The 225,417-nt window shown below is 74.0% G+C and carries 208 protein-coding genes and 1 pseudogene (2 of these 209 running past the window's edge); 110 read left to right on the top strand and 99 right to left on the bottom strand.

Annotated features, from left to right (window positions below; all coding sequences use genetic code 11):
• The 4 genes from COO58_RS15720 to COO58_RS15705 all read right to left on the bottom strand — a co-directional run.
• Positions 1-1,249 carry the 5' portion of a CDP-glycerol glycerophosphotransferase family protein gene (locus COO58_RS15720; RefSeq protein WP_098745498.1) on the bottom strand. The gene continues 428 nt to the left of window position 1, outside the view, so only the first 1,249 of its 1,677 coding nucleotides appear in the window; it begins with the start codon at positions 1,247-1,249; the stop codon falls past the left edge of the window.
• A gap of 19 nt (positions 1,250-1,268) precedes the next feature.
• Positions 1,269-2,771 (bottom strand): bifunctional cytidylyltransferase/SDR family oxidoreductase, encoded by a 1,503-nt coding sequence (locus COO58_RS15715; RefSeq protein WP_098745496.1) that lies wholly within the window; start codon positions 2,769-2,771, stop codon positions 1,269-1,271.
• Positions 2,772-2,876: 105 nt separating this feature from the next.
• The gene (locus tag COO58_RS15710) at positions 2,877-3,677 is read right to left on the bottom strand and encodes an ABC transporter ATP-binding protein (RefSeq protein ID WP_098745495.1); all 801 of its coding nucleotides are present in this window, start codon (positions 3,675-3,677) and stop codon (positions 2,877-2,879) included.
• Entirely contained in the window at positions 3,670-4,572 is a 903-nt protein-coding gene (locus COO58_RS15705) for an ABC transporter permease (protein ID WP_091578599.1), read from the bottom strand. Before COO58_RS15705 ends, COO58_RS15710 begins: the two co-directional genes overlap by 8 nt.
• 155 nt (positions 4,573-4,727) lie before the next feature.
• Between COO58_RS15705 and COO58_RS15700 the strand changes: the two genes are divergently transcribed.
• The 5 genes from COO58_RS15700 (at position 4,728) to COO58_RS15680 (ending at position 10,973) form a co-directional block, all read left to right on the top strand.
• Positions 4,728-5,360: a TetR/AcrR family transcriptional regulator gene (locus COO58_RS15700; RefSeq protein ID WP_091578596.1), complete on the top strand. Its 633-nt coding sequence runs from the start codon at positions 4,728-4,730 to the stop codon at positions 5,358-5,360.
• A gap of 151 nt (positions 5,361-5,511) precedes the next feature.
• A complete protein-coding gene (locus tag COO58_RS15695; RefSeq protein ID WP_091578593.1) occupies positions 5,512-6,618 on the top strand; it encodes a DegT/DnrJ/EryC1/StrS aminotransferase family protein in 1,107 nt (368 codons plus the stop codon).
• Entirely contained in the window at positions 6,615-7,640 is a 1,026-nt protein-coding gene (locus COO58_RS15690; RefSeq protein WP_091578590.1) for a Gfo/Idh/MocA family protein, read from the top strand. Before COO58_RS15695 ends, COO58_RS15690 begins: the two co-directional genes overlap by 4 nt.
• Positions 7,637-9,316 (top strand): glycosyltransferase, encoded by a 1,680-nt coding sequence (locus COO58_RS15685; RefSeq protein ID WP_091578587.1) that lies wholly within the window; start codon positions 7,637-7,639, stop codon positions 9,314-9,316. The genes COO58_RS15690 and COO58_RS15685 overlap by 4 nt, the downstream gene beginning before the upstream one ends.
• Before the next feature lie 34 nt (positions 9,317-9,350).
• On the top strand, positions 9,351-10,973 hold the full coding sequence (locus COO58_RS15680; protein WP_091578585.1) for a glycosyltransferase family 4 protein: 1,623 nt from the start codon (positions 9,351-9,353) through the stop codon (positions 10,971-10,973).
• A gap of 70 nt (positions 10,974-11,043) precedes the next feature.
• Here COO58_RS15680 and COO58_RS15675 read toward each other — a convergent pair whose 3' ends face one another.
• Complete coding sequence (locus tag COO58_RS15675; protein ID WP_245666763.1) at positions 11,044-13,194, bottom strand: glycosyltransferase family 1 protein; 2,151 nt, start codon at positions 13,192-13,194, stop codon at positions 11,044-11,046.
• A complete protein-coding gene (locus COO58_RS15670) occupies positions 13,191-14,558 on the bottom strand; it encodes a glycosyltransferase (protein WP_255292637.1) in 1,368 nt (455 codons plus the stop codon). The genes COO58_RS15675 and COO58_RS15670 overlap by 4 nt, the downstream gene beginning before the upstream one ends.
• A gap of 299 nt (positions 14,559-14,857) precedes the next feature.
• On the opposite strand from COO58_RS15670, the gene COO58_RS15665 reads away from it, so the two are divergent.
• Together COO58_RS15665 and COO58_RS30815 are read left to right on the top strand one after the other, a co-directional pair.
• Positions 14,858-16,420 carry a hypothetical protein gene (locus COO58_RS15665; RefSeq protein WP_255292636.1) on the top strand — a complete coding sequence of 521 codons (1,563 nt, stop codon included), beginning with the start codon at positions 14,858-14,860 and terminating at the stop codon, positions 16,418-16,420.
• A 5-nt stretch (positions 16,421-16,425) separates the two neighbouring features.
• Positions 16,426-16,779, top strand: coding sequence for a hypothetical protein (locus tag COO58_RS30815; RefSeq protein ID WP_255292635.1), 354 nt, complete (start codon positions 16,426-16,428; stop codon positions 16,777-16,779).
• Positions 16,780-16,783: 4 nt separating this feature from the next.
• Here the strand turns inward: COO58_RS30815 and COO58_RS15660 are convergent, their stop codons facing one another.
• A complete protein-coding gene (locus COO58_RS15660; RefSeq protein WP_091578578.1) occupies positions 16,784-17,974 on the bottom strand; it encodes a glycosyltransferase family 39 protein in 1,191 nt (396 codons plus the stop codon).
• Between the two features lie 228 nt (positions 17,975-18,202).
• Between COO58_RS15660 and COO58_RS15655 the strand changes: the two genes are divergently transcribed.
• The 4 genes from COO58_RS15655 to COO58_RS15640 all read left to right on the top strand — a co-directional run bounded on the left by COO58_RS15655 (position 18,203) and on the right by COO58_RS15640 (position 24,612).
• Complete coding sequence (locus COO58_RS15655) at positions 18,203-19,807, top strand: glycosyltransferase family 4 protein (RefSeq protein ID WP_369700182.1); 1,605 nt, start codon at positions 18,203-18,205, stop codon at positions 19,805-19,807.
• The gene (locus COO58_RS15650; protein ID WP_091578573.1) at positions 19,804-21,372 is read left to right on the top strand and encodes a glycosyltransferase; all 1,569 of its coding nucleotides are present in this window, start codon (positions 19,804-19,806) and stop codon (positions 21,370-21,372) included. Before COO58_RS15655 ends, COO58_RS15650 begins: the two co-directional genes overlap by 4 nt.
• Positions 21,373-21,375: 3 nt before the next feature.
• The gene (locus tag COO58_RS15645) at positions 21,376-22,659 is read left to right on the top strand and encodes a nucleotide sugar dehydrogenase (protein WP_091578570.1); all 1,284 of its coding nucleotides are present in this window, start codon (positions 21,376-21,378) and stop codon (positions 22,657-22,659) included.
• A gap of 204 nt (positions 22,660-22,863) precedes the next feature.
• Positions 22,864-24,612, top strand: coding sequence for a CDP-glycerol glycerophosphotransferase family protein (locus COO58_RS15640; protein WP_098746381.1), 1,749 nt, complete (start codon positions 22,864-22,866; stop codon positions 24,610-24,612).
• 56 nt (positions 24,613-24,668) lie between these two features.
• On the opposite strand, the gene COO58_RS15635 is transcribed toward COO58_RS15640, so the two are convergent.
• Together COO58_RS15635 and COO58_RS15630 are read right to left on the bottom strand one after the other, a co-directional pair.
• Complete coding sequence (locus tag COO58_RS15635; RefSeq protein WP_098745492.1) at positions 24,669-25,211, bottom strand: acyltransferase; 543 nt, start codon at positions 25,209-25,211, stop codon at positions 24,669-24,671.
• Between the two features lie 68 nt (positions 25,212-25,279).
• On the bottom strand, positions 25,280-25,618 hold the full coding sequence (locus tag COO58_RS15630; RefSeq protein ID WP_098745490.1) for a DUF952 domain-containing protein: 339 nt from the start codon (positions 25,616-25,618) through the stop codon (positions 25,280-25,282).
• Between the two features lie 85 nt (positions 25,619-25,703).
• Between COO58_RS15630 and COO58_RS15625 the strand changes: the two genes are divergently transcribed.
• Positions 25,704-26,360: a response regulator transcription factor gene (locus COO58_RS15625; RefSeq protein WP_091578563.1), complete on the top strand. Its 657-nt coding sequence runs from the start codon at positions 25,704-25,706 to the stop codon at positions 26,358-26,360.
• 10 nt (positions 26,361-26,370) lie between these two features.
• Positions 26,371-27,804, top strand: coding sequence for an ATP-binding protein (locus COO58_RS15620; protein WP_098745489.1), 1,434 nt, complete (start codon positions 26,371-26,373; stop codon positions 27,802-27,804).
• A 6-nt stretch (positions 27,805-27,810) separates the two neighbouring features.
• On the opposite strand, the gene COO58_RS15615 is transcribed toward COO58_RS15620, so the two are convergent.
• The 4 genes from COO58_RS15615 to COO58_RS15600 all read right to left on the bottom strand — a co-directional run bounded on the left by COO58_RS15615 (position 27,811) and on the right by COO58_RS15600 (position 31,985).
• Positions 27,811-28,764 (bottom strand): TAXI family TRAP transporter solute-binding subunit, encoded by a 954-nt coding sequence (locus COO58_RS15615; RefSeq protein ID WP_098745487.1) that lies wholly within the window; start codon positions 28,762-28,764, stop codon positions 27,811-27,813.
• Between the two features lie 60 nt (positions 28,765-28,824).
• Positions 28,825-29,478: a hypothetical protein gene (locus tag COO58_RS15610; protein WP_098746379.1), complete on the bottom strand. Its 654-nt coding sequence runs from the start codon at positions 29,476-29,478 to the stop codon at positions 28,825-28,827.
• A 109-nt stretch (positions 29,479-29,587) separates the two neighbouring features.
• Positions 29,588-30,391 (bottom strand): peroxide stress protein YaaA, encoded by an 804-nt coding sequence (yaaA, locus tag COO58_RS15605; RefSeq protein WP_098745486.1) that lies wholly within the window; start codon positions 30,389-30,391, stop codon positions 29,588-29,590.
• 16 nt (positions 30,392-30,407) lie between these two features.
• Positions 30,408-31,985: a hypothetical protein gene (locus COO58_RS15600; RefSeq protein ID WP_176558882.1), complete on the bottom strand. Its 1,578-nt coding sequence runs from the start codon at positions 31,983-31,985 to the stop codon at positions 30,408-30,410.
• Positions 31,986-32,103: 118 nt separating this feature from the next.
• Between COO58_RS15600 and COO58_RS15595 the strand changes: the two genes are divergently transcribed.
• Positions 32,104-33,144 carry an App1 family protein gene (locus COO58_RS15595; protein ID WP_255292634.1) on the top strand — a complete coding sequence of 347 codons (1,041 nt, stop codon included), beginning with the start codon at positions 32,104-32,106 and terminating at the stop codon, positions 33,142-33,144.
• 499 nt (positions 33,145-33,643) lie between these two features.
• On the opposite strand, the gene COO58_RS30225 is transcribed toward COO58_RS15595, so the two are convergent.
• The 5 genes from COO58_RS30225 to glgA form a co-directional block, all read right to left on the bottom strand.
• Complete coding sequence (locus COO58_RS30225) at positions 33,644-35,263, bottom strand: hypothetical protein (protein WP_176558821.1); 1,620 nt, start codon at positions 35,261-35,263, stop codon at positions 33,644-33,646.
• 232 nt (positions 35,264-35,495) lie between these two features.
• Complete coding sequence (glgB, locus tag COO58_RS15585) at positions 35,496-37,598, bottom strand: 1,4-alpha-glucan branching protein GlgB (RefSeq protein WP_098745481.1); 2,103 nt, start codon at positions 37,596-37,598, stop codon at positions 35,496-35,498.
• Positions 37,586-39,682 carry an alpha-1,4-glucan--maltose-1-phosphate maltosyltransferase gene (locus tag COO58_RS15580; protein WP_098745479.1) on the bottom strand — a complete coding sequence of 699 codons (2,097 nt, stop codon included), beginning with the start codon at positions 39,680-39,682 and terminating at the stop codon, positions 37,586-37,588. The genes glgB and COO58_RS15580 overlap by 13 nt, the downstream gene beginning before the upstream one ends.
• A 104-nt stretch (positions 39,683-39,786) precedes the next feature.
• On the bottom strand, positions 39,787-40,554 hold the full coding sequence (locus COO58_RS15575; RefSeq protein ID WP_091578541.1) for a class I SAM-dependent methyltransferase: 768 nt from the start codon (positions 40,552-40,554) through the stop codon (positions 39,787-39,789).
• Between the two features lie 114 nt (positions 40,555-40,668).
• Positions 40,669-41,862 carry a glycogen synthase gene (gene glgA, locus COO58_RS15570; protein ID WP_098745478.1) on the bottom strand — a complete coding sequence of 398 codons (1,194 nt, stop codon included), beginning with the start codon at positions 41,860-41,862 and terminating at the stop codon, positions 40,669-40,671.
• 94 nt (positions 41,863-41,956) lie between these two features.
• Between glgA and glgC the strand changes: the two genes are divergently transcribed.
• Entirely contained in the window at positions 41,957-43,189 is a 1,233-nt protein-coding gene (glgC, locus tag COO58_RS15565) for a glucose-1-phosphate adenylyltransferase (RefSeq protein WP_091578535.1), read from the top strand.
• A gap of 33 nt (positions 43,190-43,222) precedes the next feature.
• A complete protein-coding gene (gene pgm / locus COO58_RS15560) occupies positions 43,223-44,863 on the top strand; it encodes a phosphoglucomutase (alpha-D-glucose-1,6-bisphosphate-dependent) (RefSeq protein ID WP_098745476.1) in 1,641 nt (546 codons plus the stop codon).
• Between the two features lie 4 nt (positions 44,864-44,867).
• Here pgm and COO58_RS15555 read toward each other — a convergent pair whose 3' ends face one another.
• Positions 44,868-45,797, bottom strand: coding sequence for an NAD(+)/NADH kinase (locus tag COO58_RS15555; RefSeq protein WP_091578530.1), 930 nt, complete (start codon positions 45,795-45,797; stop codon positions 44,868-44,870).
• Between the two features lie 149 nt (positions 45,798-45,946).
• Here COO58_RS15555 and COO58_RS15550 point away from each other — a divergent pair, with 149 nt between their 5' ends.
• The 4 genes from COO58_RS15550 to COO58_RS15535 all read left to right on the top strand — a co-directional run bounded on the left by COO58_RS15550 (position 45,947) and on the right by COO58_RS15535 (position 50,960).
• The gene (locus COO58_RS15550) at positions 45,947-46,675 is read left to right on the top strand and encodes a sugar phosphate nucleotidyltransferase (protein WP_091578527.1); all 729 of its coding nucleotides are present in this window, start codon (positions 45,947-45,949) and stop codon (positions 46,673-46,675) included.
• A 226-nt stretch (positions 46,676-46,901) separates the two neighbouring features.
• A complete protein-coding gene (locus COO58_RS15545) occupies positions 46,902-48,158 on the top strand; it encodes an O-antigen ligase (protein ID WP_141561899.1) in 1,257 nt (418 codons plus the stop codon).
• Entirely contained in the window at positions 48,155-49,480 is a 1,326-nt protein-coding gene (locus COO58_RS15540) for a lipopolysaccharide biosynthesis protein (protein WP_176558820.1), read from the top strand. The genes COO58_RS15545 and COO58_RS15540 overlap by 4 nt, the downstream gene beginning before the upstream one ends.
• Positions 49,481-49,601: 121 nt before the next feature.
• Entirely contained in the window at positions 49,602-50,960 is a 1,359-nt protein-coding gene (locus COO58_RS15535; RefSeq protein WP_091578518.1) for a glycosyltransferase, read from the top strand.
• Between the two features lie 179 nt (positions 50,961-51,139).
• Here the strand turns inward: COO58_RS15535 and COO58_RS15530 are convergent, their stop codons facing one another.
• A complete protein-coding gene (locus COO58_RS15530) occupies positions 51,140-51,844 on the bottom strand; it encodes a sugar transferase (RefSeq protein WP_091578515.1) in 705 nt (234 codons plus the stop codon).
• A 5-nt stretch (positions 51,845-51,849) separates the two neighbouring features.
• Positions 51,850-53,151, bottom strand: a complete 1,302-nt coding sequence (locus COO58_RS15525; protein ID WP_255292633.1) for a glycosyltransferase — start codon at positions 53,149-53,151, stop codon at positions 51,850-51,852.
• A gap of 321 nt (positions 53,152-53,472) precedes the next feature.
• On the opposite strand from COO58_RS15525, the gene COO58_RS15520 reads away from it, so the two are divergent.
• Genes COO58_RS15520 through COO58_RS15510 form a run of 3 tightly spaced genes read left to right on the top strand, consistent with a single transcriptional unit; the run spans position 53,473 to position 56,722 of the window.
• Positions 53,473-54,384, top strand: coding sequence for an NAD(P)-dependent oxidoreductase (locus COO58_RS15520; RefSeq protein WP_098745473.1), 912 nt, complete (start codon positions 53,473-53,475; stop codon positions 54,382-54,384).
• Positions 54,385-54,386: 2 nt separating this feature from the next.
• Complete coding sequence (locus COO58_RS15515; RefSeq protein WP_255292632.1) at positions 54,387-55,715, top strand: nucleotide sugar dehydrogenase; 1,329 nt, start codon at positions 54,387-54,389, stop codon at positions 55,713-55,715.
• On the top strand, positions 55,715-56,722 hold the full coding sequence (locus COO58_RS15510) for an NAD(P)-dependent oxidoreductase (protein ID WP_091578507.1): 1,008 nt from the start codon (positions 55,715-55,717) through the stop codon (positions 56,720-56,722). Before COO58_RS15515 ends, COO58_RS15510 begins: the two co-directional genes overlap by 1 nt.
• 102 nt (positions 56,723-56,824) lie before the next feature.
• Here the strand turns inward: COO58_RS15510 and COO58_RS15505 are convergent, their stop codons facing one another.
• From COO58_RS15505 to COO58_RS15490, 5 genes are read right to left on the bottom strand one after another with little or no spacing between them, the layout of a single operon-like run.
• Entirely contained in the window at positions 56,825-58,027 is a 1,203-nt protein-coding gene (locus COO58_RS15505; RefSeq protein ID WP_098745471.1) for a glycosyltransferase family 4 protein, read from the bottom strand.
• On the bottom strand, positions 58,024-58,653 hold the full coding sequence (locus COO58_RS15500; RefSeq protein ID WP_176558818.1) for a GNAT family N-acetyltransferase: 630 nt from the start codon (positions 58,651-58,653) through the stop codon (positions 58,024-58,026). The genes COO58_RS15505 and COO58_RS15500 overlap by 4 nt, the downstream gene beginning before the upstream one ends.
• Positions 58,654-58,657: 4 nt before the next feature.
• The gene (locus tag COO58_RS30220) at positions 58,658-59,803 is read right to left on the bottom strand and encodes a hypothetical protein (RefSeq protein WP_176558817.1); all 1,146 of its coding nucleotides are present in this window, start codon (positions 59,801-59,803) and stop codon (positions 58,658-58,660) included.
• Position 59,804: 1 nt separating this feature from the next.
• Positions 59,805-60,863: a GNAT family N-acetyltransferase gene (locus tag COO58_RS15495; protein WP_091578499.1), complete on the bottom strand. Its 1,059-nt coding sequence runs from the start codon at positions 60,861-60,863 to the stop codon at positions 59,805-59,807.
• Positions 60,860-61,990, bottom strand: coding sequence for an aminotransferase class I/II-fold pyridoxal phosphate-dependent enzyme (locus tag COO58_RS15490; protein ID WP_091578496.1), 1,131 nt, complete (start codon positions 61,988-61,990; stop codon positions 60,860-60,862). The genes COO58_RS15495 and COO58_RS15490 overlap by 4 nt, the downstream gene beginning before the upstream one ends.
• A gap of 217 nt (positions 61,991-62,207) precedes the next feature.
• On the opposite strand from COO58_RS15490, the gene COO58_RS15485 reads away from it, so the two are divergent.
• Entirely contained in the window at positions 62,208-63,218 is a 1,011-nt protein-coding gene (locus COO58_RS15485; RefSeq protein ID WP_091578494.1) for a DUF389 domain-containing protein, read from the top strand.
• On the opposite strand, the gene COO58_RS15480 is transcribed toward COO58_RS15485, so the two are convergent.
• The gene (locus COO58_RS15480; protein ID WP_091578491.1) at positions 63,181-63,615 is read right to left on the bottom strand and encodes a hypothetical protein; all 435 of its coding nucleotides are present in this window, start codon (positions 63,613-63,615) and stop codon (positions 63,181-63,183) included. The genes COO58_RS15485 and COO58_RS15480 overlap by 38 nt on opposite strands.
• Before the next feature lie 351 nt (positions 63,616-63,966).
• Positions 63,967-66,519: a Tex family protein gene (locus COO58_RS15475; protein ID WP_098745469.1), complete on the bottom strand. Its 2,553-nt coding sequence runs from the start codon at positions 66,517-66,519 to the stop codon at positions 63,967-63,969.
• A gap of 101 nt (positions 66,520-66,620) precedes the next feature.
• Between COO58_RS15475 and COO58_RS15470 the strand changes: the two genes are divergently transcribed.
• The gene (locus COO58_RS15470) at positions 66,621-68,132 is read left to right on the top strand and encodes a deoxyguanosinetriphosphate triphosphohydrolase family protein (protein ID WP_098746375.1); all 1,512 of its coding nucleotides are present in this window, start codon (positions 66,621-66,623) and stop codon (positions 68,130-68,132) included.
• A 4-nt stretch (positions 68,133-68,136) separates the two neighbouring features.
• On the opposite strand, the gene COO58_RS15465 is transcribed toward COO58_RS15470, so the two are convergent.
• The 6 genes from COO58_RS15465 to COO58_RS15440 all read right to left on the bottom strand — a co-directional run bounded on the left by COO58_RS15465 (position 68,137) and on the right by COO58_RS15440 (position 75,245).
• A complete protein-coding gene (locus COO58_RS15465; protein ID WP_091578486.1) occupies positions 68,137-69,282 on the bottom strand; it encodes an MBL fold metallo-hydrolase in 1,146 nt (381 codons plus the stop codon).
• Positions 69,283-69,362: 80 nt separating this feature from the next.
• Positions 69,363-70,310, bottom strand: coding sequence for an SDR family oxidoreductase (locus tag COO58_RS15460; protein ID WP_098745467.1), 948 nt, complete (start codon positions 70,308-70,310; stop codon positions 69,363-69,365).
• A complete protein-coding gene (locus COO58_RS15455) occupies positions 70,307-71,491 on the bottom strand; it encodes a zinc-dependent alcohol dehydrogenase (RefSeq protein ID WP_098745466.1) in 1,185 nt (394 codons plus the stop codon). Before COO58_RS15455 ends, COO58_RS15460 begins: the two co-directional genes overlap by 4 nt.
• A 328-nt stretch (positions 71,492-71,819) precedes the next feature.
• Positions 71,820-72,581 (bottom strand): succinate dehydrogenase/fumarate reductase iron-sulfur subunit, encoded by a 762-nt coding sequence (locus tag COO58_RS15450; protein WP_091578479.1) that lies wholly within the window; start codon positions 72,579-72,581, stop codon positions 71,820-71,822.
• Complete coding sequence (locus tag COO58_RS15445; protein ID WP_091578476.1) at positions 72,578-74,512, bottom strand: fumarate reductase/succinate dehydrogenase flavoprotein subunit; 1,935 nt, start codon at positions 74,510-74,512, stop codon at positions 72,578-72,580. The genes COO58_RS15450 and COO58_RS15445 overlap by 4 nt, the downstream gene beginning before the upstream one ends.
• Position 74,513: 1 nt before the next feature.
• Entirely contained in the window at positions 74,514-75,245 is a 732-nt protein-coding gene (locus tag COO58_RS15440) for a succinate dehydrogenase cytochrome b subunit (RefSeq protein WP_098745464.1), read from the bottom strand.
• 35 nt (positions 75,246-75,280) lie between these two features.
• On the opposite strand from COO58_RS15440, the gene COO58_RS15435 reads away from it, so the two are divergent.
• On the top strand, positions 75,281-76,213 hold the full coding sequence (locus COO58_RS15435; protein WP_091578472.1) for a LysR family transcriptional regulator: 933 nt from the start codon (positions 75,281-75,283) through the stop codon (positions 76,211-76,213).
• Here the strand turns inward: COO58_RS15435 and COO58_RS15430 are convergent.
• Complete coding sequence (locus COO58_RS15430; protein ID WP_098745463.1) at positions 76,210-76,788, bottom strand: TetR/AcrR family transcriptional regulator; 579 nt, start codon at positions 76,786-76,788, stop codon at positions 76,210-76,212. The two genes, COO58_RS15435 and COO58_RS15430, sit on opposite strands and share 4 nt — an antisense overlap.
• A 67-nt stretch (positions 76,789-76,855) precedes the next feature.
• Between COO58_RS15430 and COO58_RS15425 the strand changes: the two genes are divergently transcribed.
• Positions 76,856-77,347: an FBP domain-containing protein gene (locus tag COO58_RS15425; protein ID WP_098745461.1), complete on the top strand. Its 492-nt coding sequence runs from the start codon at positions 76,856-76,858 to the stop codon at positions 77,345-77,347.
• A gap of 149 nt (positions 77,348-77,496) precedes the next feature.
• Here the strand turns inward: COO58_RS15425 and hrpA are convergent, their stop codons facing one another.
• Positions 77,497-81,492: an ATP-dependent RNA helicase HrpA gene (gene hrpA, locus COO58_RS15420; RefSeq protein WP_098745460.1), complete on the bottom strand. Its 3,996-nt coding sequence runs from the start codon at positions 81,490-81,492 to the stop codon at positions 77,497-77,499.
• Positions 81,493-81,619: 127 nt separating this feature from the next.
• Here hrpA and COO58_RS15415 point away from each other — a divergent pair, with 127 nt between their 5' ends.
• Positions 81,620-82,096 (top strand): cytidine deaminase, encoded by a 477-nt coding sequence (locus COO58_RS15415; protein WP_091578461.1) that lies wholly within the window; start codon positions 81,620-81,622, stop codon positions 82,094-82,096.
• A 4-nt stretch (positions 82,097-82,100) separates the two neighbouring features.
• On the opposite strand, the gene COO58_RS15410 is transcribed toward COO58_RS15415, so the two are convergent.
• Positions 82,101-82,460, bottom strand: coding sequence for a YciI family protein (locus COO58_RS15410; RefSeq protein WP_098745458.1), 360 nt, complete (start codon positions 82,458-82,460; stop codon positions 82,101-82,103).
• 4 nt (positions 82,461-82,464) lie between these two features.
• On the bottom strand, positions 82,465-83,397 hold the full coding sequence (locus COO58_RS15405; protein WP_098745457.1) for a MerR family transcriptional regulator: 933 nt from the start codon (positions 83,395-83,397) through the stop codon (positions 82,465-82,467).
• Positions 83,398-83,518: 121 nt separating this feature from the next.
• Here COO58_RS15405 and COO58_RS15400 point away from each other — a divergent pair, with 121 nt between their 5' ends.
• The 4 genes from COO58_RS15400 (at position 83,519) to COO58_RS15385 (ending at position 87,529) form a co-directional block, all read left to right on the top strand.
• Positions 83,519-84,565 (top strand): iron ABC transporter permease, encoded by a 1,047-nt coding sequence (locus tag COO58_RS15400; protein WP_098745455.1) that lies wholly within the window; start codon positions 83,519-83,521, stop codon positions 84,563-84,565.
• A gap of 86 nt (positions 84,566-84,651) precedes the next feature.
• Positions 84,652-85,707 (top strand): iron chelate uptake ABC transporter family permease subunit, encoded by a 1,056-nt coding sequence (locus COO58_RS15395; RefSeq protein ID WP_255292630.1) that lies wholly within the window; start codon positions 84,652-84,654, stop codon positions 85,705-85,707.
• Positions 85,704-86,546 (top strand): ABC transporter ATP-binding protein, encoded by an 843-nt coding sequence (locus tag COO58_RS15390; RefSeq protein WP_098745454.1) that lies wholly within the window; start codon positions 85,704-85,706, stop codon positions 86,544-86,546. Before COO58_RS15395 ends, COO58_RS15390 begins: the two co-directional genes overlap by 4 nt.
• A gap of 38 nt (positions 86,547-86,584) precedes the next feature.
• Positions 86,585-87,529, top strand: coding sequence for an ABC transporter substrate-binding protein (locus tag COO58_RS15385; RefSeq protein WP_098745452.1), 945 nt, complete (start codon positions 86,585-86,587; stop codon positions 87,527-87,529).
• A gap of 70 nt (positions 87,530-87,599) precedes the next feature.
• Here the strand turns inward: COO58_RS15385 and COO58_RS15380 are convergent, their stop codons facing one another.
• The 4 genes from COO58_RS15380 to trmB form a co-directional block, all read right to left on the bottom strand.
• On the bottom strand, positions 87,600-88,886 hold the full coding sequence (locus COO58_RS15380; RefSeq protein WP_098745451.1) for an Nramp family divalent metal transporter: 1,287 nt from the start codon (positions 88,884-88,886) through the stop codon (positions 87,600-87,602).
• A 105-nt stretch (positions 88,887-88,991) separates the two neighbouring features.
• Positions 88,992-89,639 carry a hypothetical protein gene (locus COO58_RS15375; protein ID WP_098746372.1) on the bottom strand — a complete coding sequence of 216 codons (648 nt, stop codon included), beginning with the start codon at positions 89,637-89,639 and terminating at the stop codon, positions 88,992-88,994.
• Between the two features lie 119 nt (positions 89,640-89,758).
• Positions 89,759-92,263, bottom strand: coding sequence for an RNA helicase (locus tag COO58_RS15370; protein WP_098745449.1), 2,505 nt, complete (start codon positions 92,261-92,263; stop codon positions 89,759-89,761).
• Positions 92,264-92,310: 47 nt separating this feature from the next.
• Positions 92,311-92,997 (bottom strand): tRNA (guanosine(46)-N7)-methyltransferase TrmB, encoded by a 687-nt coding sequence (gene trmB / locus COO58_RS15365; protein WP_098745448.1) that lies wholly within the window; start codon positions 92,995-92,997, stop codon positions 92,311-92,313.
• A 90-nt stretch (positions 92,998-93,087) separates the two neighbouring features.
• Between trmB and COO58_RS15360 the strand changes: the two genes are divergently transcribed.
• The gene (locus COO58_RS15360; RefSeq protein ID WP_098745446.1) at positions 93,088-93,672 is read left to right on the top strand and encodes a hypothetical protein; all 585 of its coding nucleotides are present in this window, start codon (positions 93,088-93,090) and stop codon (positions 93,670-93,672) included.
• A 467-nt stretch (positions 93,673-94,139) separates the two neighbouring features.
• A pseudogene (locus COO58_RS30810) lies at positions 94,140-94,769 on the top strand (class F sortase); the annotation flags it as partial.
• 228 nt (positions 94,770-94,997) lie between these two features.
• Here the strand turns inward: COO58_RS30810 and COO58_RS15350 are convergent.
• Genes COO58_RS15350 through COO58_RS15340 form a run of 3 tightly spaced genes read right to left on the bottom strand, consistent with a single transcriptional unit; the run spans position 94,998 to position 97,102 of the window.
• Positions 94,998-95,318 carry an antibiotic biosynthesis monooxygenase gene (locus COO58_RS15350; protein WP_091578435.1) on the bottom strand — a complete coding sequence of 107 codons (321 nt, stop codon included), beginning with the start codon at positions 95,316-95,318 and terminating at the stop codon, positions 94,998-95,000.
• A 28-nt stretch (positions 95,319-95,346) separates the two neighbouring features.
• Complete coding sequence (locus COO58_RS15345; RefSeq protein ID WP_091578432.1) at positions 95,347-96,144, bottom strand: exodeoxyribonuclease III; 798 nt, start codon at positions 96,142-96,144, stop codon at positions 95,347-95,349.
• A gap of 37 nt (positions 96,145-96,181) precedes the next feature.
• A complete protein-coding gene (locus COO58_RS15340; RefSeq protein WP_098745443.1) occupies positions 96,182-97,102 on the bottom strand; it encodes a proteasome assembly chaperone family protein in 921 nt (306 codons plus the stop codon).
• 392 nt (positions 97,103-97,494) lie between these two features.
• On the opposite strand from COO58_RS15340, the gene COO58_RS15335 reads away from it, so the two are divergent.
• The 3 genes from COO58_RS15335 to COO58_RS15330 all read left to right on the top strand — a co-directional run bounded on the left by COO58_RS15335 (position 97,495) and on the right by COO58_RS15330 (position 99,372).
• A complete protein-coding gene (locus COO58_RS15335; protein ID WP_091578426.1) occupies positions 97,495-98,358 on the top strand; it encodes a peptidase M23 in 864 nt (287 codons plus the stop codon).
• A gap of 92 nt (positions 98,359-98,450) precedes the next feature.
• Positions 98,451-98,600, top strand: coding sequence for a hypothetical protein (locus tag COO58_RS30215; RefSeq protein WP_176558816.1), 150 nt, complete (start codon positions 98,451-98,453; stop codon positions 98,598-98,600).
• Between the two features lie 37 nt (positions 98,601-98,637).
• Positions 98,638-99,372: an EcsC family protein gene (locus COO58_RS15330; RefSeq protein WP_091578423.1), complete on the top strand. Its 735-nt coding sequence runs from the start codon at positions 98,638-98,640 to the stop codon at positions 99,370-99,372.
• 28 nt (positions 99,373-99,400) lie between these two features.
• Here the strand turns inward: COO58_RS15330 and COO58_RS15325 are convergent, their stop codons facing one another.
• Positions 99,401-100,243 (bottom strand): GDSL-type esterase/lipase family protein, encoded by an 843-nt coding sequence (locus COO58_RS15325; RefSeq protein ID WP_091578420.1) that lies wholly within the window; start codon positions 100,241-100,243, stop codon positions 99,401-99,403.
• 134 nt (positions 100,244-100,377) lie between these two features.
• Positions 100,378-100,977: an antibiotic biosynthesis monooxygenase gene (locus tag COO58_RS15320; RefSeq protein ID WP_091578417.1), complete on the bottom strand. Its 600-nt coding sequence runs from the start codon at positions 100,975-100,977 to the stop codon at positions 100,378-100,380.
• Between the two features lie 173 nt (positions 100,978-101,150).
• Between COO58_RS15320 and COO58_RS15315 the strand changes: the two genes are divergently transcribed.
• From COO58_RS15315 to COO58_RS15295, 5 genes are read left to right on the top strand one after another with little or no spacing between them, the layout of a single operon-like run.
• Entirely contained in the window at positions 101,151-101,414 is a 264-nt protein-coding gene (locus COO58_RS15315; protein ID WP_091578415.1) for a DUF6343 family protein, read from the top strand.
• 12 nt (positions 101,415-101,426) lie between these two features.
• A complete protein-coding gene (locus tag COO58_RS15310) occupies positions 101,427-102,839 on the top strand; it encodes an NADP-dependent succinic semialdehyde dehydrogenase (RefSeq protein WP_098745442.1) in 1,413 nt (470 codons plus the stop codon).
• Between the two features lie 41 nt (positions 102,840-102,880).
• Positions 102,881-103,846: a TIGR03885 family FMN-dependent LLM class oxidoreductase gene (locus tag COO58_RS15305; protein WP_098745440.1), complete on the top strand. Its 966-nt coding sequence runs from the start codon at positions 102,881-102,883 to the stop codon at positions 103,844-103,846.
• Positions 103,847-103,883: 37 nt separating this feature from the next.
• Positions 103,884-105,464: a Na+/H+ antiporter gene (locus tag COO58_RS15300; RefSeq protein WP_091578408.1), complete on the top strand. Its 1,581-nt coding sequence runs from the start codon at positions 103,884-103,886 to the stop codon at positions 105,462-105,464.
• Positions 105,461-105,718, top strand: a complete 258-nt coding sequence (locus COO58_RS15295) for a UBP-type zinc finger domain-containing protein (RefSeq protein WP_098745439.1) — start codon at positions 105,461-105,463, stop codon at positions 105,716-105,718. Before COO58_RS15300 ends, COO58_RS15295 begins: the two co-directional genes overlap by 4 nt.
• Position 105,719: 1 nt before the next feature.
• On the opposite strand, the gene COO58_RS15290 is transcribed toward COO58_RS15295, so the two are convergent.
• Positions 105,720-106,253, bottom strand: a complete 534-nt coding sequence (locus COO58_RS15290) for an N-acetyltransferase (protein ID WP_091578403.1) — start codon at positions 106,251-106,253, stop codon at positions 105,720-105,722.
• 12 nt (positions 106,254-106,265) lie between these two features.
• Complete coding sequence (locus tag COO58_RS15285; protein ID WP_098745437.1) at positions 106,266-107,528, bottom strand: MFS transporter; 1,263 nt, start codon at positions 107,526-107,528, stop codon at positions 106,266-106,268.
• 611 nt (positions 107,529-108,139) lie between these two features.
• On the opposite strand from COO58_RS15285, the gene COO58_RS15280 reads away from it, so the two are divergent.
• The 3 genes from COO58_RS15280 (at position 108,140) to COO58_RS15270 (ending at position 109,624) form a co-directional block, all read left to right on the top strand.
• Positions 108,140-108,652 (top strand): GNAT family N-acetyltransferase, encoded by a 513-nt coding sequence (locus COO58_RS15280; RefSeq protein ID WP_098745436.1) that lies wholly within the window; start codon positions 108,140-108,142, stop codon positions 108,650-108,652.
• Between the two features lie 165 nt (positions 108,653-108,817).
• Positions 108,818-109,057, top strand: coding sequence for a hypothetical protein (locus tag COO58_RS15275; RefSeq protein WP_098745434.1), 240 nt, complete (start codon positions 108,818-108,820; stop codon positions 109,055-109,057).
• A gap of 39 nt (positions 109,058-109,096) precedes the next feature.
• Positions 109,097-109,624, top strand: a complete 528-nt coding sequence (locus tag COO58_RS15270; protein ID WP_098745433.1) for a DinB family protein — start codon at positions 109,097-109,099, stop codon at positions 109,622-109,624.
• Between the two features lie 13 nt (positions 109,625-109,637).
• On the opposite strand, the gene COO58_RS15265 is transcribed toward COO58_RS15270, so the two are convergent.
• The gene (locus COO58_RS15265) at positions 109,638-109,958 is read right to left on the bottom strand and encodes a multidrug efflux SMR transporter (protein ID WP_091578394.1); all 321 of its coding nucleotides are present in this window, start codon (positions 109,956-109,958) and stop codon (positions 109,638-109,640) included.
• 76 nt (positions 109,959-110,034) lie between these two features.
• The gene (locus tag COO58_RS15260; RefSeq protein WP_098745431.1) at positions 110,035-112,641 is read right to left on the bottom strand and encodes a glycoside hydrolase family 9 protein; all 2,607 of its coding nucleotides are present in this window, start codon (positions 112,639-112,641) and stop codon (positions 110,035-110,037) included.
• Positions 112,642-112,857: 216 nt separating this feature from the next.
• On the opposite strand from COO58_RS15260, the gene COO58_RS15255 reads away from it, so the two are divergent.
• On the top strand, positions 112,858-113,583 hold the full coding sequence (locus tag COO58_RS15255; protein WP_091578389.1) for a PP2C family serine/threonine-protein phosphatase: 726 nt from the start codon (positions 112,858-112,860) through the stop codon (positions 113,581-113,583).
• Positions 113,584-113,589: 6 nt separating this feature from the next.
• On the opposite strand, the gene hrpB is transcribed toward COO58_RS15255, so the two are convergent.
• Positions 113,590-116,097 carry an ATP-dependent helicase HrpB gene (gene hrpB, locus COO58_RS15250; protein ID WP_098745429.1) on the bottom strand — a complete coding sequence of 836 codons (2,508 nt, stop codon included), beginning with the start codon at positions 116,095-116,097 and terminating at the stop codon, positions 113,590-113,592.
• Between the two features lie 591 nt (positions 116,098-116,688).
• On the bottom strand, positions 116,689-117,513 hold the full coding sequence (locus COO58_RS15245; RefSeq protein WP_091578384.1) for a SigB/SigF/SigG family RNA polymerase sigma factor: 825 nt from the start codon (positions 117,511-117,513) through the stop codon (positions 116,689-116,691).
• Positions 117,514-117,834: 321 nt separating this feature from the next.
• On the opposite strand from COO58_RS15245, the gene COO58_RS15240 reads away from it, so the two are divergent.
• The gene (locus COO58_RS15240) at positions 117,835-118,569 is read left to right on the top strand and encodes a hypothetical protein (RefSeq protein ID WP_091578382.1); all 735 of its coding nucleotides are present in this window, start codon (positions 117,835-117,837) and stop codon (positions 118,567-118,569) included.
• Here the strand turns inward: COO58_RS15240 and COO58_RS15235 are convergent.
• Positions 118,518-120,107, bottom strand: coding sequence for a phospholipase D-like domain-containing protein (locus COO58_RS15235; RefSeq protein WP_091578379.1), 1,590 nt, complete (start codon positions 120,105-120,107; stop codon positions 118,518-118,520). The genes COO58_RS15240 and COO58_RS15235 overlap by 52 nt on opposite strands.
• A 143-nt stretch (positions 120,108-120,250) precedes the next feature.
• Between COO58_RS15235 and COO58_RS30805 the strand changes: the two genes are divergently transcribed.
• Complete coding sequence (locus COO58_RS30805; protein ID WP_255292629.1) at positions 120,251-120,379, top strand: hypothetical protein; 129 nt, start codon at positions 120,251-120,253, stop codon at positions 120,377-120,379.
• A 44-nt stretch (positions 120,380-120,423) separates the two neighbouring features.
• On the opposite strand, the gene COO58_RS15230 is transcribed toward COO58_RS30805, so the two are convergent.
• Both COO58_RS15230 and COO58_RS15225 read right to left on the bottom strand, forming a co-directional pair.
• Positions 120,424-121,410 (bottom strand): pirin family protein, encoded by a 987-nt coding sequence (locus tag COO58_RS15230; protein WP_091578377.1) that lies wholly within the window; start codon positions 121,408-121,410, stop codon positions 120,424-120,426.
• Between the two features lie 10 nt (positions 121,411-121,420).
• The gene (locus tag COO58_RS15225) at positions 121,421-121,903 is read right to left on the bottom strand and encodes a MarR family winged helix-turn-helix transcriptional regulator (RefSeq protein WP_091578374.1); all 483 of its coding nucleotides are present in this window, start codon (positions 121,901-121,903) and stop codon (positions 121,421-121,423) included.
• Between the two features lie 124 nt (positions 121,904-122,027).
• Between COO58_RS15225 and COO58_RS15220 the strand changes: the two genes are divergently transcribed.
• Complete coding sequence (locus COO58_RS15220; RefSeq protein ID WP_098745428.1) at positions 122,028-122,615, top strand: DUF1684 domain-containing protein; 588 nt, start codon at positions 122,028-122,030, stop codon at positions 122,613-122,615.
• A 49-nt stretch (positions 122,616-122,664) separates the two neighbouring features.
• Here COO58_RS15220 and COO58_RS15215 read toward each other — a convergent pair whose 3' ends face one another.
• A complete protein-coding gene (locus COO58_RS15215; protein WP_091578369.1) occupies positions 122,665-123,252 on the bottom strand; it encodes a general stress protein in 588 nt (195 codons plus the stop codon).
• A gap of 111 nt (positions 123,253-123,363) precedes the next feature.
• Here COO58_RS15215 and COO58_RS15210 point away from each other — a divergent pair, with 111 nt between their 5' ends.
• The gene (locus tag COO58_RS15210) at positions 123,364-125,199 is read left to right on the top strand and encodes a glycoside hydrolase family 15 protein (protein WP_091578367.1); all 1,836 of its coding nucleotides are present in this window, start codon (positions 123,364-123,366) and stop codon (positions 125,197-125,199) included.
• Positions 125,196-125,975, top strand: a complete 780-nt coding sequence (locus COO58_RS15205; RefSeq protein WP_091578364.1) for a glucose 1-dehydrogenase — start codon at positions 125,196-125,198, stop codon at positions 125,973-125,975. The genes COO58_RS15210 and COO58_RS15205 overlap by 4 nt, the downstream gene beginning before the upstream one ends.
• Here COO58_RS15205 and COO58_RS15200 read toward each other — a convergent pair.
• Positions 125,932-126,762, bottom strand: coding sequence for a helix-turn-helix transcriptional regulator (locus COO58_RS15200; protein WP_091578361.1), 831 nt, complete (start codon positions 126,760-126,762; stop codon positions 125,932-125,934). The two genes, COO58_RS15205 and COO58_RS15200, sit on opposite strands and share 44 nt — an antisense overlap.
• A gap of 103 nt (positions 126,763-126,865) precedes the next feature.
• On the opposite strand from COO58_RS15200, the gene COO58_RS15195 reads away from it, so the two are divergent.
• On the top strand, positions 126,866-127,366 hold the full coding sequence (locus COO58_RS15195; RefSeq protein WP_098745426.1) for a metallophosphoesterase: 501 nt from the start codon (positions 126,866-126,868) through the stop codon (positions 127,364-127,366).
• A gap of 2 nt (positions 127,367-127,368) precedes the next feature.
• Here the strand turns inward: COO58_RS15195 and COO58_RS15190 are convergent, their stop codons facing one another.
• Positions 127,369-127,575 carry a DUF3072 domain-containing protein gene (locus tag COO58_RS15190; RefSeq protein ID WP_091583772.1) on the bottom strand — a complete coding sequence of 69 codons (207 nt, stop codon included), beginning with the start codon at positions 127,573-127,575 and terminating at the stop codon, positions 127,369-127,371.
• An 80-nt stretch (positions 127,576-127,655) separates the two neighbouring features.
• On the opposite strand from COO58_RS15190, the gene COO58_RS15185 reads away from it, so the two are divergent.
• Positions 127,656-128,621: an NAD(P)/FAD-dependent oxidoreductase gene (locus COO58_RS15185; protein ID WP_176558815.1), complete on the top strand. Its 966-nt coding sequence runs from the start codon at positions 127,656-127,658 to the stop codon at positions 128,619-128,621.
• A 10-nt stretch (positions 128,622-128,631) separates the two neighbouring features.
• Here the strand turns inward: COO58_RS15185 and COO58_RS15180 are convergent, their stop codons facing one another.
• From COO58_RS15180 to COO58_RS15170, 3 genes are all read right to left on the bottom strand, one after another.
• Positions 128,632-129,927 (bottom strand): sodium:proton antiporter, encoded by a 1,296-nt coding sequence (locus COO58_RS15180; protein WP_091578353.1) that lies wholly within the window; start codon positions 129,925-129,927, stop codon positions 128,632-128,634.
• 100 nt (positions 129,928-130,027) lie between these two features.
• The gene (locus tag COO58_RS15175; protein WP_091578350.1) at positions 130,028-130,705 is read right to left on the bottom strand and encodes an HAD family hydrolase; all 678 of its coding nucleotides are present in this window, start codon (positions 130,703-130,705) and stop codon (positions 130,028-130,030) included.
• 10 nt (positions 130,706-130,715) lie between these two features.
• The gene (locus tag COO58_RS15170; protein ID WP_098745424.1) at positions 130,716-132,872 is read right to left on the bottom strand and encodes a SpoIIE family protein phosphatase; all 2,157 of its coding nucleotides are present in this window, start codon (positions 132,870-132,872) and stop codon (positions 130,716-130,718) included.
• Between the two features lie 200 nt (positions 132,873-133,072).
• Here COO58_RS15170 and COO58_RS15165 point away from each other — a divergent pair, with 200 nt between their 5' ends.
• A complete protein-coding gene (locus COO58_RS15165; RefSeq protein WP_091578344.1) occupies positions 133,073-133,930 on the top strand; it encodes a hypothetical protein in 858 nt (285 codons plus the stop codon).
• 57 nt (positions 133,931-133,987) lie between these two features.
• Here COO58_RS15165 and COO58_RS15160 read toward each other — a convergent pair whose 3' ends face one another.
• Positions 133,988-134,350, bottom strand: a complete 363-nt coding sequence (locus tag COO58_RS15160) for a DUF6401 family natural product biosynthesis protein (RefSeq protein WP_091578342.1) — start codon at positions 134,348-134,350, stop codon at positions 133,988-133,990.
• Positions 134,351-134,511: 161 nt separating this feature from the next.
• Between COO58_RS15160 and COO58_RS15155 the strand changes: the two genes are divergently transcribed.
• The gene (locus COO58_RS15155) at positions 134,512-134,952 is read left to right on the top strand and encodes a hypothetical protein (RefSeq protein WP_098745423.1); all 441 of its coding nucleotides are present in this window, start codon (positions 134,512-134,514) and stop codon (positions 134,950-134,952) included.
• 7 nt (positions 134,953-134,959) lie between these two features.
• Here COO58_RS15155 and COO58_RS15150 read toward each other — a convergent pair whose 3' ends face one another.
• The 5 genes from COO58_RS15150 to COO58_RS15130 form a co-directional block, all read right to left on the bottom strand.
• Positions 134,960-135,172 carry a hypothetical protein gene (locus COO58_RS15150; RefSeq protein WP_091578338.1) on the bottom strand — a complete coding sequence of 71 codons (213 nt, stop codon included), beginning with the start codon at positions 135,170-135,172 and terminating at the stop codon, positions 134,960-134,962.
• Between the two features lie 160 nt (positions 135,173-135,332).
• Positions 135,333-135,596, bottom strand: a complete 264-nt coding sequence (locus tag COO58_RS15145; RefSeq protein WP_091578336.1) for a hypothetical protein — start codon at positions 135,594-135,596, stop codon at positions 135,333-135,335.
• Between the two features lie 109 nt (positions 135,597-135,705).
• Positions 135,706-136,167, bottom strand: a complete 462-nt coding sequence (locus COO58_RS15140) for an SRPBCC family protein (protein WP_091578334.1) — start codon at positions 136,165-136,167, stop codon at positions 135,706-135,708.
• 55 nt (positions 136,168-136,222) lie between these two features.
• Entirely contained in the window at positions 136,223-136,639 is a 417-nt protein-coding gene (locus COO58_RS15135) for a DUF2795 domain-containing protein (protein ID WP_098745421.1), read from the bottom strand.
• 86 nt (positions 136,640-136,725) lie between these two features.
• The gene (locus COO58_RS15130) at positions 136,726-137,700 is read right to left on the bottom strand and encodes a YihY/virulence factor BrkB family protein (RefSeq protein ID WP_091583769.1); all 975 of its coding nucleotides are present in this window, start codon (positions 137,698-137,700) and stop codon (positions 136,726-136,728) included.
• A 143-nt stretch (positions 137,701-137,843) separates the two neighbouring features.
• On the opposite strand from COO58_RS15130, the gene COO58_RS15125 reads away from it, so the two are divergent.
• Positions 137,844-138,248: a ChaB family protein gene (locus COO58_RS15125; protein ID WP_091583766.1), complete on the top strand. Its 405-nt coding sequence runs from the start codon at positions 137,844-137,846 to the stop codon at positions 138,246-138,248.
• 60 nt (positions 138,249-138,308) lie between these two features.
• Here COO58_RS15125 and COO58_RS15120 read toward each other — a convergent pair whose 3' ends face one another.
• Positions 138,309-139,742, bottom strand: coding sequence for an aldehyde dehydrogenase (locus COO58_RS15120; RefSeq protein ID WP_098745420.1), 1,434 nt, complete (start codon positions 139,740-139,742; stop codon positions 138,309-138,311).
• Positions 139,743-139,814: 72 nt separating this feature from the next.
• Between COO58_RS15120 and COO58_RS15115 the strand changes: the two genes are divergently transcribed.
• Positions 139,815-141,407: an NAD(P)/FAD-dependent oxidoreductase gene (locus tag COO58_RS15115; RefSeq protein ID WP_098745418.1), complete on the top strand. Its 1,593-nt coding sequence runs from the start codon at positions 139,815-139,817 to the stop codon at positions 141,405-141,407.
• A 96-nt stretch (positions 141,408-141,503) separates the two neighbouring features.
• On the opposite strand, the gene COO58_RS15110 is transcribed toward COO58_RS15115, so the two are convergent.
• Both COO58_RS15110 and COO58_RS15105 read right to left on the bottom strand, forming a co-directional pair.
• Complete coding sequence (locus tag COO58_RS15110; protein ID WP_098745416.1) at positions 141,504-142,271, bottom strand: polyprenol monophosphomannose synthase; 768 nt, start codon at positions 142,269-142,271, stop codon at positions 141,504-141,506.
• A gap of 90 nt (positions 142,272-142,361) precedes the next feature.
• On the bottom strand, positions 142,362-142,808 hold the full coding sequence (locus COO58_RS15105; RefSeq protein WP_091578319.1) for an SRPBCC family protein: 447 nt from the start codon (positions 142,806-142,808) through the stop codon (positions 142,362-142,364).
• A 180-nt stretch (positions 142,809-142,988) separates the two neighbouring features.
• On the opposite strand from COO58_RS15105, the gene COO58_RS15100 reads away from it, so the two are divergent.
• Genes COO58_RS15100 through COO58_RS15065 form a run of 8 tightly spaced genes read left to right on the top strand, consistent with a single transcriptional unit; the run spans position 142,989 to position 151,697 of the window.
• Positions 142,989-144,665 carry an HAD-IIIA family hydrolase gene (locus COO58_RS15100; protein ID WP_098745415.1) on the top strand — a complete coding sequence of 559 codons (1,677 nt, stop codon included), beginning with the start codon at positions 142,989-142,991 and terminating at the stop codon, positions 144,663-144,665.
• Entirely contained in the window at positions 144,662-145,636 is a 975-nt protein-coding gene (locus COO58_RS15095) for a glycosyltransferase (protein WP_098745413.1), read from the top strand. Before COO58_RS15100 ends, COO58_RS15095 begins: the two co-directional genes overlap by 4 nt.
• Complete coding sequence (locus COO58_RS15090; protein WP_098745412.1) at positions 145,621-146,838, top strand: glycosyltransferase; 1,218 nt, start codon at positions 145,621-145,623, stop codon at positions 146,836-146,838. The genes COO58_RS15095 and COO58_RS15090 overlap by 16 nt, the downstream gene beginning before the upstream one ends.
• Complete coding sequence (locus COO58_RS15085) at positions 146,838-147,512, top strand: SIS domain-containing protein (protein ID WP_098745410.1); 675 nt, start codon at positions 146,838-146,840, stop codon at positions 147,510-147,512. Before COO58_RS15090 ends, COO58_RS15085 begins: the two co-directional genes overlap by 1 nt.
• 26 nt (positions 147,513-147,538) lie before the next feature.
• Positions 147,539-149,020, top strand: a complete 1,482-nt coding sequence (locus tag COO58_RS15080) for a PfkB family carbohydrate kinase (RefSeq protein ID WP_369700205.1) — start codon at positions 147,539-147,541, stop codon at positions 149,018-149,020.
• Positions 149,021-149,066: 46 nt separating this feature from the next.
• On the top strand, positions 149,067-149,768 hold the full coding sequence (locus tag COO58_RS15075) for an SDR family oxidoreductase (protein WP_091578304.1): 702 nt from the start codon (positions 149,067-149,069) through the stop codon (positions 149,766-149,768).
• A complete protein-coding gene (locus COO58_RS15070; RefSeq protein WP_098745407.1) occupies positions 149,765-150,724 on the top strand; it encodes a glycosyltransferase family 9 protein in 960 nt (319 codons plus the stop codon). The genes COO58_RS15075 and COO58_RS15070 overlap by 4 nt, the downstream gene beginning before the upstream one ends.
• Positions 150,708-151,697 carry a DNA topoisomerase IB gene (locus COO58_RS15065; protein ID WP_091578298.1) on the top strand — a complete coding sequence of 330 codons (990 nt, stop codon included), beginning with the start codon at positions 150,708-150,710 and terminating at the stop codon, positions 151,695-151,697. Before COO58_RS15070 ends, COO58_RS15065 begins: the two co-directional genes overlap by 17 nt.
• 114 nt (positions 151,698-151,811) lie before the next feature.
• Here the strand turns inward: COO58_RS15065 and COO58_RS15060 are convergent, their stop codons facing one another.
• The 5 genes from COO58_RS15060 to COO58_RS30210 all read right to left on the bottom strand — a co-directional run bounded on the left by COO58_RS15060 (position 151,812) and on the right by COO58_RS30210 (position 156,362).
• On the bottom strand, positions 151,812-152,837 hold the full coding sequence (locus COO58_RS15060; protein WP_255292627.1) for a helix-turn-helix domain-containing protein: 1,026 nt from the start codon (positions 152,835-152,837) through the stop codon (positions 151,812-151,814).
• A 101-nt stretch (positions 152,838-152,938) separates the two neighbouring features.
• The gene (locus tag COO58_RS15055) at positions 152,939-153,442 is read right to left on the bottom strand and encodes a hypothetical protein (protein ID WP_091578293.1); all 504 of its coding nucleotides are present in this window, start codon (positions 153,440-153,442) and stop codon (positions 152,939-152,941) included.
• A 61-nt stretch (positions 153,443-153,503) separates the two neighbouring features.
• The gene (locus COO58_RS15050) at positions 153,504-155,135 is read right to left on the bottom strand and encodes an ATP-dependent DNA helicase RecQ (RefSeq protein WP_091578290.1); all 1,632 of its coding nucleotides are present in this window, start codon (positions 155,133-155,135) and stop codon (positions 153,504-153,506) included.
• Positions 155,136-155,184: 49 nt separating this feature from the next.
• On the bottom strand, positions 155,185-156,135 hold the full coding sequence (locus COO58_RS15045) for a TIGR03557 family F420-dependent LLM class oxidoreductase (protein ID WP_098745406.1): 951 nt from the start codon (positions 156,133-156,135) through the stop codon (positions 155,185-155,187).
• 68 nt (positions 156,136-156,203) lie between these two features.
• Positions 156,204-156,362, bottom strand: coding sequence for a hypothetical protein (locus COO58_RS30210; protein ID WP_176558707.1), 159 nt, complete (start codon positions 156,360-156,362; stop codon positions 156,204-156,206).
• Positions 156,363-156,465: 103 nt separating this feature from the next.
• Here COO58_RS30210 and COO58_RS15040 point away from each other — a divergent pair, with 103 nt between their 5' ends.
• Positions 156,466-157,965, top strand: coding sequence for a glycoside hydrolase family 3 protein (locus COO58_RS15040; RefSeq protein ID WP_098745404.1), 1,500 nt, complete (start codon positions 156,466-156,468; stop codon positions 157,963-157,965).
• A 46-nt stretch (positions 157,966-158,011) separates the two neighbouring features.
• On the opposite strand, the gene COO58_RS15035 is transcribed toward COO58_RS15040, so the two are convergent.
• Together COO58_RS15035 and COO58_RS15030 are read right to left on the bottom strand one after the other, a co-directional pair.
• Positions 158,012-158,299 (bottom strand): GNAT family N-acetyltransferase, encoded by a 288-nt coding sequence (locus tag COO58_RS15035; RefSeq protein WP_091578283.1) that lies wholly within the window; start codon positions 158,297-158,299, stop codon positions 158,012-158,014.
• Positions 158,296-159,522: a cysteine desulfurase-like protein gene (locus tag COO58_RS15030; protein WP_098745403.1), complete on the bottom strand. Its 1,227-nt coding sequence runs from the start codon at positions 159,520-159,522 to the stop codon at positions 158,296-158,298. Before COO58_RS15030 ends, COO58_RS15035 begins: the two co-directional genes overlap by 4 nt.
• Positions 159,523-159,581: 59 nt before the next feature.
• On the opposite strand from COO58_RS15030, the gene COO58_RS15025 reads away from it, so the two are divergent.
• The 7 genes from COO58_RS15025 (at position 159,582) to COO58_RS14995 (ending at position 163,924) form a co-directional block, all read left to right on the top strand.
• Positions 159,582-159,947: a hypothetical protein gene (locus COO58_RS15025; protein WP_091578278.1), complete on the top strand. Its 366-nt coding sequence runs from the start codon at positions 159,582-159,584 to the stop codon at positions 159,945-159,947.
• Positions 159,948-160,013: 66 nt separating this feature from the next.
• A complete protein-coding gene (locus COO58_RS15020; RefSeq protein ID WP_098745401.1) occupies positions 160,014-160,835 on the top strand; it encodes a DUF1206 domain-containing protein in 822 nt (273 codons plus the stop codon).
• A 76-nt stretch (positions 160,836-160,911) separates the two neighbouring features.
• Complete coding sequence (locus tag COO58_RS15015; RefSeq protein ID WP_091578273.1) at positions 160,912-162,108, top strand: mechanosensitive ion channel family protein; 1,197 nt, start codon at positions 160,912-160,914, stop codon at positions 162,106-162,108.
• 283 nt (positions 162,109-162,391) lie between these two features.
• Positions 162,392-162,826 carry a phage holin family protein gene (locus COO58_RS15010; RefSeq protein WP_043325014.1) on the top strand — a complete coding sequence of 145 codons (435 nt, stop codon included), beginning with the start codon at positions 162,392-162,394 and terminating at the stop codon, positions 162,824-162,826.
• The gene (locus COO58_RS15005) at positions 162,823-163,164 is read left to right on the top strand and encodes a DUF3618 domain-containing protein (protein ID WP_091578270.1); all 342 of its coding nucleotides are present in this window, start codon (positions 162,823-162,825) and stop codon (positions 163,162-163,164) included. The genes COO58_RS15010 and COO58_RS15005 overlap by 4 nt, the downstream gene beginning before the upstream one ends.
• A complete protein-coding gene (locus COO58_RS15000; protein ID WP_091578268.1) occupies positions 163,161-163,433 on the top strand; it encodes a DUF4235 domain-containing protein in 273 nt (90 codons plus the stop codon). Before COO58_RS15005 ends, COO58_RS15000 begins: the two co-directional genes overlap by 4 nt.
• 287 nt (positions 163,434-163,720) lie before the next feature.
• Positions 163,721-163,924 carry a cold-shock protein gene (locus tag COO58_RS14995; RefSeq protein WP_007075740.1) on the top strand — a complete coding sequence of 68 codons (204 nt, stop codon included), beginning with the start codon at positions 163,721-163,723 and terminating at the stop codon, positions 163,922-163,924.
• Positions 163,925-164,012: 88 nt separating this feature from the next.
• Here the strand turns inward: COO58_RS14995 and COO58_RS14990 are convergent, their stop codons facing one another.
• Both COO58_RS14990 and COO58_RS14985 read right to left on the bottom strand, forming a co-directional pair.
• Positions 164,013-164,204, bottom strand: a complete 192-nt coding sequence (locus COO58_RS14990; protein ID WP_098745400.1) for a hypothetical protein — start codon at positions 164,202-164,204, stop codon at positions 164,013-164,015.
• An 88-nt stretch (positions 164,205-164,292) separates the two neighbouring features.
• Positions 164,293-165,276: an aldo/keto reductase gene (locus COO58_RS14985; protein WP_091578262.1), complete on the bottom strand. Its 984-nt coding sequence runs from the start codon at positions 165,274-165,276 to the stop codon at positions 164,293-164,295.
• Positions 165,277-165,361: 85 nt separating this feature from the next.
• Between COO58_RS14985 and COO58_RS14980 the strand changes: the two genes are divergently transcribed.
• Together COO58_RS14980 and COO58_RS14975 are read left to right on the top strand one after the other, a co-directional pair.
• Complete coding sequence (locus COO58_RS14980; protein ID WP_091578259.1) at positions 165,362-166,153, top strand: trans-aconitate 2-methyltransferase; 792 nt, start codon at positions 165,362-165,364, stop codon at positions 166,151-166,153.
• Positions 166,150-167,175, top strand: a complete 1,026-nt coding sequence (locus tag COO58_RS14975) for an adenosine deaminase (protein ID WP_098745398.1) — start codon at positions 166,150-166,152, stop codon at positions 167,173-167,175. The genes COO58_RS14980 and COO58_RS14975 overlap by 4 nt, the downstream gene beginning before the upstream one ends.
• On the opposite strand, the gene COO58_RS14970 is transcribed toward COO58_RS14975, so the two are convergent.
• From COO58_RS14970 to COO58_RS14960, 3 genes are all read right to left on the bottom strand, one after another.
• Complete coding sequence (locus tag COO58_RS14970; protein WP_141561898.1) at positions 167,132-167,461, bottom strand: hypothetical protein; 330 nt, start codon at positions 167,459-167,461, stop codon at positions 167,132-167,134. The two genes, COO58_RS14975 and COO58_RS14970, sit on opposite strands and share 44 nt — an antisense overlap.
• Positions 167,462-167,690: 229 nt before the next feature.
• Positions 167,691-169,079: a HAMP domain-containing sensor histidine kinase gene (locus COO58_RS14965; RefSeq protein ID WP_176558814.1), complete on the bottom strand. Its 1,389-nt coding sequence runs from the start codon at positions 169,077-169,079 to the stop codon at positions 167,691-167,693.
• Positions 169,080-169,108: 29 nt separating this feature from the next.
• Positions 169,109-169,798 carry a response regulator transcription factor gene (locus COO58_RS14960; protein ID WP_018784999.1) on the bottom strand — a complete coding sequence of 230 codons (690 nt, stop codon included), beginning with the start codon at positions 169,796-169,798 and terminating at the stop codon, positions 169,109-169,111.
• 73 nt (positions 169,799-169,871) lie between these two features.
• Here COO58_RS14960 and COO58_RS14955 point away from each other — a divergent pair, with 73 nt between their 5' ends.
• Positions 169,872-170,801 carry an ADP-ribosylglycohydrolase family protein gene (locus tag COO58_RS14955; protein WP_098745395.1) on the top strand — a complete coding sequence of 310 codons (930 nt, stop codon included), beginning with the start codon at positions 169,872-169,874 and terminating at the stop codon, positions 170,799-170,801.
• Positions 170,802-170,938: 137 nt separating this feature from the next.
• On the opposite strand, the gene COO58_RS14950 is transcribed toward COO58_RS14955, so the two are convergent.
• Positions 170,939-171,841, bottom strand: coding sequence for a DUF1775 domain-containing protein (locus tag COO58_RS14950; protein WP_098745394.1), 903 nt, complete (start codon positions 171,839-171,841; stop codon positions 170,939-170,941).
• 199 nt (positions 171,842-172,040) lie between these two features.
• Between COO58_RS14950 and thrS the strand changes: the two genes are divergently transcribed.
• From thrS to COO58_RS14930, 4 genes are all read left to right on the top strand, one after another.
• Complete coding sequence (gene thrS, locus COO58_RS14945) at positions 172,041-174,074, top strand: threonine--tRNA ligase (protein ID WP_091578245.1); 2,034 nt, start codon at positions 172,041-172,043, stop codon at positions 174,072-174,074.
• A gap of 10 nt (positions 174,075-174,084) precedes the next feature.
• A complete protein-coding gene (locus COO58_RS14940; RefSeq protein ID WP_091578242.1) occupies positions 174,085-174,642 on the top strand; it encodes an HIT domain-containing protein in 558 nt (185 codons plus the stop codon).
• 32 nt (positions 174,643-174,674) lie between these two features.
• The gene (locus COO58_RS14935) at positions 174,675-175,310 is read left to right on the top strand and encodes a hypothetical protein (RefSeq protein WP_098746370.1); all 636 of its coding nucleotides are present in this window, start codon (positions 174,675-174,677) and stop codon (positions 175,308-175,310) included.
• Between the two features lie 480 nt (positions 175,311-175,790).
• On the top strand, positions 175,791-176,849 hold the full coding sequence (locus COO58_RS14930) for an aldo/keto reductase (protein WP_098745393.1): 1,059 nt from the start codon (positions 175,791-175,793) through the stop codon (positions 176,847-176,849).
• Positions 176,850-177,423: 574 nt separating this feature from the next.
• On the opposite strand, the gene COO58_RS14925 is transcribed toward COO58_RS14930, so the two are convergent.
• The gene (locus COO58_RS14925) at positions 177,424-179,580 is read right to left on the bottom strand and encodes an elongation factor G-like protein EF-G2 (protein ID WP_098745391.1); all 2,157 of its coding nucleotides are present in this window, start codon (positions 179,578-179,580) and stop codon (positions 177,424-177,426) included.
• Between the two features lie 251 nt (positions 179,581-179,831).
• Between COO58_RS14925 and pgsA the strand changes: the two genes are divergently transcribed.
• From pgsA to COO58_RS14890, 7 genes are all read left to right on the top strand, one after another.
• Entirely contained in the window at positions 179,832-180,452 is a 621-nt protein-coding gene (gene pgsA, locus COO58_RS14920) for a phosphatidylinositol phosphate synthase (protein WP_091578233.1), read from the top strand.
• Positions 180,449-181,381, top strand: coding sequence for a phosphatidylinositol mannoside acyltransferase (locus COO58_RS14915; protein ID WP_091578230.1), 933 nt, complete (start codon positions 180,449-180,451; stop codon positions 181,379-181,381). The genes pgsA and COO58_RS14915 overlap by 4 nt, the downstream gene beginning before the upstream one ends.
• A gap of 11 nt (positions 181,382-181,392) precedes the next feature.
• On the top strand, positions 181,393-182,553 hold the full coding sequence (locus COO58_RS14910) for a glycosyltransferase family 4 protein (RefSeq protein WP_091578227.1): 1,161 nt from the start codon (positions 181,393-181,395) through the stop codon (positions 182,551-182,553).
• Positions 182,554-182,635: 82 nt separating this feature from the next.
• Positions 182,636-183,139: a hypothetical protein gene (locus COO58_RS14905; RefSeq protein WP_091578224.1), complete on the top strand. Its 504-nt coding sequence runs from the start codon at positions 182,636-182,638 to the stop codon at positions 183,137-183,139.
• Between the two features lie 130 nt (positions 183,140-183,269).
• Positions 183,270-184,181, top strand: a complete 912-nt coding sequence (gene pdxS, locus COO58_RS14900) for a pyridoxal 5'-phosphate synthase lyase subunit PdxS (protein ID WP_091578220.1) — start codon at positions 183,270-183,272, stop codon at positions 184,179-184,181.
• A 73-nt stretch (positions 184,182-184,254) separates the two neighbouring features.
• Positions 184,255-184,860: a pyridoxal 5'-phosphate synthase glutaminase subunit PdxT gene (pdxT, locus tag COO58_RS14895; protein ID WP_091578217.1), complete on the top strand. Its 606-nt coding sequence runs from the start codon at positions 184,255-184,257 to the stop codon at positions 184,858-184,860.
• A 146-nt stretch (positions 184,861-185,006) separates the two neighbouring features.
• Positions 185,007-185,756: a YebC/PmpR family DNA-binding transcriptional regulator gene (locus tag COO58_RS14890; protein WP_098745390.1), complete on the top strand. Its 750-nt coding sequence runs from the start codon at positions 185,007-185,009 to the stop codon at positions 185,754-185,756.
• 91 nt (positions 185,757-185,847) lie between these two features.
• On the opposite strand, the gene COO58_RS14885 is transcribed toward COO58_RS14890, so the two are convergent.
• The 5 genes from COO58_RS14885 to COO58_RS14865 form a co-directional block, all read right to left on the bottom strand.
• Entirely contained in the window at positions 185,848-186,246 is a 399-nt protein-coding gene (locus tag COO58_RS14885; protein WP_098745388.1) for a hypothetical protein, read from the bottom strand.
• A gap of 78 nt (positions 186,247-186,324) precedes the next feature.
• Positions 186,325-187,386: an ABC transporter permease gene (locus tag COO58_RS14880; protein WP_091578210.1), complete on the bottom strand. Its 1,062-nt coding sequence runs from the start codon at positions 187,384-187,386 to the stop codon at positions 186,325-186,327.
• Positions 187,383-188,276: an ABC transporter ATP-binding protein gene (locus COO58_RS14875; protein ID WP_091578207.1), complete on the bottom strand. Its 894-nt coding sequence runs from the start codon at positions 188,274-188,276 to the stop codon at positions 187,383-187,385. Before COO58_RS14875 ends, COO58_RS14880 begins: the two co-directional genes overlap by 4 nt.
• 81 nt (positions 188,277-188,357) lie before the next feature.
• On the bottom strand, positions 188,358-189,050 hold the full coding sequence (locus COO58_RS14870; RefSeq protein WP_091578205.1) for a response regulator transcription factor: 693 nt from the start codon (positions 189,048-189,050) through the stop codon (positions 188,358-188,360).
• Positions 189,047-190,330: a sensor histidine kinase gene (locus COO58_RS14865; protein WP_098745387.1), complete on the bottom strand. Its 1,284-nt coding sequence runs from the start codon at positions 190,328-190,330 to the stop codon at positions 189,047-189,049. Before COO58_RS14865 ends, COO58_RS14870 begins: the two co-directional genes overlap by 4 nt.
• A 124-nt stretch (positions 190,331-190,454) precedes the next feature.
• Here COO58_RS14865 and COO58_RS14860 point away from each other — a divergent pair, with 124 nt between their 5' ends.
• Entirely contained in the window at positions 190,455-191,015 is a 561-nt protein-coding gene (locus tag COO58_RS14860; RefSeq protein ID WP_091578199.1) for a GNAT family N-acetyltransferase, read from the top strand.
• Between the two features lie 61 nt (positions 191,016-191,076).
• Here the strand turns inward: COO58_RS14860 and COO58_RS14855 are convergent, their stop codons facing one another.
• Complete coding sequence (locus COO58_RS14855; protein ID WP_098745385.1) at positions 191,077-192,021, bottom strand: permease prefix domain 1-containing protein; 945 nt, start codon at positions 192,019-192,021, stop codon at positions 191,077-191,079.
• Entirely contained in the window at positions 192,018-192,359 is a 342-nt protein-coding gene (locus COO58_RS14850) for a PadR family transcriptional regulator (protein ID WP_091578193.1), read from the bottom strand. Before COO58_RS14850 ends, COO58_RS14855 begins: the two co-directional genes overlap by 4 nt.
• Before the next feature lie 185 nt (positions 192,360-192,544).
• Here COO58_RS14850 and dnaE point away from each other — a divergent pair, with 185 nt between their 5' ends.
• Positions 192,545-196,078, top strand: a complete 3,534-nt coding sequence (gene dnaE / locus COO58_RS14845; RefSeq protein WP_098745384.1) for a DNA polymerase III subunit alpha — start codon at positions 192,545-192,547, stop codon at positions 196,076-196,078.
• A 12-nt stretch (positions 196,079-196,090) separates the two neighbouring features.
• Here the strand turns inward: dnaE and COO58_RS14840 are convergent, their stop codons facing one another.
• Together COO58_RS14840 and COO58_RS14835 are read right to left on the bottom strand one after the other, a co-directional pair.
• Positions 196,091-196,771 (bottom strand): response regulator, encoded by a 681-nt coding sequence (locus tag COO58_RS14840; RefSeq protein WP_091578188.1) that lies wholly within the window; start codon positions 196,769-196,771, stop codon positions 196,091-196,093.
• Positions 196,768-198,357: a sensor histidine kinase gene (locus COO58_RS14835; protein WP_098745382.1), complete on the bottom strand. Its 1,590-nt coding sequence runs from the start codon at positions 198,355-198,357 to the stop codon at positions 196,768-196,770. The genes COO58_RS14840 and COO58_RS14835 overlap by 4 nt, the downstream gene beginning before the upstream one ends.
• A gap of 108 nt (positions 198,358-198,465) precedes the next feature.
• Between COO58_RS14835 and COO58_RS14830 the strand changes: the two genes are divergently transcribed.
• Together COO58_RS14830 and COO58_RS14815 are read left to right on the top strand one after the other, a co-directional pair.
• Positions 198,466-199,854 carry a cation:dicarboxylate symporter family transporter gene (locus COO58_RS14830; RefSeq protein ID WP_091578183.1) on the top strand — a complete coding sequence of 463 codons (1,389 nt, stop codon included), beginning with the start codon at positions 198,466-198,468 and terminating at the stop codon, positions 199,852-199,854.
• Positions 199,855-200,845: 991 nt separating this feature from the next.
• Positions 200,846-201,883: an aminotransferase class V-fold PLP-dependent enzyme gene (locus COO58_RS14815; RefSeq protein WP_098745379.1), complete on the top strand. Its 1,038-nt coding sequence runs from the start codon at positions 200,846-200,848 to the stop codon at positions 201,881-201,883.
• Positions 201,884-201,887: 4 nt separating this feature from the next.
• Here COO58_RS14815 and COO58_RS14810 read toward each other — a convergent pair whose 3' ends face one another.
• The gene (locus COO58_RS14810; RefSeq protein WP_091578178.1) at positions 201,888-203,060 is read right to left on the bottom strand and encodes an acyl-CoA dehydrogenase family protein; all 1,173 of its coding nucleotides are present in this window, start codon (positions 203,058-203,060) and stop codon (positions 201,888-201,890) included.
• 157 nt (positions 203,061-203,217) lie between these two features.
• Here COO58_RS14810 and COO58_RS14805 point away from each other — a divergent pair, with 157 nt between their 5' ends.
• The 9 genes from COO58_RS14805 to COO58_RS14765 all read left to right on the top strand — a co-directional run bounded on the left by COO58_RS14805 (position 203,218) and on the right by COO58_RS14765 (position 212,797).
• Entirely contained in the window at positions 203,218-204,639 is a 1,422-nt protein-coding gene (locus tag COO58_RS14805; RefSeq protein ID WP_141561897.1) for an LRV domain-containing protein, read from the top strand.
• A gap of 1 nt (position 204,640) precedes the next feature.
• Complete coding sequence (locus tag COO58_RS14800; RefSeq protein WP_091578173.1) at positions 204,641-205,294, top strand: TetR/AcrR family transcriptional regulator C-terminal domain-containing protein; 654 nt, start codon at positions 204,641-204,643, stop codon at positions 205,292-205,294.
• 44 nt (positions 205,295-205,338) lie between these two features.
• Complete coding sequence (locus COO58_RS14795) at positions 205,339-206,781, top strand: aldehyde dehydrogenase family protein (protein WP_098745376.1); 1,443 nt, start codon at positions 205,339-205,341, stop codon at positions 206,779-206,781.
• The gene (locus COO58_RS14790) at positions 206,778-207,854 is read left to right on the top strand and encodes a zinc-binding dehydrogenase (protein WP_176558813.1); all 1,077 of its coding nucleotides are present in this window, start codon (positions 206,778-206,780) and stop codon (positions 207,852-207,854) included. Before COO58_RS14795 ends, COO58_RS14790 begins: the two co-directional genes overlap by 4 nt.
• Positions 207,855-208,134: 280 nt before the next feature.
• Positions 208,135-208,896 carry an ABC transporter ATP-binding protein gene (locus COO58_RS14785; RefSeq protein WP_091583751.1) on the top strand — a complete coding sequence of 254 codons (762 nt, stop codon included), beginning with the start codon at positions 208,135-208,137 and terminating at the stop codon, positions 208,894-208,896.
• Positions 208,883-209,575, top strand: coding sequence for an ABC transporter ATP-binding protein (locus COO58_RS14780; protein ID WP_091578169.1), 693 nt, complete (start codon positions 208,883-208,885; stop codon positions 209,573-209,575). Before COO58_RS14785 ends, COO58_RS14780 begins: the two co-directional genes overlap by 14 nt.
• Before the next feature lie 42 nt (positions 209,576-209,617).
• Positions 209,618-210,874 (top strand): ABC transporter substrate-binding protein, encoded by a 1,257-nt coding sequence (locus COO58_RS14775; RefSeq protein WP_091578167.1) that lies wholly within the window; start codon positions 209,618-209,620, stop codon positions 210,872-210,874.
• Between the two features lie 10 nt (positions 210,875-210,884).
• Positions 210,885-211,766, top strand: a complete 882-nt coding sequence (locus COO58_RS14770; protein WP_091578165.1) for a branched-chain amino acid ABC transporter permease — start codon at positions 210,885-210,887, stop codon at positions 211,764-211,766.
• A complete protein-coding gene (locus COO58_RS14765) occupies positions 211,763-212,797 on the top strand; it encodes a branched-chain amino acid ABC transporter permease (RefSeq protein WP_098745374.1) in 1,035 nt (344 codons plus the stop codon). Before COO58_RS14770 ends, COO58_RS14765 begins: the two co-directional genes overlap by 4 nt.
• 73 nt (positions 212,798-212,870) lie before the next feature.
• Here COO58_RS14765 and COO58_RS14760 read toward each other — a convergent pair whose 3' ends face one another.
• Positions 212,871-213,683, bottom strand: coding sequence for a MerR family transcriptional regulator (locus COO58_RS14760; protein WP_091578162.1), 813 nt, complete (start codon positions 213,681-213,683; stop codon positions 212,871-212,873).
• A 78-nt stretch (positions 213,684-213,761) separates the two neighbouring features.
• Between COO58_RS14760 and COO58_RS14755 the strand changes: the two genes are divergently transcribed.
• The 3 genes from COO58_RS14755 to COO58_RS14745 all read left to right on the top strand — a co-directional run bounded on the left by COO58_RS14755 (position 213,762) and on the right by COO58_RS14745 (position 215,814).
• On the top strand, positions 213,762-214,130 hold the full coding sequence (locus COO58_RS14755; RefSeq protein WP_098745373.1) for a nuclear transport factor 2 family protein: 369 nt from the start codon (positions 213,762-213,764) through the stop codon (positions 214,128-214,130).
• Positions 214,127-214,987, top strand: coding sequence for an SDR family NAD(P)-dependent oxidoreductase (locus COO58_RS14750; RefSeq protein WP_091578157.1), 861 nt, complete (start codon positions 214,127-214,129; stop codon positions 214,985-214,987). Before COO58_RS14755 ends, COO58_RS14750 begins: the two co-directional genes overlap by 4 nt.
• A gap of 185 nt (positions 214,988-215,172) precedes the next feature.
• Positions 215,173-215,814, top strand: a complete 642-nt coding sequence (locus tag COO58_RS14745; protein WP_255292626.1) for a transcriptional regulator — start codon at positions 215,173-215,175, stop codon at positions 215,812-215,814.
• A gap of 48 nt (positions 215,815-215,862) precedes the next feature.
• On the opposite strand, the gene COO58_RS14740 is transcribed toward COO58_RS14745, so the two are convergent.
• Positions 215,863-216,420 carry a TetR/AcrR family transcriptional regulator gene (locus tag COO58_RS14740; RefSeq protein ID WP_098745371.1) on the bottom strand — a complete coding sequence of 186 codons (558 nt, stop codon included), beginning with the start codon at positions 216,418-216,420 and terminating at the stop codon, positions 215,863-215,865.
• A 55-nt stretch (positions 216,421-216,475) separates the two neighbouring features.
• On the opposite strand from COO58_RS14740, the gene COO58_RS14735 reads away from it, so the two are divergent.
• The 3 genes from COO58_RS14735 (at position 216,476) to COO58_RS14725 (ending at position 219,848) form a co-directional block, all read left to right on the top strand.
• A complete protein-coding gene (locus COO58_RS14735; protein ID WP_091578152.1) occupies positions 216,476-217,537 on the top strand; it encodes an FAD-dependent monooxygenase in 1,062 nt (353 codons plus the stop codon).
• Positions 217,538-217,662: 125 nt separating this feature from the next.
• On the top strand, positions 217,663-219,228 hold the full coding sequence (locus tag COO58_RS14730; RefSeq protein ID WP_091578150.1) for an MFS transporter: 1,566 nt from the start codon (positions 217,663-217,665) through the stop codon (positions 219,226-219,228).
• A gap of 11 nt (positions 219,229-219,239) precedes the next feature.
• Positions 219,240-219,848 carry a TetR/AcrR family transcriptional regulator gene (locus COO58_RS14725; RefSeq protein WP_091578147.1) on the top strand — a complete coding sequence of 203 codons (609 nt, stop codon included), beginning with the start codon at positions 219,240-219,242 and terminating at the stop codon, positions 219,846-219,848.
• Between the two features lie 10 nt (positions 219,849-219,858).
• On the opposite strand, the gene COO58_RS14720 is transcribed toward COO58_RS14725, so the two are convergent.
• Positions 219,859-221,778 carry a helix-turn-helix domain-containing protein gene (locus COO58_RS14720; protein ID WP_098745370.1) on the bottom strand — a complete coding sequence of 640 codons (1,920 nt, stop codon included), beginning with the start codon at positions 221,776-221,778 and terminating at the stop codon, positions 219,859-219,861.
• Positions 221,779-221,792: 14 nt separating this feature from the next.
• The gene (locus COO58_RS14715; protein WP_091578142.1) at positions 221,793-222,575 is read right to left on the bottom strand and encodes a 3-hydroxybutyrate dehydrogenase; all 783 of its coding nucleotides are present in this window, start codon (positions 222,573-222,575) and stop codon (positions 221,793-221,795) included.
• Between the two features lie 183 nt (positions 222,576-222,758).
• On the opposite strand from COO58_RS14715, the gene ruvC reads away from it, so the two are divergent.
• From ruvC to yajC, 4 genes are all read left to right on the top strand, one after another.
• Complete coding sequence (gene ruvC / locus COO58_RS14710; RefSeq protein WP_091578139.1) at positions 222,759-223,286, top strand: crossover junction endodeoxyribonuclease RuvC; 528 nt, start codon at positions 222,759-222,761, stop codon at positions 223,284-223,286.
• Entirely contained in the window at positions 223,283-223,885 is a 603-nt protein-coding gene (ruvA, locus tag COO58_RS14705) for a Holliday junction branch migration protein RuvA (RefSeq protein ID WP_091578136.1), read from the top strand. Before ruvC ends, ruvA begins: the two co-directional genes overlap by 4 nt.
• A 13-nt stretch (positions 223,886-223,898) precedes the next feature.
• Positions 223,899-224,963: a Holliday junction branch migration DNA helicase RuvB gene (ruvB, locus tag COO58_RS14700; RefSeq protein WP_091578134.1), complete on the top strand. Its 1,065-nt coding sequence runs from the start codon at positions 223,899-223,901 to the stop codon at positions 224,961-224,963.
• 138 nt (positions 224,964-225,101) lie between these two features.
• A protein-coding gene (yajC, locus tag COO58_RS14695) for a preprotein translocase subunit YajC (RefSeq protein ID WP_091578132.1) crosses the window boundary here: on the top strand, positions 225,102-225,417 show its 5' portion. Its footprint extends 29 nt past the window's final position; only the first 316 of its 345 coding nucleotides appear in the window; the start codon lies at positions 225,102-225,104; the stop codon falls past the right edge of the window.

The following is a 225,417-nucleotide window of genomic DNA, read 5'->3' as shown; positions in this document are numbered from 1 at the left end:
GCAGTTCGGTGAGCCGGGCGAGCTGCCGCGCCGAGGCGGGGTTCTTGTCGGTGTACGGGTGGGCGCGCAGGATCACCGTCGCCCCCCGGTCGAGCAGCCGGCGGATCAGCGTCTCGGCCACCGGCAGTGAGCAGTAGTTCGCGTCGGCGTGGTGTCCGGTCCAGGTGGGGGTGTAGAGGACGGTCGGGTGCGCCGAGGCGAGGACCGGCTCCCGGCGTACCTCGATGGCCTCGACCTGCGGGCGGCCGACCACGACGAACTTGTCGGCGGGGATGTCCACCCCGGCCCGGGCGTACCGGTCGATCGCCGCCTGCCCGGCCACGAAGATCTTGTCGAAGATCGCCGACACCGGGTTGGCGCTGGGTGCCTTGTCGCTGTCGCCGTGGTGCAGCTGCACATGGGTGAGCTGGTTGAACCGGATCACGTGGGCGTTCTTCGCGCCGTGGTTGACGTAGAACGCCACCCGCAGGCTGGGCACCAGCGCCTCGTCCAGCGCCTTCAGCGTGGGGCAGAGGACCACCGGGGCGCGGGTCGCGGCGGCCACCGTGGGCAGGAGCTCCGGTTCGCGCAGCACCACCAGGAACGGGCGGCCGATCCGTTGCAGGTACGGCAGCCACATGGTGACCTGGTACTCCGAGCCGGGCGGCGCGGAGAAGTGCAGCACGAACTCGGGTTGGTGGCGGCGCAACGCCCGGCCGACCGGCCCACCGCCGGCAGGCGGGCGGAACCGGCGCCGGGCGAGGTCCAACGCGACCGCTCCGCAGCCGGCGCCGACCAGCAGCGCGGCGGCCAACGCCGTCCAGGCCGGCATCGTCAGGGCGGCGGCGAGCGCCACCACGGCGAGCAGCACCAGCAGCGCGTCGCCGAGCCGGGCGGCGACCACTGGCGTCCAGGTGCGGACCGGGAGGTTCGCCGCCCGGATCTCCAGCGCGCCGGCCTGGCGCAGCGGTCCGACCAGCAGCACCAGGCCGAGCAGCACCAGCGCGGCGGCGGCCAGCGCGGGGTCGAAGCCGTCGTCGAGACGCCGGGCGTAGCCGACCAGGATGCCGGCGGCGACGAGCACCGTCTCGGCGAGGCCGTCGGCGGACGGCCGGACCCGGCGCTCCCAGGCGGTGGCGGCGAGTGCCGCGCCGGCCAGGGCCAGACCCCAGCCGGTGGCGCCGGTGAGCGCCACGACGAGGAAGGCCAGCACCGCCAGCCCGGTGGTCAGCACCCGGGCGAGCAGCTTGCGAACCAGGTCACCACGCATCTGGCACGTCCTGTCGAGTTCAGGCGTCGGCGGACAGTTCGGACCGGTGCGGGCCCGGCTGGGCCGGTACGGCGGCGGCCACCTGCTCGCCGGGGGCCCGGCGCACGTCGACCACCTGGCCGGTCAGCTCGGAGATCAGCACGTCCAGGGAGGCCTGGGCGACCGCCTCGGAGGAGAGCAGCGTGTGCTCCGGCTCCTCGCCGAACGCCCGGGTCCGCATCGGGGTGGCGGTGCGCTCCGGGTTGACGCAGTTGACCCGTACGCCGAACTCCGCCCACTCGTCGGCGAGCGCCTGGGTCAGGTTGACCAGCGCGGCCTTGGTGGCCGAGTAGAGCGCGTAGCGCGCCCGGCCCCGGGTGTAGGAGCTGGACGTGTAGAGCAGCAGCTGGCCCTTGGTCTGCTGGAGGTAGGGCAGCGACTGGCGGGCGATGGTGACCGGACCGACGAAGTTGACGTGCAGGAGTCGGTCCATCGTCTCGTCGTCCATCTCGGCGAGCGCGCCCTTCTCCAGGATGCCGGCGGTGACCACCACGTAGTCGATCCGGCCGGTCGCCTCGAACGCGGTCTTCAGCGCGGCGGCCACGTCCTCGGCGCGCTCGACGTGGGTGCCGGTGGTGGAGCGGCTGAACGGGAACACCTGGGCGCCGTAGCGGCGGGCCAGCTCGGCCAGGTCGTGGCCGATGCCGTAGCTGCCGCCGAAGACCACGATGGTCCGGCCGGTCAGCTCCTCGGCGTAGCCGCCGTGGGTCAGCCGGGGGGCCTGGGCGGCGGCGAGCTGGAAGAGCTTGTCGGCCAGGTGCACGTCGACCGGGTGGGTGACCTTGATGTTCTCGTCCGAGCCGTCGATCACCTTGATCGGCGTGCCCGGCAGGTAGCGCAGCACCACGCCGCAGTCGTCGGTGGCGGCGAAGTCGGGGTCGCCCTCGGCGCGGTGGTACGCCTCCCGGATGGTGCCGGAGCGGAACGCCTGCGGGGTCTGGCCGCGGCGCAGGCGGGAGCGGACCGGGATGTCGGTGATGCAGTCGTCCGCGTCGACCTGGATGATCGTGTCGGCGGAGGGGATCGCCACGTCGACCGCGGCGTAGGACCAGAGCGCGTTCACGCACTCTCGCACGATGCGGGCGCTCACCAGCGGGCGGACCGCGTCGTGGAAGAGGATGTTGACGTCGCCCTCGCCGACCGCGTCGAGCGCGATCCGGGTGGTGTCGTTGCGGGTCTCGCCGCCCTCGATCACCTTGGTGACCTTGCGGAAGCCGGCGTCGGCCACGATCCGCTCCGCGTCGCCCACGTGGCCGGTGGCCATCAGCACGATGATCTCGTCGATCTCCGGCGCGGCCTCGAAGACGGCGAGGGTGTGCTCGATGATCGGCTTACCGGCGATCTTCAGCAGCTGCTTGGGGATGCCCAGGCCGAGGCGGGTCCCGGTGCCCCCGGCGAGGATCACGGCCACCGTACGCGTGGGGCGCCAGGGTGCCGGGTTCGCCGGCGCGGCGTCCGGTGCGGTGGTGTGGTCCTGCGTCATTGCCGTACCTCACTCTGGGTGAAAAGCGGATGGATCCGAAAACCTTAACGCGTACGGCGGAGCGCACCGCTCGGGCGGGAACCCGGGGCGGTGCGCTCCGTCCGGCTACTTCTGGTTCTCGTACGCGTCGCAGACCTCCTTGGTGGGGCCGTCCATCTTGAGGACGCCGCTCTCCAGCCAGATGGTCCGCTCGCAGGTGTCCCGGATCGAGCCGATGGAGTGGCTGACCAGGAAGACCGTGCCGGCGCTGTCGCGCAGCTCGCGGACCCGCTGCTCGCTGCGGGCGCGGAACTTGCGGTCGCCGGTGGCCAGGGCCTCGTCGATGAGCAGCACGTCGTGCTTCTTCGCCGAGGAGATGGCGAAGCGCAGCCGGGCGCCCATGCCGGAGGAGTAGGTGCGCATCGGCAGCGAGGCGAAGTCGCCGCGCTCGTTGATCCCGGAGAACTCGATGATCTCCGGGGCGATCCGCTTGACCTCCTCCGGCTGCATGCCCATGGCCAGGCAGCCGAGCACCACGTTGCGCTCACCGGACAGGTCGTTGAGCAGCGCGGCGTTCACGCCGAGCAGGGACGGCTGGCCCTGGGTGTAGACCGCGCCGCGGGCCGGCGGGAGCAGGCCGGCGATGGCCCGCAGCAGGGTCGACTTGCCGGAGCCGTTGCTGCCGATCAGGCCGATCGCCTCACCCTCGTACGCGGTGAAGCTCACCCCCTTGACGGCATGCACCTCGCGGATGTTCGGCGCCTTGCTGCGGGAGACGATCCGCTTGAGCGCGGAGACCGGGGTGGTGCCGCCGGTCGCGCCCTTGTGGATCCGGTAGATCACGTGCACGTCGTCCACCACCACGGTGGGGACGCGGCCCGAGTCGGTCACGGTGCCGGCGTTCACCGGCAGGGTCTGCTCAGCCACGGCCGTACTCCTTCTCTCCGCGCCAGAAGTAGACGAACCCGCCGACGCCCATCACGACCGCCCAGAACAGACCGAGCGCCCAGAGCTTCAGGGGGCTGCTCACCAGGTTGGCCTGGTGCGAGTCGAGCAGCGCGTAGCGGGCCAGTTCGATGAAGACCAGCGGCGGGTTCCACTCCAGGATGTTGGCCGCCCACGGCGGCAGGTGCTCGCGGATGAGCGCCACCGGGTAGAGCACGCCGGAGGCGTACAGCCAGGTCCGCATCACGAACGGCATGATCTGCTTCAGGTCGGTGACCTTCGAGCCGAGGCGGGCCATGACCATGCTCAGCCCGACGTTGAAGATCGTCTGGAGCAGCAGCATCAGGGGGAGCAGCAGCCAGCGGAAGGTGATCGGCTCGCCGGTGATCAGCACGATGGCGGCCAGCACGACCATCGACATGAGCAGCTGCTGGAGCTGCACCAGCGTCACCGTGATCGGCAGCGCGGCCCGCGGGAACTGCAGCGCTCGGATCAGGCCCAGGTTGCCGGTGATCGCGCTGACGCCGTTCGTCGCCGCGGTCTGGGTGAAGATGAAGATGAACACACCGGTGCACAGGTACGCGATGAAGTTCGGCACGTTCTTGTGCTGGGCCAGGATCAGGCCGAAGATCAGGAAGTAGACCGCCGCGTTGGTCAGCGGCGTCAGCACCTGCCAGAGCTGACCGAGCTGGGTGTTGCTCAGCGAGGAGGCGACCTTCGCCCGCGAGTACGCGGTCATGAAGTGCCGGTACGCCCACAACCGTCGGGCGTACTCGCCCAGGGCTGGTCGTTCCCCGGCCACCCGCAGCCCGTACCGCCCGGCCAGTTCGGCCCGGGTCAGTCCGGATTCGGGGTCGGCCACCGCGGTGTTGGCCATGATCAGGCGCTCCGATCTTTCGTGCGTGATGGGGAGCAGTGCGGTGAAGACATCCAGCGTGGCCGGGCGGGGAGGAGCCGCCTCGCTGCTGCATGGAAGGTAGTCCACCGAACGTCGGGACGCAACCGTACCGTCGTTGCGCTACATTGTCCCACGTGACGACCGAGAAGAGGCGTGCCCCGGCCGGCGCGGCGGTGCTGCGTGGGGAGATCACCAGTGCCATCCGCGCCGCCGTGATGCAGGAGTTGGCCGAGGTCGGCTACGGCCGCCTCTCCATCGAGGCGGTGGCCCGGCGGGCGGGGGTGAGCAAGACCGCCATCTACCGTCGCTGGCGTTCCAAGCTCGACCTGGTGCTGGACATGGTCTCGGCGGTGGCGGGCCGGAACATCCCGCTGCTGGACACCGGCAGCCTCCTCGGTGACCTGGAGATCCTGCTGCACGTGATGGCGCGTGCGTTGCGTCACCGACTGGCCGCGCAGATCATCCCGGACCTGCTGGCCGAGGCGGCCCGCAACCCGCAGATCGCCGAGAAGTTGCAGGCCGCGCTGGACGACTACCAGCAGGCCGTGGGCCGGATCCTGATCGGTCGGGCGGTGGAGCGCGGCGAGCTCTCCCCGGACACCGACCGGCGGGTCGCGGTCGACCTGATCGTCGGGCCGGTCTACTGGCGGATGGCGATCTCCCGGGCCCCGCTGGAGCCCACGGAGGTGCCGCGCATGGCCGCCGCGATCGTCGCCGCGCTCCGGGTAGCATGCGTGGGGCCTGTCCGCGACGGGGTGGAAGTGTGACCCCGGCGCCCGCCGACGGGAGCGCCCGTCGATCATGAACAGCGCACGACATCCGGCCGGACAATGGCCGCGATCAACCGGTTTTCATCCCAAACCGCTACCATCCCCCAACGTCCCCCACATGAGTCACGCGTCGACAGGAGGAAGCCCCATGGTCGGGCCGCATCCAGAGTTCATTCCCCCAGCACGACCGATCATCGGCGAGGCCGAGATCGAGGCGGCTGTCCGGGTGCTGCGGAGCGGCCGGGTCGTCCAGGGCCCGGAGGTCGCGGCGTTCGAGGAGGAGTTCGGTGACCTGGTCGCCGGCCGGCACTGCGTCGCCGTCAACTCCGGCACCTCGGCCCTGCAGCTGACCCTGATGGCGCTCGGCTTCGGCCCGGGCGACGAGGTCATCGTGCCCTCGTTCTCCTTCGCCGCCAGCGGCAACGCGGTCCGGCTGGTCGGCGCCGAGCCGGTCTTCGTCGACATCGAGCCGGGCAGCTTCTGCGTCGACCCGGAGGCGGTCGCCGCGGCGATCACCCCGAAGACCGTCGCGATCATGCCGGTGCACCTCTACGGGCACCCCGCCGCGATGGACCGGATCATGGCGATCGCGCAGCAGCACGGCCTGGCCGTCGTCGAGGACGCCGCCCAGGCGCACGGCGCCGAGCTGAACGGCACCCCGGTCGGCGCCTTCGGCACCGCCGGCTGCTTCAGCTTCTACCCGACCAAGAACATGCACTCCCTCGAGGGCGGCATGATCACCACCGCCGACGCGGATCTCGCCCGCACCCTGCGGCTGCTGCGCAACCAGGGCATGGAGCAGCGGTACGCCAACGAGATCGTCGGCGCCAACATGCGGATGACCGACGTGGCCGCCGCCATCGGCCGGGTGCAGCTCGGCCAGCTCGACGGGTGGACCGAGCAGCGTCGCGCCAACGCCAAGTTCCTCGACTCCGCCATCACCGGCATGGTCACCCCGCCGGTCGCCGACGGCGCGAAGCACGTCTACCACCAGTACACGGTGCGGGTGCGGGGCGACCGGGACGCCGCCCAGGCCCGCCTCACCGAGCTGGGCATCGGCAACGCGGTCTACTACCCGACCCCGATCCACCGGCTCAAGCCGTACCTCGTCGACGGCAAGCCGGGCGCGTGGGACCTGCCGGAGACCGAGCGGGCCGCCGCCGAGGTGGTCTCGCTGCCGGTGCACCCGTCGCTGACCCAGGCCGAGCTGGAGCGGATCGCCGAGGGCGCGAACCTGGCCGGAGGTGCCCGATGAGTGGGCGCAAGCTGCGGGCCGGGCTGATCGGCCTCGGCGCCATGGGCCGCAACCACGCCCGGGTGCTGTCCAACCTCGACGGTGTCGAGCTGGTCGGCGTGGTCGACCCGGCCGGCGACGTGACCGGCACGCTGCGCGCGCCGGTCGTGCCCGAGCTGAGCGACCTGCTGGCGCTGGGCGTCGACTACGCGGTGGTCGCCTGCCCGACCGCGCTGCACGAGTCGATCGGCCTGGAACTGGCCGCCAACGGCGTCTGCGCGCTGATCGAGAAGCCCCTTGCCCAGTCGGTCGAGGCGGCCACGAAGCTGGTCGACGCGTTCGAGACCGCCGGCCTGGTCGCCGGCGTCGGTCACATCGAGCGCTACAACCCGGCGCTGCAGAGCCTGCGGACCCGGCTGGAGGCCGGCGAACTGGGCGAGGTCTTCCAGGTGGTCACCCGCCGCCAGGGCCCGTTCCCGCACCGCATCGCCGACGTCGGCGTGGTGATGGACCTGGCCACCCACGACATCGACCTGACCGCCTGGGTGACCGGCCGGGAATACACCTCGGTCTCCGCCCGCACCGTCTCGCGCAGCGGCCGGCTGCACGAGGACATGGTCGCCGTGGTCGGCCAGCTCTCCGACGGCACGATGGTGAACCACCTGGTCAACTGGCTGAGCCCGCTCAAGGAGCGGTCCACCGTGGTCACCGGCGACAAGGGCTGCTTCATCGCCGACACGCTCACCGCGGACCTCACCTTCTACGCCAACGCCGCCATCGACACCGAGTGGGAGGCGCTGCGCGCGTTCCGCGGCGTGGCCGAGGGCGACATGGTCCGCTACGCCATCCCGAAGCGCGAGCCGCTGCTGGTCGAGCACGAGCGCTTCCGGGACGCGGTGGAGGGCAAGCAGAGCGACATCGTCACCCTGCGACAGGGCCTGCGTACCGTGCAGGTCGCGGCGGCGCTGCTCGAGTCGGCCTCCGACGGCAAGGTCGTGTCCGTCGCGACCAGCGGCAGCGACGCGGAGCCGGCACTGCGATGAGCCCCGCGCCGGTGCGGCGGACGGTCTCGGCGGTGCGGCGGCGGATTCCCCGGCGGTGGCGCATCGCGCTCCGCCGGGCCGCCGCCGGCGCCCGGCCCTTCCAGACCCCTTCGGTACGTGAGCTGTGCGAGCTCCCCGCCGGCACACCCCTGCTGGTGCACGCCGGCGGGGTAACCGGCGACCGGGCGTTGGCCGGCGTGGTCCGCGCCCTGGCCCGGCTGCCCGAGTTCCACCTCGCGCTGGTCCGCGACGAGGCGGAGCGGGCGGCCACCCAGGACCTGATCCGCGGGGCCGGCAAGGCCCGGCGGCGGATCCACGAGGTACCGCGCCCGCGTACGGTGACCGCGGCGTTCCTCGCCTCGGCCGACGTGGGCGTGTTCGGGTTCGAGCCGGACGCCGGTCTCGCGCTGCTCGACACCTACCTCGCCGCCGGGCTGCGGGTCGTCGCGGCGGACAGCCGGGTGGTCCGCGAACACCTCGCTCCGCACCGGGCCGGTGACTTCTTCGCGCCCGGCTCGCTGCCCTCCTTCACCAGGGCGGTGGAGCGGGCCCGGCAGCGCGGCGACGAGCCGCCCACGCCGGAGGATCCCCCGGTCGCGCCGATCGAGGCCGGCACCCCGGGCCCCTGGCGGGCGCTCGGCGCCGGACCGGTCCGGTTGGGGCTGGGCACCGCGAACTACGCCGGGCAGCTCTCCGCCCTGGCGGTGGCCCTCACCGCCGCCCGCGCCGACGTCGGCGTCGAGCTGGTGATGGCCAAGCCGCCGGCCACCTACCGCTACCCGGCCGACCGCTACCTGAACTACCCCGGCGAGCACCGGCTCGACGTGCAGGTGGAGCAGGCCCGCCGGGTGCTCGGCTGGTACACGCACCTGATCGTGGACGCGTTCCGCCCGGTGCTCGGCCGGGGCAACGGCGACGACATCTCCGCCGACCTGCCCGCGCTGCGCCGGGCCCGGATCAAGGTCGCGCTGCTGGCGCACGGCAGCGAGATCCGCCACCCGGGCGCGCACCTGGAGCGGCACGCCGAGTCGGCGTTCCGGGACGCGGACGAGGACCTGCGCGAGCGGCTCACCACGGTGGCCGAACGGAACCGGCGCACCGCCGAGGAGAGCGGCCTGCCCTTCTTCGTGACCACCCCCGACCTGCTGGACGACGTGCCGTTCGCCACCTGGGCGCCGCTGATCGTCGACGTGGACGACTGGGCCTGCGACCGCCCGGTGCTGGAGCGCGCCCGGCCGGTGGTGCTGCACGCGCCGTCGAAGCGGTGGACCAAGGGCACCGACCGGCTCCTGCCGCGCTTGCAGGAGCTGGACGAGCGACGGATCATCGAACTGCGCCTGGTGGAGGGTCTGCCGCACCACGAGATGCGCCGCCTGGTGCAGGACTGCGACATCGTGGTCGACCAGCTGGTGATGGGCAGTTACGGCACGTTCTCCTGCGAGGGGATGGCAGCCGGCAAGGTCGTGGTGGCGTACGTCAGCGAGGGCCCGCACCGGGCGGCCGGCGTCGAGCCGCCGATCGCCAACGCCACGCCCAGCACCCTGGTGAAGACGATCGAGTCGCTGCTCGACGACAGAACCGCCGCCGTCGCCCTCGCCGCGGAGGGCGCGCGGTACGTCCGTGACCACCACGACGGGCGACGGACCGCCGAGGCCTTCGACGCCTTCCTCCGCTGACCCGCACCACCCCGCCGACGAGGAGAAGCACCCCATGCAAGCTGGCTCGAAGAGCGATGCCCGACCGACCCGGGGACGGGTGGTGATGCTGGTCGACAACGGGGTCCACGGCGACTCCCGGGTGCAGAAGGCCGCGCGTTCGGCGGCGGACGCCGGCTGGGACGTCGTCCTTCTCGGCATCCGCAACGCCCGCTCCGAGACGGACAACTGGCGGATCGGCGGCGCCGAGGTGCGACTGCTGCGCGTGCCCAAGCCGCTGCACCGGCTGCCCCGGGACTACCGTCGATCCCTGCGCCGGCCGCTGGCGTACGCGTCGACCACCGAGGCCGCCTACCGGGTCCAGGAGATCAAGGCCTGGCAGGCCGACCTCTACGAGCGCCGGGTCCGCGCCCGGGCCCTCGGCGGCGGGCTGCCCACCGCCGTGGGACAGGTGGCCCAGCTGCCGTCCCGGGCCACCGCTACGGCGCTGGCCCGGTGGGTCCGGTTCCGCAGTGGGGAGACCCGACGCCTGCGCAGGTCCCAGGCCGACCCGGAGGCGCTGTTCACCCGGCTGCCCGTCCGCATCTGGCAGGGCCTGCTGGGCAACCGCTCCTGGCGTCGGCTCGACCCCGGCCTGTGGGACTTCGAGCTGGCCTTCCGGAGCGCGCTCGACGAGCTGAAGCCGGACATCATCCACGCCAACGACTTCCGGATGCTCGGCATCGGCGCCCGGGCGGCGCTGCGGGCGCGGGCCGCCGGCCGGAACACCAAGCTGGTCTGGGACGCCCACGAGTTCGTCGGTGGCATCACCGGCCGGGCCGACAACCCGCGCTGGCTGCCGGCCCAGATCGCCTACACGGCCGAGTACGCGGCCTACCCGGACGCGGTGGTGACGGTCTCCGACACCCTCGCCGACCTGCTCCAGGAGACCCACGCCCTGCCCGAGCGGCCAGCCGTGGTGCTCAACGCGCCGATGGCCCCGCCGGCCGAGGCCGACGGCGACGTGCCCGACCTGCGCGCGCTGTGCGGTGTGGACGCCGCGACGCCGCTGCTCGTCTACTCGGGCGCGGTGAATCCGAGCCGGGGCTGCCAGATCATGGTGGAGGCGCTGCCGGAACTGCCCGGCGTGCACGTCGCGTTCGTGACGATGAACCCGAACGGCGACAACCAGTTCTCCGAGGCGTTGCGGGAGCGGGCCGTCGAGCTGGGTGTCGCGGACCGGGTGCACCTGCTGCCGTACGTCATGCACTGGCAGGTGGTGCCGTTCCTGTCCGGCGCGGACGCCGGGGTCATCCCGATCCACCACAAGCCCAACCACGAGCTGGCGCTGATCACGAAGTTCCTGGAATATTCGCACGCCCGCCTGCCCATCGTGGTCAGCGACGTGAAGACCATGGCGCAGACGGCGCGGGCCACCGGTCAGGGTGAGGTGTTCACCGCGGAGGACCTGGCCGACTACGCCCGGGCCGTGCGGGCCGTGCTCGGCGACCCGGAGCGCTACCGGGCCGCCTACGACAAGCCCGGTCTGCTGGAGGCCTGGACGTGGGAGGCTCAGGCCCGGATCCTCGACGAGGTGTACCGCTCGCTGCTGGGCACGGCCACCGCCGGCGGGGCCCGTCCTCCGTCGGCTCGCCGCGCCGAGGACGACGACCGGGCGTTCGCGGGCACCTCGGGCTGACCCGCGGACAGACGACTCGGCCGGCTCCCCCGAGGGGGAGCCGGCCGAATCGTTTCCGTCGGTGCGCCGGTCAGTCGGTGGTGGCCGGCGGCTCCAGCAGCAGCCGGTCGAAGTCCTTCTGCGTGACCGACCAGTCCCAGGTGCTCAGCACGTGCGCCGACGCCGCCGCGCCCGCCTCGCGCCAGACGTCCTCCGACGCGGTGAGGGCCAGGATCCGCTCGGCGGCCTCCTCCGGCGTGCCGACCACCCAGTCGCTGGGGAAGAGGCTCCGGGCGCTGTGCGGCCGGCCGGCGAAGAACGGCCAGTCGCGCACCACCGGCACGGCGCCACTGGCCGCGCCCTCGACGAGCGCGCAGTGGAAGCTCTCCCGCAGCGAGGTGCTGAGGATGACCCCGACGTCGGTGAGCGCGCCGGGGACGTCGTCGGTGCGGCCGGCCCGCACCACGGCGCCGGCGGACTCCAGCTCGGCCAGTTCGGCGTCGAGTTCCCGGACGTACGCCTTGATCGCCGGGCTGAGCTCCGGGTTGAGCGGGTCGCCGATCAGCTTGAGGCGGTATCGGTCGTCCCGCCGGCGCAGCTCCCGCAGCACGGCCAGGGCCCAGCGGGGGTCCTTGGCCAGCGAGCTCAGACCGACCAGCCCGAGGGTGAACCGGCTGTCGGCGTCGACCTTCGGCGCCACGTACCGGTGCAGCTCCATCGCGTTGCTGATCATGTGCGTGCGCGGCCCCTGCGGGGCGCGCAGCCGGGGCACCGCGGCCAGCGCCAGGTCGCGGAGATGCTCGGAGACGAAGACCACGTCGTCCACCCGGGACCAGTCGGTCAGGTGCGGCCACCAGCTGAACGCCTCGAAGCTGTGCAGGCGGACGATCACCCGGGTGGTGCCCGGGTCGATCATCGTCAGCATCGCGGCCCCCAGGTTGCACCAGTCCACGAAGACGGTGTCCGCCCACTCGAGGTGGGGCCCCCACGCCTCCTGGACCTCCCCGGCCCGCTTGGACGTGCCGGCGAGCATGTGCAGCGCCACGTTCGTGCGGCCGTTGCTGAGCACCGGGAGGATCGACTCCTCCATCAGGTTGAGCCGGCGGACCTCCACCCCGGGCATCGCCTCGTAGCGTTCGAGGATCGGGCCGAGGAAGTTGTCGTTCAGCCCGGTGAAGAAGAGCATCCGGTGCGGCCGGCCGGCCGGCGGGAACGCCGCCGGGCTCTGCCGGCCGCGCGGCGTCGCCATCGCCTGGCCGGCCTCGCTGGTGTGCAGCGGCGCGAGGAACTTCTCCGGATCCTCGGCCAGCGGCGAGGTGGTGCCGTCGAACTGCACGATCCGGTGGAACATCAGGTTGAACGCGCGCAGCACGTGGGGCGCGGCCTTGCCCGGGTTCCGGCGCTTGAGGAAGCCGTCGGCGAGCTTGAGCTGGCCCCGCACCACGGTCATCAGGTGCTCGGGAACCCTGCCCTGGCTCAGCTCCGCGTCGACGATCGGGCCGAGGAGCTGCCCCCGGGTCGTCGGGCTCTTCAGGCGACCCTGGGCCGCCAGTGCCAGCCGCTTCGCGCTGGCGCCGTGCCCGGACTTGAGCATGGTGCCCGTGACCCGCCGGGCGATCGTGCCCCGGTGCCGTTCCGGCAGGCCGGGCGCCGTGACGGCGCCCTGCCAGAACCAGCGCACCGGCCCGAGCTTCATGGCCCGCTTCCCGGTGCTGATCTCGAACACCCGCTTCGCCAGGTCGGCGGTCTGGCTGCGGGTGGCGCTGGCCAGCACGGCCGGGTTCGGGCCGACGGTGGTGAGCCGGGGACGCCGGTAGCGGGCCGGGTCGGCCGACCGCTTCTCCACCGCCCGCAGCGCCGGGGCGATGCCGTAGACGGCGTCGGCCCGCCGGTGTCGCTGGGCGAGCTGCCAGACGGTGTGCAGGGCCTGCGCGTCCAGGGCGACCAGGACGTCCGCCCGCTTGGCGTGCCGGCGGACCCACGGGTCGCGCTGTGCCCGCAGCCAGGGGCGGCGGGCCGGGCTCGCCCGCTTGACCATCCGGCCGAACTTGGGGCCCAGCTCGGCGGAGGTGGGCAGCAGGTGCACCTCGGCCAGCTCGGTCGCCGCCGGGATCTTCTCCACCGGGTCGAAGGTCGTGGCCACCCGGACGGTGACGCCCCGGGCGCGGAACTGCTCGAGCGCGTCGGTCAGGACCGCCACCCGTCCGGGGACGGCGCCCATAACCATCAGGACCTCGATCATGACCTACCTTCTCGGGCCAGGACGCGTGCGCCGGCGGGGGAGGGCTGCGGGGGGACCGGTCCGCCGGCGCCCAGCACCAGGTCGGTGACCTCCCGGACGGCGGGGATGAGCTGCTCCTCGCGGGCGTACTGCCGCGCCTCGGCGCGCGCCTGCTCCCGCTCCGTCGCGTCGGCGGTGCGGGCCATCGCGGCGGCCCGCCGGAACGCGCTCGCCAGCTCGGCCGGGTCCAGCCCGACCGCGCCGGTCCAGAGCGGGTACGTGGACAGCACGGTGGAGGCGTCGTGGTCGGCCTCGTGGGCGGAGACCACCGGCAGGCCGGTAGCCATGTACTCGTAGACCTTCCCGGAGGTCATGTAGCGGCCGCCGGTCACCATCAGCACCACCGCGTCCCAGCGGGAGTAGAGGTCGACCACCTCGGCCTTGGGCACCGAGCCGCCGACCAGCACGCCGTCGACGGCGGCGGCCCGGAGCAGCTCGGCGTGCGCGTTGTCGCCGCGCGCCCACGCGGCGCCGATGTGGCCCCGCACCTCGAAGCGGGCGTCGGCCAGCGCCGGGTCCTCCGCGCGTGCCGTCCGCCAGCCCTGCAGCACGGCGTCCAGCAGCGGCACGGGCAGGTTCAGCGCGCCGAGGTAGCCGAAGGTCAGCGGCCGGTCCGGCGGGGCGGGGCGCACCTGGGTCGGGATGCTGGCCGCGTCGTAGCCGTTGCGCACGATCCGCATCTTGTGCGCCAGCTCGGGGTAGCGCTCCCGGTACCAGCGGGAGATCGGCTCGTTCACGTTCCAGATGGCCACGGCGTCGGTGAGCAGCTTGATCTCCCACTGCCCGGAGACCGACTCCCGGGGGAACGCCTCACCGTTGTTGATCACGTCGACGGACCAGCCGTCGCGGAAGTCCACCACGTAGGGCACCCGGTGGGTCTCCCAGAGCTTCCAGGTCGCGGCCAGGTTGACGTACGGGGCGCAGGTGGTCACCAGCAGGTCGACGTGCCGCTCCCGGTGGATCTGGAGCAGCGCCTTCTCCAGCGCGGGACGCCAACCGCCGAAGACCGGCTCGGGGAAGACCTTGAGGTTCTGCTTGCGCAGGTCGGCCAGGTAGTCCTTGTGAGCCAGGGCACGCTGCTCGGTGAACGAGCGGATGTCGGTCTCCAGGTCGTCCCGGAACAGCGGCAGCTTGACCACCCGGACGTGGGGGTCGACCCCCTCGGAGAGCGTGTGGTCGAGGCCGTACTCGCGCTCCCAGGCCTCGTCCGCGATGGTGACCGCGGTCACGTCCCAGCCCGCGGCGGCGAACTGGTTCGCCGTCTCGCGCATGCGGTAGGCGCAGCTCTTGGCCGCCGGCGGGAAGCCGATCGCGAGGTAGACCATGTGCGGTCGGGACCCGGCCCGTCGGGGCCGGGGGAGCTTCAACGAGCCCCAGAGAGATCGCCCGTTGTTCATCGATTCCGATCCTGGGAAGGTGGGGAGAGCGGAACGGCCCTCGGACAGCGTGCGGACCCTACAATAACGTCGCCGCGCGCCTCGGACGTGCCGCCGCCCGGCGGGCCCGGGCCTCACCGTGCCCCGGGTCACGGTGTCCCAGCTCACGGCCGCTCGGCGCGACACCCGGTGATCCCCGCTCGACCGGTCCTCCTCCGCGGGCCACGGCTTTCGTAGACTCCTACGCCATGACCGCGCCCGCGCCCGACACCCGCGACCGTGAGCCCGTTCCCGCCGGGGACGCCGAGGCGACCGACGGCACCACGCCCGACCCCTCGGCCGCCGCCCCGGCGCGCGGGACGGCACCGGAGGATCCGGCCGGCCGGCCGGCGACCGGGGAGGTGGCGGAGCCGGGCCCGGAGCCGGCCGTCGAGGGCGGTCGCGCCCGCCGGTGGCGCAGTGCCGACGCGCTGGTCGCGCTGATCTACCTGGCGGGCGCGTTCTGGGTCACCGCCCGGGGCTGGCGGGACTTCGACGGGCGACTGCTCGGCAGCCGCCCCAACGACCAGGGCTTCAACGAGTGGATGCTGGCGTACGCGGCGCACGCGGTCACCCACCTGGAGAACCCGTTCTTCACCACGTTGCAGAACGCCCCGGCCGGGGTGAACCTGATGACCAACGTCGGGATGCAGCTTCCCGGCCTGGTGCTCACCCCGGTCACCCTGCTCTTCGGCGCGTCCTTCTCCTACCTGCTGTTCATCACGCTGAACCTGGTCGGCACCGGCTACGCCTGGTACCACGTGCTCTCCCGGCACGTGGTCGACTCCCGGGCGGCGGCCTTCGTCGGCGGCCTGTTCTGCGCCTTCGCTCCCGCGCTGATCTCGCACAGCAACGGCCACCCGCACATCACCGCGCAGTGGCTGGTGCCGTTCATCGTGTGGCGGGTGGTCGCGCTGTCCCGGGGCGGGCGCGTGGTGCGCGACGGCCTGGTGCTGGGCGCTCTGGTGGTGGCCCAGTTCTTCGTCAGCCTGGAGATCCTCTTCCTGACGGCGCTCGGCTGCCTGATGCTCGCCCTGGCCTATCTCGTCTTCCGGCCCCGCGACGCGGTGCGCCGGCTGCGGCCCCTGCTGTCCGGCCTGGCGATCACCGCCGTACTCGTGTCGGCCGCGGCGGCGTACCCGCTCTGGATGCAGTTCGCCGGGCCGCAGCACCGGGTCGGTCATCCGGGCACCCCGGACATCTACGCCCTCAAGCTCGGCTCGTTCGTCGAGTTCGCCACCAAGTCGGTCGCCGGCGGCCCGACCAGCGCGGTCGGATGGGCGCCGAACACCACCGAACAGGCCAGCTTCTACGGCTGGTCCCTGGTGGTGCTCGCGGCCGGAGCGCTCTGGTGGCTGCGCCGGGAGACCACGGTCCGGGTGCTCGGGGCGGTCGGCCTGGTGTCGGCGCTGTTCTCCATCGGCACCACCTGGACCGTCGGGACCCGTCGCACCGACATCCCGGCGCCGTTCGCGTTGGTGCAGAGCCTGCCGGTGTTCGACTCCGTGGTGGTGTCCCGGTTCGCGCTGATCACCACCGTGGCGCTCGGTGTGCTGCTCGCCGTCGCCGGTGACCGGCTCGCCGCCCGCCGGACGGAACCCGCCGGCCGGCTGGCCGCCCGCCTCGGGGCCGTCGCGGTGGCCGCCGCGCTGCTGCCGATCCTGCCGATGCCGCTGGACGCGAAGGGCCGCACCCCGGTGCCGGACTTCGTCACCGCGGGAGCCTGGCGGGACCACGTGGCCCCGGCCGCACGCTGGTGCCGGTGCCGGTGAACGGCATGACGTCGCTGTACTGGAGTTCCGCCGCGGTGGCCGGCTTCGCCGTCCCCGAGGGCTACTTCCTCGCGCCGGTCTCCGCCACCGACAACACCGGCCGCTGGGGCGTCGACCCGCAGCCCACGGCGAAGCTGCTCACCGCCGTCTCGCTCGGGGAGCGGGACACCACCGTCGGCGAGGCGGACGTCGACCAGGCGCGGGCCGACGTGCGCCACTGGAAGGCCGACGCGGTGGTGCTGCCCGACCGTGGCGCCCGCCGCCACGACGACCTGAAGACCGTGCTGGACGCGCTGTACGGCCCGGGGGAGCGGGTCGAGGACGTCTGGGTGTGGGACGTCCGGCCGTTCACCCGCTGACCGGTTACGGCGACTTCGTCCAGATCAGCAGCAGGTAGCCGCCGAAGTAGGCGGAGAAGGCGACCAGGGTCACCAGCACCGTGACGGCCCGGGCCCATCCGGCCCGGGCCAGGCCCACGGCGGCGGGCAGCAGCAGCGGGAACGCCGGGAGCAGGAACCGTGCCTTGGAGTGGTAGTAGCCGGCGGCGCCGAGCGTGGTGACCAGAAGCAGGCCGCTGTAGAGCAACAGTTGCCACGGCTGCCGGTCGATCACGCTCAACACGAAGAACATGATCGACAGCAGCGCCACGACGGTGACCACCAACAGCGGCAACGCCGCCACCTGGACCAGGACCTGCTTCCCCCGGTCGACCGTGTAGACCCCGAAGTCGAAGGTGGTGCCCCAGCCCGCGGACTGGATGTGGAACCAGCCGTCCAGCCGCCCGGTCCGGTTGCCCACCCAGGCCAGGTAGCCCAGCCAACCGGCCGGGGCGAGCAGCAGCGCCGCCCACGGCCGCCAACCGTCCCGCCGCCGGACGACTGCCAGCAGCGCGGCCAGCCCCACCACCGGGATCAGGGACGAGGCGGTGGGCCGGGTCAGCCCGGCGAACAGGCACACCACCCCCGCGGTGACCCAGTGCCGGCGCAGCAGCGCGTACAGCGTCCAGGCGGCCAGGGCGGTGAACAGGCTCTCGCTGTAGCCCATCGACTCCACCACGGCGTGCGGCACCACGGCCCACAGCGCGGCGAGCAGGACGCCGGTGCGCCGGTCGTGCAGGTGCCGGCCGATCGCGAACAGGCCCCAGGCGGCGGCCAGCGCGGCCAGCCACGCCACGACCAGGGCCGACTCGCGCGGGCTGAACGGGGAGAGCCGCTCCACGGCCGCGGTCAGGCCCGGGTAGAGCGGGAAGAACGCCATGTTGCTCTGCGTCTTCTCGTACCCGTCGTAGCCGTGCTGGACGATGCCGAGATACCAGTTGCCGTCGGCCCGGGTGAGCCGCTCGGCCGGCGACACGTCCAGGCTGCGCGCCCACAGGTAGACGACGAGCACGCCGACCAGCCGGATCGCCGCGAACACCGCGAGCGCGGGCGCCGCGTCCCGGGCGGCGTCGCGCAGCCGCCGGGCGAGGCCGGGCCGGGCGGGGTCGGCGGTGGCCGGTCCGGTCGGCGGAGCTGGCGCGGGCCGGCTGGGTTCCTCGGTGGTCACCACGTCCATTGTGCGGTCCCGTTCACGCTGAGCTGCGGTTGTCCGGGGCCCGCGTGGCGCGGCCGGCGACCCGGCGAACGACCCGCAGCGGGCGCCGGTCGTTGAACAGGATGGAGGGTAGCAAGCGTCACAGCAGGTCGTGGGGCACCGGCGGCGGCGGGCGTTCCGGCCCGATCCGCTGTCGTAGACTCGCTCGGGTCCGCGGGCGCGGTGCTGGCGACGACGAAACGGGCAGGAATGGGATCTGACGGCACGACCGCAGCGGCGGCCACCCGGGGACGGGTCGTCATGCTGGTGGACAACGGGGTCATCGGTGACTCCCGGGTGCAGAAGGCGGCGCGCTCCGCCGCCGCGGCCGGCTGGGACGTCGTGCTGCTCGGCCGCGCGCCGGTCGGCCAGCCGCAGAGCTGGCGGCTCGGCGACGCCGAGGTGCGCCTGATCCCCATGCCCGAGCCGTTGGCCCGCCGCCGGCACGAGTTCCGCCGGGCCTGGCTGCGCCACCCGCTGGCCTATCCGCCCAGCGGCGTCGCGGCGCACCGTACCCAGGCGGTCAAGGCCTGGCGGGCGGACCTGGCGGTACGCCGGGCGGCGCTGACCACCGCGGCCCGGGGCGCCGGCGGCGGCCGGCCGGGCGGGCTGCCCTGGGTCGCGCTGCGGGCCGAGGAGAAGCTGTCCGGCCTGACCCGCAAGTGGGTCGGCTTCCGCAACCGCGAGCTGACCCGCGCCCGCAAGGGCCGCAAGCTGGACGGCCCCTGGGACCGGGCGTACACGCTGTTCTGGCAGCGGCTGCGCGGCGACGGCGCGTGGCGCCGGCTGGAGCCGGGCCTGTGGGACTACGAGCTGGCCTACGGTCCGGTCGTCGACGAGCTGGCGCCGGACCTGATCCACGCCAACGACTTCCGGATGCTCGGCGTCGGCGCCCGGGCGAAGATCCGGGCCGCCGCCGCGGGCCGGCGGATCGCGCTGGTGTGGGACGCCCACGAGTACCTGCCCGGCGTGCAGCCGTGGCGCGACAATGCCCGCTGGCTGCCCGGCAACGTGGCGCACGAACGGGAGTACGTGCCGTACGCGGACGCCACCACCACCGTCTCCGGCGGCCTGGCCGACCTGCTGCGCGACGAGCACGGCCTGACCGAGCGCCCGGCGGTCGTGCTCAACGCCCCCGCGGTCGACGAGCTGCCGACCGACCCGGAGGAGCCGGTGCCGGACATCCGGGCCCGGTGCGGTCTCGGACCGGACACGCCGCTGCTGGTCTACAGCGGGGTGGCCGCCGCCAAGCGCGGTCTCGGGGTGCTGGTCGAGGCGCTGCCCCGGCTGCCCGACGCGCACGTCGCCCTGGTGGTCAACAAGCCCGCCTCGGCGTACGTCCGCGGCCTGGTCACCCGCGCCGACGAGCTGGGCGTGGCGGACCGGCTGCACGTGCTGCCGTACGTGCCGCACCACCAGGTGGTCCGGTTCCTCGGCGGAGCGCAGGTCGGGGTCATCCCGATCCAGCACTGGCCGAACCACGAGATCGCGCTGATCACCAAGTTCTTCGAGTATTCACACGCCCGCCTGCCGCTGGTCGTCTCCGACGTGCGCACGATGGCCGAGACTGTCCGGGAGACCGGCCAGGGTGAGGTGTTCCGCGCCGAGGACGTGGCCGACTTCGTCCGGGCGGTGACCGCGGTGCTCGCCGATCCGGCGCGCTACCGTGCCGCGTACGACCGGCCCGGTCTGCTGGCCGGCTGGACCTGGGAGGCGCAGGCGCGCGTGCTCGACGACGTCTACTCCCGGCTGCTGCCCGACGCCCCGGCCCGCCCGACGGCGCCGGCGCCGACCCCGGTGGAGGTGGGCGCGTGAGCACGCCGGACGTGACCGTGGTGGTGGCGGTCTACAACACCATGCCCTACCTCACCACCTGCCTGGACTCGCTGCTCGCGCAGACCATCGGCCGGGACCGGCTCGAGGTGGTGGCCGTCGACGACGGCTCCACCGACGGCAGCGGCGCCGAGCTGGACCGCTACGCCGCGCGGCACCCGGAGACGGTCCGGGTGCTCCACCAGGCCAACTCCGGCGGCCCGGCGGCGCCGAGCAACCTGGCCCTCGACCACGCCCGCGGCCGTTACGTCTTCTTCATCGGCTCCGACGACCACCTCGGCCCGGAGGCCCTGGAACGTCTGGTCACCGCCGCCGACCGGTGGAACTCCGACGTGGTGCTCGGCCGGATGGTCGGCACCAACAAGCGCTACGTGCACCAGGCCGTCTACGCCAGCACCCAGGAGCGGCTCGACCTGTTCGACAGCGCCCTGCCGTGGTCGCTGTCGAACACCAAGCTGTTCCGCCGGGACCTGATCGAGCGCCACGGCCTGCGCTACCGCACCGACATGCCGATGGGCAGCGACCAGCCGTTCACGCTGGAGGCCTGCTTCCGGGCGACGAAGGTCTCGGTCCTGGCCGACTACGAGTTCTACTACGCGGTCAAGCGGGACAACGCCCAGAACATCACCTACGCCAGCCGGTTCGAGGAGCGGCTGCGCTGCGCCGAGGAGCTGGTCGGCTTCGTGGCCGGGCTGATCGAGCCCGGCCCACGCCGGGACGCGGTGCTGGTGCGCCACTTCACCTGGGAGGTGGCGAAGCTGCTCCGCACGGAGTTCCTCGCCCTCGCCCCGGACGTGCAGCAGCACGTCCACGACCGCGTCCGCAAGCTGACCGAGGCGTACCTGACCGAGGGCGTGCTCGCCCGGATGGCGTCCGAGGAGCGGCTGCGGCTGGCCGTGGCGCGCGACGGCGACCTGGCGGCGCTGCGCGAGCTGATCGAGCAGCAGGCGGACCGGACCATGCCCGAGGTCACCGTCGTCGACGACCGCTGGTACGCCCACCACGTCGGGTTCCGCGACCCCGCGTTCGGCTACCCCGACGAGTGGTACGACGTCACCGACCGGGCCGCCACCCTGCTGGCCAAGCTGACCGCGACCGGGCTGGCCTGGGGTCGGGACGCCGCCGGCGCCCGGGCGCTGGTGGTCACCGCCCGCAGCCGCTGGGCCGAGCTGGCCGAGCTGAGCGCCGAGGCGCTGCGGGTCAGCGTGGGCGATCTGACGGGTGTGACGTCGGCGACGCCGGACGCTCCCGGTACCGTCGTACGGACGGACTTCGCGGTGGACCGGCTGCTGGCGGTCGTCGCGGCGAACGGGGAACGGCGGACCGTGCGCGCCGAGGTGTCGACCCTGGGTGGGGCCGGCTCGGCGCCACTGCGCACCGACCGCCCGGTCGCCGCGCCCCGACGGCTGGCCCGGCGCGGCGTCCGGCTGCACCTCGTCACGCCCACCACGAACCACAAGGGCCAGGTGATCGTCGCGATCACGCCGGTGACACCCGGTCGGTTCCTTGCCCGCCTGCGCCGAATCTGGCCCTCTGGAGGAAAGTAGTTCATGAACATCTGCGTCGTCGCGCTCGGAAAGATCGGCCTGCCGCTCGCCGTGCAGTTCGCCTCGAAGGGGCACCGGGTGATCGGTGCCGACGTCTCCGAGCGGGTCGTCCAGCTGGTCAACGACGGTGCCGTGCCCTTCCCGGGCGAGGCCGACCTGGACGTCAAGCTGAAGGAGGCGGTGGCCGCCGGGCTGCTGTCGGCCACCACCGACACCGCCGCCGCGGTCGCCGAGTCGGAGGCGGTCGTGGTGGTCGTGCCGCTGTTCGTGGACGCCGAGGGCGTGCCGGACTTCGGCTGGATGGACGACGCCACCCGGGCCATCGCCCGTGGCCTGAAGCCGGGCACGCTGGTCAGCTACGAGACCACCCTGCCGGTCGGCACCACCCGCAGCCGGTGGGCGCCGATGCTCTCCGAGGGCTCCGGCCTCACCGCGGGCACCGACTTCCACCTGGTGTTCAGCCCGGAGCGGGTGCTCACCGGCCGGGTCTTCGCCGACCTGCGCCGCTACCCGAAGCTGGTCGGCGGCATCGACGAGGCGTCCGCCGCGCACGGCGTGCGGTTCTACGAGGCGGTGCTCGACTTCGACGAGCGCGCCGACCTGGACCGGCCCAACGGGGTGTGGGACCTGGGCTCGGCCGAGGCGTCCGAGCTGGCCAAGCTCGCCGAGACGACCTACCGGGACGTGAACATCGGCCTGGCGAACCAGTTCGCCCGCTTCGCCGACACGGTCGGCGTGGACGTCACCAAGGTCATCGAGGCCTGCAACACCCAGCCGTACAGCCACATCCACTCGCCGGGCATCGCGGTCGGTGGGCACTGCATCCCGATCTACCCGCGGATGTACCTGTGGAACGACCCGGCCGCCACCGTGGTCCGCTCGGCGCGCGAGGCCAACGCCGCCATGCCGGACTACGCGGTGGACCTGCTCGCCGCCGCGTACGGCGACCTGACCGGGGTGGGCGTGCTGGTGCTCGGCGCCGCCTACCGGGGTGGCGTCAAGGAGACCGCGTTCTCCGGCGTCTTCCCGACCGTGGAGGCGCTGCGCCGGCGGGGTGCGACCCCCTACGTCTCCGACCCGATGTACACCAACGAGGAACTGGCCGCGCACGGCCTGCCCGGCTACGACGGCGAGCCGGTCGGCGCCGCGGTGATCCAGGCCGACCACGCCGAGTACCGCAGCCTCGCCCCGGCCGACCTGCCGGGCGTGACGGTGCTGGTCGACGGCCGCCGGGTCACCGACCCGGCGCGCTGGACCGGCGTCCGCCGGGTGGTCATCGGCGGCTGATCCCGTCCGCGCAGCGGGCCCCGGCCGGTGACCGGCCGGGGCCCGCTGCGTGTCGTGGCCCGGCGCGCACCGATGGTGAAAGCCGTCGTCCGTCGTTCACCTGCCGGACACCCCGGCAATACTTGTGTCACTTGGCCCGTTTAGGGTCGCAGCCGTCCGGTATCGGGCCCCTTCGACACCGGCGGGCAGACAGGGAGCGTGTCGTTGTTCAGCAGAGTACGCAGCCAGCAGGGTCTCGCCGCGGTCGGCGCGACGCTTCTCGGCTACGCGGTCATGATCCTCTCCGGGGTCCTCGGCCTGGTGGTCCCGTACGCGGTGGCCGCCGTGGTCGCCCTGGCCGGTGAGGCGGCCCTGGCCACCCGGTACGCCGGGACCGCCGAGCTGCTCGACAAGGCCGGCCTCGGCGAGGTCTTCCGCCGCCTGGTCCGGGACCTGTCGGTGGTCCTGCTGGTGGTCGCCGCGGTCCGTCCCGGGGTGGCCGGCGACGTCGCGGTGCTGCTGCTGCCGGCCGCGCTCTGGACCGTGGCGGTGGCCACGTCGGCGGTGACCAAGGTGATCGACGGGCGGGTCGACCCGCCGGCCTACACCCGCAACATCGACCTCGGCGCGCTGCGCCGGGTGCCGGTGCCGCCGGCCTGGGCGCGCTGGCTGGCCGGGCTGCGGCTGCCGCTGCTCAACGTGCTGCTGGTGCCGGCCGCCGTGGTGGCCGCCGCCGTCGACCGGGTCGCCCCGGTCGTGGTCACCGCCACCGTCACGCTGCTCGCCGGCCTGGTCACTGCCGCGGTGCTGGCGCTGACCGCGCTGCGCGGCCGGGGCCGGGCCCCGGGGGTGCTGCCCGCCGTGCACGACTGGCTGGCCCGGGAGCGGCCCGAGGTGGCCCTCTACTTCGCCGGCCCGGCCAAGGACGTCTACCAGGCCAACATGTGGCTCGCGCCGGTGGAGGCGACCGGACGGCGGGCGGTGGTGCTGCTGCGGGCCGCGGACGCGTTCGGCGAGCTGGCCGACACCCGGCTGCCGGTGATCTGCGTGCCGGCCGGCGTCGACTTCATGAACCTCGACCTCGGCTCGCTGCGGGTCGCCCTCTACGCGGCCAACGTCGGGGCCAACATCCACCTGCTGCGCGAGCCGGGCGTGAAGCACGTCTTCGTCGGGCACGGCGACAGCGACAAGCAGGCCAGCGTCAACCCGTACAGCAAGGTGTACGACGAGGTGTGGGTGGCCGGTCCGGCCGGCCGGGAACGGTACGCCCGGGCCGCGGTGGGCGTGCTGGACCGCGACATCGTGGAGGTCGGCCGTCCGCAGCTGGCCGGCGTGCACACCTTCGGCTCCGGCGCCGCCGACCATCTCTTCACCGTGCTCTACGCCCCCACCTGGGAGGGCTGGCTGGACGACGACCCCTACCACACCTCGCTGGTGCTGATGGGGGAGCGGATCGTGTCCGGGCTGCTGGCCGCCGGGAACCTGCGGGTGGTCTACAAGCCGCACCCGCTCACCGGCACCCGCTCGGCGAAGGCGCGGGCGGTCCACGAGCGGATCGTCGCCCGGATCCGGGCCGCCGGCGGTCAGACCGACCCCACCTCGCTCGACGGGACCGCGCACCTGGTGGTCACCGGTCGCACGCCGGCGCTGTTCGACTGCTTCAACGCCACCGACCTGCTGGTCAGCGACGTGTCGAGTGTGGTCTCGGACTTCGTGCAGAGTGAGCGGCCGTACGTGGTGGCCAACCCGGCCGGCCTGCCGGAGGACGAGTTCCGCCGGCAGTTCCCCACCGCCCGGGCGGCGTACCTGCTCTCGGCGGACTGCGGCGAGCTGCCGAAGATCCTCACCGTGACCCGGACCGGGGACGACCCGATGGCCGAGGCGCGGCGGGAGCTGAAGGAGTATCTGCTCGGCCCGGCCGGGTCCAACCCGATGGACCGGTTCCGGGACGAGATCGGCCGGCTCTGCGGCTGACCGACGCGCCGACGCGCGGGGGCGACGACCGATCGGCCGTCGCCCCCGCTGCGCGTTCAGCCCTGGTGCGGCGGGTTGTCGACGTCGCGGGAGACGACCTCGCCCTTCTCGTCGACCCAGCCCTTCGGCCGGGCCGGGTTGCCCGCCACCAGCTGGTACGGCTTGACGTCCTTGGTCACCACCGAGCCGGCCGCGATCATCGCGTACTCACCGACCTCGATACCGCAGACCAGCGTCGCGTTGGCGCCGATCGAGGCGCCCCGGCGGACCAGCGTCGGCGTGATCGTCCAGTCCGGATTCTGGGCGCGCGGCCGGAAGTCGTTGGTGAACACCGCGCACGGGCCGACGAAGACCTCGTCCTCGATGGTCACGCCCTGGTAGACCGAGACGTTGTTCTGGATCTTCACAAGGTCGCCGACGGTGACGCCCGCGTCGACGTAGACGTTGCGGCCGATCACGCAGCCGGCGCCGACCTGGGCGCTCGACCGGATGTGCGCCAGGTGCCAGACCTTGGTGCCGTCACCGACCCGGGCGCCGTCCTCCACGTCGGCCGTCGGGTGGACGAAGACGGAGGCGGACCGGTCGTTGCTGTCAGTCATCTCAACTCGCATCGTGGCAGGGCGCTGCGTCGCGCCGTCGGGCGGGTTCGACGCAGCATAACGAGCCCCTAGCCGAGCAGTTCGGCCACCACGTCGGCGGCCGGCCGGTCCGCCGGCAGCGGGTGCGCCGCGACCACCGCGTCCACCGGCAGCGCCGCGTACAGGTGCGGGAACGCCGCGCCGCCGCGCGACACCTCCCACCGCAGCCCTTCGCCGAGCCGGCTCTCGTCCACCGCGAGCAGGGTCAGGCCGGTCACCCCGGCGAAGTGCCGGCGCGCGGTCTCCACCACCTGGTCGGCCGCAGACAGGTGGAGGTAGCCGTCCTGCCGGTCCAGCGCGGTGCCGGTGAACCGCCCGGCCGCCCGCGCCTGCCGCCACTCGTCGTCGGAGAGAATCTTGTAGATCACGACCGCAGCCTAGAGCGGCCTCGCGCCCCGGCGGCGCGTCTGCCACCATTTCGCGGGACGACGCGTCGAACGAGAGGGGGCCAGGGTGCGAATCCTCCTGGTCGAGGACGACCGTCGGGTCGCCGCGGCCCTGTCGTCCGCGCTGACCCGGCGCGGCTACCAGGTGGAACACGCCGCCACCGTCGCCGCCGCGCTCTCCGCCGCCCCCTGCGACCTGGTCCTGCTCGACCTCACGCTGCCCGACGGCGACGGCACCGACCTGTGCCGGGAGCTGCGCCGGCGCAGCAGCCAGCTCGGCATCATCGCGGTCACCGCCCGGGGCGAGGAACGCGACCGGGTGCTCGGCCTGCGGCTGGGCGCCGACGACTACGTGGTCAAGCCGTTCTCGATGGTGGAGTTGCAGGCCCGGATCGAGGCGGTGCTGCGCCGGGCCGCGCACACCGTCCCGGAGCGTAACCTGATCGAGGCGGGCGAGGTCCGCATCGACGTGGGCGGCCGGACGGTCACCGTGTCCGGCCGGGCGGTGGCGTTGACCCGCAAGGAGTTCGACATCCTGCTCTCCCTGGCCCGGCAGCCCGGGGTGGCCGTGCCACGCGACCGCATCCTGCTCGACGTCTGGGGCACCACCTGGGCCGACCGGCACACCGTCGAGGTGCACGTCGGGTCGCTGCGCGGCAAGCTCGGCGACCCGACCCTGGTGGAGACCGTGCGCGGGGTCGGCTACCGGCTCCGCGGCGCGTGAGGAGGCCCCGGTGCGCCGCCGGCTGGTGATCAGCTACCTGCTGCTGATGGTGCTGGTGCTGTTCGCGCTGGAGACCCCGCTGGCGGTCACCCTGGCCTCCCGGGAGACCGACCGGGTACGCGCCGACCGGCTCGCCGACGCCACCCGCTTCGCGTCGCTGGCCGGTCCGGCGCTGCGCGGCGGCGGGCCCGGCCCGCTCGGTGGGGAGCTGGCCGCCTACGACGACCTCTACGGCATCGGCGCGGCGGTGGTGGACCGCGACCGGCGTACCGTCGCCGCCTCGCCCCGGTGGGAGCTGGGTGCGGGCACCGGCCCGGCGCTCGACACGGCCCTGTCCGGGCAGCAGTTCAGCGGCCCGGAGTCGGTCTGGCCCTGGGTGGACGGCCCGCTGGTGACGGCGGTCCCGATCAACGACGGCGGCGAGGTGCTCGGCGCCGTGGTCACCACCACCCCGGCGGACCCGGTGCGCCACACCGTCACCGCGTGGTGGCTGCTGCTCGCCGGCATCGGCCTGCTCGCGGTGCTGGCCTGCGTCTCCACCGCGTTCGGGCTGGCCGGATGGGTGCTGCGCCCGGTCACCGAGCTGGACTCGGTGACCCACGAGATCGCCGAGGGCCGCCGCGCCGCCCGGGTCCGGCCCCGGCTCGGCCCGCCGGAGCTGCGCCGGCTGGCGGCCAGCTTCAACCACATGGCCGACGCGGTCTCCGACGTGATGGACCGCCAGCGGGCCTTCGTCGCGCACGCCAGCCACCAGCTGCGCAACCCGCTGACCGCGTTGCGGCTGCGGGTGGAGGAGCTGGGACCCAGCCTCACCGACCCGGACGGCCGGGCCGAGCACCAACTGGCGCTGGAGGAGACCGACCGGCTGGCCACCGTCCTCGACGCGCTGCTCACCCTGGCCCGGGCCGAACGGGAGGAGAACCAGCGGGTCACCGTGGACGCCTCGGCGGCGGCCGCGTCCCGGGTCGCGGCCTGGCTGCCACTGGCTCGACACCGGTCGGTCACCCTCCGCCTCGACCCGGGCGAGGCGCCGGCGTACGCCCGGACCGTGCCGACCGCGATCGACCAGGCACTCGACGCCCTGATCGACAACGCGGTCAAGTTCAGCGGCGCCGGGGGAGAGGTGACGGTGACCGTCCGACCGGCCGACGGCGGGACGGCGCTGACCGTGCGCGACACCGGTCCGGGCATGACGGCCAGCCAGCTGGACCAGGCCACGGAGCGGTTCTGGCGGGCGCCGGACGCGCAGAACGTGGACGGCGCCGGGCTCGGGCTGACCATCGCCGCGGTGCTCGTCGACGCGTCCGACGGCCGGCTCACCATGCGCCAGGGCGAGCCCCGCGGGCTGGTCGCCGAGCTGTGGTTCCCGGCGCCGCCCGACGACCCGGGCGGCGCGGTCGAACCGCCCGCCCCGCGGCGCGCCGAGGAACCGGTCGGCACCTGAGCCCGGTCAGGGCTTGGCCGCGCGGTACCACTGCGCCGCGCCCGGGTGCAGCGGCAACGGCGTGGTGACGATCGCCGACCGGGGGCTCATCCGCCCGGCGGCCGGGTGCGCGGCGGCCAGCTCCTCCCGCCGCTCCATCAGCAGCCGGGTCACCTCACGCACCAGCGTGGTGGGCAGCTCGGCGCTGACGATCAGGTAGTTCGGGTTCGCCACCGTGCTGACCGGATCCGCCTGGTAGACCGAGCGGGGGATGTCCCGGGTCACGTAGACCTCCCCGTACGCGCGCCGCAGCGGCTCGGTCCAGTCGCCCAGGTCGACCATCCGCAGGGAGGTCTGTCGGGCCAGCTCCGCGACGCCGCGCACGGGCAGGCCGCCGGAGAAGAAGAAGGCGTCGATCCGGCCCTCGCGCAGGGCGGTCACCGAGTCGTCCAGCCCCAGGTGCTCCTGCCGGACCCGGTCGCCGTCGAGCTGCGCCACGTCCAGCAGCCGGGTGGCGGTCACCTCGGTGCCCGAGCCGTCGGCGCCCACCGACACCCGCCGGCCGCGCAGGTCGGCGAGCGTGCGCACCGGACCACCGGCGGTGGTCACCAGGTGCAGGAGGTCGTCGTAGACCCGCGCCACGGCGAGCACGCGGGGGTGCTCCGGCTCGCGGGGCGGCAGCACGTCGGCCTGGGTGAAGCCCAGCTCCGCCTCGCCGGAGCCGACCAGCCGGACGTTCTGCGCGGAGGCCGCGGTGACCACGACGTCCGCCCGCACCCCGGGCAGCTCCCGGTTGAGCAGGGCGGCCAGCGACTGGCCGAACGCGTGGTAGACCGCGGTCGGGCTGCCGGTGGCGATCCGGATCCGCACCGGCTCGGTGGGCTCGTCGCGGCAGCCGGCGACAGCGGTGACGAGCAGCAGCAACAGGGCCAGCGGGGCCGCGGTCCGGCGCCGGCCGCGCACAGACCAGTGTCGGCTCACGGGCTGCACTCTGCGCCGTGCACCCGCCGCCGCGCAAGCCCGCCCGCGCGGGCGCTGTCCTCAGCCCAGTTCGGCGCTCTCGGTGATCCGGGCCCGGTGCTCGCCGTTGGGCACGCTCACCAGGAAGCACCCCGAGCCGGGCCGCAGCGCCGCCGGCACCTCCAGCAGGGCCGCGCCGCGCACCAGCACCGCCGCCAGGTCGCGGTCGGCCAGCCGGATGCCGAGGCAGTGCCGGCGTACGTGCCGGCCGCCGGCGAGCAGCGCCGCCCGCCACGCCGCCGCCGCCAGGCGCGGACGCCAGATCCGGCGTGCCGTCGAGGCGCCGGGGGCCGGCCCGCCGAGCAGCTCGCGTCGGCCCTGCCGCCAGCCGGCCGCCAGCACGGCCGCGTACGCCGGCCGGTGCTCGACGGGCACCGACAGCCGGTGCAGCTCGAACCGCCGGCGCAGGCCGCCCGTGGTCAGCTCGTGCTCCACCGGCACGTCGAGGCGGCCCAGCAGCTGCCGCATCCGCTGCGCCGCGTCCTCCCGGTTGAACTCCGCGACCCCGCCCCGGTAGGGGTCGACGTCGAACCGGCGGACGTCCGCGGCCGGGGGTGGCGTGCACCGCACCATGCAGGCGACCTCGAACGCGTCGGCCAGGGTCAGCCAGTCCAGCGGTGGTGGCGGCGACGACGGGCGGGGCCGGTCGAGCAGCGTGGTGGGCTCGGAGAGCATCGGCACAGCTCCTTGGTCGGCGTCGGGGCCCCTCTACCGTGGCCTGCCCCGCCGGGTCGGGGAACCGCTGCGCCCGAGCCTTGAGCAAAATTTGCGCGAACGCCGGCCCTCAGAGATCGGCGACGACGAGGTCGAGCTGCCGGGGCCGGCCGGCGGCCCGGGGACCCTCCTCGACCGTGTACTTCAGCTCGCGCAGCGCGCCCACCAGCGCGTCGGCGGTACGCGGGCGGGTGCCGGCGAGGAGCAGGTCCCGGACCAGCCGGCCCTTGGTCGCCTTGTTGAAGTGGCTCACCACCGAGCGCGTCGGCGTCCCGTCCACCACCCGCTCGTGCAGCACCCGCACCGTCACCGTGCGCTCGGCGAGCGGCCCGCGCGGGGTCCAGGTGGCCGCGTACGCGCCGGAGCGCAGGTCGAGCACCGGACCGGTGCCCGCGGCCGCCGTCATGACCGGCCCCATCGCGGACCGCCAGTACGCCGACAGCGCCCCGACGCCCGGCAGGCGCGCCCCGATCGGGCACCGGTACGGCGGGATCCGGTCGGCGAGGCGGACCGCGCCCCACAGGCCGGAGCTGATCAGCACCGACCGGCGGGCGGCCCGCTCCGCCGCCGGGGGCAGCGTGGCCAGGTCGAGCGCCTCGTAGAGCACCCCGGTGTACAGCCGGGCGGCCGGCGCGGTGGCCGCCACCCGCAGCCGGGCGTTGCGCCGCAGCTCGCCACGTTGGCCCTCACTCAGGCCCAGCGCGTCCCGGGCCGCCGCCTCGTCCGGACCGCCGCAGAGGTCGACCAGCGCGGTCAGCACCGCCTCCCGGGCCGGGTTCAGCTCCGGCAGGGACAGCCGCGACAGGTCCAGCCGCCGGCCGGTGCCGGCCTCGGCCTTGCCCTCGGACGGGGGGAGCAGGATGAGCACCGGCACAGCGTACGGGCCGGGCTCAGCGCCACGGTCGCACGGCGCGGTCCGGGTGGTAGACGCGACTGTCGCCGACCTCGGCCACCAGCGCCGCGTCGGCCCGGTCGCCGAGCAGCCGCCGCAGCCCGCGTTCCGCCGACGAGCCGACCGCCACCACGTACCCGGGCCGGTCCGCCCGCCCCACCCGCTGCCAGTACGCCGGGTAGCGGTTCTGCCCCGGCGTCAGGTTGCCGTCCAGCACCCCGCACGCCACCGCCTCGCCGGTGTTGAAGATCAGCCGGTTGCAGGTCCAGTAGTCGCCGTACACCTCGTGCAGGCCGGACCGCAGCACCGTGTCGGCCAGCCGGCGGGCGGACATCTCCTCGGCCCGTACCCCGGGGGCGTGGGCCAGGAACGCCACCGTGCCGGCGACCGCGGCGGCGGTCAGCCCGGCCAGCACCGCGGCGGCCGTGACGCCGCCCAGCCGGGCCACCCGGCCGGCGGTGGCGCGCAGCGCGTGCGCGGCGGCCAGCCAGAGCGGCCAGACCACGGCCGGCAACGAGATCTGCAGCACCGACAGGTAGCGGGCGTTGCCCAGCGGGTCGGTCGCGGCGAGCGGGCTGCGCACGTACGCCAGCAGGGTCAACGCCGCGCCGACGACCAGCGCGAGGACCGCCGCGGCCCGGACCCGCGCGGCGTGGTCTCGGGCCCGGCGGTACGCGACCAGCCCGAGCGCGGCGGCGGCCACCAGCAGCACCGGGTAGAGCACGCCGAACCACTGCGCCCAGCGCGCGCAGCCGTCCATCGGGCACAACCCGGAGGCCAGCGGCACCCCCTCCAGCAGCCCGCCGCGCACCCGCTCGACGATCGTCGGCGCCACGCCCTCCTTCGTGCTGACCTCCCGCAGCACCGACAGCGAGTCCTGCCCCGGCGGCGCCACGACGTTGTCCTTGATCACCGGCGCGATGCCGACCAGGAAACCCGCCACCAGCAGCACGCCCGGCCAGCCGACCAGCTCGCGGGGGACCGCCAGCACCAGCACCACGGCCGCCACCAGCAGGTAGGGCGCGATCAGCCAGTCCGACCAGAGCGCCAGCCCGACCAGCAGCCCGAACGCGCCGGTGGCCAGCCAGCGGTGCCGGATCCGGTCCTCGCCGAGCGCGACCGCGATCAGCAGCAACGCCAGCACCGCGGGCTTGACCTCGGGCCGGCCGCCGACCACGGTGAGCTGGTCGCGGACCACCCGTTCCGACCCGAGCGCCAGCAGGCCCACCACGACCACGGCCAGCCAGGGGGAGAAGAGGTGGCGGGTCAGCCGGTACGCCAGCCACAGGAAGATCGCGTAGAGCGCCAGCAGCGGCAGCCGCAGCAGCGGCCAACTCGGTCCGGCCCAGCCCACCAGCGGCGCGGCCAGATACGACTCCAGCACGCCCATGTAGCGCTGCCCGTAGAGGAAGACCGGCCGTTCGTGGCCGCCGGCGATGTGCAGGGCGGCCAGGCCGAACGTGGCCTCGTCGCTGTTCGAGGCGGGCACCGTGAGCACCGTCAGCACCAGCCGGTAGCCGACCCCGACCGCGCCGAGCAGCAGCGCCACCAGCGCCGGCGCGTCCGGCCGGCCCATCGCGTCCCGCTTCACCTGCGACACGACGCAGTCTGGCACGCTGCCGGCCGGCGCCCGGGGCGGATCGGCGTAGATCACTCGCGTGGCCGGCCCCCGTCGGTTGTGGCAGTGTTGCTACGTGCCACCCACACCACCGGACCAGCTGGCCGTGCCGCAACTGCACCGCGCCGCCCGCATCGAGGACGCCCTGCACGGGCTCGTGGAACGCCGGCTGAAGCGCACCGGGTGGCAGCCCAACATCATCGCGTACGCGGGCTACGGCGCCCCCGGCTGGGCGCGGGTGCTCTGCCGCGTGCTGCTCGGCCGCCCGGACACCCGCCGGCGGGGCCGGCTGGACAAGGTGCGGGGCTGGCGCAGCTTCGCCACCCTGCCGGCCAAGCACGCCCGGGTGACCATCGAGGTCAACGGCGTACGCCACGAGGTGACCGCCGACCGCAGCGGCTTCGTCGACACCGTCGTCGAGGGCGACTTCACCCCCGGCTGGGGCTGCGTACGCCTCAGCGTCGCCGACGCCGAGCCGGTGGAGGCGCTGGTACGCATCCTCGACCCGAACGTCCGGTTCGGCATCCTCTCCGACATCGACGACACGGTCATGGTGACTGCGCTGCCCCGACCGCTGCTCGCCGCGTGGAACACGTTCGTCCTCGACGAGCACGCCCGCACCGCGGTCCCCGGCATGGCGGTGCTCTACGAGCGCCTGGCCACCGCCCACCCCGGCGCGCCGGTCTTCTACCTCTCCACCGGCGCCTGGAACGTCGCGCCGACGCTGACCCGGTTCCTCTCCCGCCACCTCTACCCGGCCGGCCCGCTGCTGCTCACCGACTGGGGGCCGACGGCCGACCGCTGGTTCCGCAGCGGGCGGGAGCACAAGCGGGCCACGCTGGCCCGGCTGGCCCGCGAGTTCCCCGAGGTGCGCTGGCTGCTCATCGGCGACGACGGCCAGCACGACCCGGAGATCTACCGGGAGTTCGCCGCCGCCCACCCGGACAACGTGGCCGGCGTGGCGATCCGGCGGCTGTCGCCGACCCAGTCGGTGCTGGCCGGCAGCCTGCCCGCGCCCGCGGGTCGCTCCTCGTCCGGCCCGGTGGGCCAGAAGTGGCTGAGCGCCCCCGACGGCGCCGGCCTGTGGAAACTCCTCCGCGAAGCCGACCTGGTCTGATCCGCCCCTTCCCTTGGCTGGTCGGCGGTGGCCGGACGGTCCGGGGCGGGGGTGGGGGTCGTCGGTGTTCCTCGGCGGGGTCCGGGACCCGCGGTGGTCCTCCACGGGCTCGGGGTCCGCGGTGGCCCGCAGTGGTCCTCGGTGGTCCGCGGTGGTTCGCGGTGGTCCGCGGTGGTCCGCGTTGGTCCGCAGTGGTCCGCGTTGGTCCGCAGTGGTCCGCGTTGGTCCGCGGTGGCTCTCGCTGGGACGGGTGAGGCTCGCCGCGGTGGTGAGGCCCGGACCGCGCTCTCCGCGAGCCGGCCACTGCTCGTCCGACCCCACTGCACCCACCTATCGAGACCACCAATCCAAAATCTGAGAAGCCCCGAGATCTTGGTACGAAATGGCCCCCAGAGGGACCATTTCGTACCAAGATCGCAACCTCCGCCGCGTCGATCATGAGGTTGACGGCCTTGTGGATCTTCTAGAGTGCCGCCAACCTCATGATCGACGTCAGGGGTCAGCGGGTCGGCGGGGCGGATGCGGGGGTGACGGCGTCCGATCCGGGGTCGCCGGGGGCACAGCCGGGCACGCGTGGGTCGGCCACCTGATACACCTGGCCAGCCTGTCCCTGACCTGCCTGTCCTTGTTTCTGGCCTGCCTGGTCCTGGCCGCCCTCGTCCTGGCCGCCCTCGTCCTGGCCGCCCTGGTCCTGGCCGCCCTGGTCCTGGCCGCCCTGGTCCTGGCCGCCCTGGTCTTGGCCGCCCTGGTCCGCCGGGCTCTTGTCCGCCTGGCTCTGCTCGGCGCTCTGGTCCTGGCCCGGGGCGAGGCCGGCATCGGCGCCCGGCTGCCCGCCCGCCGCGTTTCCGTCCTGGTCTCCGGCTGCGCCTGCCGCGTCGCCCGGGTTCTGGTCCGCGCCCTGGTTCGGGTCTGCGCCCTGGTTCGGGCCCGCGCCCTGATCGCGGGCGGCCTGGCGGGCAGCGCGGATCTGCTGGATCAGAGCCCGTAGCTGCTGGATCCGCGCCCGGATCTGCTGGATCCGCTGCGCCACCCGGTCCCCGGCGTCGCCCGCCTGCTCACCGGCCGCGCCCTGCTGTCCGCCGTCACCGGCCGCGCCGGCCTGCTCACCCGCGCCGGCCTGCTCACCCGCGCCAGCCTGCTCACCCGCGCCAGCCTGCTCACCCCCGGCGCCCTGATCGCTCGTGCCGGCTTGGTCGTTCGTGCCGGCTTGGTCGTTCGTGCCGGCTTGGTCGTTCGTGCCGGCTTGGTCGTTCGCGCCGGTCTGGTCGTTCGCGCCGGTCTGGTCGTTTGCGCCGGTCTGGTCGTTCGCGCCGGTCTGGGGGTCGTCCTGGGCCGCGCCGCCCTGTTGCGCGCCGTCCTGGGCCGCGCCGCCCTGTTGACCGTCCTGTCCGGCGGCCTGCTGCTTCTGCTGGCGGGCGGCCCGGGCGGCCTGCACGATCCCGGCGATCTGGCCGATGAGGCCCCCGACGGCGTTGATGATGCCGGCGGCCCGTCCCGCACCACCCACCGCGCCAGCACCCGGGCCGGCCGCACCGGCACCGGCCGCACCGCCTCCGGTTGCGCCGGCGCCACCACCAGCGTCGGGACCGGCGGCGCCGGCGCCGGCCTGCGCCTGCTGGGCGCCCCGCGCGATGCCCCGGATGCCGCCGAAGATGCCACCGAGCCGCTGGACCCGGGCCTGGGTCAGCTGCGGGTCGACCAGCTGCCCGGAGCGTTCGCCGCGCATCTGCTCGGTGACCGCCCAGGCCCGGTCGAGTTCGACCGCCATGGCCTGCTCCCAGGGCACGCCCGGGCAGGTGGCGCCGGCCACCTCGATCGTGCCGGCGCAGCCGGCCGCGGCACGCCGTTGCCGGATCAGGTCGACCACCGCCAGCCGGTTGGCGATCCGGTCGGCCGAGTTGGCGTCCGGGTCGCGGCGCTGGTCGGCGATGAAGGTGAGGTTGTTGCGCAGCGCGCCGTCCAGGCCGGCGCAGCTCTCGGCCGCCTGGCCGGTGCCGGTGGCGACCGCGAACGCCGCCCCCGCCGTCAGCGCCAACGCCACCCCGCCGGCGATCTTCCGGTTGCGGGACGGGCCCGCCGTCGCCCTGCGCCGCCTGGTTGTGCCCCTGCTCCACGCCATCGAAGCTCCTCCGCCTCGTCGTCACGGGTGTCCGGCATCCGTACGGGGATACGGGGAGCCGGCCGGTGCCGGTTCAGGCGGGCGGATGGGGGAGCGTCCGATCTCGACCCGGAGTGATGCTGCGGCGCGGATTACGTCACTCATCGTGATGGACATCGACGAGGGATCACCTGGATCGGATATGACACTGAGTCATAATTATGACCCAGCGTCATATCGCGAAAAACGGGAGTCAGTCCCGGCGGAGCCAGAGCACGCCCAGCGGCGGCACCCGCAGCGCCGCCGACGCCGGCATCCCGTGCCACGGCACGTTCTCCGCGTGCACCGCGCCCAGGTTGCCCACCCCGGACCCGCCGTAGTGGTGCGCGTCGGTGTTGAGCGCCTCGGTCCACGTCCCACCGGCGGGCAGGCCGATCCGGTAGTCGTCCAGCGGCAGGGCGGAGAAGTTGGCCACGCAGACCAGGGTCTGGCCGTCCGGGGCGATCCGGATGAACGAGACCGCGTTGTTGGCCACGTCGTCGCCGGCGATCCAGCGGAAGCCGGCCGGGTCGGTGTCCTGCGCCCACAGCGCCGGCGTGGCCCGGTAGGCGCGGTTCAGGTCCGCGACCAGGCGCTGCACCCCGGCGCGTGCCGGGTCGTGCAGCAGGTACCAGTCGAGGCCGCGCTCCTCGCTCCACTCGCGGTCGTCGGCGAGTTCGCAGCCCATGAAGAGCAACTGCTTGCCGGGGTGCGCCCACATGTACGCCAGCAGCGCCCGCACGTTCGCCAGCCGCTGCCAGGTGTCGCCGGGCATCTTGCCGGTCAGCGACCCCTTGCCGTGCACCACCTCGTCGTGGCTGATCGGCAGCACGTAGTTCTCGCTCCAGGCGTAGGCGAGGGAGAACGTGAGCTGGTGGTGGTGGTGCTGCCGGTAGATCGGGTCCTTCGAGGTGTAGAGCAGGGTGTCGTGCATCCAGCCCATGTTCCACTTGAACCCGAACCCGAGCCCGCCGTCGGAGGTCGGCCTGGTGACGCCCGGCCACGCGGTGGACTCCTCGGCGATCATGAGCACGCCCGGGTGGTGCCGGTAGACCGTGGCGTTGACCTCCTGGAGGAACGCGATGGCCTCCAGGTTCTCCCGGCCCCCGTGCACGTTCGGGGCCCACTGCCCCTCCTCGCGGGAATAGTCGAGGTAGAGCATCGAGGCGACCGCGTCGACCCGGAGCCCGTCGACGTGGAACTCGTCGAGCCAGTAGAGCGCGTTGGCGACCAGGAAGTTGCGGACCTCGTTCCGACCGAAGTCGAAGACGTACGTACCCCAGTCGGGGTGTTCGCCGCGGCGCGGGTCGGGGTGCTCGTAGAGCGGGGTGCCGTCGAAGCGGGCCAGGGCCCACTCGTCCTTGGGGAAGTGCGCCGGCACCCAGTCGAGGATCACGCCGATGCCGGCGGCGTGCAGCCGGTCGACCAGGTGGCGGAAGTCGTCCGGGTCGCCGAACCGGGCGGTGGGCGCGTAGTAGCCGGTGACCTGGTAGCCCCACGAGCCGCCGAACGGGTGTTCCATCACCGGCAGGAACTCCACGTGGGTGAAGCCCGTCTCGAGCACGTACGCGGTGAGCTGCTCGGCCAGCTCCCGGTAGCTCAGGCCGGGGCGCCAGGAGCCCAGGTGCACCTCGTACACGCTCATCGGCTCCTGGTGCGGCTGCCGCCTCGCCCGCCGCTCCAGCCAGTCGGCGTCGTTCCACTCGTACCGTGACTCGTGGACCACCGACGCGGTGGCCGGCGGCACCTCGGTGCGGGCGGCCATCGGGTCGGCCTTGTCCCGCCACCGGCCGTCGGCGCCGAGCACGCGGTACTTGTACCGGCTGCCGGCCGGCATGCCGGGCACGAAGATCTCCCACACGCCGCTGGAGCCGAGCGAGCGCATCGGCCAGCCGTCGTCCGCGCCCCAGCCGGTGACGTCGCCGACGAGCCGCACGCCGCGGGCGTTGGGCGCCCAGACGGTGAACGCCACGCCCTCGTCGAAGACCCGGGCGCCGAGCGCCGCCCAGAGTCGCTCGTGCCGTCCCTCGCCGATCAGGTGCAGGTCCAGCTCGCCGAGCGTGGGCGGATACCGGTACGGGTCGTCGTGCGTGGTGCCGTCCACCTCGACCCGGTAGTCGAGCACCTCGCCGGGGAGCACCGCCTCGAAGACGCCGACGTGGTGCACCCGCTTCGTCGGGTGCCGCTCGCCGTCGACGAGCACCGTCACCTCGCCCGCGCCCCGGCGCAGCGTCCGGATCGTGGTGTTCCCGTCGGCCGGGTGCGCGCCGAGCACGGCGTGCGGGTCGTGTACCTCGCCGGCGATCAGCTGGTCCATCGTGCGTCGTCCTTGTCGGCGGGTGCGGTCGGGGCGGTGCCGCCGGAGAGGTCGGCGGGTACGTCTTCGACGGTCAGGTCCGGCGCGGCCGGGTGCTCCGGCTCGGCGGCGGCCGGTGGCGCCGGGCGGCGCACGGTGAGCACGTGCGCCGGTTGCAGGTACGGGTCGAGGCGCACCGCGTTGCGCTGCCCCCAGTCGTACCCGGCGCCGGTCAGCTCGTCGTGCACGGTGAACCGCTCGTGCCAGTCGAAGCCGAGCGCCGGCATGTCGAGCGTGGTGTTGCCCCACTGCACGGTGCGGGAGTCGAACGAGCAGACCACGATCACCGTGTTGCCGCTCTCCGGGTCGTGCTTGGACCAGCAGAGCAGCGCCGGGTTGTCGATGTCGTGGAAGCGCAGGTTGCGCAGCTGGTGCAGGGCCGGGTTGTCCCGGCGGACCCGGTTCAGCGTGCTGATGAACGGCGCCAGTGACCGCCCCTGCGCCAGCGCGCCGTCCCAGTCCCGGGGCCGCAGCTCGTACTTCTCGTTGTCCAGGTACTCCTCGGCGCCGGGGCGGGCGACGTGCTCGAACAGCTCGAAGCCGGCGTACATGCCCCAGGAGGGGGAGAGCAGTGCCGCCAGCACCGCCCGGATCTTGAACATCGGCGGCCCGCCGTGCTGCAACGACGAGTGCAGGATGTCCGGCGTGTTGGGCCAGAAGTTCGGGCGCATCCAGTCGGCGGAGGCGACCAGCTCCTCGCAGTACTCCCGCATCTCGGCCGCCGTCGTGCGCCAGGTGAAGTAGGTGTACGACTGGGTGAAGCCGATCTTGCCGAGCCCGTGCATGATCGCGGGCCGGGTGAACGCCTCGGCGAGGAAGAGCACGTCCGGGTCCACGCTCTTGACCTCGGCGATGAGCCAGTGCCAGAAGTCGAACGGCTTGGTGTGCGGGTTGTCGACCCGGAAGATCTTCACGCCCTCGCCGACCCAGTGCAGCACCACCCGCAGCACCTCGGCCCGGATGCCCTCGGGGTCGTTGTCGAAGTTCAGCGGATAGATGTCCTGGTATTTCTTCGGCGGGTTCTCCGCGTAGGCGATGCTGCCGTCGGCCCGGGTGGTGAACCACTCCGGGTGTTCGGTGACCCACGGGTGGTCCGGCGCGCACTGCAACGCCAGGTCCATCGCCACCTCCAGGCCCTGCTCGGCGGCGGCCGCGACGAAGTCGCGGAAGTCCTCCGGCGTACCCAGGTCGGGGTGGATGGCGTCGTGGCCGCCCTCGGCCGCGCCGATCGCCCACGGCGAGCCGACGTCGTCCGGCCCGGCGGTGAGCGCGTTGTTGCGGCCCTTGCGGTTGACCCGGCCGATCGGGTGGATCGGCGGCAGGTAGAGCACGTCGAAGCCCATCGCCGCGACGCCGGGCAGGCGGTCGACGGCGGTGGCGAACGTGCCGGAGCGGGCGGGCGCGTCGGCGGTGGCCGGGATCGCGCCCTCGGAGCGGGGGAAGAACTCGTACCAGGCGGAGAAGAGCGCCCGGGGCCGGTCCACCCACAGGGTCCGCTCGTCGCCGGCGGTGACCAGCTCGCGGACCGGGTGCTCCCAGAGCAGGTCGGCCAGGTCGAGCGCCGGGCTCACCCGCCGCGGCAGCTCCAGGCCGTCGTCACCCAGCGTCGTCACGGCTTCGCGTACGCGGTCCCGGTCGGCCTTCGGCACCAGGGCGAGCGCGGCGGTCAGCACCCGGACGCCCTCGGCCAGGTCGTTGGCCAGCTCGGCCGCGCCCTGGCCGGCGGCGAGCTTCTTGGTGACCGCGTTTTGCCAGGTCAGGTAGGGATCCTGGAACGCCTCCACGGTGAACCGCCACTCGCCGACCGCGTCCGGCCGGATGGTGGCGTGCCACCGGTCCTGGCCCGGCTCGCCGGGCCGCATCCGGGTGAACGGGCGGGCGTCGCCGTCCGGGCCGCGCCAGACCACGTTGCAGCCCAGCGCGTCGTGGCCCTCGCGGTAGGCCCGGGCCGACACCGGCACCAGCTCACCGACCACCGCCTTGGCCGGGTAGCGACCGCAGGAGACGACGGGGGAGACGTCTTCGATCGGGAACCGTCCAGTCACCCGCTCAACCTACTGCGCGAGATCCTCTCGCGCTCGGCTGCGCCCTGGATGCACCCCTTCCGCCGCCCTGTGCGTGGTGCTCGGCGGGTGCGACGGCACGGGTGTCAAACGGGCGCCGACCCACCCGTGGCGTTGCACCCGAGCGGCTGGTCCACACGGTGCGCGACGAACACGAACTCCCGGCCGGGGCGGTCGGGCGCCTCCCGCACGTCTGTCACCCGGTAGCCGGTCGAGGTCAGGCTCGCCTCGACCTCGTCGCGGTCGCGGAACCGCAGCGTGGAGTCCGACGTGAGGGTCACGCCGTCGGTCAGGAACCGGTACGTGTACCGGAAGGACACCAGCGGCAGGTCGACCACGGTGACCTCGAGGCGCTGTTCCACCGGCCCGACGCCCGGCACGTCCCGGGTGACGGGCGCGGTGTCCGCCCACTCCTCCCAGGCGCGGCGCCCCGGGCGGCGGGTCTCGAACACGAGGTGACCGCCGGGGCGCAGCGCGGCGTGCACGCCCCGCAGGGTCCGCTCCCAGTCGTCGTCGGTGCGGAAGACCTGCGCCACGTTCCCGGTCATCGTGGCCAGGTCGGCGCGCAGCGGCGGCAGCGTGGTGGCGTCGCCGCGGATCCAGCGGACCCGGTCCGCGCCGTCCTTCGCCCGCGCGACGTCCAGCGACGCCTCGGCCGGGTCGACGCCCACGACGGTACGGCCGTGCCGGGCGAGCAGGAGGGCCAGGTTCCCGGTGCCGCACCCGAGGTCGAGCACCACGCGGGCGTCCAGCTCGTCGGCGATGGCGAGGTACGCGTCCAGGTCGTCCCGGTCGCCGTCGAACGCGTCGTAGACCGGCGCGAGTCGAGGATGGGTGAAGATCGCATCCGACATCCCGGCGACTGTATCCGCCGCCGGCCGCGACCGGGCGACGTCCGCGGCGTGCCGCTGGCGGGCTGTTAAGAAGGGGCCCTTCCTCTACCGGAGGCGTTAAGAAGGGGCCCTTCCTTACGCCCCCACCGAGCGGTACACCTCGAGCGTCTGCCGGGCGACCGCGTCCCAGGAGAAGTGCTCGACCGCCCGCCGCCGCCCCGCCGCGCCGAACGCGGCGATCCGGTCCGGGTCGGCCAGCAGCTCGTTCATCCGCGCCGCCAGGTCGGCCACGAAGCGCTCCGGGTCCAGCGGGGTGCCCGAGCCGTCGCCGGCCTGCTCGATCGGCACCAGCAGCCCGGTCTCGCCGTCCGCGACCACCTCGGGGATGCCGCCGGTGGCGGTGGCCACCACGGCCGTCTCGCAGGCCATCGCCTCCAGGTTGACGATGCCCATCGGCTCGTAGACGGACGGGCAGACGAAGATCGTGGCGTGCGTGAGCACCTGGATCACCTCGTGCTTGGGCAGCATGGCCGCCACCCAGACCACCCCCGAGCGCGTCGCCCGCAGCTCGGCGGCCAGCTCCTCCACCTCGGCGCCGATCTCCGGCGTGTCCGGCGCGCCGGCCAGCAGCACCAGCTGCGTGTCGGCGGGCAGCTCCCGGGCCGCCCGCAGCAGGTACGGCAGGCCCTTCTGCCGGGTGATCCGCCCGACGTAGACCACGCTGGGCCTCCCCGGGTCGATGCCGAGCCGGTCGAGCACGTCCGTGCCGTGGTCCGGGGCGTACTGCGCGGTGTCGATGCCGTTGTAGACCACCCGCACCCGGTCCGGGTTCACCGCCGGGTACGCGGTGAGCACGTCCCGCCGCATCCCCGCGCTCACCGCGACGATCGCGTCGGCGGCCTCGAACGCGGTCCGCTCGCACCAGGAGGAGAGCGCGTACCCGCCGCCGAGCTGCTCGGCCTTCCACGGGCGCAGCGGCTCCAGGCTGTGCGCGGTCACCACGTGCGGCACCCCGTGCAGCAGCTTGGCGGTGTGCCCGGCGAGGTTGGCGTACCAGGTGTGGCTGTGCACCACGTCGGTGCCGACGGCCCCGGCGGCCATCTCCAGGTCGACACCCATGACGCGCAGCGCCGCGTTCGCACCGGCCAGCGCGGCCGGCTCGGCGTACGCGGTGACGCCCGCCTCGTCCCGCGGCGCGCCGAAGCAGTGCACCCGCACGTCGGCGAGTCGGCGCAGCTCACGGGCCAGGTATTCCACGTGCACCCCGGCCCCGCCGTACACCTCCGGCGGGTATTCACGGGTGAGCAGGTCGACGCGCATCGGTGCCATGCCCGCACCCTAGTGCAGAGCGCCGGATCGCACCCGGTGCGCAAGTGTGGGCGTCCGAGTGGTGAAGTCGCGGCGGGGTGGATAGCGTCTGACCATGGCTGCCAAGGTGCTCGCGATCGTCCTGGCCGGCGGGGAGGGCAAGCGCCTGATGCCCCTGACCACCGACCGGGCGAAGCCGGCCGTCCCCTTCGGCGGGATGTACCGCATGGTCGACTTCGTCCTCTCCAACCTGGCGAACGCCGGCTTTCTCAAGATCGTCGTGCTGACCCAGTACAAGTCCCACTCGCTGGACCGTCACATCACCAAGACCTGGCGGATGTCGACGCTGCTCGGCAACTACGTCACCCCGGTGCCCGCCCAGCAGCGGCGCGGCCCGTGGTGGTTCGCCGGCTCGGCCGACGCCATCTACCAGAGTTTCAACCTGATCAACGACGAGCAGCCCGACCACGTGATCGTCTTCGGCGCCGACCACATCTACCGGATGGACCCCCGGCAGATGGTGGAGGACCACATCGCCTCCGGCGCCGGGGTGACAGTGGCCGGCATCCGCCAGCCGCTGTCGATGGCCGACCAGTTCGGCGTGATCGAGGTCGGCGAGGACGGCCGGCGGATCCGGGCGTTCCGCGAGAAGCCCACCGACGCGGTCGGGCTGCCCGACGCGCCGGACCAGATCTACGCCTCGATGGGCAACTACGTCTTCTCCACCCGGGCGCTCTGCGAGGCGGTCGAGCGCGACGCGGAGGACAAGACCAGCAAGCACGACATGGGCGGCAGCATCATCCCGATGCTGGTCGAGCGGGGCGAGGCCAACGTCTACGACTTCAAGGACAACGAGGTGCCGGGCAGCACCGACCGGGACCGCGGCTACTGGCGCGACGTCGGGACGCTCGACTCGTTCTACGACGCCCACATGGACCTGATCAACGTGCACCCGGTGTTCAACCTCTACAACTTCGACTGGCCGATCTACACCGAGCAGCCGCCGTACCCGCCGGCCAAGTTCGTGCACGCCTGGGGCGAGCGGGTCGGCCGGGCGGTCAGCTCGATGGTCTCGCCCGGCTCGGTGATCTCCGGCTCGCTGGTGGAGAACTCGATCGTGTCGCCGAAGGTGAAGGTCCACTCGTGGGCGCACGTGGACGGCGCCGTCCTGATGGAGGGTGTCGAGATCGGCCGGCACGCGGTCGTCCGCCGCGCGATCCTGGACAAGAACGTCTACGTTCCGGAAGGCGCCGAGATCGGCGTCGACCTGGAGAAGGACCGCCAGCGCTACACCGTGTCCGACAACGGCATCGTCGTCATCGGCAAGGGTCAGCGCGTCGAGCCCTGACCCGTCCCACCGGTCCCCGAGGAGGATCCCGTCGTGCCCCACCCCCGTGCCGGTAAGCCCGCCGAGCCCGCCGACCTGGTCGACGTGCCCCGGCTGGTCACCGCCTACTACGCCGAGCACCCCGACCCGAGCGACCCGGCGCAGCAGGTCTCCTTCGGCACGTCCGGGCACCGCGGGTCCAGCCTGCGCAACGCGTTCAACTCCGACCACATCCTCGCCGTGACCCAGGCGCTCTGCGACTACCGGCGGGAGCAGGGCCTCGACGGCCCGCTGTTCCTCGCCCGCGACACCCACGCGCTCTCCGCGCCCGCCGAGGCCGACGCGCTGGAGGTCCTCGCCGCCAACGAGGTCACCGTGCTGCGCGACAGCCGGGACGGCTACACGCCCACCCCGGCCCTGTCGCACGCCATCCTCACCCACAACCGGGGCCGCACCTCGGCCCTCGCCGACGGCATCGTCATCACCCCGTCGCACAACCCGCCGTCCGACGGCGGCTTCAAGTACAACCCCACCAACGGCGGCCCCGCCGACACCGACGTCACGAAGTGGATCCAGGACCGCGCGAACGCCATCCTCGCCGCCGGGCTCAAGGAGGTGAAGCGCATCCCGTACGCGCGGGCCCGCGCCGCCGACACCACCGGGGAGTACGACTTCCTCGCCCGCTACGTCGACGACCTGCCCGCCGCGCTGGACATCGACGCGATCCGGGACGCGGGGGTGCGCATCGGCGCCGACCCGATGGGCGGGGCGAGCGTCGCGTACTGGGGGGAGATCGCCGAGCGGCACCGCCTCGACCTCACCGTGATCAACCCGACCGTGGACCCCACCTGGCGGTTCATGACGCTGGACGGCGACGGCAAGATCCGGATGGACTGCTCGTCGCCGAACGCGATGGCCTCGCTGATCGCCGCCCGCGACCGGTTCGCGGTCTCCACCGGCAACGACGCCGACGCCGACCGGCACGGCATCGTCACCCCGGACGGCGGGCTGATGAACCCCAACCACTACCTGGCGGTGGCGATCGGCCACCTGTTCCGTACCCGGGATCAGTGGGGCCCGGCCGCGGCGGTGGGCAAGACGCTCGTCTCCTCCTCGATGATCGACCGGGTCGCGGCCGACCTGGGCCGGCCGCTGCTGGAGGTGCCGGTCGGCTTCAAGTGGTTCGTGCCCGGGCTGCTCGACGGCGCGGTCGGCTTCGGCGGCGAGGAGAGCGCCGGCGCGTCCTTCCTGCGCCGCGACGGCAGCACCTGGACCACCGACAAGGACGGCATCCTGCTCTGCCTGCTCGCCGCCGAGATCATCGCCACCACCGGGCGGACCCCGAGCGAGCACTGGGCCGACCTGGCCGACCGCTTCGGCGCCCCCGCGTACGCCCGGATCGACGCCCCGGCGGGCCGCGAGGAGAAGGCCGTCCTGGCCAAGCTCTCGCCGGAGCAGGTCACCGCCACCGAGCTGGCCGGCGAGCCGATCACCGCCGTCCTCACCACCGCGCCCGGCAACGGCGCCGCGATCGGTGGGCTGAAGGTGACCACCGAGTCGGGCTGGTTCGCCGCCCGGCCGTCGGGCACCGAGGACGTCTACAAGATCTACGCCGAGTCGTTCCAGGGCCCGGAGCACCTGGCCCGGATCCAGGAGGAGGCCAAGTCGCTGGTCGACGGCGTGCTCGGCGGCTGAGACGTCACCGGGGCGGGGGCAGCTCCCGGCGGTTGAGCTGCTCCCGCAACCCGTCCGGCAGCAGCTCGCGGAGCTGGTCGGGCAGCAGCGGCAGGTCCAGCAGGCTCAGCTTGAGCTGGTTACGCTCCTGATAGCGGCGCGGATCGAGGCGGACCACCCGACCGGCGTCCGGGACGTACCGGACGTGCACCGAACCCTCGGTCGCCGCCTCGCGGATCAGCAACCCGTCCATCTCCACCGCCACCGGCGCCGAGTCCGGCCGCAGCTCCAGGTGCACGCTCTCGTGCGGCGACAGCAGCACCGAGCGGGAGATCCCGGCCATCGGGGCCGACGGCGTCACCACCAGCGCCTCCGTCGCCGGCGAGATCAACGGCCCGCCGGCGGCGTAGCTGTACGCGGTCGAGCCGGTCGGCGTGCTCACCACCAGCGCGTCGCACCGGTAGTAGCCGTACCGCTGGCCGTCCACCGCCAGGGTGGCCGTGACGAAACCGGCGCCGGGCTGGCGGACCAGCGCGATGTCGTTGAACGCCACCACGTCGTCGCCGCACACGTCGCAGGCCAGGCAGGCGTGCGACTCGATGGTGAAGTCGCGCGCGACCAGGCGTTCCAGCGCCCGGGGCAGGTCCGGCGGCTCCACCTCGACCAGGAACCCCACCCGTCCCAGGTGCACCCCGAGCACCGGCTTCGGGTCGCGGACGGCCATCCGCAGCGCGCCCAGCATGGTGCCGTCGCCACCGATGCTGATCAGCGCGTCGCAGTGGTCGGCCAGGTCGCAGGCGGGCACCGCCTCCACCGAGGTCGGCACGCGGTGCCGGTCCTCGCAGCGGACGGCCAGGGTCTTGCCGTGCTGCGCCGCCCAGCGCGCGATCGTCCCCACCACCTCGGAGACGTCGCGGGTGGGGTGCAGCACCAGCCCGAACACATAGCCCGCCACCGGTACAGCTCACCACAGCGGCGCGTGGACCGTCGGGCTTACCGGACGGCACGACGCCGGGAAACGCCCCCCGAACAGGTGTTTTCCGTACCCAACCGTGGGCCAGGCTCGTTGGACGCGAGGTGGAGCGGGGGACGAGTGGAGAGTCGATGCATGTTGTGATCATGGCGGGCGGTGCGGGGGTTCGACTGCGTCCCTACACCTCCACGCTGCCGAAGCCACTCGTGCCGATCGGGGAGAGCTACGCGATCCTCGAGATCGTGCTGCGTCAGCTCGCCGACCGCGGCTTCAGCCACGTGACGCTGGCGATCAACCACCTCGGCGCGCTGATCCGGGCGTTCGTCGGCGACGGCTCCCGGTTCGGGCTGAACGTCGACTACGTCGAGGAGGACAAGCCGCTGTCGACCATCGGTCCGCTCTTCGGGATCCGGCACCGCCTGCCCGAGCACTTCCTGGTGATGAACGGCGACGTGCTCACCGATCTCGACTACGCCGACCTGCTGGCCACGCACGCCCGGTCGGGCGCGCCGCTGACGGTCGCCACCTACCGGCGCACCGTCAAGATCGACTTCGGGGTGCTGGAGCTGGCCGGCGACAAGATCACGTCGTTCGCCGAGAAGCCGGTCCTGCACTACCGGGTGAGCATGGGTGTCTACGGGCTCTCCCGGAGCACCATCGCCCACTACCCGGTCGGGCAGCCGTTCGGGTTCGACCAACTGGTGCTCGACCTGCTGGGCCGGGGGGAGCCGCCCGCCGGCTACGAGTTCGACGGCTACTGGCTCGACATCGGCCGCCCCGAGGACTACGACGAGGCCAACCGGTGCTTCGCCGACGTCCGGGACATGCTGCTGCCCGCCGGCGCGCCGACGCGGGCATGACCGGAGCACAGGCGCCCGACCGCCGTTACCGGCCGGTGACGGGATCCCCGCACCCGGGCGGTGCGGCCGCGCCGGCCACGACGAGGCGGCAGCCGGCGGGCTCGGTCCCCGGTCGGACAACCGGCGTTGCCCGGAAGGAACGCGCGAGATGGTGATGATCGGCAGCCGTGTCCCGACGGCCGTGGGCGGGCCGGGCGGGCAGGAGCGGCCACGGCCGCGAGCCACCGTGGCCTCGGTCGTGGTGCGGGCCGTCGTCGTGGTGGCGCTTCTCAACTTCGACCTGTTTCCGCGGCTGGTCGGCCGCGGGCTCCTGATCACCGCGGTGGTCCTGGCGGTTCCGTTGCTCCTGCACGAGGTGCTCAGCCGGCCGTCCCGGGCGAGGGTGGTGCTGTTCTGGGTGTTGGCGACCTTCGGGATCCTGGCCCTGCCGCCGATCCTCGAGCCGCCTCAGACGGAGTACGGCCAGCAGAAGTTCGTCCTCCTGGTGACCCTGACGCTGTTCGCCGCGCTGGCGGTCGCGGTGCTGCGGGGGCGACGGGACGTCGACGCCTTCGCCGCGGTCTTCGTGGTGTCGGGTCTGGTGCTCGCGGTCGCCGCCCTGGTCGGTGATCCGGAGAACGGCCGGGCGACCGGGTTCGGTGCCAATCCGATCTGGGTCGCGCGGGCGATCGGTGGCGCCATCGTGGCGCTCACCTGGCTGTACCTGCAGAAACGTCTGTCCGTGTGGTGGGCCGCGGGCGCGGGGACGCTGCTCCTTCTCGGCCTGTTCGCGACCGGCTCCCGAGGGCCGCTGCTCGCGGCGGTGGTGGCCCTCTTCGTCCTCGTGCTCGCCGGGCTCCGGCTGAAGATCCGACGGACCCGACGCGAATGGGTCGGCCTGGCGCTGATGGGTGCTCTGGTGTTGACCGTGATCGCCCTGCCGTCGTTGCTGCCCCCGAGGGTGTACGCCTTCGTGGTCGACCCGAGCGAGGAGTTGCACGGCAGTGCGCGTGCCGCGATGCGCGACGTGACCCTACCGATGATCGCCGAGCACCCCGGCGGCGTCGGTTTCGGCAACTGGAGCTACTACGCCGACATGCCGGTGCACAACTACCCGCACAATCTGTGGCTCGAGCTACCGGCGGAGTCGGGTTGGTGGGTGGCCGGCGCCTTCGCCCTGGCCGTCGTGGTGGTGGCCGTCGGCCTCTGGCGGTCGAGCCGGCGGGACGCCGCGGCCGGGTTCGCCCTCGCCCTGGTGACGTTCTACGCGGTCGCGGTCTCGACGTCCGGCGACGTCAACGGCGACCGTCCCCTGTTCGCCGCGCTGGCCCTCGGAGTGCTCGTCCTGGCCGGAGCGACCCGGACGACCCCGTCCCGACGCGCCGGCGAGCAACCGGCCCGGCACTCGGCCACCGGTCGTGCCGACGCCTCGCGATTCCTCGTACCGACCTCGAGGGAGGCCGGGGCGCGTCCGCGGACCGGACCGTCGAAGGCCGCCGGGTGAGGTGGCGGACCTCCGCACGGCCGACGCTGTCGGCGGGCCGGCGCGGGGTCATCAGCGTCGCCGCCGGATCCGCGGGCGGGCAACTTCTCGCCCTGGCGGCTGCGCCGCTGCTGGCCCGGCTCTATCGCCCGGCTGACTTCGGCCACCTCACCGTCGTCACCGCGTTGGCGGTCACCGTCGGCACGGTGGCGGCGCTCCGGTTCGAGATGGCGATCCCGTTGGCCGAGCGGGATGGCGTCGCCCGCGCGCTGGTGACTCTCGGGCTCGTCGCGGTGTGCGCGACCGGGGGCCTGGGAGCGGTCCTGGTGCTGCTGGCGGGCGACGAGGTGGCCCGGTGGTTCGACCAGCCGGAGCTGGCGCCCTGGCTGTGGGTGGTCCCGCCCTCCGCCGCGGCGATGGGTGTGGTCCTCGTGCTCAACCAACTCGCCGTCCGGCATCGTCGGTACGGGGCGATCGGACGGCGCAACCTGTTCCAGTCAGCCGGGGTCGTGGTCACGCAGATCGTGGCCGGAGTGGCGGGTCTGCGTACCGGCGGACTGACACTCGGCTTCGGGTTCGGTCAGGTGGTGGCCGCCGTCGTCCTCCTCCGGGACGCCGGTCGGCGTGGCGCGGCGGCACCGGCGGACCACAGGCCGCGGCTGTTGGCGGTGGCCCGCCGGTATCGACGGTTTCCGCTTCTCATGGCTCCGTCCGGTCTGCTCAACATCCTCGGTACCCAGCTGCCCGTCCTGCTCATCGCGTTCTGGTACGGGAGCACCGTCGCCGGTTGGTTGGGGCTGACCCAGCGTGTGATCGCGATGCCCGCCGCCCTGGTGGCCTCTGCCGTCGCCCAGGTCTATCTGGCGGAGATCGCCCGGACCGCCCGCGAGGCACCCGCCGGGAGCCGGAGGGTCTTCGTGAGCGCGAGCCGGAAGCTGGCGCTGATCGCTGCCGTCAGCGCGCTCGCCGTCGTGGTCGGCGCGCCGATGGCGTTCTCCCTGATATTCGGGCCGCAGTGGCACAGCAGCGGCAGCTTCGCCCAGGCCATGGCCGTCTTCATGGCCGCTCAGTTCATCGCGTCCCCGCTCTCGCAGACGTTGGTCGTGTTCGAGCGTCAGGGGCTGCAACTCGCCTGGGACGTCGGTCGTCTGGTCGCGGTCGCGGGAACGGTTTCGTTGGTGGCGCTGCTCGGCGGCTCTCCGCTGACCGCGATCTGGGCGTTCGGCGTCGCCGGCGCCCTGGCGTACGGCGTCGGCTGGCTGATGTCGCTCCGGGTCGTGACGGTGGCCAGTCGGGCCGGGCGTGAGTCGCGTTCCGCGCCCCAGCTCGTGTCACAGAGTTGAGGTGTCTCGGCGCGGCAGCTTGACCTTCTTGCCATGTCTTCACCTGAGAAGGCTCGTTGATCCTTTGCACGACCAGAAAGGAGTGTGCCGAGATGCGGTGCTCTCACCATGACTTGTCGGAGTGCGGATCGTGACCGATACACACGCGGATTCCGGAACGACGCGGCGCCTGCTGATCGTGTCCTATCACTTTCCACCCGCGGAGACGGTCGGTGCCCGAAGGCCCGCGGCCCTGGCCGCCTTCGCTCACCAGCACGGTTGGGACGTGCGGGTGTTGACCGCCATCGGCGCGGACCAGGGTGGCGAACGGACCCCACTGCCCGAGGCGCAGGTGATCCGCGCTCTGCCCGCACCCCGGATTCCCCGACCCACCTCGACGGCGGCCGCACCGCCGGACGGCGGTTCCGCCGGACGCACGCCGCCACTGCGCCGGCTCCGGGCCGGAGTGAACCGCGCGCTCGTGCGGGCCGGTCTGGAGGTCCTCGTCCCCGACGCGCAGGTCAACTGGATCCGTCCGGCCGTGCGCGCGTTCCGTCAGGCCGCGGACGGGTGGCGGCCCGACGTCGTGCTGGTGTCGGGGCCGCCGTTCTCCGGCTTCCTGGTCGCGGCGTCGATCGCCCGGCGGTTGCGCGTGCCCTGGGTCGCCGACTACCGGGACCTCTGGTCCGTCGGGAACGAGTACTGGGTGCGGTCGGCGCCGCGCCGGGCGGTCGACGAGCGCCTGGAGCGACGCGTCCTGCGGTCGGTGACGACCTGCGTGACCGTGTCGGAGCCGCTGGCGGAGACGGTCCGGCGGACGTTCGGCGTGGACACCCGCGTGGTGATGAACGGCATCGACCGCAGGCCCGTGCCGGCGGAGTCCGCCCACGCCGGGGCGCTCGGTGACAGTCGGGGGCGCGCCACGTTGACGCTGGCGCACACCGGATACGTCTACCCGGGACGCCGTGACCCCGGTCCGCTGCTCGACGCGATCGCCCTGCTCGGGCCGGATGCCGCCCGGGTGCACGTGGTCTTCGCCGGGGTGGATCACGGGATCGTCCGCGCCGCCGTCGAGCGCGCCGGGGTGGCCGACTCGGTCACCCTCCTCGGGCAGGTCTCGCAGGAGAAGTCCTGGCGCGTCCAGGCGGACGCCGACGCGCTCGTCCTGCTCATGTGGAACGACCCCCGCGACGCCGGCACCGTCACCGGCAAGATCTTCGACTACCTCCAGGCCCGGCGTCCCATCCTGCTGCTCGGGTACGAGGGCGGGGTGGCGGCGAAGCTGCTGCGCGACCGTGGCGCCGGGGTCGTGCACAACGAACCGGCCATGATCGCGGCCCAGCTGCGGGAGTGGCTCGACGTCAAGGAGCGGACAGGCCGGTTGCCGGTCGTGCCGGCCACCGCGACCGACGGCCTGTTCCGCGAGGACCAGCTCGGCCCCTACCTGCAGATCCTCCGGGAGGCCGCGGACGGGAAGGCCCGCCGCCGGCAGCCCGTCTGATCCGCTGCGCGTCCCGACGGACGTCACGCTGGCCGCCGGCGACGCGGTCGACCTGGCCACGGCGGCCTCGGCGCGAACGCTCCCCGCACCGCCACGGTGCGGGGAGCGTTTCTTTTCGTCTTCCGGCGTCGTCGCGTCCGGGCGACCGTGGGCGGCGCGTTCGGGTCGCGCCCGGACGGTCAGCTCCGCGGGGCGCTCGGCAGGTTGTGTGCCGCCGGACCGACGGACCGGCCGGCGACCGCGAGCCAGGCCCGCCGTTCCGCGTCCAGGTCGACCGTCCGGGCCCGCGCGGTGGCCGAGGCGCCGGTGCCGACGAGCACCGCCCGGGCGGTGCGCAGGAGGATCCGCAGGTCCAGCCCGAGTGACCGCTCCCGGACGTAGCGGACGTCCAGCTCGAGCCGCTCATCCCAGGTCAGGCCGTTGCGCCCGCTGATCTGCACCAGACCGGTGAGGCCCGGACGGACCAGGAACCGCTGCCGTTCGCGCTCGGTGTACCAGGGGTCGTACTGGCGCACCAGGGGACGGGGGCCGACCAGGCTCAGGTCGCCGCGCAGCACGTTCCACAGCTGCGGCAGCTCGTCGATGCTGAGCCGTCGCAACAGCCGGCCCGTCGGTGGGCAGCGGACCGCGTCGGGCAGCAGCTCGCCGTCCGCGTCCCGGTCGTCGGTCATCGTGCGCAGCTTGTAGATCCGGAACGGTCGCCCGTGCCGCCCGGTGCGTTCCTGCACGAACAGGACCGGTGCGCCGATCCGGAGCAGCACCGCCAGCATGGCGGCCGCCAGGAGCGGCGCGGTCAGGACGAGCGCCAGGACGGCGACGGTCAGGTCGACGGCGCGCTTGGCCGCCTCGTCGCCGCGCGGACCGAGCAGGCGGGTGCGGCCCATGGCGCTCATCGTGTGACCCCCGTGCGGATGGGCTCGCCGACCCGACCGCGTCGGGCGGCGGCGGCTCGCTCCAGGATGGAGACCACCTCACGGGCGGCCGGACGATGATCGAAGTGCCGGACGGCGAGTTCCCGGGCCCGGATGCCGCGGGACGCCAGCGTGCCGGCGCGGAACTCCGCGTACGCGGCGCTCAGGGCGGCGGCCAGCGCGGACGGGTCGTCGCGTGGCACCACCCAGCCCGAGTCTGCGGTCACCGTCTCCGGCAGTCCGCCCGCGTCGCTGACCACGCTCGGCACCGCCATCGCGCTCGCCTCCACCGAGGCGCCGTGTCCCTCCGACAGGGACGGACTGACGCTGAGGTCGGCCGCCTGGTAGTGCAGGCGGACGTCGTCGACGGAGTCGAACCAGGTGACGGTGGGGTCGTCGGCGACGCCGTACCGGTCGATCAGGTCTCGGCGCAGGCGCTGCGCCTCGTCGCCGAGGCCGCCCCCGACGAGCATGAGGTGGGCCTGGGGCGCGGCGGTCCGGAAGCGGCGCCAGGCCTCCAGCAGGACGTCGTGTCCCTTGATCGGTCGGCCGCGCGCCACCAGTCGCTTCGCCGGATAGACGTAGGCGACCATGAGGACGAGCAGCACGTCCTCGGCGACGCCGAGGTCGGCCCGCGCCTTGGCGCGCTGCTCACGCCGCGCCCGCTCGACCGCCCGGGCGTTCACCACCGGTTCGTGGTCCTCGCCGGGCACCGGGCTGAGGCGGGAGGTGTCGATGCCGCAGGTGACCACGGGGCGGCGGGGGGTCGGTACGCCGAGGGCCGCGTAGCACCGCGAGGTGTAGGCGGTGCCGCAGACGATGACGTCGTCCAGCCGCCAGAGCCGGCGCTCGACCCGGCGGATCAGCGGGGACTCCAGGAACAGCGGGCCGACCACGGTGTGCACCCGGGTCAGCGGCAGGCCCAGGCTGGCGAGTCGACCCGCCAGGGTGGCCGCGTACAGGTGGTAGTTGAGGACGTCCGGTCGCAGCCGACGGAGCAGTCGGCGCAGCTGCCACAGGCCGCGCAGGGTGGTGAGGTCGGGGCGGAACCGGAACGAGAACGGTGAGTCGACGGTCCGGATGCCGTGCTCGGCGAGGCGCCGGGTGAGCTTGCCGTCGCCGGGCGGGAGCACGACCACGACCTCGTGACCCCGCTCCGCCATGGCGCGGGCCGGCTGGACGATCCAGATCCCGCCCTCGTTCGTTTTGACCAGTATGACGATCCGCAGGGCAGGCGCGTCCTGCCTCGGGGAGGGCGGGTCGGCGTCAGGTCTGCTCACGTCACGGGCCTCCAGCCAGTCGATAAAACGGCCGATAACCGTTGTATCAGCATGTGTGGCGGCTATTTGGGATTTCCGGACTTTAATGGCCGGTCGACCCACGGGGGAGGAGACCGGACGGGCGTGACCGGGGAGGCGCGCGGCTATTTCGGCGAAAAACGCGCAACCGGACCATCTCGGCGGCGTTGACCTGGCGTACCGACTGTCGTCCGGCCACTCGACCGGACCGCTGTGAGCCGACCCGAGGGAGGCGCCCGTGGGCGAGTCGAACCGCGCCCCGATACTCCGCACGCCGTTGCCCCGCACGCCGCGGGTGCCGGCATGAGTACGGTCCTGCTGTTCGGAGCCAACGGATTCCTGGGTCGACACGTGCGGGCCGCGCTGGCGCCGCACGCGTCCCTCGTCTGTCCGGGCCGCGCCGACTGCGATCTGCTGACCACCGGAGTCGCGCCGCTCACCGACCTGGTCCGGGACGTGCGCCCGACCGTGGTGGTCAACTGCACCGGTCGTCTCGACGGCAGCGCGGAGCAGCTGCTCCAGGCGCACGCCCTGGTCACGGCCCGGCTCGTCGACGCGGTGGCCCACGCCGCCCCCGGCGCCCGGCTGGTGCGACTCGGCTCCGCCGGCGAGTACGGGCAGGTGCCGGTCGGCCGGTCGGTGTCCGAGTCCGACCCGGCCCGACCGCTCGGCGCGTACGGGCTCAGTCACCTCACCGCCACCCGGCTCATGGAGCTGGCGACCGACCGGCTCGATGCCGTGGTGCTGCGGGTGTTCAACCCGGTCGGCCCCGGCCTGCCGGCCACGGGTGTGCTCGGACGGGTGGCGCGGCTGCTCGCGGACGCGATGCGGTCCGGAGCCCACCGGATCGAGGTGGGCCCGCTCGACGCGTACCGGGACTTCGTGGACGTGCGGGACGTCGCTCTCGCGGTCCGGGCCGCCGTGCTCGCCCCGACGCTGCCCCGGGTCGTCTACAACATCGGCAGCGGCGTCGCCGTGCCGGTCCGGGAGGTGGTGCACGCCCTCGCCGCCGAGGCGGGCTTCGCCGGCCCGGTGTCGGAGACGTCACCTGCTCCCGGCGCCGAGCGTTCGGCGGGCGTGCCCTGGATCCGGGCCGACGTCACCGCGGCCCGGCAGGACCTGGGCTGGTCGCCGATGCTCGACCTCGCTGAGACCGTCCGTGCCGTCTGGACCGAGGCGTCGGACGACCTTTCTCTCACCTCCTCGAAGGGATGATCGTGTACCGCAGAATCGGAATCGTCGGGCTTGGCTACGTCGGTGTGACGCTCGCCGCCGCGTTGGCGGACAAGGGTTACCGGGTGCACGGGGTGGACGCCCAGCCCCGGGTCCGGCAGGCGTTGCGCGCGGGGCGTCCGCATCTGTACGAGCCCGGCGTGGAGGAGGTGTTCGCCCGGCACGTGGGGCGGACCCTGCTGGTGGACGAGCACCTCCCGGCCGAGGTGGACGCCGTCGTGCTCTGTGTCTCCACCCCGGTCGACGAGGACACCCACGAGCCCCGGTTGGAGAACCTGGCCGAGGCGGCGGCGTACGTCGCACGGACCTGCCGGCCCGGCACCCTGGTCGTGGTGCGGAGCACCGTGCCGGTGGGCACCACCAGGCGGGTCGTGCTGCCCGTGCTGACCGAGGCGTGGGGTGCCGACGTCCGGCTGGTCATGGCGCCGGAGCGGACCATCCAGGGTCAGGCGTTGCGGGAACTGGTCGAGCTGCCGCAGGTGGTCGGTGGGCTGGACGACGCCAGCGTCGAGGCGGGACAGGCGTTCCTCGGCGGGCTCGTCCGCCAGCTCGTGCCGGTGTCCAGCCTCGAGGCGGCGGAGCTGGTGAAGCTCGCCAACAACTGCCACACGGATCTGATCTACTCGTTCGGCAACGAACTGGCGCTGATCGCCGGACGACACGGCCTCGATCCGCTGGAGGTGATCGCCGCCGCCAACGCCGACTACCCCCGACCCGACCTGGCCCGGCCGGGTTACGTCGGCGGCGGATGCCTGTCCAAGGACCCGTACCTGATGATCGCGAGCGCGCAGGCGGAGCCGCCGTTCCTGGTCGGCCCCGCGCGCCGGCTCAACGAGCACCTGCCGGCGCACGTCGCCGGCGAGGTCGTCGAGCTGGTCCGGCAGGCCCACGGCTCCACCCGGGACGTCAAGCTCGCCGTGCTGGGCTGGGCCTACAAGGGCTGGCCGCCCACCGACGACATGCGAGGCGCCCCGGTCGTCGCGATGCTCGGGACCTTCCGAGCGGCCGGAATGACCGTCCTCGGCCACGATCCGATGGTGGCGGCCGAGGTGATCCGCGATCTGGGCGCCGAGCCGATCAGCCTGGACAAGGCGTTCGCGGACTCGGACGCGGTGCTGGTCCTGACCGACCACCCGGACTACCGGGCCCTTCCGGTGGGGTCACTGCTCGCCGGCACGCCGGTGCGGCTGGTCTTCGACTCGTGGCGGATCCTCGACGAGGCGGCCGTCCGGACGGCCGGCGTCCGCTACGCCGGGATCGGCTACCGGGCGCCCGACTCGCCCGCCCGGCTGGAGCGGGAGGTGTCCGCCTGATGCGCGCACTGATTCTGGGCGGCGCCGGCTTCATCGGTCTGCACCTGGCGGAACGCCTGGTCGAGGACGGCCACCGCGTGGTCCTGGTCGACGACTTCTCCCGGGGCCGCGCCGACGAGCGGCTGTCCGCACTCGGCCGGAACCCGTCGGTCGAGGTCCGCTCGGCGGATCTGACCACCGAGTCGGCCTGGAAGACGCTGCCCCGGGACGTGGACCAGGTCTACCTGCTCGCCGCGGTGGTCGGGGTCCGCAACGTCGAGGCCGATCCCACCCGGGTGCTCCGGGTCAACACCCTGACCGCGCTTCACCTGGTCGACTGGGTGCGCCCCGGACACCAGATCTTCTTCAGTTCCACCAGCGAGGTGTACGCGGGCGGGGTGGACGCCGGCGTGGTCCCGGTTCCCACCGCCGAGGACGTGCCCCTGATGATCGCCGACGTGAAGTCGCCCCGATTGGCCTACGCGGTCAGCAAGCTCACCGGTGAGGCGTTGGTGCTGCACGGCGCCCGCGCCCGGGGCGCGACCGCCGTGGTCGGTCGGTTCCACAACGTGTACGGGCCGCGGATGGGAAGCGACCACGTCATCCCCGAGATGGCCCTGCGCGCGCTCTCCGGCGAGGACCCCTTCCGGGTCTGGGGCGCCGACCAGTACCGCGCGTTCTGCCACGTGGACGACGCCGTCGAGGCGGTCGTCCGACTGATGGCGACCCCGGCGGCCGACGGCGAGATCGTGCATCTCGGCAACGACCGGGAGGAGACCAACATCGCCGACCTGGCCCGGCTCGTCCTCTCCATGGCCGACAGCACGGCGTCGATCCAGGTGCTGCCCGCGCCCGCGCGTTCCGTGCACCGGCGTCGGCCCGACCTCGGCAAACTGCGTCGACTGACCGGCTACGAACCCGCGGTGCCGCTCGTCGAGGGCGTCCGGCGGACCTTCGAGTGGTACCGGGACCAGCCGGCCACGACCGGCGCCGGCTCACCCCGCGCGGCCGCTCCGGCGAGCCGCTGACCGGCGACGCCCGGTTCAGGCGACGACGCCAGAACGGATGGTCCCCGTCGGTCCCTCGGGACCGACGGGGACCATCCGTCTGCGCGGCCCCCTGCCGCCGGCTCAGCGACGGTCGCCCAGCAGCGACCGCGGGCGCGTCCAGTCGGCGACCGACCGGTAGAACTCGGTCCGTCGGGCACCGAGGCGGTCCGCGCTGAACTCCCGCGCGCGGGTCAGGTTCCGACGGGAGTGCTCGGCCAGCCGATCCGGATCGGTCACCGTACGGCCGATCAGGGCGGCCAGGCCCGCCGCGTCCCCCGGCTGGAACATGGCGTCCGGGGCGAGAAGCTCGGGAATGCCGCCCGCGGTGGAGCCGATCGCCGGCAGGGCCCGGGCCATCGCTTCGATCAACGCCCGCGGGAGCCCTTCCGTACGCGAGGGCATGACGAACAGATCCGCCGAGTCCAGCTGATCACGCAGGGCGTCCACCCCGGGCAGCCACCCGACGAACCGGACCCGGTCGGCCAGACCCGACCGCGCCGCGAGGTCCTCCAGCGCCGGACGGCTCCGGCCGACACCGACGTGCACCAGGTGAACCGGCGGTACGGTGGCGTCCAACCGCGCGATCGCCTCGATCAGGGTGTCGATGCCCTTGTAGAGCTGCTCCAACGAGCCCACCGACACCAGGGTCGGCCGCTGCGGGGCCGGCCCGGCCACCCGCGGGGAGGCGACGTAGGCGTCGTCCGGCAGGTCGACCGAGGAGATCCCCATCGCCGGCACGTCCGGCCGCGCGGGATAGCGGGCCTGGAGCGTACGGGTGGTCTCGTAGCTGACCGCGACCGCGCTGCGACACTGTCGGCGCATGGCGCCGGTGCACCAGCGGCGCAGCACGGGGCGCAGCGGATGGTCGACGACGCCGGGAGCGAACACGTCGTACGGGTCGCCGATCACCTCGAGGGCGTAGGGCCGGCCCCGCCGGTCCAGCCAGTTGCTGAGCATGGTGGCCATCGGCGACGGCACCCGGAGGATCACCGCGTCGGCGCCGTCGGTGGCGCCGATCACCGCCCGGCGGATGCCGGGCAGGTTGCGGACGTAGCCGGCCGGCCCGACGTAGTGCGGCAGGGCCCAGACGTGGACACCCGGGCCGTCGACCCGGTTGGCGCCGGCCGGGGCTTCGGGCACGTCGAGGACGCGGGCGACGACCCGCACCTTGTCGAACGCGGCGAGGTACCGCGTCCAGATCGCGTGGTCGGGGCCGATCTCGATCCACACCCGACCGTCCGGGGTGCGGAGGAACCGCGACTCCGCGGTGACCGTGACCCTCATCGGGTCATCTCCGCCAGCTGCCGAACCACTCCGGCGCCGGCGTCGGCCGGCCGGTGGGGCGCGCCGCAGACCCGCTCGACGTACTCGGCGGAGTCGGGCAGCTCGTCGAACTCCGACCGCAGGATCGCCACCCGGAGCAGGTCGCGCCATTCGCCACGGCGGAACACGGCCTGCCGCTCCCGGCCCTCGATGCGCCAGCCGCACCGGCGGACGTACGCGCCGAGGCTGGCCGCGTTGAAGTCCAGGATGGTGCTGTGCAGGCGTCGCAGGCCCACCTCGTAGAAGCTCCACGCCATCATCAACATGATCGAGTCGGTGCCCGCGCCCTTCGGGGCGCGTCCCGGCATCAGCTTGACGGCGCTGAGCGCCGAGCGGTTGTGCCAGTCGATCTCCCACAGGCCGGTCATCCCGATCGGCTCGTCGGTCGCCGCGTCGGTGACGGTGAGCCGACGGTTCCGCCCGTCGCGGTGGGTCTGGGCGAGCCACTCGCGTTGGGCGTCCGCCGCCACCGGCCAGTCCCAGCCGACGACGTGGGTGCGTACCGGGCCGGCATTGGTGAGGTCGGCCAGGAACTCGAGGTCGGCGGCGGCCATCGGCCTCAGCGCCACCAGTCGGCCAGTCAGCATTCCATCACCTCTCGCGAATCTGTCGGATCGGGCGTCGGTCCTGCTGTCCGCGGCCGCCCGGGATGTCACCGGCGTCGGCACGTCTCGGCCCCGTCGCCGGGGCCAGGACGTCGCGGATCCGGGCGGCGACCCGGAGCATGTCCTCCGCGCCCCAGCGGTGGTCGGTGTGCAGGTGCACCATGCGGCGGGAGTAGTCCAGGTGCCGCCTCGGCGCGTCCGGCGGCTGTGGCCACAGGACAGCCGGATAGACGCGGCGGGTGACCAGGGCCGCCCGCAGCGCGTCACGTCGCTCGGCGGAGTCGCACTCCACGACGACGCCGAACGGGTGGACATGTGCTCGCAACCCGACGACGTCGGCCAGCGCGTCACCGAGAACCACGGCGTTGGCCATCCGTTGCCGGCGCCACCGGTCCACCGGCATGGCCGGCAACACCTCGCGGGTGTAGTCGCTGGGCCCGCTGATCGCGGTCGACCCGTACGCCGCCTCGCCGGCGGCGAAGGCGGACAGGAAGGCGCTCTTCTCGACCGGGGCCCCGGACAGGTACGCCGCCTTCAGGCACATGGCGGCCAGGACCTGCCCGGCCGCCGCCCGGTGCCGGAGCGAGGGCGCGGGCTGCGCGGGCAGGCGGTGACCCGCCGGCGACCACAGCGCGCCCCCGTCGGGCAGGGGCAGGGTCTTGCGCAGGGCGGCCAGCACGTAGTCGGCGGCGGCCGAGGGCAGCCAGGGCGCGAACGGGTCGTGGGTGCTGTCGACGACCAGCGCGGCGCCCCGGGTGGCCGGCGCCGCCGGGGGATCACCGAAGTACGACACCGCGACGACCACCTCGGTCGGACCAGGGCGGGCGGGCTCCACGTGCCCTCGCGGACCGGCGTCGTACCGTCGCACCGGGAGCACGGTCGCGGCGGCGTCCGCCACCGGCGGGCAGTAGTAGGCGGGCAGGTGCACCGCGGTCCAGCCCAGATCCGTCCGCCCCATGCGCAGGAGGGCCAGCAGCGCCTGCCGGCCGGTGCCGTACAGCCGGAGCGGGCTCGGCAGCCGCGTCGTGCCGGGGCCGGACGCCGGCATGAGGGGGAACGACGACCCGACCTCCCACCGGTCGTCGGCGGCGATCCGTGGCCGTGCCGTCAGCCGTTGGTCGCTGCGGGGCACCTCAGGCCCCGCCGAACCGGTAGGCCGGGAAGTAGCCGCTCTGCCGCAGGTGCGCCGCCGGCAGGCCGACCCGGGCGGCGCGCTCCTCGGTGAGCCGCTCGTACCGCTCGGGATCGAGGACCACCGCGCCGGTCCAGAACGGTGTGCGCAGCCCACCGAACGCGCGCTTGAAGCGGAAGAGGTTGTCGTCCGCCTGCAACCCGCCCCCGAGGTGGACGACGTCCGCCCCGGTCTCCGCCGCCCACTCCAGGATCGTCCACACGAGCATGTTGTTGGCGCCCTCGCGAGCGGCCTCCGGTCGTGACCCGGCAAGGTGGTAGTGCACCCGGCCGCCGTGCCGCAGCACCAGGGCGGCCGCGACCACGGCGGAACTGCCGTCGCGCACCTCCGCAAGCGACAGTGACGGACCGAGCCCGGTCAGCAGGCGCTGGTAGTAGACCTCCGGGAAAAAGTAGCCGGCCGTGCTGCCGACGCGGGTCATGGTGGACTCGTACAGCCGGCGGAAGGGGGACCCGGCATCCACGTCCTCGGCTCCCGCCGGTCGCACGGTGCCGTGCATGCCGCCGCGCCGCGCCTTGCGGATCGCGGTTCGGGATCGACCCTCCATGCCGTCCCAGATGTCCGCCGACGCCGTCCGCACCGGCACGGTGACGGTGTCCGCGCGCCTGGTCAGGGACATCCCGTCCAGGTCGCGAACCGCGTCGACCGATGCCGGGTCGAGCGGCGAGAACCGGAGGAAGAGACTGACCACGCCCTCCGCGCGCCACCGGTCGCCCAGCGCCGACCAGAACGCGACCAGTTCGCTCGCGGGACACTCCGGGGCGACGTGGATGCCGCAGTAACCGTAGGGACTCACGGCGTCGGCCGCGTCGTCGGCCACCGGCCGGAGCAGGTACGGCAGCAGCACCAGGTCGTCGTCGTGGTGGGCCAGGCGCCACGAACCCGAGCCGTCGGCGGCTACCGCCTCGCCGTAGCCGCTGGTGAAGTACACGTCGGGGCGGCGGGCGTCGGTGGCCGGGTCGATCGGGCCGGCGTCGGTGACGTCGACGGTGACGGTCATCTGTTCTCCAGGAATCGGACGACGGCCCCCTCGACGCGGTCCACCTCGGCGTCGGTGAGAGCCGAACCGCTCGGCAGGTTGAGCCCGTGGGCGAAGAGGTGCTGGGCGGCTCCGGTGACGAACCGGGTGGCCCGGGCGAAGACCGGTTGCAGGTGCATCGGCTTCCAGACCGGACGGGTCTCGATGTCGACGGACGCGAGCCGGCGACTCAGGTCGGTGGCGGACCACCCGGCCCGCTCCGGATCCACCACCACCGTGGTCAGCCAGCAGTTCGAACCGGTGTCGGCCTCGTTGAGCAGCCGTACGCCGGGGACCGGCGCGAAGAGCTTGGCGTACCGCTCGCGCAGGCGACGGCGACGAGCGATCATGGCGTCGAGCCGACTCAGCTGGGCCCGCCCGAGCGCGGCGAGCAGGTTGCTGAGTCGGTAGTTGTAACCGATCTCGACGTGTTCGTAGTGCGGGACCGGCTCGCGCGCCTGAGTCGCCAGATGACGGCACCGGCCGATCAGACCGACGTCGTCGGAGACGATCATGCCGCCGCCGGAGGTGGTCATGATCTTGTTGCCGTTGAAGGAGAACGCGGCGACCCGGCCGAACGAACCGGCGGGCCGCTCGTGGTGGGTCGCGCCCAACGCCTCGGCGGCGTCCTCGACGACCGGCACGCCGGCGGCGGCGCACGCCGGCAGCAGGGCGGTGTAGTCGACGCAGCCTCCGAACAGGTCCACCGCCATGACGGCGCCGACCCGGCGGCCCTGCGCGCCCAACCGGTCGAGGGTGTCGAGGAGCAGCGGGACGTCGAGGTTCCCGGTCTCCGGGTCGCAGTCGACGAAGACGGGCTCGGCGCCGGTGTAGACGACCGCGTTGGCGGATGCGGCGAAGGTCAGGGTGGGAACGACGACCACCTGTCCCGGGCCGACGCCCAGCGCGAGCAGCGCCAGATGCAGGGCGGCCGTGCCGCTGCTCACCCCGACCGCCGCGGCCACACCGGCCCGCGCCGCGACCTCGCGCTCGAAGGCGTCCAGGTCCGGCCCGACCGGTGCCACCCAGCCGGAACGCAGCGCGTCGAGCAGGTAGGACTCCTCCAGCGTGCCGACGTCCGGGGAGGACAGGAAGATGCGGCCGGCCATGCGGCTCCAATCACACGCCTGCGGTGGACTCTAGCGTTTTACCAGAGATAGGCCGTTAGAGGCGCTTATGTCGGTATTTAGAGTTGCCGGTGTCATCGTCCTCAACGCACCGTTCCCCCTGCGGACACGCTCGCTCCGTGACGGCGGTCGGGAGCGACGACCCCCGGAGTAGAGTGCGTCGGCCACGTCCGAACGTCCCCGAGCCCAGGAGCCCCGATTGCTGCACCTCCGAGTGATCGCTCCCAGCGACCGGTCGTCGGCCGTCGTCGAACTGCTGGCGGCTGACCCAGGAGTGACCCACCTCGTGGTGCTCCCCGGGGCGGCACGCCAGCCGGCCGGCGACTACGTCACCTGTGACGTCGTCCGGGAAAGCGCGGACAACGTGCTGCGCGAGCTCCAGGACCTCGGCGTCGAGACGCACGGGGCGATCGCCGCCGACGACGTGGAGCTGACGCTCTCGGAGGCGGCCGACCGGGCCGCCGAGGAGGCGCCCGGGCACGGCGAGGACGCGGTGGTCTGGGACGAGATCGCCGCGAAGACCGGAGAGCAGACCGTGCTCACCGGCACGTTCCTCGCCCTGATCGTGGTCGCGACCATGATCGCCGGCATCGGTGTGTTGCTCGACCAGCCCATCCTGATCGTCGGCGCGATGGTGGTCGGCCCCGAGTTCGGGCCGCTCGCCGCGCTCTGCGTGGCGCTGCTGCGGCGTCAGCCGCCGGTCATCGGTCGGTCGGTGCAGGCCCTGACGGTCGGCTTCCTCACCGCCATGGTCGCCACCGTGCTCAGCACCTGGGCGCTCACCGCGGCCGGCCTGGTCAGCCGGGAGATGCTGCTGGACGAGCGGCCGCTGACCGACTTCATCTGGCGCCCGGACGCGCTCTCCTGGGTGGTCGGGCTGCTCGCCGGCGTCGCCGGCATGCTCTCGCTGACCTCGAAGAAGTCCGGTTCGCTGGTCGGCGTGCTGATCTCGGTGACCACCGTTCCGGCAGCCGCCAACGTGGCCGTCGCGACCGCGTACGGGGTGTGGCCCGAGGCGGCCGGCTCCGCCCTGCAACTGGTGATCAACCTGGCCGCCATCGTGCTGGCCGGCCTGCTCACCCTGGTCGTCCAGCTCTGCTGGTGGCGGCACGTCGCGCGGCGGGCCGCGCACGCGGTGCCGCGGCAGCGGGCCGACGGTGGCCCGTCCCCGGTCAGCGCCGGTCGTCGCCCGCCTCGAGACGCCGGCTGAGCAGCGTCGCCAGCGGTACCGACTCGCCGTCCCGGCCACCCCGACCGACGACCAGGGGCGGTGCGCTGGGCTGGGGCGCGGCGCCGAGCAGCCGGGACCGCAGGCTCGGCGGCACCGTCAGCAGATAGAACCGCCCCTCGGTGTCCACCGCCCGGCTGCCCGCCCGATCCACGTACCACCCGGTGAGCCGGGTGCGGTAACGACCGCGCCCGTCGTGGCCGGTCGCCGTCAACCGGTCGGTGGGCAACCCGCGCCGCAGTGCCTCGGCGGCGAACCGGGCCACCAGCTCCGCGGCCTCTGCCTGCTCCACCTCGCGTTCCCGGGCGGCCGCCTCCGCGTGCGCCCGCACCGCGTGACGTTGCCGCTCCCGCCACCGCACGTCGTCGTCCCCGCTCACACCGGCGAGGGTACGCCGACATCCGCGCCACCCAGACCCGCCCGGCCCGGCCCCACGCCCTGGTCCCACGCCGGACCTGCGCCCGGTCCCGCGCCGGACCTGGTCCCGCGCCAGACCCGGTCCCGCGCCAGACCCGGTCCCGCGCCAGACCCGGTCCCGCGCCAGACCCGGTCCCGCGCCAGACCCGGTCCCGCGCCAGACCCGGTCCCGCGCACCGGCGCGGGAGCGGGCATCCGTGTACCGCATTCGCGCCGCACCGGTTCGCCATCGACGGGCCGGCCGGCAGCTCCCCTCCGGCGACGCTGTCGGGCTGAGGCGTTCGTGATATCAGCTCGACAGGCCGCGACGAGGTCAGGCCAGGCCGGCCCGGCGCAGCGCCTCCGCCATGGCGTCGTTGACCGGTGCGGGCGCCCCGCCGCCGCGCCCCTGCCGCTGCTGCGGACCACCGCGCGAGCCGCCCCGGTCGCCACGCTGACCGCCACCCTGGCCGCCGCCACCCTGACTGCCGCCGCGCGGGCCGCCGCCACCCTGGCCGCCGCCGCTCTGACCGCCGCCGCTCTGACCGCCGCCGCTCTGACCGCCGCCGCGCGGGCCGCCGCTGCGCGGACCGCCGCCCTGGCCGCCCCGGCTCTGGCCGCCGCCGCGCGGACCGCCGCCCTGGCCGCCGCGCTCCCGCCGGCCGTCGCCGCCCGCGGGGCGCCCGCCCCCGGCCGGCGCCTCGTCCTCCAGCCGCAGCGTCAGCGAGATCCGCTTGCGCGGCACGTCCACGTCGAGCACCCGGACCTTGACCACGTCACCGGACTTCACCACGTCGCGCGGGTCCTTCACGAACGTGTGCGACATGGCCGAGACGTGCACCAGGCCGTCCTGGTGCACGCCGACGTCGACGAACGCGCCGAACGCGGCCACGTTCGTCACCACGCCCTCCAGCACCATGCCCGGGGTCAGGTCGCCGATCTTCTCGACGCCCTCGACGAACGTGGCCGTGCGGAACTCCGGGCGCGGGTCGCGGCCGGGCTTCTCCAGCTCGGCCAGGATGTCGGTGACGGTGGGCAGACCGAACGTGTCGTCGACGAAGTCGGTCGCCCGCAGGCCGCGCAGGATGGCCGACTTCCCGATCAGCGCGCGCACATCCTGCCCGGTGGAGGCGAGGATCCGGCGGACCACCGGGTACGCCTCCGGGTGCACGCTGGACGAGTCGAGCGGGTCGTCCCCGCCGGGGATGCGCAGGAAGCCGGCGCACTGCTCGAACGCCTTCGGCCCGAGCCGGGCCACCTTCTTCAGCTCGGCCCGGGTGCGGAACGGCCCGTTGGCGTCGCGGTGCAACACGATGTTCTCGGCAAGGCCGGCGCCGATGCCGGAGACCCGGGTGAGCAGCGGCGCGGAGGCGGTGTTGACGTCCACGCCGACCGCGTTGACGCAGTCCTCCACCACCGCGTCGAGGGAGCGGGACAGCTTCACCTCGGACAGGTCGTGCTGGTACTGCCCGACCCCGATCGAGCGCGGGTCGATCTTCACCAGCTCGGCGAGCGGGTCCTGGAGGCGGCGGGCGATGGAGACCGCCCCGCGCAGCGACACGTCGAGACCGGGCAGCTCCTGCGAGGCGTACGCGGAGGCCGAGTAGACCGACGCGCCGGCCTCCGAGACCACCACCTTGGTCAGCTTCAGCTCGGGGTGCTGCTTGATCAGGTCACCGGCCAGCTTGTCGGTCTCCCGGCTGGCCGTGCCGTTGCCGATCGCCACCAGCTCGACCCCGTGCGCGGCGGCCAGTGTGGCGAGCGTGTGCAGGGAGGCGTCCCACTGCCGGCGCGGCTCGTGCGGGTAGATCGTGTCGGTGGCGACCACCTTGCCGGTGGCGTCGACCACGGCCACCTTCACGCCGGTGCGCAGGCCCGGATCGAGGCCCATGGTGGGGCGGGCGCCGGCGGGCGCGGCCAGCAGCAGGTCGCGCAGATTGGTGGCGAAGACGCGGACCGCCTCCTCCTCGGCCGCCTGCCACAGCCGCATCCGCAGGTCCGCGCCGAGGTGGATGAGGATCCGGGTACGCCAGGCCCACCGCACCGTGTCGGCCAGCCACCGGTCGGCGGGCCGCCCCTGGTCGCTGACGCCGAACCGGCCGGCGACGGCGGCCTCGTAGCGGCTGGGCCCGGTGGCCGCGTCGGCGTCGCCCTCGGCCTCGGCCTCCGGATCCATGGTCAGCTCCAGCACGCCCTCCTTCTCGCCCCGGAGCATGGCGAGGATCCGGTGCGAGGGCAGCTTCGGGTACGGCTCGGCGAAGTCGAAGTAGTCGGCGAACTTCGCGCCGGCCGTCTCCTGGCCCTCGCGTACCCGGGAGACCAGCCGGCCCCGCGACCACATCTGCTCGCGCAGCGTGCCGATCAGGTCGGCGTCCTCGGCGAAGCGCTCGATCAGGATGGCCCGCGCCCCGTCCAGCGCGGCAGCGGCGTCCGCGACGCCCTTGTCCGGGTCGGCGAACCCGGCGGCGACCGTCCTCGGGTCCTGCGTCGGGTCGGCGAGGAGCGTGTCCGCGAGCGGCTCCAGCCCGGCCTCGCGGGCGATCTGCGCCCGGGTCCGCCGCTTCGGCTTGTAGGGCAGGTAGATGTCCTCCAGGCGGGACTTCGAGTCGGCGGCGAGGATCTGCGCCTCCAGCGCCTCGTCGAGCTTGCCCTGGCTCCGGATCGACTCCAGCACGGCGGCGCGCCGCTCGTCCAGCTCGCGCAGGTAGCGCAGCCGCTCCTCCAGCGTGCGCAGCTGCGCGTCGTCGAGCAGGCCGGTGGCCTCCTTGCGGTAGCGGGCGATGAACGGCACGGTGGCGCCGCCGTCGAGCAGCTCGACGGCCGCCCGCACCTGACGTTCGGCGACGCCGAGTTCCTCGGCGATCCGCTGGTGCACAGACTGGGTCACGATTGTCATCCGCCTTCTCGGGTGGGTTCCGCCCTGCATTGTGCCGTTCGCCTCCGACCGGCTGTGCCCGGCCCGCCGCGAGCTGCGCTAGCGTGGCGATCATGGAGGTACCTGCGGATCCGCGGGCCCGGCGGCTCTTCGGGGGCAGCGCCCGGGCGCTCGGCGACCTGGCCGCCGGCCCGTTCCGGGCCGACCGGGACCGGATCGTCGGCTCGCCGTTCTTCGCCCGGCTCAACGGCGTCACCCAGGTGATCAGCCCGGGCGGATCCGGGCTGCTGGTGCACAACCGGCTCACCCACAGCCTCAAGGTGGCGCAGGTGGCCCGGGCGATCGCCGAACGGCTGACCGCCGACCCGGCCCACCGGGACCTGCTGGAGAAGCTCGGCGGCTGCGACCCGGACGTGGTGGAGGCCGCCGCGCTCGCCCACGACCTCGGGCACCCGCCGTTCGGGCACCTGGGGGAGCGGGTCCTGGACCGGCTGGCCCGGCAGCGGCTCGGGCTCGCCGACGGCTTCGAGGGCAACGCCCAGTCGTACCGGATCGTCACCAGCACCGAGATCCGCGGCGCGGCGACCACCGGGCTCGACCTGACCGCCGCCGTCCGCGCGGCGATGCTGAAGTACCCGTGGACCCGGCTGGACCACCCCGACCCGCATCCGCGGCACCTCGACCCGGCGCCCCGGGGCGCGGCGGCGCCGCCGGACGACCCGGAGAGCGGGTCGGTCAAGTTCGGGGCGTACCGCACCGAGCTGGACGACCTGCGGCAGGCCCGGGAGCCGTTCGCCGGACGCATCCCGGACTGGCAGCAGACCCCGGAGGCGTCCGTCATGGACACCGCCGACGACATCGCGTACGCCATCCACGACGTGGAGGACTTCTATCGCGTGGGGGTGCTCCAGCAGGGGGCGGTGGCCGCCGAGCTGATGGCCTGGCAGCGCGAGTACGGGCACCTGCGTTCGATCACCGCCTCGGCGCTGGAGGCCGCCGGCCGGCGACCGGGGGCGGCGATCGAACGACTGCGCCGCCAACTGCACCGCAAGGACGCCTGGATCGCCGACGACGACGCGTTCGCCGCCGCGGTCGAGCACGTCCGGGAGGAACTGGTGGAAGGGCTGCTGGCGCTGCCCTTCGACGGCTCGATCGAGGCGGAGCAGTACGTCGCGCGGTTCTCCGCCCGCTGGTCGACCCGCTTCGTGGAGGCGATCACGGTGACCCCCGAGCCGGACGTGCGCTCCGGCTACGTCCAGCTCGACCGGGCGCAGTGGCACGAGGTGCAGGTGCTCAAGTTCGTGCACCACCGGTTCGTGCTGGCCCGCCCCGACCTGGCCCTGCACCAGCGCGGCCAGGCACGGCTGCTGGGCACGCTGGTGGAGGCGCTCTGGGAGTGGCTGCTGGACCCGGAGGAGGAGTCCCGGTTGCCCCGCCGCCTGCACGACCTCGTCGAACTGGCCGAAGCGGAGCTGCACCCGCGTACCCCGGACCGGATCGGCCGGGCCCGGGGGCGGGCGATCGTCGACTTCGTCGCGCAGCTCACCGACGGTCAGGCGGTGGCGATGCTGGATGCGCTCTCCGGCCGCTCCGGCGCCCTGTGGACCGACGCGTTCGTGCTCTGACGCGTCAGGCGATCGCCTGCCACCAGCCGTCCACCGTCGGCGGCTCGTCGACCATTACCCGCTCGCCCGGGCGCGGCACGGCCAGCCGGACGTCCCGGGCCTTCGCCTCGGCCCACAGTCGGTCCACCGGCTCGGACCAGTCGTGCAGGGCCAGGTTGAAGGTGCCCCAGTGCACCGGAACCAGCAGTTCGCCGCGGACGTCGAGGTGGGCGGCGACGGCCTCCTCGGGGAACATGTGGATGTTCGGCCAGGCCCGGTCGTACGCCCCGATCTGCATGAGCGTGAGGTCGAACGGGCCGTGCTCGGCGCCGATCGCGGCGTAGCCGTCGAAGTAGCCGGAGTCACCGGTGTAGAAGACCTTCCGGTGCGCGCCGGCCACCACCCAGGAACTCCAGAGCGTGCCGTCGCGGCGCAGCCCGCGCCCGGAGAAGTGCTGGGCGGCGGTGGCGGTGACGGTGAGCCCGCCGACCCGGTGGCTCTCCGACCAGTCCAGCTCGACGATGCGCTCCTCCGGAACGCCCCACCGGTCCAGGTGGGCGCCGACGCCGAGCGGCACCAGGAAGGGCGCGGACTGGTGGGCGAGCAGCCCGCGCACGGTGTCCATGTCGAGGTGGTCGTAGTGGTCGTGCGAGATCAGCACGGCGTCCAGCGGGGGCAGTTCGTCCAGCCGGACCGGCGGCTCGTGGATGCGCCGCGGGCCGACCAGCGCCGACGGCGAGCACCTGTCGCTCCAGACCGGGTCGAGCAGCACCCGGTGCCCCTCGATCTCCACCAGCGTCGACGCGTGCCCGTACCAGATCGCGTTCAGCTCGCGGGCCGGGTCACCCGGCGCCGGATCGGCCGGGCGCAGCAGCGGCACGGCGCTGTCGGGCCGCCGCTTCTGCTTGCCGAAGATCAGCTCCCGGACCAGGTTGCGGCCCGGGTCGGCGACCATGGTGGCGCTGGTGCCGGCCGGGTTGTGGAACGTGCCGTCGCGGAACCGCGGCGACCGGGCCGCCCGCTCCGCCCGCGCGCCGCTGAGCCGGCCACCGAGCTGGGCCGGGATGTCCCGCGCCGCCCAGGCCAGGCCGGCGACGGCCGCCAGCCCGGCGATCCGCCAGGCCCGCCCGCCGCTCGCCCGCTCCGGTGCCCGCTCCGCTGGTGTGCGCATGGTCGTCCCCTCCGCCGTGTCCCGCAGTACACGGTATCCACCCCCGCGCCGGTCCGTGCGGACGACCGACCCGCCGCGGCTCAGCGCAGCCGCCGACGGACGGCCGAGCCGACAGCGGCGGTGGCGTCGCCGACGGACCGCACCACCCGCGACACGTCGGGCAGCCAGCCGCCCCGGACCGCCTCACCGGCCGGGTTCGGTGCGAACACCACCCCGTCCGTCGGCGGCACCGGGCGTCCGGTGAGCCCGCCGATCCGCATCAGCGGCCCGACCAGCACGTCGTAGACGGCCGGCAGCGCGGTGAAGCCGAACCGCATGACCAGGTTGACCCGGCCCACCGAGATCTCCCGGCGGGGCTTGTCGGCGCAGTGCGCGATGGCCCGGGCCACCCGCTCCGGGGTGGTGATCGGCAGCGGGGGCCGGCCGATCCGGCCGAGGTAGTTCGCCGCCTGCTGGTAGACGGGCGTGTCGACGCTGCCCGGCGTGACCAGGCAGACGTGCACCCCGTCCAGGTCCCGCGACTCCTGCTGCAACGCCCGGGCCAGGCCGTGCAGCCCCCACTTGCTGGTCACGTACCCGCTCATGTAGGGCGCCGTGATGTGTCCCAGCACCGATCCGGTGAGGATCAGCGTGCCGCCCCCGGTCGCCCGGAAGTGCCGCAACGCCACCCGGGCGACCCCGGCGGCGGCCAGCAGGTCGGTCCGGACCACCTGGTCGAAGACCTCCGCCGGGATCTCCTCGAAGCGCCCGTACGCCATCACGGCCGCGGTGTGCACCCAGACGTCGATCCGGCCGAACTCGGCGATCGCGGTGGCGGCAAGGGTGTCGAGCGCGTCCGGGGCGGTCACGTCGGTCGGCACGATCCGGACGTCCGCGGCGCCCGCGTCGGCGCACTCCCGGCGTACCTGTTCCAGGGTTTCGGGGGAGCGGGCCGCGAGGACCAGACGGTCCCCGCGGCCCGCGAGCTCCCGGGCCGCCGCCCGGCCGATCCCGCTGGTCGCGCCGGTGACGACCACGGTACGGGTCACGGTGCGAGCACGACCTTGACGCAGCCGTCCTCCTTCTTCTGGAACATCTCGTACGCCTGCGGCGCCTGGGCCAGCGGCAGCCGGTGGGTCCGCAGGTCCTCGACGCCCAGCGGGTCGTCGTCGCCCTCCAGCAGCGGGATGATCTCGTCGACCCAGCGCCGCACGTGGCACTGCCCCATGCGCAGCTGGATTCCCCGGTCGAACATCTCCATCAGCGGCATCGGGTCCTGCTCGCCGCCGTACACCCCGGAGATCGAGACGGTGCCGCCGCGCCGGACCGCCTTGAGCGCGGCGTGCAGCACCACGAGCCGGTCCACGCCGGCCTTGTCGGTCATGGCCTGGGCCAGCTTGTCCGGCAGCAGCCCGGCGGCGGTCTGGGCGACCTTGCCCAGCGGCGCGCCGTGCGCCTCCATCCCGACCGCGTCGATCACCGCGTCCGGACCGCGCCCGTCGACCAGGTCGATGAGCGCGCCGGGCACGTCGTCGAGCTGGCTGACGTCGAGCACCTCGATGCCGTGGCGGCGGGCCATCTCCAGCCGCTCCGGCACCAGGTCCAGGCCGATCACCCGGCCGGCGCCGAGGTGGCGGCCGATCCGGGCGCTGAACTGCCCGACCGGGCCGAGACCGAACACGGCCAGGGTGCCGCCGGGCGGGGTGTCCGCGTACTTCACCGCCTGCCAGGCGGTGGGCAGGATGTCGGACAGGTAGAGCCACCGCTCGTCGGCCCCGGTGTCCGGGATCTTGATCGGGCCGAACTGGGCCTGCGGCACGCGCAGGTACTCGGCCTGGCCGCCCGGGACCGAGCCGTAGAGCGACGTGTAGCCGAACAGCGAGGCGCCCTTGCCCTGGCTGGTCACCTGGGTGGTCTCGCACTGCGCGTAGAGCTGCCGCTCGCACATCCAGCACGAGCCGCAGGAGATGTTGAACGGGACGACCACCCGGTCGCCCTTCTTGAGCCGGGTCACGCCCGGGCCGACCTCCTCGACGATGCCCATCGGCTCGTGCCCGAGCACGTCGCCGGGCTTCAGGTACGGCCCGAGCACCTCGTACAGGTGCAGGTCGGAGCCGCAGATGGCGGTCGAGGTGATCCGGACGATCGCGTCGGTCGGCTCCTCGATCCGGGGATCCGGAACGTCCTCCACGCGAACGTCCCGCTTGCCGTGCCAGGTGAGTGCCTTCATGCCTGAATGTCCCCTCTCGGTGCCGTCCATGGGACTGCTACCCGAGAGGAGCGACTTGAACCGGCGCCGTCGGGAGGGGTCGGGTGTGGCGTGCCACGCGGGCGCCGGGGGTGTGGGTCGCGCTGCCTTTCGAGCTGATATCAGAAACGACTCACCGCCGGTGCGCCGACCGACTGGCGCGTCGGGCTCGCCGGGCAGACCTGTCGGTGGGCGATATCAGAAACCACTCAGCTCGAAAGGCAGTCGAAGGGGGACCGCGGGGGACCCGGGTAAACGCCGACCGCCGCGCCCCTCGGTGCGGAGCGCGGCGGTCGGGTGGAACGTCGGGTCAGGAGCCGGGGGTGCCGGCGCGCTTGGTGGTCGCCTTGAGGAAGTCCCGGTTGAGCCGGCCGATGGTGTTCAGCGGGATGCCCTTCGGGCAGGCCGCGGCGCACTCGCCGATGTTGGTGCAGCCGCCGAAACCGGCCTCGTCGTGCGCGTCCACCATGCCGATCACCCGGGTGTAGCGCTCGGGCTGGCCCTGCGGCAGCAGCGAGAGCTGGGTGATCTTGGCGGCGGTGAAGAGCATGCCGGAGCCGTTCGGGCAGGCCGCCACGCAGGCGCCGCAGCCGATGCAGGCGGCCGACTCGAAGGCGGCGTCCGCGTTGGCCTTGGCCACCGGGGTGGAGTGCGCCTCCGGGGCGCTACCGGTCGGCGCGGTCACGTAGCCGCCGGCAGCGATGATCTTGTCGAAGGCGTTGCGGTTCACCACCAGGTCCTTGACGACCGGGAAGGCCCGGGCCCGCCAGGGCTCGATGTCGATCGTGTCGCCGTCGGAGAACTGCCGCATGTGCAGCTGGCAGGCGGTGGTGCCGCGCTGCGGGCCGTGCGCCTCACCGTTGATCATGAGGCTGCACGCGCCGCAGATGCCCTCGCGGCAGTCGTGGTCGAACGCGACCGGCTCCTCGCCGTCGAGGATCAACCGCTCGTTGAGCACGTCGAGCATCTCCAGGAAGGACATGTCGGGGGACACGTCCTGCACCGGGTAGCTCACCATCCGACCCTTGTCCTCGGGGCCCGTCTGGCGCCAGATGCGCAGGGTCAGGTTCACTTGTAGCTCCGCTGCGTGGGGTGGACGTATTCGAAGGTCAGGTCTTCCTTGTGCAGCACGGGCTCACCGGTGCCGGTGTACTCCCAGGCCGCCACGTAGGCGAAGCGGTCGTCGTCGCGCTGCGCCTCGCCGTCCGGGGTCTGGTACTCGGCCCGGAAGTGGCCGCCGCACGACTCCTCGCGGTGCAGCGCGTCGATGCACATGAGCTCGGCCAGCTCGAAGAAGTCGGCCACCCGGCCGGCCTTCTCCAGCGACTGGTTGAGCCCCTCGCCGTCGCCCGGCACGCGTACCCGCTGCCAGAACTGTTCGCGCAGCGCGCGGATCTCGTCGATCGCCTTGCGCAGCCCGGCCTCGGAGCGCTCCATGCCGCAGTGCTCCCACATGATCTGGCCCAGCTCCCGGTGGAACGAGTCCACCGTGCGGTCGCCGTTGACCGCGAGCAGCCGGCTCAGCCGCTCCTCGACCTCGGTGCGCGCCGCGACCGCCTCGGGGTGGCTGGCGTCGATCTTCTCGACCGGGTTCGCGGCCAGGTAGTTGGCCAGCGTGTTCGGCAGCACGAAGTAGCCGTCGGCCAGGCCCTGCATCAGCGCCGAGGCGCCGAGCCGATTCGCGCCGTGGTCGGAGAAGTTGGCCTCGCCGATCACGAACAGGCCCGGGATGCTCGACTGGAGGTCGTAGTCGACCCAGAGGCCGCCCATCGTGTAGTGCACGGCGGGGTAGATCCGCATCGGCACCTGGTACGGGTCCTCGCCGGTGATCCGCTCGTACATCTCGAACAGGTTGCCGTACTTGGCCTCGATGGCCTTGCGGCCGAGCCGATCGATGGCGTCGGCGAAGTCCAGGTAGACGCCGAGCCCGGTCGGGCCGACGCCGCGTCCCTCGTCGCAGACGTTCTTCGCGGCGCGGGAGGCGATGTCGCGGGGGACCAGGTTGCCGAAGGAGGGGTAGATCCGCTCCAGGTAGTAGTCCCGCTCGTCCTCCGGGATGTCCCGCGGGCTGCGGTCGTCGCCCTTGGCCTTGGGCACCCACACCCGGCCGTCGTTGCGCAGCGACTCGCTCATCAGGGTCAGCTTCGACTGGTGGTCGCCGGAGACCGGGATGCAGGTCGGGTGGATCTGGGTGTAGCAGGGGTTGGCGAAGTACGCGCCCTTGCGGTGCGCCCGCCAGGAGGCGGTGACGTTGCAGCCCTTGGCGTTGGTGGAGAGGTAGAAGACGTTGCCGTAACCGCCGGAGGCGAGCACGACCGCGTCCGCCATCTCGGTGCTGATCTCGCCGGTGACCAGGTCGCGGACCACGATGCCGCGGGCCCGGCCCTCGACGATGACCAGCTCGAGCATCTCGTGGCGGGAGTTCATCTCCACGTTGCCCAGGCCGATCTGCCGCTCCAGCGCCTGGTACGCGCCGAGCAGCAGCTGCTGGCCCGTCTGGCCCCGGGCGTAGAAGGTGCGCTGCACCTGCGCGCCGCCGAACGAGCGGGTGTCGAGCAGGCCGCCGTACTCGCGGGCGAACGGGACGCCCTGGGCGACGCACTGGTCGATGATGTTGACCGAGACCTCGGCCAGCCGGTGCACGTTCGACTCGCGGGAGCGGAAGTCGCCGCCCTTGACCGTGTCGTAGAAGAGCCGGTGCACCGAGTCGCCGTCGTTGCGGTAGTTCTTGGCGGCGTTGATGCCGCCCTGAGCGGCGATCGAGTGGGCCCGGCGCGGGCTGTCCTGGTAGCAGTAGGACCTGACGTGGTAACCCTGCTCGGCCAGGGTCGCCGCGGCGGAGCCGCCGGCCAGGCCGGTGCCGACCACGATCACGGTCAGCTTCCGGCGGTTGGCCGGGTTGACCAGCTTCATCTCGAACCGGTGGCGATCCCACCGGGTCTCGATCGGGCCGTCCGGGGCGCGGGTGTCGGCGATCGGGTCGCCCTCGGTGTACAGATCCATGTCAGTCCACCAATCCGGTGAGTACGGCGAACGGGACCACCAGGTAGCCGGCGCAGAGCAGCACCGCGAAGACGAGCGCGGCGGCGCGGGCCCGGCGCTCGCCCCTCGGCGTCTGCTGGCCGAGGCTGCGGAACGCGCTGAAGGCGCCGTGGCGCAGGTGGAAGCCGAGCGTCACGATGGCGAGCGTGTAGAAGAGCGTGACGTACCAGCGGCCCGGGGCGAAGTCGGCGACCACGTTGCCGTACGGGTTGGACGAGTCGCCCTGCGGGTTCAGGTGACCGGTGGTCAGGTCCAGGATGTGGTAGATCACGAAGAGCAGGATGATCACACCACCCCAGCGCATCGTGCGGGCCGCGTAGTTCACGTGGATCTTGCGGCGGTGCGCGTACGCCACCGGTCGGGCGGCACGGGCCCGCATCGCGAGCGCGGTGGCCGCCCCGATGTGCGCCAGCACCGCCACCGTGAGGACCGTGCGCTGGATCCACAGGAACCAGGTGGTCGGCAGCAGCGGCGTGCCGATGTCCCGGAGCCAGTGCGCGTAGTGGTCGAACGAGGTCTCGCCCGTGAAGATCTTCAGGTTGCCGAGCATGTGCAGGATCAGGAACAGCACCAGGATGATGCCCGTCACCGCCATGACGGCCTTGAGGCCGACGTTCGAGCGGATGGGCGACCGAGTTTTCGTGATTACCACACGACCGACGCTAGGAGCACTTCGATCAGGCGTCCAATGCATCGAAATCGCAGTCTTGATAGCCGTAAGCTATGTAGATGCAGCTCCATCAGCTCCGGTACTTCGTAGCGGTCGCAGAAGTACGACATTTCACCCAAGCGGCCGACCTGGTCGGCATAACCCAGCCCTCGTTGAGTAAGCAAATTCACGCCCTGGAGACCGACCTGGGGGCCCCGCTCTTCGAGCGGGTAAGGGGCAACATCACGCTCACCGCGGCCGGGGACGTCCTGCTGCCGCTGGCCAAGCGGATCCTCGCCGACGTCGACACGGCGACCCGCGAGGTGCAGGAGCTGGTGGGGTTGCGCCGGGGTCGGGTCCGCCTGGGCGCCACGCCCAGCCTGGCCACCTCGCTGGCGCCCCCGGTGCTGCGCCGGTTCCGCGACGCCCACCCCACCGTCGACCTGAGGGTCGAGGAGGGCGGCTCCCAGGACCTGGTCCGCGACCTGCTCCGCGGCGACCTCGACCTGGCGTTGATCATCATGCCGGCCGCCGGCACCGACCCGGGGCTGCGCGCCGACCCGATCCTGCGGGAGAGTCTGGTGGTCGCCTCGGTGGACCCGCTGCCGGGTGCCTCGCCCGCCGGCGAGCTGCGCATCACCGACCTGCGCGACCAGCCCCTGGTGATGTTCCGCGAGGGCTACGACCTGCGCGACGCCACGCTCCAGGCGTGCCGGGCGGCCGGCTTCGAGCCCACCCTGTCGGTGGACGGCGGGGAGATGGACGCCGTGCTCAGCTTCGTCGAGGCCGGCCTCGGCGTCGCGCTGGTCCCCGGCATCGTGGTGGCCCGCCGGCCCGGCATCCGGGTGACCCGGCTCGTCCCACCCGGCGTCCGCCGGACCATCGCGGTGGCCCGCCGCCGCGACGTGGTGCCCACCCATGCCGGCCGCGAACTGCGTCGCATCCTGCTGGAGTACGTCCACGACGCCACCGCCACCGACGAACTCCCGCCCGGCGTGGAGCCACTGGCCTAGGTGGCGTCCGCCGTGGGCCAGGTGCGCAGCAGGGCGTCGACGGCGTCCAGGACCCGCTCCCAGCTCTCCGGCGGAGCGGGGGCGCTGTGGTCGAAGCCGCCCCCCATCTCCAGGCCGACGAAACCCTGGAAGACGCTGCCGAGCAGGCGGACGGCGTGCGTCTGGTCCGGCTCGGGCAGGTGGTAGCCGCGCAGGATCGCCCGCATCATCGCCGAGTGCCGGAAGCCGGCGCTGCCGGCGGCGGTCTGCGGATCGAGTCGGAGCTGGGCCGCGGTCCAGCGGCCCGGATGTCGGTGGGCGTAGTCGCGGTAGACGTTCGCGAAGGCGGTCAGCGCCTCCTTGCCGGCCCGTCCGGCGAGCGCGTCGGCGGCCTCGTCGGCGAGTTCTCCGAGCGCGAGCAGCGCGATCCCGACCCGCAGGTCGTGCGAGTTGCGCACGTGCGAGTAGAGGCTGGCGACCGTGACGCCGAACCGTCTGGCCAGCGCCGAGACGGTCACCTGGTCGAAGCCGACCTCGTCGGCCAGCTCCGCCCCGGCCTGGATCAGTCGCTCTCGATTGAGTCCCGCACGGGCCATGAGTCTCCTCTCACCACGACTCATTATGCCTTTGCCTAATACCTTTAGGAAAATTACCCTCGGGTGTATGACCCCGTTGACCGAACCCGAGATCCGTGCCGCCTTCGTGAACTGCACCAAGGGCGAGGCGAAGCGACTGCACGTCCCGCGCGACCTCGGCGCCCGCCCCTGGGACGACCTCGACTTCCTCGGCTGGCGAGATCCGCAGGCGCTCGACCGCGCCTACCTCGTCGCCGTTCCGGACGGCCGCCCGGTCGCCCTCGCCCTGCGTCGCCCGAGCCCCGGGCCCGGGCGGCAACGCCGCACCATGTGCTCGGTGTGCCTGACCAACCCGGTCGGCGGCGTCAGCCTGATGGTCGCGCGCAAGGCGGGCAAGGCCGGGCAGCAGGGCAACTCGGTGGGCATCTACCTCTGCGACGACCTCGCCTGCTCCCTGTACGTGCGGGGCCGCAAGGACGCCGGCCCCGGCGCCCGCCTACCCGAGTCCCTGACCCTGGAGGAGAAGGTCGAGAGAACCCGCTCGCACCTCACCGCCTTCATCACCCGCGTCACCACCTGACCCCTTCCCGGGGCCCCGGCGCGCGCGTCCCTGCCCGCGTCGATCTTGCACTTGCTGACCCGGCAAAGGGTGCGAATGATCCGGTATCGGGGGCACCAAGTGCAAGATCGACGAAGCGGGCGGGCGGGCGGGCGGACGGGGGAGCGGGGTCAGCGGCCTTCGGCGTCGTCCATGGCGCGGTAGATGCGCTGTTCCGAGACGGGGTAGGGGGTGCCGAGGGCCTGGGCGAAGACGTTCACCCGCAGCTCCTCGATCATCCAGCGGATCTGCCGCGCGGCCGCCGAGCCGCGCCGGGCCGGGGGCAGCGCCGCGAGCATGTCCTGGTACTCCTTCTGCACCACGGCGATCCGGTCCTGTTGCTGTTTGTCCCGCTGCGGGTTGCCGGGCAGCCGCTCCATCCGGCGCTCGATCGCGGTCAGGTAGCGCAGCAGGTCGGGCAGGCGCGCGTAGCCGGCCTCGGTGACGAAGCCGGCGTGCACCAGGCCGCCGAGCTGCTGGCGGATGTCGGCCAGCGCGGCCACCACGGCCAGGTTGCGCGTCGCCCCGAGCCGCTGCTCGACCGTGTACGCGGCGGCGAGCACCTGCCGGACCCGGTTCATCACCTCGACCACGGTGTCGACCAGGTCGGCGCGGACCCGCTCGCGCAGGGCCGCGAAGCCGTCGGCGTCCCAGGCGGGGCCGCCCGCGTCCGCCATGAGCTTGTCGATGGCGGCGCCGGTGGCGTCCTCGATCAGCGCCGGCACCCCGCCGTGCGGGTTGCGGGACAGCGCCAGTTTCGCCTCGTTGCTCAGCCGTCCCTGGAGGAACTTCGCCGGGGACGGCAGCGTCAGCCGCAGCAGTCGCCGCGTGCCCGCCCAGTGCGCGGCCTCCTGCTCGCCGGCGGAGTCGAACACCTTGACCCCGACCGTCGCGCCCTCGTCCACGAGCGCGGGGTACGCGGTGACGGCGAAGCCGGCGCGGACCTGCTCGACGGTGCGCGGCAGCGTGCCGATCGTCCACCCGGTGAGCCCGCTGCGGGCCACGTCCGGCGCGGCGGCGGCGACCACCTGGCGTACCTTGGGCCGCAGTTCGCGTTGCAGCGCCGGCAGGTCCTTGCCCTCGGCGACCGGTTTGTCGTCCTCGCCGAGCACCCGGAAGGTGACCCGCAGGTGCGCCGGCAGCCGGCTCAGGTCCCACGCGTCCGGCGGGACGGTCACCCCGGTCATCCGGCGCAGCTGCCGGGTCAGCGCGGCCAGCAGCGGCTCCTCGCCCGGGGTGATCGCGGCGAGCGCGGCCCGCGCGTAGTCGGGCACCGGAACGAAGTTGCGCCGGACCGGCTTGGGCAGCGAGCGGATCAGCGCGATGACCAGCTCCTCGCGCAGCCCCGGCACCTGCCAGTCGAAGCTCTCCGCCGGCACCTGGTTGAGCAGCGGCAGGGGGATGTCCACGGTGACGCCGTCGGTGGGCGCGGTCGGGTCGAACGTGTACGTCAGCGGCAGCGTGACGCCGTCGGCCCGCCACTCGTCCGGGTAGTCCTCCTCGTCCACGCCGCCCCGACCGTCGTTGACGAGCAGTTCGCGGGTGAACGTGAGCAGGTCCGGCCGCTCCCGGCGGGTCTTCTTCCACCAGGTGTCGAAGTGCCGGCCGGAGACCACGTCGGCGGGGATCCGCTGGTCGTAGAAGGCGAAGATGGTCTCGTCGTCGACCAGGATGTCGCGGCGCCGGGCCCGGTTCTCCAGCTCCTCGATCTCGGTCAGCAGCTTCTGGTTGTCCCGCCAGAACTCGTGGTGGGTCTGCCAGTCGCCCTCGACCAGGGCGTGCCGGATGAACAGCTCCCGGCTCAGCACCGGGTCGATCCGCCCGAAGTTCACCTTGCGGGAGGTGACGAGCGGGATGCCGTACAGCGTGACCTTCTCGTAGGCCATCACCGCGGCCTGCTTCTTCTCCCAGTGCGGCTCGCTGTAGCTGCGCTTGACCAGGTGCTGTGCGAGGGGCTCGACCCACTCCGGCTCGACCCGCCCGGCCACCCGCCCCCACAGCCGGGACGTCTCCACCAGCTCGGCGGCCATCACCCAGCGCGGCGGCTTCTTGAACAGCGCCGACCCGGGGAAGATGGCGAACTTCGCGCCCCGCGCGCCGAGGTACTCGTGCTTCTGCGCGTCCTTGAGGCCGAGGTGCGACAGCAGGCCGGGCAGCAGCGACTGGTGCACCTTCGGGGTGTCGATCTCCTCCGGCAGGTCGGCGCCGGCGCCGCGCCGGCCCTCACCCTTGTCGGAGGTACGCAGGACCTGCCGCAGCTGGCTGACGATGTCCTGCCACTCGCGTACCCGAAGGTAGTTGAGGTATTCGGCCTTGCACATCCGGCGGAACGCGCTGGAGGACAGCTCCCGCTGCTTCTCCCGCAGGTGCCGCCACAGGTTCAGGTACGCGACGAAGTCCGACTCCTTGTCGGCGAACCGGGCGTGCGCCTGGTCGGCCTGGGCCTGCTTGTCGGCCGGGCGTTCGCGCGGGTCCTGGATGGACAGCGCGGCGGCGATCACCACCACCTCGGTGGCGCAGCCGTTGCGTTCCCCTTCGAGCACCATCCGGGCCAGGCGGGGGTCGACCGGCAGTTGGGCCAGCCGCCGCCCCAGCGCGGTGAGCCGCTTCGCCGGGTCGGCCTCGGTCGGGTCGAGCGCGCCCAGCTCGTGCAGCAGGTTGACGCCGTCGGTGACGTTGCGCCGGTCCGGCGGGTCGATGAACGGGAAGGCGGCGACGTCGCCGAGCCCGATCGACGTCATCTGGAGGATGACCGAGGCCAGGTTGGTCCGCAGGATCTCCGGGTCGGTGAACTCGGGTCGGGACTCGAAGTCGGACTCGTCGTAGAGGCGGATGCAGATGCCGTCGGAGGTACGCCCGCAGCGGCCCTTGCGCTGGTTGGCGCTGGCCTGCGAGACCGGTTCGATCGGCAGCCGCTGCACCTTGAGCCGGCTGGAGTAGCGGGAGATCCGGGCGGTGCCCGGGTCGACCACGTACTTGATGCCGGGCACGGTCAGCGAGGTCTCCGCGACGTTGGTGGCCAGCACCACCCGGCGGTTGCTGTGCGCGGCGAAGACCCGGTGCTGCTCGGCGGTGGAGAGCCGGGCGTAGAGCGGCAGGATCTCGGTGCCGAGCAGCGACCGCTTGGACTGCACCAGCTTGCCCAGCGCGTCGGCGGTGTCCCGGATCTCCCGCTCGCCGCTGAGGAACACCAGGATGTCGCCGGGCCCCTCGGCGGCCAGTTCCTCGACCGCGTCGCCGATGGCCTGGATCTGGTCCCGGACGTTCTCCTCGTCGGCCTCGTCCTCCTCCTCGGCCTCGGTGACCTCGACCAGCGGCCGGTAGCGGACCTCCACCGGGTACGTCCGGCCGGACACCTCGACCACCGGCGCCGGGTTGCCGTCGGCGTCGGCGAAGTGCTTCGCGAACCGGTCGGTCTCGATGGTGGCCGAGGTGATGACCACCTTGAGGTCGGGCCGGCGGGGCAGGAGCTGCCGCAGGTACCCGAGGATGAAGTCGATGTTGAGGCTGCGCTCGTGCGCCTCGTCGATGATCAGCGTGTCGTACTGCCGCAGCATCCGGTCGGTCTGCAACTCGGCCAGCAGGATGCCGTCGGTCATCAGCTTGACCAGGCTGTTGTCGCCCACCTGGTCGGTGAAGCGCACCTTGTAGCCGACCACGTCGCCCAGCTCGGTGCCGAGTTCGTCGGCGATCCGGTCGGCGACGGTGCGGGCCGCCAGCCGCCGGGGCTGGGTGTGCCCGATCAGGCCGGTGACGCCGCGCCCCAGCTCCAGGCAGATCTTGGGCAGCTGGGTGGTCTTGCCGGAGCCGGTCTCGCCGGCCACGATCACCACCTGGTGGTCGCGGATCGCGGCGGCGATGTCGTCCCTGCGCTCGCTGACCGGCAGCTGCGGCGGATAGGTGATCGTCGGCACGGCCGCACGGCGTGCGTGGAGCCGCGCCTCGGCCCGGGTGACCTCGGTCGCGATCTCGGCCAGCGCCGCCTCCCGCCGCTGCGGGTCGCGCAGCCGCCGTACGCCGTCGAGCCGCCGCTGGAGCCGGCGCTGGTCGCGGAACATCAGGGGGGTGAGGCGACGGTGCAGGTCGCGAGCGGTCTCGGGGGCGGCGGGTACGGCTGGATTCTGCATGACGTCGCCAAGGATAGGCAGCCGCGCGGCGTACCGCCCCCGGGTTACCGGCGGTGGGCGCGCCATCCCGGATCGGGCGGTCGCCTCCGGATAGGGTTGCCGCCGACGCAGCCGACGAGGGGCGGGGATGATCATGCGGGACACCGACCGGGCGCTCGTGCAGGCCGCCACCGCCGTCGCGAAGCTCCGCTGCCGCAGCGACAACCACAGCGTCGCCGCCGCCGTGCGCAGCACCGACGGCCGCGTGTTCAGCGGCGTGAACGTCTACCACTTCACCGGCGGGCCGTGCGCCGAGGTGGTGGCGCTGGGCGCCGCCGCGACCCAGGGCGCCGGCGAGCTGGAGGCGATCGTCGCGGTGGGGGACCGGGGGCGGGGTGTCATCGCGCCGTGCGGGCGCTGCCGGCAGGTGCTGCTCGACTATTTCCCGTCGATCCGGGTGATCGTGGGGCCGCCGGACGGGCTGCGCGCCGTCCCGATCGCCGACCTGCTGCCCGAGACGTACGTCTGGGCCGACCAGCAGGTCGAGGTGCCGGCCGCCGTGCCGCGCACCGGGGTGTGGCCGATGCCGGTGGTGCCCGGCGTCCGCCAGTCCGCCGAGGACTGACCGGTCAGTCGCCGGCCGCGGCCTCCAGCATCGACCGGGGGACCGGCACCTGCTCGAAGCGGACCTGGCCCTCCGGCACCATCCAGCTCGTCACCCGCGCGACCAGACGCCCGGCGCTGACCGCCGGGTCGTTGGCGTAGAGGTTCCGCGCCGTGTCCGGATCCACCGACAGCACCACGAAGCCGCGGATCCGCTCGTCGTCGCCGTCGAGGACCGGCCCGGCCGCGAGCACCGCGCCCTGCTCCACCAGCCCGGCCTGGTGCGCCAGGTGCGCGTCCTGGATCCGGTCGAGGGCGTCCTGCGGCAGGTCGGGCGCGTCGTCCGGGCGGACCAGGAGCACCACGGTGTGCCTGTCGAATCGCATGCCCTCAGGGTAGGGGCTGCCGGGCGCGCAGCGCCCGGATCGACCAGTCCAGCACCGGCGTCAGGCTCTCGGCCGGCGGCCAGCCGTTGACCACGGAGAGCAGCTCCAGGTAGCGCTCCCGGCGCGGGTCGTGCGCGGTCTCCAACCGCGTCAGCATCCGCCGGCGCAGGTCGGCGTCGTCCGGGCGGCCGCAGAGCCGCGCGTACCGGGCCGTCGCCCGGGAGAGGACCGGGTCGGCGTCGGGCGAGGCCGGGTCGACCCCGGCGGCCAGCGCCGGGGCCACCTCCTCCCGGACCACCGCGACCACGTCCCGGCGTACGCCCTGCGCGCCGGCCCGGTCGGCCGCGTGCTGCTCGGCCAGCCGCCGCAGCCCGGCCCGGAAGGAGGGGTCCAGCGTCAGCTCGGCCAACTCCACCCACGCCTCGATCTGGCCGTCGTCCGGGTCGTCGGGCAGCTCCGGGGTGAGCGACCGGCGGATCCCCGCGAACCCCGGGTCGATCAGGTCGCCGAACGTGGCGTCGAGCAGGTCGTCGACCAACCGTCGCCGCTCGCGCGCGGCCAGGCCGGCCAGCCGGTGCAGCAGGTCGCCCCCCTCCGGCGTGGCACCCCTCCGGGCGATCACCGTCAACACCGCGCGACGCGACCGCAGCAGGCGGATCTGGGCGGTCAACGCGTCCGCGTGCGCCGAGGCGACCTCGGGCAGGGTGATCTCCCGGGCCACCACCCGGCGCACGGTGGGCAGGTCCACGCCCAGCTCCCGCAACGTCCGCACCAGGTCGAGCCGGGTCACCGCCTCCGGGCCGTAGCGGCGGTGGCCGGTCGGCCCGCGGTCGGTGGGCGGCACGACGCCCCGGTCGGACCAGAACCGGATGGTCTTCACCGGCACTCCGGTCCGCCGGGCCAGGTCGCCGATCGAGTAGCGCTCGCCATCGTCCATGCCGCCCAGCCTCGCGCCTCCCCCCGGTGGAGGCGCAAGCCCATCGACAGTTCCCGGTTAGGCGTGCCTTACCAGGTCAGTTAAGGTAAGGCGTACCTAATACCGAGAGGCGAACACCCCCGTGACCACCGTCGCCGTCCGGCCCGCGCGGGCCGACGCCCCCGCCCGCCGCGGCGCCCCCCGCCGCGTCGCGGTCACCCTGGCGGCGGCGCTCCTGCTCTTCGTCGCCCTGCTGGCCAGCCTGGCGCTGGGCAGCCGCCACCTCCCGGTGGACCAGGTGTGGCACGCGCTGGTGGCCCCGGACGACGGCGACGCGACCACGGTGGTCCGCGAGCTGCGGCTGCCGCGTACCGCCCTGGGCCTGGTCGTCGGCCTGGCCCTGGCGCTGGCCGGCGTGCTGTTCCAGGCGGTCACCCGCAACCCGCTCGCCGAGCCGCGCATCCTCGGCGTCAGCGCCGGGGCCTCCTTCGGGGTGGTGCTGGCCATCGCCGTGTTCGGCGTGAGCACGCTCACCGGCTACGTCTGGTTCGGCATCGCCGGCGCGCTGCTCGCCGGGCTGCTCGTCTTCGCCGTCGCCAACCGCACCCGTGAGGGCGCCAGCCCGGTCACCCTCGCGCTGGTCGGCGCCGCGCTCGACGCCGGTCTCGGCGCGGTCGTGTACGCGCTGCTCAGCATCGACGCCCGCACGTTCGAGGAGTACCGCTTCTGGGTGGTCGGCGGGCTCACCGGGCGGGACGTGGGCGTGGCCGGGCAGGTGCTCCCGTTCGTGCTGGCCGGGGTGCTGCTCGCCGCGCTGGCCGCCCGTGGGCTGGACGCGCTCGCCCTCGGCGACGACGTCGCCCGGGGGCTGGGGCACCGGGTCGCCCTGGTCCGGCTGGCCGCCGGCGGGGGCGGTGTGCTGCTCACCGGCGCCGCGGTGGCCGCCGCCGGCCCGATCGCGTTCGTCGGGCTGGCCGTGCCGCACCTGGCCCGGGCGCTGGTCGGCGCCGACCACCGGTGGACGCTGCTGGTCGCCGCGCTGCTCGGTCCCGCCCTGGTGCTGGCCGCCGACGTGACCGGTCGCCTGGTCTCCCCGCCCGGCGAGATCCCCGCCGGCATCATCACCGCCCTCCTGGGCGCCCCCCTGCTGGCGATCCTGGTCCGCCGCGCCAAGGTCGTGACCGCATGACCGCCCCCCACCCCCGCCCCCCTCTCCGCGATCTTGCGGTTGCTGCCCCGGCGAAGCGGGCGAATCGCCCGCCCGAGGGGTCGCAAGTGCAAGATCGCCCGGAGCGGGGTGGGGCGCTCGCGGGGAAGACGCTGCTGCGGGTTCGGGGGGTGGCGGTGCCGTTCCGGTGGCGGCCGGTGGTCGTGGCGGGGGTGCTTCTCCTGCTGCTCGGCGGTGCGGTGGTGCTCAGCCTGTCGTTGGGGACGCCGTACGTGGCGCCGGGCGACGTGGTCCGCTCGCTGTCCGGTGCGGGCACCCCGTACGACCTCGTGGTGCGCGACCTGCGACTGCCCCGCGCGGTGCTCGCGGCCCTGGCCGGCGCGGCGTTCGGCGTGGCCGGCACCCTGATCCAGAGCGTGGCCCGCAACCCGCTGGCCAGCCCCGACGTCATCGGCGTCACCCAGGGCGCCGGGCTGGCCGCCACCGTGGCGCTGACCGGCGGGGCGGCGGCGGTCCTGGTGGCACCGGCGGCGCTGGTCGGCGGGCTGGCCGCGGCCGTCCTGGTGTTCGCGCTCGGCGCCCGGCACGGCCTGGCCGCGCAGCGGTTCGTGCTGGCCGGCGTGGCGGTGGCGTTCGCGTTCCGGGCGCTCACCGAGGTGGTGATGCTCACCGCCGACCCGATCGACGGCCTGCGCGCCCAGCTCTGGCTGATCGGCACCCTGGCCGGCAAGGGCTGGACCGAGGCCGGCTGGATCGCCGGCACCCTCCTGGTGCTGCTGCCGGTGCTGCTCTGGGCCGGTTGGGCGCTGCGCAGCTCGGCCCTGGACGACGACACGGCGCGGGGGATCGGGCTGCGCCCGGTGGCCCGCCGGATCGGGTTGGCCGGCACCGGCGTGCTGGCCGCCGCCGCCGTCACCGCCCAGGTCGGCGCCGTGGACTTCGTGGCGCTGGTCGCCCCGCAGGTGGCCCGCCGGCTGATCCGCGCGGAACGGCCGCCACTGGTGTGCGCCGCCCTGGTGGGCGCGCTGCTGCTGGTCCTCGCCGACCTGGCCGGGCGCCGGCTGTTCGCGCCCACCCAACTGCCGGCCGGTGTGCTGACCGCCGCCATCGGCGGCCCGTACCTGATCTTCGTGCTGCTGCGCACCCGAGGGAGGCGGTCGTGACCGCGCTGCTGTCCACCCGCGACCTGGTCGTCGGCTACGAGGGTCGGACCGTGCTGGACGGGCTGGAGCTCGACCTGCCGGCCGACGCGTTCACGGTGATCGTCGGGCCGAACGCCTGCGGCAAGTCGACCCTGCTGCGCACCATGGCCCGGCTGCTCACGCCGCGCCGCGGCGCGGTGCTGCTCGACGGCGCGGCGATCCGCGACCTGCCCACCCGGGACGTGGCCCGGCGGCTCGGCGTGCTGCCGCAGAGCCCGCTGGTGCCCGAGGGGATCACCGTGGCCGACCTGGTCGCGCGTGGGCGGCAGCCGTACCAGCGCTGGTGGCGGCAGTGGTCGACCGAGGACGGCCGGGCCGTCGACGAGGCGATGCGCCTGGCCGACGTGACCGGGCTCGCGGACCGCCCGGTGGACACGCTCTCCGGCGGCCAGCGCCAGCGGGTCTGGATCGCGATGACGCTGGCCCAGGACACCGACGCGCTGCTGCTGGACGAGCCGACCACCTTCCTCGACCTGGCCCACCAGGTGGAGGTGCTGGACCTGCTGCACCGGCTGCGCGCCGAGCGGGGGCGGACCGTGGTGGCCGTGCTGCACGACCTCAACCAGGCCGCCCGCTACGCCGACCACCTGGTCGCCATGCGTGACGGCGCGGTGGTGGCCGCCGGCCCGCCGCGCGAGATCCTCACCGCCGACCTGGTCCGCGACGTCTTCGGGCTCGACTGCGTGGTCGTGCCCTGCCCGGTCACCGGCGCCCCGCTGGTGGTGCCCGCCCTCACCCAGACCTCGGCCGCTCCGGCCGGCACGCCGGCCGCGACCGGCGCCTCCGTCGGCGACGCCTGAGCGCGCCGGCCCGCACCCGCACCACGGAAAGGAACCTGATGCGTCGTCTCGCCGCCGCACTCACCGCCGCCCTCGCCCTCGGGGTGGGCCTCACCGCCTGCGGGGAGAGCGACCCCGTCGCCGGCACCGGCTCCGGGGAGACCCGGGAGATCACCCACGCCATGGGCACCACCAAGGTGCCCACCGAGCCCAAGCGCGTGGTGGTGCTCGACACCGACAAGATCGACACCGCACTGTCCCTGGGCGTCACCCCGGTCGGCGCGGCCACCGCCGGTGAGGCGAAGAGCTGGCCCACCTACTTCGGCGCGGACAAGCTCGCCGGCATCAAGGAGGTCGGCGTGCTCACCGAGCCCGACCTGGAGGCGATCAACGCGCTCAAGCCGGACCTCATCCTCGGCAGCAAGTTCCGCCAGGAGAAGTTCTACGACGAGCTGTCCGCCATCGCCCCGACCGTGTTCACGGAGAGGGTCGGGATCACCTGGAAGGAGAACTTCCTCCTCGACGGCCAGGCGCTCGGCCGGGAGCAGCAGGCCAAGGACCTGCTGGCCACGTACGAGAAGCGGGCGAAGGACTTCGGCGCGACGCTCGGCGACGCCCCGTCGCGGAAGATCTCCATCGTGCGCTTCATCCCGGGCAACATCCGGGTGTACGGCCCGGACTCGTTCTCCGGCATCGTGGTCGGCGACACCGGCCTCGGCCGCCCGCAGCGTCAGCTGCTGGAGGGCAAGGAGGACCGGCGCTTCGACCTGGTCAGCGCCGAGCGGGTCAACGAGGTCGACGGCGACGTGGTGTTCGTGACGGCGTACGGCGAGAAGGCCGCCGCCGAGCAGGCCAAGGTCACCACCGGCAGCCTCTGGCAGGGCCTGTCCGCGGTCAAGGCGGGCAAGGCGCACGTGGTCTCCGACGAGGTGTGGATGACCGGCATCGGCGTCGGCGCCGCCAACAAGATCCTGGACGACCTGGAGAAGTACCTGGCCGCCTGAGGACCTTTCGCCACCACCGCGCCCGCCCGGGATCCGTCCCGGGCGGGCGCGGTCGCGTTCAGGCGACCAGCTACCAGAGCAGGAACGCGTTGAGCGCCACCACGAGCGCGGTGATCAGCACCGCGACGGCCGTGGTGGCCGGGCGGTTGACCAGGCTGCCCATCAAATCGCGGCGACGGGTGAAGGCCACCACCGGAATCAGCGCGAACGGGATGCCGAAGCTCAGCACCACCTGGGACAGCACCAGCGCCCGGGTCGGGTCGACGCCGATCGCGAGCACGGCCAGCGCGGGCAGCAGCGTCACCGTCCGGCGCACCAGCAGCGGGATCCGGCGGCGCAGGAAGCCCTGCATGATCACCTCGCCGGCGTACGTCCCGACGCTGGTCGAGGCGAGGCCGGACAGCAGCAGGGCCACGGCGAAGCCGACCGCCGCGGTGGCGCCGAGCGTGCCGGCCAGCCCGGCGTGCACGCCCTCCAGCGTGTCGGTGCCGGGAATGCCGCTGCCGTGGAAGCTGGTGGCCGCGACCAGCAGCATGGCCAGGTTGACCCCGCCGGCGATGCCGAGCGCGACCAGCACGTCGATCCGCAGGCCCCTCGCCACCGTCCGCCGTTGCGCCTCGCCGCTGGTGGGTATGCGGTTCGGGGTCAGCGCCGAGTGCACGTAGATCACGTGCGGCATCACGGTCGCGCCGAGGATGCCGGCGGCGAGCAGCATGCTGTCGGTGCCCGCCGTGCGGGGCAGCAGCCCGCCGGCGGTGGCGGACAGGTCCGGCCCGGCGGTGACCAGGTTGACCGCGAACGCCAGCACGATCACGCCGAGCAGCACCGCGATGGCGATCTCGAACGTGCGGAAGCCGCGGGACCGCAGCGCCAGCACGGCGAACGCGGCGGTGCCGACGATCACGCCGCCGGGCAGCAGCGGGATGCCGAAGAGCAGGTGCAGGGCCACCGCACCGCCGATCACCTCGGCCAGGTCGGTGGCCATGGCGACCAGCTCGGCCTGGGCCCACATGGCCCGGTTGAGCGGCCGGGGCAGGTGGTCCCGGCACAGCTCGGGCAGGCTGCGGCCGGTGGCCAGGCCGAGCTTGGCGGTGAGCGTCTGCACCAGCATGGCGGCCAGGTTCGCCGCCACGACGACCCACACCAGCAGGTAGCCGTAGCGGGCGCCGGCGGTGGAGTTGGTGGCGAAGTTGCCTGGGTCGACGTAGGCGACCGCGGCCACGAACGCCGGCCCGAGCAGGATGAGCCGGCCGCGCGTGGCCGCCGGTCGCGACGGCAGATCCCGCGCGGGGCCCCGCGGCGCGTGGCGCACCGGCGGAGCCGGCAGCCGCCGCGCAAGACGATCGGGCAGTGTCATGAGCCGAGCTTCGCGACCCTGCCTCGCGAATGCCCCAGATATTCCCGAAAGGGGAGCAACGGGGCGACCACTCGGAGAAGTGGCCGCCCCGCCGGCGACCGTCGCTCAGGCGGCGGTGGACCAGATCGCCCGGAACGCGGCGGCCTCGCCGGCCAGCCACTGCTCGATCTGCTCGGGCTTGACGTCGGTGGGCATCCGGTGCGCCTCGCCACGACGCACGTCGACCAGCACCGGCTCGGCGTGCGGCAGCACCGCGTCCATGTGCCGGGCCATCAGGTGCAGCGTGGCCAGCGTCGCTTCCTCACTCGGCGGCGCCTCGTCGAAGTGCAGCCGGACCGCCTCGGCCCGGCCGTCGGCGAAGCGTACGCCGAACTGGGGGTTGATCTTGACGGGTAGGTCGCCCAGCATGGCCAGGGCGTCGCGGGTCTGGGCCAGGTCGACGCCGGCTGGCTCGCCGAGCGAGTGCAGCCAGCGGGTCGCGCCGGGCGTGAGCGCCTCGTAGAGCGGGCGCCAGCGCGGCTTGACCAGATCGGCCACCTGGGCGAGGTGGGTGCCGCCGGTGTGGAACGCGACGTCGGCCTTGAGCGCCTTGACGAACTGGCCGTGCGGGTTGAACCCGTGCCGGCTCGCTCGCTGGCGACGCAGGCCGCCGACGAAGGTGGCCTTGGTGGGTCCGGTGCGGTCCACGTAGCGGGTGAACCCGAGGAGGGTGGCGTAGGGGGTGACAGGGGCGGCGGAGGTGGGCGCGGTCACGAGCATCCTCCCAGGTCAACAGCTCGATTAGTACATACATTCTAATCGACGGGGCTGACATCGCCCAGGGTACGAAAAGGGCCGCCCGGACATCCCGGGCGGCCCTTTTTCGCGGAGTTCTACAGTTGCCCGACGTCGGTGATCCGGACCACCGCCGCGCCGGTCTCGTCCGAGGCGGCGAGGTCGATCTCGGCGCTGATGCCCCAGTCGTGGTCGCCGTCCGGGTCGTCCAGGATCTGCCGTACGGTCCACCGCTCGCGCCCCTGCTCGATCATGAGCAGCGCCGGCCCGCGGGCGTCCGGCCCCACCCCGATCCCGTCGTACGTCTCGAAATACGGCTCCAGCGCGTCGGCCCAGGCGTCGGCGTTCCAGCCGTCGCCCGCGTCCAGCTCGCCGAGCAGGTCCCAGCGGCGCAGCGCGGCCAGTTCGACCCGGCGGAACAGCGCGTTGCGCACCAGCACCCGGAACGCCCGGGCGTTGCGGGTGACCGCCGGCGGCCGGTCGTCCAGCGAGGCGGCCACCTCGGCCACGTCGGACGGGTTGCGCAACCGCTCCCACTCGTCGATCAGGCTGGAGTCGACCTGGCGGACCAGCTCGCCCAGCCACTCGATGAGGTCGACCAGCTCCTCGGTCTTGGCGTCCTCCGGCACGGTCTGCCGCAGCGTCTTGTACGCGTCGGCGAGGTAGCGCAGGACGAGGCCCTCGGACCGGGACAGGCCGTAGAACTGGACGTACTCGGGGAACGTCATGGCCCGCTCGTACATGTCCCGGACCACGGACTTGGGGGAGAGCTGGTGGTCGGCCACCCAGGGGTGGCCCTGCCGGTACATCTCGTACGCGGCCTCCAGCAGCTCGGCCAGGGGCTTGGGCCAGGTCACCTCGTCGAGCAGTTCGAGGCGGGCCTCGTACTCGATGCCCTCGGCCTTCATCGCGGCGACCGCCTCGCCGCGGGCCTTGAACTGCTGCGCGGAGAGGATCTGCCGCGGGTCGTCGAGGATCGCCTCGATCACGCTGAGCACGTCCAGCGCGTACGACGGGGACTCCCGGTCGAGCAGCTCGACGGTGGCCAGCGCCAGCGGGGACAGCGGCTGGTTGAGCGCGAAGTCGAGCTGGAGGTCGACGGTGAGCCGCACCCGCCGGCCGGTCTCGTCCGGCTCGGGCAGCTCCTCGACCACGCCGCCGGCCCGCAGCGCCCGGTAGATGGCGATGGCCCGGCGGATGTGCCGGCGCTGGGCGGCCGGGTCCTCGTGGTTGTCGGTGAGCAGGTGCCGCATCGAGGCGAACGCGTCGCCGGGGCGGCCGATCACGTTGAGCAGCATCGAGTGGCTGACCTGGAAGCTGGACGTCAGCGGCTCCGGCTCGGCCTCGACCAGGCGCTGGAACGTCGGCTCGCCCCAGCCGATCGAGCCCTCCGGCGGCTTCTTCTTCACCACCTTGCGGCGCTTCTTCGGGTCGTCGCCGGCCTTGGCGAGCGCCTTCTCGTTCTCGATCACGTGCTCGGGCGCCTGCACCACCACCCGGCCCAGCGTGTCGAACCCGGCCCGCCCGGCCCGGCCGGCGATCTGGTGGAACTCGCGGGCCTTGAGCAGGCGCGTCCGCACTCCGTCGTACTTCGACAGGCCGGTGAAGAGCACCGTGCGGATCGGCACGTTGATGCCGACGCCGAGCGTGTCCGTGCCGCAGATGACCTTGAGCAGCCCGGCCTGCGCGAGCGTCTCCACCAGGCGGCGGTATTTCGGGAGCATGCCGGCGTGGTGCACGCCGATGCCGTGGCGGACCAGCCGGGACAGCGTCTTACCGAAGCCGGAGGTGAACCGGAAGTTGCCGATCGCCTGGGCGATCATGTCCTTCTCGGCGCGGGTGCAGACGTTCACGCTCATCAGCGCCTGCGCGCGTTCCAGCGCGGCGGCCTGGGTGAAGTGCACCACGTACACCGGGGCCTGCTTGGTCTCCAGCAGCTCCTCGAGGGTCTCGTGCAGCGGCGTGGTCGCGTACGAGAACAGCAGCGGGACCGGCCGCTCGGCCGAGCGGACGACGGCGGTCGGCCGGCCGGTGCGCCGGGTCAGGTCGTCGACGAAGCGGGTGGTGTCGCCGAGCGTGGCGGACATCAGCACGAACTGGGCCTGCGGCAGCTCGATCAGCGGCACCTGCCAGGCCCAGCCCCGGTCCGGCTCGGCGTAGAAATGGAACTCGTCCATGATCACCTGGCCGACGTCGGCCCGGCGACCCTCGCGCAGCGCCAGGTTGGCCAGGATCTCCGCGGTGCAGCAGATGATCGGGGCGTCGGCGTTCACGCTGGCGTCGCCGGTGAGCATGCCGACGTTCTCCGCGCCGAACACCTCGCAGAGCGCGAAGAACTTCTCCGAGACCAGCGCCTTGATCGGCGCGGTGTAGAAGGTCGTCCGGTCGTCTGCGAGGGCCGCGAAGTGCGCCGCGATCGCCACCAGGCTCTTGCCCGAGCCGGTCGGCGTATTCATGATCACGTTCGCGCCGGAGACGATCTCGATGACCGCCTCCTCCTGGTGCGGATAGAGGTCGAGGCCGCGCTCGGACGCCCAGGAGGCGAACGCGTCGTAGAGGGTGTCGGGGTCGGCGGTCTTCGGCAGCGCGGCGGTGAGAGTCATGGCGGCTCCCATCGTGCCTGGATCACACCGCGCCGCGCCAACCGGGCTCAGCGCCGCCGGTGGATCAGGTCGAAGACCTCCCGGCCGGCGGTCAGCGCGCGCCGCTCGAACTTCGTCACCGGCCGGTGCGCCGGACGCGGCGCGAAGCCGCCGTGCACGTCGACCAGCTCCGGGTCGGCGGTGAGCGTCTCGCGCATCGACTCGGCGTACTCGGCCCAGTCGGTGGCGCAGTGCAGCGTGCCGCCCGGCGCCAGCCGGGACCGCAGCAGCGCCACGTGCGCCGGCGCGATGATCCGCCGCTTGTGGTGGCGAGTCTTCGGCCAAGGGTCCGGGAAGTAGACGTGCACCGCGTCCAGACAGCCCTCCGGCATGGCCCGGACCAGGTCCAACGCGTCACCCTCGGCCACCCGGACGTTGTCCAGGCCGTGCCGCTCGACCAGCTCCAGCAGGTTGGCGATTCCCGGCGTGTGGACCTCGACCGCCAGATAGTGTCGGTCCCGGTCGGCCGCCGCCATCGCGGCGGTGGCGTCGCCCATGCCGGAGCCGATCTCCAGCACCAGCGGCGCCCGCCGCCCGAACAGCGTCGTCGGATCGCACGGCCCGTCGAGGGCGGCGATCTGGAGGCCGTACGCGGGCCAGAGCCGGGTCAGCGCGTCGCGCTGCCGGTCGCTCATCCGCCCGCGACGCGGGTGGAAGGTCCGGATGCGGGCGGTGGCGGTGTCGGTGGTGGTCACAGCGACCCGAGCCTACGCGACCGGCGGCCCGGATCGGATGTGATGTGCGGCCGGGGGTGAGAGGATTCATCCCGTACGCCGGGAGGGTTCATGGGGTCAGTCAGGGGACGTGCGGCGCTGCTGGTCGCGGTCGCCGCGTGCGCCGCCCCGCTGGTCGGCGCGGCGTCCGCCCAGGCCGCGCCGCGCGCCGCCGAGCCGGTGCCGGGACAGCCGCCCCCGGCCGACGTGATCTTCGTCGAGGTGACGCCCGGCACCGTCCAGCCGGGCTACCTGGTCGGCATCCGGGCGAGCTGCCGCGACAACTCGGTGCCGGCGATCGTGGTCTCCGACGCCTTCGGCCGGATCCAGGTGCAGCCGCAACGCGGCCTGCTCACCGCCTCGCCGATGGTCAACGAGCGCACCCGGCCCGGCAACTACCGGGTCAAGCTGGAGTGCCCGGGCGGGGAGACGGCGTCCACCATGCTCCAGGTGGTCAAGCGGGCCGAGCCGACCCGCCGGCCCACGCACCAGCCCAGCCACGTCCCCAGCCGCGGCCCGGCGACCGGTTTCGGCGGCACCGCCGGCCCTGGCCTCGGCGGCCTGCTGGTGCCGATCGGGCTGGCCGTGACCATGGTCGGCGCCGGGCTCGGCGTGGCCGCGTCCCGCCGGCAGGCCCGCGGCGCCGCCGGGCGCTGAGTCCGATGGACGAGCACACCGTCCCGCCGCCCGGCCGCTCCCGGCTGTCCGGCTGGGCGCTGTTCGCCCTGCCACCGGCCGCCGCGCCGCCCGCCACCGGCCGGGGTTCCGGCCTCGGTCCGCCCGCGGCCGGCCCCGCCCAGCCCGCCGGTGGCCCGGGTGCCGTCGGTGCGCGGGCGGTCGGCGGTCCGGCGGCCCCTGCTCGGCCGTGGAGCCCCCCGCCGGCCGCGTCACCGCCGTGGAACCCGCCCCCCGACGGGTCGCAGCCGTGGAATCCGCCACCGGCGGAAGGCCGACCAGGGCCCGCGCCTCTCACCGGGCCGCGCCCCTGGACCCCACCGCCGGCCGACCCGCCGCCCGGACGCGGCCGGCCCTCCGGCCCGCCGGTCTCCGGTCCGCCGGCCTCCGGCCCGCCGGCCTCCGGCCCGCCGGCCTCCGGCCCGCCGGTCTCCGCTGCGCCGGCCCCGCCGCCGGGGCGGGACCGGGGTCGCGGTCCCTGGTCGAAGCCGCTGGCCGTGGTGCTGGTGCTGGTCGGCGTGTTCGCCACCGGCGCCGGTCTCGGCCGGACCGCCGGGCCGTTCGACTGGACCGACGCGTCGGCCGGGTCGAGCCAACCGCCGCCCGCGCCGGCGCCGGTCCGGAAACCGGCCAGCCTGCCGGTCCGCCTGGCCGTGCCGGCCATCAAGGTCACCGCGCCGGTCACCCCGGTCGGCCAGGCGCGGGACGGTTCGGTGGACGTGCCGCCGCTGACCGAGCACAACCAGACCGGCTGGTACGACCGGGGCGCGGTCCCGGGCGAGCCGGGCCGGGCGATCATCGTCGGTCACGTCGACACCAAGAGCGGTCCGGCCGTGTTCTACCGGCTGCACAGCCTGAAGCCAGGCGCCCGGATCCAGGTGACCCGGTCGGACCGCACGGTGGTGACCTTCAAGGTCGACAGCGTCGAGTACTTCGACAAGGCGAACCTGCCGGCCGCCCGCGTGTACGGCGACTCGGGCCCGTCGGAGTTGCGCCTGATCACCTGCGGCGGGGAGTGGGTCGGCGGCCGCACCGGCTACGAGGACAACGTGATCGTCTTCGCCTCCCGCGTTCCCTGACCGCCTCGCCACCCGAGCGGTTTCCCGGCGGGACGACGGTGTGACCGAGCGCGATATACCGCTGAGTCATATTTATGACCAGGCGGTATATCGCCACGGAGTCGAACCGTCGGCGCAGCCTGATGTGGAGCCGGAGCCGGAGCCGGAGCCGGAGCGGTTGTCGCTGCGCCTCGGAGACGTGATGAGGCCGGGAGGTGCTGGGTCCGCCAGGCCGGGGACCTGGGTGGGTCAGGGGGTCGGGGGGACCTGGTGGACGACCTCGAACTCCAGGAGGGTGGCGCCGGTGGCGACCGGCTTGCGGGGCTCGGCGCCCTCGGGGGCGGCGTGCGCGGCCCGCGCCGGTCCCTGGGCCCAGGCCTGGTAGTCCTCCTCCGTCTCCCACCTGGTGTAGACGAAGTAGCGGCTCTCCCCGGCCACCGGGCGCAGCAGCTCGAAGCCCAGGAAACCGGGGGAGTTCTCCACCGCGCCGGCCCGGGCCGCGAACCGCTTCTCCAGCTCCGCGCCGGCGCCCGGCGGGACGTCGATCGCGTTGATCTTCACGACTGCCATGCGTCCACCCTAGCGAGCGGCCCGCCGGTCAGAACGCCTCGACCGCGGGCACCAGGTCGGCGTCGACCACGATCGGGGCGTGGTCGGAGGGGCCCTTGCCCTTGCGGGCCTCCCGGTCCACGTACGCCGAGCGGACCGCGCGGGCGAACGGCGCGGTCGCGTACACCAGGTCGATCCGCATGCCCTTGTTCTGGTGGAACATCCCGGCCCGGTAGTCCCAGTAGGTGAACGGGTGCGGGCCCTTCATCGGGGTCGGCACCACGTCCTCCAGGCCCAGGTCGCGTAGCGCCGCCAGGGCGGCCCGCTCGGCCGGCGTGACGTGGGTGGAGGTGGCGAACAGGGCCGGGTCCCACACGTCGGCGTCGGTCGGGGCGACGTTGAAGTCGCCGCAGACGGCGAGCGGGAGGGCGGCGGCCACCTCCGCCTCCAGGGCGTCGCGCAGCGCGGCGAACCAGGCCAGCTTGTACGTGTAGTGCGGGTCGTCCGGGGTGCGGCCGTTGGGCACGTACACCGACCAGACCCGCAGGCCGTCGCAGGTGGCGGAGATGGCCCGGGCCTCCGGCTCGGGGAAGCCGGGCTCGCCGGGGAACCCGACCGCCACGTCGGCCAGCCCGACCCGGGACAGCACGGCCACCCCGTTCCACCGGCCGTCGCTGTGGCTGGCCACCTCGTAGCCCAGCTCGCCCACCTCGGCGACGGGGAACGCCCCGTCCGGGCACTTCGTCTCCTGCAGGCAGACGACGTCGGGCTTCGTGGTGGCCAGCCAGTCGAGCAGCCGGGGCAGGCGGGCCTTCACCGAGTTGACGTTCCAGGTCGCCAGGCGCATGTCCCCAGCCTGCCGCATCCCCGGCCGCCCCGCCGGGTCAGCGCTCCGGGGTGTCGCCCGGGTGGGTCTGCTCGGCGAGGAAGCGCTCCAGCTCGGCGCCCAGCTCGTCGGCCGTGGGCAGCGGCCCGGTCTCGGCGGCGAGCAGGCTCTTCTCGCCGCGCCCCCGGGCGAACGTGTCGTACTGCTCCTCGAGGGCCTGGACCAGCGTGGCGGCCTCCTCGGTCTGGGCGACCTGGCGGTCGATCTCCACCCGGACCACCTCGGCGGCGGTCCGCAGGCCGTCGCGGGGCAGCAGCAGGCCGGTGCCCCGGGACACGGCGGCGAGCAGCGCCTCGGCGGCGGCCGGGTACTCGGTCTGGGCGACGTAGTGCGGCACGTGCGCGGCGAAGCCGAGGGCGTCGCGGCCCTGCTCACCGAGGCGGTATTCCAGCAGGTGGCCGACGCTGGCCGGTACCTGCACCTTCTGCAACCACGGCTCGTGTCCGGAGATCAGCTCCGGCCGGGTGGCGTGCGCGGTGACGCCGCTGGGCCGGGTGTGCGGTACGGCCATCGGGATCGAGTTGAGCCCGACCGTGAGCCGGACGTCGAGGCGGGCCGACAGGCCGGCGACGGCGGCCACGAAGCGCTCCCACTGCAGGTCCGGCTCGGGGCCGGTGAGCAGGAGGAACGGCGTCTCGTCGTCGTCGTGCAGCAGGTGCAGCTCCAGCGCCGGGGCGTCGTAGTCGGCCCAGTGGTCCTCGACGAAGGTCATCACAGGCCGGCGGGAGCGGTAGTCGAAGAGCTGGTCGACGTCGAAGCGGGCGATCACCCGGGAGTCCAGCGAGGTGAGCAGCTGCTCCCGGGCCAGCCGGGAGGCGCTGCCGGCGTCGACGAAGCCGGTGAGCGCCTGGATCAGCACCGGCTGGCCGAGGTCGGGCAGCTCGTCGGTGAGTTCGTAGAGCTCGTGTGGGTCGAGCACCGGTGGGGTCCTCCCTGTCGAGGCGTACGGAAGCGCCGTGCGCACGGCGCCCCCGGTTCGGCCAACGTACCGGGGGGTGTGGTCCATTCCGTTACGGACCGGTCCGCTGCCCGTTTGGTGATCACAATTCGGCCACGCCCCGGATCGGCCGGCCCACCGCCGTATCGTCCGAACGGACGAGTTAGTGGATCATCGGCCGGGAGGTGGGCGGCTGCGAGGTTCCTGCCCGCGCCGCCCGGGCTCTCGGCGGACCGGAGGTTGGTCCGGTTCGCCGGTTCTGACCCTGCTCCGGGTGTGGTGTGGGGCAATGTCGGGCAGGTCCGGACCAAAGTGTGGCGAGGGCCACCCTTTAGGCCTGGGTGATCCCGGTTTGCCCTGCCTAGCCTCGTCGGATGCGTGACGACGGCACCCTCGACGACCCGAACGGCCCCGGCCGCCCGGCTGACCGTTCGGACGATACCCCCTCGACCGATCCGACAACCGCTTGTCCGCCGGAGGCCACCGGCAGCTGGCGTACCCGTTTCCGGGCCCTGCGCACCCCCGTGGCCCCCCGGCCCGGCCGGACCAGGCTCGCGGTCGCCACCGGCGCGGCCTGCTGCCTCGGCCTGGTCGGCGTCAGCCAGGTGGGCTTCGGCGCCCCCGAGCGCGCCGCGTCCCCGGCCCCCACCGCCGAGGCCGCCGAGCGGGCGGCGGTGGACGCCGCCTCGCGCGGCATGGCCCGCCCGAGCACCGCGCCGACCACACCGAGCGCCACCCCTTCCCCGACCGTCACGGCCAAGGCGAAGCCGAAGGCCAAGCCGAAGCCGAAGCCGCGGCGGATCGTTCCGGTCGCCGGCCTGACCCGCGCCCAGATGGACAACGCCACCCAGATCGTGCGGGCCGGCCGGGAGATGGGCGTGCCGCGCCGGGCGCTGGTCATCGCGGTGGCCACCGCCATGCAGGAGAGCACCCTGCTGAACTACGCCAGCGGTGTGCTGCCCGAGTCGCAGGAGTACCCGCACCAGGCCATCGGCTGGGACCACGACTCGGTCGGGCTGTTCCAGCAGCGGCCGAGCAGCGGCTGGGGCACCGTCGCCGAGCTGATGGACCCCGAGTACGCGACCAAGGCGTTCCTCTCCGCCCTGGAGGAGATCCCGGGCTGGCAGGACCTGCCGCTCTCGGTCGCCGCCCAGGCGGTCCAGATCTCCGCGTTCCCCGACGCGTACGCGCAGCACGAGTGGCGGGCCGGCGAGGTGGTGGCGGAGATCCTGGGCTGACCGGTGTGGACGGTTGCCGGACGGCCGGTCCGGGTATCAGGGACTTGCCGGTTCCAGGTACACATGATGGGGACCGCGGACAGGAGGACGTCATGTCGCTGATGCAACGGATCACCGCCTTCCTGCGGTCGCCGCGCGGCCAGCAGCTGGTCGACCGCGGCCGGCGTGAGATGGCCAAGCCGGAGAACCAGGCCCGGCTGCGGCAGATCGCCACCCGGCTGTCGTCGACGCGCCGGCGCTGACCCGCCCACCCCCGCCCGACGAGCCTCGGAGCCCCCCGTGACCGACCCCGCCCCCGTCGACGGGCAGCACAACGCCGCCCCAGGCCCGCCCGTGGACGCGCCCGAGGCGCCCCCGGCCCCGCTCTGGGACCGGATGCGCGAGGACCCGCAGTACGCGCCGGAGCACCTGGCCCTGGAGGCGGTGCGCCGGCTCGGCCCGGAGGCCGCGCAGTGGGCCGCCCGGGAGCGGGCGCTGCGGCCGGACGTGCCGGCCGAGCACCTGGCCGACCAGGCGGTCCGCCGGTTCGTCAACCACGCCCGGCTCTCCGGCGCGGTCTCCGGCGCCGCCGGGCTGCCCGGCGCCGTCATCGACGTCGGCGTGCTGGCCTGGACCCAGGCCCGGCTGGTGCTGCACGTGGCCGCCGCCTACGGCGCCGACCCGACGCACACCGACCGGGCGACGGACCTGCTGGTGCTCCAGCGTGTGCACAAGGTCGCCGCGACCGCCCGGCTGGCGCTCGGCGTGGCCGCCGGCCGGGAGCGGGCCGGCGCGTTGTTCGGCTCGGCCGGCGACCGGGCGCTGGGCCGGGTGATGCTCCAGCTCGGGGTGCGGCTGGCCCGGATGGCCGGGGTGCGCGCCGCCAAGCGGATGTTCGCCAAGGTCGTCCCGGGCGCCGCCATCGTGCTCGGCACCTGGGCCAACTCCTCGGCCACCAGGGAACTCGCCGACCGGGCCCGGGCGCTCTACCGCGACGCCGGGCCCCGCCAACTGCCCGGCCCGCGCCAGCCCTGACCGACGGTCGGACCGCCCGTCGGGCCGGTCAGTCGTTCCAGCGGGAGGCGTTCCAGGCCACCTCCGCCAGCCGGCCCTGCCCGGCGGCGTTGGGGTGGAACCAGTCCAGCGCGTTGACCTGGTCCAGGTCGAACCGGTGCCGGTGGACCGCGCCGCCGTCCCAGCGGCAGCGCGAACCGTAGGCCCGGCAGGCGGCGCGCAGCTGCGCGTCGTACGCCTCGAGCCGCTCCCGGACCCGGGCCCGGCGGGCGACCACGGCGGGCGCGGTCGACGTGGCGTCGGCCAGCAGCGCCGGGCAGACGCCCCGCGACCAGGCCCGCACCGCGCGGGGCTCGGTGTGCCCGAGCTGCCAGAGCCGGTGCAGGTCCGGGATGCTGACCACCAGCACCCGCGCCTTCGGCCGGCCCTTGCGCAGCACGGCCAGCGCGGTGTCGACCTGGTTCCGGAAGGTGGCGGTCGGCGTCATCGCGTCGACGTCGTCCCGGCAGGCGTCGTTCGCCCCGATCAACACGGTGACCAGGTCGGCCTTGTCGCGTACCGCGGCCCGGGCCTGGTCGGCCAGCCCCGCCGCGCGGGCGCCGGGCACCGCCCGGTTGTACGCCCGAAGCGCCGGCGCGTCGGCCCGCAGCCGCCGGTAGACGCTCTCCACCCGCAGGCTGTCCCCGGTCGACCAGGAGTGGCGTTCGCAGCTCACCAGCACCAGGCAGGAACCGAAGCCGGTGCTGATCGAGTCGCCGAGCGCGGTCAGCACCCGGGGGTCGCCGGGGCGGGGCGTGTCGGTCGGGCGGGGCGACGCCGAGCCGGAGCCGTCGCAGGCCAGCGCGACCAGCGCCGCGAGGCAGGCCAGCGCGGCGATCCAACGTCGAGGCATTCAGGTCCCCCGTCCGGCGGCGGCAACGGGCCCGTCGACCCTATGCGCCTCGACCGTCCGTCCGGGAACTCTGTCGCCTTTCTGCCATCGACGACCGTCGTTCACATCGGTGTGGTGCGACCCGATCGTTCAACTCACCGGCGCCACGGCGTGGGCAGGCCGTGCAGCCACCAGTGCAGCGCCCGGGTGATGCGCGGCAGCACCAGGTACGTCATCAACGGGGTCAGCACCAGCGTCATCAGCAGCGTCCGCCCGGCCAGCGGCACGTCGGCGAGGAACCGCGCGGTCAGCAGCGTGGCGGTGAGGCTGAGCGGGAAGAACGCCAGCCAGATGGTGACCGCCTGCTTCCAGCGCGGAGGCGCGGCCGGCACGACCGGCTCGGCCTCGCCGAACGTCTCCACCACGTGGTCCACCGGCGGGTCGAACCAGCCCTCGATGCCGGTGCGGCGTTCCACCCGGGTGTGCTCGACGATGCCCTGGGCCGAACTCAACCACCAGTGCCGCTGCGGCGAGTCCTCCCAGCCGCGCAGCGTGTCGGCGTCGGCGAAGCGGTACATCACGTGCCACTCGGCGGAACCGGGCGCGCTGCGGACGAAGCCGGCGCCGAGGAAACCGGGGAAACTCTCCGCGAGCGCCGTGCCGGCCCGCATCCACGCCACCATCTCACCGGTCCGCGCCGGGTCGGCGCGCCGGGAGACCGCGACGGTCACGGGTACGGCCTGCGTCGTGGTCATGCCCATCCTCTCCACCGCCGCGGGATCTCCGTCGGTACCGGCAGACCGATGTAACGCACCCGCCCGGCGGCGCCATCCACCGCGTGCCCGCTCCGTGTCCCGGATCACCGGCCCGCCGACGCCGCCGCGCGCCCCACCGGTTAGCCCCGGCCGTGCCGGGGTAGCCGGGAGGAATGACCCGATCACAGCCCCGCCGCGCCCGAGGCACGGTCGGCCACGCGAACAGCGCGCTCAACCTGCGCCTCGTGCTGGCCCTGTTCGGTCTGGTGGTGATGGCCGTCTTCGCGGTGCTCGCGTTCGCCGCCGACGTGGCCTGGCTGGGCGTCGTCTGCGCGCTCCTCGCCGTGGTGGCCGTGGTCGACCTGGTCGTGATCCAGCGCCGCCGCGCCGCCCGCCGCCGGGAGGAGCCGGGCGTGCGGCACTCACTGTTCGAGTGACAGGAGTACGAGATGCCCATCGCCACCACCAATCCCGCCACCGGACAGGTGCTCAAGACGTACGACGCGATGTCGGACGAACAGATCGACGCCGCCATCGAGCGCGCCGACCTCGCGTACCGGCAGTTGCGGGACACCACGATCGCGCAGCGCGCCCGGTGGCTGCTGGCCGCCGCCGACCTGCTCGACGCCGAGCGGGACGAGACCGCCCGGCTGATGACCACCGAGATGGGCAAGACGTACGCCGCCGCGAAGGCGGAGGTGACCAAGTGCGCCACCGCCTGCCGCTTCTACGCCGAGAACGCGCCGAGGATGCTCGCCGACGAGCCGGCCGACGCCGCCGCGGTCAAGGCGAAGCGGGCGTACGTCCGCTACCAGCCGATCGGCCCGGTGCTCGCGGTGATGCCGTGGAACTTCCCGCTCTGGCAGGTGATGCGCTTCGCCGCGCCGGCCCTGATGGCCGGCAACACCGGCCTGCTCAAGCACGCCTCCAACGTGCCGCAGACCGCGCTCTACCTGGAGGACGTGTTCCGGCGGGCCGGGTTCGGAGAGGGCGCGTTCACCACCCTGCTGGTCGGCTCCGACGCGGTGGACCGGATCCTCAGCGACCCGCGGGTGCGCGCCGCCACGCTGACCGGCAGCGAGCCGGCCGGCCGGTCCATCGCCCAGATCGCCGGCCGGGAGATCAAGAAGACCGTGCTGGAGCTGGGCGGCAGCGACCCGTTCGTGGTGATGCCCTCGGCCGACCTGGACAAGGCGGCCGAGGTCGCCACCACCGCCCGCTGCCAGAACAACGGCCAGTCCTGCATCGCCGCCAAGCGGTTCATCGTGCACACCGACGTCTTCGACGCGTTCGCCGAGAAGTTCGCCGCCCGGATGGCGGCGCTACGGGTCGGCGACCCGATGGACGACGACACCGACGTCGGCCCGCTGGCCAGCGAGCGCGGCCGGGACGAGGTGCACGCGCAGGTGACCGACGCCGTCGACCAGGGCGCCACCGTGCTGTGCGGTGGCGAGAAGCCCGCCGGGGACGGCTGGTTCTACCCGCCGACCGTGGTCACCGACCTGCGGCCCGAGATGCGGATGTGGAGTGAGGAGGTGTTCGGGCCGGTGGCCGGCCTCTACCGGGTCGGCTCGTACGACGAGGCGATCGAGGTGGCCAACGGCACCAGCTTCGGCCTCGGCTCCAACGCCTGGACCACCGACCCGGCCGAACAGGAACGTTTCGCCGAGGACCTGGACGCGGGCAACGTCTTCATCAACGGCATGACCACGTCCTATCCGGAGCTGCCGTTCGGCGGCGTGAAGAACTCCGGCTACGGCCGCGAGCTGTCCGCCCTGGGCATGCGGGAGTTCTGCAACACCAAGACGGTCTGGATCGGCGAGGGGGAGGCCGGCGCGGGCGCCGGCGCGCACGCCGAGTAGCCACGGTTGGCCGGACGCCGTCATGGGTAGGAGTGCTGCCCATGACGGCGTTCGGCTTTCACGCATCCCACGAGCAGATCCACCCGGCGAAGCTGCTGGAGGCGGTGATCCACGCCGAGCGCGCCGGCTTCGACGCCGCGATGTGCTCCGACCACTTCTCGCCCTGGAGCGAGCGGCAGGGCCAGTCCGGCTTCGCCTGGTCCTGGCTCGGCGCCGCGCTGCAGGCCACGAACCTGTCGTTCGGCGTGGTCAACGCGCCGGGCCAGCGCTACCACCCGGCCATCATCGCGCAGGCCATCGGCACGCTCGGCGCCATGTACCCGGGCCGCTTCTGGGCCGCGCTGGGCACCGGCGAGGCCAGCAACGAGCACATCACCGGCGACGTGTGGCCGCGCAAGGAGCTGCGCAGCGCGCGGCTGCGCGAGTGCGTCGACGTGATCCGGGCGTTGCTGGCCGGCGAGGAGGTCAGCCACGACGGGCTGGTCACGGTGGACCGGGCGAAGCTGTGGACCCGGCCCGAGGAGCCGCCCGCGCTGGTCGGCGCCGCGGTCAGCGTCGCCACCGCCCGCTGGTGCGCCCAGTGGGCCGACGGCCTGATCACCGTCAACGCGCCGGTGGACCACCTGCGCCAGATGATCGACGCCTACCGGGACGCCGGCGGGCGCGGACCGCTGCACCTGCAGGTGCACGTCAGCTGGGCGCCCGAGCAGGCCGAGGCCGAGGCGATCGCGTACGAGCAGTGGCGCAGCAACGTCTTCGCCCCGCCGGTCTGCTGGGACCTGGAGACCGCCGAGCACTTCGACGTGGCCAGCGCCGACGTGCCGATGGCGAAGGTCACCGAGACCGTCAACGTCTCCGCCGACCTGGGCCGGCACGTCGGCTGGCTGGAGGAGTACGTGGCGCTGGGCTTCGACCAGATCGCCCTGCACCACGTCGGGCAGGAGCAGCGGGCGTTCGTCGACGCGTTCGGCACGGAGGTGCTGCCGAAGGTGCGCGGGGGCGCGTGATCACGGTCCGGCCGCCGGACGCCTAGGCTCTGACCCCATGGAAGCTCTGTTCGAGGTCGTGGTCTTCCTGGCGATCGCGACCTTCGGCGCGGCGCTGGCCCGACGACTCGGGCTGCTCGCACCGATCCTGCTGGTCGTGCTCGGCCTCGCGCTGTCCTTCCTGCCGTTCGTCCCGCACGTGCGGCTGGACCCGGACCTGGTGCTGGTCGGCATCCTGCCGCCGCTGCTCTACGTGGCGGCGGTGAACACGTCGGTGCCGGCGTTCCGGCTCAACCTGCGGCCGATCCTGCTGCTCGCCGTCGGACTGGTGATCTTCACCGCGTTCGTGGTGGGCACCGTGGTGCACCTGTTCCTGCCCGACCTGCCGTACGCGATCTGCCTGGCCCTCGGCGCGGTGGTGGCACCGCCCGACGCGGTCGCCGCCACCGCGGTGGCCCGGCGGGTCGGCCTGCCCCGGCGGGTCGTCACCATCCTGGAGGGCGAGAGCCTGGTCAACGACGCCACCGCGCTGGTGCTGCTGCGGGTGGCGATCGTCGCCGCCACCGCCAGTGCCGGCGGGGTCAGCTTCGGCTACGTGGCCCGGGAGGTGGTGGTCGCCACCGGCGGCGGTGTCCTGGTCGGGCTGCTCGGCGTGGTGGTCTTCGGCTACCTGCACAAACGCATCACCGACCCGGTGCTGGACAACGCGCTGTCGCTGATCATCCCGTTCGCGGTGGTGTTCGCCGCCGAGGAGATCCACGCCTCCGGCGTGGTCGCGGTGGTGGTCACCGGCCTGGGCATCGGGCACAAGCTGCCGCTGCTCATGTCGGCCGCCTCCCGGCTCCAGGTGACCGCGTTCTGGCGGCTGATCCAGTTCCTGCTGGAAGGGCTGGTGTTCCTGCTGGTCGGCCTGCAACTGCCCGAGGTGCTGCGCGACCTCGACGAGCCGGTCGGCTCGCTGGCGGCGATCACCGTCGCGGTGCTGGCGGCCGTGTTCCTGGCCCGGTTCGTCTGGGTCTTCCCGGCCACCTACCTGGCCCGGCTGGTGCCCCGGGTACGGCGGCGCGACCCGGCGCCCCCGGTGCGGTTCCCGATCGTCATCGGCTGGGCCGGCATGCGCGGCGTGGTGACGCTGGCCGCCGCGCTGGGCCTGCCGCTCACCCTCGCCGACGACCGGCCGTACCCGCGGGCGCTGTTGATCTGGCTGGCGTTCGCGGTGATCGTGGCCACCCTGGTCGGCCAGGGCGCCACGCTGCCGTGGCTGGCCCGGCGGCTGCGGCTGCCGCCGGACGACCCGGTGCAGGACGCGCTCTCCGCCGCCGGGGTGCAGCAGCAGGCCAGCCGGGCGGCCCGGGAACGGCTGGACGCGCTGGCCGGGGGCGCGCCGGAGGCCGTGGTGGAACGCCTGCGCGGGCTGACCACGTCCCGCGCCAACGTGGCCTGGGAACGGCTCGGCGGCACCGAGCGGGAGACCCCCTCCCAGGCGTACGCGCGGCTGCGACAGGAGATGATCGACGCCGAGCGGGAGGTGTTCCGCGCCGCCCGCGACTCCGGCCGGATCCCGGAGGAGGTGCTCACCCGCGCCTATCGTGATCTGGATCTGGAAGAGTCCCTGCTGCGACAGGAGGTCGACGAATGAGCTGCCAGCACCTGACCGAGCCGGGCGGGGCCGAGCCGGGCACCACCACCGAGTGCCCCGACTGCGTCGCCATCGGCAACGACGACTGGGTGCACCTGCGGGCCTGCCTGAGCTGCGGGCACGTGGGTTGCTGCGACTCGTCGCCCTACCAGCACGCCACGAAGCACTTCGAGAGCAGCGGGCACCCGGTGATGCGGTCGGTGCAGCCGGGCGAGTCGTGGCGCTGGTGCTTCGTCGACGAGGAGATCGGCTGACTCAGCCGACCCGGCGGGCCAGCACCTGCCCGGGCCACGGCGCCCGCCCCGGCCGCTCGACCGTGAACGGGTCGGTGGCGGTGAAGCCGCACCCCTCGTAGAAGCGCACCAGCGCCCGGTCCGGGCTCCGGAAGCAGTCCACCCGCAGCAGGCCGACCCCACGGTCGCGGGCCAGCTCCGCCGCGTGCGCCAGCAGCCGCGCGCCGACCCCGCGACCGGCGTACGCCCGGTCGGTGACCAGCAGGTTCACGTACAGCTCCGGCTCGGTGGGCGGCGGCACGTACTCCGTCGCCGCGCCCACCACCAGCGCGCCGGCCGCCGTGCCGTCGATCTCGGCGAGGTGCAGGCCGCCCCCGCCGGCCCACGCGGCGGCCTGGTCGATCCGGCGGGGGTCGGTCGAGGCCGGCGTGGTGCCCCACTGGTCGGTGCGGCCCCGCTCCACCAGCCACGCGGTGGCGCTGTCGAGCAGGCGCAGCACGGTGGGGGCGTCGTCCGGCCCGCCGGGACGGATGGTGATGCTCCGCTGGTCGGTCATCCCGCCATGCTGCTACACGGGTGCGACGGGCTGCCCGGCGGCGGCCGGCTCTCCGGTGGGCGCCGGCCGGCTCGCCACCGCGCGTCGGGCCAGCGCCGGAGCGGTCAGCCCGACTGCGGCGAACAGCGCGCCGAGCACCAGCCAGCCCGCCGCGCCGCCACCGAGCACGAGCAGCGTGAGCAGGCCACGGCCGAGCGCCTGGGCCAGCCCGGCGAGCAGCCCGTCCGCCCCCTGGTAGGCGCCGATCGCGTGCGGCGGCGCGAGGTCGTAGGCGAGCCCCGCGCCGGCCGCGCCCTGCCACAGGTCGCCCACCGTCCACACCGCGGTGGCCACCAGCAGCAGCCCGACCGCCGGCAGCACCGGCAGACCGGCGGTCGCCGCGTAGAGCGGGGTCGCCGCGGCCAGCACCAGCCCGGCCCGGCGCAGCTTCCGGGCGGCCGGGGCGGCGGTGTCGGCGCCCCGGCTGAGCCGGACCGCCAACAGCACGGTGAGCAGCGTGTTGATCAGCAGCACCGCCGACACCACCGGGGGCGGCGCGCCGGCCCGGCCGACCGTCCACAACGGCACGACCAGAGTGAGCACGGTCAGGTGCGTACCGAGCACCGCCGACGCGCCGCTCACCGCGAGAAAGCGGCCGTCCCGCAACGGCCCGCCGCGCCGTGCCGCGTCGGTGACCCGCCGCGCACCGCCGCCGGCCCGCTGCCGTGGCACCCGCAGCAACAGCGCCGCCGAGAGTAGATAGGTGGCGACGTTGCCGACCACCAGGACCTGGTACGCCCGGTGGGTGTCCACGGCCAGCGCGATCCCGGCCAGCGCGGTGCCGGCGGTGATGCCCAGGTTGGCCACCGCGCGCAGCGTGGCGAAGGCGTGCACCCGTCCGGCCGGGCCGCCGACGGCGGCGACGAGCGCCGCCCGCACCGCCAGGTTCCCGGCCGACAGCAGCGCCTCCGGCACCGCCACCACCAGGAACATCGCGAGCGAGTCGACCAGCAGGTACGCGGCCGCGGCGAACGCCTGGCAGACCTGGAGCGCGGCCCGCAGCGTACGCGGGTCCCAGCGGTCCGCCAGGCCGCCCAGCGGCACGCTGGCGGTCAGCCCGACCAGGCCGGCGACGGTCAGACCCGCACCCACCGACGTCGGGGAGAGCCCCACGTCCCGGGTCAGGTAGAGCGCCCCGCCGGCCAGCCACAGCCCGGTGCCGACCGTGTTGGCCAGCGTGGCGAGCGCGAGGGTGCGCAGCGGCCCGGGCGGCGGGAACGGGGAGACCCGTCCCATCAGTGCCCGACTGGCGCTGCCGCGCGGGATTCGGTGGCCGGGTGGCGTCGACTGCGGGTCATGGGCCCGACGCTAGACACGAAGACGCGGCGTCGGAGTCCCGCCCGAGGCGAGGTCGGTCACACCGTGCGCGTGCTGGCCGGCCGCCGTCGGAACGCCCGGGCGGGGCGGGTGTGCTCCCAGTCGCGACGCACCTATGGCGTGCCGCCGATCGGCGTTGCTGGGCGGTGGGTGGAGCGCGGTGGGCGTGTCCCGGGCCGTAATGCACCCGTGGCGTTCCACTGATGGCGTTGACGGGCGGTGGGTGGAACACCGCGTCGGGGCAGGGACGATGATGCCGCAGAGTGCGATATACCGCTGAGTCATAATTATGACCAGGCGGTATATCGCCCAACAATCATCGCTGCCCGCTGCCCGCTGCCCGCTGCCCGCTGCCCGCTGCCCGCTGCCCGCTGCCCGCTGCCCGCTGCCCGCTGCCCGCTGCCCGCTGCCCGGCCGGCTCCGGAGAGGTCCGTGGTGTGCGCAGGTCGCGCTCGGGCCGTAGCGCGGCACGATGGCATGTCCGGAGAAATCTGGTCGCCTCGGCCGGCCCGCTCTGCCAGGGTCGGCCCGTGGACGTGAGCAGGACCGCCCGGGCCGACGAGCTGGCCGAGGTGCAGCGGATCGAGGTGGCCTCGGGCGCACCGTTCCGCGAGATCGGCATGACCCGGGTGGCCGACATGCCGCCGCTGCCGCTGGACGCGCTCGCCACCGGGCAACGCGCCGGCCGGCTGCGGGTCGCGGTCGACGCGGCGGACCGCCCGATCGCGTTCGCGCTGGTCGACCTCGTCGACGGCGCGGCGCACGTGCAGCAGCTCAGCGTCGACCCGGCCTACGCCCGGCGCGGGATCGGCCGGGGCCTGCTCGACGACGTGGCGCGGTGGGCGGCGGCGGAGCGGCTGCCGGCACTGACGTTGACCACGTTCCGGTCGGTGCCGTGGAACGGGCCGTACTACGCGCGCTGCGGATTCCGCGAGCTGGACGCCTCCGCACTGACGCCGGGGCTGGTCGGGCTGCTGGTCGTCGAGGCGGCGCTCGGGCTCGATCCGGCCGACCGGGTCGCGATGCGCCGGACGGTCGGCTGACCCGGTGGCCGCGGGCAGCGGGCAGCGGGCAGCGGGCAACGATGATTGTTGTGCGATATACCGCCTGGTCATATTTATGACTCAGCGGTATATCGCGCTCTGCGGCATCGTCGTCCCTGCCGCGACGCGGTGTTCCACCCACCGTCCGTCAACGCCGTCGGTGGAATGCCATGGGCGCATCCCGGTCCGGGACACACACCGTCCGGAGCGGGGTGGCGCTGGTGGCGCGGGAGCGGGTCGGACGCCGGGTGCCGCCGGCCGGCCGGGCAGGCCGCGCTGCGCGCCGTCGCGCCAGAGCTGGCGGAGTTCGAGCGGAGCCGACGGGACGACCTGGCGGCGGTCGCCCGCCAGTGGGACGACATGGTCCGGCGGGCCGCCGCCCACCCCGAGTTCCCGGCCGGTTAACCGGTCGACCGGCGACCCCGGCCGTGCCACCATCGCCCGGTGTCCGTCCCCACCGATCCGGCCCTGCCGCGCTGGCAGTTCGACCTGACCTGGGCGCTTGTCGAGTACCACCTCGACCGGCTCGACCCGGCGGACTTCCTCTGGGAGCCGGCGCCGCTGTGCTGGACGATGCGGGCCGACCCGGCCGGGGGCTGGCGTCCGGACTGGGCCGACACCGAGCCGGATCCGGTGCCTGTGCCGACCATCGCCTGGCTCACCTGGCACATCGGCTGGTGGTGGTCGGTGGCCGTCGACCATCTGCGGCAGCGACCGGCGCGGGAACGGGCGGACGTGCGGTGGCCGGGGCCCGGCGCGGCGACGGTCTCCTGGCTGGGCGGGCTGCGGGCGGAGTGGGCGGACATCCTCGACGGCCTCACCGAGGTCGACCTGGCCCGTCCGTCCGCGTACCCCTGGCCGGCCGACGCCGGGCTCACGGTGGCGCACCTGGTGGCCTGGGTCAACGCCGAGTTGATGAAGAACGCCGCCGAGATCGGCCAGCTCCGGCTGCTCCGCGCGGCCGGAGGCTGAACCCGGCCCGCACCTAGTGCGCGCCGCCGAGGTTGAGCACCACCACGCCGGCGATGACCAGACCGGCCCCGACCACCTTCGTCACGCTGAGCGGCTCGCCCAGGAACGCCGCCCCGACCGCCATGATCGCGGCGGTGCCCAGCCCTGACCAGATCGCGTACGCCACGCCGACCGGGACGTCCCGGACCACGAGGGCGAGCAGCCCGAACGCGGCCAGGTAGCAGGCCACCAGGCCGACCGTGGGCCAGAGTCGGGTGAACCCGTCGCTCGCCTTGAGCAGGCTGGTGCCGACCACCTCGGCCGTGATCGCCAGCGCCAGGAGCAGATACGCCATGCCGGGACCGTACCCGGCGGTTCGCCGGCCGTGCGGTGGTGACGCCGGGCAGGCGCCACCACCGCACGGGCGTCGGTCAGGAGACGGTGCAGGCCCTGCCGTTCAGGGTGACCAGGGTGGGGTCGGGGTTGGGGGTCGCGGAACCCGTGCCGTTCAGGCCGAACGTGGTGGACGCCCCGGGCGCGAGCTTCCCGTTCCACGACAGGTTCTTCGCGGTGACCGTGGCGCCGGTCTGGGCGACCTCCGCCGACCAGGCGTGGCTGACCTTCTGGCCGCCGGTGAAGGCCCACCGCAGCGTCCACCCGTTCACCGCCGTCGTGCCGGTGTTGCGCACCGTCACCTGGGTGGTGAAGCCGGACGGCCAGCTGCCGTGGGTGCTGTAGGTGACCGCGCAGGTGGGCGCCGGCACGGCCGAGGCGTCACCCTGGTCCGCCAGGAACGACGCGAGCCAGGCCAGCGCCGAGTTCCAGTTGATCGCCACCTCGTTGGTCGCGTACGAGTTGATGTCGTCGACGTAGCAGAACATCGGCGCGCACCCGGCGAGCAGGTTCGCCGCGTACGGGTCCTGGAGGGCGGCGTTCGGGCCGCCGGCGAGCGAGCCGGCCGGCGGGTTCGGCAGGTCCGGGTTCAACTGGTTGGCGAAGATCCGGCTGTGCTGGTTGTGGGCGTTCTGCTCACCCCAACCGGTCACGTAGGACATGTTCAGCGCGTTGCGGCCGAACAGGTAGTCGGCGCTCTGCACCGCGCCGTCCCGGTACTTCGCGTCCCGGCTCAGGTCGAACGCGGTGGCCAGCACGATCGCGTTGTTCACCACGTTGCTGTTGCTGCCCCAGACGTACGCGTCGGCGGTGCCGGGCATCGGCAGCCCGTACGCCTGATCGGCGAGCGCGGCCAGGTAGCGGTCCGCGGCGGCGGTCACCGAGGCGCGGATCCGGGTCTTCTCGGCGGCCGGCAGCGTGTTCGGCACGGTGGCCAGGTCGAGCCGGCCCAACGCGGCCACGCTCTGCCAGCCGAACGCGCCGTTAGGGGTGAAGACGTCGGCGGTGTGCAGCGGCGAGGCCGTGACGTCGGCCAGGTACGCCTTGTCGCCGGTGCTCAGCCACAGCTCGACCGCGGCCCAGTAGAACTCGTCGGTGACGTTCGTGTCGTCGTACGCGCCGCCGCCGGTGCCGTCGCTGGCCGAGGCGTAGATCGCCGGGTGCGCCTTCGCCGCCGCGTACGCGGTCTTCGCGGCCGTGGCGCAGCGGGCCGCGTAGGTGGCGTCGTACGGGGCGAACAGCCGGGCGCACTGCGCGGCCACGGCGGCCAGGTTGAGCGTGGCGGCGGTGGACGGCGGGTGCAGCTCGCGCGGCTGCGGGTCGTCCTGCGGGGCCAGCGGCAGGCCGGTCCAGTTCTTGTCGTGGATCTTGTGGTGCACCATCCCGGCCAGCGGCTTGCCGGCCGGCACCTGCATGCGCAGCAGGAAGTCGAGCTCCCAGCGGGCCTCGTCGAGCACGTCCGGCACGGCGTTGCCCCGCTCGGGCACCCGCAGCGTGGCGTCACCGAGGGCCGCGCCGCCGTCGGCGGTCTCCGCGGTCTTGGTCCGCTCGAACGCGTTGAGCAGCTGGTAGGTGGCGATGCCGCCGTTGACCACGTACTTGCCGTGGTCGCCGGCGTCGTACCAGCCGCCGCGCACGTCCAGCGTGTAGTCGCAGACGCCGGGCTGGCAGGGCACGTCGGTGTCGCCCTGGTTGGGCGCGACGTCGAGGTGGCCGGCGGGGCGGGCGTACTCGGCGCCGATCAGGTCGCCGTCGATCGCGATGCCGCTGCGCTGGGCGTAGAAGAACTGGAGCGAGTCGGCGCGCAGCCGGTCGTAGAGCGTGCCGGAGATGTCGAACGGGTGGCTGGTCTCGCCGTCGACGGTGAGCGTGTAGCCGGTGCCCGGCGTGCGGTACGCGGAGAAGTCGACGGTCTGCACGTTCTGCGCCGAGGCGGCGTCGGTGCCGCGCGGCGTGGTCTCGCCGCTGGCGACCACCGCACCGGCGGCCGACCTCAACTGCCAGGGCAGCGCCCCGGTGGCCTCGGTGACCACGGTGGCGTGCTTCGGCCCGCCGGGCAGGTAGCCGACCTGGTTCACCCGGACCCGCGGCCCGGTGTCCGGCTCGTACGGCGGGGCCGCCTCGCCGCCGCGCAGCGAGACGTTGTCGAGGCAGAACGTCTGCGCCTGCGCGCTGCCGCCGATCTGGAAGATGAGCTGGGCGCCGGCGTTGTCGGCGGGGGAGGTGAAGGTGGTGGTGACGTGCCGCGCGGTGCCGGTGGCGGTGGCGTCGACGCTGGCGTACGTGGTGTAGGGGGCGCTGCCGAGCTGGAGCACCGCCTTGACGGCCGCGCCGGGGGTCGCGGAGACGTCGAAGGACAGCTCGTACTCGGCGCCGGAGATCAGCGGCACCGCGTCCTGGCCGATGCCGGCGTCCCAGGGGTTGGCCGTGCCGGCGGCGACGGTGGTGCAGAGCCGGCCGTCGGTGACCGCCAGGTCGCCGGTGCCGTAGGAGAACCAGGGGGACACGCCGGCGCTGAAGTCGCCGTTGCGCAGTTGTTCGGGGGCGTCCGGCGGCACCTCGGCGGAGGCCGGGCCGGCGGTGGCGGCGAGCGCCAGGGTGGTGGCCGCGGCGAGCGCGACCAGCCGACGACGGGATCGGGTCACGGAGGGTTCCTTCCGTGCTCGGGGGTGGTGGAGGAGAGCACGGGAGCTGGGAGCGCTCCCACTATCAGGGCGATGTTTCCATCGCGTTCCGCCCCTGTCAATCGATCCGACCCGATGGCACGCGCGCGCCCGTGCGCAGGGGGGTCCTCCACGCCACGTACGATGGTGGTGATCTCCTAGAGACAACCGAGCCCTCGACCTGGCAGGCTGCGACCCATGACCCTGAAGCTTCGTTCCGTCGGAGCGAGCGACCGTGGGCTGATCCGCAGCGGCAACCAGGACGCGCAGCACGCGGGCGCCTGGCTGGTCGCTGTCGCCGACGGCATGGGCGGCATGGCGGCCGGCGACCTGGCCAGCCGCATCGCGATCGACGCGATCGCCCCGCTGGACGTGGAGACGCCGGAGGACGCGCTGGTCGCCGCGCTCCAGGGGGCCATCGAACGGGCCACCGAGGGGATCCGCCGGGCCGTCGAGGAGGACCCGGAGCGTCAGGGCATGGGCACCACGCTGACCGCGCTGCTGTTCGCCCGCACCGGTAGCTGCCTGGCGCTGGCGCACGTCGGTGACTCCCGGGCCTACCTGTTCCGCGAGGGCGTGCTCAAGCAGGTCACCCGCGACGACACGTTCGTGCAGATGCTCGTCGACCAGGGTGTGATCACCGCCGAGCAGGCGAGCAGCCACCCCCGGCGCGCCGTGGTGACCCAGGCGTTGCAGGGCGACCAGGTCTCCCCGACGTACGCGACCATGGTGCCCCGGGCCGGCGACCGCTGGCTGCTGTGCAGCGACGGCCTCTCCAACGTGGTTCGCGCCGACACGCTCACCGAGGTGCTCGGCGAGGGCCTGGACCGGGACGCCTGCGCGGCCCGGCTCATCGACCTCGCGCTGCGGGCCGGCGGTCCGGACAACATCACCGTGGTGATCGCCGACGTCGTCGAGGAGTGACCGCGCCTAGCGCCGGCGCGGGCTGGCCCGCCGGGTCGGCTCCGCCGTGGTCGGGTCCTCCGGCCACGGGTGACGCGGGTAGCGTCCGCGCAGTTCCGCCCGCACCTGCGGGTACCCGGTCCGCCAGAACGAGGCCAGGTCCGCGGTGACCGCCACCGGCCGCCCGGCGGGGGAGAGCAGGTGCAGCAGCACCGGCACCCGGCCGTCGGCGATCCGGGGCGCGTCCCGCCAGCCGAACGTCTCCTGCAGCTTCACCGCCAGCACCGGGGCGGCCGGATCGGTGTAGTCGACCCGGATCCGCGAGCCGCTGGGCACCGGCAGCCGTTCCGGCGCCAGCTCGTCCAGCCGGGCCGACTGACGCCAGTCGAGCAGCCGACGCAGCGCCGCCGCCACGTCGACCCGCACGAGGTCGCCCCGGCGGCGGACCCGGCCCAGTTCCGGCCCGAGCCAGAGCGGCGCGGCGTCGAGCAGCGCGACGTCGGAGACGTCCGGCCAGTCGTCGCCGAGCGCCGACCGGCAGAAGGCCAGCCGGCGGCGCAGCGCCGTCGCCTCGGGCGACCAGCCGAGCAGGTCGAGGCCCTCCTGCCGCAGGCCGTCGCGCACCGCCGCGGTGACCAGCTCCGGGTCCGGCGCGGTCAGCGGCCGCTCGACCAGCTCGACGGCGCCGAGGCGGACGACCTCCCGGGCCACCACGTCCCCGGCGGACCAGACGACCTCCCGGTCGGTGCGCAGCAGCCCCGCGCCGGCCTCCCGCGCGGTCGCCTCGTCGATCGGCGCGGCCAGCCGTACCCGCGCGGTCGGCGCGCCGGGGGAGCGGTCGGCCACCGCGACGGCGAGCCACGACGACCCGGTCAGCCCCGACCCGGCCGCCAGCTCCGCGGCGGTCCCGCCGGCCATCAGGTACGCGGTCCCGCCGGCCCGCCGCGTCCGGGCCAGCCGTTCCGGGTACGCCAGACCGGCCAGCAGCCCCGCGGCCAGATCGTCGGGCAGCCGTTCGCGTTGCGGACCGCCGGCGGGCAGGGCGGCGCGCAGCCGGCGTACCTCGGTCCGCCAGCGGGCGGTGGCGGCCGGGTCCGCGCCGGCGCGCAGCCGGCGCCACCGGGCCGGCAGGTCGTCACCCGCGCCGCCCAGGGTCTCCTCGGCGAGCACCGCCACCACCTCGGCGGCCCGGTCCGCGCCGACCCGGGACGCGCCGTCCAGCAGCGCCCGCGCCAGCCGGGGATGGGTGCCGACCGCCGCGACCGCCCGACCCCGCGCGGTGATCCGGCCGTCGGCGTCCACCGCGCCGAGCGTGGTCAGCGTCTCCCGCGCCACGGTGAGCGCGGCCGGCGGCGGGGGGTCGGGCAGCGCCAGACCGGCGCCGTCCGGCGCGCCCCAGGCTGCCAGCTCCAGCGCGAACCCGGTCAGGTCGGCGGTGGCGATCTCCGGCTCCGGCTGCGGGGCGAGCCGGGCGTGCGTCGACTCCGACCAGCAGCGGTAGACCGCGCCCGGTGCCTCCCGCCCGGCCCGTCCGGCACGCTGGGTGGCGGCCGCCCGGGACACCGGCACGGTGACCAGCGCGCCCAGCCCACGGGCCAGATCGGTGCGGGGCACCCGGCTCAGCCCGGCGTCCACCACCACCCGTACCCCGGGCACGGTCAGGCTGCTCTCCGCCACCGCGGTGGACAGCACCACCCGGCGGCGGTCCGGGGCCGGGGCGAGCGCGGCGTCCTGGGCGGATCCGGGCAGCCGGCCGTGCAGCGGCAGGACGACGGTGTCGGGCAGGCCGCCCAGCCGGCCCGCGACCGCCGCGATCTCGCCCGCGCCGGGCAGGAAGACCAGCACGTCGCCGTCCCGCTCGCGTAACGCCCGGCGGACCGTGGCGGCCACGTGGTCCAGCAGCATCGGGTCCACCCGGCCGGCGCCGGGCGGGGTCACCGGACGCGGCGGCGGCGCCCAGACCCGTTCCACCGGGTGCAGCGCGGCCCGCGCCCGTACCACGGGCGCGGGGGCGTCCCCGCCGAGCAGTGCCGCGAACCGGTCGGCCCGCGGCGTCGCCGACATCGCGAGGAGCCAGAGGTCGGGGCGGAGCGTGGCCCGGGCCTCCACGGTGAACGCCAGCGCCAGGTCGGCGTCGAGCTGCCGCTCGTGGCACTCGTCGAGCAGCACCGCGCCCACCCCCGGCAGCTCCGGGTCGTGGTGGAGCCGGCGTACCAGCAGGCCGGTGGTGACGACCTCGACCCGGGTACGCGGGCCGCCCCGGCGCTCGCCGCGCACGGCGTAGCCGATCCGGTCGCCGACCCGCTCGCCGAGCAGCGCGGCCATCCGGTGCGCGGCGGCGCGCGCGGCCACCCGCCGGGGTTGCGCGATCACCACCCGACCGGCGACCGCGTCCGCGACCGCGAGCGGCGCGGTGGTGGTCTTGCCGGTGCCCGGCGGCGCGACCAGGACGCCGGCGCCCCGCTCCCGTAGTGCCTCGACCAACGCCGGCAGCACCGGTCGGACCGGCAGGTCGAGCGGTACGTCGGCGAGCACGGCCCCACTCTCGCACCCCGCCGCCGGACGGTCCGCGCTGCCCCGCCCCGACACCGTCGGCCGTGTCCGGTCCCCGGTCACCGACCCTCACTCCGTCGCCGGCGCGGTCATCTGTCGACAGGTCGCGCCGATCATGGAGTTGTGGCTCCCGGTTCGCCCGGACTGACGGGCATTGTCAGGTGCCACAACTCCATGATCGACGGAGGGCGCGGAGGCGGCTGGTGGCCGCGCGCGATGTGGCGGCTGGCGATATCACGAACGACTCAGCTCGACAGGCGGCGTGCGCTGGTGCCCCGGGCGCCGCTCCGTCGACCGGGGAGTTGCGGACAGACACGGCGCCGTCGGCGCCGGGCCCGGCTCGGCCCGGGCCCGGCTCGGCCCGGGCCCGGCTCGGCCCGGGCCCGGCTCGGCCCGGACGCGGAACGGCTCGGCTCGGCTCGGACGCGGGAACGGCCCGGCCCGGCTCGGCTCGGACGCGGGAACGGCCCGGTCCGGCTCGGCTCGGACGCGGAACGGCCCGGCCGGCGCATCGCCGACCGGGCCGGGTGGCTCGCGGACGCCGGGCCCGCCGACCCGGCCGCCGCCACCCCCCTAGTACGTTCCGTCGAGCTGCCCGCGCAGCTTGGTCAGCGCCCGGGCCAGCAGCCGGGACACGTGCATCTGCGAGACGCCGATCTGCTCGGCGATCTGCGACTGGGTCAGGTTGCCGTAGAAGCGCAGCGTGAGGATCTTCTGCTCGCGCTGGTCGAGGGTGGCCAACGCCGGGCCGAGGGCGACCCGCATCTCGGCCAGCTCGAACTCGCCGTCCTCGCCACCGAGCAGGTCGCCCAGCTCGGTGGCGCGCTCGCCGTCCCCGGTCGGGGTGGACAGCGACACCGCGTTGTAGGCGCGGGCGCCCTCCAGGCCCTCCAGCACCTCTTCCTCGGTGAGCTTGAGGTGGGCGGCGATGTCGGTGACCGTGGGCGAGCGGCCGAGGGTCTGCAGCAGCGTGCTGTTGGCGTCGGAGATCGCCAACCGCAGCTCCTGGAGCCGGCGCGGCACCCGGATGTCCCAGGTGCGGTCGCGGAAGTGCCGCTTCAGCTCGCCGATGATGGTCGGGATGGCGTAACCGGCGAAGTCGACGCCGCGGGACGGGTCGAACTTGTCGATCGCCTTGATCAGGCCGATCGCGGCGGTCTGCGCCAGGTCGTCGTTGGGCTCGCCCCGCCCGCTGTAGCGGTGGGCGAGGTGGTTGGCCAGCGGCAGCCAGGCCTCGATGGCGCGGTCGCGCAGGGCCGGTCGCGACGGGTGGTTCGCGGGCAGCGCGGCCATCGCGGCGAGCAGGTCGGCGGCGCTGTCGGTGAGCGCACGGGGGTCGAGCTTCGCGGAGCCGGCCGGCGCGGATGTCGCCGGAGCACTGATCGTGTGGGCGGTCATGGTGGTCCTCCCTGCACCTCGTCCGCGGGAAAAAAGAAGAGACGCTTAGGTTTAGCTTCAATTGGTCCGTTCGGAAGCCACCTTAGCCTGACCGGCGGACAGAAATCTAGCCGAAAGTATGATGTACTTAAGGCTTATCGGGGTATCAACGGCCTGGATCGGGGCATATCGCGCACCGGCGGCCCATGTCCGGTCGGTCGGCCCGCTCGATCCGACCGGTCAACGCAGAACCCGACAGTCGGTCGAAGTGTCGCCTTTCCGTCGTTGTCCCACCAACGGGACCGCCCGTAGCGTCCGTAGGTACACGTCTACGGAGGCACCGTGCTCGATCCCGCCGCGCCGCAACTCGTCATCAACGCCCCGACGCTGCTGTTCAGCTGGATCCCGGCGGACCCCGGCGCGGCGGAGGCGCTGGTGCCGGCCGGCCTCCGGGCGCACCCGCAGCGGGAGGTCTTCCTCTGTCAGTACGTGGTCGACGACGGGACCCAGACCTCCGGCTTCGGCGCCTACTCGCTCACCTTCCTCGGTGTCTCGCTGGCGGACATGGACGCGCCGGACGGCGAGACCCCCGGCGGCTGGTGGACGCACTACCTGGCCTCCAGCCCCCGGGTCCGGCAGTACGCCGCCGCCCGCGGCGCCCCGGCCACCGACGGCGAGACCCACCTGGAGGTGCGCGGCGGACGGCTCACCGCGGAGACCCGGGCCGACGGCCGGCCGCTGATCCGGGTCACCGCCCGCGTCGGGCACACCGGAACCGAGGCGCACAACGGCCACCACCGCTACCTCACCCGCCGCGACGGCGAGCTGATCGTGACCGACTACCCCTACGTGGCCGAGCCGGTGTCACCGTTCGAGGTCGAGTCGGTGGAGTTCCTGGCGCCGGAGCACCCGGTCTACGCGCTCCGGCCGGCCAACCCGCTGCACGTCTGCTGGGGCTTCTACTCGCCCCGGGTGTCGTTCGCCTATCCCGCCCGCCCGAAGGTGCCGGACGAGGCGGGGGACCTTCACCAGGTGCCGGCGCGCCGGGCGCGCAGCGGCCTGCCGTCCGGGTCGTAGACCAGCCGGTACGCCGGCAGCGCCCAGAGGCGCGTACGCCAGGGCAGCCGCTCCGGTCGGTGCGGGCGCAACCGGCCGGGCGGTCGGGGGCCGACCCGCCCACCGGCGTGCCAGCGGTCCAGCTCCTCGGCCGCGGCGGTGATCGCCGCCACCGCCTCCGCCGGGTCCAGCAGGTCGTCGTCCTGCGCGCCGTCGGGGTCGCGGTCCAGGTGCTCCCGCCAGAGCCGCAGCCGCAGGTCGCGGGCGAAGACCCGGGCGCCGTCGCCCAGCCCGGCCGGGTCGGCCGGCGACCGCTCGTCGTGGGTGTCGTCCAGCACCGCGCAGGACAGCTCGCTGTCGTGGGTCCAGGAGCGGCGGTTGAAGTTGTCGCTGCCCACGCTGGCCCAGACGTCGTCCACCACGCAGACCTTGGCGTGCACGTAGACCGGGGTGCCCTCGTGGTTCTCGACGTCGAACACGTGCACCCGGTCGGGGGCGGCCCGGTGGCAGAGCGACAGCGCCTGCTCCCGGCCCACCATGTTCGGCGGCAGCGCGAGCCGGCCGTCGACGTCCGGGTGCCGGGGAACCACCGCCACCAGGTGCAGGTCCGGGTGCTCGCGCAGCGCCTGGGCGAACAGCTCAGCCACCTCGTTCGACCAGAGGTACTGGTCCTCCAGGTAGATCAGCCGGCGCGCCCGGCGTACCGCCTTGGTGTAGCCGCGGGCGACGGTGCGCTCGCCGTCCGGGGCGAAGGAGTAGCGCGGACGCACCGCCGGGTAGGTGCGCAGCACCTGCACGTGGTGCGGCCCGCAGGGCGGCGGGTCGGCGGGCTGGTCGGGCAGCGGGTCCGGGCGCAGGTCCGAGCCGCGCAGCCGGTCCCGCAGGTAGGCCATCGGGTTCTCCGAGTCCAGCGGCATCGGGTCGGTCCAGCGCTCGCGGAACGTGGTGTCCAGCGCGCCGACCACCGGCCCGCGCAGCGCGAGCTGCACGTCGTGCCAGGGCGGCGTCGTGCCGTAGCGCGGGGACATGGCCACCGGCTGCGGATCGCCGGCGTGGGTCGCGTCGTCGCGCCGGCTGTGGCACAGGTCGATGCCGCCGGCGAACGCGATGTCGCGTCCCGGGTCGTCGGGATGGCGCAGCACGACGAGCTTCTGGTGGTGCGAGCCGCCGCGTCGGACCCGCTGGTCGAGCAGCACCTCGCCGCCGGCCGCGCAGACGGCCTCGCTGAGGTCGCGGTTCTCCTCCTCGCTGTAGGAGAGCGCGTCGAGGTGGGAGCGCCACAGCAGGCCCTTGACGACCACCCCGCGCTGGGCGGCCTGCGCGAACAGTTGCACCACCGTGGGGCCGTCCGGGCGCATCCGCTCGTCCGGGTCGCCCCGCCAGTCGGTGAAGAACAGGTGGTCACCGGCCGTCAGCGCCTCCACCTCCCGGACCAGCCGGTCGAAGTACGCGGCACCGTGAATCAACGGCTCGGCGAGGTTTCCGCTCGTCCAGACGGGTAATTCTGAGCCTGGGTTGGCGCGTTCCTGTGCGGTGAGGAACCAGTCCCGCAGGGTCACGTTCCAGCCTCCCGAGGTCGACGACGTCCTCACACGGTAGGACCCCCGGTCGGGCCCCGCACCACGACGCAGCAGGTCGGCGGCGGTGGCACGCGCCTGGGGTACCCCGGACCCCTGGAACGCGAAACCGAGGAGGCACCGACATGCCCGCCGAGACGACGAACACCGTGACCGACGACCGCGACCAGGCGGTGGAGGGGGAGCGGGGTGCGCTGGTGGCGGTGCTGTTGATGGTGATCCTCGGCGTGGCCGGGATCTTCGCCGTCTCCTGAGACCGCACCCGGGCGCCCCGGTGGACCGGGGCGCCCGTCGCAGGTCAGGGCCGGTCGCCCTGCCCGTCGCTGTGCGGCACCCGCCCGGTCGGGATCACCCCGAGCCGGCCGGCCTGGAAGTCCTCGACCGCCTGGATCAGCTCGGCCCGGGTGTTCATCACGAACGGGCCGTAGTGGGCCACCGGCTCGCGGATCGGCTGCCCGCCCATCAGGTAGAGCTCCAGCGCCGGGGTGTTGCCGTCCTGCGTGCGGTCGGCGGTGATCCGCAGCGCGTCGCCGGGCCCGTGCACGGCGAGCTGGCCGAGGTGGATCGGCCGCCGGTCGGTGCCGACCGTGCCGCGGCCGGCCAGCACGTAGACCAGCGCGTTGAAGTCCGGCCGCCAGGGCAGGCTCAGCTCCGCGCCGGGCTGCAACGTGACGTGCGCGATGGTGATCGGGGTGTGGGTCGAGCCCGGGCCGCGGTGCCCGGCGACCTCGCCGGCGATGACCCGGATCAGGCCGCCGCCGTCGGGCGTGGTCAGCAGCGCCGACTCCCGACCGCGGATGTCCTGGTAGCGGGGCGCACTCATCTTGGCCACCCGGGGCAGGTTGACCCAGAGCTGCAGGCCGTGGAACAGCCCGCCGCTCATCACCAGGTGCTCCGGCGGCGCCTCGATGTGCAACAGGCCGCTGCCGGCCGTCATCCATTGGGTGTCGCCGTCGGTGATGGTGCCGCCGCCACCGGTCGAGTCCTGGTGGTCCATGATCCCGTCGATCATGTAGGTCACCGTCTCGAAGCCCCGGTGCGGGTGCCACGAGGTGCCCTTCGGCTCACCCGGCGCGTAGTCGACCTCGCCCATCTGGTCGAGGTGGATGAACGGGTCCAGGTCGGTCATCGCGACCCCGGCGAAGGCCCGGCGGACCGGGAAGCCCTCGCCCTCGTAGCCGCTGGGCGCGGTGGTGACCCGGCGGACCGGGCGGTAGGTGGTGGACTCGTCCAGCTTCGGCAGGCGGGGCAGGACGAGGACGTCGTCGACGGTGATCGCGGGCATCGCGGGCTCCCTAGTTGTCGGCCGGGGTGGACGACGCGGTGCGGTCGGCGCGCAGGCGCCGGCCGAGCCGCTCGAAGACCCGGGTGAGGCAGGCGACCTCGGCGTCGTCGAGGTCGTCGATCAGGTGGGTGCGCACGGAGCGCAGGTGGTGCGGCGCGGCCTCGCGCAGGGCCAGCAGCCCGGTCGCGGTGAGGACGGCCTCGCTGCCGCGCCGGTCGGCCGGGCAGGACTCCTTGGCCACCAGGCCGCGCTTCTGCATCGTGGTGATCTGGTAGGTCAGCCGGCTCGGCGAGAAGACCAGCCGGTCGGCCAGCTCACCCATGCGCAGGCGCTGCCCGGGCGCCTCGGAGAGCAGCACCAGCACGTGGTAGTCGGCGAAGCTGAGGTCGCTGTCCGTGCGCAGGTCGTCCTCGAGCTGGGTGAACAGCCGCTGGCTCGACTCGATGTACGCGCGCCAGCAGGCCGTCCGCTCCGCGTCCAGGCTCTCCGTCATGCCGCAACAGTAGCACTATTTAAAATTTAAACAAGTGCCTCCACGGTCGACGGAGCGTGCGTCAGAGAGCTGGCATGAGGTATCCGTCGAAATTTGAACTGACCACCCAGCTAGGGTTCGGGGTATGGACGATCTCGACGTGCTCGACTGGCGGGAGCGGGTGGCCCGGCTCTACCTCTCGGACCTGGACCTGGACGGCTTCCGGGCGGCCCGGGACGAGCTGTTCCGCACCCACCCGAGCAGCCCGGTGCCGCCGGACGACCGGCCCGGCTTCACCGGGCTGCGCTGGTTCCCGCCCGAGCCGGACGCCGTGGTCGAGGCGCCGCTGCGGCCCGCCTCGGGCGAGCTGAGCATCGACACCGGCGGCCCCGACGGGGTGGTCTCCTACCGTCGGGTGGCGGTCGCCGAGACCCCCTGGGGGCCGCTGACGCTGTGGTGGATCGAGGCGTACGGGGGTGGGCTGTTCCTGCCGGTGCGCGACGCCACCTGCGGCAACGGGGCGTACGGCGGGGGCCGGTACCTCACCGACACGGTCAAGGGCACGTTCGGCCGCGGCCTGACGGTGCTGCCCGGCGGCCGGGTGCGGTTGGACGCGAACTACCTCTACAACCCCAGCTGCGCCTACGACGACCGGTGGGCCTGCCCGCTCGCCCCGCCGGAGAACCGCGTCGACGTGCCGCTGCGCGCCGGCGAGCGGGCGTACCACGCCTGACGCGAGAGGGAGGACCCGCAGCGGGCCCTCCCTCGCCGTGTCGCGCCGCTCAGCGGGCGGTGGCGCCGGTCGGCGTGAGGTGCATCCGGCCCAGCAGCTGCCGCGCCTGCTCCGCCACCTCCGCCTCCACGGTGACCGCGTACTGGCCGGCCCGCAGCGAGCTGGCCGAGGTGAAGTCGCGCTGCCCACCGGTCATGGCGTGCGCGACCGCGCCGAACACGGCGCCCCAGATCGCGCCGATGACCAGCCCGACCAGGATCACCGCCAACCAGTTGCCCGCGGTGAAGATGCCGAACAGCAACCCGATGAACAGGCCGAACCAGGCGCCGGTGCCGGCGCCCAGCAGGGCCGCCCGCCCCGTGGTGAGCCGCCCCATCACGGTCTCCACCAGCGTCAGGTTCGTGCCGACGATCGAGGTCCGTTCCACCGGGAACCGGTTGTCGGCCAGATAGTCCACCACGCGCTGGGCGGACGGATAGTCCGGGTACGAGCCGATCGTGACGGTCGGCGCACCGGCCTGCGGCCCGTGCCCGTCCCCGCTCGGCGGCGTCGGGCGACCGCCCGGGCCGGACGGGAGGTTGTCGCCGCCCGGCATTCCGGGTCGCCAGGCCGCGGTCGGAGTCGAGGGTCTGGTCATGAGCATCCTCCTTCGTCAACCCGCCGCGTTCCCGTCGGCGGCGGGCGGTAACGCGGTCGACGGCACGGATGCGGCCAGGCATGGCTCCGGCCCGGGCGGGTAGCCACGACCGTGCGGACCGGACGGATCAGCGAGCACGGCTTCCTCGCCGACGGGTGCAGCGCGGCGCTGGTGGACCGGGCCGGCGCGATCAACTGGTGGTGCCCGCACCGGTTCGACGCGCCGTCGGTCTTCGGCCGGCTGCTCGGCAGCGACGCGGGGTACTGGAGCGTCCGCCCCGAGGGCGAGTTCACCAGCACCCGCTCCTATCTGGACGACACGCTGGTCCTGCGTACCGTGTTCAGCACCTCGACCGGCGCGGTGGCCGTCACCGACACGCTGGCGCTGGAGCCCGGCGCGCGCGGCCACGAGATCGGGCTGCGACCGCCACGCGTGCTCGCCCGCGTGGTCGAGGGGCTCAGCGGCGAGGTGCCGATGCGGACCGACTACGTGCCGCGTTTCGAGTACGGCCGGGTCCGCGCCTACCTCGTCGAACGCGACGGGGTGATCAGCGCGGCGGCCGGCGTGTGCCGCCTGGACCTGCGCGCCGACGTTCCGCTGAGCCTCACCGACGCGGCCGCCGTCGGGCGGTTCACCGCCCGCGCCGGCAGCACCCACCGGTTCACCCTGGGGTACGCCCCGACGTACTCCGGCACCGACCCGCAGCTGCCCGACGCGGCGCGGGTCGTGGCCGACGCGGTCACCGGCTGGCGCTCCTGGGCGGACCTGCACGACTACCGGGGCGAGTACCGCGACCAGGTCCGGCGCAGCGCGATGGTGGTGCAGGGCATGACGTACGGGCCGAGCGGGGCGGTCGTCGCGGCGGCCACCGCCTCGCTGCCGGAGCAGATCGGCGGGGACCGCAACTACGACTACCGCTTCGTCTGGCTCCGCGACTTCAGCCTCACCCTCCAGGCGCTCTGGCGGGCCGCCTGCCCGGACGAGGCGGACCGGCAGTTCACCTGGGTGGCCCGGGCGATGGGCCGGATCGGCGACGCCCCGGTGCCGATCATGTACGGCGTCGAGGGGGAGCGGGACCTCACCGAGCACGACCTCGACCATCTCGCCGGCTACGACGGCAGCCGGCCGGTGCTGGTCGGCAACGACGCCTGGCGGCAGCGGCAGAACGACGTGCTGGGCGAGGTGCTCGACGCGGCCTGGTTGATGCGCCACTACCTCGACCCGATGTCGCCCGAGGTCCGCCACCTGCTGCACACCCTCGCCGACCAGGCGGTACGCGACTGGCACCGGCCCGACGCCGGCATGTGGGAGGCGCGCGACGCGGAGCGGCACTACGTCTCGTCGAAGGTCGAGTGCTGGACCGCGCTGGACCGGGCCGTCCGGTTCGGGCCGCGCATCGGCGAGCCCGCCGACGTGGCGCGGTGGGCCGCCGCCCGCGACGAGGTGCGCGCGGTGGTGCTCGACCGGGGCTGGAACGAGCGGGTCGGCGCGTTCACCGGCGCGTTCGACTCCGACGACCTGGACGCCTCGGTGCTGATCATGCCGTTGGTCGGCTTCCTGCCCGCCGACGACCCGCGGATGCGCGCCACCATGGACGTGGTGGAGCGCCGGTTGTCCCGGGACGGGCTGCTGCGTCGCTGGGACGACGACCCGGCCGGCTTCGTGATCTGCTCGTTCTGGCTGGCCGCCTGCCGGGCCGAGGCGGGCGAGATCGACCGGGCCCGGCAGATGTTCGAGCAGCTCACCGCCCGCGCCAACGATCTCGGCCTCTACGCCGAGCAGATCGACCAGGCGACCGGCGAGCAGGTCGGCAACTTCCCGCAGGCGTTCTCGCACATCGGCCTGATCATCGCCGCGGGCCGGATCACCGACGCCGTGGCGCGACGCGCCGGCGAACGAGCGGCCGTGCCGACCGGCGCGGCCCACACGGAGGGAGCAACCGGATGACCGGACGGCTGGCGGGGAAGACCGCCCTGATCACCGGCTCGGACTCGGGCATCGGGCAGGCCACCGCGATCGAGTTCGGCCGGGAGGGCGCCGACGTGGTGGTGCACTACCTGCACGACCACGCCGGGGCCAACCACACCCGGGCCGAGATCGAGAAGGTCGGTCGCCGGGCCGTGGTGGTGCAGGGCGACATCAGCGTCGAGCACCAGGTCGAGGCCATGTTCGACGAGGCGCTGGCCGAGTTCGACCGGTTGGACGTGCTGATGAACGACGCCGGTGTGGACGCCTCCGGCATCCCGGTCGCCGACCTGGACACCGAGACGTGGGACCGGTGCATCCGGACCAACGTCTACGGGACGTTCTTCTGCTCGCGGCGCTTCGTGCGCCACCGCAAGGAGCAGGGCGGCGGCGGTCGGATCATCAACATCACCTCGATCCACCAGGAGGTGGCCCGGGCCGGCGGCGCCGACTACGACACCAGCAAGGGCGCGATGCTGGAGTTCGCCAAGAGCCTGGCGCTGGAGGTCGCGCCGATGCGGATGAACGTCAACAACATCGGTCCGGGCATGGTGCTCACCCCGTTCAACCAGGAGGCGATCGACGATCCGAAGTATCTGGAGGAGCAGGTGCAGAGCATCCCCTGGAAGCGGGCCGCGCAACCGTCCGAGATCGCCAAGCTGGCCGTCTTCCTCGCCAGCGACGACGCCGACTACGTCACCGGGTCGACGTACTTCATGGACGGTGGCCTGATGCAGAACCAGGGTCAGGGCGCCTGAGCGGCGCTCCGCCCGGCGTCGCGGCGCGCAACGCGGCGGCGGTGGCGTCGTCGCCGGGCAGGAACGTCTCGATGGACAGCTCCTCCACGGTGACGTCGAGCGGGGTGCCGAACGTGGACACCGTGCTGAGCAGGGTCAACTCGCCGTCGCCGTGCCGCAGCCGCAGCGGCACCACCACGTCGCCCGGCCCCGGCTCGACCGGCTCCGGGTCGGTCCCGCCCGGGTATCCGCGCAGCTCGTCGAGGAGCGCGGTGAGGTCGGGGTCGGCGGTGAGCTGCGCCTGCCGGCGCAGCCGGGCCAGCAGGTGCGCCCGCCACTGCCCGAGGTTGAGCACCCGGGGCGCCAGCCCGTCCGGGTGCAGGGTCAGCCGCAGCGCGTTCACCGGCGGCCGCAGCAGGTGCGGCGCCGCGCCGGCGGTGAGCACCGGCACCGCCGCGTTGCCGTCGACCAGCCGCCACCGTCGGTCCACCGCCACCGCGGGCCAGGGTTCGTGCGCCCGCAGCACCAGCCGGACCGCCGCGCGGACCCGGCTCAGCTCGGGGGAGTCGAGGGCGCGTCGGGGGTAGACCGGCGCGTAGCCGGCGGCGAGCAGCAGCTGATCGCGGTCGCGCAGCGGCACGTCCAGGTGCTCGGCCAGCCGGAGCACCATCTCCCGGCTGGGCGCGGAGCGCCCGGTCTCCAGGAAGCTCAGGTGCCGGGGGGAGATCTCCGCCTCGTGGGCGAGCGCGAGCTGACTGAGCCGCCGCCGGGTCCGCCACTCCCGCAGCAGCCCGCCGACCTCGCCCACCCCGTCATCCTAGGCCCACCGGCCCCGGGGTTTGATCAACGACTTCGCGTCGTCGCACTCCTTGATCGCGGCCCGGCGGCGAGGGGTGGGGGAGGATGGGGGGATGGAGCTGGTGATCATGGCGGACACCCACGTGCCGAAGCGGGCGAAGGACCTGCCGGCCGCGCTGTGGGCGGCGGTCGACGCGGCCGACGTGGTGCTGCACGCCGGCGACTGGGTGGACGAGTCGCTGCTGGACGCCCTGGAGGCGCGGTCCCGCCGGCTGGTCGGCGTGTACGGCAACAACGACGGCCCGCCGCTGCGCGCCCGGCTGCCCGAGGTGGCCCGGGTCGAGCTGGACGGGCTGCGGGTCGCGGTGGTGCACGAGACCGGCCCGAAGACCCGCCGCGAGGAGCGCTGCGCCGCCGCGTACGGCGACCGCGACGTGCTGGTGTTCGGCCACTCGCACATCCCGTGGGACAGCGTCGCGCCGGGCGGGCTGCGTCTGCTCAACCCGGGCTCGCCGACCGACCGGCGGGCCCAGCCGTACGCGACCTATCTGACCGCGCGGGTGGCGGCGGGGCGGCTCGACCGGGTCGAGCTGCACCGCCTGCCCCCGCGCTGACCTCAGCGGCCCCGGCCGGTCTCCGCCTGGAGCTCGTCGATCCGGCGCGACGCCTCGGCCTTGGTCAGCCCGTCCGGCACCTGCTCGCCCGCCTCCTGGGCCAGGGTGTGCAGGTAGGACTCCTGGGCCGCGGTCGGCGGCTCGTCGCCGGTCACCCAGTCGTCCGGGTCCTTGACGGCGGCGTCCGGGTTGTTGTTGCGGTCGGTCATGCTGATCACCTCTCCTCGAACAGGTGTTCCACTACCCCCGTGCCGGCCGGTTCATGCCGTTCGCCGCCTACGATCACGACATGACGGCGGACCGGGCGGGTGTGGTGGTGGTCGGCGCGGGGATCGCCGGGGTGGCGTGCGCGACCGAGCTGGTCCGCGCCGGCGTGCCGGTGGAGGTCCGGGAGCGCGGTCGGGTGACCGGCGGGCGGATGGCCAGCAGGCGCTTCGACGGCCGCCCCGCCGACCTGGGCGCCGCATACTTCACCGTCGACGACCCGGACTTCGCCGCCGTGGTCGCCGACTGGCAGGCCGCCGGGCTGGTGCGGGAGTGGACCGACACCCTGGTCGCGTACGGGCCGCGCGGGCGCGAGGAGGTGACCGGCCCGGTGCGCTGGGCCGCCCCGCGCGGGCTGCGCTCGCTCGTCGAACACCTGGCCGCCGGCCTTCCGGTGACCCACGACCGGCTGGTCATGACCGTCGAGCCGGGGCCCCGGGTGGACGGGCGGGCGGCCGAGGCGGTGGTGCTCGCCATGCCCGGGCCGCAGGCCGCCCTGCTGCTGGACCCGGCGTTCGCCGAGGCCACCCGGGCGGTGGCGGCGCAACGCTGGGCGTCCACGCTCTCCGCCGTGCTGCACTTCCCGTCCCGCCGCTGGCCCGACTTCCGGGGCGCGTTCGTCAACGACCACCCGGTGCTGAGCCTGGTCTGCGACGACGGCGACCGGCGCGGCGACGGGGCCCCGGTGCTGGTCGCGCACACCACCGCCGAGTTCGCCGCCGGGCACCTGCTCCAACCCACCGCCGCCCGGCCGGCCGTCGAACAGGCGGTGCGCGACCTGCTCGGCCTGCCCGAGCCGGCCACGTCGACCCACGTGCACCGGTGGACGTACGCCCGGCCGGTGCGGGTGGCCGAGGGCGGGACGTACCACCTGGACGCCGACGGGATCGGTCTGGCCGGCGACGCGTTCGGGCGGCCCCGGGTGCAGAGCGCCTGGCGGTCCGGCCGGGACCTGGGTCGCGCGCTCGCCGACCGGTTGTGCGCCGGCTGATGCGGGCGGGTCAGCCCCGGGCGCCGTCGAGCACCGGCTGCGCGGCCCGGCCCTCCTCCGCGCCGTCGCGGGTACGCTCGCCGGCCCGGTCCAGCAGCTGCATCACCGGGGTCGCGGCGACGCCGTGCACCACCACCGAGACCACCACCACCAGGCCGACGGTGGCCCAGAGCAGTTCCGCCTGCGGGAAGTCGGTCTTGCTGGTGGCGTACGCCAGGTAGTAGAACGACCCGACGCCGCGGATGCCGAACAGCGAGATCACCCAGTGCTCGGTGGCGCAGCCCGGGGCGCCCCGCAGCGACAGCCAGCCGGCCAGCGGCCGGATCACCAGCACCAGGGCCAGCCCGACCAGCGCCGCCGGCCAGGTGAGCGGGGCGAGCAGACCGGTGACCACGGCGCCGCCGAAGAGCAGCAGCAACAACACGGTGAGCAGTCGTTCCACCTGCTCCGCGAAGTCGTGCAGCACGGAGTGGAACTCGTGGGTGCGCTCGGCGGCCCGGATCGCCCGCGCGGCCACGAACACGGCCAGGAAGCCGTAGCCGCCGACCACCTCGACCAGCCCGTACGCGAGGAACGTCGCGGCCAGGGCGAGGAAGCCCTCGGAGTGCCGGGCCAGCCGCAGCGTGCTCGGGGCGCGGAAGAACAGCTTGCCGAGCAACCAGCCGACCAGCAGCCCGCCGCCCACGCCGACGGCGAGCTTGTAGACCACGTCGACGCTCAGCCAGTGGACCAGCCAGTCCGAGGGGGCGAGGCTGGTGGTGGCGATCGCGATGGCGGCGTAGACGAATGGGAAGGCCAGGCCGTCGTTGAGGCCCGCCTCCGAGGTGAGCGCGAAGCGCACCTCGTCCTCCGAGTCCTCCGCGTCGGTCGGCTCGCCCACCTGCACGTCCGAGGCGAGCACCGGGTCGGTCGGGGCGAGCGCCGCGCCGAGCAGCAGCGCCGCCGCGGGCACCAGGCCGGCCCACCACCAGCCGAGCAGCGCGACGGCGGCGATGCACAGCGGCATGGCGATGGCCAGCAGCCGCCAGGTCGACGACCAGCGGGCCCAGCTCAACGGCCGGTCGATCTTCAGGCCGGCGCCCATCAGAGCGACGATCACCCCCACCTCGGTGAGGTGGGTGGTCAACTCCGGCGAGCGCAGCGGATCCGGCGTGGGCAGCCCGGTCGGCAGCAGGAAGACCAGCATGCCCAGCCCGAGGAACGCGATCGGCATGGACAGTGGCCGCTTCTCCAGCATCCGGGGCAGGATCCCCGCCAGCAGCGCACCGACGCCCAGCAGAGCGAACGCGACATCGACCGGTTCCACGGCACCACCCTTCCGTCGCCCGTGGGCCGGGCGGTGGTGCCAGCAGTGCCCCGTCGGGGGTCGGGCTAAGCCTGGCGGTGCGGTCGAGTTCGGCGGTGGTTCAGCCGAGGGTGCCGATCGCGCTGTCGGGCAGGGCGTCCAGCAGGTCCGCCGGGTCCTCGTACACCGCCACCGCCCCGGCGCCGGCCAGCTCGGCGCGGCCGGTGCCGCCGCAGGTCAGGCCGATGCAGGGGATGTCCAGCTTGCCGGCGGCGGCCACGTCCCAGACCGAGTCGCCGACGAAGACCACCCGGTCAGCGGTCAGCCCCGACTGGTCCAGCGCCGCCTCCAGGATGTCCGGCGCCGGCTTGCTCTCCTGCGCGTCGGCGGAGGACGTGACCGTGTCGATCACGTCGTCGGCGTCCAGCGCGGCGCGCAACGCGGTCACCTCGTGCGCGGCCGCCGAGGTGGCCAGCACCACCCGCAACCCGCGTTCCGCGCAGGCGTGCAGCAGCTCCCGCGCCCGGGGCAACGGCGCCAGCCGCTCCCAGTACTCGGCGTAGAGCGCGTCGTGCGCGTCGCGCAGGCGGCCGTCGGCGTCGCGGTCCCGTTCGGCGCCGAGCAGGTGGTCGAGGAGCTTGTCCGAGCCCATGCCGATGGACCGGTGGATCCGGGCCATCGGCACCCGGTGGTCGGCCTGACGCAGCGCCTCCCACCAGCTCACCGTGTGCAGGTAGGTGGAGTCGATCAGGGTGCCGTCCACGTCGAAGAGGACGCCGCGGCGCGTGTCGTCGGCCATGGGGTGCCTCCTACCCCGCCGCGGGGGCGTCGACGCGTGACCCGCTCCCGGGGATGAGGATCTCGAACCAGACCGTCGAACCCCGCACCGTCGGGTCGGTGCCCCAGGCGTCGCTCAGCTCCTCGATCAGGCCGAGCCCACGGCCACGGCTGCTCAGCGTGTCGGTCTGGGCCCGGGTGACCTGCCCCCGGGTGCCGGAATCGGCGACCGAGACCAGCAGGCGTTCCGCGCTGAGGTCGATCTCCACCCGGGCGGCGGTGCCGGCGTGCAGCAGCGCGTTGGTGGTCAGCTCGCTGGTGCAGAGCACGGCCGCGCCGACCACCGCCTCGGGGACCTGCCACTCGGTGAGCTGGGCGGTCAGCCAGTGCCGGACCCGGCTCGGCGCGGTCGGCTCGGCCGGCACCTCCATGCCGGCCGACCGGCTGGGCCGGACCGCGTGCTCCACCGCCAGCACGGCCACGTCGTCCTCGGTCGCGCCCGGCACGGCGGCGGTCGCGACCGCGCACAGCGCGCGAGGGTCGCCACTGCTCGCGGCGCTCACCGCCGCGCCCAGCCCGGCCAGCCCGCTCGCCAGGTCCTGCCAGCGTCGTTCCACCACCCCGTCGCTGTAGAGCAGCAGCGTGTCGCCGGGACGGAACGGCACGGTGACCGTCCGGGACCGGCCGCCGAGGCCCAGCGGCGGTCCGGGTGGCACCTCGACGAACTCGGCGTCGGCGTCGGGGCCGCCGCGCCGGATCAGCGGCGCGGGATGACCGGCGCTGCTCAGCGTGAGCACCTCGCGGTCCACGTCGACCACGCCGAACACCACGGTCACGAAGAGTTCGTGTGTGCCGCCCTCGGTGCCGAGACTCCCGACCAGCCGGTCCAGCCCGCCAAGCACCGCGTCCGGGCGGGAGTCGGACAGGGCGAGCGCGCGCAGCGCGGCGCGTACCTGACCCATCCGGGCGGCGGCCTGCACGTCGTGACCGGCCACGTCGCCGAGGACCACGCCCAGCGCGCCGGAGGGCAGCAGGAACGCGTCGTAGAAGTCGCCGCCGGCGGCGTTGCCGTCGACGCCCGGCTCGTAGCGGGCGGCGATGCGCAGCCGGGGCAGGTCGGGCAGCTGCTCGGGCAGCATGCTGCGCTGCAACAGTTGGGCGGTGCCGTGCTGGGTCTCGAACCGGCGGGCCCGTTCGGCGGCCTGGCCGATCAGCTCGGCCGACGCGGCGAGCAGCGCCCGTTCCGCCGGGGACCAGGGCCGCGGCGCCTGGTAGCCCACGGTGAGCGCGCCCCGGATCACCGAGGAGCGCAGGGGCAGCGCGGCGAGCGCCCGGATCTTCTCGTCGTGCCGGTCCGCCGCGACGTCGCGCAGCGGCTGCCCGTCGGCGGCGAACGAGGGCACGCCGCTGCGCGCCGTCACCACCGCCGGCAGCGCCGAGTCGGCGCCGATCCGACGCCACAGCGGGGGCAGTCGCTCGTCGGCCTCGTCGAGCAGCTCACCCCGGATGCGCCGGACCATCCGCCACGCGGCGCCCTCGTCCACCGCGAGGGAGACCCGGTCGGCGTCGAACGAGTGCAGGCAGTAGCGCAGCGTCACCCGGGCCACGTCGTCCAACGTGAGCGTGCCGGAGAGCGCCGCGGCGAAGTCGCTCAGGCTCTGCAGCTGCTGGGTGAGCTGGGTGGTCTGCGCCGACACGGTGAGCACGCCGACGATGCGGCCGGTGGAGTCGCGGACCGGGGAGTGGCCGCGGGTGAACACGGCCGGCTCGGCCGGACCCCCGCCCCGCCGGTCGGCCGGCAGCACCGCCTCCCGCTCCAGGAAGGGTTCGCCCCGCCGGTAGACGCGTTCCAGCGCCTCACCGGCGCCGGCCTCCCGCCACACCTCGGCGAACACCTCCGCCGCCGGCCGGCCGAGCGCGCCCGGGTGGCGGTCGCCGATCAGCTCCGCGTACCCCTCGTTGTAGTGCAGGACGAGGTCGTCGCCGAGAAGCAGCGCCATCGGCACCGGCGAGTCCAGCACCACGTCCATCACGGCGCGTACGGCCGGGTCCCAGTTCTCCGGCGCGCCCAGCGGCGTGGCGGCCCACGGGTGGGCGGTCGCGGCGGCCGGCCCGGTGGCGACCGGGCCGGCGGGCGCTCCCGGAGTGGGGACGGAGGGCGTGGGAACCCGACCGACGGTGCCTGGCATGACCGCAGCCTAACCGGAGCGTGGCGGTCCGGTTCCGATCATGTGGCCCGAGCTGCCCCCGGCCCTCGGGTGGTCGGACGTTAGTGCAGGTCAGGGCCGGTTCGGCAAGGCATGTCGGGAAATTGGCCGGGTCCGGCTCGGCGTGCTGCCGAGGTCATCGGGTATGCGGGCGGCGCAGTTCACGCGACAGGAGGGACATCATGCCGAAAACCCTCGCGGTCGGTCAGGTCGACATCGGTGCGGCCTGGACCGACTTCTGGAGGTCGGTGCTGCTCTTCGTACCGAGGGCCATCGCGTTCATCGCGATCCTCGTGGTGGGTTGGCTCATCGCCCGAGCCGTCCTCAAAATCGTGGACGCGGCACTGGAACGGGTCGGGTTCGACCGCGCCGTGGAACGCGGCGGGATCAAACGCGCCCTCGAACGCACCAGGTACGACGCCAGCGACATCCTGGCCAGACTGGCCTACTACGCGGTCCTGCTGTTCACCCTGCAGTTCGCCTTCGGGGTGTGGGGGCCCAACGCGATCAGCGACCTGATCCGTGGGGTGGTGTCCTGGCTGCCGCGGGCCTTCGTGGCGATCGTCATCGTGGTGATCGCCGCCGCCATCGCCAACGCCGTCCGGGACCTGGTCTCCGGCGCGCTCGGCGGGCTCTCGTACGGCCGGGTGCTGGCCGACGTGACCGCGGTCTTCATCCTGGCGCTCGGCATCATCGCCGCGCTCAACCAGGTGGGCATCGCGACCACGGTGACCACGCCGGTGCTCGTGGCCTTCCTCGCCACCGTGGCGGGCATCCTGATCGTGGGTGTCGGCGGTGGTCTGATCAAGCCGATGCAGGACCGCTGGGACGGCTGGCTGCACCGGGCCGCCGAGGAGTCCCGGGCGTTCCGGGAGCAGCGGCAGGCGCAGCAGGCGGGTCGCGGCGACTACGAGCGGCAGATGGCCGACCGGGGCGGACAGCCGACCCCGACCGGGCCGGAGTCGATGTCGGGGGCGGGCACCTACCGCTCCGGGCAGTCGGGTGACCAGACGCAGCAGTTCCGCCGGCCCAACGGCTGACGGAGGCGGATGACCGGGGTGTTCGCGGGGCGATCGCGGACACCCCGTCGCCGTGCCTCAGGCCAGGTGTCGCGGGTCCAACCCGCGGGCCAGCAGGCAGACCGCGAGCAGACGGGTGAGCAGCCAGCCCGGCGCCGACCAGTCGACCGGCCCCTCCGGGGGCGTCCAGCCGTGCTCCGTCGCCGCGTCGCGCAGCCCCTCGGCATAGCCGGCGAGCGCCGCCACGCTCAGCGGCCGGCGGTCGCCGTGCAGGCTGTCGCGTACGCCGGCGGCGTGCTGGTCGACCTCGGCGAGCAGCCCGGGGTTCGCGAAGGCCGCGGCGAGCCCGGCGGTGCCGACGGCGGTGGTCAGCGTGGTGAGGGTCGACCGTGCGGCCACCGCCGCGGAGGGGGTCGCGACCCGGTTGTTCGGCACGCGCATGGTGACCGAGGCTAGCCCCGGCGGGAGCGGGGTGACCTCGGCCGACCGGCCGATGCCCGGATCGGCCGGGTGACCGGCGGTGTCGTCCGGCGGGATTGAGCCGCCCGTCCCGGGGCAAAGGAAACCGCGCGGACGGCGCAGCGAGCCCGTGGAGGAACAGGATGGGACAGCCGCACGAGGGACCGGACCGGGCGCACCGCCGCCCCGACGGGGTGAGTGACGCCACGGTCGAGGCGCTGGGCAAGCTCAGCGAGGCCCTGGAGTGCGTCGAGCGGGCCCGCGGCCACCTCTACGAACTGCACCAGCTGATCGGCCACGCCGACCTGATGCTGGACGACGCGGTGGAGCTGTTCCGCTCCGCCGGGCACCCGGCCCTCGCCGAGCGGATCGACCGCGACCTGCTCGGTCGCAACGTCATCGCCGGGCGGTGGACCTTCCAGATCGTCGAGGATTTCGACGACGGCTACTACGCGCTGTTCCGGGAGATGGACCGGCAGGCCCGGGACGACCTGGTCGGCGGCCGGCGGCACCTCTACGAGGCGGAGATGAAGGAGCGCCGCCGTAGCCGGGGCCGGCCGGGGCACGAGGCGCGCCCGGCGTGACGAGGAGTCAGTCCGAGGAGCGCGCGTCGGCCGGACGGCGGCGCGCGCCGTCGTCGGCGATGATCACGGTCGCGACCATCAACGCGACCACCAGGCTGAAGAGCCAGGAGCTGTCGTCGGTGAACTTCGCGGCGACCGGAGCCTGGACGGCGGCGAGCAGGAAGCCCAACCAGGCGAGGCGGCGCTGACGGGTGGAGAGGAAAGCGGAGCCCTGATCCATCCCGAAAGTCTTACGCGCCACGGGGGGAGTGCCGTCAGCCGTTCGGCCGATTCTGGATGGGCTGTCCGTTTTCCCGACCGCCCGTACCTCACTTTTTGTCGTTTCGGTCGAGCGTAGGGTGACCGGCTCCGGGTAGCTTCCGGCCCCCGGAGCCGGCGCCTCACATGGTGTCCGGCCCGGTCCGGCCGGTGGTCGACGGCCGGTACGCCCGGTCCGCGTCGGTCATCTCCCGCCGCTCGGCCTCCGGGCCGGCGCCCCGGTCCACCGCCTCGGGACCGTGGCCGAACGCGGCCTCCTCGCCGGCGTCGTTGCCGGTGGCGTCGTCGGCCTGGCCGTCCAGCGTCGACCGGGCGATCGCCTGGTCCAGCTCGTGCAGGGGAGTGCGGTCCTCGTCGCGCCACACGTGGCGGTCGTTGTCGGTCATTCCCCTGCGGTACCCGGGCGGAATGATCGCAAACGGCCGCCGGACAGCGTGATGGCCGCCGGGCGAGCCGGCGGCCATCGAAGCTTCGGTACGGGGGGGAAGCGGGGACTCAGGGAGTCGGCCGGTCGACCTCACCGCGCCAGGCGCCGGTCTCCTGACCGCGCCGCTCGATGAACGTCTTGAACCGCGCCAGGTCGCCCTTGGCCCGGCGGTCGACCACGCCCAGCTTGTCGCCGGCCTGCTCGACCACGCCGTGCGGCTCGAACTCCATCTGCAGCGTGACCCGGGTGTGCCCCTCGTCCAGGCGGTGGAAGGTCACCACGCCGGCCTGCTGGGTGCCCCCGGTGGAGCGCCAGGCGACCCGCTCGTCCGGCAGCTGCTCGGTGATCTCGGCGTCGAACTCGCGCTTGACCCCCGCGATCTCCACGGTCCAGTGCGTCATCGTGTCGGAGAGCTGCCGGACCTCCTGCACGCCCTCCATGAAGTGCGGGAACTCCTCGAACTGGGTCCACTGGTCGTACGCGGTCCGGATCGGGACGTCCACATCCACGTGTTCCATAACGCCGCTCATGTCGGGGTTCCTCCTGTTCCGCCGGTGTCGTGGTGCGGACCGTGGGCCGGTCCGCTCACCAGCGCGTCGTCTCGTTCTTGTGCCCGAGTGCGGCCCACACCTCGGAAACCGTCTGGTAACGCGTGCCCTCCGGCAGGCTCTCCAGCGCCGCGACGACGTCCGCGGGCGCCTCGTTCTCCCGGGCGTTGGCCACCAGCGTGTCGCGGTCGCCGGGCAGCGCCGCCATGCCGATGAACCGGCCGAGGCGACTGCGGGCCTCCACGTCCGTGGAGCTCATCCCCTGCGGAGAGCCGGTGCGCAGCTCTCCGGCCGGGGCCGTGGTGGCCTCGGGCTGGTCCTCGCCGGCCGGCTCGGGGACGCGGAACTCGTCGACCCGCGAGCCCCCGGTGCCCGGCCCCTGGACGAGACCGCTGACCTCGCTGCTCATCTGATCGTCGACCCTGGGCGAGTGCTTGCTGCTGCCACGTTCCATGCCCACAGACATGCCCCGGGGGATCGCCGGTAAACCGGCGCGGGTCGGGGGACCCGGTCACCCGGGGCGGAACCGGGCGGCCGGTCTCAGTCGGCCGGCGCGCGCGGCGGCAGCACCGGCTCGTCCGGCTCGTCCACCCCGGCCTGCATCGCCCGGCCCCGTTGCAGCTCCGCGTTGACCTGCACGCCGAGCATCAACGCGCAGTTCGACAGATAGAGCCAGACCAGGAACGCGATCACCGCGCCGAGGCTGCCGTAGGTGACGTCGTAGGAGCCGAAGTTGGCCACGTAGAGACCGAAGCCGAAGGAGGACGCCACCCACACCAGCAGCGCCAGCGCGCCGCCGGGGGTGAGCCAGCGGAAGCGGGGCTGCCGCACGTTCGGCGCGATCCAGAACAGCAGCGACAGCAACGTCATCGCGACCAGGGCCAGCAGCGGCCACTTCGTCACCGACCACAGGGTCCGGGCCAGGGCGCCGGCGTGCAGCAGGTCGCCCACCGCGTCGGTGACCGGGCCGCTGACGATCAGCCCGGTGGCCACCACCGCGAGCAGCAGCAGCGTGATCGCGGCCATGCCGATCTGCAGCGGACGCAGGCGGTAGAACGGCCGCCCCTCCTCGACCCCGTAGATCGCGTTGGAGGCCCGGGTGAACGCGCCGATGAAGCCCGAGGCGGACCAGAGCGCGCCGAGCAGACCGAAGCTCAGCAGCACCTTCGCCGACCCCTGCTGCTCGACCACGTTGCGCACCACGCCGACGAACGCGTCGTTGCCGACCACCGAGCCGGCCCCGATCTCGCGCGCCAGGTCGATCACGGTGTCCACCGTGCGCGGACCGTCGGAGACCAGCCCGACCAACGCCACCACCACGACCGTGGACGGGAAGAGCGCCAGCACCCCGTAGTAGGTGAGCGCGGCCGCCCAGTCGGCGCAGTTGTCCTTGACGAAGCCCTGGCCGCTGCGCACCAGCACACCCCGCCAGGTGCGCCAGTTCAGTTGACGGATGCGTCGCGGGAAGCGGGACCGGGGCCGGTCACCGACCGCGGGTGGTGTCGTCGCCGTCATGACCGCCTCCTCCACGCGCCGGCCGCGCCACCGGGCGTGGCCCGGCGGTACCCCACCGCGGAAATCGACAAACCGCGCGCCGGTTTGTCCCCGGGGCGGGAGGGAACGACAGGGGACACCCGATCGAGACGGAGGTGGACGAGATGCCCGGGCGTGAGGTGCTGCCCAGCACGCTGAAGCGGTCCCCGGCCAAGGCGCAGCGGACCTGGGAGAAGACGCACGACTCGGCGGTCGAGACGTACGGCGAGGGGGAGCGGGCGCACCGCGCCGCCTTCGCCGCGGTCAAGCACGAGTTCGAGAAGGTCGGCGACCACTGGGAGCCGAAGGGCCGCAAGGGGCCGAGCGACAAGCAGGCCGCCGGCGGTGGACCGGCCCGCCGCGCGCCCACGGCCGGCGGTGTGGACGCCAACGCCACCAAGGACCACCTCATGGAGGTGGCGAAGAAGCTGGACGTGCGGGGCCGGTCGCGGATGACCAAGCCGGAGCTGGTGAAGGCGATCGAGAAGGCCAACGACACCGCCACCCGCAAGGCGCGCGGCGGTCGCTGAACCGCCACCGTACGACGTCGAGCCCGGGACCGCGCAGGTCCCGGGCTCGACGCTGTCGGCTCACCAGTGGCCGCCGCTGGGCGCCTCCAGGTGCACCACCTTCACCGTGCTGAACTCGTCGAGCAGCTCCGGGCCGTACCCGAAGCCCTGGCCGCTGCCCCGGCGCGGCTGGGCCGCGCCGCCCGGCGCGCCGCCGAACACCGCGTTGACCTTGACGGTGCCGACCGGCAGTTCCCGCCAGGCCCGCTGGGCGTGGCTCATCGAGCCGGTCAGCACGGTGGCCGCCAGACCGTACGGGGAGTCGGCCGCGCAGCGCAGGCCCTCGCTGAACGAGTCGACCACCACCACCGGGGCGACCGGGCCGAACGTCTCCTCGCGGACCAGCGCCATCTCGTGGCGGCAGCCCTCCACCACCGTGGCCGGGTAGAACGCGCCCGGCCCGTCCGGGATCGTGCCGCCGGTGCGCACCCGGGCGCCCTCGGCCACCGCGGCGGTGACCTGCCCGTGCACGTGGTCCCGGTGCCGCCGGTCCACGAGCGGGCCGAGCTGCGTGTCGGGGTCACGGCCAGGTCCGGTGGCGAGCGCCTCGGCGCGGGCCACCAGCGCGTCGACGAAGTCCTCGGCGACGTCGCGGTGCACGTAGATCCGCTCCACCGCGACGCAGATCTGGCCGGCGTTGGCGAAGCAGCCCAGCGCCGCCTGCTCGGCGGCCCAGACCGGGTCGACGTCCGCGTCCACCACCAGCGGGTCGCTGCCGCCGTTCTCCAGCAGCACCTTCGCGCCGGTGCGCGCGCCGGCCGCGGCGATCGCCCGGCCGGTCGCGGTGGACCCGACGTGGGCCACCACGTCCAGCTCCTGACCGGCCAGCGCGGCGCCCACCTCGGCGCCGCCGGTGAGCAGCGACAGCACCCCGGCCGGCAACGCCGAGTCCAACGCCCGGGCCAGCAGCCACCCGGTGGCCGGGGTGCGCTCGCTCGGCTTGTGCAGCACCACGTTCCCGGTCACCAGGGCCGCGCCGAGCAGTCCGCAGGAGACCGCCACCGGGTCGTTCCAGGGGGTGATCGCGGCGACCACGCCGCGCGGCTCGGGAGCCATGAAGTCCAGCGCCGGGTGGCTGCCGTGCAGGGTCCGTCCGCCCCGCACCGGCGCCAGCTCGGCGTACTGCCGCAGCGTGCCGACGCCCGCCGCCACGCCGCCCCGCGCGTCGTCCAGGGGCTTGCCCATCTCCGCGGTGGTCGCCTCGGCGAGTTCCGCCGCGGCGGCCTCGACCGCGTCCGCCGCCCGGTGCAGCGCGGCGGCCCGTTCGGCCGGCGCGGTGGCCGCCCACTCCGCGGCGGCGCCCCGGGCGGCCTCGACCGCCTTGGCCACCTCGTCCGCCGTGGCCACCGGCGCCCGGGTCACGGGCGATCCGTCGGCCGGGTCGTGGACGACCAGTTCGCCGCCCTCGCCACCGGCGCCCCACACCCCACCTATGAGCTGCGCAACCGTGTACATGCGGCCATGGATGCCCCGGTCCGGGCGAGGCAAACGCGTTTCGCCCGGTGACCGGCCGGGTAGGCGGATCGGATGATTTCGACCGCCGACGCCGTCGTCATCGGGGCTGGGCACAACGGTCTGGTGGCCGCGAACCTGTTGGCCGACGCGGGCTGGGACGTCCTCGTGCTGGAGGCCACCGAGGCGCCCGGCGGAGCGGTGCGTTCGGCGCAGGTGACCGCACCCGGCTACCTCAGCGACCTCTACAGCTCGTTCTATCCGCTCGGCTACGCCTCCCCGGTGCTGGGCGGGCTCGACCTGGAGGGCCACGGCCTGTCCTGGACCAACGCGCCGGACGTGCTGGCGCACCTGCTCCCGGACGGCCGGGCCGCGGTGGTCAACCGCGATCTCGACCGCACGGCCGCGTCGATGGAGACGTTCGCCCCGGGCGACGGGGAGCGCTGGCGGCACGCGTACGCGGACTGGTGCCAGGTGGCCGAGCCGATGCTGGACGCCATCACCAGCCCGTTCCCGCCGGTGCGCGGCGGGCTGGGCCTGCTGCGCCGGCTCCGGGTCGCCGGCGCGTTGCGGCTGGCCCGGCGGCTCGTGCTCCCGGTGCGCAAGCTCGGCGCGGAGCTCTTCGACGGCGAGGGCGGGCCGGCGCTGCTGGCCGGTTGCGCCCTGCACACCGACCTGTCCCCGGAGGAGGCCGGCTCGGGGGTGTACGGCTGGTTGCTCGCCATGCTCGGCCAGCAGGTCGGCTGGCCGGTGCCGGTGGGCGGCGCGCAGCGGATCACCGACGCGTTGGTCGACCGGCTCGTCGCCCGTGGCGGTCGGATCGAGTACGGCGCCCGGGTCGAGCGGGTGCTCACCGCGCGGGGGCGGGCGATGGGCGTGCGGACCGCCGGCGGGACCGACTGGCGCGCCCGACGTGCCGTGCTCGCCGACGTCCCCGCCCCGGCGCTCTACCTGGACCTGGTGGGCGCGGCGGCGCTGCCGCCCCGGCTGGTGGAGGACCTGGCGCACTTCCGGTGGGACGGCTCCACGCTCAAGGTCGACTGGGCGCTGTCGGCGCCGATGCCGTGGCAGAACCGCGAGCTGGCCGGCGCCGGCACCGTGCATCTCGGCGCGGACCTGGACGGGCTCACCACGTACGCCGCCGCGCTGGCCCGCGGTGAGGTGCCGACGGACCCGTTCCTGCTGGTCGGCCAGATGACGGTGGCCGACCCGAGCCACTCACCGCCGGGCACCGAGTCGCTCTGGTCCTACACCCACCTGCCGTTCCGACGGAACTGGCGGGCCGAGGACGTCGCCGGGCACGTGGACCGGATGGAGGAGGTGCTGGAGGCGGCCGCGCCGGGTTTCCGCGCGTCCGTCGTCGGGCGGCACGTGGCCGGTCCGGCCGACCTGGAGGAGGCCGAGCCGAGCCTGGTCGGCGGCGCGCTGGGCGGCGGCACCGCGGCGGCGTACCAGCAGCTCTTCCTGCGGCCGATCCCCGGCCTGGGCCGGGCGGACACCCCGGTGGACCGGCTCTACCTGGCCAGCGCCTCGGCGCACCCCGGCGGCGGCGTGCACGGCGCGCCGGGCGCGAACGCGGCCCGCGCGGCCCTGGCCCGCGACCGGGCCGTCACCGGCGGCGTGTACGCCCGGGCGATCGCCGCGGCCCACCGCTCGGTCTACCGCTGACCCGCGCAGGCGCCGGTCCACCCGAGATACGAAGATGCACGCCGCGTCACGGTGACGCGGCGTGCATCTGTCGGCGAGCGAGGGCCGGAGGGCCGGTCAGGAGTCGAGGTTGCGGTGCCGGCTGCGCAGCTTGAACGGCATCAACGCGCTCTCGATCTTGGTGGCGGTGGTCATCTTCGAGTCGCCCTCGCGGCGCTCCTCGAAGCGGATCGGCACCTCCAGGATGGTGTGGCCGAGCTTCGTGGCGAGGTAGTGCATCTCCACCTGGAAGCTGTAGCCGTTGGACTGCACCCGGTCCAGCCCGATGGTGCGCAGCGCGTCCGCCCGCCAGATCTTGAAACCGGCGGTCAGGTCCCGGATCCGCACCCGCAGCAGCGTGTGCACGTAGAGGTTCGCCCAGCCGCTGAGCGCGCGGCGGTAGAGCGGCCAGTTCTCGTCCAGCTCGCCGCCGGGCACGTAGCGGGAGCCGATGACCACGGCCGCCTGGGTGGAGAGCAGCGCGCCGAGCATGCCGGGCAACGCCTCCGGCGGGTGCGACAGGTCGGCGTCCATCTGGGCGACGAACTCCGCGCCGTCCTCGATCGCGCGGCTGATCCCGTCCACGTACGCCCGGCCGAGGCCCTCCTTGCCCGGACGGTGCACCACCAGGATCCGGTCGGGGTGCTCGATGGCCAGCTTGTCGGCCACCTCGCCGGTGCCGTCGGGGGAGTTGTCGTCCGCGACGAGCACCTTCAGCCCCGGCAGCGGCAGCGCGAGGAGGCGCTCGACCAGCACCGGGAGGTTGCCCGCCTCGTTGTAGGTCGGAACGACGACGGTCAGGCGCGCGTCCGCCCACGGGGAGGGCAACTGCACGGGTTCGATCATCACGGACTTCCTCGGTCGGCCGACAGGTTCACCAGAGAGGGTAGCCAGTCCACCTGACCGGCTCCGCACAGACGCCCCGCGACCGTCCGATCACCGGTCCGGCCGCTGTCGCGTGGCGATGTCCGACAGCCGGGCCAGCGTCTCCTTGTTCCGCTGGTGCAGCACCAGATCGTTCAGCTTGGTGCGCACCCAGCGCAGCGGACCGGCGGCGAAGTCCTCGCCGATCGTCACCCGGGTCCGCCCGTCGTCCAGCGGCTCCAGGACGAACGCCACGATCGCCTCACCCGCCGGCCAGAGCCCGGCCCGCAGCACGAGCCGGTGCGGCGCGCGGCACTCCAGCACGGTGGAGGCGTCCTGCAGCGAGAACGGCCAGGGGCCGGCCCGGTGGTGCAACCGGCTGCCGACCCGCGGCCAGTCGTCGTCCACGTCCCGCACGTGCGCGGTGCCGACCACCCAGTCGCTGTACGTCCATCCGTCGGCGAGCACCTCGAAGACCTGGTCCGGGGGTGCGTCGATCACTTTCTCCACAACTGCCACCACTGTCCGGTACCCCTGCCGGGGCCGCCGCTAACGGCGGACGGGTTAGCTTCTCCGGGGCGGCGGGTATCGCCGCACCGGGCCGGGGCGTGGCAGGCGTGGACCGGCCGTGCGGCGCCGCGGGGGTGGGCTCCGCCGAAGGTGACGTTTACTCCTCGGGGGCTCGGGAACCCGCCGCCCGTGCAACCGGACCACGAGCGGGATCAGTGCAGGTCAGCCGGGTTTGGCCCGGGTTCTGGCCGGCCCCCGTCCGGCCTGTACGACGCGGTGCTGCTGGATCGGGACGGCACGCTGGTGGAGGACGTGCCGTACAACGGGGATCCGGAGAAGGTGCGGCCGGTGCCGGGGGCGCGGGAGGCGTTGGACCGGTTGCGGGCGGCCGGGTTGCGGTTGGCCGTGGTGACGAACCAGTCCGGGTTGGCGCGGGGGTGTTTCACCGCCGAGGACATGCGTCGGGTCCACGCCCGGGTCGAGGAGCTGCTCGGTCCGTTCGACCACTGGGCGATCTGCCCGCACGCGGAGGCGGACCGCTGCGCCTGCCGCAAGCCCGCGCCCGGCCTGGTGCATGACGCCGCCCGGGCGCTCGGCACCGTGCCGACCCGCTGCGTGCTGATCGGGGACATCGGCGCCGACATGTCCGCCGCCGCCGCGGCCGGCGCCGCCGGCGTCCTGGTGCCCACGCCGGCCACCCGGGCGGCCGAGGTGGCCGCCGCGCCGACGGTCGCCGCCGACCTGCCGGACGCGGTGGACACCGTGCTGGCCCGGATGCGACTGGTGGCCGCCCCGGCGCCCGCGCGTCGGGCGGCCCGGGGGACCGTGCTGGTGGTCCGCAGCGACGCGGCCGGGGACGTGCTGGTCACCGGCCCCGGGATCCGCGCGGTCGCGGCCGGCGCGGACCGGGTGGTGCTCCTGTGCGGCCCCCGTGGCCGCGCCGCCGCCGAACTGCTGCCCGGCGTCGACGAGATCATCGAATGGCCACTGCCGTGGATCGACGCCCCCGCCCCACCCGTCGACCCCGACGCCATCCAGGCCCTCACCGCCCGGCTCGCCGCCGTCGGCGCCGACGACGCCGTCATCTTCACCAGCTTCCACCAGTCACCCCTGCCCCTGGCCCTGCTGCTGCGCCTCGCCGGCATCGCCCACATCAGCGCCATCAGCGACGACTACCCCGGCGCCCTGCTCGACGTCCGCCACCGCGTCCCCGCCGGCGTCCCCGAACCCGAACGCGCCCTCTCCCTCGCCGCCGCCGCCGGCTACCACCTGCCCCCCGACGACCAACCCGGCCTCCGGCTGCGCACCGACCGGCTGCCGCCGGTGCCGGCCGCCGCCGGGCCGCCCGGCTACGTGGTGCTGCACCCGGGGTCCTCGGTGGAGACCCGCGCCTGCCCGGTGGAACTCGCCACCCGGGTGGTCCGGGTGCTCGGCGCGGCCGGGCACCGGGTGCTGGTCACCGGCGGGCCGGACGAACGCGAGCTGACCGCCCGGGTCGCCGCGGCCGGCGGGGTCGACCTGGGTGGGCGTACCGGACTCGGCGAGCTGGCCGGCGTGATCGCCGGGGCCGGCGCGCTGGTGGTCGGCAACACCGGCCCGGCGCACCTGGCCGCGGCGCTGGGCGTGCCGGTGGTCAGCCTCTTCGCGCCGACCGTCCCGTTCGGGCAGTGGGGGCCCTACCGGGTGCCCACGGTCCGCCTCGGCGACGCCGCCGCGCCCTGCCGCGACACCCGGGCCACCGCCTGCCCGGTGCCCGGGCACCCGTGTCTGTCGGCGGTCGAGCCGGGCCGGGTGCTGGAGGCGTTGCGACTGCTCGGCGTGCCCGCCGCCGTGCCGGCGCCCGTCCCCGGCGGGGTGGTCGGATGAACATCCTGCTGTGGCACGTGCACGGCTCGTGGACCACGTCGTTCGTCCACGGCAAACACCGCTACCTGGTACCCGTCACCCCCGACCGCGGCCCCTACGGACTCGGCCGCGCCCGCACCTACCCCTGGCCCGACAACGCCCTCGAGATCACCCCCGAGGACCTCGCCCACACCGACGTCGACCTGGTCATCCTGCAACGCCCCGAAGAACTCGACCTGGCCACCGAATGGCTGCGCCGCCGCCCCGGACGCGACCTGCCCGCGATCTACGTCGAACACAACACCCCCAAGGGCGACGTGCCCCACACCCGCCACCCCATGGCCGACCGCGACGACCTCCTGCTCACCCACGTCACCCACTTCAACGAACTCTTCTACGACAACGGCACCACCCGCACCACCGTCGTCGAACACGGCGTCGTCCCCCCCACCACCGAATGGACCGGCGAACTCGACCGCCTCGCCGTGGTCATCAACGAGCCGGTACGCCGCTGGCGGGTCACCGGCACCGACCTGCTCGCCCGGTTCGCCGCACTGGCGCCGCTGGACGTCTACGGCATGAAGGTGGCCGGGCTCGCCGCCCACCTCGGGCTGCCCGAGGACCGCCTGACCAGCCACGACGACGTGCCGCAGCACGCCATGCACGCCGAACTGGCCCGGCGCCGCGCCTACCTGCACCTGTGCCGCTGGACCTCACTCGGGCTCAGCCTGATCGAGGCGATGACCATGGGCATGCCGGTGGTGGCCCTGGCCACCACCGAGGCGGTGGAGGCGGTGCCACCCGCCGCCGGCGCGCTCTCCACCCGGGTCGACGTGCTGGTCGACGCCGCCCGGGGCCTGCTGGACGACCCGGCGGCCGCCCGCCGGGCGGGCGCCGCGGCCCGGGCCGCCGCCCGCGACCGCTACGGCCTGGAGCGATTCCTCGCCGACTGGGACCGGCTGCTGGAGGAGGAAGTATGCGCATCGCGATGATCTCGGAACACGCCAGCCCGCTCGCCGTCCTCGGCGGGGAGGACGCCGGTGGCCAGAACACGCATGTCGCCGAGCTCTCCGCCGCGCTCGCGGCCGCCGGTCACGACGTCCGGGTCTACACCCGGCTCGACGCGGTGGACCTGCCGGTGACCGTCCGCGCCCCGGACGGGTACGAGGTGGTGCACGTGCCCGCCGGCCCGGCCGAGCCGGTGGCCAAGGACGACCTGCTGCCGTACATGCCGGCGTTCTCCGACTGGCTGACCGACCGGTGGCGCCGCGGCGACTGGCAGCCCGAGGTCGTGCACGCGCACTTCTGGATGAGCGGACTGGCCGGGCTCGCCGCGGCCCGGCGCACCGGCGTGCCGGTGGTGCAGACCTACCACGCGCTGGGCACCGTCAAGCGCCGCCACCAGGGCGCCCAGGACACCAGCCCGCCGGGGCGGATCGACCACGAACGGGACCTGGGCCGCGCGGTGGACCGGGTGGTCGCCCAGTGCCAGGACGAGGTCGCCGAGCTGGTCCGGATGGGCGTGCCCCGCTCCCGGATGACCGTCGTGCCGTCGGGGGTGAACCTGTCCACCTTCGGTCCGCTCGGCCCGGTCGCCGAGCGGGACGGCGGCCGGGCCCGCATCCTCACCGTCGGCCGACTGGTCGAACGCAAGGGCTTCCAGGACGTCATCCAGGCCGTCGCGTCGGTCCCCGACGCCGAGTGCGTGGTGGTCGGCGGACCACCGGCCGGCCTGCTGGAGACCGACCCGTACGCGTTGCGCCTGCGGGCGCTCGCCGACTCGCTCGGCCTCGCCGACCGGGTCCGCCTCGTCGGCGCGGTGCCCCGGGAGGAGATGGGGCGCTGGTACCGCTCGGCGGACGTGCTGGTCGCCGCCCCCTGGTACGAGCCGTTCGGGCTCACCCCGCTGGAGGCGATGGCGTGCGGCGTGCCGGTGGTCGGCACCGCGGTCGGCGGGCTGATCGACACGGTGGTGCCGGGACGTACCGGCGACCTGGTGCCGGCCCGCGACCCGGCGGCGCTCGGCGCGGCGATCCGCGGCCTGCTCGGCGACCGGATCCGCCGCTTCGCCTACGCCACCGCGGCGCTGGAGCGGGCCCGGGCCCGCTACTCCTGGGCCACCGCCGCCGACCGGCTGGGCGAGCTGTACGGCGAGGTGGCCACCGTGCGCCGGCCGACCCGGGTGGTCGCCTGATGGCGGCCGCGCCGGCTGCCGGCGGGACGGTGCTGGAGGACCACCTGACCCGGCTGGCCGCCGCGCTGCTGCCGCTGCGGGACGCGGAGCACCTGCTGGCCCGCTGGGGTCAGGAGGTGGCGCACCGGCTCGCCGCCGGCGGGCGGTTGCTGGTGGCCGGCAACGGCGGCAGCGCCGCCGAAGCCCAACACCTCACCGCCGAACTCGTCGGCAAACTCCGCCACGACCGCCAACCCCTGTCCGCCATCGCCCTGCACGCCGAAACCAGCGCCCTCACCGCCATCGGCAACGACTACGGATACGACGAAATCTTCGCCCGCCAGGTCCGCGCCCACGGCCGACCCGACGACCTCCTCCTGCTCCTGTCCACCAGCGGCACCAGCCCCAACCTCCTCACCGCCGCCCACGCCGCCCACGCCACCGGACTGCGCTGCTGGGCCTTCACCGGCCCCGCCCCCAACCCCCTCGCCGACCTCTGCCACGAACGGCTCGCGATCGACTCGCCGGACGGGCAGGTGGTGCAGGAGCTGCACCTGGTGGCCGTGCACGTGCTCTGCGAGTACGTCGACCGGGCGCTGCCCGCGGCGCTCGCCGCCCGCGCCCCGGCCGGACCGGTGCGCGCCGGCGTCGAGGTGGTGCTCGACGACCCGGATCCGGAGGTGCAGGCCCGATGAGGAGGTCGAGCATGGCGGGACCCGTGGTGGTGCTCGGTGACACGCTGCTGGACCGGGACGTCGAGGGGCTGGTGAACCGGCTCTGCCCGGACTCCCCGGTGCCGGTGCTGGACGAGACCACGTCCGTGGACCGCCCCGGCGGCGCCGGCCTGGCCGCGGTCTTCGCGGCCGCGCAGGGCGCCGAGGTCGCGCTGGTCACCGCCGTCGCCGACGACGCCGGCGGGGCGCGGCTGGGCACCCTGCTCGCCGCCGCCGGGGTGCGGCTGTACGCGCTCCCGCTGGCCGGCGCGACGCCGGAGAAGATCCGGCTGCGGGCCCGGGGGCGGGTGCTCCTGCGGCACGACCGGGGCGGGGCGACCGGTGTGCCGGGGGAGCCGAGCGAGGCCGTCCTGCGGCTGCTCGCCGCCGCGTCCGCGGTGCTGGTCAGCGACTACGGCCGGGGGGTCGCCGGGCTACCGGCGCTGCGCGCCGCGCTCGCCGCCACCCGGGCGCCGGTGGTCTGGGACCCGCACCCGCGCGGCCCGGCGGCGGTGCCGGGCGTGCACCTGGCCACCCCGAACGAGCCGGAGGCCCGCGACCTGGCCAAGGTCCCGCCGGGCGGCTCCCGCCTGTCCACCGCGTCCCGCAGCGCGCAGGCGTTGCGCCGGCGCTGGCAGGCGGGCGCGGTCGCGGTGACGTTGGGCGGGGACGGCGCGCTGCTGTGCCACGCCGGCTCCACCCCGCTGGTGGTGCCGGCGCCGGCCGCCGAGGGGGACACCTGCGGCGCCGGGGACCGGTTCGCGGCCACCGCCACGCTGGCGCTGGCCCGGGGCGCGCTGGTGTCCGAGGCGGTGCAGGAGGCGGTCGCCGAGGCGTCCGCGTACGTGGCCGACGGGGGAGTGGCGACGGCGCTGCCGGCGCTGGTCCGGACCGCCGCCCCGGCGGTGGTCACCGTGGGCGGGGAGCGGATCGGCGCCCGCGCGGCCGGCGAGGTGGTGTCCCGGGTACGCGCGGCCGGCGGCACCGTGGTGGCCACCGGCGGCTGCTTCGACCTGCTGCACGCCGGGCACGTGGCGACCCTCCAGGCGGCCCGGCAGCTCGGCGACTGCCTGGTGGTCTGCCTGAACTCCGACGCCAGCGTGGCCCGGCTCAAGGGGCCGGAGCGCCCGGTCGTGCCGCAGGGCGACCGGGGTCGGCTGCTGGCCGCGCTGGGCTGCGTGGACGCGGTGCTGATCTTCGACGAGTCGACGCCGCAGGCGGCGCTGTCCTGGCTGCGCCCGGACATCTGGGTCAAGGGCGGCGACTACGCCAGCGGCGGCGGCACCGAGACGCTGCCCGAGGCGGAGGTCCTCGCCCGCTGGGGCGGGCACACGGTGGTCGTGCCGTACCTGGACGGGCGCTCCACCACCGACATGATCGCGGCGGCCCGCGCGGGCCGCGGGCACGGCGGCTGGCCGGCCGCGACGGTGACCCCGGCGGAGGCCGTCGCGGAGACGACCGTCCGGTCCACGGCGAAGGGAGCACGATGAGCGAGCGAGGCATCCGGTCCGGCACCACCGGACGGCGGGCGGCGGCATGAGCGCCGGCCAGCCCGGAGCCGGTCCCACCGTCCTGGTCACCGGCGGGTCCAGCGGGCTCGGCGCGGCCGTCGTCGCCGCCGTGGCCCGCTCCGGCGGCCGGCCGCTCGTGCTGGACCGGCAGCGTCCCGCCGACGGGGTGCCGTGGGCCGAGTGCGACCTGGCCGACACCCGCGCCGCCGAGGCCGCCACGCGGGACCTCGCGGAACGCTCCGGCGGACTGGACGCGGTGGTCACCGCGGCCGGGATGGACGTGCCCGGGAAGCTGATCGACGTGCCGGCCGAGACCTGGGAGCGGATCGTGACGGTGGACCTGCTCGCCACGGCGGCGGTGATCCGGGCGGCGCTGCCCTACCTGGAGGCGTCCCGGGGCAGCATCGTCACGGTCGCCTCCACCCTCGGCGTCAAGGCGGTCAGTGACGCCACCGCCTACTGCGCGGCGAAGTTCGGGGTGGTCGGCTTCACCCGCGCCCTCGCCGCCGAGCTGGCCGGCGCGGTCGGGGTGACCCTGCTGATCCCCGGTGGCATGCGCACCGCCTTCTTCGACGAGCGGGACGCCCAGTACCGTCCCGGCCCGGACGCCGTGCTGAACGAACCCGCCGACACCGCCGCCGCGGTCATGTTCGCGCTGTCCCAGCCGGCCGGCTGCGCGGTCCGGGAGATGGTGGTCTGCGCCGCGCAGGAGTCGTCGTACCCGTGATCCTGGTGCTGCGGGCGCTCGGCGTCGGCGACCTTGCCACCGCCGTCCCGGCGCTGCGCGGCCTGCGCGCCGGGCTGCCCGGACGGGAGCTGGTGCTCGCCGCGCCGGCCTGGCTGGCGCCGCTGGCCGCGTTGACCGGGTCGGTCGACCGGGTGCTGCCCACCGACGGGCCGGACCGGGTCGACTGGACCGGACCACCGCCGGAGGTGGCGGTGAACCTGCACGGCCGGGGCCCCGAGTCGCACCGGGCACTGGCCACCGTCCGGCCCACCCGGTTGCTCGCCTACCGCAACCCGGCCGGCGGCCACCCGGACGGCCCGGCCTGGGACGACGACGAGCACGAGGTACGCCGCTGGTGCCGGCTGCTGCACGCGTACGGGCTGCCGGCCGACCCGGGTGACCTGGCGCTGCGCCGGCCGGCCGGACCCGGCGTACCGGCCGGGGTGACGGTGCTGCACCCGGGCAGCAAGGTCCCGGCGAAGCGGTGGCCGGCGGACCGGTTCGCCGGGCTGGCCCGGACGCTGACCGCGCGCGGGCACCGGGTGGTGCTCACCGGTTCGGCGGACGAGCGGGCGCTGGCCGCCCGGGTGGCCCGCGACGCGGGGCTGCCGCCGGAGGCGGTGCTGGCCGGCCGTACCGGCCTGGCCGAACTGGCCGCGCTGGTGGCCGACGCGCGGCTGGTGGTCAGCGGCGACACCGGCGTGGCCCACCTCGCCACCGGATACGGGACCGCGTCGGTGGTGCTGTTCGGTCCGGTGCCGGCGGAGCGCTGGGGTCCGCCGGCCGACCGGCCCCGGCACCGGGTGCTCGGCGGCACGCGGGCTGCCGGACCCGACCGGGATTCAGCGGGTTTCGCCGGGGTAGGAACCCACCCGACATTGGGTGCCATCGGGATCGACGAGGTGGTGGCGGCGGTGGCCGAGGTGGAACGGGTCTCCGGTGCGGTTGCGGCGTAGCGACCCGGGCCGGGCGGGCTACGGGCGCCGGCGTCGCGGCCAGGGTTGGCTCTTCCTGGACGCGAAGGGCGAGCCGGTGCGCGACGAGGCGGAGCTGGCGCGCCTGCGCGAGCTGGTCGTCCCGCCCGCCTGGCGGGACGTGTGGATCTCGCCGTTCCCGAACGGACACATCCAGGCCACCGGCATCGACGCTGCCGGCCGCAAGCAGTACGTCTACCACCCGCAGTGGCGTCGCAAGCGGGACGAGGCGAAGTTCGACCACGTGCTGGAGGTGGCCCACCGGCTGCCCGCGCTGCGCGACCGGGTCGCGCACGACCTGGCGCTGCGTGGGCTGCGGCGGGAGCGGGTGCTGGCCACCGTGGCCCGGCTGCTCGACATGGGGGCGTTCCGGGTGGGCAGCGACCAGTACGCCACCGGCGACGACCCGACGTTCGGCGTGGCCACGCTGCGCCCCGAGCACGCCCGCTCGCGCGGCGGGTGCGTGGTCTTCGAGTTCCCGGCGAAGGGCGGCATCGAGCAGGTCCGCCGGATCGAGGACGCCGAGCTGTGCCAGGTGCTGCTCAACCTGCGCCGGCGGCGGCGCGCCCAGGAACGGCTCTTCGGCTACTGGGACGGGCGGTCCTGGCGGGACGTGCGCAGCGACGAGGTCAACGACTACCTGCGTGACGCCAGCGGCGGGGAGATGACCGCGAAGGACTTCCGCACCTGGCACGCCACCGTCCTGGCCGCCGCCGAACTGGCCACGGTGGGCCCGCAGCGGTCCGTCACCGGCCGCCGGCGGGCGGTCGCCGCGGTCATGCGGTCGGTCGCCGAGCTGCTCGGCAACACCCCGACGGTGGCCCGGACGTCCTACGTGGACCCACGCGTGGTCGACCTCTACCACGACGGGGTGCTGGCGCCGGTGCAGCCGGAGATGCCGCGGGAGGCGGTGGAGAAGTCCGTCCTGGCGTTGCTGGAGGAGGAGGCGGACTGAACGGTGGCGGGCGACCACCGGGGGCGGTCGCCCGCGGCGGGACCCACCGCGGGCGCCGCGCCACGGCCCCCCGTTACCAGTGGGCTGACGCCGGTTGCCGGCGTCGGCCCGTCCTCAGTCTGCCCGGGCCGGGTTGACTTCGGACGCCGTGGTGTTGACGATCCGTGCCCGTTCCAGGTGGCGGGCCCGGTACGCCTGCGGTGTCTCCGCCTGCGCGGCCCGGAAGGCGCGGCTGAAGTGGGCCTTGTCCCGGAACCCCCACCGGCCGGCGATGACCTGGATCGGCCGGTCCCCCAGGCCCGGGTCGGCGAGGTCGCGGCGGCACCGGGCCAGCCGCTCGTCCCGGACGAACGCCGCGACCGTGGTCTCCTCGGCCTCGAAGAGCCGGTGCAGGGAGCGCACCGAGAGGTGGTGCGCCTCGGCGATGCGCCGGGGGTCCAGCGTGGCGTCGCCGAGGTGCTGCCGCACGTACGCGCGCACCTGGTTGAGCAGGGCGCGGCGGCGGATCTCGGTGGGCACGGCGTCCTCGGAGACGAGGTTCCGGCCGAGCAGCGTGGCGACCAGGTCGAGGGCGACGCCGCCCAGGCGTTCGGCGTCGGCGGCGTGGTACTGCTCGGGGTGGCCGGTGATGCGGATGAGGTAGTCGGCCAGCAGCGCGCCGATCCCTTCGGCGCCGGACATCCGACCGGCGAACAGGGGCGCGAGCCGGCGGTGCGGCAGCGGCAGCGCGTCGTACGGGATGAGCGCGACGATCGACGCGGCCCGCTCGTCCTCGTCGGCGTGGTGGATCAGCTCCTGCGGTCGGGCGCAGTCGTAGAAGGTGAAGTCGCCCCGTGGGCAGATGCCGCGCTGCCCGTCCTGGTTCGCGACGCCGGTGCCGCGCAGCGTCAACGCGAGCAGGTAGCAGTCCCCTTCGGAGCGCTGGATCAGCTTGCGGGTCCGCACGCCGTGCAGCGAGGGGTAGCGGTGCCGGATGAGCTGCATCGGGCCCAGTTCGAGGAACTCCGCCCGCGCCGTGAAGTCGTCCGCGTGCGCGGTGCGGACCCGCATCAGCGTCGGCGTCCGGGCGAGCATCTCCAGCCACAGCCCGAACCGGTCGGCGGCCGGCACCTGCTCGGTGTCGAAGACCTGCCGTGTCAACGCCGTGTCCATGAGCGACCCCCGGGGTTCGTCGTATCTCATGAAGCACGACGCCCCGCGGGCCGGGCAAGGCGGCAACCGCGGGGCGTGACCTCCGTCACTCAGTCGTTGAGCACGTGCGACAGCCGGTCCCGGAACCGGCGCTCGGAGTCGCTGACCACGTCGCCGCCGATCCCCAGGATCCCGCCGGTGGAGGCGGCGCCCACCACCTGCTCGGCGATCTCCACCAGCCAGTGCCGGTAGGCGCCGGCCTGCCCCTCGTCCACCCGGCCGGCGAGCAGGGCGGACGCCTGGCCGGCCCGGGCGAGCACGTCCTCGATCATGGCCTTCGGGTCGTCCGGCGTGATGACCGGCAGCTCCGCGCCGGTCTCCGGGTCGCCCACCCGCGAGACGACCTCGCCGGCCACGGCGGCCACCAGCGGGCTCGCCGACTCGCGCCCCGCGGCGATGGTCTCCAACCCGGCGGCGTTCTCCGCCATGGTGCGCCGGGTGCCGTCGGACTCCGCCGCGGCGGCCGCGGTGAGCACCGCCTGCGGCAGACCGACCAGCAGCCCCCACTCCTCGTCGGAGACACCGAACCGGGTGTACGCCGGCTGCTCGATCACGATCAGGCCCCTTTCGCCATGGTCGTCGTTGTCACGGGCACCACGCGGTGCCCGGGTCAGGCTAGTCCAGCTCCAGCAGGCCCTGTTCGGACACCACGCGCACGGACAGCGTCTTGTAGCCCACCTCGTCGAAGAGCACCGTCATTCGGTCGTCCTCGTAGTTGAGCACCAGTCCGGATCCCCACTCCGGGTGGCGCACCTGGCTGTGCACCGGGAACGGGCCGACCGCGCCGTCGTTGGCCACACTGGTGCCGGCGTGGCAGTTGTCGCAGTGGGCGCAGACCTCGGTCATCTGCTCGCCGAAGTAGGCCAGCAGCACCTGCCCCCGGCAGCCGGTGGTCTCGGCGAAGGCGCGCATCATGTCGGTCCGCGACCGGGTCACGGTCTGCTGCCGCTCGGCCTCGGCCAGCGCGGCCCGACCGGACTCGGCGGCGTCCGGGGCGTACCGGGGGGCGCCGACGCGCTGCTTGGCGCGCGGTTCGGCGGCGCCGATCTGCTCCAGCAGGGACAGGTACTGGCCGAGCTTGCGCGGGCCGAGCCCGGTCAGCTCGCGCAGCTCCTTGCGGGTGCGGGGCTTGCTCCGCAGCACCGCGGCCAACTCGCACAGTTCCTTCTCGTCCGGCAGCCCGCCGCTGAAGTAGCGCTGGAGTCCGACGTCCTCGGCGCGCCAGAGCAGCAGGACGCGCGACGGCGAGCCGTCCCGGCCGGCCCGGCCGATCTCCTGGAAGTAGCTGTCCGGCGAGTCGGGCAGCGCCATGTGCACCACCCAGGCGATGTTCGGCTTGTCGATGCCCATGCCGAACGCCGAGGTCGCCACCATGATCGGCACCCGGTCGGCGAGGAACGCCTCGTGCAGTTCGTGGCGCGCGGCGGTGGGCATGCCGCCGTGGTAGAACTCGGCCGGGAAACCGGCGTCGGTCAGCCGTCCGGCCAGCTCCTCGGCCGCCCGCCGGGTCGGCACGTAGATGATCCCGGGCCGCTCGTCGTCGCGCAGCAGCGCGACCAGCCGCCGCCACCGGTAGTCGTCGGTGGGGCAGTAGGCCACCTCGAGGAACAGGTTGGGCCGGTCCAGCCCGGAGACCACCACCTCGGGCTCGCGCAGCCGCAGCCGGGCGATGATGTCGTCGCGGACCGGCGGGGAGGCGGTGGCGGTCAGCGCCACCACCGGCGGCCGGCCCAGGCCGTCGATCAGGTGGCCGAGCGCCAGGTAGTCCGGCCGGAAGTCGTGGCCCCAGGCCGAGATGCAGTGCGCCTCGTCGATCGCGACCAGGGCCGGCCCGAGCGAGCGGACCTCGGCGAGCCGGTCCGGGTTGCTCAGCGCCTCGGGCGTGATGAAGAGGAACTCGGCCCGTCCGGCCCGGATCTCCTCGATCGCCTGCGCCTGCTGGGTCGCGCTCTCGTCCGAGCTGATCCGCACCGCGCGCAGCTCCGGGCGTTGCCGCTCGTTGAGCGCGGCGATCTGGTCCTGCTGGAGCGCGAGCAGCGGCGAGATGACCACTGTCGGGCCGGGGATCAGGCTGGCCGGGATCTGGTAGATCGCCGACTTGCCGGCGCCGGTGGGCAGCACCACCAGGGCGTCACGGCGCTTCATCACGGCGCGCATGGCGGCCAGCTGGTTGGGCCGCAGCGCGGTCCAGCCGAACAGGTTCCTCGCCGCCCGGCGCAGGCTGGTGGAGTGCGTGGTCAGTTTCATCAAGCGCCTCAGCTACCCCCGGCGTCCGGACCCGAAACCGGCGCCGCGATCAACGCAGCCGGGGCAGGACCTCGCGCTGGTAGAGGTCGAACAACCCCTGCCAGTGCGGGCCGGTGTTGGCCACGTAGACCTCGTCGTACCCGGCCTTGGCGTAGCGGTCGATCATCTCCAGGTGGGCGTCGGCGTCCCGCCCGCAGACGAACGCCTCACGCACCTGCTCCGGCCGGACCAGCTGCGCGGCCTGCTCGAAGTGGCGCGGCGAGGGGAGCACCTGGGACAGCTCGCCCGGCACGCCCGCGTTCGGCCAGCGCTCGTACGCGATCCGCGCGCCCTCGTCGGCGGTGTCGGCGTAGGCGGCCTTGAAGCCGGCCTGGCACGGCTTGTCGCCACCGCCGGCCTCGCGGAACCGGCGGACCATGTCGGCGTCGGGCATGGTGCTGACGTAGCCGTCGCCGATCCGGGCGGCCAGCTCGATCGACTTCGGACCGAAGCCGGACACGTAGATCGACGGGGGCGTCTCGGGCCGGGTGTAGATCCGGGCGTGCTCGACCGTGTAGTGCCGGCCGTGGTGGTTGACGAAGTCGCCGCGCCACAGCTCGCGGATGACCTCGACCGCCTCCTCCAGCATCGCCAGCCGGACGTCGGCCTGCGGCCAGGCGTCGCCGAAGATGTGCTCGTTGAGCGCCTCCCCGGTGCCCACGCCGAGCACGAACCGCCCCTCGTGCAGCACCGCGCTGGTGGCCGCCGCCTGGGCGATCACCGCGGGGTGGATCCGCACGGTGGGGCAGGTGACCGCGGTGGTCACGGGCAGCCGGCAGACCTGGCTGAGCGCGCCGATGGTGGACCAGACGAACGGGCTCTGCCCCTGCGCGTCGACCCACGGGTGGTAGTGGTCGGAGATCCACAGTGCCTCGAAGCCGGCCTGCTCGGCGCCGCGCGCCTGGGCCAGCAGCTCCGCCGGTGTGTACTCCTCGCTGGACAGGAAATAGCCGATCTTCATGGTGCCCCCTCCGCCGGGTCCGGACACCGCAAGCCCTACCCCCGCGCGGGGCGTCCAACCCGGTGGGGTCAGCGGCGGAACATGGCCCGGATCGCGATCAGCAGGAACAGGGCGCCGACCACCAGGCCGAGCAGGCGTACGCCGGGGATGTCCGCGGCGCTGGTGGCGTCGGCGAGCGGCAGGACGGGCATGGACGCACTCTCCCACGGGTGTCCGTCGATCGCCACCGCCTTACAGTAAGGATTGTTGACTATTTCGCTGCGCGGTGTGACCATGTCAGCACCCGCCGGCCCCGGCGGGTCCGTGGGGGAGACGGGGGTACGACAGCGCATGAGCGAGCGGACCGTGGGATCGACCGGAGACCTGGCGGCGCTCGCCGCCGCCGTCCTGCAACCCGGCTTCGTCGGCACCACGCCGCCGCCGTGGGTCTGCCGCTGGCTCGGCGAGGGACTCGGTTCGGTGGTCCTGTTCGCCCGCAACGTCGTCGACCACGATCAGGTCGCCACGCTGACGGCGAACCTGCGGGCGGAGCGGCCGGACGTGATCGTGGCGATCGACGAGGAGGCCGGCGACGTCACCCGGATCGAGTCGGCCCGGGGCAGCTCCCGGCCCGGCAACTTCGCCCTCGGAGCGGTCGACGACCCGGCGCTGACCGAGGAGGTCGCCCGCGACCTCGGCGCCGAGCTGGCCGCGGTCGGCGTCACGCTCGACTACGCCCCGGACGCCGACGTCAACTCCAACCCGGCCAACCCGGTCATCGGGGTGCGCTCGTTCGGCGCCGACCCGGACCTGGTCGCCCGTCACACCGCGGCCTGGGTTCGTGGCCTGCAGGCCGGCGGTGTCGCCGCCTGCGCCAAGCACTTCCCCGGGCACGGCGACACCCGGGTCGACTCGCACCACGACCTGCCCCGCATCGGCGGCGACCGGGCCCGGCTGGACGCGGTCGAGCTGGCCCCGTTCCGGGCCGCGGTGGCGGCCGGCGTGCAGGCGGTGATGACCGGTCACCTGCTGGTGCCCGCGCTGGACCCGGAACTGCCGGCCACCCTGAGCGCGCGCATCCTGGGCGGCCTGCTCCGCGAGGAGCTGGGCTTCGGCGGTGTGGTGGTGACCGACGCGGTGGAGATGCGGGCGGTCTCCGACCGGTACGGCTTCGCCGGCGCCGCGGTGCGCGCGCTGGCCGCCGGGGCGGACGCGATCTGCGTGGGCGGGGAGCGGGCCACCGAGGCCGACGCCCGCGAGCTGCGCGACGCGATCGTCGCCGCCGTGGTCAGCGGCGAGCTGCCGGAGGAGCGCCTGGCCGAGGCCGCGAAGCGGGTCGGTCAGCTGGCCGCCTGGAGCGTCGCCGCCCGGGCCCAGCGGGTCGCCGGCCCGCCGTGGCGCGGCGACTCGCCGGTCGGGCTGGCCGCCGCCCGCCGGGCGGTGCGGGTCAGCGGCGATCCCGGGCTGCTGCCGCTGGCCGGGCCGGCGCACGTGGTGGAGTTCGCGCCGCCGCGCAACATCGCCATCGGCGAGGAGACGCCCTGGGGCATCGCCGGGCCCCTGACCCGTCTCGCGCCCGGCACCACCACCGCCCGGTACGCCGCCGACGCGCTCCCCGCCGACCCGGCCGCCGGACCGGCCGGCCGTCCACTGGTGCTGGTCGTGCGCGACCTGCACCGGCACGACTGGATGCGGGACGCGGTCGACCGGGCCCTGACCGCCCGCCCGGACGCGGTGGTGGTCGAGCTGGGCGTGCCCGAGCTGGTCACCGGCGCGGTGCACCTCGCCACCCACGGCGCCACCGCGGCGGCGGCCCGGGCCGCCGCCGAGCTGCTGGCCGGCGCTCGCTGAACCCCCGGCCCGACCGGGCGGGGAGGTCCCCCGGTCGGGCCGGGTCTCAGGGCGCGTCGACGACCAGGTCGGCGTAGTCGGGGTGACGTTCGATGAACGCGGCCATGAACGGGCACCGGGGCACCACCCGGCCGCCCCGGGCCCGGACCTGGTCCAGCGTGCCCTTGATCAGCGCCGCGCCCACGCCCTGCCCCTGGTAGCGGTCGTCGACCTCGGTGTGCGTGAAGACCAGCACCTCTCCCCGGGGCAGGTAGGCCGTGAACCCGGCCAGCGCGTCGTCGACCAGGATCTCGAAGCGGTGCTTGGCGGCGTTCTCCTCGACCAGGTAGCTCACCGGACCATTGTCCCCTCGGTCTCGGCCAGCCGGTCCAGTTCGCCCAGCAGCCGGTCCACCTCGTCGACCGTGTTGTAGTGGTAGACGCTGGCCCGCACCGCGCCGCCGGTGTCGCGCAGGCCCATGGCCTGGAAGTACTCGTAGGCGTAGTAGTCGCCGGAGGACAGGCAGAGCCCGGCCCCGCCCAGCGCCGCCGCGGTCCGCGCCGGCGTCCACCCGGCCACCCGGAACGACACCGTGGGACAGCGGCGCGCCGGCGCGCCGTACACGGTCACGAAGGGGCGCGCGGTCAGCCCGGCGAGCAGCCGGTCGAAGACCGCCTCCTCGTGCGCCTGGGCGGCGGCGAGGCCGGCGCGTACCCGCTCCCGCCGGTCACCGCCGGCGGCCGGGTCGAGCGACGCCAGGTGGTCCACCGCGGCGGTCACGCCGGCCAGCAGCGGGAAGCTGGGCGTGCCGTACTCGAACCGGTCGGGGACCGCGTCGGCCGACGGGATCAGCTTCGCCGGGCGCAACGACTCCCAGCGGGCCGGGTCGGCGACCATCGCCGCCAGGTGCGGCCCGGACCACTTGTACGCGCTGGTGACCAGGAAGTCCGCGCCGAGCGAGGACAGGTCGGTGGGACCGTGGGGGACCGAGTGCACCCCGTCCACGCAGACCAGCGCGCCGGCCGCGTGCGCGGTCTTGGCGATCGTCGCCACGTCCGGCGCGGTGCCGGTCGCGTTGCTGCCGGCGGTCACCGCCACCAGCCGGGTGCGCTCGGTGACCAGGTCGGCGTACTGGCCGGCGGGCAGTTCGGCGGTGGTCCGGTCGAACTCGGCCCAGCGCACCGTCGCGCCGGCCGCCTCGGCGGCCTGCACCCACGGGCGGACGTTGGCGTCGTGGTCGAGCCGGGAGACCACCACCTCGTCGCCCGGCCGCCAGGCCGCGCCCAGCGTCCGGGCCAACGTGTACGTCAGCGCGGTGGCGCTCGGGCCCAGCACCACCCCCGACGGGTCCGCCCCGAGCATGTCGGCGACCGCGGCCCGGGCCCCGGCGACCAGGTCCAGCGCGCGTCGGCCGGGGGCGAACGCGGTGCTCCGGTTGCCCGTCGCGGCGCGCATGGCGTCGGCCACCGCCTCGATCACCGGGGCGGCGGTCTGGGTGCCGCCGGCGCCGTCGAAGTGGACGAACCCCTCGCCCAGCGCGGGGTAGAGCCCCCGCACCCGGGCCACGTCGAATGCCATTCGGGCACCCTAGCGCGCACCCGACCGGGTGGTGGTGGGAGCCACGTACCCTTGGGGAGGTGACGAACCGACGCGCCACTTCCGCCCTGACCCCCGCCCGACGCGCCGCCGGGATGCTCGCCGGTCTCGCCCTCGGCGCCGCGCTGCTCGCCGGTTGCAGCTCGAACGGCGCCGACACCGACTGCGGCCTGGACGCCTGCACCATCACCTTCGACCGGGGCGTGGACGCCAGCGCCACCATCCTCGGCGTCGAGGCCAAGCTCATCGGCACCCAGGACGACCAGGTCACCGTCGAGGTGGCCGGTGAGCAGCTCTCGCTCACCACCGGCCAGCAGGCCACCGAGGTCGGCGGCTTCCAGGTCAGCCTGGACAGCGTCACCGACCAGAACGTCGTGCTGCGGGTGGCGCGCAACCCCAACGGCTGATCGCTATCGGCCCGCGCCGGCGGGCGGCCACGTTTGGAAAACCGCCCGCCGGGAGATTGAGGGCGCATGTCTCTCACCCGGAACGCCGGAGCCACCGCCGCCCAGGCCAAGAACAGCAGGTGGCTCGAACTGTTGACCCGCGCCGGTTTCATCGGCTACGGGATCGTGCACCTCCTCTTCGGCTGGTTGGCGTTGCAGATCGCCTTCGGCAACTCCGGCGAGGAGGGCAACCAGAACGGTGCCCTGCGCACCCTCGGCGAGCAGCCGCTCGGCAAGTTCCTCCTGGTCGTGATCGCGATCGGCCTCTTCGCCATGGCGATCTGGCAGGCCTCCGAGGCGCTGGTCGGGCACCAGTCCAGGACCGGCAAGGAGCGGACCTTCGAGCGGATCGCCTCGGTCGTCCGCGTGATCGTCTTCGTCTGGCTGGGCTGGACCGCGATCAAGGTCGTGCAGGACGCCAGCTCCAACTCCTCCAACCAGCAGCAGCAGCTCACCGAGAAGCTGATGGCCTCCGACGGCGGCCGCTGGCTGGTCGGCCTGGCCGGTCTGGTGCTCGCCGCGGTCGGCATCGGCATGGTGATCTACGGCCTGAAGAAGAAGTTCGAGCGCAACCTCAAGACCGGCGAGATGAGCCCGAAGACCCGCCAGCTGACCCGCCGCCTCGGCATGGTCGGCTACGCCGCCCGGGGCGCGGTCTTCGCCATCGCCGGCCTGCTCATCGTGGTCGCCGCCGTGAAGTACGACCCGGAGAAGGCGCGCGGCCTCGACGCCGCCCTGCGGACGCTGCGCGACCAGCCGTACGGGCCGTGGCTGCTGGCGCTGATGGCGCTCGGCATCGCCGCGTTCGGCGTCTACTGCTTCTTCCAGTCCCGGTATCGCAAGGTCTGAACCTGGTCGATATCCGGACCGCCGGGCACCATTGGGCCTTTGCCCGATTCCCGTCCGGGCGGAGGGAGAGAGATCCGTGCAGAGTTATCTCGTGACCGTCGCCGCCGCGCTCGCCGCGGCGGCGGTCGCGTTGGTGCTGGTCCAGGTGGTGCACCGGGTCACCCGGCGGCTCGGCCGCCGGTCGCTGCTGATGACCGAGCTGACCGAGCACTCGCACCGCTCGTTCCAGGTCGCCGCGACAGTGGTCGCCGTGCAGATCGCGGTCCGGTTCTCCACGCTCTACGCGGTGGGCAGCCCGTGGCGGCAGTTCGTCCTGCACACCCTGGTCCTGGCCATGATCGCGGCCACCGCCTGGCTGGTGGCCTCGCTGCTCGTGGTGGCCGAGGACACCGCGCTGGCCCGGTTCCGGGTGGACGTGCCGAACAACCGGCACGCCCGGCGCGTCCGCACCCAGGTGGTGCTGCTACGCCGGCTCACCATCGCGGTGATCGTGATCCTCGCGGTCGGCGTGATGCTGATGACCTTCCCGGCCGTACGCGGTGTCGGCGCGGGCGTGCTGACCTCCGCCGGTGTGGTCGGTGTCGTCGCCGCGCTGGCCGCGCAGAGCCTGCTAGGCAACGTCTTCGCCGGCCTGCAGCTCGCGTTCAGCGACGCGGTCCGCCTCGACGACGTGGTGGTGGTCGAGGGGGAGTGGGGCCGGATCGAGGAGCTGACGCTCAGCTACGTGGTGGTGCAGATCTGGGACGACCGCCGGCTGATCCTGCCCACCTCCTACTTCACCAGCAAGCCGTTCCAGAACTGGACCCGCACCGAGGCGGCGGTGCTCGGCACCGCCGAGTTCGACCTCGACTGGGCCGTTCCGGTGCAGGCCATGCGGGAGGAGCTGCGGCGGCTCTGCGAGGGCACCGAGCTGTGGGACGGCCGGGTCTGCGTGCTCCAGGTGACCGACGCCACCGGCGGGACGGTGAAGGTCCGGGCGCTGGTCAGCGCCGCCGACGCCGGCAGCCTCTGGGACCTGCGCTGCCTGGTCCGCGAGCACCTGGTGACCTGGGTACGCGACCACCGCCCGACCGCCCTGCCCCGGCTGCGCACCGAGGTGGGCGACGCCACCGGCCCGCTTCCCTGGCAGTCGGTGCAGCCGCGCCGCCCGGTGCGCCGCACGGCCGACACCGAGGCCCCCGACGACGCGCGCGTCTTCGGCGGCAGCGACGACGGCGAGGCCCGCAGCGAGGTGTTCGTGGGTCGGGAGGACCACGCCGAGGCGCGTCGCTGACCGCGTACCCGATCGGAGCCCCCGGCCGCCCTCCGGCGTGGCCGGGGGCTCCGCGCGTCGGCGGGTCGTGACCCCGGCGCGGCACGGCGCGTTGTGCCTGCCGGACGGGTTCACCACCGGTGCCGGGTTTGACCGGCCCGTTCCGGGGGACCTGCTGCGCACGCCCCGGACTCCGGCCACGCCGGGCCCGGTGGCGGGCGGCCGGGCCGACCGGCCGCCCCGCGCAGGATTGACGGGCGGCGACTCCGGGCATACAGCGCGGTGATGATGAAAGGAGGACAGCATGGCTGACGTCGCGAGTCGCAGCACGTCCCGGACCGGGAACGAGCCGTCCACCGCGGAACTGGTGCAACGGGCCACCGAGCAGGTCACCCGCCTGGTACGGGACGAACTGGCGCTGGCCCGCGCGGAGCTGACCCAGAAGGGCAAGCACGCCGGGATCGGGATTGGTCTGTTCGGCGGCGGCGGGGTGATGGCCCTCTACGGCGCCGGCGCGCTGGTCGCCACCGTGATCCTGCTGCTGGCGCTGGTCATGCCGGCGTGGCTGGCCGCCCTGATCGTGGCGGTGGCGCTGTTCCTGCTCGCCGGGATCCTGGCGCTCGTGGGCAAGAAGCAGGTCAGCCGTGCCGTCCCGCCGGTGCCGGAGGCGGCGGTCCGCAGTGTTCGGGCCGACGTCGACACGGTCACCGCCGCGGTGAAGGACGGGAGGCGGGCATGACCGGCAACGGGACCGGGGACGTGGCGGCGCTCCGTGAGGAGATCCGCCGGACCCGGGTGGAACTCGGTGAGACGATGGAGCTGCTCGCCGCCAGGGCCGATCCGAAGGCGCTGGTGCGGCACTCCGCCGAGCAGGCGAAGGCGCGGATGCGCGAGCAGGCGGCGCTGACCGCGGCCCGGGTGCGCGGGCGCGCGGCGGAGCGGGCCCGGCTGGTCCGGGCGCAGGCGTACGAGAAGGGTGGGGCGGTCGGGCGCAACCCGTTGCCGTGGGCGGCCATCGCGGCCGGCGCCGTGGTGACCGTGGTGGTGCTGGCGATCGTCCGAGGGAGGCGCAGGTGAGCGGCAAGATCGGCAAGGCGGCGTACAAGCCGGTGGGGGTCCTGCTCGGCCTGGCCGCCGGTGCGGTCGCCGGCATGGTCTTCCGGCAGGTGTGGAAGCTGGCGGCGGGCGACGACGACGCCCCCAGCGCCACCGACGAGGAGCGCGGCTGGGGCGAGGTCCTGGCCGCCGCGGCCCTGCAGGGCGCGATCTTCTCGGCGGTCCGGGCGGCGGTGGACCGCGGCGGCGCGGTCGGCGTCCGTCGGCTGACCGGCCACTGGCCGGACTGACCCTGAGCAGCTGAAGGCCCCTTTCCCGGGTGTGGGAAAGGGGCCTTTCGCGTATGCGTGGCGGGCCGCCCGGGCGGTCTGCGCGCAACCTTCAGGTCACATGTCGGAGAATTTCGTCGGTTAGGCTGTGCAGAGTTTTTGCGTACGTGGTTTGCTTTCTCACGCTGTTGAGAGACGCGTGGGTTGAGAGAAGTCTCCTCCGTGGGGGCCGCCTCAGGCGCCGCTGCTCGAAAACGGCCAATCGGCCGCACGGCGTGCTCGGCCGCCAGTTTTAGAAGGAGATACACATGGCGCAGGGAACCGTGAAGTGGTTCAACGCTGACAAGGGCTTCGGCTTCATCACCGTCGACGGCGGGGGTGCTGACGTGTTCGTCCACTTCTCGGCCATCCAGACCAGCGGCTACCGCACGCTGGAGGAGAACCAGCGGGTGGAGTTCGAGATCGCCCAGGGTCAGAAGGGTCCGCAGGCCGAGCAGGTCCGCCCCATCTGAGCTGACACCGCACCGGCCACGCCGGTCGGCGCGCGAAGCCCCGCATCCCGCACGGGAGGCGGGGCTTCTCCCTGTCCCGACCGGGGACTCAGCGGCGCCGGGCCCGCATGCCGAACCAGAGCGCGACGAGTCCGACCAGGACGGTCGCCGGCCCGACCAGCGCCCAGACCCGCTGGTCGGACAGCGCGCTGCCCTCGACGTGGCCGAGGCCCAGCACGGTCCAGAGCGCACCGAGCACCACGGCCAGCAGCCCCATGGTGAGCCGGAACCAACCCCTCATCGCGCCCCCTCCGACGTCCGCCCCGGTCCAGCATGCCCGGTGACGCCGACCATCGACGGCGCCGCGCCGGCCGGGCCCGCCGTCGGGGTCACCACCGGTCGTGCACCTGCGGCCGGATCAGCTCGTCGTAGGTGGCCCGCACGGCCGCGAGCTCCACGTCGGTCAGTGCCGGCTGGCCGGCGGCCTCGGCGTTGCGCCGCGCCTGCTCGGCCGAGCGGGCGCCGGGGATCACCACGGTCACGCCGGGCTGGTCGAGGACCCAGCGCAGGGCGAACTGGGCCATCGTCCGGTCGTCGCCGACCAGCGGCGCGAGCCGGCGTACGGCGGCGAGGCCGCTGTCGTAGTCGACGCCGGAGAACGTCTCGCCGACGTCGAAGGCCTCGCCGTGCCGGTTGAAGGTCCGGTGGTCGTTCTCCGGGAACGTGGTCTGCTCGTCGTACCGGCCGGAGAGCAGGCCGCTGGCCAGCGGCACCCGGGCGATGATGCCCACCCCGGCCGCCGCGGCGGCCGGCAGCACCCGCTCCAGCGGCTTGTGCCGGACCGCGTTGAGGATGATCTGCACGCTGGCCACGCCGGGCCGGGCGATCGCGGTGAGCGCCTGTTCGGAGGTCTCCACGCTGACCCCGTAGCCGGCGACGCGCCCCTCGGCGACCAGCGTGTCCAGCGCGTCGAAGACGCGGTCGTCGGCGAAGACCGCGGTGGGCGGGCAGTGCAGCTGCACCAGGTCGAGCGTGTCGACGCCCAGGTTGGCCCGGGACCGGTCGGTCCACGCCCGGAAGTTGTCCACTGTGTACGCCTCCGGCGTCTGCGGCACCCGCCGGCCCATCTTGGTGGCCACGGTCAGCCCGTGCCCGGGCCGCGAGCGCAGGAACCGGCCGATCAACTGCTCGCTGCGGCCGTCGCCGTAGACGTCGGCGGTGTCCAGGAAGGTGACGCCGGCGTCGACCGCGGCGGTCAGCACGTCGAGCGCCGCGCCCTCGCTGACCTCGCCCCAGTCGGCGCCGAGCTGCCAGGCGCCGAGTCCGATGATGCCGACGTGCCGGCCGAGCCGGTCGAAGCTGCGCTGTTCCACCCGGTCGAGCCTAGTCAGCGGGTTGCCGTCGCGCCCGTCGGGCCGTACCGTCAAACAAGACGTACGTACGGTTTAGGAGGCTGCCATGTGGGATCCGCGCACCTACCTGCGCTACGGCGACGAACGCTCCCGTCCCTTCCACGACCTGCTGGCCCGGGTCGGCGCGGAGCGCCCCCGCGCGGTCGTCGACCTCGGCTGCGGTCCCGGCACGCTCACCGCCACGCTCGCCGACCGCTGGTCCGGCAGCCGGCTGGCCGGCCTGGACTCGTCGCCCGAGATGATCGACCGGGCCGGGTCCCTGGGCGCCCCGGTCGCCTTCGCGGTGGGCGACGTCCGCGACTGGCGGCCGGAGCCGGACGTGGACGTGCTGGTCGCCAACGCGGTGCTCCAGTGGGTGCCCGGCCACCGCGAGCTGCTCACCCGGTGGGCCGCCGACCTGCCGTCGGGCGCGTGGCTGGCGTTCCAGGTGCCGGGCAACTTCGCCGCGCCGTCGCACCGGGCGTTGCGCGAGGTCGCCGGCCGGGACCGGTGGCGCGACCGGCTCGCCGGGCTGCTGCGGGAGGCTCCGGTGGGCGACCCGGTCGACTACGCCACGCTGCTGACCGGCGCGGGCTGCGCGGTGGACGCCTGGGAGACTACCTACGTGCACCTGCTGCCGGCCGACGGCGCGGACCACCCGGTGCTGGCCTGGATGGAGGGCACGGCACTGCGTCCGGTCCGCGCCGCCCTGGCCGCCGCCGACTGGGCCGACTTCCGCACCGAGCTGGGGGTACGCCTCGCCGAGGCGTACCCGGTACGGCAGGGTCAGGTGTACTTCCCGTTCCGCCGGATCTTCGTGGTGGCCCGCACCGGCGCCCGCGCAGAGGAGAACCCGTGACCGACCTGCCCACCTTCATCGCCGGACTGCCCAAGGTGGAGCTGCACGTGCACCACGTCGGCTCCGCCTCGCCCCGGATCGTGGCCGAGCTGGCCGCCCGCCACGAGGGGCGCAGCCCCGTCCCGGCCGACCCGGAGGCGCTCGCCGACTACTTCGCGTTCCGCGACTTCGCCCACTTCATCGAGGTCTACCTGAGCGTGGTGGACCTGATCCGCGACGCCGACGACGTCTGGCTGCTCACCCACGAGGTGGCCCGGGAGCTGGCCCGCCAGCAGGTCCGGTACGCGGAGCTGACCGTCACCCCCTACTCGCACGTGCACCGGGGCATCCCGGCGGAGGCGTTCTGCGAGGCGATCGAGGACGCCCGCAAGCGGGCCGAGGCCGACTTCGGCATCGCGCTGCGCTGGTGCTTCGACATCCCCGGCGAGGCCGGGCTGCCCGCCGCCGAGCAGACCCTGCGGATCGCCCTCGACCAGCGGCCGGACGGGCTGATCAGCTTCGGCCTCGGCGGCCCCGAGATCGGCGTGCCCCGGCCCCAGTTCAAGCCGTACTTCGACCAGGCCCGCGCGGCCGGGCTGCGGTCGGTGCCGCACGCCGGCGAGACCACCGGCCCGGAGACGATCTGGGACGCGCTGCGCGAGCTGGGCGCCGAGCGGATCGGCCACGGCATCTCCGCCGTGCTCGACCCGGCGCTGCTGGCCCACCTCGCCGAGCGGCGGATCCCGCTGGAGGTCTGCCCCACCTCCAACGTGCGGACCCGGGCGGTGGCCAGCCTCGACGAGCACCCGCTGCCGCAGCTGGTCGCCGCCGGCGTGCCGGTCAGCATCAACTCCGACGACCCGCCGATGTTCGGCACCACGCTCAACGACGAGTACGCGGTGGCCGCCCGCCTGCTGAGGCTCGACCCGGACGGGGTCGCCGCGCTGGCCCGCGACGCGGTCGCCGCCGCGTTCCTCGAGCCGGCCGAGCAGGCCCGGATCAACGCCGAGATCGACGCGTACCGGGTGAGCGCGGCGCGCTGAGCGGTCGCGCGGGCGCCGGCCGCCGGGACAGGCGGGGCGGTCGGCGTCGGGCGGCCAGGACCAGCCCGGGTCCGGCCGGCGTCCCGCGCCGGGAGAACCGGCGGACCGTCGGTGCGAGCGCGAGCGCGGTCAGGACGGTCAGCGCGGCGGCGGGTCCGGGTCCGGCCGTCGTGGACCGGCCGGGGCCGTGCGCGAGCACCGGGTCCTGCCAGGCGGCGAGCGTGAGCGCGATGCCGAGGCCGATCACGGCGGCCCAGCGGAGCAGACGGCTGACGGTCGGGGTCATGACGGTCACCTCAACGCCCGGCTCGACGGGAGAGCGGCGCGCGACGGGAGCGAGGTGTGGGGGGACCGGACTCCCGCCGCGCGCACGGATCCGCCGGCCGGAAGGTGTTACGGGGCGTCCCGGCCGACGGAACTGATGGGTTCTGTCCTGATCCTGGCAGTCCGCGGCGGGTTTGTGGCGGTCGTTAAAACACTCCTAAGGAGAACTTGCGCCGGCCCACAGCCACCGGTCAGCGCGGGCGCGGCCAGCGCCGCCCGGCGCGCGGTTCGCGGGCCTCCCGGGCCATCCGGCCGACCAGGCCGAACCGGTTGACCTGCCGGGGCGCCGCGTCCGGATCGGCCAGCAGCATCACCACGCTGGCCCCGCCGAGCCGGGCCCGGTCGATGCTCACCGAACCGTTGGCCTGCAACGCGACCCGCTTGGCGATGTCCAGCCCCAACCCGGTCGAGCCCTGGTCGCTCTCACCCCGGCGCAGCGCCCGGTCCGGGTTGGCGATGCCCGGCCCGGCGTCGTCGATCCGGATCGCCACCCAACCGTCCCGGCGGCTCACCGCCACCTCGAACGCGGTGCCCTGCGGGGTGTAGCGGAACACGTTGCCGATCACCGCGTCCAGCGCGGCGGCCAACTCGGCCCGGGGCACCGGCGCGGGGATGCGCAACTGCGCCCCGACCACCCGGTGCGGACGGTTCTGGTCACCGGCCAGCGCCGACCAGAAGACCATCCGGTCCCGGACCACCTCGCTGACGTCGCAGGACGCCGGCGCCGTCTCCTGGCTGACCGCCTTGCGGGTCGTCTTGATCAGCTGGTCGACCTCGCCCTCCAGCGTCACGATGGCCTGCCGGATCCGCCGGATGCCGCGCCGCCGGTCCAGTTCCGCCTCGCTGAACGTGCCGATGCTGGTGTCGTCCGACTCCAACGCCTCCGCGTCCAGCCGCAACGCGGTCAGCGGCGTCCGCAGCCGGTGCGACAGGTCGGCGACCAGTTCGTGCTCGTCGGCGCGCAGCGCCACCAGCCGCTCCGCCATCCGGTTGAACGCGTGCCCCGCCTCGGCCAGCTCCCGCGGGCCGGTGGGCTCGACGCGTACCCCCAGCTCGCCGTCGCCCACCGCGAGCGCCGCCTTGACCAGGTCGCCGGTGGCGTCCACGGCCCGGGCCGCGACCCGGTCGACCACGACCACCGCCGCGCCGACCAGGGCCAGCGCCACCGCGAGCAGCAGCAGCCACCGGCCGCCGGCGCCCGCGTCGAGCACCTCGTCGGGTATGAAGACCTCCACCACGGCCACCCGGTCACCGAGCACCACCGGGTCCAGCCGCAGCACCCCGCCGTCCACCTCGGACACCACCGAGCGCCGCTGCGCGGCGGCGTCGGTCAGCGCGTCCGGGTCGGCCCGACCGGCCGACTCGTCGGCCCCGATGCCGTGCACGACCGGCCGCAGCGCGGGATCGTCACCGCTGGCCGCCACCGCCCGTTTGACCACCTCGGGATCGGTGCTGACCGCCAGCGCGCCGGTGACCAGCGCGCTCCGGCGGGCCGCGTCGGCCAGCTTCTCCTCGCGCGACTGGTCGGAGAGGCTGATCCCGAGCGGGATGAGGAAGGCGAACGCGACCAGGCTGCACATACCGGCGGTGAGCCAGGCCAGCGCCGGCCTCAGTCCGGCGCCACCAGCCGGAAGCCGACCCCCCGCACGGTGCGCAGGTAACGCGGCTTCGCCGCGGACTCGCCCATTTTGCGGCGGAGCCAGTACAGGTGAACGTCGATGGTCTGGTCCTCGCCGACCGATGGCTGCCGCCATACCTCCTCCAAGAGTTCCCGCCGGGACACTACCCGGCCGGGACGCGCGGCGAGATACGCCAGCAGGTCGAATTCCTTGCGGGTCAGGGCCAGGGACTCCCCGTCCAGCACCGCGCTGCGCTCACCCACGTCCACCCGCAGGCCGCCGACGGTGTGCACGGCCGGTTGCACGGTACGGCTGGCCCGGCCGGCCCGGCGCAGCACGGTGGTGATCCGGGCGTCCAGGTGGGCGCCGGTGAACGGCTTGACCATGTAGTCGTCCGCGCCGGCCCGCAGCAGCCGGACCACCGACTGCTCGTCGTCGCGGGCGGTGGCGATGATGATCGGCACGTCGGTGATGCCGCGCAACATGCGCAGCGCGTCCGATCCGTCCAGGTCCGGCAGGCCCAGGTCGAGCACCACCAGGTCGGGCGTCTCCGCCGCCACCCGGCGCAGGGCGTCCAGCGCCGTGCCGACGGCGTGCACCGCGTGCCCCCGGTCCGTCAGCGACCGCAGCATCGCGCCACGGACGACGTGGTCGTCTTCGACCAGCAGGACGGTTGCCACGTCAGCACCGTACTCGGCGTGGCAAGTCGATCGCGTTGCGGCGGTCCGGGGAACCGGGCAAGCTGGGACGACGATGACGTTCACCCTCTTCCCCGACACCCGCCTGACGCTTGCCCGCGACGCGCTGGCCGGCCTGTCGGTGGGGGACGCGCTCGGCTCCCGGTTCTTCGTCCCCGGCCGGCGCCCGGCCGACCTCGCCGAGGGACGACTGCCCGCGCCGCCGTGGGAGTGGACCGACGACACCGAGATGGCCTGCTCGGTGGTGGCCGAGCTGGCCGCCGCCAGCCGGATCGACCGGGACCGGTTGGCGCTGGCGTTCGCGCAGCGGTGCGAGCCGTACCGGGGCTACGGGCCGGGCGCGGTGACGATCCTGCGGTTGATCCGCACCGGCACTCCGTGGCCGGTGGCCGCCGCGTCGGCGTTCGACGGTCAGGGCTCCTGCGGCAACGGCGCGGCCATGCGGGTCGCCCCGCTCGGCGCCTGGCACGCCGACTCCATTCGACGCGCCGCCGAGCAGGCCCACGCCTGCGCCGAGGTGACCCACGCCCATCCCGAGGGCGTCGCCGGGGCGGTGGCGGTGGCGGTGGCCGCCTCGCTGGCCGCCCGCGCCCGACTCGACGGCGTCCGGCCCGAGCCGGCCCGGCTGCTCAGCGTCGTGGCCGGCGCGCTGGATCCAGCCGGCGAGGTGCACCAGGGCGTACGCCGGGCCGCCGCGCTGCTGGGTCGCCCCGCCGCCGAGGTGGTCGAGGCGCTGGGCAACGGATCGCGGGTCACCGCACAGGACACCGTCCCGTTCACGCTCTGGGTCGCGGCCACTCTGCTGCACGACTACCCGGCCGCGATCCGCGTCTGTGTGGAGGCCGGCGGTGACGTCGACACCACGGCCGCGATCGTCGGCGGAATCGTCGCCGCCCACACCGGCGTCGGCACGCCCGGCGGCGTACCCGAGGGCTGGCTCACCGCCCGCGAGCCCCTGCCCCCCTGGCTCACCGCCCCCACCTGACCCCGCCCCCGGCGAGTTCAAGATCTTGGTACGAGACGGCCACCCTGGGGGCGCCTTCGTCTTAAGATCTCCAGCGTTCCGGCATGGTGGACGGCTGGTTTCGGTTGTGGGGATCGTGTGGTGGTTCGGGACGGCGGTCAGGAGCGCCGGCCCGGGGCGCCTGCGGTGACGGGCTCGCCGGAGGCCGGGGCGTCGGTCGCGGGGTCGGCGTCGCGGTCGGTGGCCGGGGCGGGGGAGTCGGCGGTGTCGGGCGGCAGGGTCAGCGCGCCGCGCCGGCGGCGGCTGAGCAGCCAGCCGATCGCGGCCCCGCCGGCCAGCCCGGCGAGCAGGCCGCCGCCGAGCAGCAGGTCCGGGCTCGGCCCGTCGTCGGTGGCTCCGGCGGTCGGGCCTCCGGCGGTCGCGCCGCCCGGTGCCGCGCCGTCCCGGCCGCCGCCGACGGCGCCGTGGCCCCCGTGCGCCGCGCCGCCCGCACCGGCGTCCCCGCCGTGCGTGACGGCGCCCGACAGCGGCGGCAGCAGCGCGACCGTCGGCGCCGGGTGCGCCCCGCCGGCCGGGTCCGCCCAGCGCACCACCGTGCCGTCGGCGTACGTCTGCACCACGGTGAAGACCAGCCGGTCGGTGGCGGGCATCGGGCCCATGCCGAGCGGCAGCCGGGCCGCCCCGGTGCCGCCGCCGGGGACCCGGAGCCAGGTCACCGCGTGGGTCACCTGGTTGAGTTCGGAGGCGTGGATGCCGGCGACCGGCTGCTCCAGCGTGCGGGTGGTGATCGTCGGCGCCCAGTCCGGCACGGACAGGGGATAGACCTCGCCGATCGGGGCGTCCGCGGGCATGGTCAGCTCGATCTTGGTGGTCCGGGTGCCGGGACGGTCCGCGGGCACCACCACGGACAGCTCGATCGCGTCGCCCTGGTGCACCTCGCCGGGGGAGGTCGTGACGGTCACCCCGGCGGCGGCGCTCGCGGCGCCCGGCCAACCCACCGTCCCGGCGAGCGCGGCGGCCAGCAGCGCCGACGCCCATCGGCCCTGACGGGTCATCCTCATGGTCGTCCCCATCCTTCTCGACTGGGGTCGGTACCGGCTCCGGCCCCACCCGGTAGTTCGGTCGGGAGGACGGAAAGGTTCAACGTCGCGCGCAACTCGTCGTCCGGGCGTGGCGTCGGCGTCGGCCGGGCTCCGGCCGACCGATAGCATCGCAGGGGCCGGTCACCGGCCCACCCGTACCTCGACGACAGGAGTCACCGTGTCCGCACCCCGTACCCCCGTCGTGGCCGACCCCGTCGTCGTCGCCGCCGGGACCACGGCGGCCGACGCGGTGGCCGCGGCCGGCCTGCCCACGACCGGGCCGAAGGCGGTCGTGGTGGTCCGCGACCCGCAGGGCCAGCTGCGCGACCTGGACTGGAAGCCGGCCGAGGAGACGGCGGTCGAGCCGGTCGGGCTGGACACCCCGGACGGGTTGGACGTGCTGCGTCACTCGACCGCGCACGTGCTGGCGCAGGCGGTGCAGGACGTCTTCCCGGAGGCGAAGCTCGGCATCGGCCCGCCGATCGAGAACGGCTTCTACTACGACTTCCAGGTCGGCAAGCCGTTCCAGCCGGAGGACCTGGCCAAGCTCGAGAAGCGCATGCAGGAGATCGTCAAGTCCGGTCAGCGGTTCCGCCGGCGCCGGTTCTCCAGCCTCGACGAGGCTCGCGCCGAGCTGGCCGCCGAGCCGTTCAAGCTGGAGCTGATCGAGGTCAAGGGCGAGGGGCTCGACTCCTCCGAGGTGATGGAGGTGGGCGGCGGCGAGCTGACCATCTACGACAACCTCGCCGCCAACGAGGAGAAGGTCTGCTGGTCGGACCTGTGCCGTGGCCCGCACCTGCCGAACACCCGGCTGATCGGCGCGTTCAAGCTGATGCGCTCGGCCGCCGCGTACTGGCGGGGGTCGGAGAAGAACCCGCAGCTGCAGCGGGTGTACGGCACCGCGTGGCCGACCCGGGACGAGCTGAAGGCGTACCTGAAGCTGTTGGAGGAGGCCGCCCGGCGCGACCACCGCAAGCTCGGTGCGGACCTCGACCTGTTCAGCTTCCCCGACGAGATCGGCTCCGGCCTGGCCGTCTTCCACCCCAAGGGTGGGGTGCTCAAGCGGGTGATGGAGGACTACGTCCGCACCCGCCACATCGAGGAGGGCTTCCAGTACGTCGGGACGCCGCACATCTCCAAGGAAGGTCTCTTCCACACCTCGGGACACCTGCCCTACTACAAGGACACGATGTTCCCGCCGATGGAGATGGAGGGCAGCGACTACTACCTCAAGGCGATGAACTGCCCGATGCACAACCTGATCTACCGGTCGCGCGGGCGCTCCTACCGGCAGCTGCCGATCCGGTTGTTCGAGTTCGGGTCGGTCTACCGGTACGAGAAGTCGGGCGTGATCCACGGTCTGACCCGGGTGCGCGGCTTCACCCAGGACGACTCGCACTCCTACTGCACCCAGGAGCAGGCGCCGGCGGAGATCAAGCACCTGCTCGGGTTCGTGCTGAGCCTGCTGCGTGACTTCGGCATCGACGACTTCTACCTGGAGCTGTCCACCCGGGACGACAGCCGGCCGGACAAGTTCGTCGGCACCGACGAGGATTGGGCCACCGCCACCGCCGTGCTGGAGCAGTGCGCCCTGGAGACCGGGCTGGACCTGGTGCCGGACCCGGGCGGCGCGGCGTTCTACGGCCCGAAGATCTCGGTGCAGGCCAAGGACGCGATCGGCCGGACCTGGCAGATGTCGACCATCCAGTACGACTTCAACCAGCCCAAGGGCTTCGGGCTGGAGTACCAGGCCGCCGACGGCACCCGGCAGCAGCCGGTGATGATCCACTGCGCCAAGTTCGGCTCGATCGAGCGGTTCATCGGCGTGCTCACCGAGCACTACGCGGGCGCGTTCCCGGCCTGGCTCGCCCCGGTGCAGGTGGTCGGCATCCCGATCCGCGACGACCACGGCGACTACCTGGAGGACTTCGCCGCGACGCTGCGCCGGCAGGGGATCCGGGCCGAGGTCGACCTGGGCGACGACCGGATGCAGAAGAAGATCCGCAACGCCCAGCAGCAGAAGATCCCGTTCATGGTCATCGCCGGTGACGACGACGTGGCGGCCGGCACCGTGTCGTTCCGCTACCGGGACGGGTCGCAGCGCAACGGCGTACCGCTGGACGAGGCGGTGGCGCACATCCGCGAGGTCGTCGAGTCGCGCACCAACAGCGGGCCCACCGCCGCCGTCGCCGAGGAGGCGGTCGGATCGTAGGATCGCCGGTGTGACAGGGGCGGAGCGGGACACCGGGTACGGCGGCGACGGCGGTCTGGCGGACGGGCTGGACCGCCTCTGGACGCCGCACCGGATGACCTACATCTCCGGCGAGGACCGGCCCGAGGGCGGATACGAGAAGCCGACCGGCTGCCCGTTCTGCCTGGCGCCCGGCCTGCCGCCGGAGGAGAGCCTGGTGGTCGCCCGGGGCGAGCACGTCTTCGCGGTGCTCAACCTCTATCCGTACAACCCCGGGCACCTGCTGGTCTGCCCCTACCGACACGTGGCCGACTACACCGACCTCGACGCGCCGGAGACGGCCGAGCTGGCCGTGTTCACCAAGGACGCCATGCGGGTGGTCCGGCACGTGTCCAGCGCGCACGGGTTCAACCTGGGCATGAACCAGGGCGGGGTGGCCGGCGCGGGGATCGCCGCGCACCTGCACCAGCATGTGGTGCCGCGCTGGGGCGGCGACGCGAACTTCATGCCGGTGATCGGCCGCACCAAGGTGCTGCCGCAGCTGCTCGCGGACACCCGGGACCTGCTCGCCAAGGCGTGGCCGGCCTGACCGGGGCCCACCCCGACAGTACGATCTTGCGCATGGCCCTGCTGCACCGCGCGGAACTGCGCCCCTCGAAACTGGAGCTGCTCGTCGGCTGGCTGCCCGGCCGGTCCTGGTTCGCCGGCGCGGCCGGCGCCCCGGTGACCCGGGTCGCGGCGTACCGCTTCGACGACCCGGCCGGCGAGGTCGGCATGGAGACGCTGCTCGTGCGGGCCGGCGAGGGCCCGGTGCTGCAGGTGCCGCTGACCTACCGGGGCGCGCCGCTGGCCGGCGCGGAGCGGTTCCTGGTCGGCACCGTGGAACACTCCGTGCTCGGACGTCGCTGGGTGTACGACGCGTGCGGCGACCCGGTCTACCCGCCGGCGCTGGCCGCCGCGGTGCTCGCCGACGCCGGTCAGGCGCAGGAGTACTTCGAGGTTGACGGCGAACGGCAGGTACGCGAGCCGAGCATGACCGTGTCGGGCAGCCGCACCGACCGGACGTGGCCGGCCGGGCCGGCCGACGCGGTGGTCGACGGCGACCCGACCCTGATCCGGGCCGGGGGCGCCGAGCTGGCCCTGGTCCGGCGTCCCGTCCCGGCCGACACCGACGCCGTCGGCGCGCCCGTCGCGGGCCGGCTCACCGGCGCCTGGCCGGGGCAGGACGCCCCGGTGCTGCTGGCCTACGCCGGCTGACGTCCCGGCCGGTTCGCCCGTCTCGGGTCACCGGTCGCATCCCGACCCGTGTCGGTGGCCCCGGCGTCGGGGCGCTTCCCCGGCTCTTGCCTGGCCCGGCTCTTGCCTGGTCCGGCTCTTGCCTGGTCCGGCTCCTGCCCGGTCCGGCTCTTGCCGTGACCGGGCGTGGCGTGGTCCAGCTCTTGCCGTGACCGGGCGTGGCGCGGTCCGGCCTGGCGTGGCCTGGTCCGGCTTGGTCGGCTTGGCCACGGCTCGGTCGGCCTGGCCCGGCGTGATCGGCCTGCCCGCGCGGGCAGGCCTGCCGGCCGGAGCGTGGACCTACCGCCCCAGAGCGATATACCGGAGAGTCATAATTATGACTCTCCGGTATATCGCTCTCCTCGAAAGGCTTTCCCTCTCCCGTTACGCAGGGTGACAGCGGTCGGGCACCCGGGGTGACGAAGCCGCCCACGCGTGCGGGGAAGGTGACAGGATTCGGCGATGGCAGTCAGCACGCGGCCGCTGGGTCGCAGCGGCATCGAGGTCAGCGCACTCGGCATGGGGTGCTGGGCGATCGGCGGCCCGTGGGCCGAGGGCGCCCGGCCGCTGGGCTGGGGCGCGGTCGACGACGACGAGTCGGTGCGGGCCGTCCGCCGCGCCCTCGACCTCGGGGTGACGCTCTTCGACACCGCCGACACCTACGGCGCCGGGCACGGCGAGCGGGTGCTCGGGCGGGCCCTCGCCGGCCGGCGCGACCAGGCGGTGATCGCCACCAAGTGGGGCTACACGTTCGACGAGCGGACCCGGCAGGCCACCGGGGAGAACGCCTCGCCGCAGTACCTGCGCCGGGCGGTGGTCGACTCGCTGCGCCGGCTGGACACCGACCGGATCGACCTCTACCAGCTGCACCTCGGCGACCTGCCGCTGCCCCGCGCCGAGGCACTGGTCGGCACGCTGGACGACCTGGTCGCCGACGGGCTGATCCGGGCGTACGGGTGGAGCACCGACCGGGCCGACCGGGCCGCGGCCTTCGCCCAGGTCGCCCGCGGCGCCGCCGCCGTGCAGCACGCGCTGTCGGTGCTCCGGGACGCCCCGGCCATGCTGGCCGCCTGCGACAAGCACGACCTGGCCAGCCTGGCCCGGGGGCCGCTCGGAATGGGGCTGCTCACCGGCAAGTACACGCCGGAGTCGACGCTGCCCCGCGACGACGTACGCGGGCTCGGGCCGACCTGGCTGGAGTGGTTCCGCAGCGGCCGGCCGGCCCCCGAGTGGCTGCGCCGGGTGGCCCGGGTCCGGGACGCGCTCACCGCCGACGGCCGGACCCTGGCCCAGGGGGCGATCGGGTGGATCTGGGCGCGCAGCGACCGGGCCGTACCGATCCCCGGCGCCCGCACGGTGGCCCAGGTCGAGGAGAACGCGGCCGCGCTGGCCTGGGGCCCGCTCGCGCCGGACCACTTCGCCGAGGTGGAGCGGCAACTGGCGGCGGTACGCTCGGCCGCCCTCCGCGACGCCGACCGCCCCCACTGGCCGATGCCCCCCGTCCCCTCCGCGCGCCCCTGACCAGGCCCCCGCACCCGCCCCCCGGCACCGGCCGCCCCCGCAGCACCGATCACCCGCGCCGACCGCCTTCGTGAGCCGACCGCCGTCGCGAGCCGACCGCCTTCGTGAGCCGACCGCCTTCGTGAGCCGACCGCCTCGCGAGCCGATCGCGCCGCAGCCGATGCGCCCAATCGATGGCGGCCCTGCGCCGAAGCGACTGCGCCGAAGCTGATCGCGCGGAAGTCGATCGCGCCATGTGCCGATCGCGCGTGCGCCAATCGCGCGTGCGCCGGTCGCGCGTGCGCCGGTCGCGCGTGCGCCGGTCGCGCGTGCGCCGATCGCGCGTGCGCCGATCACTCCCGCCTGACGAGATTCGTCTCCAAGTAACCGAGACACCACAGATCTTGGTACGAGAGCGCCCCCATGGGGGCCATTGCGTACCAAGATCTACGCAGTCCCGGCCCACCCCCACCCCGCAGCGCCGATCTTGCACTTGTGGCCCGCGAGTTGTCGAGAATGCCCCCTTTGCCCGGGCCGCAAGTGCAAGATCGCGAACACCCGGGGAGCGAGGACCGGGGGAGGGGGACGAGGGAGGTCAGTGGGTGGAGGACTCCTTGCGGGCCTGGTCGGCCAGGTGGGCGGGCATCGGCTCGTGGCGGGCGAACTCGCGCCGGAACGTGCCGGTGCCGGCGGTCATCGACCGCAGCTCCACCGCGTACCGCAGCAGTTCGGTGGCGGGCACCTCGGCGCGGACCAGGGTGCGGCCCTCGGCGTCCGGGTCGGGCTCGGTGCCGAGCACCCGGCCGCGCCGCCCGGACAGGTCGCCCATCACCGCGCCGACCGAGGAGTCGGCCACCCGGACGGTGATCTCGTCGACCGGTTCCAGCAGCGTCGGCTGACCCTTCTCGGCGGCGTCGCGCAGGGCCAGCGCGCCGGCGGTCTGGAACGCGGCGTCGGAGGAGTCGACGCTGTGCGCCTTGCCGTCGACGAGCGTCACCCGCAGGTCGACCACCGGATGACCGGCCACCAGGCCGCGCTCCATCTGGGCCCGGACGCCCTTCTCCACCGAGGGGATGTAGTTGTGCGGGACCGCGCCGCCGACCACCCGGTCGACGAACTCGAAGCCGGCGCCCCGGGGCAGCGGCTCCACCTCGATGTCGCAGACCGCGTACTGGCCGTGGCCGCCGGACTGCTTGACGTGCCGGCCGTGCCCGCGTGCAGCCGTGGTGAGGGTCTCCCGCAGCGCCACCCGGACCGGTTCGGTCTCCAGCTCGACCCCGCCGCCGCGCAACCGGTCGAGCACCACGTCCGCGTGCGCCTCGCCCATGCACCAGAGCACCAGCTGGTGGGTCTCCGGGTTGCGCTCCAGCCGCAGCGTCGGGTCACCGGCGACGAGCCGGGACAGGTTGCGCGCCAGCGCGTCCTCGTCGGCCCGGCTGCGCGCCACCACCGCCACCGGCAGCAGCGGCTCGGGCATCTCCCAGGGCGCGACCAGCAGCGGCTCGTCCTTGGCGGAGATGGTGTCGCCGGTCTCCGCGCTGCCCGACTTGGTGACCGCGCAGAGGTCACCGGCGACGCAGGCCGGCACCTCACGCAGGGTCGCGCCGAGCGGGCTGTAGACGTGGGCGACCCGCTCGTCGGCGTCGTGGTCCGGGTGGCCCCGCTCGGCCATGCCGTGCCCGGACACGTGGATCACCTGGTCGGGGCGGAGCGTGCCGGAGAAGACCCGGACCAGCGAAACCCGCCCGACGTGGCGGTCGACGGTCGTCTTGACCACCTCGGCGACCAGCGGGCCGTCCGGGTCGCAGGTCAGCGGGGGGCGGGGCGAGCCGTCCACCCCGGTGACCGCCGGCAGGTCGTGCTCCAGCGGCGACGGGAACGCCGTCACCAGACCGTCGAGCAGCGCGTCCAGGCCGACCCCGGTCTCCGCGCAGACCGGCACCACCGGGTAGAAGTGGCCGCGGGCGACCGCGGTCTCCAGGTCGGTGATGAGCACCTGCGGGTCGATCTGCTCGCCCCCGAGGTAGCGGTCCATCAGGGTCTCGTCCTCGCTCTCCGCGATGATCCCCTCGATCAGCTCGTCGCGTGCCTCCTGGATGGCCGGCAGGTGCTCCGGGTCCGGCTCGCGCACCGCCGCCGGCAGCCCGGCGGAGTAGTCGAACACGCGGCGGGTGATCAGGCCCATCAGGCCGGCCACCGACTCGCCGTCGTCGCCGAGCATGGGCAGGTAGAGCGGCAGCACGTTGTCGCCGAAGACCCGCTGGCAGAGCGCGACGGCCTCGTCGAAGTCGGCGCGCGGGTGGTCGAGCCGGGAGACGGCCACCGCGCGCGGCATGTCCACCGCGGCGCACTCCTCCCAGAGCGCGGCGGTGGCGGCGTCCATCCCGTCCACCGCCGAGACCACGAACAGCGCCGCGTCGGCGGCGCGCAGCCCCGCGCGCAGCTCGCCGACGAAGTCGCCGTAGCCCGGCGTGTCCAGGAGGTTGACCTTGACGTCGCGGTGCGTCAGCGGGGCGCAGGCCAGGCTCACCGAGCGTTGCTGGCGCACGGCGGCGGGGTCGTGGTCGCAGACCGTGGTGCCCTCGGTGACCGAGCCGGCCCGGCCGATCGTGCCGCTGGCCGCCAGCAGCGCCTCGACCAGGGTCGTCTTGCCCGCGCCGGAGTGCCCGACGAGCACCACGTTGCGAACCCTGCCGGGTTCGGTCACCACCGGCGCGCCGCCGGTGACACCCTTCTCGTTCTTCTGCGCCATCGCGGCGCACCTCCCTCAACCGGTGGTGGTGGCGACCGCCGCGGGCGACGGGGGAGCGGACCCGGACGGGCGCCGCGGCGATATTTTCCGGTGATCTGCTGCTGGACGGGAACGCGGACCGGTGATCCGGTGAACTGGCTCACCTCCTGGCTCGATCTCACACCCGCGCCGGTGCCGGCACAAGGGTCGTCGGGCGGGTCGTCCGCCCGGCTGTGTCCCCGGCCGCTGCCGGCCGTTATCGTGGGACCGCCATGGCGAAGATCTTCCAAGTGACGGCCCGCGCGGGCATGACCCGCGTCGTGGAGCCGATCGCGCGCGGACTGCTCCGCGCGGGCGTGTCCCCCAACGCGGTCACCGTGACCGGCACCGTCGGCGTGCTCGTCGGCGCGCTCGGCTTCGGCGCGCGCGGCCACCTGGTCGCCGGCGCGCTGATCGTCACGGTCTTCGCCCTCACCGACCTGCTCGACGGCACGATGGCCCGGATGAGCGGCGGCTCGACCCGGTTCGGGGCGTTCCTCGACTCGAGCATGGACCGGGTCGCCGACAGCGCGGTCTTCGGCGCGGTCGCCTACTGGCTGGCCACCGAGCACGACCACTCCGGCGTGGCCGCGGCGCTGATCTGCCTGGCCGCCGGCGGCCTGGTCTCCTACGTGAAGGCCCGGGCCGAGGGGCTCGGCATGACCTGCAACGTCGGGATCGCCGAGCGCACCGAGCGGCTGCTCATCGTCGGCGTCGGCGGCCTGCTCACCGGCGTCGGCGTCCGCCCCGCGCTGGAGATCGCGCTCTGGCTGCTCGCCGCCGTCTCGATCTTCACGGTGGGGCAGCGGATGGCCCACGTGTACCGGCAGGCCCAGCGGGTCGGCGCGGAGTGAACCTCACCGAGGCGGGCTTCGTCGCGGGCTGGCGCCTGATCCGGGCGCTGCCCCGGCCCGTCGCGGCCGCGGCCTTCCGGGCGGGCGCCGACCGCGCCCACCGCAGGGACGGCGGGGGTACGCGTCGACTGCGCGCCAACCTGCGCCGGGTGGTCGGCCCGGAGCTGCCCGAGGCGGAGCTGGACGCGCTGGTCCGCGCCGGCCTGCGCTCGTACGCCCGCTACTGGATGGAGGCCTTCCGGCTGCCGGGCCTGGACCGGGCGGAGATCCTCGCCGGGTTCCGCCTCGACGGCGCCGACAAGCTCGCCGCGGACGTGGCGGCCGGGCGCGGCGCGGTGGTGGCGCTGCCGCACGCCGGCAACTGGGATGCCGCGGGCGCCTGGGTGGCGGCCACCGGCTGGCCGATGACCACCGTGGCCGAGCGGCTTCCGGACGGCGTCTACGAGCGGTTCGTCGGGTTCCGGGAGGGGCTGGGGATGGAGATCCTGCCCAACCGCGGCGGCCCGCGTCCCGCGTTCGACGTGCTGGTGGACCGGCTGCGCGCCGGTTACGTGGTGCCCCTGCTCGCCGACCGGGACCTGTCGGCCCGGGGCGTGGAGGTGGACTTCTTCGGCGGTCGGACCCGGATGCCGGCCGGTCCGGCGCTGCTGGCCATCCGCACCGGCGCCCCGCTCTACGTGGCCTCGATGTGGTACGAACCGGACGCGGCGTGCGCGTCGATCGAGGGCCCGCTGCCGCTGCCGGCCGAGGACAGCGCCCCGCTCGACGAGCGGGTGCGCGTGGTGACCCAGCGGATTGCCGACGGTCTGGCGGCGGGCATCGCCCGGCATCCGGAAGACTGGCACATGCTGCAGCGGATGTGGCTGGACCAGGGTCCGCAGGGCGCGCCCACGTCGGCGCAGCCGCCGGCCACCACCGGGACGGTCTAGAGGGGGCGCAAGTGCGGATCGGCATCGTGTGCCCGTACTCCTTCGACGTCCCGGGCGGGGTGCAGAACCACGTCATGGACCTGGCCGAGGCGCTGCTCGGGCTCGGCCACGAGGTGAGTGTGCTGGCCCCGGCCGACGAGGACGCGCCGTTGCCGCCGTACGTGGTGTCGGCGGGCCGGGCCGTGCCGCTGCCGTACAACGGTTCGGTGGCCCGGATCGCGTTCGGCCCGGTCTCCACCGCCCGGGTGCGCCGTTGGATCACCCGCGGCGACTTCGACGTGCTGCACGTGCACGAGCCGCTCACCCCGAGCCTGTCGATGCTGGCGGTGCTCTGCGCCCGCGGCCCGGTGGTGGCCACCTTCCACACCGCGATGACCCGCTCCCGGGTGCTCTCCGCCGCGCAGGGGGTGCTGCGGATCGTGCTGGAGCGGATCACCGCCCGGATCGCGGTCAGCGCGCTCGCCCGCAAGGTGCAGGTCGAGCACATGGACGGCGGCGCGGTGGAGATCCCCAACGGGGTGGCGGTGGCGAAGTTCGCCGGGGTGGCGCCGCTGCCCGACTGGCCGGGGGAGTGCGGCCCGGGCGCCGGCGGCACGCTGGGGTTCCTGGGCCGGTTCACCGAGCCGCGCAAGGGCTTCCCGATCCTGCGCGACGCGTTCGTCGCGCTCGCGCCGCGCCGCCCCGGGCTGCGCCTGCTGGTGGCCGGCCCGGGCGACGCCGACGAGCTGTACGGGCGGTTCCCGGCCGACCTGCGCGACCGGGTCACGTTCCTCGGCCTGGTCTCCGAGGCGGACAAGGCACGCATGCTGCGCAGCGTGCACCTCTACGTCGCACCGAACACCGGCGGGGAATCCTTCGGGATGATCCTCACCGAGGCGCTCGCCGCCGGCACCACCGTGGTCGCCAGCGACCTGGACGCGTTCCGCAGGGTGCTCGACGGCGGGCGGGCCGGCCGGCTCTTCCCGACCGGCGACGCGGTGGCGCTGGGCGCGGCGCTGACCGAACTGCTCGACGACGACGGCCAGCGGGCCGGGCTGACCGCCGCCGGCGACCAGGTGGTGGCGAATTTCGACTGGCCCGTGGTTGCCCGCCGCGTTCTGGAGGTATACGCAGCCGCGATCGAGGCCACCGACGGCCGGGTCATGGACCAGGAGTGGGCGGGGCTGGGCTGACCGCGGTGGCCGGTGGGGCCGCTGTGACGAGCGCGTCGACCGGTGCCCGCGCCGGCCGGCCGGGATGAGGAGCAGCACTACGATGCCGGGCATGTGGTGGGTGGTGGGCGCGGCCCTGGTGCTCGGGCTGGTCTCGGCGTACCTGATCTGGACCTCCGGCCGGGTGCAGCGGCTGCAGGTCCGGGCGGACTCGGCGGCCCGCGCGCTCGACGCGCACCTGCTGCGCCGCGCGGCCGCCGCCGCGGTGCTGGCCGAGCAGCGGTACGGCGTGGAGCTGTACGCCGCCGCCCGGATCGCGCTGGACGCCGCCCCGGAGGAGCGCGAGGCCGCCGAGAACGACCTCACCCGGCAGTTGCGCGCGGTCCGGCTGGACCCGGACGACGCGGCCTGCGCGGCGGTGATCGCGGCGAGCCGGCGGCTGGCGCTGGCCCGGCAGGTGCACACCGACCTGGTCCGGGACGCCCGGTCGGCCCGGAGCCGTCCGGTGGTGCGGCTGTTCCGGATGGGACGAGGGCGGGAGTGGCCCCGCTACTTCGACATCGACGACCCGACGGTGGTCCCGCGCGCGGACGTCACCACCGGCTGACCGGGCCGGGGCTCGTGACGGCGGCCACAGGGCAGGCCACCGGGGGGCCGATTGGCTGTCGGAGCGGCGTCGTGCCGGTCGTAGCATTCCAGCGCAGCCCCCTCCCCAGCCCGTCGAGGAGCGATGACCCGTGTCTGAATCCACCGCACCGACCACCGACGCCACCGTCGGCACCGCCCGCGTCAAGCGCGGCATGGCCGAGATGCTCAAGGGCGGCGTGATCATGGACGTGGTCACCCCCGAGCAGGCGAAGATCGCCGAGGACGCCGGCGCCGTGGCCGTGATGGCCCTGGAGCGCGTGCCGGCCGACATCCGCGCCCAGGGCGGCGTGTCCCGGATGAGCGACCCGGACATGATCGACGGCATCATCTCGGCCGTCTCCATCCCGGTGATGGCCAAGGCCCGGATCGGCCACTTCGTCGAGGCGCGGATCCTCCAGGCGCTCGGCGTCGACTACGTCGACGAGTCCGAGGTGCTGACCCCGGCCGACTACGCCAACCACATCGACAAGTGGGCGTTCACCGTCCCGTTCGTGTGCGGCGCGACCAACCTGGGCGAGGCGCTGCGCCGGATCACCGAGGGCGCCGCCATGATCCGCTCGAAGGGCGAGGCGGGCACCGGGGACGTCTCCAACGCCACCACCCACATGCGGAAGATCCGGCAGGAGATCCGCCGGCTCCAGACGCTGCCGGCCGACGAGCTGTACGTCGCGGCGAAGGAGCTGCAGGCCCCGTACGAGCTGGTCAAGGAGGTCGCCGAGCGGGGCAAGCTGCCGGTCGTGCTGTTCACCGCCGGCGGCATCGCCACCCCGGCGGACGCGGCCATGATGATGCAGCTCGGCGCCGAGGGCGTGTTCGTCGGTTCGGGCATCTTCAAGTCCGGCAACCCGGCCCAGCGGGCCGCCGCGATCGTCAAGGCGACCACGTTCCACGACGACCCGGACGTGCTGGCCAAGGTGTCGCGCGGTCTGGGCGAGGCGATGGTCGGCATCAACGTCGACGAGATCCCCCAGCCGCACCGCCTCGCCGAGCGCGGGTGGTGAACCGAAGGAAGGGCCCCTTCTTAACGCCTCCGGTAGAGGCGGGGCCCCTTCTTAACATCTCGAAGGGAGCGGTGTGACCGGACCGGTGATCGGCGTGCTCGCGCTTCAGGGCGACGTACGCGAGCACGTCGCGGCGCTGGCCGGCGCGGGCGCCGACGCCCGGGCGGTGCGCCGGCCGGGCGAGCTGGACGCGGTCGACGGCCTGGTGGTGCCCGGCGGTGAGTCGACCACGATCAGCAAGCTGGTGGACATCTTCGAGATGCGCGAGCCGATCGACAAGCGGATCGCCGCCGGCATGCCGGTCTACGGCTCCTGCGCCGGCATGATCATGCTGGCCACCGAGGTGCTGGACGGCCGCCCCGACCAGCGCGGCTTCGCCGGCATCGAGATGACCGTCCGGCGCAACGCGTTCGGCCGCCAGGTCGACTCGTTCGAGGCGCCGGTGACGCTCGCCGGGGTCGACGGCGAGCCGTTCCACGCGGTCTTCATCCGCGCGCCCTGGGTCGAGCGGGTCGGCCCGGGCGTGGAGGTGCTCGGCCGGGTCACCGACGGCCCGGCGGCCGACCGGATCGTCGCGGTCCGTCAGGGGAACCTGCTGGCCACGTCGTTCCACCCGGAGCTGACCGGCGACCTCCGCCTGCACCGTCACTTCGTCGACGTGGTCCGGGCCGCCGCCTGACGGCCGCCGACCACGCCGAGCGCGGCGCCGGCCGTCGTGGCGGTGCGCCCGTGGGTGCCGGCCGGCCGTGGCCTCGGTAGGATTGCCGGGTTCGGCTCCGGCGCGGGCTGCGGACGCGGGCGTGGATCACTAACGGAGGTACTCAGATGTCCGGCCACTCAAAGTGGGCGACCACCAAGCACAAGAAGGCCGTGATCGACGCCAAGCGCGGCAAGATGTTCGCCAAGCTGATCAAGAACGTCGAGGTGGCGGCCCGCACCGGCGGCGGCGACCCGGCCGGCAACCCGACCCTCTACGACGCCATCCAGAAGGCGAAGAAGAACTCGGTCCCGAACGACAACATCGACCGCGCGGTCAAGCGCGGCTCCGGGCTGGAGGCGGGCGGCGCCGACTGGCAGACGATCATGTACGAGGGCTACGGCCCGAGCGGCGTGGCGATGCTGATCGAGTGCCTCACCGACAACCGCAACCGCGCCGCCACCGAGGTGCGCACCGCGCTGACCCGCAACGGCGGCTCGCTCGCCGACGCCGGCTCGGTGTCGTACATGTTCTCCCGCAAGGGCGTGGTGATCGTGCCCAAGGCCGACACCAGCGAGGACGACGTGATGATGGCCGTCCTCGACGCCGGCGCCGAGGAGGTCAACGACCTCGGTGAGGCGTACGAGGTGGTCTCCGAGCCGGGCGACCTGATCGCGGTGCGCTCCGCCCTGCAGGACGCCGGGATCGAGTACGAGTCGGCCGAGTCCTCCCTGATCCCCAGCGTGAACGTGCCGCTGGACGAGGAGGGCGCGCGCAAGATCTTCAAGCTGATCGACGTGCTGGAGGACTGCGACGACGTGCAGAACGTCTACGCCAACTTCGACGTCTCCGACGAGGTGATGGCCGCGGTCGGCTGACCCGGACCGCCACGACGGCCCGACACCCGGACCTCCCGGGCGTCGGGCCGTCGTCCATGGTGGACGTCGCGATGCTCGTCGCGGCCCGTCGTCAGTCGCTCGTCGCGCGCTCGGCGATGGCCGGCAGGGCGCGCGCGAACGAGGCGAGGCTCTTGTACGGCTCGCCGTCCAGCACCCGCGCGGCCAGCCCGAACGGGAAGCCGGTCACGCCCAGCGCGGAGACCGCGGGTGCCCCCGGCGACCTCTCGTGCGCGACCCACTCGACGGCGTAGGCGCGGACGACCACCTCGCCGGTGTAGGCCCCGATCAACCGCCACCACAGGTCCAGGCGCTCCTCGGCCGGCGGACCGTCGGCGATCAGGTCGGCGCACACCCCGTCGAGCGTCGACAGACTCTCGGGCGACCAGTCCAGCCGGTGGCCGAACTGCCGGGACACCAGGTCGACGCACTCGTCGGCGAGGGCGCGCAGGTGGGTCGGGTCCGTACTCATGGTCGGCGATCCTCGCACAGGTCGGACCGGCACCGCCGCCCCGCCGGCCGGTCCCGGGCCGGGCGGGGGCGGCCGCGGTCAGCCGACCGTCTCGCGCTGCCGCCAGGCCGCACGCACCGACGTCCGCCCGTTGGTGCGCAGCAGCGAGCCCTGGTAGATCCGCGCCCCGGCGGCGAGGAAGCCGGCTGCCGCGACCAGCAGCAGCGCCAGCGCCACGAACGGCTCCCAGGTCGCCGCGTCGCCGGTGAACAGCCGCACCGGCATCGCGGTCGGCGCGGACAGCGGCAGGTACGACAGGATCCGCATCGCGGTGGCGTTGTCGTTGAGGAACACCACCGCGAAGAACGGCGCCATCACCGCCAGTTGCACCGGGGTGGACGCGCCGGCGATGTCCTCCTGCCGGTTGACCAGCGCGCCGGCGGCCGCCCACATCGCCGCCAGCAGCAGGAAGCCGAGCAGGAAGAAGGGCACGAACCAGCCGAGCGCGGGGGCGACCAGGGCGAGCAGGTCCCCGCCCCCGGTCAGCCGCAGCCCGGCCACGGCGGCGACCGCGATCAGCGCCACCTGTCCCAGCGCCAGCGCGCCGGCGGCGACGATCTTGCCGGCCAGCAGCGCCCGGACCGGCACGGCGGCGACCAGGATCTCCACGATCCGGGTCTGCTTCTCCTCGGTGACACTCTGCGCGACCTGGATGCCGAAGGTCTGGGACATGATGAAGAAGACGAACGCGAAGGCGAACGGCACCAGGTAGGCGGTGACCGGGTCCACCGCGTCGGGGTCGAGCAGCCGCACCTGCGGGGCCACGCTGAGTGCCTGGACCACGTCGTCCGGGGCCCGCTGGTCGCCGAGCACGGTCGGGCCGGCGACCAGCGCCGCGTCCGCGTCGCCGTCGCGCACCGCCCGCTCGGCGGCCGCGTCGTCGGCGACCACGAGGACGTCCAGGCCGGCCGCGCGCAGCGGGCCGGCGGCCGCGGCGGGCGCCGCCACCGTGGACGGTCCGCCCTGCAGCATCGCCGGCAGCACCGTGGAGGCGATCGCGATGAGCAGGAAGACCAGGGTGCCGTAGAGGAACGTCTTGTCGCGCAGCTTGACCTTGATCTCGCGGGCGGCGACCAGCCGGGTGGCCTGGTAGGTGTTCACTGGTTGACCTCTCGGAAGATCTCGGCGAGGGACGGGGTGACCGGGTGGAAGGCGCGCACCGGGCCGCGGGCCAGCGCCGCGCGCAGCACGGACTGGTCGTCGACGGTGGGTTCCAGGTCGAACACCGCGCGGGCGCCGTCGAGGTCGACCAGCTCCACGCCGGCCTGGTCCCGCAGCCAGCCGGCGTCGCCGTCGACCACCAGTTCGAACCGGGGCAGGGTGTACGCGGCGCGCAGCTCCTCCCGGGGGCCGGCGGCCCGGATGGTGCCGCCCGCGATGATCACCAGGTCGTCGCAGAGCCGTTCCACCACGTCGAGCTGGTGGCTGGAGAAGAGCACGGGCGCCCCGGCGGCGGCCCGTTCCCGCAGCACCGCGACCACCGTGTCGACGGCGAGGGGGTCGAGCCCGGAGAAGGGCTCGTCGAGGATCAGCACCTCCGGGTCGTGCACCAGCGCGGCGGCGATCTGCGCCCGCTGCTGGTTGCCCAGCGACAGCGTCTCCAGCAGGTCGTCGCCGCGCTCGCCGAGGCCGATCCGGTCCAGCAGCGCGTCGGTACGCCGGCGCGCCGCCGGCGCGTCCAGCCCGTACAGGCGGCCGAGGTGGGCCACCTGCTCGCGGGTGGTCATCTTCGGGTAGAGGCCCCGTTCCTCCGGCATGTAGCCGAACCGCCGCCGGGCGTCCCGGGTGAGCCGGTCGCCCCGCCACGTCACCTGCCCGGCGTCGGGGGCGAGCACGCCGAGGATGATCCGCATCGTGGTGGTCTTGCCGGCGCCGTTGCCGCCGACGAACCCGGTCAGCCGGCCGGCGGTCACGTCGAAGGTGACGTCGGAGAGCACCTGACGTCCGTCGAAGCTGCGGTCGACGCCGTCCAGGTGGAGCACGCTGGTCATGCGCCCGACGCTACGGTCGGGCGGGCGCGACGGCGTCCCACCAGGGGTTGATCATCGGGGTCCGCCGCACGGCGGATGCCGTCAGCCGCCGGGCCGCACGATGCCGTGCTCGTACGCGAAGATCACCGCCTGGACCCGGTCCCGTAGTCCCAGCTTGGCCAGCACCCGGCTCACGTGGGTCTTCACGGTCGCCTCGCCGACGTGCAGGACGGCGGCGACCTCCGCGTTGCTGGCGCCCCGCGCCACCAGTGCCAGCACCTCACGCTCCCGGGGGGTCAGTTCCGCCGTCGCGGCGTCGTGCCGAGGGTCGGGCGGCGCGGCACCGGGACGGGCGAAGGTGGAGATCACCCGGCGGGTGAGCGCGGGCGCGATCAGTCCCTCCCCGCGCGCCACCACCCGGACCGCCTCGACCAGATCCTCCGGGGTGCCGTTCTTGAGCAGGAAGCCGCTCGCCCCGGCGCGCAGCGCCGCGAAGAGGTAGTCGTCGCGGTCGAAGGTGGTGAGGATCAGCACGGCCGGGCCGTCGCCGGTGGCATCGTCGGTGATCCGGCGGGTCGCCGCCAGCCCGTCGAGCACCGGCATCTCCACGTCCATCAGCACCACGTCCGGTCGCAGCGCGGCGGCCATCGCCACCGCCCGCTCCCCGTCGGCGGCCTCCCCGACCACCTCGATGTCGTCCTCCACCTCGAGGATGATGCGGAAGCCGCTGCGGACCAGGTGCTGGTCGTCGACGAGCAGGACCCGGACCGGCCCGTCCGGCGCCGGCCCGGTCACGCCGCTCGCCCGGCCGTCTCGGGGGCCAGCGGCAGACGGGCCCGCACCCGGAAGCCGCCACCGGCCCTCGGCCCGGCCTCCAGCTCACCGCCGTGCGCGGTGGCCCGCTCACGCATGCCGATCAGGCCGAGTCCACCCCCGCCGCCGGGCCCTCCGCCGCGCCCGTCGTCGCTCACGTCGACCTCCAGCTCCCGGTCGAGGTAGCGGATCCGCACGTCCAGCGACGTGGCGGACGCGTGCTTGACCACGTTCGTCACCGCCTCCTGCACGATCCGGTACGCCGCCTGGGACACCGAGCGGGGCAGCGGCGTCGGGTCGCCGTACACCCCGAGCCGGGTCCGCAGCCCGGTCTCGCGGGCCCGGTCGACCAGCGCGGCGACCTGCTCGATGCCGGCGGTGTCGGTGGGCCCGGCGCCGGACGTGACGCTCGGGTCCCGCAGCACGCCGAGCATCCGGCGCAGCTCGTCCACCGAGGTGCGGGCCGTCTCCTCGATGGCGGTCAGCGCGGTACGCGCCTTGTCCGGGTCGCGGTCGAACACCCGCCGGCACGCGGCGGCCTGCACGCCCATGACCGACACGTGGTGGGCGACCACGTCGTGCAGCTCCCGGGCGATGCGGACCCGTTCCCCCATCACCGCCCGCTCGCGCGCCTCCTCCTGCGAGCGGCGCAGCTGCTCGGCCTGCTCCCGCAGCTCGTGCCGGCGGCGCGCGGCCACCCAGGCGGTCTGGCCGGAGTAGTAGGCGAAGGCGAAGAACAGGACGTTGTACAGAACGCCGTTGATGACGGCCGCGAGCACCGGCGGCACCGGGCCGGCGGCGCCGTCGAAGGCGCTCGCCGAGAGTTGGTCGGCGCGCAGCGCGAGCGACAGTCCCAGCCAGCCGAACATCGCGCCGATGATGGCGACCCGGACCCGCCCGGCCAGTCGCCGGTCGGTGCCCCAGGCGCCGAGGGTGTAGAGCGCGGCGAAGAGCGCCCCCGACGGGAGCTGGGACAGCGGGACCGCCCGGGCCTGCCCGGCGATGAAGGCGATCGAGATGAACACCGCGACCGCGGTGGGCCACCGTCGGCGCAGGGCCAGCGGCGCGGTCGCCGCCGCCGTCCAGAAGACCTGTTCGGCCAGGCTCGGCGGCGGACCGAGCAGGAACGCCCCGGTGCTGCGGGCGAGGGTCAGCTCGAACAGAGCCAGCACGGTGACTCCGAGGCCGATCCAGAGGTCGGTGCGGAGCTGCTCGGCGGTGGGACCCGGCCGTCGCCAGCCGGTGGTGGTCGCGGTGCTCACCGTACGACCATGCCACCCGCCCCCGCCCGCCCCGACCGCAAGGGCACCCCCGCCACCCGACCCACCCTGATCGACGAGGGAAACCGGGCTGACCGGGGCGCGGGTGGGGGCGTAGCCTGCCTCGGTGCTCGTACCCGATCTGCCGCTGCGCACCGGGCGCCTGGTGCTGCGCGCCTTCACCACGGCCGACCTGGCCGTCGTCCGGGACTACCGGGGCCGCCCGGAGGTCACCCGCTTTCTCTACCAGGAGCCCTACGACGACGAGTCGGTGCGGCCGGCGATCGACCGGATGGTCCGCCGGACCGCGTTGCGGGCGCCGGGCGACGTGCTCCAGTTGGCGGTGACGCTGCCCGACACCGGCGTGGTCGTCGGGGACGTGCTGCTGAACTGGACCAGCGGCGAGCACCGGCAGGGCGAGATCGGCTACGCGGCCCACCCGGACCACACCGGTCGGGGGTACGTCACCGAGGCGGCCCGGGAGCTGCTGCGACTCGGCTTCGACGGGTTGGGCCTGCACCGGATCGTCGGTCGGCTGGACGCCCGCAACACGGCCTCCGCCCGGGTGCTGGAGCGGTTGGGCATGCGGCGCGAGGCGCACCTGCGGGAGAACGAGTTCGTCAAGGGGGAGTGGACCGACGAGGCGGTCTACGCCCTGCTGGCACGGGAGTGGCGCGCGACGGCCTGAAGCCCGGCGTACCCGAGGGCCCGGCGCGCCCGGTGCGGGCGGCGCCGGGCCGGTCGGGACCTCAGCGGCGGGCGCGAACCGCCTTGACCGCGCTGTCGATCACGTCCCAGACCGCGATGACCACGGTGACCACCACGGCGATCCGGGCGACGTCGTCCGCCCCGCCCTCGCGGAGCCAGGCGAACCGCTCGACCAGGTCCGGGTTGAGCATCCGGTCGGTCAGCAGCAGCCACACCACCGGCGCCGCGAACGCCAGGTTGAGCAGCGCGTTGACCGCGACCAGCGGCCAGGTCCACCGGCCCGACCGGTACTTCGCGATCTCCAGACCGACGGTGGCCAGCAGCACCACGATCAGCGCCGGGAGCCAGAAGCTCCAGAGCGCCGGGTCGAGCACCGGCAGCCGGGAGCCGTCGCCGCTCACCCAGTGCTGGAAGTGCTGCCCGACGAGGACGCCGACCGTGCCGAGCAGGAACACCACGGACGCCACGCTGTCCGGCTGGCTGATCTGCCGGTCGTGGGTCTCCTCCGGGAGCTGGTCGACGGTCCACTCGGGCAGGCCCAGCGGGGTCCGGGTGCGCTCCAGGACGGCGAAGGACAGCGTGACCCAGAACGCGATCTGCACGGCCGTCTGCAACGCGCTGGCGATGCCGGCGCCGATCGCCGCGCCCGGTTCGCCGCCGACCGTCGCCTTGACCACGCCGGTGACCACGCCGACGATCGCCGGGATCCAGGTGAGCAGCATCCGCAGCACCCGCCACCAGAGCAGGTAGTAGCGCGGGCCGATGAGCTGGAGCGTGCGGTCGCTGTAGCGGGCCGCGAGGTGCTCGGGGTTGCCCATCTCGGTGAGCACCTCGCGCTCGGCGGAGGCGTGGTCCTGCCCGCCGGCGGTCCGGTCGTCGATCATGTCGGCGATGGAGGCGCGCAGCTCCTCGGCGAGCTCGGCGCGGCGCGGCGCCGGCACGGTGCGCAGGGTGGCCGCGAGATAGCGGTCGGTCAGGGAACTCATCGCCCTACTCCTTCGATCAGCTGGGTGACGGACGTCTGGACCGCGGTCAGGTCGTCGAGCAGGCGGCCCAGCACCGTCTCGCCGTCGTCGCTGGTGCGGTAGAACTTGCGCGGCCGGCTCTCCTCGGTGTTCCACTCGCTGGTCAGCAGGCCCTGTTCCTCGAGCCGGCGCAGCAGCGGGTAGAGCGTGTTGGCGTCGACCGCGAAGCCGTGCGCGGCCAACCGTTGCAGCAGGGCGTAGCCGTAGTCGGGGCGGCGCAGGGCGACCAGGCTGGCCACCACGATCGTGCCGCGTCGCAGCTCCTGGAGGTGGGTCCGGAGGACCTCGTCGGTGACCATGTGACACACGATAGTGTGTGCCACACACCATTGCAAGCAGATACACCGTCGTGTGGCATACACCGGTCCGTCGGGAGAGACGCCGGCCACCCCCGGCGCGGACGGTGGAGCCGGTCGGACCGCCTCGGTAGGGTGGGTCGGTCGACTCCGACGCAGCTTGATCCACAACCCGGGGGGCGCCACGCATGGGCGATTCGTTCGCGCATCTGCACGTACACACCGAGTACTCGATGCTCGACGGGGCGGCCCGGCTCAAGGACCTGTTCGCCGAGGCGGCGCGGCTCGGCATGCCGGCGGTGGCGATCACCGACCACGGCAACATGCACGGCGCGAACGACTTCTACAAGCAGGCCATGGCCGCCGGGGTCAAGCCCATCCTCGGCGTCGAGGCGTACGTGGCGCCGGAGTCGCGCTTCCACAAGGCACGGGTCAAGTGGGGACGCCCCGAGCAGAAGAGCGACGACGTCTCCGGCAACGGCGCCATCACCCACATGACCATGTGGGCGGCGAACCGCACCGGCCTGCACAACATGTTCCGGCTCAACTCCCGCGCCTCCATGGAGGGCCACTACGTCAAGTGGCCCCGGATGGACATGGAGCTGATCGCCGAGCACGCCGAGGGCATCATGGCCACCACCGGCTGCCCGTCCGGCGCGGTGCAGACCCGGCTGCGGCTCGGCCAGTTCGACGAGGCGCTCAAGGTCGCCGCCGCCTACCAGGACATCTTCGGCAAGGACAACTACTTCCTGGAGATCATGGACCACGGCCTCGACATCGAGCGCCGGGTCCGCGACGGGCTCACCGAGATCGCCCGCAAGCTCGACATCCCGCCGGTGGTCACCAACGACTCGCACTACACCCACGAGGCCCAGGCCGAGGCGCACGACGTGCTGCTGTGCGTGCAGACCGGCAGCAACGTGGCCGACCCGAACCGGTTCCGGTTCGAGGGCGGCGGCTACTTCGTCAAGTCCGCCGACCAGATGCGCGCGGTCGACTCCTCCGAGCTGTGGCAGCAGGGCTGCCGCAACACGCTGCTGGTGGCCGAGAAGGTCGACCCCACCGGCATGTTCACCTTCCACAACCTGATGCCACGGTTCCCGATCCCCGACGGCGAGACCGAGGAGTCCTGGTTCCGCAAGGAGACGTTCGCCGGGCTCAAGCGCCGCTTCCCGAACGGCATCCCGGAGGGCCACGTCGTCCAGGCCGAGTACGAGCTGGGCGTCATCATCCAGATGGGCTTCCCGTCCTACTTCCTCGTGGTCGCCGACTTCATCCAGTGGGCCAAGAACCAGGGCATCGCGGTCGGCCCGGGCCGTGGCTCGGCCGCCGGCTCGCTGGTCGCGTACGCGCTGGGCATCACCGACCTGGACCCGATCCCGCACGGCCTGATCTTCGAGCGGTTCCTCAACCCCGAGCGCGTCTCGATGCCGGATGTCGACATCGACTTCGACGAGCGCCGGCGCGGTGAGGTCATCAAGTACGTGACCGACAAGTGGGGCGAGGACAAGGTCGCGCAGATCGCCACGTTCGGCACGATCAAGGCGAAGGCCGCGATCAAGGACTCGGCCCGCGTGCTGGGTTTCCCGTACGCGGTCGGCGACCGGATCACCAAGGCCATGCCCCCGGCGGTGATGGGCAAGGACATCCCGCTGTCCGGCATCTTCGACCCGAAGCACCCGCGCTACGCCGAGGCGGGCGAGATCCGGGGCCTCTACGAGTCCGACCCGGACGTCAAGAAGGTGATCGAGACCGCGAAGGGCATCGAGGGCCTGATCCGGCAGACCGGCGTGCACGCGGCCGGCGTCATCATGTCCGCCGAGCCGATCATCGAGCACATCCCGCTGATGCGGCGTGACTCCGACGGCGTCATCATCACGCAGTTCGACTACCCGACCTGCGAGTCGCTCGGGCTGCTGAAGATGGACTTCCTCGGCCTGCGCAACCTGACGATCATCGACGACGCGGTGAAGAACATCCGGCTCAACCACAACCTGGAGCTGGACCTGCTGGGTCTGCCGCTGGACGACCGGCAGGCGTACGAGCTGCTCGCCCGCGGTGACACGCTGGGCGTCTTCCAGCTCGACGGCGGGCCGATGCGCTCGCTGCTGCGGCTGATGAAGCCGGACAACTTCGAGGACATCTCGGCCGTGCTGGCGCTCTACCGCCCCGGCCCGATGGGCGTCGACTCGCACACCAACTACGCGCTGCGCAAGAACGGCCTCCAGGAGATCACCCCGATCCACCCGGAGCTGGAGGAGCCGCTGCGCGAGATCCTCGCCCCGACCTACGGCCTGATCGTCTACCAGGAGCAGGTGCAGCGCGCCGCGCAGATCCTCGCCGGCTACACGCTCGGCCAGGCGGACCTGCTGCGCCGGGCGATGGGCAAGAAGAAGAAGGAGATCCTGGACAAGGAGTTCATCCCGTTCCGGGACGGCTGCCGCGAGCGCGGCTACTCCGACGAGGCCATCCAGGCGGTGTGGGACGTGCTCGTCCCGTTCGCCGGCTACGCGTTCAACAAGGCCCACTCCGCCGCGTACGGCCTGGTCTCCTACTGGACCGCCTACCTGAAGGCGCACTACCCCGCCGAGTACATGGCCGCGTTGCTCACCTCCGTCGGTGACGACAAGGACAAGATGGCCATGTACCTGTCCGAGTGCCGCCGGATGCGCATCCAGGTCCTCCCGCCGGACGTGAACACCTCGGCCGGCCCGTTCACCCCGGTCGGCAAGGAGATCCGCTTCGGTCTCGGCGCGGTGCGCAACGTCGGCGCGAACGTGGTCGCCTCGATCATGCGGTGCCGCGACGAGAAGGGCGACTACACCGACTTCTACGACTTCCTGTCCAAGGTGGATGCGGTGGTCTGCAACAAGAAGACCATCGAATCGCTGATCAAGGCCGGCGCGTTCGACTCGCTCAACCACCCCCGCAAGGGCCTGCTGGCGGTGCACGCCGACGCCATCGACGCGTACGCCGACGTCAAGCGCAAGGAGGCGGTCGGCCAGTACGACCTGTTCGGCGCCGGCTTCGGCGACGCGGACACCGGCGGCAGCACGACCGTCATGCCGGTCATCGGCGAGGGGGAGTGGGACAAGCGCGACAAGCTCGCCTTCGAACGCGAGATGCTCGGCCTCTACGTCTCCGACCACCCGTTGTTCGGCCTGGAGCACGTGCTCGGCGCCGCCGCGGACACCACCATCGCCGCGCTCTCCGAGGAGGGCACCGTGCCCGACGGCGCGGTCGTCACCCTCGCCGGCATCCTCTCCGGCGTGCAGCGCCGGGTCACCAAGCAGGGCCGGGCCTGGGCCTCGGCCACTCTGGAGGACCTGGCCGGCGGCGTGGAGACGCTGTTCTTCCCGAACACCTACGAGGTGATCGGGCAATACATCGCCGAGGACGCCATCGTGGTGATCAAGGGCCGGGTGGACCGGCGCGACGACACCCCCCGGATCATGGCGATGGACATGTCCATGCCGGACGTCACCAGCAACCCGGCGAACAAGCCGGTCACCCTGACCATCCCGGTGCACCGCTGCACCCCGCCGCTGGTCGAGCGGCTGAAGGAGACGCTGGTGCTGCACCCGGGCGACTGCGAGGTGCACGTCAAGCTGCTCAACGGCGGCAAGGTCACCACGCTGCGCCTCGGCCCGTTCCGGGTCGCGCCGACCACCGCCCTGATGGGCGACCTGAAGAGCGTGCTGGGCCCGGCCAACGTGAGCTGACCGGCGGTGACGTCAGGTCGGCCGATACTCCATCTCCGGCCGGCCCGGCGTCCCGTACCGGGGTGTGCGGGCCGCGCGCTCCACCGACACCAGATACTCCAGGTAGCGTCGCGCGGTCACCCGGGAGATCCCGGTACGCGCGCCCACCTCGGTCGCGGAGCGGCCCTGCGCGCCGAGCGCCGCCAGCACCGTGTTCAGGGTCTGCTCGTCCAGCCCCTTCGGCAGCGTGTGCGCCGCCGCGCCGCGCAACGTGGCGAACATCCGGTCCACCTCGTGCTGCGCGGCCACCTCGCCCTCGGCCAGCGCGTGCCGCCGGTACTCCGCGTACCGCTCCAGCTTGTCGCGGAACGCGGCGAAGGTGAACGGCTTGAGCAGGTAGTGGGTGACCCCGAGGGAGACCGCGGTCCGCACCGCCGCCAGGTCCCGCGCCGACGTCACCGCCAGCACGTCGGTGCCGCTGCCGGACGCCCGCAACGCCCGGCACACCTCCAGCCCGTGCAGGTCGGGCAGGCGGAAGTCGAGCAGCACCAGGTCGACGTCCGCACCCCCGCCGGGCCGCAGCGCCGCCATCGCCTCCCGGCCGGTGTGCGCGACGCCGACCACCACGAAGCCCGGCACCCGCTCGGTGTACGCCTTGTGCGCCTCGGCCAGCACCGGCTCGTCCTCCACCACCAGCACCCGGACGTCGCTCACCGGGCGTCCCTCCGGGGCAGCGGCAGCCGGACCGTGAAGACCGTTTCGCCGTCGTCGGTGCGGGTCACGTCGGCCGTGCCGCCGTGTCGGCGGACCACCTGCCCCACCAGGGCGAGCCCGAGCCCTCGGCCGGCGCTCTTGGTCGACCAGCCGCGCCGGAACGCGTCCGCCACCCGCTCCGGCGCGAGGCCGGGGCCGCTGTCACCGACGCGTACGGTCAACTCGTCGTCACCGGCGCCGACGAAGACCCGGACCCGGCGCGGCGGCGGGCTGCCGGCCACCGCGTCGAGCGCGTTGTCGACCAGGTTGCCGACCACGGTGATCAGATCCGTGCCGGGCAGCGGGCTGCCGTCGAGCCGGCAGTCCGGCTCGATCACCAGGTCCACGCCGCGCTCGCCGGCCCGCGCCGACTTGCCGAGCAGCAGCGCGGCCAGGGCCGGTTCGGTCACCGCGCCGACCACCCGGTCGGTGAGCTGCTGGGCGAGCGCCAGGTCGCGGGTGGCCAGCCGGACCGCCTCGTCGGTGCGGCCCAGCTCCACCAGCGTCAGCACGGTGTGCAGCCGGTTCGCCGACTCGTGGGTCTGCGCCTGCAACGCCTCGGTCAACGCGCGTACCGAGTCCAGCTCGCTGGCCAGGTTGCGCAGCTCGGTCTGGTCGCGCAGGGTCAGCACGGTCCCGAGCACCGCCCCCTCGAAGCGGGTGGTCCGCTGGTTGGCCACCAGCACCCGGTCACCGGCCAGGACCGGCTCGTCGTGCGCGTCCCGGCCGGCGGCCAGCAGCTCCGCCACCGCCGGCGGCAGGTCGATCGCGGCCACCGGCCGGTCGGTCACCGCCGCGTCGTCGGCCAGCCCGAGCAGGCGCCGCCCCTCGTCGTTGACCAGCGCCACCCGCCGGTCCCGGGTCAGCACCAGCAACCCCTCGCGTACGGAGTGCAGGACCGCGTCGTAGTACTCGTACATCCGGGTCATCTGGGCCGGGCCGAGTCCGTGGGTCTGCCGGCGCAGCCGCCGGCTGAGCAGCCAGGAGCCGGTGGCCGCCAGCGCCAGCGCCGGTACGGCCGCGCCGAACAGCACCGGGGCCTGGGCGAGCAGCTTCCGGTTGATCGCCCGGGTGGTGATGCCGACCGAGACCAGCCCGATGACGTGGTCGTCGTCCCCGTACACCGGGACGACCGCGCGCACCGACTCACCGAGCGTGCCGACGTTGGTCACGGTGAACGCCTCGCCGGCCAGCGCCGGGCCGATGTCGCCGATGAACGGCCGACCGATCAGCTCGGCGGTCGGGTGCGAGTAGCGGGTCCGGTCCGGGGCCATCACCACCACGAAGTCCGTTCCGGTGGCCACCCGCGTCGCCTCCGCGTACGGCTGGAGCGTGGCCGACGGGTCGGGGGCGGTGAGGGCCGCGCGAACGCTGGGGGAGCGGGCCACGGCCTGGGCCACGGCCAGCACCTCGTCCTCGGCGGCCTGGTGGGAGTCGTTGCGGGCGAGCCAGACCGCGCCGCCGGCGCCGGCCAGGACGAGCAGCGTCACCACCACCGCCTGGAGGGCGAACAGCTGCCCCGCGATGCTCCACTGCCGCCGCGCCATCGTGTCAGTGTGGCGCACCCGCACGGCGGTGTTTCGCCCTCGCGTTGCGCGGGTGAACAGAATGAACGCAATCGTGCGGTCCGGTGAGACCTGGTTCACAGTGTCGACATGGACACCACCACCCCCACCCCCGAGGCTGTCCGACCCGCCCGCCGGGACCGGACCCGGTACCTCTACCTGGCGGTCATCGTCGCCGTCGTCGCCGGCATCGTGGTCGGCCTGGTCGCGCCCGACGTCGGCAAGGCCTTGAAACCGCTGGGCACCGGCTTCGTCAACTTGATCAAGATGATGATCAGCCCGGTCATCTTCTGCACGATCGTGCTCGGCGTCGGATCCGTCCGGCAGGCGGCCAAGGTCGGCAAGGTCGGCGGCCTCGCGCTCGGCTACTTCCTGGTCATGTCGACAGTGGCGCTGGCGATCGGTCTCGTGGTCGGCAACATCATCCACCCCGGCGCGGGCCTGGACCTGGGCCCCGACGTGGCCGACGCCGGCCGGTCCGCCGCCGGCGACGAGAGCGCCGGCACGGTCGACTTCCTGCTCGGCATCATCCCGACCACGCTGGTCTCCGCGCTGACCGAGGGCGAGGTGCTGCAGACCCTGCTGGTCGCGCTGCTGGTCGGCTTCGCCGTGCAGGGGCTGGGCAGTCGGGGCGAGCCGGTGCTGCGGGCGATCGGCGTGCTCCAGCGCCTGGTCTTCAAGGTGCTGGCCATGATCATGTGGCTGGCCCCGATCGGCGCGTTCGGCGCGATGGCGGCCGTGGTCGGCGCCACCGGCGTGGACGCGCTGAAGAGCCTGGCGCAGATCATGCTCGGCTTCTACGCCACCTGCCTGATCTTCGTGATCGTGGTGCTCGGCCTGCTGCTGCGCCTGATCGCCCGGATCTCGATCTTCTCGCTGCTGCGCTACCTGGGCCGGGAGTTCCTGCTGATCCTCTCCACCTCGTCGTCGGAATCGGCGCTGCCCCGGCTGATCGCCAAGATGGAACACGTCGGCGTCGGCCGTCCGGTGGTCGGCATCACGGTCCCCACCGGCTACTCGTTCAACCTCGACGGCACCGCGATCTACCTGACCATGGCCTCCCTCTTCGTGGCCGACGCGCTGGGCAAGCCGCTGGCGGTCGGCGAGCAGATCTCGCTGCTGGTGTTCATGGTGATCGCCTCCAAGGGCGCGGCCGGCGTGACCGGCGCGGGCCTGGCCACGCTCGCCGGCGGCCTCCAGTCGCACCGGCCGGACCTGGTCGACGGCGTCGGCCTGATCGTCGGCATCGACCGGTTCATGTCCGAGGCCCGGGCGCTGACCAACTTCGCCGGCAACGCCGTGGCCACCGTGCTGGTGGGCACCTGGACCGGTGAGTTCGACCGCGACCAGGCCCGTGCCGTCCTGGCCGGGGACCGCCCGTTCGACGAGGCCAGCATGGTCGACGAGGACGACGACGAACGCCCCGCCGAGGACACCCCGCCCGGCGCCGAGCGTCCGCTCGCCGGCTCCACCGCCTGACCCCCGCCAGCCCGCGCCCGGCCTGGCCCGGCCTGGCTCGGCTTGGCCTGGCCCGGCCTGGCTCGGCTTGGCCTGGCCCGGCCTGGCTCGGCTTGGCCTGGCTCGGCTTGGCCTGGCTCGGCTTGGCCTGGCTCGGCTTGGCCTGGCTCGGCTTGGCCTGGCCCGGCTTGGCCTGGCCCGGACCGGCGTGGCCCGGCTCGGCTTGGCTTGGCTTGGCCCGGCGCGACCCGCCCGGCTTGGCCCGCCTTCACCAGGGGCGGGATTGGCTACGTAGTCCGCCTGCGGACCAGCCGCGCGCCTGGAGCGGCGCTCTCGTCGAGACGGGCACGGGCCGGAGCGCCCCGACTGTTGATTCGGTCCATGTCCCGACGGACCCACCCTGACTCGACCAACCAGACAGGCACGTGACTTCCAAGCGATATACCGCTCAGTCATAAATATGACTGAGCGGTATATCGGTCTTCAGCCGTCGTCCTCATCCGGTCGCAACGACGCAGGCCGGTCCGCGATCATGCACCCTCGGTCCGGGCAAAAGGGGCGGAGCGCCCAGGGAGGTGGCCGGAACTGCAAGATCGGTGGGCGCGAGGCGCGAGGCGCGGTGCGCGGTGCGCGGTGCGCGGTGGGCGGGGCGCGGTGCGCGGTGGGCGGTGCGCGGTGGGCGGTGGGCGGTGCGCGGTGGGCGGTGGGCGGTGCGCGGTGGGCGGGGCGCGGTGGGCGGGGCGCGGGGCGCGGGTGTAGGGCGGGCGGGGCCGAGGGTGGGGGTGCAGAGCAGGGCCGAGGGTGGGGTGTGGGGCGGGGTCGGGGCCGCGGAGCGACGGCCGGGGCGAGGCCGGGGCGGGCGCCAGCGCGGGGCGTGGGCGGGGGCGGGGCAGCAGGGGGTGGGGTGAGGGGTGGGGGAGCCAGGGTGCAGGGCGAGCGGGTTGAGGAGCGTGGGCCACGGGGGTGGGATTGGCGGTGTCGGGCGGCGGCGGGGGTGGCTAGCGTCGGTGGCATGGAGCTGGAGCAGGCGCGGAAGTTGTGGCAGGTGGAGCCGGGCTGGTTGAACACGGCGACCTACGGGTTGCCGCCCGATCCGGTGTGGACAGCCGTGCAGCAGGTGCTCGCCGAGTGGCGGACCGGCCAGGTGTCGTTCGAGGTGTGGGACGAGTCGGTCGGCCGGTCCCGGGCCGCGTTCGCCCGGCTGGTCGGCGTGGACCCGGTCGACGTGAGCGTCGGCGCCGCGGTGTCCCAACTGGCCGCGCCGATCGCGGCGGCGCTGCCGTCGGGGGCCACCGTGGTGGTGCCCGAGGGTGAGTTCACCTCGATCCTGTTCCCCTGGCTGGTGCAGGAGGACCGGGGGGTGCGGGTGCGGACCGTGCCGCTCGACGGTCTGGTCGACGCGATCGACGCCGACACCGACCTGGTGGCGTTCAGCCTGGTGCAGTCCGCCGACGGCACGGTCGCGCCGTACGACGAGATCGTCGCGGCGGCCCGGGCGCACGGGGCGCTGGTCGTGGTCGACGCCACCCAGGCCTGCGGATGGCTGCCGTTCGCGGCCGACCGGGCGGACGCGGTGCTGGTGGGGGCGTACAAGTGGTTGATGGCACCGCGCGGCGCGGCCTTCGCCTACCTGGCCCCGGCGCTGCGCGAGCGGATGCGTGCGGACGCCGCCGGGTGGTACGCGGGACGCGACCCGCACGCCTCGTACTACGGCACGCCGTTGCGGCTGGCCGACGACGCCCGGCGTTTCGACATCTCCCCGTCGTGGCTCTGCTACGCCGGGGCGGCGCCGGTGCTGGAACTGCTCGCCGACCTCGACCTGGCGGCGGTGCGGGACCACGACGTGGCGCTGGCCAACCGCTTCCTGGCCGGGCTGGGGCGCCCACCCGGCGACAGCGCGATCGTCAGCGTGGACGTGCCGGACGCGCAGGAGCGGCTGGCCCGTGCCGGGGTGCGCGCGGCGGTGCGGGCCGGCCGGGTCCGCGCCTCGTTCCACCTCTACACGACCGAGGCGGACGTGGACCGGGCGGTCGAGGCGCTGACCGGCTGACCGCTCAGGCCAGGTGGCCGCCGATCTTCGTGTACCCGCGCAGCAGGTCGCGGGAGATGATCAGCCGCTGCATCTCGTCGGTGCCCTCGAAGATGCGGTAGAGCCGCACCTGCCGGTACCAGCGTTCGATCGGCAGCTCCCGGGTGTAGCCCATGCCGCCGTGGATCTGGAGCACCCGGTCCACCACCCGGTTGACCATGCCGGCGCCGTAGAGCTTGCCCATCGAGGAGGCGTGCCGGGGGTCGAGGCCCTGGTCGACGGTCCAGGCCGAGCGCAGGATCAGCCAGCGCGCGGCCTCCAGCTCGGTCTCCGAGTCGGCGATCATCCACTGGATGGCCTGGTTGGTGGCGATCGGCGCGCCGAACGTCTCCCGGGTGTTGGCGTGGTCGATCGCCATCTGGAGGGCGCGTTCGGCGATGCCGACGGCGTGCGACGGGATGGTGTAGCGGCCCTTGCCGATCCACTCCATGCCGAGCGTGAAGCCCTGCCCGATCTCGCCGAGGATGTTGCGGTGCGGCACCCGTACGCCGTCGAAGATCAGCGAGGCCGGGCCGCCCTCGCCCATGGTCTGGATGAACTCCGACCGCCAGCCCATCGCCCGGTCGACCAGGAACGCGGTCGCGCCGCCGCGCCGGGCGCCCTTCTCCGGGTCGGTCACCGCCACCACGATGGCGAAGTCGGCGTCGTTGCCGTTGGTGATGAACGTCTTCTCGCCGTCGAGGACCCAGTCGTCGCCGTCGCGCCGCGCGCGCAGCTTGATGTTCGCCGCGTCCGAGCCGGCGCCCGGCTCGGTGATGGCGAAGCAGGAGATCCGTTCGCCCTCGATGGTCGGGATCAGGAACTCGCGCTTCTGCTCCTCGGTGGCGTGGAACAGGATGTTGTCGGCCTCGCCGCCGAAACGGAACGGCACGAAGCTGCGGCCCAGCTCGGTCCAGATCAGCGACTGCATCACCGCCGGCAGGTCCATCCCGCCGTACTCCTCCGGGGTGGCCAGCCCCCAGAAGCCGAACTTCTTCGCCTTGAGCTGCAACTCGCGCAGCTCTGAGCGGTCCAGGCCGGGCCGGTGTGCGCGCTCACGGCGCAGCACCTCCTGCTCCAGCGGCAGCACCTCGCGGGTGACGAAGGCGCGCACGGTGTCCCGGACGGCCCGTTCCTCGTCGGACAGTGCGAAGTCCACGATGCTCCCTCGGTCGGCGTGGCAACCGTCGCGGCGGCGGCGGTCGCCTTTAAACTAGCGGTGCAAGTTTTCATCCGTCCAGCCCTCTCCTGTCACCGCCGCGGTGAGACCCGCCCGGTTAAGGTGCATGATCAGGTGGTTTCGGACGGGAGGCGGCTTGCGGGACCTGGTCTGCGAACAGGTGAGGGGAGTGGCCGGCAACCCGGCGACCCCGTCGGAGTTGCTGCTCCGCATGCTGGACGACAGCGACGCGGCCGTGGCGGTGCTGATCTTCCGGAACACGCTGCCGGACGAGTTCTGCGCCGCCGTCGCCGCACACCCGGATCGGCGGGTCCGGGCGGCGCTGGCGGACAGTTCGTCAGCCACGCCGCAACAGCGCGCCCTGCTCGTCGACGATCCCGCGCCGATGGTCCGTATCCTGCTCGCCCACGGGCCGGAGCTGTTCCGGGCCACGCCCGCGCCGCTGCCCGAGGAGGCCTACGCCCGGCTGGCGGCGGACCCGGACCACCGGGTCCGCGACGAGGTGGCCGGGTCGCGGCAGTGTCCGGTGGACGTCCGGGCCCGGATGGTCGAGGACCCCGATCCCGAGGTCCGGGTCTCGGGGTACGCGGGCTGGGCGGATCCGCCGGAGGGGATCACCGACCGGCTGCTCGCCGACCCCGACCCCCGGGTGCGCGACGCGGTGGCCCGGCGGGCGTGGCGCCGCCGTCCGGAACTGCTCGCCGGCGTGCTCGACGAGGCGTGGTCGGACCCCTGGTGGCTGCGTGACCTGGCCGTCGAGATCCCGTTGGCGCGGGCGACGGCGGAGCGACTCGCCCGGCACCAGGACCGGGACGTCCGCGCGGCCGTGGCCGAGAACCCGCACCTGCCCCGCGACCTGGTCCAGGAGTTGGCCACCGACCCCGACCCGACGGTGCGGCTACGGCTGTCTCTGCGCCCCGGGCTCAGCGAGGCCGAACGCGCCGCCATCGACTACGAGGTGCGGCCGGAGACCCGCCTCCGACCCGCCCGGTGGGTGCTCGACCGGCTCGGCGATCCCGACGCGCTGGACGGCGCCGTCCGCTCGGCCCACGTCGGGCTTCGGCGCAGCGCCGCGTACAGCCCGAGTCTGCGTCCGGATCAGGTGGCCCGGCTCGCCGGCGACGACGACTTCGCGGTCCGGCTGCTGCTCTGTGAGAACCACGACGAGGTCCCGGGGGAGGTGCTGCTCGCGACGTATCTGGAGGCTCGGGTGATCACGGCGAGCATGTTGATCGCGCGGCCCCGCTTCCCGCGGGTCGGGCTGGCCCGGCTGGCGGACTCCGCCGATCCCCAGGCGCGCATGCTGGTCCGCCACGACCCGGAGGCACCGGCCGGGCTCATCGACCGGCTCAGCCGTGATGCGGACGGCGGCGTCCGGTCCCGGATGGCGTCCGACCCCCGCCTTGGCGTCGAGCGGCTGGCCGAGCTGCTCGACGATCCGGCCGCCGCGGGATCGGCGGCGGGAAACCCCAACCTTCCGGTCGCCCTCATGGAACGGATCCTTGCCGGGGCGGGGATCCTCCGGGCGTCCGCCGGATCCGCCGGCGGGGAGGTCTGACATGCCCCGCCCCCGCCAGGCCCTGCTCAACCGGGACCGGATCGTCGAGACCGCGCTCGTGCTCATCGACGCCGACGGTCTCGGCGCGCTCTCCACCCGCCGGCTGGCCGCCGCGCTCGGCGTGCAGGGCCCCTCGCTCTACAACCACTTCGCCACGAAGGACGAGATCCTCGACGCCGTGGCGGACAGCGTCACCGGCACGGTCGACGTGAGCGTCTTCGACCGGTACGACTGGGTCGAGGCGCTGCGCCGCTGGGCCCGGTCCTACCGTGCGGCGCTGGCCGCGCACCCGAACATCGTCCCCTACCTGGCGCAGGGGCCGGGCCGCCGGCCGGCCGCGCTGGCCATGGCCGACGCTGTCTACGGCGCGCTGGTGCGGGCGGGCTGGCCGCCGGCCCGGGCCACCCACATCGGCGCCGCGCTGCGCTACTTCGTGGCCGGGTCGGCGCTCGGCTCGTTCGCGCGGGGGTTCGTGGAGGACCCGGAGTTGTACGCGGCCCACCCGCACCTCACGCAGGCCCACCGGCTGCGCGGCCACCAGCGCAGCGTCGACGAGGGCGCCTTCACCCTCGGCCTGGACGCGTTGCTGCACGGCCTCGCGGACGAGTACGCCCGGACGGTGGCCCCGGTGGAACGCGGCAGCGGTCCGGGGTAGCGTCAAAACTCCCACTGCTAGTTTCCCGCCCCCGAAGGGACGCCATGGATCTCGCCGATGCGCCCCCCGCCCTGCTGGTCCGCCGCCACCTGCACCTCGCCGGGGACTGGGTCGACCCGGCGGACGGCGGGACGATCCCGGTCGAGAACCCGGCGACCGGGGAGATCATCGGGCAGGTTCCCGCCGGCACCCCCGCCGACGTGGACCGTGCGGTCGCCGCCGCCCGAGCCGCCTTCCCCGGCTGGGCCGCCACGGCACCCGCCGACCGGGCCGCCCACCTCGACCGGCTGCACGCCGCGCTCGCCGCCCGCGCCGACGAGATCGCCCGCACCGTGGCCCTCGAACTGGGCACCCCGCTCAAGCTCGCCACCCGGGTGCAGGCCGGGCTGCCGCTGACGGTGCTGCGCGGCCTGGTCGACCTGGCCGCCCGCCCGCCGGCCGAGCAGACCATCGGCAACTCCCTCGTCGTCCGCGAGCCGGTCGGCGTGGTCGGCGCGATCACCCCGTGGAACTATCCGCTGCACCAGGTGGTCGCCAAGGTCGCCCCGGCGCTGGCCGCCGGCTGCACCGTGGTGCTGAAGCCGAGCGAGCTGACGCCGCTCACCGCGTACCTGCTCCTCGACGCGGTGACCGAGGCCGGCCTGCCGCCCGGGGTGGTCAACCTGGTGCCCGGCACCGGCCCGGTGGTCGGTGAGGCGCTCGCCGCGCACCCCGACGTGGACCTGGTCTCGTTCACCGGCTCCACCGCCACCGGCCGGCGGATCGCGCACCTCGCCGCCGACCGGATCGCCCGGGTCGCCCTGGAACTGGGCGGCAAGTCGGCGAACGTGATCCTGGCCGACGCCGACCTGCCGACCGCGGTCAAGGTCGGCGTGGGCAACGCGCTGCTCAACTCCGGGCAGACCTGCACCGCCTGGACCCGGATGCTGGTGCACCGCGACCGCTACGCCGAGGCGCTCGACCTGGTCGCGGCCGCCGTGGCCGGCTACCGGCTGGGCGACCCGTTCGACCCGGTCACCCGGCTCGGCCCGCTGGTCTCCGCCGCCCAGGCCCAACGGGTACGCGGGCATGTGGACCGGGCGCTCGCCGACGGCGCCCGGCTCGTCGCCGGCGGCCCGGACGCGCCGTTGCCGTCCCGGGGCCACTTCGTGGCGCCCACCGTCTTCGCCGACGTGCACCCGGACAGCGCGTTGGCGCAGGAGGAGGTCTTCGGGCCGGTGCTCGCGGTGATCCCGTTCGCCGACACCGACGAGGCGGTCGCGATCGCCAACAACTCCCGGTACGGCCTGGCCGGCGCGGTCTGGTCCGCCGACTCCGACGCGGCGCTGGCCGTGGCCCGGCGGCTGCGGACCGGCCAGGTGGACGTCAACGGCGGCGCGTTCAACCCGCTCGCCCCGTTCGGCGGCTACAAGCAGTCCGGCCTCGGCCGCGAGCTGGGCGGCTACGGCGTCGAGGAGTTCACCGAGCTGAAGGCGATCCAGCGGTGAGGGCGCTGGTCGTGCGTGGCCGGGGCGAGACCCCGACGGTCGAGGAGGTGCGCCTGCCCGCGCCCGGCCCGGGGGAGCTGCGGGTCCGCATCCGCGCCGCCGGCCTCTGCCACTCCGACCTGGCCATGGTGAACGGCACGCTGGCGCCGGCGTACCCGCTGGTGCTGGGGCACGAGGCGACCGGTGTGGTGGCCGAGGCGGGTCCGGCGACCCGGCTGGCGGTCGGCACGCCGGTGGTACTGAACTGGGCGCCCGCCTGCCGCGACTGCTGGCACTGCCGGCACGGCGAGCCCTGGCTCTGTGCCGCGAACACCGCCCCCTCGGTCGCGCGCGGGGAGACGGCCGCCGGGGAGTCGGTGCAGGTCACGCTCGGGCTCGGCGCGCTCGCCGAGGAGGTGGTGGTGCCGGAGCGGGCGGCCGTGCCGGTGCCGGCCGGCCTGCCGCCGGCGCAGGCGGCGCTGCTGGGCTGCGCGGTGCTCACCGGCGTCGGCGCGGTCCGCAACACCGCCCGCGTGGGCGCCGGCGAGTCGGTGGCGGTGATCGGGCTGGGCGGGGTCGGCCTGGCCGTGCTCACCGCGGCCCGCCGCGCCGGCGCGTCACCGATCCTCGCGGTCGACGTGGTCGAGGCCAAGCGGGAGCTGGCCCTGGCCGCCGGCGCCACCGACTTCCTGCGCTCCGACGACACGCTCGGCAAGGAGGTCCGCGCGCGTACCGACGGGCGCGGGGTGGACCACGCCTTCGAGTGCGTCGGCCGGTCCGCCACCATCCGGGCCGCCTGGCGCGCCACCCGGCGCGGGGGAGCGGTGACCGTGGTCGGCATGGGCGCCAAGGACGACCTGCTCAGCCTGTCCGCCCTGGACATCTTCCACTCGGCGCGGACGCTGCGCTCCTCGGTCTACGGCTCGACCGATCCGGACCGCGAGGTGCCGGAGCTGGCCGCCGCGCTCGCCGCCGGCGACCTCGACCTGGCGCCCCTGGTCAGTGGCACGGTGTCGCTGGCGGAGGCGCCCGAGGCGCTGGACCGGCTGGCCCGTGGCGAGGGCGCCCGCTGGGTGGTCACCTTCCCGGACTGATCCCGGCGCTCAGCCGGCATGGCGGATCGACTCGACCTGCCGGAGTACGCCGCCGGCCGGTGACGGTGCCGCACCACATGTCGACGGCCACCGATCGGACCGGACCCGGTCGGGGGCGACCGACACCTATGGAGGACGAGCCCGTGCCGCCCCGGGGGAATGTGTGGCGGATCGACATGGCTCGACCACTTCGGCTCCCCGTAGGTTTCCTGCACGCGACGGCCCTGTGACCCCGGTCACCGACCTGGCCGTCGCGTGCGGACCTGCGGAGGGTGAGGCGATGGCCGGGCAAGCGATCCTGTCGGCCCGAGGGCTGACCCGGGACTTCCGGGGCTTCCGGGCCGTCGATCGCGTCGACCTCGACGTGGCGCCGGAGACCGTGCATGCCCTCGTCGGCCCGAACGGCGCCGGCAAGACCACACTGTTCAACCTGCTCACCGGCTTCCTGCCGCCCAGTGGCGGGCGGATCGAGCTGGACGGCCGGGACGTCACCGGCCTGCCCCCCGAGCGGGTGGCCCGCCTCGGGGTGGCCCGGTCGTTCCAGATCACCAGCCTCTTCCCGCAGCTCGGCGCGCGGGAGCACGTCGAGCTGGCCCTGCAGGCGCGCAGCGGGCTGGGCTGGCGGTTCTGGCGGTCGGCGAAGCTGATGCGCCGCTACCGGGACCGGGCCGACGAGCTGCTGGCCATGGTCGGCCTGGCCGACCTCGCCGAGGCGCCGGCGGAGGCGCTCGCGTACGGGCGCAAGCGGGCCCTGGAGCTGGCCATCGCGCTCGCCCTCGACCCGAAGGTGCTGCTGCTGGACGAGCCGACGGCCGGGATGGGCCTGGAGGACGTCGACCGCACCGTCGACCTGATCGCCACCGTCCGCACGGGACGGACCGTGGTCATGGTGGAACACAACATGAGCGTGGTGGGCCGGCTCGCCGACACGGTCACCGTCCTGCAGGCCGGCAAGGTGCTGGTCGAGGGGCCGTACGAGCAGGTCCGCGCCGACGAGCGGGTCATCACCGCCTACCTGGGAGCCGCGGATGCTGCGCATTGAGAACCTCTCCGCCTGGTACGGCGAGGCCCAGGTGCTGCGGGAGGTGAGTCTGGAGGTGGCCGCCGGCGAGGTGGTCACCCTGGTCGGGCGAAACGGCGCCGGCAAGTCCACGCTGCTGCGGTCGGTGATGGGGCTGCACCCCGGCCAGCGCGGCGCGGTGCACCTCGACGGCCGGGACATCTCCCGGCTGCCGGCGTACCGGCGGGCGCGGGCCGGGCTCGGCTGGGTCCCCGACGACCGGGGCGCGTACGCCACGCTCACGGTCACCGAGAACCTGACCCTGCCGCCCCGGGTCGGTCCCGACCCGTGGCCGCTGGAGCGGGTGTACGAGGCGTTCCCCGCCCTGCACGCCCGGCGCGACTCGGCCGCGACCATGCTCTCCGGCGGCGAGCAGCAGATGCTCGCGCTGGCCCGGGTGCTGCGCATGGGCGCCCGGCTGCTGCTCTGCGACGAGCCCACCGAAGGGCTGTCGCCGCTGCTCGTGCAGCAGGTCGGTGACCTGCTGCGGGAGGCCAAGAAGCACGGCGTGACCGTGCTGCTGGTGGAACAGAACCTGCACTTCGCCACCGGCGTCGCCGACCGGCACTACCTGCTGGCCGAGGGACGGATCGCGGAGGCGATGGAGAACGCCGAGGTGCGCTCGCGGGAACGCGAGCTGCTGGCGTACCTCGGCATCTGAATCTGGACGGCTGACCCGCGCGGACCGCGCGGTACGAAGGGGATGAACATGCGTAGGAGCGTGGGTGTGGCCGCCGCCTCGGCGGCGGCGCTGCTGGTGGCCGGCTGCGGCGGCGGTGGCCCGCAGTCCGGCGGCGACTCGAAGCTGACCGGTGACAAGATCGTGCTGGGCGTGCTCAACGACCAGTCGGGCGCCTACTCGGAGCTGTCCGGGCGCAACTCGGTCAAGGCCGTGGAGATGGCCATCGCCGACTTCAAGGCCAAGCACGGCGACGACGCGGTGACCAAGGACATCACCGTGGAGACGGCGGACCACCAGAACAAGCCGGACGTGGCCAACAGCAAGGCCCAGGAGATGGTCGACCGCAAGGGCGTCGACGCCATCCTGGACGTGCCGACCTCCTCGGCCGCCCTGAAGGTCGCCGACGTGGCCAAGGAGAAGAAGAAGCTCTACTTCAACATCGGCGCCGCCACCACCGACCTGACCGGCAAGAGCTGCAACAAGTACACGTTCCACTACGCGTACGACACGTACATGCTGGCCCACGGCACCGGCACGGTGACCACCGAGCAGGTCGGCAAGAACTGGTACATCCTCTACCCGAACTACGCGTTCGGGCAGGACATGGAGAAGAGCTTCACCGCCGCCATCACCGCGGCCGGCGGGCAGGTCGTGGGCAAGGACGGCGCCCCGTTCCCGAACACCAGCGGCGACTACTCGTCGTTCCTGCTCAAGGCGCCGACGCTGAACCCGAAGCCGCAGGTGCTCGGCACCATGCAGGCCGGCGCGGAGCTGGTCAACGTGGTCAAGCAGTACAACGAGTTCAAGCTGCGGGACAAGGGCGTCGGGCTGGCCGTCGGCCTGATGTTCATCACCGACATCCACTCGCTCACCCCGGCCGCGCTGGCCGGCACCACCTACACCGACGCCTGGTACTGGAACTTCGACCAGCAGAACCGGGAGTGGGCCGACCGGTTCCAGTCCGAGACCGGCACCCGTCCGTCGTTCGCCCACGCGGCGAACTACTCCGCCGCCATGCAGTACCTGGAGGCGGTGCAGGCCGCCGGCACCGACGACGCGGACGCCGTGGTCAAGGAGCTGGAGGGCAAGGACGTCAACGACCTCTTCCTGCGCAACGGCAAGATCCGCGCGGAGGACCACCGGGTCGTGCACGACGCGTACCTGGCCCAGGTGAAGCCGCAGGCCGAGGTCAAGGAGCCGTGGGACTACGTGAAGATCCTCAAGACCATCCCGGCGGCGGAGGCGTTCCGCGCGCCGTCGGCCGACTGCAAGATGTGACGACGGTCTGATGTCAGGGTTCCTGCAGAACACGTTCAACGGGCTGGTGGGCGGGGCGTTCTACGCCCTGCTCGCCCTCGGGCTCGCGGTCATCTTCGGCATGCTCCGGGTGGTGAACTTCGCCCACGGCGCGTTCTACATGCTCGGCGCGTTCGGGGCGTACGTGCTGCTCGCCGAGGCCGGCGTGCCGTTCTGGGCCGCGTTGGTGATCATGCCGCTGGCGCTGGGCCTGCTCGGCATGGTGCTGGAGCGGGCGGTGATCCACCGGCTGACCCGGCTCGACCCGCTCTACAACTTCCTGCTCACCTTCGGCCTGACGCTGATCCTGCAGGACCTGGTCAAGTCCCGGTACGGCGTGCAGTCCAGCCCGTACGCCACGCCCGCCGAGCTGAGCGGGACGGTCGACTTCGGACTCTTCGACTTCCCGACGTACCGGGTCTTCATCCTCGGCTTCACCGTGCTGCTGTGCGTGGCGGTGTGGTGGGTGCTCGGGCGGACCCGGATCGGCATGGTGGTCCGGGCCGCCACCGAGCGGCCGGAGCTGACCCGGGCGTTCGGCATCGACGTGGGGAAGTGGGTCACCCCGGTGTTCGGCTTCGGCATCGCCCTGGCCGGGCTGGCCGGGGTGCTCGCCGCCCCGATGCGGGCGGTCAACCCGCTGATGGGCGCCGACCTGATCATCGTGGTCTTCGCGGTGGTGGTGATCGGCGGCCTCGGCTCGATCTTCGGCTCGGTCGCCGCCGGCTTCGGCATCGGCCTGATCCAGGCGTGGGGCGAGGCGTACCTGTCCGACTACCCGCTCGTGTCGCAGACCGTCGTGTTCGTGGTGATGGCCGCCGTGCTGCTCTGGCGTCCGGCCGGCCTGTTCGGCCGAGAGGAGGCTCCCGCATGACCAGTGCTGTGGACACCGGCGCGGACACCACGCCCGCCAAGCGGCCCGCACCACCGTCCGGACTGCTCGCCGTCGCGCGGGCGCCCGGCTGGGTCCGCTACGCGCTGCTCGCCGCCGGCCTGCTCGTCGCGCTGTGGCTGCCCAACGGGCTCTACCCGGCGGTCGCGGTGGACATCCTGTGCTGGGCGCTCTTCGCCGTCTCGGTGGACCTGCTGCTCGGCTTCACCGGGCTGATGTCCTTCGGGCACGCCGCGTTCTGGGGCACCTCGGCGTACCTGACCGGGCTGGTGGCGATCCACGCCGGCCTGCCGTTCCCGGCCGCGGTGCTGGCCGGGGCGCTGGGCGCGGCGCTGCTCGCGCTGCCGATCGGCTACCTGGCGGTGAAGCGCACCGGGATCTACTTCGCCATGGTCACGCTGGCCTTCGCGCAGATGGTCTACTACGTGGCCAACGAGTGGCGCTCGGTCACCCAGGGCGAGAACGGCCTGCAGGGCGTGCCGCGCGCGTTCTTCGGCGCCGACCTCACCGACGACTACTACTTCTACTACGCGATCCTGCCGATCGTGCTGCTCGGCCTGCTCGCCGCCTGGCGGATCGTGCACTCGCCGTTCGGCCGGGTGCTGGTCGGCATCCGGGACAACCCGGCCCGGGCCCGAGCGCTGGGCTACCCGGTGCACCGCTACAAGCTGACCGCGTTCGTGCTCTCCGGCTTCCTGGCCGGGCTCGGCGGCGGGCTCTTCGCGGTCGGCCACCGGTTCGTGTCGCTGGACGTGCTGCACTGGACGACCTCCGGCAAGGCGGTCATCGTGGTGGTGCTCGGCGGCATCGGCACGCTGTGGGGCGGGGTGCTCGGCGCGGCCCTGGTGGTCCGCCTGGAGGACTGGCTGTCGTTCTCCGGGTTCGAGGCCATCGGGCTGGTCACCGGCGGCATCTTCGTGCTCGTCGTGCTGCTGTTCCGCCGGGGCATCTGGGGCACGGTCGCCCACCTGGCCCGGCGGCGGGCGGCGACCCGTCGGGGCCGGTCCGGCTAGACCGGCGCGCGCCGGCGGCGCGACGCGGGCGGAGGACCTCGCCCCCGCGTCGCGCCGCCCGGCGCCGGGCCCCCTAGGCGGGGGTCAGGCGGAAGACCGGCCAGCCGATCTCGGTACGCCAGTCGGCGGGGACGTCGGTGTCGCGCGGCCCGACCAGGTAGGTCTCGCGGATCGGCCCGTCGACGACCAGCGCGTGGGCGACCACCCAGGCGCCGAGCCGCCCGTAGGTGACGTCGATGTCGTCGTGCGGCCCGGAGTGCACGGCGACGGCGAACTCGGCCGCCGGCAGGTCGACGACCTCGATCCGCCCGGTCGGGCGGGGACGGCGGACCGGCCGGTAGACGGTCACGGCGCCGGCGCCGTCGGTGAACAGCTCGTTGGCGTACTGGCCGCCGGGTGGTCCGGTGCGCTCGCCCACCGGGTACGCCGCGTCCAGCTCCGCCATCGCGCCGTCGTACCAGGCGCCGGCCCGCGCCAACTCGACGTCCGCGCGTACGGCGGCGACGGTGAGCCCGGGGACGGCGCGCAGCTCGACCGGCAGATCGTCATCGTCGGGGCGCAGCAGCCTGCGCAGGGCGGTGACGGCCCCCCGGGTGCGGTCCAGCGTCTCCTCCAGGCGACGCAGGTGCCCGGCGATCAGGTCGGTGCGCCGGGCGGGGTCGTCGGTGGCGAGGATCGCCTTGACCTCGGCCAGTGGCACGTCCAGCTCGCGTAGTCGGTGGATCACCTGCGCGGGCGGTACCTGGTTCGTAGAGTAGTAGCGGTAGCCGGTGAAGGGGTCCACGGTCTCCGGCTCCAGCAGCCCGGCCTCGTGGTAGCGCCGCAACGTCCGCACGCTCAGGTGGGTGACCGTCGCGAACTCCCCGATCGTCATGCCCTTGCGCATGCCTTCACTCTGCACCTTCCCCACGCGGGAGAGTCGAGGACTTGACCCTCTCCCGCCGAGAGACCTCACGGTGGGCACATGGACGCAATCGACTGGAGCCGGGCGAGCCGGATCTCGCCGGACGACCTGCCCGAAACGATCACGCAGTACCTCGTCGCGCATCAGGCCCGGGACGTCGACGCGGCGGTGGCACGCTTCACCCCCGACGCGTCGGTGACCGACGAGGGCCGTACCCACCGGGGACCCGGGCAGATCCGGGACTGGCTGTCCCACTCGTCGAGCGAGTACACGTACACCTCCGAGCTGGTCGCGGCGGCCCGGGTCGACGACCGGAACTACGACGCGGTCCACCATCTGGAGGGCGACTTCCCCGGCGGCGTCGCCGACCTGCACTTCCGGTTCACGCTCCAGGGCGCACTGATCGCCCGCCTGGTGATCGAGCCGTGACGGCCGGCGACCGGCCGCCGAGGACCTGGTTCGTCACCGGCGGCGGCCCGGGCGGGTTCGGGATCGCCTTCGCCGAGGCCGCACTCGAGGTGGGGGATCGGGTGGCGGTGACCGCTCGTCGGACCGAACCGTTGCGCGAGTGGGCGGACGCCCGCGGGGACCGGGTGCTCGTGCTGCCGTTGGACGTGACCGACCCCGGCCAGGTACGCACGGCGGTGTCCGCGGCGGAGGATCGCTTCGGCGGGATCGACGTGCTGGTCAACAACGCCGGCCGTGGCTGGTACGGGTCCGTGGAGGGGATGGCGGACGCGGCCGTCCGGGACCTGTTCGAGCTGAACTTCTTCGCGGTGCTGTCGGTCACCCGCGCGGTGCTGCCCGGCATGCGGGCCCGGGGCGCCGGTTGGATCGTGAACATGTCGTCGGCGGCGGGGCTGCGCGGGGTGCCGGGATTCGGCTACTACAGCGCCGCCAAGCACGCGATCGAGGGGCTGACCGACGTGCTGCGGGACGAGGTGGCCGGCCTCGGCATCCGGGTGCTGGCGGTCGAGCCGGGAGCCTTCCGCACCCGGGCCTACGCGGGGTTCGCCGACGAGCCGGCCCGGGAGACGGTCCCCGACTACCGACCGATGCTGGAGCAGGTCCGCAGCGCGATGGTCGAGCAGGACGGCCGGCAACCCGGCGACCCGAGGCGCGGCGCGCGGGCCGTCGTCGCGGCGATGGACCAGGAACCTCCGCCGCACCGGCTGGTCCTCGGCGGCGCCGCGTTCGACGCGGTCACCGCGACCCTCCGGGACACCCTGGCGGACATCCGCGCCGGTGAGGCTCTCGCCCGGGGCGCCGACTTCCCGACCGGCTGACCCGCCGGCCCGATGGCCTCCGTGCCGGCAGACCGCCGATGGCCGGCCCGACGCCGAGCGCGCCGGTGTGAGCCGCCCCACCGGTGACGCGGCGGTACGGGTCCGATCCGGTCCGGGCGCATCCAGGCCGCCCCCTTCCGACGAACCCCTCGGTAGTGACCGTCTACCGAGGGGTGCGTCCGGTGGTGACCGATCCGATCCCGGCCGATGTCGTCGAGTCCGCCCGCAAGCAGTTCACGCTCGCGGCGGAGGACCTGGACGGCAACCGGGTCGCCGCGCTGGTCGTCGAGGCCGCGGGCCGGTGGGGGGTGGCGCCGGTGTGGGAGGGCGTCTGCGCGCCGATGCTGGCCGCGCTGCCCGGCCGCAGCGCCGCCGAGGTGGCCGTGGAGCACGCCTTCTCGGAGGGCCTGCGGTCCGGACTGGACGTGCTGCTGCGCGGGCCGGGGACACCACCTCCGGCCGGCGGCATCCTGCTCGCCGGGGCGGAACAGGAGCTGCACTGCCTCGGCCTGCACGCGCTCGCGGCGGCGCTGCGCGAGGCCGGTCTGGGCAGCCTGCTGCTCGGCGCCGCGCTGCCCTGGCCGGCGCTGGCCAGCGCGGTGCGTCGGACCCGCCCGCACACCGTGGTGGTGTGGTCGCAGACACCGATGACCGGACGGGCGTACCGCGCGGTCCGCTTCGCGCGGGAGTTCCCGTCGGTGCGGGTGCACGGCGCCGGGCCGGGCTGGATCACGCCGCCGGCCATGCCGGCCGGGCATCTGACCAGCCTGTCGGACGCGCTCGCCGCGTGTCGCGACGCCGCCCGGCAGCGGGACGAGGCGCGGTAGGCGGTATCCGTCCCGCGCGGCTCACGCGCCGCGGGCGGTGGCGGCCGGTCAGCCGGCCCGGAAGCCGCGCAGGAGGGCGGCGACGGCGGACTCCGGGTCGAAGTTGTCGTCGGGGGCGGCGAGTTGGTTGCCGAGGAGCCCGTCGACGAGCGCGAGCAGCGCCCGGAAGTGGGCGGGCGGGTCGGTCGAGCCGAGCGCGGCGAGCAGCGGCACCCCCCACCCGGCCAGCCGCGCCCGCCCGGCCTCGATGGCGGGGCGCAGCTCGGGCCGCACGGCTGACTCCACGAACAGCGCGTACCGGGCCAGTGTGACCACCCGCTCCTCGTCGGTGAACCGCCGGACCAGCCGGCCGAGCACGCGGGTGAACCCGTCGACGTCGCCGGGCGGCAGATCCGCGGCGAGTCGCTGCCAGGTCTGCGTCTCCACCTCGACCAGTCGCTCGAAGACGCCGTCGACCAGCGCTTCCCGGGTGCGGAACCGGTTGGACGCGGAGCCCTCGGGCAGTCCCGCCTCCGCGTCCACCGCCCGGTGGGTGAGCTGCCGCGGCCCTCGGGTGCCGAGCACCCGGATGGCGGCGTCGAGCAGGAGCTGCCGGCGATCGGTCACCGGGTCAGACTACAGGCGTAGTGGAGATGACTACATCTGTAGTACGGTGGCCGGCATGGACGGTCGGGCGGTGGTGGTCGGTGGCGGTGTGGGTGGGCTCGCGGCGGGCGTCGGGCTGCGCGCCGCCGGCTGGCAGGTGACGGTCCTGGAGCGCTCCGCCGGGCTGCCGGAGACCGGCACCGGGCTCGGCATCTGGCCCGGGGCGATGCGCGCCCTGGACGCGCTCGGCGTGGGTGACGAGGTGCGCCGCCGCGGCCGCCGGCAGCTCGGTGGGACGATCCGGCGGCCGGACGGCAGTCGCATCGCCACCATCGACGTCGACCGGCTGGAGCGCCGGCACGGCGAGCCGGTGCACCTGGTCACCCGGCCGGTGCTGCTCGCGGTGCTCGCCGCCGCGCTGCCGGGGCCGGTGCTGCGCCTCGCCGCCCCGGTCACCGACCCGCGCGCCCTGCTCGACGCGTACGACCTCGTGGTCGGCGCGGACGGGATCAACAGCGTGGTCCGCGTCGCCCTGCACGGCGACCGCTACCCGCTGCGCCACGCCGGCGCGGTGGCCTGGCGGGGCGTGGTCGACACGGAGGTGCCCGAGGGCGGCGAGACCTGGGGGAGGGGACGCAAGTTCGGGCTCACGCCCGCGGGCCCGGGGCGCACCAACTGGTACGCCGCGGTGAGCCTGCCCGAGGGGCATCCCGCGCCGACGGACGACCGGGCCGAGCTGCGTCGGCTCTTCGGTGACTGGCACCGGCCGGTACCGCAGGTGCTCGACGCCCTCACGCCCGACGGGATCCTCCGGCACGAGATCCGCGACCTGACCCCGTTGCCGTCCTACGTGGGCGACCGGACGGTGCTGCTGGGCGACGCCGCGCACGCCATGACGCCGGACCTCGGGCAGGGCGCCTGCCAGGCGCTGATCGACGCGGTGGCGCTGGCCGACTGCCTGCGCGCCGCCGACGACCTGCCGGCCGGGCTGCGGGCGTACGACCGGCGCCGCCGGCGGCCCACCCAGCGGATCGCGGCCGGCGCGCGGTGGGCGGGCCGACTCTCCCAGGCCCGGCGCCTGCTGCCGGTGCGCGACGCGGTGCTCCGGCTGGCGCTGGCCGCCGGCCCGCCCGCCTGACCGTGACCTGGCGCACATTCGATACGAACCGGTTCCGTATCGAAACCTGCTCACCTACGCTCGGCTGCGTTACGAGTCTGCCCCGTATCGTATTCCGACGCGGGTGAGCCGGGGGGAGAACCCGAATGGAACCGCACGAGAACACCGGACACCCGAGGAGGTGGGCGATCCTCGGGGTGCTGGTGATCAGCCTCCTCGTGGTCGTCCTCGACAACACGATCCTCAACGTCGCGCTGCGCACCCTCGCCGACCCGGTGCACGGCCTCGGCGCCAGCCAGGGCGAGCTGGAATGGGCGATCAACTCCTACACGCTCGTCTTCGCCGGCCTGCTGTTCACCTTCGGCGTGCTCGGCGACCGGCTCGGCCGCCGCCGCTTCCTCATCTTCGGGCTGGCGCTGTTCGGGCTCGCCTCGCTGCTGTCGGCGTACGCGCAGGACCCGGCGCAGCTGATCGCCGCCCGGGCGCTGATGGGCGTCGGCGGCGCGGCCATCATGCCGGTGACGCTCTCGATCATCTCCAACGTGTTCGACCCCCGCGAGCGGGCCAAGGCGATCGGGGTCTGGGCCGGCGCGGTCGGCCTCGCCGTGGCGATCGGCCCGGTGCTCGGCGGCGCGCTCCTGGAGCACTACTGGTGGGGTTCGGTCTTCCTGATCAACGTGCCGGTGGTGGTGCTCGGCGTGGTGCTGGTCGCGGTGCTGGTGCCCGAGTCCCGCGATCCCTCGCCCGGCCGGGTCGACCTGCTCGGCGTCCTCCTGTCCGTGGTCGGCCTGGTCGCTCTCACCTACGGCATCATCGACGGCGGCGAGCACGGCTTCGGCCGGCCGCAGGTCTGGGTGGCGGTCGTCGGCGGCCTGGCGGTGCTCGGCTGGTTCGTGGCCCACGAGCTGCGCAGCGACCACCCGTCGCTGGACGTGCGGCTGTTCCGGGTGCCCCGGTTCGCCGCCCCGGTGGCCCTGGTCGGCCTGGTCTTCTTCGCCGCCATGGGCGTGATGTTCTTCGGCGCGTTCTACCTGCAGCTGGTGCGCGGCTACAGCCCGCTGGAGAGCGGCCTGCTGTTCCTGCCGTTCGCGGCCGCGCAGCTGATCTTCGCGCCGCGCAGCGCGGCCATGGTCCGCCGCTACGGCGGCCGGACGGTGGCCGCGGTCGGGCTGCTGCTCACCACGATCGCGCTCGCCGCGTTCGTCTTCATCGACGCGGACACGCCGATCTGGATCTTCTCGGCGCTGGGCTTCGTCCAGGGCGCCGGCATGGCCAACATCATGCCGCCGGCCACCGAGTCGATCATGTCGGCGCTGCCCCGGGAGAAGGCCGGGGTCGGCTCGGCGGTCAGCAACACCATCCGCCAGGTCGCCGGCGCGCTCGGCGTGGCGGTGCTCGGCTCGGTGCTCTCCGCGGTCTACCGGGACCAGGTCGCCCCGGCGGTCGCCGCCCTGCCCGCCCCGGTCCGCGACGCGGCCCGGGAGTCGGTCTCCGGGGCGTACGCGGTCGCCGACCGGCTCGGCCCGGCAGCGCCGCGACTGATCGACGCGGCCAACGACTCGTTCGTCTCGGCGATGCACTGGGCGGCCGGCGTCTCCGCGCTGGTGGCGGCGCTCGGCATGGTGATCGTGCTGCGGTGGATGCCGGGCCGGCCGGTCGTCGCCCCCGACGCCGCCCCGGCCACGGAGCGGGAGTTGGCCGGGACCGCGTAGGTTCGTGGACAATGTCTGACATGACTTCCACGGCGGATGCTCCGCGGTCGCCCGGGCGACCGCGGAGCACCCGCGCGGACGAGGCGATCGTGGAGGCCACCCTCGACCTGCTGGCCGAGGGCAGCACCGTCGAGGCGCTCTCCATCGAGGCGATCGCGGCCCGCGCCGGCGTCGGCAAGGCCACCATCTACCGTCGCTGGCCGGGCAAGGAGGCGCTGCTGCTCGACGCGCTGGGCCGGCTCAAGGGCGCCCCGCCCCGCACCGGCGGCCGCTCGGTCCGCGACGACCTGGTCCTGCTGGTCGGCGCCGTGGGCCAGCACGTGGACCCCCGGGTCCGCAAGATCATGCCGTGTCTGGTGCCCGAGGTGAGCCGCAGTTCCGCGCACCGGCAGGCATACGAGGCGATCATCGAGCCCCGGCGCCAGGCCATGCGCGAGGTGCTGCTGCGCGCCGTGGACAGTGGGGAGCTGCGCGCCGACCTCGACGTGGAGGTGGCCATGGCGTTGCTCACCGCGCCGATGCTGACCCAGCGGATGCTGCACTGGCACCCCGACCGGGACGAGCGGATCCTGCCCGAGCGGATCGTCGACGCGGTCCTGGACGGCCTGCGCCCCCGCTGACCCGGCCGGCTCAGCCGGCCGGGGTGCGCAACCGGTGCAGCCGCAACGCGAGCTGCACCTCCAGCGCCCGCTCCGGGCGCTGCCAGTCCGCGCCGAGCAACTGCCCGACCCGCTCCAGCCGTTGGGTCACCGTGTTCACGTGCACGTGCAGCTGCTCGGCCGCCCGGGCCAGGCTGCCGCCCACCCCGAAGTACGCCTCCAGCGTCTTCACCAGCGCGGTGCCGCGCCGGGCGTCGTAGTCGACCACCGGCCCCACGGTCGCGGTGAGGAACCGGCTCACGTCCCGGTCGCCGGAGTCGCCGACCGCGCCCAGCAGCAGCCCGACGAAACCCAGCTCCGCGGTGCTCGCCCCCTGCCCGGCCCGGCCCAGCGCGCCGAGCGCGGTCAGGCAGCGCTCCGCCTCGGCGAACGTGACCGCCAGCGACGCCGGACCGGTCGACGGCCCGCTCGCCCCGGCGGTCACCGGGCGGCCGGTCACCCGGGACAGGTCCCGGGCCACCGCGCGGGCCGCCCCGCCGGCGTCCTGGCCGGGCAGCATCAGCACCACCCGGCCGTCGCGCGCCGCGGCCAGCCCACCCCGGGTCGACGCGTACGTGGTGGCCCACGACAGCACCCGCTGCCGGGCCGAGCCGGTCTCGGCGAACGCGTCGTCGCCGACCGCCACCAGCACGTGCGGCGCGTCCAGGTCGACCCCGATCCGGCGGGCCCGGCTGCGCAACGCGTCGGTGTCCCGCAACGGCCGGGCGATCAGGTCGTCGAGCAGCTCGCCCCGGACCCGACCCTCCGCCTCGGCCACCGTGCGGCGGAACAGCAGCAGCAACGCGGTCACCAGCGCCGCCCGCTCCAGGATCCGCTGGTCGGCGTCGACCAGCTCGTCGTCCGGGCGCAGCACCAGCGCGCCCAGGTTCTCCGCGCCGGCCACCACCGCGGCGTACCAGAGCGGGCCGCGCCGCACGCTGCGCCCCTCGGTCCGCGACGCGGCCACCGCCTCCACGATGTCCGCCCGGTCCGGCTCGGAGATCTCGCCGACCCGGGCCAGCCGCCGGCCCTCCGCGTCCAGCGCCAGCAGCGCCCCGCCGAGCACCTCGGTGACCGCCGCGGCCACGTCCTCCATCCCGCCGCCCCGCACGACCAACGCGGTCATCCGGTCGTGCGCGGCCGCGGCGCGCTCCACCGACGTGCTGTGCGCCTGGATCGTGCCGTTCGCCGCCGACAGCTCCTCCAGCGCCGCGCGGGTCTCGGCCAGCAGCCGGGCGGTGTCGATCGCCACCGCCGCGTGCGCGGCCAGGGAGACCAGCAGCGACACCTCCTCCCGGGCGAACGGCCGGGCCGAGCGGTTGGCCGCGTAGAGCACGCCGATCACGCTCGAACCGAGCCGCAGCGGCACGCCGAGGATGGCCACCAGGCCCTCCTCGCCCACCCCGCCGTCGATCTCCCCGGTGTGCCGGAACCGCTCGTCCTCCGGGTAGTTCGCGGTGGCGTACGGGGTGCCGGTCTGCGCCACCAGCCCGCCCAGACCGTCGCCCATCTCCAGCCGCAGCCGCTGGAAGCGGGCCGAGATCGACCCGTCGGTGACCCGCATGTAGGTGTCGCCGCGCTCGTCGTCGTTGAGCGTCATGTAGGCCACGTCGGTGCCGAGCAGGATCCGCGCCCGGTGCACGATCGCCCGCAGCACGTCGTCCAGGTCGCGCAGGCCGGCCAGGTCGTTGGCGGTGTCGTACAGGCCGGACAGCTCGGTCTCCCGCCGGCGGCGGCGCTCCAGCAGCGCCCGCACCCGCAGCGCCACCACCTTCGCCTGCTCCAGCTCGGCCAGGCGGTCGGCGGGCAGGCCGGCGGCGCGCGCGGCGACCAGCGGGCCCTCGAACTCGACCGCGGCGGCCTCGCGCGCCAGCAGCTCCAGGAACTCGACCGGCGACGACATGACCGACATTGTGCGCGGCGCCACTAGTTCGCCGTCCAGCCCCCGTCGAGGGCGATCGACGCGCCGGTGAGGAACGCGGCGGGCGGCGCGCACAGGTACGCCACCAGCTCGGCCACCTCCTCCGGCTCGATCAGCCGCTTGATCGCCGCCCGGGCCAGCATGATCTTCTCGATCACCTCGTCCTCGCCGATGCCGTGACTGGCCGCCTGGTCGGCGATCTGGCTCTCCACCAGCGCGGTCCGCACGTACGCCGGGTTGATGCAGTTGGCCGTCACCCCGTGCGCCGCGCCCTCCAGGGCCACCACCTTCGACAGGCCCTCCAGCGCGTGCTTCGCCGACACGTACGCCGCCTTGTACGGCGACGCGCGCAGCCCGTGCACCGAGGAGATGTTCACGATCCGGCCCCAGCCGTTGGCGTACATCCGGGGCAACGCCCGGCGGATCAGCAGGAACGGCGCCTCCACCATCACCCGCTGGATGTACTCGAACCGCTCCACCGGGAACTCCTGCACCGGCGCCACGTGTTGCAGGCCGGCGTTGTTCACCACGATGTCGGCGTCGACGTCGAGCCGGTCCACCGCCTCCGGGTCGGCCAGGTCGACCCCCTCGGCCCGGCCGCCCGCCTCGGCCGCCACCGCCTTCGCCGCCTCCACGTTGCGGTCCAGCACCACCACCGAGGCGCCGGCCGCCGCCAGGCGCAGGGCGCAGGCCCGTCCGATGCCGCTGCCACCACCGGTCACCAGGGCGTTGCGACCGGAGAGGTCGACGTGTACGACGTGGGGGACCGCCACGGGTTCTGCCGTCATGGCGCAAGAAGTTACGAGGCGTGTGGCCTCGGGCACATGGGGCGGCGACACATACTCGACCGCTTCAGTGTGTGGTGTGTTGCGCTCCGATCGCACCCGGCGTGTCCGGGCGTCCGGTCGTCGGAGCACACCAGTAGGGTGTGTCGAACACACGTACTGCTGACGGCTCGGGGAGGAGGCGGCGTGCGCGTGCTCGGCGTCGACCCGGGGCTGACCCGGTGCGGGGTCGGCGTGGTCGAGGGCGTCCCCGGTCGCCCGTGCACGCTGGTCGCCTACTACGTGGTCTACACCGACCCCGAGGACGACCTGCCGCTGCGCCTGCTGCACCTGGACCGGTCGCTCACCGACCTGGTCGCCGAGCACCGGCCGGACGCGGTCGCGGTGGAGCGCGTGTTCAGCCAGCACAACGTGCGCACGGTGATGGGCACCGCCCAGGCCAGCGGCATCGCGGTGCTCGCCGGCGCGCGGGCCGGGCTGCCGGTGACCACCTACACGCCGAGCGAGGTGAAGGCGGCGGTGACCGGTTCCGGTCAGGCCGACAAGGCGCAGATGACGGCCATGGTCACGAGGCTGCTTCGGCTCGCCGAGCCGCCTCGCCCGGCCGACGCCGCCGACGCCCTGGCGCTGGCCATCTGTCACGTCTGGCGCGGTGGCACCCGGTCCAAGCTGGCCGCCGCCGCCCAGCGGGCCCGACGAGGAGGGGCACGATGATCGCCAGCGTTCGCGGCACGGTGACCGCCACCGGTCCGGACCACGCGGTGGTGGAGGTGGGCGGCATCGGCCTGGCCGTGCAGTGCGCCCCCGGCACGCTCGCCGACCTGCGGGTCGGCCAGCCGGCCCGGCTGGCCACCAGCCTGGTGGTCCGGGAGGACTCGCTCACCCTCTACGGCTTCGCCGACGACGACGCGAAGCAGTTGTTCGAGTTGCTGCAGACCGCCAGCGGCGTGGGCCCCCGGCTGGCCCAGGCGGTGCTCGCGGTGCACACGCCGGACGCGGTCCGCAAGGCCATCGCCAACGCCGACACCGCCGCGCTGACCCGGGTGCCCGGGATCGGCAAGAAGGGCGCCGAGCGGCTCGTGCTGGAGCTGCGCGACCGGGTCGGTCCGGTGCCGGTCGGCCCCGACGGCGCGGCCGGGGTGACCGTCGGCGCCTGGCCGGAGCAGGTGCGTCAGGCGCTGGTCGGGCTCGGCTGGACGGCCGCGCAGGCCGACCAGGCGGTGGCCGCGGTGGCGGAGACCGTCGACGGCGAGACGCCGCCGGTGCCGGTCCTGCTCAAGCAGGCCATCCGTCTGCTGGGCCGCACCCGATGACGGGCCCGCGCGGATGACCGGCGACAACCTGGTCTCGGCGTACGTCAGCGACGCGGAGCGGGACGCCGAGGCCAGCGTCCGGCCGAAGCGGCTCGCCGAGTTCATCGCCCAGGACCGGGTGCGCGACCAGCTCGACCTGCTGTTGCAGGGCGCGATGCGACGCGGCTCCCCGCCGGACCACATTCTCCTGTCGGGGCCGCCCGGCCTCGGGAAGACCTCCCTGGCCAACATCGTCGCGGCGGAGCTGGGCGCGGGCATCCGGGTGACCAGCGGGCCGGCCATCGAGCGCTCCGGTGACCTGGCCGCGATCCTGACCAGCCTGGCCGAGGGCGACGTGCTCTTCATCGACGAGATCCACCGGATCGCCAAGCCGGCCGAGGAGCTGCTCTACAGCGCCATGGAGGACTTCCGGGTCGACGTGGTGGTCGGCAAGGGCCCCGGCGCCACCGCCATCCCGCTCGATGTGGAGCCGTTCACGCTGGTCGGCGCCACCACCCGCTCGGGTCTGCTGACGGGCCCGATGCGGGACCGGTTCGGCTTCGTCGCGCACCTCGACTTCTACTCGCCGGCCGACCTGGAGACGCTGCTGCACCGCTCCGCCCGGATCCTCGGCGTGCCGATCACCACCGACGGCGCGGCCGAGATCGCCGGCCGGTCCCGGGGCACACCCCGGATCGCCAACCGGCTGCTGCGCCGGGTGCGCGACTACGCCGAGGTGCGGGCCGACGGCGTGGTGACGGTGGAGACGGCGCGGTCCGCGCTGACCGTCTACGACGTGGACGCGCTCGGCCTGGACCGGCTGGACCGGGCGGTGCTCACCGCGCTGGTCGACTCGTTCCGGGGCGGCCCGGTCGGGCTCTCCACCCTGGCGGTGGCCGTGGGGGAGCAGCCGGACACGGTCGAGGAGGTCTGCGAGCCGTTCCTGGTCCGGGCCGGGCTGCTGGCCCGGACCCCGCGGGGTCGGGTGGCGACGGCGGCTGCCTGGCATCATCTGGGGCGTACGCCCCCGAATGGTACATTTGGCGCGGACGCCCCGGCCGGGCCCGATCTGTTCTCGGTCCAGACCGATCAGCCGTGATCCGAACGTGATCTGTGCCGCATTCGGTGTTCTCAGGAGCAGGGACTAGACTTCGCCGCGGTCTGTACAGGACGTGAGAATCCGCCTCCGCTGCGGTGCCCTCCGGGGCCTGCGGGGGCCAACCGGAAGGTCGACACCGTGCTTTACGCAGCAGCGAGTGGCGGGGGAGCCGGCGGTCTGACGCCGATCCTCATGATCGCTCTGCTCTTCGTCGTCATGTACTTCATGATGATCCGTCCGCAGCAGAAGCGCCGCCGTGAGGCCGAGCAGATGCAGTCCGCCCTCTCCCCGGGCGACGAGGTGGTCACCATCGGCGGCCTGCACGGCACGGTCACCGTGGTCGAGGACGACACCGTCCTGCTGGAGGTCGCTCCCGGCGTGCAGACCCGCTACGCGCGCCCGGCCGTCGCCCGGGTGATCAAGCGGGCCGAGGCGCCGGCGGCCGAGACGATCA

It is taken from the genome of Micromonospora sp. WMMA1996, from assembly GCF_002573675.1.
Taxonomy (GTDB): Bacteria; Actinomycetota; Actinomycetes; order Mycobacteriales; family Micromonosporaceae; genus Micromonospora; species Micromonospora sediminicola.
Note: the sequence above shows the minus strand (reverse complement) of the source record. Positions and strands in the feature narration are given on the sequence as shown.

Excerpts from the sequence above, each read along its gene's own strand:
- COO58_RS15715 (WP_098745496.1), bottom strand. The coding sequence starts at position 2,771 with ATGACGCAGGACCACACCACCGCACCGGACGCCGCGCCGGCGAACCCG.
- COO58_RS15705 (WP_091578599.1), bottom strand. The coding sequence starts at position 4,572 with ATGGCCAACACCGCGGTGGCCGACCCCGAATCCGGACTGACCCGGGCC.
- COO58_RS15695 (WP_091578593.1), top strand. The coding sequence starts at position 5,512 with ATGGTCGGGCCGCATCCAGAGTTCATTCCCCCAGCACGACCGATCATC.
- COO58_RS15690 (WP_091578590.1), top strand. The coding sequence starts at position 6,615 with ATGAGTGGGCGCAAGCTGCGGGCCGGGCTGATCGGCCTCGGCGCCATG.
- COO58_RS15685 (WP_091578587.1), top strand. The coding sequence starts at position 7,637 with ATGAGCCCCGCGCCGGTGCGGCGGACGGTCTCGGCGGTGCGGCGGCGG.
- COO58_RS15680 (WP_091578585.1), top strand. The coding sequence starts at position 9,351 with ATGCAAGCTGGCTCGAAGAGCGATGCCCGACCGACCCGGGGACGGGTG.
- COO58_RS15675 (WP_245666763.1), bottom strand. The coding sequence starts at position 13,194 with ATGATCGAGGTCCTGATGGTTATGGGCGCCGTCCCCGGACGGGTGGCG.
- COO58_RS15670 (WP_255292637.1), bottom strand. The coding sequence starts at position 14,558 with ATGGTCTACCTCGCGATCGGCTTCCCGCCGGCGGCCAAGAGCTGCGCC.
- COO58_RS15665 (WP_255292636.1), top strand. The coding sequence starts at position 14,858 with ATGACCGCGCCCGCGCCCGACACCCGCGACCGTGAGCCCGTTCCCGCC.
- COO58_RS30815 (WP_255292635.1), top strand. The coding sequence starts at position 16,426 with ATGACGTCGCTGTACTGGAGTTCCGCCGCGGTGGCCGGCTTCGCCGTC.
- COO58_RS15660 (WP_091578578.1), bottom strand. The coding sequence starts at position 17,974 with ATGGACGTGGTGACCACCGAGGAACCCAGCCGGCCCGCGCCAGCTCCG.
- COO58_RS15655 (WP_369700182.1), top strand. The coding sequence starts at position 18,203 with ATGGGATCTGACGGCACGACCGCAGCGGCGGCCACCCGGGGACGGGTC.
- COO58_RS15645 (WP_091578570.1), top strand. The coding sequence starts at position 21,376 with ATGAACATCTGCGTCGTCGCGCTCGGAAAGATCGGCCTGCCGCTCGCC.
- COO58_RS15635 (WP_098745492.1), bottom strand. The coding sequence starts at position 25,211 with ATGACTGACAGCAACGACCGGTCCGCCTCCGTCTTCGTCCACCCGACG.
- COO58_RS15610 (WP_098746379.1), bottom strand. The coding sequence starts at position 29,478 with ATGCTCTCCGAGCCCACCACGCTGCTCGACCGGCCCCGCCCGTCGTCG.
- COO58_RS15600 (WP_176558882.1), bottom strand. The coding sequence starts at position 31,985 with ATGGGCCGGCCGGACGCGCCGGCGCTGGTGGCGCTGCTGCTCGGCGCG.
- COO58_RS30225 (WP_176558821.1), bottom strand. The coding sequence starts at position 35,263 with ATGGCGTGGAGCAGGGGCACAACCAGGCGGCGCAGGGCGACGGCGGGC.
- glgB (WP_098745481.1), bottom strand. The coding sequence starts at position 37,598 with ATGGACCAGCTGATCGCCGGCGAGGTACACGACCCGCACGCCGTGCTC.
- COO58_RS15575 (WP_091578541.1), bottom strand. The coding sequence starts at position 40,554 with ATGTCGGATGCGATCTTCACCCATCCTCGACTCGCGCCGGTCTACGAC.
- glgA (WP_098745478.1), bottom strand. The coding sequence starts at position 41,862 with ATGGCACCGATGCGCGTCGACCTGCTCACCCGTGAATACCCGCCGGAG.
- glgC (WP_091578535.1), top strand. The coding sequence starts at position 41,957 with ATGGCTGCCAAGGTGCTCGCGATCGTCCTGGCCGGCGGGGAGGGCAAG.
- COO58_RS15550 (WP_091578527.1), top strand. The coding sequence starts at position 45,947 with ATGCATGTTGTGATCATGGCGGGCGGTGCGGGGGTTCGACTGCGTCCC.
- COO58_RS15530 (WP_091578515.1), bottom strand. The coding sequence starts at position 51,844 with ATGGGCCGCACCCGCCTGCTCGGTCCGCGCGGCGACGAGGCGGCCAAG.
- COO58_RS15520 (WP_098745473.1), top strand. The coding sequence starts at position 53,473 with ATGAGTACGGTCCTGCTGTTCGGAGCCAACGGATTCCTGGGTCGACAC.
- COO58_RS15510 (WP_091578507.1), top strand. The coding sequence starts at position 55,715 with ATGCGCGCACTGATTCTGGGCGGCGCCGGCTTCATCGGTCTGCACCTG.
- COO58_RS15505 (WP_098745471.1), bottom strand. The coding sequence starts at position 58,027 with ATGAGGGTCACGGTCACCGCGGAGTCGCGGTTCCTCCGCACCCCGGAC.
- COO58_RS15500 (WP_176558818.1), bottom strand. The coding sequence starts at position 58,653 with ATGCTGACTGGCCGACTGGTGGCGCTGAGGCCGATGGCCGCCGCCGAC.
- COO58_RS15495 (WP_091578499.1), bottom strand. The coding sequence starts at position 60,863 with ATGACCGTCACCGTCGACGTCACCGACGCCGGCCCGATCGACCCGGCC.
- COO58_RS15490 (WP_091578496.1), bottom strand. The coding sequence starts at position 61,990 with ATGGCCGGCCGCATCTTCCTGTCCTCCCCGGACGTCGGCACGCTGGAG.
- COO58_RS15470 (WP_098746375.1), top strand. The coding sequence starts at position 66,621 with ATGGAGGTACCTGCGGATCCGCGGGCCCGGCGGCTCTTCGGGGGCAGC.
- COO58_RS15465 (WP_091578486.1), bottom strand. The coding sequence starts at position 69,282 with ATGCGCACACCAGCGGAGCGGGCACCGGAGCGGGCGAGCGGCGGGCGG.
- COO58_RS15455 (WP_098745466.1), bottom strand. The coding sequence starts at position 71,491 with ATGAAGGCACTCACCTGGCACGGCAAGCGGGACGTTCGCGTGGAGGAC.
- COO58_RS15445 (WP_091578476.1), bottom strand. The coding sequence starts at position 74,512 with ATGGATCTGTACACCGAGGGCGACCCGATCGCCGACACCCGCGCCCCG.
- COO58_RS15440 (WP_098745464.1), bottom strand. The coding sequence starts at position 75,245 with ATGCATTGGACGCCTGATCGAAGTGCTCCTAGCGTCGGTCGTGTGGTA.
- COO58_RS15435 (WP_091578472.1), top strand. The coding sequence starts at position 75,281 with ATGCAGCTCCATCAGCTCCGGTACTTCGTAGCGGTCGCAGAAGTACGA.
- COO58_RS15430 (WP_098745463.1), bottom strand. The coding sequence starts at position 76,788 with ATGGCCCGTGCGGGACTCAATCGAGAGCGACTGATCCAGGCCGGGGCG.
- COO58_RS15425 (WP_098745461.1), top strand. The coding sequence starts at position 76,856 with ATGACCCCGTTGACCGAACCCGAGATCCGTGCCGCCTTCGTGAACTGC.
- hrpA (WP_098745460.1), bottom strand. The coding sequence starts at position 81,492 with ATGCAGAATCCAGCCGTACCCGCCGCCCCCGAGACCGCTCGCGACCTG.
- COO58_RS15415 (WP_091578461.1), top strand. The coding sequence starts at position 81,620 with ATGATCATGCGGGACACCGACCGGGCGCTCGTGCAGGCCGCCACCGCC.
- COO58_RS15410 (WP_098745458.1), bottom strand. The coding sequence starts at position 82,460 with ATGCGATTCGACAGGCACACCGTGGTGCTCCTGGTCCGCCCGGACGAC.
- COO58_RS15405 (WP_098745457.1), bottom strand. The coding sequence starts at position 83,397 with ATGGACGATGGCGAGCGCTACTCGATCGGCGACCTGGCCCGGCGGACC.
- COO58_RS15385 (WP_098745452.1), top strand. The coding sequence starts at position 86,585 with ATGCGTCGTCTCGCCGCCGCACTCACCGCCGCCCTCGCCCTCGGGGTG.
- COO58_RS15380 (WP_098745451.1), bottom strand. The coding sequence starts at position 88,886 with ATGACACTGCCCGATCGTCTTGCGCGGCGGCTGCCGGCTCCGCCGGTG.
- COO58_RS15370 (WP_098745449.1), bottom strand. The coding sequence starts at position 92,263 with ATGACTCTCACCGCCGCGCTGCCGAAGACCGCCGACCCCGACACCCTC.
- COO58_RS15360 (WP_098745446.1), top strand. The coding sequence starts at position 93,088 with ATGGGGTCAGTCAGGGGACGTGCGGCGCTGCTGGTCGCGGTCGCCGCG.
- COO58_RS15350 (WP_091578435.1), bottom strand. The coding sequence starts at position 95,318 with ATGGCAGTCGTGAAGATCAACGCGATCGACGTCCCGCCGGGCGCCGGC.
- COO58_RS15345 (WP_091578432.1), bottom strand. The coding sequence starts at position 96,144 with ATGCGCCTGGCGACCTGGAACGTCAACTCGGTGAAGGCCCGCCTGCCC.
- COO58_RS15335 (WP_091578426.1), top strand. The coding sequence starts at position 97,495 with ATGCGTGACGACGGCACCCTCGACGACCCGAACGGCCCCGGCCGCCCG.
- COO58_RS30215 (WP_176558816.1), top strand. The coding sequence starts at position 98,451 with ATGTCGCTGATGCAACGGATCACCGCCTTCCTGCGGTCGCCGCGCGGC.
- COO58_RS15325 (WP_091578420.1), bottom strand. The coding sequence starts at position 100,243 with ATGCCTCGACGTTGGATCGCCGCGCTGGCCTGCCTCGCGGCGCTGGTC.
- COO58_RS15320 (WP_091578417.1), bottom strand. The coding sequence starts at position 100,977 with ATGACCACGACGCAGGCCGTACCCGTGACCGTCGCGGTCTCCCGGCGC.
- COO58_RS15315 (WP_091578415.1), top strand. The coding sequence starts at position 101,151 with ATGACCCGATCACAGCCCCGCCGCGCCCGAGGCACGGTCGGCCACGCG.
- COO58_RS15310 (WP_098745442.1), top strand. The coding sequence starts at position 101,427 with ATGCCCATCGCCACCACCAATCCCGCCACCGGACAGGTGCTCAAGACG.
- COO58_RS15305 (WP_098745440.1), top strand. The coding sequence starts at position 102,881 with ATGACGGCGTTCGGCTTTCACGCATCCCACGAGCAGATCCACCCGGCG.
- COO58_RS15300 (WP_091578408.1), top strand. The coding sequence starts at position 103,884 with ATGGAAGCTCTGTTCGAGGTCGTGGTCTTCCTGGCGATCGCGACCTTC.
- COO58_RS15295 (WP_098745439.1), top strand. The coding sequence starts at position 105,461 with ATGAGCTGCCAGCACCTGACCGAGCCGGGCGGGGCCGAGCCGGGCACC.
- COO58_RS15290 (WP_091578403.1), bottom strand. The coding sequence starts at position 106,253 with ATGACCGACCAGCGGAGCATCACCATCCGTCCCGGCGGGCCGGACGAC.
- COO58_RS15285 (WP_098745437.1), bottom strand. The coding sequence starts at position 107,528 with ATGGGACGGGTCTCCCCGTTCCCGCCGCCCGGGCCGCTGCGCACCCTC.
- COO58_RS15275 (WP_098745434.1), top strand. The coding sequence starts at position 108,818 with ATGCCATGGGCGCATCCCGGTCCGGGACACACACCGTCCGGAGCGGGG.
- COO58_RS15265 (WP_091578394.1), bottom strand. The coding sequence starts at position 109,958 with ATGGCGTATCTGCTCCTGGCGCTGGCGATCACGGCCGAGGTGGTCGGC.
- COO58_RS15255 (WP_091578389.1), top strand. The coding sequence starts at position 112,858 with ATGACCCTGAAGCTTCGTTCCGTCGGAGCGAGCGACCGTGGGCTGATC.
- COO58_RS15245 (WP_091578384.1), bottom strand. The coding sequence starts at position 117,513 with ATGACCGCCCACACGATCAGTGCTCCGGCGACATCCGCGCCGGCCGGC.
- COO58_RS30805 (WP_255292629.1), top strand. The coding sequence starts at position 120,251 with ATGCCCGCCGAGACGACGAACACCGTGACCGACGACCGCGACCAGGCG.
- COO58_RS15230 (WP_091578377.1), bottom strand. The coding sequence starts at position 121,410 with ATGCCCGCGATCACCGTCGACGACGTCCTCGTCCTGCCCCGCCTGCCG.
- COO58_RS15225 (WP_091578374.1), bottom strand. The coding sequence starts at position 121,903 with ATGACGGAGAGCCTGGACGCGGAGCGGACGGCCTGCTGGCGCGCGTAC.
- COO58_RS15220 (WP_098745428.1), top strand. The coding sequence starts at position 122,028 with ATGGACGATCTCGACGTGCTCGACTGGCGGGAGCGGGTGGCCCGGCTC.
- COO58_RS15215 (WP_091578369.1), bottom strand. The coding sequence starts at position 123,252 with ATGACCAGACCCTCGACTCCGACCGCGGCCTGGCGACCCGGAATGCCG.
- COO58_RS15205 (WP_091578364.1), top strand. The coding sequence starts at position 125,196 with ATGACCGGACGGCTGGCGGGGAAGACCGCCCTGATCACCGGCTCGGAC.
- COO58_RS15195 (WP_098745426.1), top strand. The coding sequence starts at position 126,866 with ATGGAGCTGGTGATCATGGCGGACACCCACGTGCCGAAGCGGGCGAAG.
- COO58_RS15190 (WP_091583772.1), bottom strand. The coding sequence starts at position 127,575 with ATGACCGACCGCAACAACAACCCGGACGCCGCCGTCAAGGACCCGGAC.
- COO58_RS15185 (WP_176558815.1), top strand. The coding sequence starts at position 127,656 with ATGACGGCGGACCGGGCGGGTGTGGTGGTGGTCGGCGCGGGGATCGCC.
- COO58_RS15175 (WP_091578350.1), bottom strand. The coding sequence starts at position 130,705 with ATGGCCGACGACACGCGCCGCGGCGTCCTCTTCGACGTGGACGGCACC.
- COO58_RS15170 (WP_098745424.1), bottom strand. The coding sequence starts at position 132,872 with ATGCCAGGCACCGTCGGTCGGGTTCCCACGCCCTCCGTCCCCACTCCG.
- COO58_RS15165 (WP_091578344.1), top strand. The coding sequence starts at position 133,073 with ATGCCGAAAACCCTCGCGGTCGGTCAGGTCGACATCGGTGCGGCCTGG.
- COO58_RS15160 (WP_091578342.1), bottom strand. The coding sequence starts at position 134,350 with ATGCGCGTGCCGAACAACCGGGTCGCGACCCCCTCCGCGGCGGTGGCC.
- COO58_RS15155 (WP_098745423.1), top strand. The coding sequence starts at position 134,512 with ATGGGACAGCCGCACGAGGGACCGGACCGGGCGCACCGCCGCCCCGAC.
- COO58_RS15150 (WP_091578338.1), bottom strand. The coding sequence starts at position 135,172 with ATGGATCAGGGCTCCGCTTTCCTCTCCACCCGTCAGCGCCGCCTCGCC.
- COO58_RS15145 (WP_091578336.1), bottom strand. The coding sequence starts at position 135,596 with ATGACCGACAACGACCGCCACGTGTGGCGCGACGAGGACCGCACTCCC.
- COO58_RS15140 (WP_091578334.1), bottom strand. The coding sequence starts at position 136,167 with ATGAGCGGCGTTATGGAACACGTGGATGTGGACGTCCCGATCCGGACC.
- COO58_RS15135 (WP_098745421.1), bottom strand. The coding sequence starts at position 136,639 with ATGGAACGTGGCAGCAGCAAGCACTCGCCCAGGGTCGACGATCAGATG.
- COO58_RS15130 (WP_091583769.1), bottom strand. The coding sequence starts at position 137,700 with ATGACGGCGACGACACCACCCGCGGTCGGTGACCGGCCCCGGTCCCGC.
- COO58_RS15125 (WP_091583766.1), top strand. The coding sequence starts at position 137,844 with ATGCCCGGGCGTGAGGTGCTGCCCAGCACGCTGAAGCGGTCCCCGGCC.
- COO58_RS15120 (WP_098745420.1), bottom strand. The coding sequence starts at position 139,742 with ATGTACACGGTTGCGCAGCTCATAGGTGGGGTGTGGGGCGCCGGTGGC.
- COO58_RS15115 (WP_098745418.1), top strand. The coding sequence starts at position 139,815 with ATGATTTCGACCGCCGACGCCGTCGTCATCGGGGCTGGGCACAACGGT.
- COO58_RS15110 (WP_098745416.1), bottom strand. The coding sequence starts at position 142,271 with ATGATCGAACCCGTGCAGTTGCCCTCCCCGTGGGCGGACGCGCGCCTG.
- COO58_RS15095 (WP_098745413.1), top strand. The coding sequence starts at position 144,662 with ATGAACATCCTGCTGTGGCACGTGCACGGCTCGTGGACCACGTCGTTC.
- COO58_RS15090 (WP_098745412.1), top strand. The coding sequence starts at position 145,621 with ATGCGCATCGCGATGATCTCGGAACACGCCAGCCCGCTCGCCGTCCTC.
- COO58_RS15085 (WP_098745410.1), top strand. The coding sequence starts at position 146,838 with ATGGCGGCCGCGCCGGCTGCCGGCGGGACGGTGCTGGAGGACCACCTG.
- COO58_RS15075 (WP_091578304.1), top strand. The coding sequence starts at position 149,067 with ATGAGCGCCGGCCAGCCCGGAGCCGGTCCCACCGTCCTGGTCACCGGC.
- COO58_RS15050 (WP_091578290.1), bottom strand. The coding sequence starts at position 155,135 with ATGAAACTGACCACGCACTCCACCAGCCTGCGCCGGGCGGCGAGGAAC.
- COO58_RS15045 (WP_098745406.1), bottom strand. The coding sequence starts at position 156,135 with ATGAAGATCGGCTATTTCCTGTCCAGCGAGGAGTACACACCGGCGGAG.
- COO58_RS15040 (WP_098745404.1), top strand. The coding sequence starts at position 156,466 with ATGAGCGAGCGGACCGTGGGATCGACCGGAGACCTGGCGGCGCTCGCC.
- COO58_RS15030 (WP_098745403.1), bottom strand. The coding sequence starts at position 159,522 with ATGGCATTCGACGTGGCCCGGGTGCGGGGGCTCTACCCCGCGCTGGGC.
- COO58_RS15020 (WP_098745401.1), top strand. The coding sequence starts at position 160,014 with ATGTCTCTCACCCGGAACGCCGGAGCCACCGCCGCCCAGGCCAAGAAC.
- COO58_RS15010 (WP_043325014.1), top strand. The coding sequence starts at position 162,392 with ATGGCTGACGTCGCGAGTCGCAGCACGTCCCGGACCGGGAACGAGCCG.
- COO58_RS15005 (WP_091578270.1), top strand. The coding sequence starts at position 162,823 with ATGACCGGCAACGGGACCGGGGACGTGGCGGCGCTCCGTGAGGAGATC.
- COO58_RS14995 (WP_007075740.1), top strand. The coding sequence starts at position 163,721 with ATGGCGCAGGGAACCGTGAAGTGGTTCAACGCTGACAAGGGCTTCGGC.
- COO58_RS14990 (WP_098745400.1), bottom strand. The coding sequence starts at position 164,204 with ATGAGGGGTTGGTTCCGGCTCACCATGGGGCTGCTGGCCGTGGTGCTC.
- COO58_RS14980 (WP_091578259.1), top strand. The coding sequence starts at position 165,362 with ATGTGGGATCCGCGCACCTACCTGCGCTACGGCGACGAACGCTCCCGT.
- COO58_RS14970 (WP_141561898.1), bottom strand. The coding sequence starts at position 167,461 with ATGACCCCGACCGTCAGCCGTCTGCTCCGCTGGGCCGCCGTGATCGGC.
- COO58_RS14965 (WP_176558814.1), bottom strand. The coding sequence starts at position 169,079 with ATGTGCAGCCTGGTCGCGTTCGCCTTCCTCATCCCGCTCGGGATCAGC.
- COO58_RS14955 (WP_098745395.1), top strand. The coding sequence starts at position 169,872 with ATGACGTTCACCCTCTTCCCCGACACCCGCCTGACGCTTGCCCGCGAC.
- COO58_RS14950 (WP_098745394.1), bottom strand. The coding sequence starts at position 171,841 with ATGAGGATGACCCGTCAGGGCCGATGGGCGTCGGCGCTGCTGGCCGCC.
- COO58_RS14935 (WP_098746370.1), top strand. The coding sequence starts at position 174,675 with ATGGCCCTGCTGCACCGCGCGGAACTGCGCCCCTCGAAACTGGAGCTG.
- COO58_RS14930 (WP_098745393.1), top strand. The coding sequence starts at position 175,791 with ATGGCAGTCAGCACGCGGCCGCTGGGTCGCAGCGGCATCGAGGTCAGC.
- COO58_RS14925 (WP_098745391.1), bottom strand. The coding sequence starts at position 179,580 with ATGGCGCAGAAGAACGAGAAGGGTGTCACCGGCGGCGCGCCGGTGGTG.
- pgsA (WP_091578233.1), top strand. The coding sequence starts at position 179,832 with ATGGCGAAGATCTTCCAAGTGACGGCCCGCGCGGGCATGACCCGCGTC.
- COO58_RS14905 (WP_091578224.1), top strand. The coding sequence starts at position 182,636 with ATGCCGGGCATGTGGTGGGTGGTGGGCGCGGCCCTGGTGCTCGGGCTG.
- COO58_RS14890 (WP_098745390.1), top strand. The coding sequence starts at position 185,007 with ATGTCCGGCCACTCAAAGTGGGCGACCACCAAGCACAAGAAGGCCGTG.
- COO58_RS14885 (WP_098745388.1), bottom strand. The coding sequence starts at position 186,246 with ATGAGTACGGACCCGACCCACCTGCGCGCCCTCGCCGACGAGTGCGTC.
- COO58_RS14875 (WP_091578207.1), bottom strand. The coding sequence starts at position 188,276 with ATGACCAGCGTGCTCCACCTGGACGGCGTCGACCGCAGCTTCGACGGA.
- COO58_RS14855 (WP_098745385.1), bottom strand. The coding sequence starts at position 192,021 with ATGAGTTCCCTGACCGACCGCTATCTCGCGGCCACCCTGCGCACCGTG.
- COO58_RS14850 (WP_091578193.1), bottom strand. The coding sequence starts at position 192,359 with ATGGTCACCGACGAGGTCCTCCGGACCCACCTCCAGGAGCTGCGACGC.
- dnaE (WP_098745384.1), top strand. The coding sequence starts at position 192,545 with ATGGGCGATTCGTTCGCGCATCTGCACGTACACACCGAGTACTCGATG.
- COO58_RS14835 (WP_098745382.1), bottom strand. The coding sequence starts at position 198,357 with ATGGCGCGGCGGCAGTGGAGCATCGCGGGGCAGCTGTTCGCCCTCCAG.
- COO58_RS14830 (WP_091578183.1), top strand. The coding sequence starts at position 198,466 with ATGGACACCACCACCCCCACCCCCGAGGCTGTCCGACCCGCCCGCCGG.
- COO58_RS14815 (WP_098745379.1), top strand. The coding sequence starts at position 200,846 with ATGGAGCTGGAGCAGGCGCGGAAGTTGTGGCAGGTGGAGCCGGGCTGG.
- COO58_RS14800 (WP_091578173.1), top strand. The coding sequence starts at position 204,641 with ATGCCCCGCCCCCGCCAGGCCCTGCTCAACCGGGACCGGATCGTCGAG.
- COO58_RS14795 (WP_098745376.1), top strand. The coding sequence starts at position 205,339 with ATGGATCTCGCCGATGCGCCCCCCGCCCTGCTGGTCCGCCGCCACCTG.
- COO58_RS14785 (WP_091583751.1), top strand. The coding sequence starts at position 208,135 with ATGGCCGGGCAAGCGATCCTGTCGGCCCGAGGGCTGACCCGGGACTTC.
- COO58_RS14780 (WP_091578169.1), top strand. The coding sequence starts at position 208,883 with ATGCTGCGCATTGAGAACCTCTCCGCCTGGTACGGCGAGGCCCAGGTG.
- COO58_RS14775 (WP_091578167.1), top strand. The coding sequence starts at position 209,618 with ATGAACATGCGTAGGAGCGTGGGTGTGGCCGCCGCCTCGGCGGCGGCG.
- COO58_RS14770 (WP_091578165.1), top strand. The coding sequence starts at position 210,885 with ATGTCAGGGTTCCTGCAGAACACGTTCAACGGGCTGGTGGGCGGGGCG.
- COO58_RS14765 (WP_098745374.1), top strand. The coding sequence starts at position 211,763 with ATGACCAGTGCTGTGGACACCGGCGCGGACACCACGCCCGCCAAGCGG.
- COO58_RS14760 (WP_091578162.1), bottom strand. The coding sequence starts at position 213,683 with ATGCGCAAGGGCATGACGATCGGGGAGTTCGCGACGGTCACCCACCTG.
- COO58_RS14755 (WP_098745373.1), top strand. The coding sequence starts at position 213,762 with ATGGACGCAATCGACTGGAGCCGGGCGAGCCGGATCTCGCCGGACGAC.
- COO58_RS14735 (WP_091578152.1), top strand. The coding sequence starts at position 216,476 with ATGGACGGTCGGGCGGTGGTGGTCGGTGGCGGTGTGGGTGGGCTCGCG.
- COO58_RS14730 (WP_091578150.1), top strand. The coding sequence starts at position 217,663 with ATGGAACCGCACGAGAACACCGGACACCCGAGGAGGTGGGCGATCCTC.
- COO58_RS14725 (WP_091578147.1), top strand. The coding sequence starts at position 219,240 with ATGTCTGACATGACTTCCACGGCGGATGCTCCGCGGTCGCCCGGGCGA.
- COO58_RS14720 (WP_098745370.1), bottom strand. The coding sequence starts at position 221,778 with ATGTCGGTCATGTCGTCGCCGGTCGAGTTCCTGGAGCTGCTGGCGCGC.
- COO58_RS14715 (WP_091578142.1), bottom strand. The coding sequence starts at position 222,575 with ATGACGGCAGAACCCGTGGCGGTCCCCCACGTCGTACACGTCGACCTC.
- ruvA (WP_091578136.1), top strand. The coding sequence starts at position 223,283 with ATGATCGCCAGCGTTCGCGGCACGGTGACCGCCACCGGTCCGGACCAC.
- ruvB (WP_091578134.1), top strand. The coding sequence starts at position 223,899 with ATGACCGGCGACAACCTGGTCTCGGCGTACGTCAGCGACGCGGAGCGG.